This window comes from Leptospira saintgironsiae (genome assembly GCF_002811765.1).
Classification (GTDB): Bacteria; Spirochaetota; Leptospiria; order Leptospirales; family Leptospiraceae; genus Leptospira_B; species Leptospira_B saintgironsiae.
The window spans coordinates 230,686-461,371 of record NZ_NPDR01000003.1; the positions used below are offsets into that span (position 1 = coordinate 230,686).

Genomic DNA, 230,686 nt, shown 5'->3' on the forward strand with positions numbered 1-230,686 from the left:
TCCAGAGTAGGCTCCGATTCAGTGAAAAAATCCAAAGGAGATCCGAACCTGATCTTGGATGAGGTTCAGAAAGATCTTTCTTCTGTAATACAAGAGACGAGTGCTAATTTAGTCTTAGAAGGCCCTTTTCCGGAAGTATATGCGGATCAGGATCAGATCAGACGTTTGTTCAGCAATTTAATCTCAAACGGGATCAAATTCCGTTCTCCGATTAGAAGTCCTGAAATCCGTATCAAGGTAAAACATGTTCCTGGCGCAAATGTGTTTTCTGTCTCCGATAACGGGATAGGTATGGATTCTAAATACTTTGATCGTATTTTTATTATATTCCAAAAATTGCATACTCGATCTGAATATCCTGGGACTGGGATAGGATTGTCTATTTGCAAAAAGATCGTGGAAAATCATGGGGGAAAAATTTGGGTCCAATCTTCTTTGGGAAAAGGGTCCGAGTTCTTTTTCTCCCTGCCTGAGGTTTAATCATGAGCACTTCTTCTAAACAATATTTTGATATTCTTCTGGTAGAGGACAATCCTGCGGATGTCCGACTCACAATTGAAGCACTGAATGATCTGAAATCTGAAAAAAGGTTATTCGTTGCGAAAGATGGAGAAGAAGCGATCGACTTTGTAAAAGGGGAAGGTGAATTCATAGGAGCAAGGCGACCTGATCTAATCTTATTGGATCTAAATCTTCCCAAAAAAAACGGATTAGAAGTTTTAGAAGAACTTAAATCAGATCCCGAATATAAAAGAATACCTGTGGTAGTATTGACTACTTCAGGATCTGAAAGGGATATTATAGCCACTTTCAATTTACACGCTAACTCATATATACAGAAACCGGTGGAATACGATAATTTTTTGGAAGCGATGGATACGTTACGTATCTATTGGTTCAAAACTTCGAGGTTGCCCCCAAGATGAATGCAAGAGTAGTATCAGTCCGGGTTAAACAAATTTTGATAGTGGAGGACAACGAGGACGATTCTCGTTTGTTCGAAATATTTTTAAAAGAAGCGGATCCTTCCGGGGTTCGTTTGAAACATTCTCCTACGGTCGCAGATGCTTTAGAAATTCTGAAAGATCATGGAGATGAGATAGATTGTATTCTTCTGGACTTAACCCTGCCTGATAGTTTTGGTCTGGATGGTTTTGAGGCTATTAAAAAATCCAATCCGAAAATTCCGATCGTAATCTGTTCCGGGACCCAGGATGAAACCATTGCAATGGAAGCGTTACAATCAGGTGGCCAGGATTATTTGATCAAAGGAAAATTTGATTCTCATCTTCTATTCAGATCTATTCTTTATGCGATCGAAAGACAAGACATGTTGTCTAAGTTAGAAGAACAGGCATTTCTGATCAAAGAAAATGAAAAAAGATACAGACTAATCTTCGAACATAATCCTCATCCAATCGTTTTGTATAATTTCGATTGTGAAACTGTTTTGGATCTAAACCATGAAACAGAACGTATCTATGGTTACGATAGAGAAGAACTTCTTCATATGAAGTTTTCGGATTTGTTTATTGGCGGTTCAGGAGAACGCAGACAGTATCTTGCTTTGCATAACGGTAAAAATATTCCGGAAACGCATGTTCATAGATCCAAGGAAGGAACTCCTCTTTTAATGGAGATCACTTCTTATAGATTCCAGTTAGAAGGTAAAGAGGTTGTTCTTGCTATCTTAGTGGATATGACCAAATGGAAACAGTCTGAAGATAATTTAATCCAATCATTGAGAGATAAGGAAGCTCTTCTGCAAGAAATCCATCATAGGGTAAAAAATAATCTGCAGATCATGGCAAGCCTTCTAAACCTGCAAGCTAATTATGCAAAGAATAAAGAAGTAACAAGAGAACTTAGAGATACTGAAAGTAGGATCTACTCCATGTCTCTAGTTCATAACGAACTTTATAATTCCAAAAATTTGGCTGAGATAGGTCTCGGTTCTTATGTGGATAAATTATTAGATAATCTTTGGAATGTGTATGGGATAGGTGCAGAGATCGGAAGGACCGTTGATGTAGGAAATTTAAGTTTAGCTGTGGAGAAGGCACTTCCAATCGGAATGATGATCAATGAGATTGCCACAAATTCTATTAAATATGCTTATCCGGAAAAGAAAAAGGGACAGTTCTATATAAAAGCAAAATCCGGAAATGGGAGATTTTATTTGGAAGTGGGAGACGATGGAAAAGGGATCCCGGATTATCCTCAGATTGAAGCCAAAGAGACCTTAGGTTTACAACTGATCCGGATCTTATCCAAACAGTTGAAGGCAAAATTGGATATCAATACTTCAGCACCAGGAACCCGATTCCAGATTGAATTCGCGTATTAAGCTGCTAGTAATTTTTTGAATTCGGAAATACAAGCCTTACAAGCTTCTGAACATGCCTTACATTCTTCGTGGTGGTCTGCGTGTTTATCACATTGAACTGCACATCTTTCACAAGACTCTAAGCAGATAGATGCTAATTTTTTAGTAGAAGCAGAACCCAAGGAAGACAATACAACGAATGCATCGCAAAGCGCCACAGTCTCCTCTACGGATCTAAGGCAATCCGCCATTTCCTTATGACCTTCTGCAAGCATGTCTACACACATATTGATGCAGATCCTACCTTTTAAAATACAAGCAGAGGAAGCTTCGATCGCGGAGCCTGGCACGGAAATTTTGTCGGCCTTCTTCTTTTTAGAAGCTTTTTTATCGCCATGGTCATGTCCTAAAACAGAGGAACTTGCGAGTAGAGCCATGGTAGTTGCACCCAGGCCAAGGATTTGTTTTCTAGATATTTTTTGTTCCAAAGGAACCTCCCTCGGTGCTCTAAATTATTCCAGAATCCGGTTTTCGTCGCCTGAAAATAGGTTGAAAACCCTAAAAAAAACCGCTTTCTTTTCGGAACTTTTAGAATAGGTTTGGAAAATTCTTCCAGCTAAGTAGCTCTAATTGAAAAGACTCGTCGGATGAATTACACCAGTTAAAATGTTCGGACCCACGAAAGAAAAAGGCGAATCATCCGCAACGATTGGCGAATCGGACAAAATTCTTATTCTGGACGATGCTCCTGAAAATTGTCTGCTTGTAGAAAGGATCCTTAAAAAAGCGGGATACGGGGATGTGATTTCTACACAATCACCTGAAACCGCCTTGGAATGGTTAGGCCTACAAGGAAACCCTGAAAACAAAAAAGACATTTCACTTTTACTTTTGGACATTCTCCTTCCGGGAGGAATGAACGGTTTAGATATTCTTCGCACCTTAAGTTCTAAAGAAGAATTTTCAGATCTGCCTGTTATTATCATCACTGCAATTCACGATACCCAAACCTTAGAATCCGCATTTGAATTGGGTGCAATCGATTACGTTACAAAACCTTTTGACGCTCACGAACTAAGAGCAAGGGTTCGTTCTACTTTGAGACTTCGTCATGAGATGCTCCAAAGAAAACAAAGAGAAAGAGACCTAGAAGAGATCACTGATAAACTTTCGGAAGCATACCAAACATTACTTAGAGTTTCTAGGACAGATGGTCTTTCCGGGATTTGGAACAGAAGATTTTTCGACGAGATCTTAGAAGTAGAATGGAAAAGAGCCTGCCGTTCTGAAAAACCAATCTCTCTACTTTTATTGGATATAGATTTTTTCAAAAAGTATAATGATACATACGGTCACCAAGCGGGAGATGAATGTATCCGCCAGGTTGCAGGAGTTTTAAAAAATACTGCAAGAAGAGCAGGGGATTTTCCAGCTCGTTACGGTGGAGAAGAGTTTGCTGTAATTCTTCCAGAAACTGATTCAGAAAAAGCGATGCTCGTTGCTGAAAATATCAGAACACGCGTTCAAGAGTTAAAGATCGTTCATGAAGCTTCTCAAACTTCCGAATTTGTTTCTGTGAGTATCGGGATCAGCACTCGTATGTCAGGAAGAGACAAAGAGAGCAAAAAGTTTTTGGAAGAAGCAGACAAGGCTCTTTATAAATCCAAAGAAACCGGAAGAAATAGAAGCACAGTCTTCCAAGATTAAACCATAGGGTTTAGGCCTGACCAGGGTCTTATTTCATCTTTTTTTTCCTGTATTGTAATGAATCCTCTTCATTTTTTTCCTAAAATTGGAAATTTGTTTGCATCGCACTAAGTCTTATAACTTAATAAACGATACATAGAGATAGAAATGGCTATATTGGATAAATTAGTACAGGAATTCAAAAACAGGTTTTTCGAGACCGTAAAGGTTCCAGTGCAGGTGCATTCTTCTTCCGGGGATTTTCAAGCAACTTGGGAGGGCATCCAAGGTACGGCACTCAGCTTTACCTTAGATCGTTTTCATCCAGATCCGGAAGGAAGCAACGCTGTAATCGAGATACGTGTTCCTTTTTGGAAGGAACCGTTATTATTCTCAGGAAAACTTTTGGATAAGAAAGTGGTGAAATCTAAATCTTCTGAAAGGATTACGGATACAGTTCTCGTATTCGAATCTGAACTTTCAGAATTTTTAAAAAAGAACCTTCCGAAAATAGATCTTACACTTCCTAAAAAGTAATATTACTTTTTAGGAAGATCTAATTCTAAGATCATAGCTGCATGATCTGAAAGGATAGGATCTTTTTTAACTGTGAGTTTTTTGAGTTTGGATTTAAGCTCAGGAGTCACAAAAAAGTAATCAATTCTCCAACCCTTATTATTCCCTCTGGCTCCAGCTCTAAAAGTCCACCAGGTATATTCCTGTTTGTTCGGGTATAATTCCCTAAAACTGTCCACCCAACCTGTAGAAAGAAATTTGGTTACCCAGGCTCTTTCTTCTGGAAGGAAACCGCTATTCTTTGCATTTCCCTTTGGATCATGTATATCTGTTTCCGTATGAGCGATATTTACATCACCGCATAGGATGATATTGGAATGTTTCTTTTTTAACTTTGCAGAAATTTTTAGGAATTCTTCCAAGAATCTCATCTTTGCAGCTTGTCTCACGTCACCCGTGGTTCCGGATGGAAAGTAGACTGTCCAGATAGCATATGAATCAAATTCAGCGAGGACACTTCTTCCTTCTTTATCGAATTCGTCCAGACCGAGTCCATAGGTTACTTTTTTAGGTTCTTGTTTGCTCCAGAGCGAAACTCCTGAGTAACCTTTTTTAACAGCGGAGTGGAAGAATGCTTTGTATCCCAGTTTTTCCCACATTTCAGAACTGAGTTGATCGGGTTGCGCTTTGGTTTCTTGGAAACACACAAAATCGGGTTTTTCAGAAGAGATTACATCCCCCAGGCCCTTGCCCCAGGCGGATCGGATTCCATTACAGTTCAGACAGAAAACTTTCATAGGTGTAGAAGAGTTCCCAGGATTTTCGGGATGCTAAGTCCGGGCAAAGAAAAAAAATGTCCGTATGAGCATTCGTATCAGGGAGATAGGTAAGGATTTTTCCTTAGAACCCATTCTCCAGAGAGCAAAGCAGGATCTAAATGACACTTTGGCCCTGGTACGTCCCATTTTGGAACAGGTGAAAGAAGGTGGGGATAAAGCTATTTATGAGCTCACCCAAAAATTCGACGGACTTAAACCTGAAAAATTGGTTTATCCAGTCTCAGAATGGAAAGGAAAAGCTGACCCAGAGCTTGTTGCTGCATTAGAAAAGGCAAAAGAGAATATTGAAACATTCCATAAGGCTCAAATTCCTACTGATTTAGATGTAAAAGTTTCCGGAAACACATTAGGAATTCGTTATACTCCAATAGAATCGGTCACTGTATATGCTCCTGGTGGAAAGGCATTATACCCTTCTACCATTTTGATGGGAGTGATCCCTGCAAAGATCGCAGGTGTAAAACATATTCAGATAGTTACTCCTCCTCAAAAAGATGGGATCCCTGATGGATTATATGCGGCCGCTAAAATTGCTGGTGCAGATTCGATCGTAACAGTTGGTGGAGCTCAAGGAATTGCGGCGGCATCTTATGGAACAGAAACAATTTCTCGTTCTGAATTTGTGATCGGACCTGGGAACAAATTTGTGACCGCTGCAAAAGTTTTATTAAGCGGACAGGGTGTGATCGGAATAGATAGTCCTGCAGGTCCAAGCGAAGTTCTTGTGATCGCAGACGATTCTGCAAATCCAAACTGGGTGGCGGCAGATTTACTTTCCCAAGCAGAACATGGAGAAGATTCAGCAGCAATACTTTGTACTGATTCTTTGGAATTTGCTAAAAAAGTTTCTGCAGAAATAGATAAGGCTCTAAAAGAAAGACCTAAAAGAGAAACAATCAAAAGAGCTTCGATCGAGAATGAAAGTTGGATATTAGTTTTTCCTAATTTAGAAGAATGTGTAAACTTCTCCAACCTATACGCTCCTGAACATTTAGAGATCCAAACTGAAAACTATCAGGAATTATTTAAAAAAATCAAACATGCAGGTTCTGTATTTTTAGGACCTTATTCTCCTGTTGCGATGGGGGATTATATTAGTGGGACAAATCATATTCTTCCTACAGCTGGGGGAAGTAGGATCTTTTCTTCCTTAGGAGTTCTTACATTCTTAAAAAGAGTGACCTACCAAGAAGTGACCAGGGACTCTTTAGAGAAATTATATCCATATGTAAAAGTTCTCTCCGAATTTGAAGGTTTGGATGAAGAGCATGGAAATTCAGTAAAAGTGCGTCTTTCTCAAAATGGAAAACCATGATCGTATCCAAGGACCCAAACGAAGTCAGAAGCCAAATACTCTCCTGGAAGTCCGAAAAACTTTCAGTGGGTTTTGCTCCTACCATGGGATTTTTGCATGAAGGACATTCGAATTTATTCGTTCGATCTGCTGGTGAAAATTCCAAAACTGTAGTTTCCATTTTTGTAAATCCTGCTCAATTCAATGATCCTGAAGATTATGCGAAATATCCGATCAATACGGAAGGTGATTTAGAAATTTGTAAATCATCCCAGGTGGATCTGGTTTTTTTACCAGACAAGGATACAATGTATCCGGGTGGAATTCCTGAAGTAGAATTGAGAATTCCTCATTTGATGAAAAATCTGGATGCAACTACTCGTCCCGGTCATTTTGAAGGTGTTCTTTTAGTTCTTTCACGATTATTTCATATAATTCCAGCAGATCGTTCTTATTTTGGTAAGAAGGATTACCAACAATACCTGATCGTAAAAGATTTTGTGAAAGCTCTTGGATTTCCAATGGAGATCATAGGAGTAGATACAATTCGCTCCGCAGAAGGTCTGGCACTTAGTTCCAGAAACGCTCGTTTGACTGAGCCTGAAAAAGAAGAAGCTTTGTTACTCATTCGAGCTTTGCGTTTAGGAGAAAGTCTGATTAAACAAGGAGAAAAAGATCCTACAGAAGTTCTGACTGTGATGAGAGATGTCCTGGATTCTTCTTCCAAAATACAAACTGATTATCTGGAAGTTTTGGATGCGAATACCTTAGGGGAACTTCCTATTCTGAAAGGAGAAATCCTTCTCGCCGTGGCTGCCTTTTTGGGGCAGGTAAGATTGATCGATAATTTAACCGTAAAGGGTTCTTAATTTAATATGGCTAAGTCTGTTTCCACTCAATCCGATTGGAAAAAATCTCTGGAAGATCTTTTCTCTTCTGTAAAAGAGAATTCTAAAATTTCTTCTGTACCAAATTCAGTTCATTCTCTTCTATCTTCTGTTATCTTTCAGTCCCAGAAAAATTCTAAAATTGTAATCTCTCCTACAAATACCGAATCAGAATTTTTATATAGAGAAAGTTTAAGTTATTTACAGCCGGATCTTGTTTGTTATCTTCCCGGCCAAGAAGTTTTGCCTTACGAGTATATGCGTTATCCGGCTGAGATGAAAAGGGAGAGGATACAGGCTCTCGCTCGTATCTTATCCGGAGAAAAAGTTTTAGTATTCACTTCTGTGTCCGGATTTTTGAAAACTCTTCCGGAAGCTTCTGCTCTCATGGAAAGATCTTTGTCCGTAAAATTAGGACAGGAGATCCAACCTGAAAACTTAATGAGAGATCTTGTCCGACTTGGTTATCATAGAGTGGACATGTGCCAGGCATTCGGTGAGTTCAGCTTGAAGGGAGGGATCTTGGATGTATTTTCTTCCTTCTCCGCGGATCCTATTCGGATCGATTTTTTCGGAGATGAAATAGAATCTATTCGAACATTCGATCCTGAAACCCAAAGGTCTTTGGAAAATTTGGAAGAGGCGTTTCTACTTCCTGCAGACGAATTTATCCTGACTGATTCTCAAAAAGAGGAGTATCGAAATCTAATCACAAACGCAGATAAATCCCTTCACTTGCCTGAGATCCCAGATGATGCAGGCGGGACTTATTATGAAGAACTCATCCCGATGGTCCGGGAGAATAAAGGAATATTATCTTTTTTTAAATCTAAACCTGGACTCGTTTTTCCTGATCCGAATGGAGCAAAAGAAAGATATTCTCATCTATTGAGAGAATATGATGCTTTATATGAAAAAAGGAGCAAGGAGATCTTATGTGCTCCTCCTTCTATCCTTTTAAGAGATAAAGAAGAATCGGAAATTTTAGAAAATCTAAGCGGTATCAAATTTACACAACTTCCGCCAAGTAAGGGAGAGGATCTGGTCTGTCCTTTGCATCAGGCTCCTTCTTTTAAAGGAAAGATCAGAGAAGTTCGTGAAAAACTGAAAGAATTGAAAACAGAAGGTGAATGGAAGATCATTCTTACTTCTTCTTTCGAAGCCCAAACCCAAAGACTTTTAGGACTTTTTGAATCGGAAGGAATTCGTTTATTAAATTCTGAAGCTTCTGAACCGGAACCAATCCTTCTTCCTAATAAATCCAAAGAAGAAGTGTATTTAGCAGTTTCCGAAATACGGAACGGTTTTTTATGGGAAGATGAAAAACTTATGTTCTTATCCGAGAACGATGTATTCGGAAGAGAATATAAACGTAAAACCAGATTCAAAAAACAAAATAGCAAGGCCATCCAAAGTTTCCTAGACTTGAAAGAAGGAGACTTCGTGGTTCACGTAAATCACGGAGTAGGGAAATTCCTCAAAATAGAAAGAGTAAACGCGGGTGGAAAAGAAAGAGACTTTCTAAAATTAGAATATTATGGCGGTGATACGTTATTTGTTCCTTTGGATCAAATTTCTTTAGTCCAAAGATTCGTAGGCGGAACCGAAAGACCTAGACTGGATAGTCTTGGAAAAAGCACCTGGAAAAAAACAAAGGACAGAGTCCAGAAAGCAGTCGAAGGTCTTGCGGAAGATTTGGTCCATATGTATTCGAATCGGATCAAACTACAAGGGTATGCTTTCCCTCCAGATACAATTTATCAGGAAGAATTCGAAGCTGAATTCGAATATGAAGAAACTCCAGACCAGATAGAAGCAATTGAAGCTGTTAAAAAAGATCTAGAATCTATAAAACCTATGGATCGTTTGATCTGCGGCGACGTTGGTTACGGAAAAACTGAGGTTGCGATCCGTGCAGCGTTCAAAGTGGCAATGGCGGGCAAGCAGATATTAATGTTAGCACCAACCACGATCCTTGCCTTACAACATTATAATAATATGAAAAAGAGATTCGAGAATTATCCAATTACTGTGGAACTCGTTTCTCGTCTTAGAACTGCTGCAGAAACTCGTGATGTTCTAAAACGTTTTGCAGCCGGAAAAGTGGATATGCTTATCGGGACTCATGCGGTTTTAGCAAATTCTGTCCAACCTAAAAACCTGGGACTTCTTATCATAGACGAGGAGCAAAGATTCGGAGTAAACCATAAGGAATCCATTAAGAAGATCAAAAACCTTGTGGATGTTCTAACTCTGACTGCGACTCCAATCCCTAGAACACTTCATATGGCTTTGACCGGGATCAGAGAACTTTCTATTATTGCTACTCCTCCCAAGAACAGACAAAGTGTAGAAACCTACGTGATCGAAGAGGACGAAGAAGTCCTAAGAGACGCAATTCGCACTGAACTTGCAAGAGAAGGACAAGTATTCTATCTTTATAATAGAGTGGAATCTATTGAACAAGAGACTAAAAGATTAAACGAAATCGTACCTGAGGCTGCCATAGGAGTTCTTCATGGTCAGATGACTGAGGACGAGATAGAAGAAACTCTTGTAGATTTTTATGCACGCAAATTTGATATTTTAGTAACCACTACGATTATTGAGTCCGGGATAGATATTCCAAATGTGAATACTCTGATCGTAAAAAGAGCGGATCTATTTGGACTTTCTCAGCTTTATCAGATCCGAGGCAGGGTAGGAAGAAGTGACCGAAAAGCATTCGCATACCTTCTTCTTCCTAAAGACAGAGTAGTGACTGAGGATGCGGAAAAACGTCTGAACACTATCTATGAATACCAAGAATTAGGCTCCGGATTTAAGGTTGCAATGAGAGACCTGGAAATCAGAGGGGCTGGAAATCTTTTAGGTAAAGAACAGTCCGGTGATATTATGGAAGTCGGCTTCGATCTGTATGTGCAGATGTTGGAAGAAGCGATCGCAAGGATCAAAGGAGAAGAAGTAAAAATTGAAGTGCGTACTGCTATCAATTTGGATTCTAACTTCTTCATACCTGAATCTTACATACCGGATACAAGACAGAAAATAGAATTTTACAAACGGTTCGAAGGCGCAAGAGACCTGGATGAAATTGAAGAAGTCACCCAAGAAATGACGGACCGATTCGGAGAACCTCCTGAAGAGGCAAAAACTTTCTTAATGTTGGAAAAGATCAGGACCCTGGCATCTGTTTTGGGATTCGAATCCGTCTCTGAGCTCGGGGAGGAAATCCGACTAAAATTAGGAACACATTTCTTAGGCAGTTATGACAAAATCGTAAACTTGATTTCTGCCCGGATGGGTCTGACCATGAATCCTAGAGAACCGAATGTATTAATATATGTTCCAGGGAAAGCCAACCAAAAGGACAAACTTGTGAAACTTGTGTACTTCTTAACGGAAATGTTACCCGACAAAAAGTAATGGACGCCAGGCCCTATTCTCCTATTTTTTGCGTAGGAATTCCAACACAGATGAAACGGCTATATATATCCCTCACTTTACTCTTATCTTTTTTCTCTTTCGCATATTGCGGAGACGGGACTCCAGTTATCGAGTCTATCGACGGTAATAAGTTAACTACTGCTGGTTTTGAAAGCGCTTTTGATACCGCTTTGGATACTTTAAGCCGCACTCAAAACATTGAAAAAAAGAATGTTATCAAATTTTTAACCGAAGAAGAAAGCAAAGTCCCTCAGAGCTTCTTACAACTCAGAAACGAATTCAGAAAAAGAAAGTTTTTCGATCGTTATCATGAGATGATGGTTGTTAAATCTGCTGCTGATAAAAGTGGCTTTAGCAAAAGATCTGATATTAAAGAAATCTTAAAGTTCCAAGAGATGCAGTTGATTTACGGAATGTATATCGCTGAACAAATCGAATCCAGAATTAAGATCACTGAACAAGAATTAAACCAAGGTTGCCAAGAACTCCGCACTAAATACAAACAAGCTGAGTCCTTAACTTTGGAGCAGTGTTATGATGCTGCAAGAGCTCAGATCAAAGGAAGAAAATCAGAAGAAGTTTATAAATCTGTTTTAGATAGAATTAAGGAAACTGTCGCGATCAAACATAACGATAAGTTTGACCTTGAAAAATATCTAGATAAAGAATTTAGCTTCCCTGAATTGAGCAAGGAAGAGGCTCCTAAGGCTGAGGAAACCAAGGCACCGGAAGCTTCCACTCCAGCACCTGCGCCTGAAGCTACTAAGTAAAAACTAAGTAAGAAAGAAATTTTTCAACGATTTGAATTCATATCTAAACGCAATCTTCCGTAGCGTAATTGAAGCGATTACGGAATTCTTACCGGTGTCCTCCACAGGACACCTTTTCTTATTCTCCTCTTTCTACCCATTTTCAGAAGGAGCGGCTTTCGACGATTTATTCGATATATTCATCCAAAGTGGGGCGATCCTGTCTGTGGTTGTTCTATATCGGGAAAAGTTTTTAGAACAGGGAAGATCAGCAGTACGTTACCTTCTCCGCAAAGAAGAAAACAAAGAAGGATTCCTTTTCTTAACAAGAGTTATTATTGGATTTTTGCCTATCATGGGCGCGGGATTCTTATTCAGAGGATTTTTAGATAAGATCAAGGCAAGAGAAGATATCTTGGCGATCTTGGGAGGAGCTTGGCTTGTTGGAGGAATTCTGATCTTAGTTTCAGAGTTCTGGTTCCAAAAAAGAGAGAAGATCAAAACGAGTGAACCTATCGGAACAAAGGACGCAATCCTGATCGGTATTTTCCAATGTTTGGCCCTGGTCCCTGGAGTTTCCAGATCTGGAGCAACTATTGTAACTGCCAGATTTTTAGGAAAGGATACCAGAAGTTCTGCTGAGTTTTCATTCTTCGTTGCAGTTCCAGTTCTATTCTTAGCCGGAGCTTATAAATTATTCAAACATAGAGAAGTGCTAAATTGGGAGAATCTGCCGATCTTAAGCTTAGGATTTGTTCTCTCTTTTTTACTTTGTTTTTTCGTGATCAAATGGTTCCTAAAATACCTACAAACCCATTCATTTACCGGGTTCGGTTGGTACCGGATACTTCTTGGGATCTCCGTGCTTTCCTTCTACAAATTAGTGATGCAGGGCTGACCAGACACAATAGTGTGGCTTAGATCGGAATGCGCCCCTGGATCCGAAATTGTCTATTTTTATTTTTTTTGCCCACCTTGTTATGGGGGCAACCGGTCGACCTAGGCCCTCGGGGTTCTGCAGGTGAAACCAACTCCGAAGACGATACCCAAAGGTCAGTTGTTAAGACCAGAAACCGCCTTTTAAACAAATCTATCGAAGTTCTTAGCGAAAGGGAAGTGGATGAACAGCTGGAAAACCTTGGTCTTTCCAGAGAAGGTTCCATCTACACTAGACGTAAAAGATTAAAAGCCTCCTTAGCGGAGAAAGAAGATAATAAACCTGATTTCGCCGCGTTAGCCGGAACATCTAAGAAAGATTTACCAATGGTAATCGAGAACGCCGCAGAAGGTGAGCTCATGAGAGTGGACCAAACCAAGGGCGGAGTTTTGGTCTTAAGAGGTAGAGTTCGTATCAAACTCAGATCAGGAAGCCTAGAAGCAGAAACAATATCTGTGGATTCAGATCGCCAAGAAGTGTATGCGGAAGGTGGGATCAAATTCGAAGACGGTCGAGCCAAGATCACTGGAGATAAATTCATCTATGATTATAGATTGGATAAGGGTGTGGTCTATAATACAAAAGGCACAGTTGCTCCTGCTTACTTTTTCGGAGAGAAGGTCAAAAAATTAGATGATAAACGTTACATGTTGGAGATGGGATATTTCACAACATGTAACGCGGAGAAGCCCCATTATTCTTTCAAAGTAGATAAGGTAGTTCTCTACCAGGATAGGACTGTTGTTGGAACTAACGTTCGATTCCAGGTAGGAGGTACAACAGTATTTTGGCTTCCATTCTTCTATAATAATAATTTAGGGAATGGTTGGACCACACAAGCAGGTAAGAACAATACACAAGGTCTATTCTTACAAAACTCATTACAATGGTCAACGATCCCTACTTGGTCTTGGACCCCGATGGGTTATAAAGCTCGTGCTGACTTCTACGAAAAAACCGGACAAGCCTTCCAGTTAGAAATGTGGAGACAAAGTGCAAACCTTAACTATTTAATAGATATAGGTTTTGCAAATCATAAGGCATATCAAATCACTTCCGGTTTCGAGGATAGATTTGCAAATTATGGTCTTGGGACTAGTGCTGTCACAAACCAAGTCGATAAGGGAAATTATTGGGGAACTAATATCCCAAATATCGGAGAAGATAGAGATCCTTGGTGGAAGGGTAGGATATTCCTAAATTCCAAAATGAATAATACGGAGAAGGACGTTACTCGAAACCTGTCCGTTCAATATGAGAATTTTACGAACCGTTTATTCGAATACGAATACGGAAATAGATACCAACCAAGTAATAGTTTACAGTCATTATATACATTCAGAGACGTCCGTTACGGTTATGTTCGTAATAACTTAGAATGGAAGTTAGATTATACGGAGAATAGGGGAGATCTTTCAGTTAATATTAACATGAAGAGAAATATGCTCTTCTATAACCTTTCTCCTTTGAACAAGTCGGGTTATTTTCCTACGGTGGATGTTCTTCCTTCCGTTACGATCAAGAATAGTTCTGAAATTACTAGGCTTCCTTATTTTGAAACTCCAGTGTATTGGGATGTGTATTTAACGAATACATTGATGAGATTTTATGGAGTTCCTACCCAAGAAAAATTGAAAATTCCTACATCCGACGGAAGTTATGATAATCCGAATGGAGATTATAAGGAAAATCTTCTTAGGACCCAAAACTTCTTACAAGGTGAGACTGGATTTAGGACTTCCATGAACTTTGGAAGTTATGTGTCCTTGGCTCCGAGTGTTTATTATGGTGCTAAAAAACAATCTGCACAATTACCTGCAGGAAGTGCGGATACTGTTAATACAAACTTCACTTCCCTAGAAAGAAGTTTGGCAAGGGACAGTTACCAATATTTTAGAACAAATACCAATTTAAGAATTGGTGCTCCGATCTTATTTTTTAATACCACTTATCGTAAGTTAGAAGCAGAGAAGCCTGATTTACAAGACCCTATTCTGATGAAAAACCGTCAGCATGAGTTGGAACTTTCATTAGAAAGTTATGCTTTGGAGAATTTTGAAATTTCTCTCAAGACAATCCGAGATCTTAGGACTTTTTCGGATGAATACCAACCTCAGCCAACGAGCCAAGAAAGATGGTATTATACGGTTTTCCGTTTTGCAGGTTATATAGATTTCTTAGAAGGATTCAGCAAAAGAAAGAGAACTCTTCTGGAACGAAAAAGAAGTTTTTACACAGGAATATTCTTCAATAACGATTTTGTATATCATACTCCTTTACATCGTCCTTTATCCAATAACTTCACTCTTTCTTATAAGATGGGGGGATTCAGACTTCCTTTCTTAAGATATATTAGAGAGTTGGAAGTAGGCGGGACCTGGTATCATATCTATTATGCTTCTATGATGGACAATTATAGGATTTATGCTAAGGCAAGTATTGATATCACAAGGGAATTTGGATTTGAGGCAGAGATTGATTCCAGGGTAACTGAACCTTGGAGATACACAAACCAAACGGATAATTATTATTACCAAAGATATATTCTGAATACGGATCCTACTTCTCCATTTACTTCCATGAATATGAATCCTACAAATTTAGGTCAGGATATTATCAATGGTTCTGGGATCAACGGAACCCAAGCAAGACAGACCACTGCAATGAATGTAAACCGTGCAATGGCAGTGCTAAAATATAATCTACACACTATGAATTTTAGATTAGGTCTAAGTAGTGATCTTAGATCTGTTCCTGGGGGAACTACTGGAGCAAGTCAGGTGACTTTTTATGACCAGTCTATATTCTTCTCCATATCATTAACGGATTTCAGTTTAGGCCAGGAAGATTCTTCTCAACTTTCTAGGATCCGTCTGTTTAGATTTAGAAAACGTCCTCTTAAGGCTGGTTATACAGAAGGAGTCGAATCGGAATAATATGCTGAAAGAAAGAAGTCAAACTTTTAAATTATTATTCGTCTTCTTGGATTTGATATTCTCTTTAGGAAGTTGTGTATTTGCATTCCTTCTTCGTTTTTATGTGGGAGATCCAACAGGAATAGATAGATCATATATTGATCTGGAAAGTTATTTTATATTAGGCTCTGTCCTTTCCGTTTCCCAAGTGATCGTTTTTTTATTCATAGATCTATATCATCCAAGAAGAGGTTTATCCTTTTTAGATGAGTTCCTTGCAATATTTGGAGGAGTATTCTTGAATTTACTCTTCGTATTGTCCATGTTATTCTTTTTCCGAGGTGATTTCGGAAGCGAAAGATTTTCTCGTTCTTTCATTTTAGTTTTTGCAGGGACAAATATTTTTTCTATTGGGCTTCTCCACCTTCTCGCCCGCCAATTCCTAAGATATCTTAGAAGCAAAGGATATAATCTACGCAGAGTACTTGTGATCGGAACGAGAGAGACTGCTGCTCGTTTTGCTGATTCTGTCCAAAGACACCAGATTTATGGATATCAGATCATAGGTTATGTAAGTTCAGGAAATTCTAAAGCAATCCGTAAAGAAATGGTGCTTCTTGGAAAAACGGATAAGATAGAAAAAGTTTTATCTGAGATTAAGCCTGATCTGGTTGTTTATGCTTTAAATAATGCAGAAGGGGATTGTTTGGAAACAGTTTTGGATGCTTGTGATACGGAAGGTATCGATCTAAAAGTAATCCCAGGTTTCCAAGAGTTTATCAAGGCGAAAGGAAGAGTGGATGAGATGGACGGTCTTCCTGTTATTTCTATCCGAAACATTCCTGTACGTTTAGGTTATAATAGGGTTATCAAAAGGAGTTTTGATATTCTATTTACTTTATTATTCCTTATACTTTTTTCTCCCGTATTTTTGATCATTGCACTTCTGATCAAATTAACTTCCAGAGGTCCTGTGTTCTATTACCAGGAAAGAGTGGGCTTGGACAATAAAAGTTTTAAGATGTTCAAGTTTAGAAGTATGGTTGTACAGGCCAAGTCCCAGTCTGAGACCACTTGGACAGTCCAAAATGATCCAAGGGTGACCGGGATTGGTAAGATCTTGCGTAAGACCTCCCTTGACGAAATACCTCAGTTTTTTAATGTGCTTTTAGGAGATATGTCCGTGGTGGGTCCAAGACCCGAAAGACCTCATTTTGTCGAAAAATTCAAAACGAATCATAGACATTATATGAGAAGGCATGCGGTCAAGGCTGGGATCACCGGTCTTGCGCAGGTGCAGGGTCTGAGAGGAGACACTTCTATCGATGATAGAATTGATGCGGATATCTACTATATAGAAAACTGGTCTCTTTGGTTAGATATTAAAATCATCCTGCTTACACCTTTAAAAGGTGTGATGGATAAGAATGCCTATTAAGGGAAAAAAGGAGAACGAAGGCCGTGAACCTAAATGAAGAATCCCTTCAAAAAATCGCAGAGTTATCAAGGCTCAAAATAGATCCTAAGGATATTCAAAACTTCCTTACGGATTTTAATAAAGTGCTGAATTATGTGGATACGATCACTGAGTTAAATGTGAGTTCAGTATCTGATGAGGACTTATATCCGAACGAAGGAAATTCAGTTCGCCCTGATAAAGCGGCAGAAGGTTTAAGTCGTTCTCAAATAGAATCCTTCGCACCTAGTTTCCAAAACGGATATTTCGTGGTTCCAAAGGTGATCGAAACATGAAAGAACTTTGGAAATTAAAATATTCTGATATTAAAAAAGGCTTAAATTCGGGGGAGTTTACTCCAACTGATCTAGTCCAATCTTTGATCTCTCGTATAGAAGCTGAAGATTCTAAAATTAAAGCGTTTCTTGCATGGGAAAAAGAAAGTATCTTGAAGGCAGCTTCAGAAAGTACTGAAAGAAGAAAATCCGGCAAACCTCTTTCCGAGTTTGACGGAATTCCAATCGGAGTGAAGGACAATATTTGTATTGAGAACACGATCACTTCTTGTGCTTCTAAAATTTTAGAAAACTATCGTTCTCCATTTCACGCGACTGCTATCGAAAAACTTTTAGCGAAAGGTTTTGTTCTTATTCCAAGAGCGAATATGGATGAGTTTGCAATGGGTTCTTCTACTGAGAATTCCGCTTATCAGATTACAAAAAATCCATTTGATACTGCAAGAATTCCTGGTGGATCTTCCGGAGGATCGGCTGCTGCGGTTGCTGCTTCTTTTGTGCCTGTTGCATTAGGTTCTGATACTGGTGGATCCGTTAGACAGCCTGCATCTCTATGTGGGATTTACGGTTTAAAACCTACTTACGGAACTGTTTCCAGATATGGACTTGTGGCTTATGCTTCTAGCTTAGATCAAATAGGTCCTTTATCCAAAGATATTGATGGGATCATTGATGTATATTCAGTGATCTCTGGTAAAGACCAGAGAGATGCTACTTCTAAAAATATTCCTGCGTTTGATCCTTCTAAGGTAAAAGAACTTCCTTGGAAAGGTTTAAGAATAGGGAAGATGAAGATCACTTCTGAAATTGAGCCTGATATTGCAAAAGCATACGAATCTCTTTTGGCAGAGTTAGAATCTAAAGGTGCAGAGCTTGTGGACCTGGATTTTTCTCTTCTTTCTAATTCTATACCGATCTATTATATCATCGCTACTGCAGAATGTTCTTCTAATCTTTCTAGATTTGATGGAATCCGTTTCGGACAAAGAAAAGATCCAAGTGGTAAACTGGAAGATCTATATGTAACAAGCAGAAGTGAAGGTTTCGGCAAAGAAGTCCAAAGAAGGATCTTACTTGGAACATTCTCCTTATCCGCTGGATATTACGACGCATATTATGGAAGAGCTCAGAAAGCTCGTGTTTTGATCAAAAAAGAATACGAAGGTTATTTTTCTAAAGTAGATCTGATCCTTCAGCCTACTTCTCCTACAACTGCATTCAAAGTGGGAGAAAAAACTTCCGATCCGATCCAAATGTATAAGGCAGATATCTTAACTACTTCCGTGAATTTGGCCGGAGTTCCTGCAATGTCTGTTCCTATCGGAACTGATTCCAAAGGTCTTCCGATCGGTTTACAGATCACTGCTCCTGCTTTGCATGAAGATAAAATATTCGGTTTTGCTAAAATGATCTCTAACTGGGCTTCTAAAGTAGAATTGCCTGAAACGATCAAATGAGTGAACTTGCCGCGAGAATTATTCCCTGCCTGGATATCAAAGACGGCAGGGTAGTCAAGGGAGTGAATTTCGTAAACCTTGTAGATGCGGGAGATCCCGTGGAGTCTGCAGTTGTTTACGAAAAAAATCTCGCGGACGAGTTATGCTTCTTAGACATCACTGCTTCCAGTGATAAAAGAGATATTCTTATCCATTTGGTAGAAGCTGTTGCAGAAAGGATATTTATACCTTTTACTGTGGGCGGTGGAATTCGCACCTTAGATGATGTGAAAGCGGTTTTGGAGAAGGGAGCGGACAAGGTTTCGATCAATACTGCCGCTTTCCAAAATCCGGACCTTCTTCGCGCCGCCGCAGAAATTTACGGTTCTCAATGTATTGTATGCGCGGTGGATGTGAAATTCCACCCGGAAAGACAAAGATTCGAAGTGTTCTTGCACGGCGGAAGAACCGAAACCGGAAGATACGCATTGGACTGGGGACAAGAAGCCCAAGAAAGAGGTGCTGGGGAGATCCTACTCACCTCCATGGATCGCGACGGGACCAAAAAAGGATTCGATATCCAACTTTTAAAATTATTTTCTTCTAATTTAGAAATTCCTATTATTGCAAGCGGCGGGGCCGGAAATCCGGAGCACATGGTAGAAGCAATCCTGAGAGGAAAGGCCGACGCAGTTCTTGCAGCATCTATCTTTCATTTTGGAGAATTCACAATCCAAGAAACGAAAGAAAATATGAGAGAAATGGGGATCAAGGTCAGACTCTGAGGCCAACCGGAATTTGGAATCTACATTCCGCCCCGTGAGTGTGGGAATTCAACTTGATAGTTTCGGAATTTTTTGATATAGGAGTGGGCAGACAATTCTCCCACGAGCCACTCCCCGCCACCCAAAGCTAGGGTGGGGGCAGCCTCCGACGCGTAGGAATTCCAACACGCACAAAAAGCTACTTCATATAAGCTGAAAAATTTCGAATTAAGGACCGACCTGTCTTCGGTCTTCTTTCATAATGCGTTTACAATCGTAAGCACTTCAGCAAACACATTATTAAAATGTGTTTTCACTTTTGTGAGTCCCCCACCTGTTCCACCCTCATTTCTGAAAGACATTTGAGAATGGTCCATATCACTCACAGTATGTTCCGTTCCAGCTCTGTTATTTAAAAGCGCTGACTTTAACGGAACAATTCCATCAGAATTAGAAAATACCGGGTTCCCATTTGTAATTACTGTACAAGCGGCTTGGTAGGTGGCTGCATGATCAGGACCAGTACAATTCGCGGTCCCCATATCTCCTCCATACACTGTCGTAATAGAGTCTTTAGAAGTATTTGCGATCATACTTTCTAAGAAGAAGTTAAATGCTTGGTCGGTCCCGTCAGTGATTGGCGGGGTAATCGCTGTTACTCCTGCACTGATCCCGTTTGTATAAGCAAGACCTTGTCCACCAGGAGTATCAGTCATAAATTTAATGATCGTCCCGATTGTGTTCAAGTTCCCGGTGTATTGCGGAGAAGAATACGGAGATCCGTAATAAGGAGTTCCTAAACTTACGATATGATCGATCACATTCTCCGTATTATTTGCATGTTGGATTGCTGCTCTGGAAACAAGTCCTCCCATGGAGTGTGCGACTACCACCACTTTATCGGAAGAAGTAAAAGCTGCGTTTAAGGAATCTATGAATCTTCTTCCATTTACTTCAATGTAATCAGAAGTTCTATAAGTAAAAACATAGATCTCGAAAGTATCGTATACACTGCTACTATAACCACCCGGGAGATCGGTAGTTTGAGTAATAAATGCGAGGCCTTGGTTCCAAGTCCCAAGTAAGTTGGCTACCTTCTTATTAAAATCAGTAGGTGGATCTGTTTGCCTTTCTGCAAAATCCCAACCGTGAATGAGTACAATTTTTGCTTTTGAATTATCCCTCTGGAAATATGGATCTTGGAAGTAGAGGGGAGAAAGGCTGCCTACCGCCATGTCCGGAAACACAGTCGAGAATTTATACAACGCGTGGTTCTGTTCCGCAAAAAATGCAGAAATGATATAATCCTTAATTTGCTCACCGACAGATTTGCTGTCCGAAGGAGTGAGTCTGTCCTGGAGATAATCGCAGCTCGCGAAAGATAGAAGTGTAAAAAATAAAAACAGAATTCGGAAAGATAAAAATCTTTTCATATTAAAAGACCCAATACAATTTCAAAGTCACATGAAGTATCGTTGTAGGAATTCCTACAACGCAGGCAAACTAATGATTTGAACTACATGTTCTAGAAAGTTTGGGACCGATCGCCAAAAACCGCAAGCTAGAATTTGAAGAAGCTTATTCATTAATATCGTAACAGAAAGGAAATAAATGTTTGAATAGGATTTACTTCGGTCGGTTTTTCAAACGATCCAATACAATCCCTGTGGCGACTGTCACATTTAAAGAGGAGATATGACCGTGAAGTGGAATGCGGACAGTAAAATCAGATTTTTCCATCAGGATCCTTTTTAGACCTTCTCCTTCATTTCCCATCAAGATCACGAGTTCTTCCCAAGCAGGAATTTTGGCCCAATCTTCTGTTCCTTTGTCGGAAGTAGAAACCACCCAGAAATTCCGTTTTTGCAATTTTTCTAATATTTGTGCCAGGTTTCCGACTTTAAAAACATTTAGATAGGCAAGTGCACCTGAGGCAACTTTTTCCACTGCAGGTGTGATCCCTGAGGAATCTCTATCAGGAATGAGAACTGTTTCGACTCCGAAACATTCCGCTGTTCTTAAAATATTTCCTAGGTTACCTGGATCTTGGATACGATCCAAAACAAGAATAGGACCCTTACAATTCTCCAGATGAGAATCGAACGATTTTTTATCTCCTTGGTGGAGTTGTATCCTAAGTGCAAGCACTCCCTGGTGATTCACACCGGGAGCCATTTTGTCTAACTTACTGGGAGAAGCTTCTTTGATTAGAAGTTTGTCTCCTAATTCGGATAAAATTTCTTCTAATTCTTTTTTGGCTCCGGAAGTTAGCCAAATTTCTTGGAAGGAAAGTTCTGAACCTTTTTCGAGATGTCTTTCCAGAATTTCTCGGATATTTCTTCTTCCGTAGATATAATCCTGGCGGCTCATTTTCTTTTCCAGCGAAGACCTTCTTTTGTGTCTTCGATTATAATTCCTATCTCGTTCAATTTATCTCTGAGTCTGTCTGATTCGGCAAAGTTTTTGTTTTTGCGTGCTTCTTGTCTTTGTCTCACGAGTTCATCTATCTCGGAATCTAAAACTTCTACCTTTTTTTCGAAATTTAAAACACCTAAGATGGAATCAATTTTATAAAATAAATCTAATCTTTTGGCGATCTCATTTTCGTTCGGAGAATTCTGATCCAAATACTGATTTGAATCTTTTACCAATTCAAAAACAGATGCTAAAAATTTAGAAATATTCAGATCATCCGCAAGACTTTCTAAAAATTCATCCCAGGTTCCTGCGTCCACGTTTGCCTGAGCTTGGAATGTTTTTCCGAATTTGGAAAATTCTTCTAATAATCGATTGATACAATTTTGGATCTTGGAAACGGATCCGGCTGCTTCTTCTAATCTTTCTTTTGTGAAGTTTAATTTGCTTCTATAATGTGCAGAGAGTAGAAGAAACCGAATGTTTTTAGGTTCTGCTCCTTCCTTCTCCAAATCTCTTAGGGTGAAAAAATTCCCCTTGGATTTGGCCATCTTTTCTCCGTTTACGAGTAAATGTTCAGAGTGTAGCCAATATTTTACAAAAGATTCTTCTGGATAAGCGCCTTCACTTTGAGCGATCTCATTTTCATGGTGGGGAAAGGTTAGGTCCACACCTCCGGTATGGATATCAACTCCGGAACCATACACGTCACGCACCATTGCTGAACATTCTAAATGCCATCCAGGTCGCCCTGAACCTATTTCAGTTTCCCAAGAAGGTTCTCCGTCTTGTTTAGGAAACTTCCAAAGAACGAAATCTCTCACATCATCTTTATCGTATTCGTCCGTATCATAACGGGTTCCGGATTTCATTCCGCTTACATCAATTTTGGAAAGTTTTCCATAATTTTTGAATTTGGAGATAGAATAATATAAACTTCCGTCTTTTTCGTAAACGAGTCCCTGATTTTGGAGATGTTTAATGATCTCTACCATGGAAGGAATGGAATCAGTCGCTCTAGGATAATGTTCTAATTTTTGAATATTCAAAGATTCTAAATCTTCTTGGAACGCTTTGACCCAAGGTTCTGTGAATTCTCTGATTCCTTTGCCTTGGGCTAAGGATTCACGGATGATCTTATCATCAATATCGGTGATATTCATTGTCATATCCGGTTTATAACCGAATGCGATTAAAGTCCTTCTTAGGAGGTCTACGAATAGAAATGCGCGTAAGTTCCCTAGATGTGCGAAATTATAAACTGTAGGTCCGCAGGAATATACTCTGACTTTATCTGGAAACTCTGGACGAAATACTTCTTTGTTTCCGCTAAGAGAATTATGGAAACGGATTTCTTTCATTCAGGGAACAGGATCTCTTTTGCGAATTCCAAATTGGCCAAATTCTGTTTGTCCCCGGCAATTCCTGCTTCGTTCCCTTCTGTAGGATATACCTGCATTCTTTTATCGCAGACTAAATGATTGAATAATGCAAATACAGACTTAGGATGAGAAACTTTATCTTCCATTCCGACTGAAACCAGAGTAGGGATCTTGATCTTTTTGGAAAAATTCAAACTATCAAAATAAGAAAGATTCTTTTTTACCTGAGCTTTTTTGGATTTTGCATTAGCAATCTGTTCCGAAACTTCTTTCGACCAGCTTGTTCCCAATTTTAATTGGGTATCATCCACATGGCAAAAATTAGGAGTTTCTAATATAAGTGCTTTTACTCTTGGAGAATTCGCGGCACCGAATAATGCCATAGAAGCTCCGATACCTTTTCCTGCTAGGATGATCTTATCTCCATCAATTCCGTCGGTAAGTCTTAAAAATTCAATAGTGCGGATCACATCTAAGTAATTTGCTTTTAAGAAGAAGGATTCTTTCGCTTCTAATCCTTTTCTGTAATATCCTGGGGTCCAATCCGGGTCAGGAATTTCTCCTTCTTTCAAAACTGGACGGATGAGTTGTGTGCCATGACCTCGAACGTCTAGGATAAGTTGTGCAACTCCAGCTTCTGTCAGACCCTTTATGATTTGAGGTCTGTCTTTTGCATAATCGTGGAAATATACTAGAACAGGAAGATCCCCTCTTTTTCTTGGGATCACCAAACTACCAGTAAGAGTAGCGTTTCCATAAGATTGGAAAGAAATATCGTAGATGGTTTCTTTTAAAATGGTCCCTTTGAGCAGGGCCTTGGTTTGGTTTTTAACCGGAAAACCTTTGAGTTCTCGGATCGACTCCGCCCAAAAATCGTCCAAATCCGCTGGAGGTGAGAAGGGAGGATAAGTCTGGAAGCACTCGTCGAAACTGATAGCCATCAGAGATACATCGTTTTCATTTCAACGGGGGTGTAAAGTGATCTTTTGCAGAATACAATGTCTGCAGGAGAAGGACAGAAATTGTCATAGGCCCTACACCTCCTGGAACAGGAGTATAATGAGAGGATTTTTCCCAGGCCTTGGAAATTTCGATATCTCCTACGTTTCCTGCGTTATAACCGGCATCCAATAATACTGCTCCCGGTTTGATCCAATCCGCTTTGATAAATTCAGGTTTTCCCACAGCACCCACAACTATATCAGCCTGGGCCACGATTTCAGGTAGGTTTTGGGTTCTGGAATGACAGAGGGTAACAGTTGCGTTCATTTCTGTAAGAAGCATCGCCATAGGTTTTCCCAAAATAGGAGAACGTCCTACAACCACGGCTCTTTTTCCCGCAGGATCAATCCCGTATTCTTTTAGAAGAAGAACCATACCATACGGAGTACAAGGAAGATAGGTTTCCACTCCCATGGACAATTTCCCGAAGGATAATGTAGTAACTCCGTCCACATCCTTCTTCAAATCGATCCGATCGAATGCTGCTCTTTCGTCTATCTGGGGAGGAGTAGGATGTTGTAAAAGAATTCCGTGGGTGTCCGGATCCGCGTTCAATTTATCAATGACCGCGAGTAATTCCTGGGTCGATGTCGTTTCAGGAAGTTCTATTTTTTCGGAGATCATTCCCACCGCGTGGCAGGACTTGACTTTCATATTTACGTAAGTGGCAGAAGCAGGATCGCTACCGACCAGGATTGTTGCGAGTTTCGGGGGCTTTTTTCCGGAAGCCGTGAGGGTTTTGATCTCTTCGGCAATAGAATCTTTTATCTTTTGGGAAAGTTTTTTGCCATCCAGTAAAATCGCAGTCATGGGTTCAAGATTTAGCTTCCGGTCCCGATGTCATCCGAAAATAATCCTTTTCAGTCGGGCAGAATGCTTAAAATAGGATCATGTCCGAAGTTTCTACTATTGACCTATATCGTTTGCCGGAACATGTAAACCAAACTGTACGTATCCAAGGTTGGGTTCATGGTTTGAGAGGATCTAACGCCAGACAATTTTTAAGTCTGAGAAATTCCGGAAAAATCTTACAAGTACTCGCTGAAAAAGAAATTTTGGGAGAAGACCTGTTTTCAGAGATCAAACATCTAAAACAGGAAACTTCAGTCGAGGTAATCGGTAAATTAGTGGAGAATGAAAAGTCTCCCATAGGATTTGAATTGGTTCTTTCTTCTTTCAAGAAGGTAGGAGAATCAGATAATTATCCGATCACTCCCAAAGAACATGGAATAGACTTTTTACTTTCTCAAAGACATCTTTGGTTACGTTCCAGTAAGCAGTTAGCAATCATAAAAGTAAGAAGTGAACTTTCTTATCAGATCCGAAAATATTTCCATAATAACCAATTTACATTAATAGATACTCCTATCTTAACAGGTTCCATTGGAGAATCTGCAGGAACATTATTTTCTACAGAATATTTTGATCTTGGAAATGCATATCTTGCCCAGACTGGACAATTATATTTAGAAACTGCTATATTTGCTCATAATAAAGTATATTGTTACGGTCCAACATTTAGGGCGGAGAAGAGTAAAACCAGAAGGCATTTAACAGAATTCTGGATGGTAGAAGCAGAAACCGCATTTTTAACACATGCAGAAAACCTAAAATTGCAGGAAAATTTTGTAAAAACAGTCATCAAAGAAACTGTGGCTGCCTGCGAGCCAGAACTGAAAGTTTTGGAAAGAGATACTTCTACTTTGCTGGATTATATCTCTAAACCATTCGCTCTTATCGATTATAAAGAAGCTTTAGAATACCTACAATCCCAAGGAGAAGATATAACCTGGGGAGATGATATCAATTCGGAAAGAGAACAGATGCTTTGCCAAAAATTTGGAGGTCCTGTTTTTATCCAAAAATATCCAAGAGAAGCAAAAGCATTCTATATGAAGGTCAACCCAGAGGATCCAAGAACAGTGCTTAACGCGGACTTGATCGCTCCAGATGGAGTGGGGGAGATCATTGGCGGTTCCGAAAGGGAAGAAAGTTACGAAACTATCACTAAAAGGCTAGAAGAAGAAAATCTACCTGTTGAATCTTATGAATGGTACTTGGAGCTCAGAAAATATGGCTCTGTTCCACATTCGGGTTTTGGTCTTGGGACAGAAAGGCTAATTGCCTGGATCTGCGGACTACAACATGTTCGGGAATGTATCCCTTACCCCCGGATGATGGAAAGGCTATATCCTTAAAAAAAATCCGTTAAAAAATCCGGATCTTACCGATACCAAAAATAGAGGTATCGTATGGCTAAAAGTTCAGCCCTTTCCACACAGCTTTCTTTGGAAGAGTCCGCTTGGGAACTCTTTGAGACAGGAGCTTACGAGGAAGTATCTAAACTAGCGGAGAAGAATCCGAAAAACGTTTTCTTAAATCATTTGAGAGCGGTTTGCGAATTCGAAACGAAAACGAATACTGCCAATAATTTTCCTTTAGAAGGAAAAACGGTCCTAACACCATTGCTCGGCGCTTACTTGCATAAAGCCAAAGGGAATGCAAAAGAGGCCGCAGTATTATTTCACGAATATTTCAAGGCATCCTCTAGTCTGGTATCTTATTCAATTTTAACTACAGGTATCAAAGCATGTGAAGAAGTGGGGGCCCACAAAGCATGCGCGGATCTTATCCAAAGATACAAGGCTCTTTGGACTGACGGATATTTTTCCAAGCTGGAATTTTTCTCCCTATATCATTTAAGAAAATTCGAAGAAGCTCTAAAAGTATTCAAAGAAAATTCTGAAAGCCTAAAAGAAGACAGAGATGTTCTGGCTGCTTTAGGATTATGTTTTGTTCATATAGGAAAATTCGAAGAAGCTTGCAATATCCTGGAAAAACTTCCAGGTGCAGGCGAGATCCCTTCTTTCGAAGATAAGGTGATTGAGTATTCGGATAGGATCAAAAATATCTCTAAATACGAAGCTCGGAAAAAAGAACTTTCTAGAAATGAACTCTTAGATTTGGGATACGCGTATTTATTCTCTGAGTCTTATAAAAAGGCAGAAGAAGTATTTACTTCTCTCGTTTCCCTAGAATCACGATAACCCTTCCTTTCAAAAGAGCCTCCCTGGATTTAGGGGAGGCCAAGACCTTCTCCGCATCCTCATTAGAGATAACAAGATCCGCTCCTAATTTTCCCGAAACACCTAAGGCTGTAGTCAAAAGAGGTTTATAACCTGCAACTTCTTCCTTCATTGCGTCTTGCACTTTAGAAAAATAACGAATATATCCGTAATTCACTATCGAACTTTTTTTAACGAAGAGTGGGGTATAGATCGCAACTCCATCTTCATCTCTTATCTCTGAGAATAAAGCAGGCACAACTTCTAAGTGTCTTGCGTCCACGATCAGCCCTGTATAAGAATCTGCAGGATTATGAACTGGATGAGCTTCTGGAAAATTTTCGGAAGAATAGGGCAGAGTGATATGAGAAAGGATCCCCTTTTTTCCTTTTAAGGAAAGAATTCCAGTAGCTACTAAATGATTTCCTTTGAATTGGTTATGGATCTCGATCGGTTCCTTTTCATAAATCTCTTGGAAAATTTCTCGAAAGGATTCATCTTGCGCTATTTTTTCACGGAGTAGAAGATTGGAATCTAATTTTAGATTTTCCATACTTCTATATAAGTATTTCTTAATCTCTTCTTTCGCGGTTTCTTTGGCGATGTTTCTGGCTTCTGTAATATTTTTTGCGGTTCCGATCTTATTATAATCTGGATCGTCCGGATGAAATGAGATTTTAGGAAGTTTGACTTCTACGGTTTTACTAATCTCTCCTGTTCTCCAATTTACGATCGTTTCTGTCTTGTCTTTTGACTCCCAAGCAAAAAGAGAAATTCCGGAGATCAAAAAGAATACAAGGGTTTTAAGTTTCATACCGCTTCTCCGGAAGAGTAATTAGGAAGTTTAGAATATTCTAATTTTAATTGGTTCCATTCAGTGACTCTCTTTGCAGGGGGAAGGGAATTGATCAGATCCGTTCCATAAGACTTGGTCCAGATACGAGAATCTAATAAACTTACAATTCCAGTATCTTTTTCAGAACGGATCAATCTTCCAAAACCTTGTTTGAGCACAGTGGTAGCGTAAGGAAGTTGTAGATCCTTGAAAGGATTTCCACCTTTCTCTTTTAATTTCTCACTTCTTGCCTCGAGAACTGGATCATTTGGAGGTTGGAAAGGAAGTTTTGTTAGGATCACAGATCTGAGTTTATCACCTCTGATATCTACTCCCTGCCAAAAGGAAGATACACCAAAAAGAACGGCATCCTTTTCGGCTAAAAACCTATTTTTGGCTGCTTCTGGTCCCATCTCCAATTGAGAAATGATAGGTAGATCGGTAAGAGGTCTGATCGTTTCTATAATTTCATTCAAAGATTTGTTTGAAGTGAATAAAACGAATGCTCCTCCTTTGGTAAGTTCGATGAGTTTTAAGATATAACGAGAAAGGTCAGCTGCATTTCTTTCAGCAGATTCGGTCGCATCCTTGATGTCTTTAGGTAAAAATAAAAGTGCATTTTTCTCATAAGGAAAAGGAGAAGCCACAAGTTTAGAACGGGAAGGTAATCTTCCGATTCGATCTGCAAAATAACTTAGATCACCTTTATTGGTAGAAAGTGTAGCAGAAGTAAATACCATACTTTCAGTTCTGGGTTCTAAAACTTCTCGTAGGATTGTTTCGGATTTTAAAGGTTGGGTCAGAAGTTTAGGGAACATCTCTTTTGTTTTTGTATTCGGGGGATCTGCCCAATATACTCTTTCTCCCTCATCCATCGTGCGAAAAAGATGTAAACCTTCCGCGATTTGACCTATACGTCCTGAAGACATTTCTAGCTCCATCGCAATCTCTTTTTCTTCTATCTCATCACTATCTTTAGAATATTTTTTCAATTCTATAAGAAGTGCTTCTTGCAAAGAATCTAATGCAGCTTCTAATTCTCCACCGTCCATTTTTAATGGCCTACGAATTCTTTGAGAGCCGTAAAAGTTCAGAGGAAGTTCTCCTACTACCTTATTAAAACAAAGGAAAAGTTTTTCTCCTGCATGGTTTGTCAGATCATTGATCTTAGGAGAATTTAGTCTTGCGCCCAAGCCTGATTTTTTCTGGGAATTCCAAATGCCTTGTAATAGTTTTTGGATCTCTAAAGAAGATAATTCTATTCTGAATGCGTTTCCTAAAACTTCAGGGAAATTATGGGCCTCATCTACTACTATCTTTTTGAAATCCGGAAGAATATTAAAATCGGATGCTATATGAGCTGCGAGTAAAGAATGGTTTACGATCAGTAAATTTGATTTTTGCCATTTAGCTCTTTCTAAAAAATAAAAAGAATGCGAGAAGTTAGGACAACTTCTTCCTAAACAAGAATCTGCTTCTCTTGTTACCTTGGACCAAAAATCAGGAGATGCATATCCATCATATTCTTGCCTTCTTCCTGATTCTGAATTAGAAACCCAATCCTTAAAAGAATTTAAATGTTCCATCATCTCAGGACCGAAGGTTCCTTGCGTAAGAACATTTCCTAATTTTCTTTTGCAGACGTAATTAGAAGCTCCCATCGCAATTTCAGCTTTCACTTCTTGTCCTAAAATTTGGGAAACAAGGGGAATATCTTTTCTTATGAGCTGGTCTTGGAGTGCTTTCGTTTCGGTAGAGATGACTACAATCTCTTCTCCTTCTAACGCGCTGATTGCTGCAGGGATTAGATAGGCTAAGGATTTTCCAACACCAGTTCCTGCTTCTACGATCAGATGTTCTGAGCTAGCAAATGCTTGTTCTACACTATTTGCCATTTGGATTTGACCGGATCTGGATTCGAAATCGGGCCAGAGTTTGGAAAGTTTTTTGAATTGTTCTTCTACTCTACTCAAAACACTCACGCTTCCCTGGTTCGGAAAAGTTTGATCACACAATATAAGGATAGAAGGGTTACCAAACCTAAAGAAATCCACATGATAAGTGCTCCATCCAAGGTCAATTCAGGAGAAACTGACCCGAATGCTTTCTTGATAGAAGCGGTTTCTTTGTAAGGAAAAATATTCATAAAGAATGCCAAAATCAGTATAAAACTTCCTAAAAAGATTGGTAGCACTTTGTTCGTGGATTTATCTTTTGCTTCCTCTTTGCCCTTTAGGCTGAGATGAACGAGTAGGTATACGAGTCCAAACACTACGATAATTGCCAGGAATACATAACGAGAGATCAATGCTTGGAATTTTGCTTCTTCAGGATCTGTTCCGGCTGCCGCATTTGCGATCATCCAATCCACATCCATCTTATTGATATAAGATCCAAGGTTTTGGTAGAGAAACATTCCGAATACGATCAGCAAAAATGCAGGTGTAATATATTGGATCACCCACCAGAAAAATTTTGGAAGATGAGCCTGTGCACCCTTATGACCTTCTTCCAAACCCTTTTTAGCTCCGATCACCCAACCGAAAATTACGATCTGCAATGTTGCTAAAATATAGATAAGAACTGTTCCTACCCAGAAATCTGCTTGGTCGAGTGCATTGAAGTTTTTGTTAAAATACAAAATTGGGAAAGAAAGTCCGAATGTGAAAATGAAAAGTATAAAACTGGAAGTCCTTCTTCTGATATGAAACGCTTCTTCCAGAAATACGATCACAGGCTGTAACATTGTTACGGAAGAGGTGAGTGCCGCTAAGAATAATACAAAATACCAGATGGCTCCGAAGAATGATCCTCCTGGCATTAACGCAAACACAGAAGGAAGTGCGATAAATCCCATTCCAAAAGTTCCAAAAGAAGTAGCTGAAACTCCTAAAAACAAAAATGCAACTGGGATAGTGATCATTCCACCAAATGCAACTTCTACAAATTCATTTAAAGAAGCTGCGGAAACAGAAGATAAGATTACATCATTTTCTTTTTTTAGATAACTGGAAAATACCAAGGCGATCCCGAAACCGGCGGACAAAGTAAAGAAGATCTGACCTGCTGCAGAGATCCAAACCTTAGCTTCTCCCAATGCAGACCAGTCCGGATTCCACATTTTTGCAAGCCCGAGTTCTATATTATCTAAAGTTAATACTCGAACAAGAACGATGACTGAACAGATTAACATAGAAGGAACTGCGATCTTAGCGAATACTTCCAGACCTTTTGCAATCCCTCTATATACTAAAATAAAGTTCATTAGGAAGCAGGCGAGTGTGGCGTAAAAAATTTTACCTTGTACTGCACTTCCATTTTCCTTTGCGCCCACCAATGTATGGAAGTGATTGGAAGAATTTTGGATAAGAGAATTCAGATCCCCATTCCCGGAATTTAAGCTGATACTACCTGTTACAAAATCGAAAGCGTAAGCAAGGCACCAGGCCTCCACAAAAACATAGTAAACATAAATCATTAGAGGAATTGTAACACCAATCGCTCCAAGCAGTCTAAGAGGAACACCGGAAAGATAGGCACGGAAAAGATTCGGAAAGCTATGACCTTGTTCGCCACCCATTCTTCCCATCACCCATTCGGTGATACAGACAGGAATTCCAACCAGGATAAAACTGATGATATAGGGGAGAAGAAATGCTCCTCCTCCGTTCTGCACAGCCTGTCCCGGAAATCGGAGGAAATTTCCGAGTCCGATCGCTCCAGAGGCAACGGTTAATATGAGTCCAGTACGGGATTTCCAACTTTCCTTGGGCGGTTCTTTAGACATGTGATGAACTTAATCCCAGTAAAATAGTCCTCCTTGTCAAAACGAATTCGGATTTAGGAATGGAAAAAAACGGGACATAATGGAGTTAAAATCTCATATGACTTTCTGGCAGAAATTTATAGAAATATTGCTACCAGACCAGTCTAAGTACCAACTCGAATACAGAATGGATTCGGACAAAAATGAAACTAGATAAGATCACATTAAAATTGAATGAAGCACTTTCAGGCGCTCAAAGCTCTTACGATAAGAACCCTGAGATACAAGAGGAACATATCATTGCTCAAATCCTAGGCCAAGGAGATGGGTTTGCACCTCCTTTGTTTTCCAAACTGGGTTTGAATCTGTCCGAGTTCCGACGCAAGACAGAAGAAGCGATCAACAAACTTCCAAGGGTAGAAGGTCACTCGGAGAAGGGGTTCTCCAGAGCATCTATCTCACTCTTACAATCTTCCGACAAGATACGAGCGGAGCTGAAGGATGAATATCTTTCTACAGATCATGTTCTCTTGGGATTTTTGCAGAATGGTACTTCTTCCCTTCGCCAAGAATTCAATCGATTAGGACTCGATTATCCCAAATTATTAAAAGCAGTATTAGAACTTAGAAAAGGACAACCCATCATGGATGATACTCCGGAAAACAAGGCAGATGCCTTGAAAAAATATGCAAAAAATCTAAATGAGCTGGCTAAACTAGGGAAATTAGACCCGGTAATTGGAAGGGACGAGGAGATTAGAAGGACCATCCAAGTACTTTCTCGCAGGACCAAGAATAACCCAGTCCTGATCGGGGAACCAGGTGTTGGTAAAACTGCAATTGTAGAAGGACTAGCAGGTAAGATCATCCAAGGAGAAGTTCCAGAGGGAATTAAAACTAAGACCATCTATGCATTGGATTTAGGCGCAATGATCGCTGGTGCAAAGTATCGAGGAGAATTTGAAGAAAGACTAAAAGCTACCCTCGACGAAGTAAAACATAGCGATGGAAATATCATACTATTCATAGATGAGATCCATACACTTGTGGGAGCAGGTGCACAAGAAGGAGCAATGGATGCTTCTAATATGCTGAAACCTATGCTTGCACGTGGAGAACTTCGTTGTATAGGTGCGACGACCCTAAAGGAATACCAAAAGTATATTGAAAAGGATGCAGCCTTAGAAAGAAGGTTCCAGCCTGTTTATGTAAAAGAACCAAGCGTAGAAGAAACAGTTACTATTCTCCGCGGTTTAAAAGATAGATACGAATTGCATCATGGAATTAAAATATTAGATTCTGCGATTGTAGCTGCAGCTAGTTTATCGAATCGTTATATAGCGGATCGTTTCCTTCCGGATAAGGCAGTGGATCTAATAGACGAAGCAAGTTCCAAGATGAGAATAGAAATGGATTCTATGCCGGAAGAATTGGATAAGCTGAGTAAAAAGATCCAATCTTTAAAGATCGAAAAAGAAGCTCTTAAAAGAGAAACCGATCCAGCTTCTAAACAAAGAGTTGAGAATATTGGAAAAGAACTTTCCGAGCAAGAAGAACTATTCAGGAATTTAAAAGCTCGTTGGGATCTGGAAAAATCTAAAATTTCCAAAATCAAGGAAATCAAAGAGGAAACAGATAAATACAAGGTCCTCGAAGCGGAAGCAGAAAGAAGGGGGGAGATCAATAGAGTCGCAGAAATTCGTTATGGAAAATTAATAGAACTTTCCAAAGAAATGGAAAAAGCAAACGCGGAACTCAAAAAGATCTCAGGCTCAGGAAGACTTCTAAAAGAAGAAGTAGATGAGGAAGATATTGCAAATATAGTCTCTCGTTGGACTGGGATCCCTGTATCTAAAATGCTCCAAGGAGAGAAGGTCAAACTTCTCAAAATGGAAGATTCACTTAAGATTAAAGTGATCGGTCAGGACCATGCTTTGGAATTATTGTCTGAAGCGATCCGAAGATCCAGAGCAGGGATTGCAGATCCAAATCGTCCTATCGGTACATTTCTATTCTTGGGACCTACAGGTGTTGGTAAGACTGAAACTGCAAAAGCATTGTCTGAGTTCTTATTTGATGATGTGAATGCAATGCTTCGTATAGATATGAGCGAATATATGGAAGCTCATTCTGTATCCAGATTGATAGGAGCTCCTCCAGGTTATATAGGTCATGACGAAGGCGGGCAATTAACGGAAGCAGTAAGACGTAGGCCTTATTCCGTGATCTTATTCGACGAGGTGGAGAAGGCTCACCCTGAAGTGTTCAATATCTTCCTACAGATTTTGGATGAGGGTAGGTTGACTGACTCTAAAGGAAGGAATATAGACTTTAAGAATACAGTCATCATTCTCACTTCTAATCTAGGCTCGGATGTTCTTAGTTCTACAGAATATTCAGAAGAAGAAAAAGAAAGAATGGTGGACCAAAGGTTGAAAAAACATTTCAAACCTGAGTTCTTAAACCGCTTGGATGAAGTGATCCTATTCAAGTCTGTGGATGAGTCAATGATCGCTAAGATCGCTGAACTTCAATTACAGATCATGGCTAAAAAGGCAGCAGAGAATGGACTTTCAGTGAGTTTTACACCTGCATTGAAAAAACATATAGTGCAGGTTGGTTTTGATCCTGAATATGGGGCAAGACCTTTGAAAAGACTAATCCAAAGAGAAATTGGAAATGCTCTCAGTAATCTTATACTGAAGGGTGAATTCAACGAAGGGCAGAGTATTGTCTTGGATTATTCTGGCGGTTTAGTGTCTGTGAAGTAGGCTGAAAATAAAAAACCCCGGGTTATCATAACCTGGGGTTTCACTAAGCGCAGCACATAGTAAGGGAAAAGAATGTGCAGTATTGCTTACGGGAGTTTGACCTCCCGTGTTCGATTTAGAATTCTACTTTATGTAGAAATAATTCCTCTTTTTTCATTTTTAAAACTTTAGAAGCCATGCTCTTGAAATCTTCAGGCGGCTCTAATAATCCTAACTCCACTTTAGAAAGGAAAGGAGTTGAGACCTTTAATTTTTTAGCCATATCATATTGTTTGATTCCCAATTCTCTGCGTTTTGCCCAGAGTTTATTGGTAAGTCCTTGGCTGAATTCAGGATAAACCTCTTCTACCGGACTTTCATTGAACAGTTTATCTAATGTCGTTTTCAAATATTTAGCGCAAGCCTGTCTGAATTTTTCAGTAGGAGCTTGGCTTCCGGTTTCAATTTTGGAAAGGTAGCTAGGGGATACACCCAGAGCCCTTGCCATATCATATTGCTTGATTCCCCGTTTTTTACGGAGCATATAGATGTGGTTGTTCATTCTTTTCCCCTTTTTAACCGTTATAAAACGACCTTACTTTGCCTCAAGAATAAATTTCCATCATGCTCAACAGGCACTTAAGTATAGAAATTTTTTCCAAAGTCGGCTAATAGTAAGAGAGATAAGAATAAGAATCAAGCATTTGAACTCATATTCTATAAAAAAAGGCGTTAGACTTATAATGAATTGTAGAACACGGTCAGTAGCCCGAAGTATAAAGGTCAATAACCTCTTCGGACTACTGGTTTAAGGGATATCTAAGCTATCTATAACTTAGAGTATACGATCAGATCTTACCTTCTTTCAATCTACTTGAGTCCAGAATGAATTGGTAATCTGTTTTAAGTTTTTGAGTAAGCTCTCTAACGAAGTTTTGTTTTTTAGCTCGGATCAAATCTTCTTTAATTCTCTCTCTAACTTCTCCATAAGGCATAGGAGTTCTGTCTTGAGGGTTATTCGGATTTGATTTAGCATAAGAGAACATTTTGGCAGCTTCGTACTGCTCTCTCATTTCTGCTTCTGAAACAGTTACATCACTTGGAAGTTCTCTTTTGAATACCAAAGGTTGCACAATGTAAAGTTTCATTACATTGAACATATCTTGGAAATCCTTAGATTCTAAAGCATCTTTTAATTCTTGAGAATGGTCCGCTATCTTATACCAAACAAATTGTTGTCTGAAAAATTGGAGCACATTCGCCTTATCGTCTAGTTTAGAAGAATCAAGACCGCTTTGTTTAGCCAGTTGTTCCAATTCATTTAAAACATCTTTGAACTTAACAGTTTCGCCTGTTTTGGTATTGGTTAATAGAACAGAATCATGAGTAAAAGTGTTCAGATTATCTTGAGTGATGTTTGCTTTTTCGAAACCAGCATTTTTCACCAATTGTTCTTCTTGCTCGCTAACTGCGCTGAACAAGAATCTTTTTTTCATGAAGTCTTCGTAACGAGGAGCGATATCATCTACTTTTAGATCTAGATAATTACGTTTTACTTCTGCTTTGATCTGGTCTGAAATGTCTGGAGTCTCAATATATTTTTTAGCGAGACTTTTTAGTTTTCCGAATTCTTTTGAGAAAAATTTTCCAACTCTGGAAGCATAGATTGTTTCTACTCTTTCTACTCTTAAGATCAGGAATTTTTTCTTTCTAGGAGCCTTTGGATCTGCTCCTGGAGGAAGTTGGTCATCGATCTCTTTTAAGATCCATTTTCCTTCATTTTCAGCAGCTTCTTTGTAAAAAGTTAGGTTAGGATCATTTCCGCAATTTAAACATTGTGGTTCTAATAATCCGCCAACAGCTTTGTAAGCCGGTTGATCAGTATGATCTTGTACGTATTGGATAATTTCTTTTTTAGAGGAAAGTTTTTGAATTCCTTCAAAAATACTCTGAGCTCTCTGTCTAGTAACTTCTTCTTCTTTAGGATCAAAAGAGAAAACTGCGATTACTCGAACAAAAGCAAATTTTAATTTACCAACTTGCTCCAACTTCTCCGCTAAATTTCTTTGCAGGAAAGAAGCTGCCATCTGTGGTTTGGAGTATTTTAGAAAAACTGCTAATTCATCTTCGGATACAAGTTTCTTTTCTGTATTGTACAAAGAGATCAATTTGAAAAGACCTAAGGTTTCCAGAAGTTGAGTTTGTTCTTCTTTCGTAGGATGATTTGGCTCTGGCTTGCGTCCGCCTGTATTTAATTGGTAGAAGTTCCTGAGTTCTTTTCTGGTAACAGTGCCACCTTTGAAAGATGCTAATACATCCGAGTCCGAATTACACTGAAAGAGTAATGCCGCCAGGAGGGAGAGTACGATTATTTTTTTGTTCATGTTGTTTTATATAACCTGTTCTTTTCGGATTTCGAAAAGACTAGTATTTATGGATGGTCTTTCGGGCAGGTTGCTGCTTCTTACCTTGGATTTCAACGGATATTTCGCGAGTTAGTCGTTTTTCGTTGTCTTGGTAAAGTCCTTCGGCTGCCCTAGCGCCTGAAGGATTGCCGGAAGAATTCCAATCAGCTGGGGTTTCCTTTGTCTTCATAGAAAGCATCTCTTGTTTTTGAGAAGAGAGTTTATACATCTCCGCTCCAATAGATACTTTTAAAGATTCGGAATAATCCCGGTCTGCTGCAATTCTATCCTTGATCTTGCCTAGTTCGGTCAGGTCCCTTTCTATTTCTTCCGTTTTGCGTAAAAGATGTGCCACTTTAATTTTCATGGAATAAGACCTGGAACTTTAAACTTCAGTTCCTGAGTCTAGGCCCCATGCTGCTTCTTGCAAGTAGGAAAAAAAGAGTCCGCAGGTGAGGATCATCAACTCTTCTCCCGGTTTGGATAGACATATAAGAAAGAAGAAGGTGGAAAATAAGAGGCCGCTAAGATGATCCTTCTTTCCCTTCCAAATGACCCAAAACATTCCTAAAAATAACAGTACTGATTTGAATAGGGAAGGTTCTAAACCAGGATGAGCCGGTTCATATAAGATCCAAACTCCTGTAAGTAAAACACAAAGTCCTAGAATAATAATACGAACCTGTTTCGGAATGGATAAAATTAGAAATAAGGAAAGTGCCGGGATTAGAAATGGAGAAAGTTCCCTTCTGGAAAAAGAAAGGATACAAGAACCTGCCAATATTAAGACACCTAAAGTTTCTCTAAACGCTGGAGAACGACTTCCTAAAAAAGAAAATCCACCTGAGGAGATCATACCCGCAAGACTCAAGGAGACTAAATCTAAAATGGATTCTGCAGCAGTTCCATCCCAAAAGGAAACTACGCATATAGAAGTTGGAAATATTAAGAAATTGAGATTGGGTCTAAGCGTTTTAGAAGAATGGAACTGGGAAAATGCGATTGTAAGACAAAGCACCAAGGACCCGGAGAATGGAAATCCATAGGTTTTGAAAAAGAGATAAGCTGAGGTGAAGAATAGAAAAACCATTTGTATCTATTATGAAATTCCGGTATTCTGACGAATCGAACCGATATGATCCTGAACGAGATTATCATCTCTACGGAAAAGATAGACAGCGTTCAAGTTCTGAAATTGCAGGGTTCTATCAACTCCTTTACGGAGAAAAAATTTAAGGATGCGCTTTCCTTGGCAGTTCGCCAGGGACCGGTCATCATGGATATGGAAGACGTACATTTGGTATCCTCCACTGGGGTCCAGGCCTTAAAGGAAGTCAGCCAATCCAGTTTTTCCAGTAAGAACAAACTCGTCCTTGTAAATATCTCCAAAGCCGTAATCAATGTTTTTAAGATGGCCGGTTTAAGTGGATTTTTCCTAATCGCGAACGACGAAGAGGCCGCTTTAAAGATGGCTTCCAAACGATGATATTCTCAGATCTAAGATGGAATCTCGGAAATAGAAAATGAAATCTGAAAAAACTTCCTCCTTCAATTATTTTAGAAAGGCCTGGCATTTACTTGGTCTGATCATTCCTGCTTTTTATTATTTCGATACATTTCACGGACAATTTTTGTTAGTGTATGCAACCCGTGCAATTATCACAGTTTTACTAATTCTATGTCTTGGTCTTTTGGTATTATTGGAATGGGCAAGGTTTCATATTCCAGTAGTTCAAACTGTATTTGTAAAGTTAGCCGGACCTTTATTAAAAGAAGAAGAGAAGTATAGGATTAACGGGACATTCCCTTATTTTCTTTCTATCACGTTCGTTGTATTTTTCTTCCCACCTGATATCGCAATTCTTTCCCTATTATTCTTAGTGATAGGAGATCCAATGGCCGCTTGGGTGGGAACTCATTTTGGGAAGAATAGATTCTCAAATGGTAAATCTAAAGAAGGAATTTTAGCATTCATTCTATCTTCTACAATCGTAGGACTTTGGTTTATTTATGTAGTTCAATCTGGTTCGAGAGAACTTGGGATCTACCAATTTTCTTCCGGAGAATTTTGGCAGAATGTGATCTTAGTCCTGCCTGCGGTGATCGCAGCTGCTGTTACTGAATTATACAGCGGAACTTATTGGAATGGGATTGTAGACGATAATCTTTTGATACCTGTTGTATCTGCTGTTGTCTTGGGAGTGTTTGCGTATTTTACTTTAGATTTAAGTATAGGCCAGATCTTTTTGAATCCAGCCCAGATTTTCGAAACATATTAAGAAAATTGAATTTTTCTTATCTAAAAAAGTTTTAAGGAGTTTTTTCCGCAGGAAGAACATGATACACAAAGTCAATTTTAGTCTTTGTGTTACCTTTGATCCCTTTTGCAGACCAAGTAAATTCTAAATCTGTAGGAAAAATAGAATTTTCGTAAGGATATTGACCTAAACGATTTTCTTTTTTTTGTTTTTCCTTTACCATAGCTCCCAGATAATTAAAAGAACCAATCCAATCTTCTCCAATTTCGAAACCTTCCATTTTACCTTTTACGCCTGCAAATTCGTACATTGCAAAATAAGTTTCTTGTATCTGTTTTCTTTCTTCAGGACTCATTCTACGATTCATTCTTAAAACGAATCCTGGAGTTTCACGAGCATGGAAATAAAGATAGTTACCTAATTCTTCCCAGGTATTTGGCTTTTTCACATTTGGAATATCTACAGAATACTTTTTGTTCAATGGAGAAGGTTCTCTGCATACCCCATCTCTTGTGAAATAGTCACATAGTTCCACATTGCTAACGGAAAGAACAGAAGGTTCGCATGCTGCAAAGACAATTAGGGATAAAGAAATGAGTTTAACGTTTTTCCAAAGAGCTAACATAAGATTCTCGTAAATTAGTAAAAAAGTATAGAACTTCAGGATGTTTAAAAAATTCGGAGGCCGAACTTTGAGGGATCCATTTTTGTCCCTGGTAGGTATAAATGATCTCTGCAAATACTCCATGGAACATATAGATCCTATGTAGATCTTCTTCCAAGGAAGCTAAAACCAAATTATAAGGAGTCAAATAACCTGGCAATATTCTAATAGATTCATCCGATTTTCTCAAAGTCGTTTGGAATTTAGTACATTCTTTTTGGAGACTCGGAAGTTCTTCTCTGGAAATCCTTCTCTTTAAAGAAAGGATACGAGTAAATCTTCCGATGGGAGAATCCAAAAAGTTCTCGAATTGGTGGGTCCATTTTGGAAGTGGTTTGGATTCGTATAAGGCTTGAGAGAATGTATCTTCTGCTTTTTCTTTTAAACGATAGTAAGCCTCTTCATTTTCATAGGAAACCACTATAAAGAAAGAAGCCGGAAGAGGTTTTTTGGATTTGGAAGATATTTGTTTGGGATTCACTTGTCTAAGCTGGTTTCAGGCAGCAGATTATAATTTGGAATCGAAATAATCCAGCAGAATTTTAGTAAGCCAACGACCATCTGGAAGGTCAGGCTTGGAATCAGCCACAAATCCAACATGCCCCCCTTGTTTGGTCAGGATAGTTTTGAGGTTCGGAAGTTTGGACCAATTGATAGAATTCCATTCGAATAGAGGAACCACTGGATCATCTTCTGCATGGATTAGAATTCCTGGAAGTATGATGGATTGTATATAATTGATACAAGAGTTCTTTTTATAATATTCCATTGCACTAGGATATCCAAAAGAAGGAGCAGTGATCATATCGTCGAAGTCGAAAAATGTTTTTATTTTTTTGGAATTTTCCAGCTGCAAAGGAGTCAGGTCTAAAATCCCTTCTTTGATCTTCTTCTTAAAACTACTGATAAAATGATTTCTATAAAATCTTCCGGAAAGTGAATCTATAAAATCACAATTTTTGGCAAGGTCCAGAGGAGGGGAGACCGCAGAGAATGCGAGTGCCTTATGATTTCTGGATTCTCCAAAAAATTTCAGGACCAAATTTGCTGAGAGAGAAAATCCAGATACATAGATCTTTTTGCTCAGATATTCATGAATATAATCCAGAACATCTTGTACATCTTCAGACTGACCTGCGTAATATGATTTACGAGCAAATCCTCTTCCTCTTCCGCAATTTCTCAGATTCATACGGATAACTCCGTATCCTCTTTCGAGTGCAGAAGTAGCGAGAGATATTAGATAAGAACTTTCTGAATCACCTTCCATCCCATGGATCATGAGTATATAAGTTCCATTGGAAGGAATGGCACTCTTACGATAAGAAGAAACAGGAGGGTTATGTTCTAACCAGAGTTTGTCTCCAGATTCTCCGCTTACTGTAAGAAGAATGTCTTCGCAATAATAAGAAATCCTGAGTGAATTTTCAGGAGGGAAAAGTGTATTGTAAATAGTTTGGGCGTGTTTTCCTGAAACGAATCTTTTAGGTCGAAAATGTGAAGTTTCCATAAATCAACGGATTTCGTTTTCTTTAAAAAACTCTTTCCACTCTTCTTCTTGTTCTTTTTTTAAAGGGAATTTTTTATCTAAGAACTTTCTGAATTTTTTCAGGAAAACTTTTCCCTTCTCTCTGATCTTTGAATCATCTGGAAACATATCTTCCAAATAAAAATTTAAGAACTCATCCAGTTCAAAACCGCCTAGATCAGAGACTAAAATTTTGTCGGAAGTATGTTCAGGGTTCTCAAATAATAATTCAGAGAATTCCAGAAATAGGGAAGGCATTTCTTTATCTGAAGAAGGAGCTCCTTCCGGAATTGTTTCCAGAAAGGAGCGAACGGTTTCTTCTAAGGAAGAGGGACCAGACAAGTTTATAAAACCTTAATTGGATGGTTTAGGAAAGTCTATTGTGGTTGCGAGTGAATCTACGATACCATACTTGATCGCTTCATCCGCATCCATATAATAATCTCTATCCGTATCTTCTTCCAGTTTTTCAACAGGATGTCCACAAGCTTCAGCAAGTATTTGATTTAATCTTGCTCTTGTTTTTAGAATTTCTTCTGCATGGATTTGCAGGTCCGTTGCAGGAGCAACGATCTGGCCGCCTATACTTGGTTGGTGGATCATCACTTTACCGTTAGGCCAAATAGATCTTTTTCCTTTTACACCTGCTGCAAGAAGAACCGATCCCATGGATGCGGCAAGTCCCATACAAACAGTATGTACCGGAGAAGTGATCATTTTCATTGTATCATAAATAGTGAGTCCGGAAGTAACAACTCCACCTGGACTATTGATATAGAATGTAATTTCTTTTCCTGGATCCGCCATTTCCAGATAGAGTAGTTTGCCTACGATGTCTTTTGCGGATTCATCGGTAACCGCACCCCATAAGAAAATTTTTCTATGGTCGATGAACTTTTTGGAAATTTTGCTACCGGCTAATTCTTCAATTACTTCGGTGATTTTTTCTGTCTCAGACATTATGGCTCCCTTAAGCAGCGGTTCGTTCTTCCAGTTTCTTCCTCCGTAATTTCCTGAAAACTCCAATAAATACGAAAGCTACAAAGGAAACGTAAAAAAAGCGAAGCAACTGGATCGGAGGGACCGGCATATCACGGTCCGCTCTTAAAGCAATTAGACGGGAGGCAAGGACCGGACGATTCTCCGCTTTTGGTTCTGGCTCCCTAAATTTGATAATTTGTGCGTTTTCGGAGAGAAGATAATACTTTCTGGCCTCTTTCTCCAATGCGACCTTATCATCGCGTAGAAGTTTCTGCCTTTCTTCTAATTGTCTATTTTCATACTCCAGTCTTTCCACATCTAAACGAAGGCTGGAAAGACTGGTTTCTAGGGTAGACCTTACGACCAAACCTGACTCTCCCAATACCGTGAAGTAAAACATTCCGGAAAGGAAGAGTAGAAGTAAAAACAGTTTGTTCGCCAGATTCATACCCATAGAAGTTTAAAGATTATAGAATGTATTTCTCCCTTTGTAAACCGCAGAAGAACCTAATTCTTCTTCGATTCTCAAAAGTTCGTTATATTTAGCGATCCTATCGGTTCTGGAAAGGGAACCAGTTTTGATCTGGCCCGCGTTCGTACCTACCGCGATATGCGAAATAGTTATGTCCTCAGTCTCTCCGGATCTATGGCTGATCACATTCGTATATTTGGCTTTTTTAGCCATATCGATGGACGCCAATGTTTCGGATAAACTTCCGATTTGGTTCACCTTGATCAGGATGGAATTGCCCACCTTTTGGGAAATTCCCTGAGAAAGTTTTTCTATATTAGTAACGAATAAATCATCACCTACGAGTTGGATCTTCTTACCCAATTTCTCGCTTAGAAGTTTCCAACCTTCCCAGTCGTTCTCATCCAGACCGTCTTCAATAGTAATGATCGGATACTTTGAGACTAGATTTGAATAGTATTCTACTAATTCTGCGCTAGAGAACTCTTTATTTCCTTCTCCACCCAGAACATACTTTTTCTTGGTTTTGTCGAAAAACTCGGAAGAAGCAGCATCCAGACCTAATAATACGTCTTTCTCTGGCTTATAACCCGCTTTTTCGATAGCTTGGAGAATTACTTCTAGTCCTTCCAGGTTGCTTGCCAGGTCAGGTGCGAATCCGCCCTCATCTCCGACTGCAGTATTCAATTTTTTGGATTTAAGAACTGACTTAAGGCTATGGAAAACTTCTGCCCCAACTCTAAGAGCTTCACGGAAACTATTTACTCCCACAGGTAGGATCATAAATTCTTGGAAGTCTACGTTATTGTCTGCATGAGCTCCACCGTTGATGATATTCATCATTGGAACAGGAAGTTCTTTTGCAAAATTTCCGCCTATGTATCTGTAAAGTGGCAGTCTTGTATGAGAAGCTGCTGCTTTTGCTACTGCAAGGGAAGTTCCAAGGATCGCATTTGCACCTAATTTGGATTTGTTTTTGGTTCCGTCCTTATCCAACATCAGGGAATCAATTCTGTTTTGGTCTAAAGCGTCTTCACCGATCAGAACGTCTTTGATCTTTACATTTACATTCTCAACTGCTTTCAGGACACCTTTTCCTAAATAACGGGATTTATCTCCGTCTCTTAATTCTACTGCTTCGTATTCTCCAGTGGAGGCTCCGGAGGGGACTGCAGCTCTGCCGAATGAGCCGTCTTCCAGTTTAACATCTACTTCTACCGTAGGATTTCCTCTGGAATCCATGATTTCGCGGGCGCGGATCGCCGAAATTTTGGAGGATTGGGCCATGTGATTCTTATAATACCTATCTCTTATAGATTTTTCCTGAAATCCTTTTGTTACGGGGAAATAAATCAAGCGGGAAAAGGAGGAAAAAAGATTGCCTGGACAGGCTATAAAGATAGAAATCCATCGATGAAAACGACAGAAAAGCATTCTATATTCTTTCATATATCCTTCACAATACTATGTATCATAGTATTATTACTTCCGATCCCTGCAACAACCGGTTGGAGAATGTTTTTTTTGGTCTTAGCGTATAATGTTTCTCTGCCAATCGTTGCTCAGGTCTGGGACCACGATCGTTGGATGGATATTTTCCTTTTTGTATTGCCTGTTAGTATTCTACAAGTTATCCCTGATTGGTTCTTATCCAAAGTGCTCGGGGTTTTAGTATTTCCTCAGGACGGATTTTATAAGTTTGGAACTGTTTCCGCTTATATGGCAGGACTTTGGACCGTCCCACTCTTTATCATAGTATATGTTTCTACTAGATTCGAGAAAAGATATCCTGAAGCAAATCCAATCAGCAAATATTTGTTAGCTGGAGGAAGTGCATTTGTGATCTTCTTCTTATCCGAAGAATTTATGAGAATGATCCCGGTTTGGTATGCACAGAATGTTTCAATGATTGGGCATACTGCGATCTATGTTTTATTCCCTGAATTTGTATTGGGAATATTTGCTACATTCGCATATTTCCATACAGAGCATAAACCTTTTAGAACAAAATTACTTTGGGCCATTCCAACCATGTCTATCTATCTGGGAGCGCTTTCTTTCAGTTATTTATTTGTAGAAGGTGTCTGGAAAGTCTAAGAAAGAATGAAAGTTCTGACTAAAATTTCAGAAATCAAAGATTTAGTCTCGGATCGAAATCCAGAAATTTTCAGTCTTCCTCCTGAGTTTTCGGAGAAGGTGGATATAGATCCCGATTATTCTTATACTATCCAAAAAGAGTTCAATGTAGAAGGGAAGGCTACCTTCGAGAATAAAACATCGATAGTTAAAGTTAGTCCCGCTCAGAATGGAAGATCTGGTTTTAGCTGGAACGGGATTCGTTACGATCTGGACAGCCAAAAATGTATTAAAGGAAATCATAATATACAATTGGGGGAAGTTAAAGTAATAGAACATCCTCTTGCTTGGATGTTGGCTTTTGGGGTCTATGCAGATTTTACTTTAACTGAATCCAGTTTTCCTACATTCGATTATTGTGATCAGGTCTATATGGACCAATCCAAAGGAAATCTGAAAATATTAGAAAAAAGGAAAAAGATCTCTATATCTTCTCCATTTGCTTTAGTTTGGGACAAGGGTTATTGTATTTTAGAACCAGCGACACAGGATTCAAAAGGCCTTTTGATAGACCACCAAGTAGAATATCCTGGAACTACGGTAGGAAAATCCAGGATTGTGACTGAACTAACTCCAGAAAACTTTTCTTATTTCGGGGACGCAAGGACCACTGCATTTCGTAACAAAAAAGATGCGGAAAGTTTTTACCAAATTGGACTGGCTGGAGGATTAAAAGATTATCCATTCACTTTGGAAAACGTATTACTTTTAGATGAAGATAAAATTTATAATATTCGGGACAAATTTAAAGATCCAGGATCAGATTATAATTTCGAATTCATCTGTCATGAACTGATAGATATCGTTTCTTGGTTACGTTTTGTAGAAGAAAAGTATGAAGGGAAATTTTTCGGAAAGATGACAACATTTCTTTTTGATCATCACAAACAGATAGATATCGCTCAATTTTCCTGCAATCCGGAAGAGTTAGAAAAATATGGGATCCGGATCGGAAATTAATTTCGGGCAAATGATTTCCAAAAGCCTAAAACTACTTGTAATAGAAACGGTTTCGTTTTAAAAAATCAAAACAGTCAAAAAATTTTATATAAAGAGGTTTCCAATGCGGATCGGAATATTACCGCTCTTATTTATCCTAATGATCGCAGTAAACTGCGTAGCATTAAATACTACTGGATTAACGAATCGTTATAAAGGAAGTGAGGCAAAGGATAAAATTCAAGAAGCGGCTACTGTCGCAGCTCAATTATACGCGATTGGGACAGGAGATTTTTCAGGCTCCACATATTTGAATAATATCTATCTTCCTCCAATTCTGGCAGGGATCCAACCGGGCGAGTATTATGCTAAGGAAGATGTGAATGCTTGTGTGGAAGAGATCAAATTGTTCGGAGCCTTAAAACTACAACCTGCTGTTGCAGTTCTATTTGGGCAATGTTCAAATCTCCAGCCTGACAATAATGTGTACGGAAACGTAAACTAGTTCCTTTTCAATAACTCTTCCTCGGTCCTAATCGGGCCGGGGACAAATTTCCCCCAGTAAAAGGCTTTTCACCGGGTCCTTCTCCCTGGACTTTGTTTTTAGCAATGTCCGATCGCCAACAATTCATCCGCAATTTCTCGATTATCGCCCATATTGACCATGGTAAGTCCACTTTAGCTGACAGACTTTTGGAAATAGGTAGGATCACTGATGATCGGACTAAAAAAGACCAGATCCTGGACTCCATGGATATTGAGAGGGAGAGAGGGATCACGATTAAGGCGAACAACGCCACTTTCAATTATACCGCAGCTGACGGTAATACTTATACGATGAACCTGATCGATACTCCTGGCCACGTGGATTTTACCTACGAAGTATCTAGATCCTTAAAAGCATGCGAAGGTGTGCTTCTTATAGTAGATGCAAGCCAAGGAGTAGAAGCACAAACTCTTGCGAACCTTTATCTTGCTATGGAGCAAGATTTAGCAATCATCCCAGTTATGAATAAAGTGGATCTTCCCGCAGCGGATGTGGAGAAGACCAAACTTCAAATCGAAGATAGTTTAGGTTTGGATGCAGAGAATGCTGTGGCGATTTCTGCAAAAACTGGACTGAATGTACAAGCGGTCTTAGAAGAAATCACAAGACAAATCCCTTCTCCAAAAGGGGATCCAAAAGGTCCTCTTAAAGCACTTATCTATGATTCTTATTTCGATCCTTATATGGGAGTTGTTATCAAGATCAGGGTCTTCGACGGTACCGTTAAAAAAGGGGATCGTATCCTTTTAATGAGCAGCCAAAAGGATTTTACAGTAAACGAAGTTGGTATCAAAGGAATTGGTTTAACACCTACAGATTCTCTCACTGCGGGAGAAGTAGGATATATCATCGCTGGTATCAAAAAAGTTTCTGATGCAAGAACTGGAGATACTGTAACCTTATATTCTAATCCGAGTACAGAAGCAGTTCCTGGTTATAAAGATGCAAAACCTATGGTATTTGCCGGATTATTTCCTATTATGGGAGAACAATTCGAAGAACTCGTAGATGCGATCGAAAAAATGAAACTGAATGATGCAGCGCTTGTTTATGAAAAAGAAAGTTCTGCCGCATTAGGGTTTGGATTCCGTGTCGGATATCTTGGACTTCTCCACATGGAGATCGTACAAGAAAGATTGGAAAGAGAATTTAATCTTGATCTGATCACCACTGCACCTTCCGTAAAATATACCATCCGAATGAAAAACGGAGAAGTATTCGATATAGATAACCCTTCTAAATTTCCTGATCCAGTTTTTATAGAAGCTACTGAAGAGCCTTATGTAAAAGCTTCCATCATCACTCCAAATGAGTATGTAGGGAATATCATGTCACTCGCGATCGATAAAAGGGGAGTCCAATTGGATACAGTTTATCTTTCTCAGGATAAGGTTCAGTTGACCTACGAGATCCCTCTTGCTGAGTTAATTTTCGAATTTTATGATAAACTAAAATCTTTAACCAGAGGATATGCTTCCTTGGACTATGAGCCTTGCGGTTATAAGGCTTCGAGACTTGTTAAAATGGATATTCTGGTAAATGGAGAATCAGTGGATGCACTCTCCATGATTGTCCACTCTTCCAAAGCAGAGTCCCGTGGTAGAGAGATCATTGAAAAATTAAAAGAAATCATTCCTCGTCACCAGTTCATGATTCCAATCCAAGCTGCAGTGGGAGGAAAAATCCTCGCGAGAGAAAGTATTTCTGCTCTTCGTAAAAACGTAACTGCTAAATGTTACGGCGGAGATATCACCCGTAAGAAAAAACTTTTAGAGAAGCAGAAAGAAGGGAAGAAGAGGATGAAACAGATCGGAAACGTTGAAATCCCTCAAGAAGCCTTCTTAGCGGTCTTGAAAACAGGGGATTAATTTTTGAAAGACTCCGTTTTGCGTCCCCGCAGAACAGGAGTAGATTCCGTTCTTAAAACTCATTCCTCCGAACTATTTATCAAAAGAGAAGATCGGATCTTTTTCTCCCAAGGGACAAAAATCCGCAAATTACTCGGGATTTATAGAAGCTTAGAATCGAAACTCCGTTCCGGCGAAATCCAGAATATCATTTTACAAGGGAATTTGCATTCGAATGCGATTCTTGCTGGGAGTTTATTTTTTAAGTTTGTCGATGTGCCTACAAAAATCCTGGGATATTCCAGGGATCCAAAGTTAATTACTCCTGCTTCTATCATTTCTAAACGATTTTCAGAGCTACAATTGTATCCGACTAGGAAGGAATGGGAGAAAGCTGTCGAAGATACTAGAAAATCTCTTCTTACCAACCAAGCCCTAATTCCGGAATTTCTATTCACATCGTTTGCCCTGGAAGGACTCACTTCTATCTGGGATGAAATAGATCATAGTCAGTATGATCGAATTGTTTTAGATGTTGGTTCCGGACTTACTTGGCTCTCTGGAATTCTTTGGGGAAAACTTCCTATAACGGGAATTTGTCTTGGCTTAGAGAAGAAAAAGTTTGGGCCTTGGATGGAATCAAATCTGTCGTCACTTCGACTTTCGAAATTAAACCTTCCTTATGAAAGCCTAATCGATCCTCAGGAAAAACTAAAAGCCAATTTCTCCTATGGAAAAAAAGGGAATATCTGGTTAGAAAAATCTAAAGACTATCAAAAACGATTTGGGATTTATTTGGAGCCAATTTATGGGGCAAAGTCTATTAGCATTATTGAATCTATGATGGAAAAAAGAGAATTAGAAGGGCGAATTTTGTATATTTACCAAGGGGGAATTTTACAAGGAGGGGTTTCTTCTATTCTTTAATTATTCTTCGCTAAAAACAAAAAAGGCCCTCTTTCGAAGGCCTTCTTCTTATTAGGAAATCCTAATTCTTAAGAAAGAATAAATTCTTTGTTTAGAACTCGGATGAAATCCCGTTTGATATCTTTAGGGCAAGCAGCTTCGCATTCGTACTGGTTTGTACAATTTCCGAAACCTTCTTTGTCCATTGCATTTACCATGTTTTTCACACGTTCTTTTTTCTCTACCTGGCCCTGAGGAAGTAGTGCAAGGTGGGAAACTTTTGCAGAAACGAATAACATCGCAGAAGCATTTTTACAAGAAGCTACACAAGCACCACAACCGATACAGGTTGCCGCGTCCATTGCAACGTCAGCATCCTTTTTGGGAATAGGTAATGCGTTTGCGTCAGGAGCTCCACCTGTATTGATACTTATGAATCCTCCTGATTGGATGATCCTATCAAAACCACTACGATCCACTATCAAATCTTTTATAACTGGGAATGCTTTCGCTCTCCATGGCTCTAAGTAAATAGTGTCTCCATCTTTAAAACTTCTCATATGAAGTTGGCAAGTGGTCACACCAGGAAGAGGCCCATGAGCCTCTCCATTGATCATAATATTACAAGAACCGCAAATACCTTCTCTACAATCGTGCTCGAACGCAATCGGATCATCACCTTTTACGATCAGGTCCTCGTTAACTACGTCTATCATTTCTAAGAAAGACATATCAGGAGAAATATCTTTGGCATCGTAGTTTACGATCTTGCCTTTCTCTTTTGCGTTTTTCTGTCTCCAGACTTTTAGTTTGAGGTCCATTATTTGTAGCTCCTCGTAGCGAGTTTAATATTCTCGAATTCCAGTTTTTCTCTGTGCTCCGTAGGTTTTGCGCCTACTCCTTTCCATTCCCAAGCAGTTGCATGACAGAATTTATCGTCGTCACGTTTTGCTTCTCCGTCATCCATCTGGTGTTCAGTACGGAAATGGCCTCCACAAGATTCTTCTCTTGTAAGAGCATCTAAGCAGAGAAGTTCTCCGAACTCTAAGAAGTCCGCAACTCTTCCTGCTTTTTCCAGGGATTGATTTAGATCAGAGCCCGAACCAGGAACGTTTACATTTTTCCAGAATTCTTCTCGGATCTCAGGAATTTTCACGAGAGCTTCTTTTAAGCTCTTATCGGTCCTTGCCATTCCGCAATTATTCCACATGATCTTTCCGAGTTCTTTATGGAAAGAATCAACAGTTCTCTTACCTTTGATGTTAAGGAATTTATTGAGTTGAGTATTTGCGTCAGTTTCTGCCTTTTTGAATTCGGCATGATCTGTAGAAGGAGTTTTTCCGAATCCTACTTCTGCCAGATAATTTCCGATAGTGTAAGGAAGAACGAAATATCCATCAGCAAGACCTTGCATCAGTGCAGAAGCTCCAAGTCTGTTTGCTCCGTGGTCAGAGAAGTTTGCTTCGCCAATCACGAATAAACCTGGAAGATTACTCATCAGGTTATAATCCACCCAGAGTCCGCCCATTGTATAGTGAACTGCAGGGTAAATTCTCATTGGAACTTTATAAGGATTTTCTCCAGTGATCTGCTCATACATCTGGAAGAGGTTACCGTATCTTTCCGCGATTGTATGTTCTCCCAAACGATTGATCGCAGAGGAGAAGTCCAGATAAACACCTTGGCCGCCTGGTCCTACACCGAATCCTGCATCACAAACTTCTTTTGCAGAACGGGATGCGATATCACGAGGACAAAGGTTTCCATAACTTGGGTATTTTCTTTCTAAGTAATAATCTCTTTCGCTCTCAGGGATATCCGCTGGGTTACGAGTATCTCCTTGTTTTTTAGGGACCCAAATACGTCCGTCATTTCGAAGAGACTCAGACATCAAAGTTAATTTGGACTGATGATCTCCAGAAACTGGGATACAAGTAGGGTGGATCTGAGTGTAACAAGGGTTAGCGAAGAAGGCGCCTTTTTTGTAAGCCCTAAAAGTTGCTGTAACGTTAGAACCTTTCGCGTTTGTAGAAAGATAGAATACGTTACCATATCCACCAGAAGCAAGAACAACCGCGTCGGCAGAATGAACTGATACTTGGCCGGTTACTAGATCTCTGATCACAACACCTTTTGCATGACCGTCGATCACAACCACGTCCAACATCTCAGTTCTTGGATACATCTTCACATTTCCTAAACCGATCTGTCTAGAAAGTGCAGAGTAAGCTCCTAATAGAAGCTGTTGTCCAGTTTGACCTTTAGCGTAGAATGTACGGGAAACTTGCGCTCCACCAAAAGAGCGATTATCCAAATGTCCGCCGTATTCTCTTGCGAATGGAACGCCTTGAGCCACACATTGGTCAATGATGTTTGTAGAAACTTGAGCGAGACGATATACGTTAGCTTCTCTTGCTCTGAAGTCTCCACCTTTGATGGTGTCATAAAACAAACGATAAACTGAGTCACCGTCATTTTGGTAGTTTTTCGCTGCGTTGATACCACCCTGAGCTGCGATCGAGTGAGCTCTACGTGGGCTGTCTTGGAAGCAAAATGTTTTAACATTATATCCTAATTCTGCTAATGTTGCAGAAGCGGAACCACCTGCGAGTCCAGTTCCAATTACGATAACTGTATATTTTCTTTTGTTAGCCGGGTTAACTAATTTGATATGGGATTTATAATCGTCCCATTTTTTTTCCAAGGGACCCGATGGGATTTTGGAATCTAAACTCATTATTGCGCTCCTGGAACTTTCACGAAGTTGAGAAGAATGGCAAGCGGCATAGAAACATTGCCGATGAAGATGGTCAAAGCGTAGAGGATCGCAAATGCGTTCGTCTTAGGCGCCCAGAAAGTGGTGTTAAAACCAAGAGTTTGGAAAACACTCGTCACTCCATGACGCAAATGAAACGCAAGCAAGGTCATCGCTACGATATAGGAAATAGAAACGTAAACATTCTTAAATCCTAAGATCACCATAGTGTAAACATCATGCCTTTGTCTGTCGCCAAGGGTTTCTTGGAGAGCAAAGTTTTCAGGCTGAATCTTACCAATAGTAAAATGAAGCAAATGGTATATTACGAAAGCTAATAATACGGAACCAGTCAGAGCCATATAGCGGGAAGACAAAGTAGCTTGGATCGTACTTTCTTTTACATACCCTACCGGTCTTGCCTTCTTGTTTTCAAGAGACAATTTGAGGGCGTAGTAAACGTGTAATACGAACGCTACTAAAAGGATTCCGCGGGCCAGCCATAATAGTCCGCCTAAATTGTGTAAGAACTCAGCGTAAGTATTAATCTTATCGGGTTCTTGGAAGATCTGGAGGTTCCCCAGCATGTGTACAAACACAAAGCCGAAGAGAATGATTCCGGTAATCGCAACGATAGTCTTTCTACCGATGGACGACCTTAGATATCCAGCTTGAAAATCCATTCAAAATCTCCTGTGAGGATCATGGGAAGAAGTCATCGATTTGTTTGAAGAAGGGAGCAAAAACGAAAGATCGAATTTAGAATCCCTCTACAAAGTAGGATAAAAAACCAGGTTCAGACGAAAAGCACTTTTAAACTTAAAGACAAAAAATGACATTTGCTGAGGAATATTTAGACTTGGTCTCATTTAGTCCGATAGTGCGACGCGAAAATTCAAAAAACCGCAAATGATTTCTAAAGATCCGTTTCAGACTTTGTATCGAGAGCCCCTTCACGAGGGGAGGAAGGAAAAATTCTCCCTTGGAAAAAAGGGAGAAGGACTCGGCTATTTTCTATTCAGAGAACTTAGGCTTTCCCGAATCGCGTTCGGTGGATATAGGATAGGCCTCGAAGATCCGGAACATAAAGAATCTCTACTGCTTGCACTCAAATCAGGAGTGAACGTCATTGATGTTTCAGCGAATTACGGAGATGGAGAAGCTGAAAGTTTAGTGGGGAAGGTCTTGGATGAAAATTTCAAAAAAAGGCATCTTCACAGAAAGGAAATTTTTTTAGTCACCAAGGCTGGATACATCCAGGGAAAAAATATGAAACTCGTGGAGTCCAAAGAAAAGGAGAAGGACCAATTTCCTGAAATCACTTATTACCAACCAGGATGTTATCATTGTATCTCTCCGGAATTTTTGGAAGACCAATTGGAAAGATCCAGAAAACGCCTGGGACTCGCAACCATTGACGCATTCTTATTACATAATCCCGAATATTTCCTAAGCCATTCCGAAAAGAATGGAATTCCAAAAGAAGAAGCCCAAGCAGAATACTATCGTAGGATCAAAGAGGCGTTTCTATTTTTAGAGAAGGCAAGAAAAGAAGGAAAAATCCAGTTTTATGGAATTTCCAGTAATACATTTCCTATTCCGGAAGAAGAATATACTCATACTTCTTTGTCGAAGTGCCTACAAATTGCTGAGAAAATTGCAGGAAAGGAGAATGGATTCGCAGTGGTCCAGTTCCCAGCGAATTGGTACGAAGACGGATTCCTTCGGAATCGAAATTCCGAAAATAAGACTCTACTTGAAATTTGTAGTAACTTCGACCTTCTTCCTCTTATCAACAGACCGCTTAATTCTTTCCAAGCAGGAAAGGGAATGGTCCGACTCTCTTATACTCCTCAGAGCCAAGCTCCAGATCAGTCTAAGATACTACAAATCCTAGAACTCGAGTCCTCTCTTCTTGAACCACTTTCCCAAAATCCGAACCGGAATTCACTTTCCAAACTCTGGCAAACATATGGAGAGAAGGTCCGATCTGAAGAACAATTTCAGGTCCTTCTCCAAAAATCCTGGATCCCTGCTTTGCGAGGAGTCATCGACGAAGTATATTCTGAAAAAGGAAAAGAATCCGCCGAAGAATATCTGAGAGTTTTGAACACCGCGCTTCCATTATTGGAAGAACAAATACAAATTCGTTCTTCAGAAAATTTATCCGGCCTATACGAAAACCTTGTCTCCAGATTTCATTCCAATGGAGAATCTCCGGAAAGTTTATCCTCTCTCATGGTATTTCATCTCGCTTCTCTTCTGGAAAAAGGAACAGTCTTACTCGGAATGAGAAAAAGAAAGTATGTAAGAGACATTCTTCCAATTTTCAAAAAACCACTGCCTGAAATCTCAAGATCCGAATGGGGAGAAAATGGAATTCGATCCTGAAATACTCTCCATATTAGAAAAAGTGAAACAGGGAAACGCGGATGCGAGCTTCGACTACGCATGGGAAGAAGGAAGAAAACTTTATCTAAAAGGAAGATACTTCGAGTTACATGAAGTATTTGAATTTCAATGGAAGAAGGAAAAAGGTGGAAGAAGACTTCTTCTACACGGATGGATCCAACTTGCCATTTCTTTGAATAAAGTATTTGTAAAACCGAATATACGCGGATCTAAAATGCAAGCGGAGAAAGCTAGGGAGAAGTTCTTAAAACTTTCCGAAACTGGAGAACTTTCGCCTTTCGGAGCAGAAGAAAATGGGCTTATCGTTTCCTATTTAAATAAACTTTTAAGCAATTTTGAAAGTGAAGAAAGTTGGGACCTCGAACGAATTAAAGAACTTTCTTTACCTGAAATGAAAGAAAACCCAAAGGAATTGTTTTCAAGTTCTGTTTTCCCAGCATCGTGACTCTATGGAAGTTTCGGATCCTCAAAACAAAAACCAAGAAAGTGGATTTTTCGAATCCGGCGGTTATAAACTCCATTATACAAAGAGAGATAATGGAAAGGGCAGAGCATTACTCTTACTTCATGGATTTATGGATTCTTCTCAAACCTTTTTGTTCCAGGAAGAATATTTATCTAAACATTTCGATCTTTATCGTTTTGATTATAGAGGACATGGAGATTCAGATTGGTTAAGAGAAGGTTTCTACCACTTCATGCTTCCTCTAGTGGATACCACAACATTCATCCAAAAATTTCTTCCTGAAAAATTCCATATACTTGGGCATTCCATGGGAGGCGGTCTTGGTTCTCGGATTGCAGGTTTGTATCCGGAGAGAGTAGAAAGCCTTGTATCTCTAGAAGGTTTTAGTTCTCTCCAAGATCCTGAAAAGGAAAGAAGAAGGTTCCTCGGCTGGTTGGAAAATTGGGAACAAAGCCTTGCAGGAAAAGATAGAAAGCGTCAAAAAAATTTCAAATCTGTAGAAGATGCTGCAGCAAGGCTTGCACCTATCTATCCAAGACTTCCTAAAGAAAGACTTTTAAAGATCACTGAAACATTAACAAGACCTGCAGAAGAGGGAGGTTATATGTGGAAAAGTGATCCTTCTTATAAAAATGGCCCTCCAGTCTTTATAAGTCCTCAATTCACTCGACATCTTTGGCAAACAATTGTATGTAATGTTCTCGTAGTTTATGGGCAAAAAACTCATCTTGCTTTGGATGATAGCAAAGAAGTATTCTCTCATATTAGAAATTTAAAATATACTGAAATAGAAGATGCAGGCCATAATATGCATCATGATCGTCCTGATATTCTCGAAAGCATACTCGAGGAATTCTACGTAACAAATTTAAAGTAAACGGATTTTAAATATATCACGGTGTCGGATAACGCACTTGTTACTCACGCATGTTTAGTACGAAAAATTCTGAGACATAAAAAATTTTCCTGAGTTTTTACAAAAAACACTTGTACTTTTACAGTACCGGAATAGTTTTCCTCCAACGTTTTGTAGTTAGGGGCGAACATGGTAAGCAGCAAATTTAAAGAGCAAATGGAAAGATACGTAAACTACCGAGGAATAGACATCATTCTCCATTTAAAAGATGGTTCTATTATCGAATTGGATAAAAACAGAAGACTCGTAGGCGAAGAGATCGTGTATTTTCCACAAAAAGCGAATCCAAGTAAAATTTCTCTTACTATGATCCAAAAAGCGGATCTATTCGTCGCATAACCAAAGCAACGAATCCCTTTAAAATGACCAAAACGACACCGGGATTACCCGGTGTTTGTTTATAAAAACCTTAAGCTAAGGTCTGGATCAATTCTTCGATCTCTTTGATCTTATCAAAATCCTTTTCAGTGTAATTCAAGAACACATCGTATTCGACATCAGAAACACGATCACACTTGATCACTTTCATAGGAATATCAATGGAACCAGAGATACTGATGGTTCCGACTTGCAGAGCAAGATTAGTTCCCGGCTCCCACGGAACATCAGTTCTATGCACGATTCCTACGAGTACGTTTTCTGCAATCCTTAGCTTAGCACTTTCTAACACCTGAAAGTCTACGTTAAGAGTGGAGGGGATTCTATTGTATTTCATGGCGGTTCCTCCCGGTTTTTCTAAGAAATCTTAGATTAAGTCGCTTACGTTCCGATTAAGATCGTTTTACGATCCTGAAATAATCGTTCAGACAGGCGAATATCCTATTTATAGCAATTTCTATACCAGTAACCTTATATTGGGCCCCGGACAAAAAGAAAATCGTGCAATGCACTAAAATATTAGGTCTCTTTTCAATATAGCGAACAGATATGAGATTTTAACGGAGAAGGAGCCGGGTCTTTGGGATATCGAGGACTAAAATCTTACGATTTTGTCGAAGCTACTACAGGGCAGATTTTAGAGAAACTTACAATATTCTAATATATTGCTAATTTATTAAGCGAATTGGATCTTAAGCAGAGATTCCGATCTTCTGAAATTAATACAGTTTCAGAAGATCGAAATCATTTCTCAGAGGGAATAAACGGAAGCTTTTTGTCTTAGAGTTTTACTCAGTAAAGAATTCTGGTCTTAAGAGATCCAGGATGTCTTTCTATTCTTTCTTTTAGTTCATCACCTACGCTCATATTGATGACCATAGATAAGTAACCAATTTCTGCGCTGGTTCCTAAATGTTGGGAGCTGATATTTGCACCAATCTCGGAAACCATACTGTTGATATCTTTTAAGAACCCAGGTTGGTTTTTATGAACATTCAGAATTCTATACATTCCCTGAGGAATAGGGTTTAATTCCAGATGTGGGAAGTTCACAGCAAAAGTAGTGGAACCATTGTTTACAAACTTCAAAAGTTTAGAAGCAACTTCCGTTCCTATATTCTTCTGGGCTTCTTCCGTAGAACCACCGATATGAGGGGTCAATATTACGTTTTGCAGATTCTGCAAAGGAGTGATGAATGGATCGCTATTAGATTCAGGCTCTTGTGGAAAAACATCCACTCCGGCACCTGCAATATGACCAGACTTAATCGCTTCAGCCAATGCTTCCAGATCCAAAACTTTTCCTCTGGAAAGATTGATAATATAGGCTCCCTTTTTTGTAGCCTTAATTTCCTTAGCTGCATACAAATTCATTGTTTCCGGAAGTTCTGGCACATGGAAGGTAACAAAATCAGAAACGGAAAGTAATTCTTCGTAAGAATTGAGTGGAGTAGCGTTTCCTAAAGGAAGAACAGTTTGTATATCGTAATAGACCACTTTTAGGCCCATTGCTTCTGCAAGAACGGAAACCTGGCTTCCAATATGACCGTAACCTACGATTCCTAGAGTTTTTCCTCGAACTTCGAAACAATTCTTAGAAATTTTATTCCAGATACCTGCGTGAGTATTTCGGATATGATCCGGAACTCTTCTGGCTAACATTATGATTTCCGCAATTACAAGTTCAGCAACGGAGCGTGTGTTTGAATAAGGTGCGTTGAATACTGGGATCCCTTTCTTCTCAGCTTCTGCTAAATCTACTTGGTTTGTTCCGATACAAAAACAACCTACTGTCATAAGTCGTTTTGCTTTGGCTAAAACAGGTGCGGTCAGATTGGTTTTACTTCGGATCCCCAGAACATGAATGTTCTCGATTTCTTTTGAAAGTTCGTCTTCGCCCAGGGCTTGGGGGAGAAGGCGGACATTAAAACCGTCTTTTTGAAAGAGTTGGAATGCGTCTTGGTGTACATTCTCTAAGAGGAGGACGTTTATCTTTTCTTTCGGGTAGGAAATCATAGTTCTATTGCCATGGAACGTATCCTTGGCTTCTCTGAAAACGGATTTTTTACTTCACCTTTGGGGGATCGTAAGAAGAATGGAATGGAAATCACAAAGGAGACCACCTTTTAATGATCCGTTCTAATTTCTCTTTTTTACAAGTTTCTATCTTTGCCGTATTTTTTGCAATTTTACTGAATTCCTGCTCGGCTCGGGTCCAAGTCCTCCCTGAACCAGTGGTGGAGCAGACACTTTTCAGAAGTGGTCCTATCTGTCCCGGTGCAATTTTCTGCAGTGTGGGAAAACCTGGGTCTTTGAATTTTAAGGGCATCCTGATAAATAAAACAGGGGAGAAACCAATCTTCCTGGAATACTATATGAGTTCGTTCGAGGAAAGTTTTCCGATCGGGGTTTCTATGAAGTTAGACCAAACCTGGCATAACCTCAGAAAAACTTCTACGGATTATGGTGATACTGTTCGTGTAGTCTCCATTCTTCCTACAGATGTGGCTGATAAACTGCTTTCTGCGAAAGAAGTTCAGTTTAGCTTTTCTTCTCGAGATAATACAAGCACATACACTTTAAGTTCCTCCAATACAGATAGTTTAAAATCTTTATTGAAGGATCTAAAAGAAAAGTTAGATTCTCAAGCGAAACTAACGATCACAAATCATTAAGACCGAACCCGAGCATGTTAATGGCTCGGGCTTTAAGAAAGAATTCTTCTTATTCCGGTCTCATTAGAGGGAATAAAATTGTGTCTCGGATAGATTGAGAATTTGTGAGTAACATCACCAAACGATCTATCCCGATCCCAAGACCTCCAGTAGGTGGCATTCCATATTCAAGTGCTCGGATATAATCCTCGTCCATCATGAACGCCTCATCATCTCCTGCTTCTCTTTGTTTTACCTGATCTTCGAATCTTTCTTTTTGATCGAATGGATCATTTAACTCGGAGAATGCATTTCCGATCTCTCTACCTACAATATAAGGCTCGAATCTTTCTACATAACCTGGATTTTCAGGATTTGATTTTGCTAATGGAGAAAGTTCCTTTGGATAATCAGTAACAAATACAGGCTGGATCAGATTTGGTTCTGCTTTTTCGGAGAATACCTCGTCTGCCACTTTCCAGATAGAAGTACATTTGTTTGCGTCTACTTTTACCGAGCTTGCTTTTTCTTTAGCTTCTTCCAGAGTTTTTACCTGAGAGAAATCGATCCCTGAATATTCTTTGATAATATCCACGTATTTCACTCTTCTCCATGGAGGGCTAAGATCTACTAAATCGTTTCCGTATTTGATCTTAAGAGTTCCGCAAATCTTTTGAGCAACTGTAGTGATGAGTTTTTCAGTCAGCTCTAACATTTTTCCCATATCACCATAAGCCATATATGCTTCCATCATGGTGAACTCAGGATTATGTTTGGTAGAAATTCCTTCGTTCCTAAAATTACGGTTTAATTCGAATACTCTATCCAATCCGCCTACAATCAGACGTTTTAGATATAATTCAGGAGCAATTCTTAAGAATAACTGCATATCCAAAGTATTGTGGTGAGTTACGAATGGTCTTGCAGCCGCACCACCTGCAATGGGTTGCATCATAGGAGTTTCCACTTCTAAAAATCCTTCGGAAGTTAGGAAATTGCGGATCTCAGATACGATCCTACTGCGTGTGATAAAAGTATCTCTAACATGATCGTTTACTACCAAGTCCACATAACGCATTCTATATCTTTGTTCCACGTCTGCGAAAGCATCGTATACAACTCCATCTTTCTCTTTTACTACAGGAAGAGGGCGAACACATTTTGCGAGTAATGTAACTGAAGTTAAATGAAGAGTAGTTTCTCCCTTTTGGGTTTGGAAAAGGTAACCTTCTATCCCGATTAGGTCTCCTAAATCTAAACTTTTGAAAAGAGTATAATTTTCTTCTCCCAGATCGTCTCTGGTTGCATAAAGTTGGATAACTCCTGACTTATCTTTTAAATGAGCGAAGCTTGCTTTTCCCATCACACGTTTGGAATGCAAACGTCCGCCTAATAAAAACTTTTTCTCAGGTCCTGTAGGAGTTTTAGAATACATCTCTATTAAAGATGCTGAATCAGAATCAGGGAAAAATCTGACAGGGTAGGGATCTACACCCTTCTCCTTTAGATTTTTGATCTTTTCGATTCTTTGTTGGATAAGTTCGTTTGTTTCTTTTAAGTCTTGGGACATTCTAATTTCCTAATAGTATCAAATATAAATGTTTCGAGAGTCTTCCTAAGATGGATTCCAGGCTTTTTGGTTTTGTAAACCAATCCCAGGATCCTATCCCTTCGTTTACCTTGGAGACAGCGATATAAATTCCCGCAGGTTCCAGCACATTTCTATATAATTTTAACAAGGTTGCAGAATCGTATTCTTTTCCTATCAAAAGAAAAGTTTTCCACTGACGATCTAATGCGATCTTTAAGAGAGTTTTGGGGAATTCCTGAGCACCAGACTCTACAGTATAAACTAAGATCTTAGTCTCATCTACTCCTAAGGAAACCAGATAGCTTTGTAAGGAAGAAGTCGGATCCCCAGCAATTCCCAAATCAGACTCTTGGTTAGGAGGAGAATGTAAAATTACGATAACAGGAGCCAGGCCCTTCTTCCATAATGCAGCCGCCTGCTTGAATTTATCTTTTTTACCAGTTTCGATTGCCTCTAATACAAGTGCGTCCGATTTTTTTGGATCCGCTTTTGAGACTAAAAGATAAGGAGAAGAAAAGAATAAGATCAGAAATAGGATCAATAATCCAAAAAAGCCGTATGAAACAAGTTTGGCTTTATCTAAGAAATCTTTAACGGAGAGAGCACCCGATGCCATAGTTTTACCGAGGGTTGGTTTTTCGAAGTGGGGAAAGGTTTTAAGGTAGGACGAATTGCTCGAGAGGGGACTCGAACCCCTACACCGAACCGGCACAAGCACCTCAAGCTTGCGTGTCTACCAATTCCACCACCCGAGCGGTCGCGATTGACAGACTGGGTGACTAGGTTCCGGTGTCAAGGAAATTCAACCGAGGCTTGAGTTCAGACAAGTTCGTACTTTTTCTTCTGCTTTTTATCTTCCGGATCCAAGATGAATCTTTCCGGATGGAACACAATATTCCAATATCTTTTGGAATAAGCGACTACTCCAATACTTAAGACCAAGACCAACACATAACCTGAATATTCAGGATGAAGGAAGAAATGATTTTCAGGTAAAGTAGGGCCGATCAGAGGCAAGGTCATATACCATAAAACTGCTGCAGCAACGAGGCCCACACCAATCTTACCCCACCAATTCGGTTTTCCTTGGATCCCTCTTTTTAAATATAAGAATCCGCCCAACCAAACTCCCAAAGTTTCTCGGAGAATATAAATGAGAAGGATCCAGAGTGGAAACTGATAATAATGAACAATTACCGAGAGTCCTCCGATGGTAACGAATTTATCGCAGATCGGATCCAGATATTTTCCCAAGACCGATTCTTGAGAGAGAAGCCTTGCTAGAAACCCGTCTAGAAAATCGGTGAGAACTGCAAGCACACAGGTACCGATTGCTAAAAATAAATATTCGCTGCTACGAGGAGACTCGATATGTTTGCGAGTAAATTGTATAAAAAAAGGAAGAAGCAAAACTCTGGAGACGGATAGAAAATTTGAAAGAGTAAACACCCTCTCTTCGAGTAGATCCTTTGGTTTTTTTTCGTGAAGCATCTAATAAAGCCGTCGGTCGGAAAAAACTCCGCTATTGGAAAGGCTATGGAAGGGACTTAAAAATTCATCCCTTTTTCAGATAAACGAATTGACCCACAGGCTCTCTCAGAAATTATGTTCTTCATATTAGGAGCTGTAGCTCAGCTGGTTAGAGTGCCTGCCTGTCACGCAGGATGTCGCGGGTTCGAGTCCCGTCAGCTCCGAAATTTTCCCTTCCATCTCAAATCCGACTGAAGAGCGGATTAGATAAATTCTTCCGAATCCTTTTTAATAATAATTTCCCCGATCTCTTCCAAATCACGCAATGCAGTAAGAACAGTATTTCTTGCATCGGTGATCTCTTTTAGGGTCACTTTTCCTCGGATATCCATACTTTCTAGAATATCATTGGCTCTGTTTTTGGACATTGCTTCGAAGAAATGGATTTTGATCTGGTCGGAAGCTCCTCTGAGTGCTATCGCAATTAGATCATCATCTGCGATACGATTGATGAGTTGTCTCATTTCTTTTGAGTTAAGAAGAAGTACATCTTCGAATGTGTATAATTTTTCGCGGACCTGAGATGCGAGCTCTGGAGATTGTTCTTCCAATTCTTTTAGAATTGTTTCTTCCAAAGATTTATCCATATGGTTCAGGATATTTGCGAGAGCTTCCGCTCCACCTGCTTCGCTGAATTCGGATTTATCTCTTTGTTCGTATTTTTTCTTCAGGACTTTTGCGATCTGGCGGATTGCATCCGGATGAGTTTTGGTAGTATTTGCGAGCCTAAGTGCCACCTTACTTTGAAGTTCTTTAGGTAAAAACTTAAGAGTTTCAGCGGCCTTTTTAGGATGTAAAAATGCAAGTGTGACTGCGATAGTTTGAGTATGTTCCGGAGCGAGTAGATGAGCAAGAGTTTGGGGCTCTGCATCGTTTAAGAAAGAAAAATCTTCCTCGGTGTCTTTTCTATCCAGTTTTCCTAATATGTTTTCGGATTTCTCTTTGCCTAAAGACTTTTGGAGTAATTCTCTTGCGGTTTCTATTCCGCCTCTGGATTCTGCTGCCAGATCTTTGAGTGAACCTTGGAAATCCAAAAGGACTTCTTCTTTTTCGGACTTGCTGATTGTTTTGATCTTTGCCATTTCCTGGACGATCTCTTCAATCAACTTCTCGTCCAGTTGGGCTAACGCCTTGGCCGCAGCATCCTTGTCTAAGGATAGAAGTAGCATTGCTGCCTTTTTAACTTTTTGGTCTCTTATTTTAAGATTGGAATCCTGATCCACTGCTTCTTTGCCCACTAAAAAATCAGGCAAGTAACCGAAGAGGATGTTCCAGAAAATTTCGAAACACTTCCAACCAACCGGCTCCCACCGCGCCGTCTACCACTCTATGATCACAGGAAAGGCAGACTGAAAGAGTTTTTCCGGGGACTATACTTCCGTTTTTGATTACAGGTTTAGATACCACGTTTCCTACTGCGAGGATTGCAGCCTCAGGTTCGTTGATTACCGCTGCAAAACGATTCATTCCGAACATTCCCAAATTGGAAACAGTGAAGGTTCCGTCTGAAAACTCTTCCGGTTTGAGTTTTCGTTCCCTTGCACGGGAAGCAAGCTCTTTTACCGTCCTACCGATTTCCAAAACAGACCTTTTGTCTGCGTTTCTTACATAAGGAGTAATGAGTCCACCTTCGATAGAAACTGCTACACCAATATCCACTCTTCCATGTTTAAGGATATGATCTTCTCTCCAGGAAGAATTTACTTCGGGTACGTTTAGGAGCGCAAGCGCGGAAGCTCTTATGATAAAATCATTTATACTAAGTTTGATCTCTTCTCCTGATTCTTTTAGATCAGAGTTAAAGTTTTCTCTCAAATGAACAAGAGCGTCTGCGTCAATTTCCATATCCAAATAGAAATGAGGTTGGTGGGTTTTAGAATGAACCAATCTTGATGCGATTGTTTTTCTCATTCCTGATATTGGAAGTTTCTCTTCTTGTACAATTTCTCCAGCAAATGGAGATATTCCGCTAGACGAAAATGCAGAGATCCCGTTTTCAATATCTCGTTTGATAATTCTTCCGTCTGGTCCACTTCCTCGAACCTTGGAAAGATCGATTCCACTTTCTTCCGCTAGTCTTTTGGCCAAAGGAGAAGCTTTGACTCTTCCTTCTAAAGCAGAAGGAGAAAGTCCTCTGGAAACTGGGTTTTCTTTAGGAGTTGGGGGTTCTTCTTCAGGCTCTGGGATTGTCGAAGATACTACATTTTCTACTTTTTTAGGCGCTGGGTTGGGAGAAGGCGAGGCCACAGGAGCTGCCGCTGGGGTAGATATGGCAGTAGATCTGGATTTTGCTTCCGAAAGTAGGGAAGTGATATCTTCTCCCGCTTTACCTATGATTGCAACCGGAGCTCCTACGGGAAGTTTGGCTCCTTCCTGGGCTAAAATTTCTAAAATCACCCCGGAGTCGAATGCCTCCATTTCCATGACCGCTTTGTCAGTTTCGACCTCGGCTAATATTTCTCCGGGAGCGACCGAGTCACCCTTCTTCTTTAGCCATTTTACCAAAACACCTTCCGACATGGTCGGAGAAAGCTGGGTCATCTCGGAAATTTTTGCCATGTATTTTTCCTATTTATAATATAATAATATTCGAATATTATTATTTACTTAATCATTTCTCTAACTTTTTTGATTATCTTTTCTTCACTCGGGAGAGAGGATTTTTCCAGGTTTGCCGCATAAGGCATAGGTACATCTTCCTGCGTGATCCTTTCGATTGGAGCATCCAGATAATCGAATGCTTCTTTTTGGATCAGATAAGCTACTTGTGCCCCGAATCCTGCCACATTCCAGCCTTCTTCCACTATGAGTACTTTGTTTGTTTTTCTGACGGAAGCCAAAATTCCTTCCTCGTCCAAAGGTCTTATACTTCTTAGATCTAAAACTTCGACAGAAATTCCTTCTTTTGCCAGTTTTTCTGCCGCCGGAAGAACATACATAAGTGCTCTGGACCAACTGACGATTGTGAGTTGTGTTCCTTCTCTTTTGATATCCGATTTTCCCATCGGGATCAAAAATTCTCCTTCAGGAACTTCTCCTTTGGAGCCATACAATACTTCACTTTCGATGAAGATGGTAGGGTTATTATCTCGGATGGAAGTTTTCAAAAGTCCATAAGCATCGGAGGGCGTGTAAGGGGCGAGGACTTTGAGTCCTGGAATATGAGCATACCAACTTTCGAAAGACTGAGAGTGTTGGGCTGCGAGTCTTCCTCCAGCACCACCTGCTCCACGGAAAACGATTGGGATCGGAAATTGTCCCGCACTCATATAATTCATTTTTGCTGCTGAGTTAATGATTTGATCGATTGCAACAAGTGAGAAGTTCCAAGTCATAAATTCTATGATTGGTCTGAGTCCCACCATAGCAGCCCCAATTCCAACTCCTGCAAATCCGTTCTCTGAAATTGGAGTATCGATTACTCTCTTTTCTCCAAACTTAGCAAGCATTCCCTGGGAAACTTTATAAGCCCCTTCGTAATGTCCTACTTCTTCTCCCATGAGAAAGATATTCGGATCCTTCTCCATTTCTTCCGTCATTGCCCGATTGAGTGCTTCTCTATATGTGAGTACTGCCATTATACATTCTCCGCATAAACGTGCTTGTATAGCCAGCCAAGAGGTGGTTCTTCACTTTTTTCAGCGAAGTCAACAGAATCCTCAACAGTTTTAAGAATGGTTTCGTCCATTTTAGTTAATTCTTCTTGGGCCCAGCCTGCGGAGAGTAGATCCTTTTCTGCTTTGATAAGAGGATCACCTTGTTTATATTTATCTAATTCTTCTTTGGTCCTATATTTTGCAGGGTCCGACATAGAGTGGCCTCTGAATCTATAAGTGGAAATTTCCATGAGGGTAGGGCCTTCGCCTCTTCTTGCTCTTTCCACAGCAACCTTAACATGTTCTCTGACTTTTCGGACTTCATCACCTTCTATATGATCTCTTGCGATATCATAAGCCGCTGCTCTTACGGAAACATCTTTGACTGAAAGTGCTCTATATTCTGGAGTTCCCATCGCATAGTGATTATTTTCGCAGATCATAACGAGAGGAAGTTTCCAAATTGCAGCTAAGTTCATTCCTTCGTGGAAGGATCCTATGTTTGCTGCACCTTCACCAAAAAAACATAATGTAACTGCGCCGTCTTCACGGTACTTGGATGCATATGCGATACCGGCAGCAAGGGAGATATGTCCACCGACGATTCCATGTCCTCCCATGAAGTGTTTCTTCTTATCGAAGAAGTGCATGGAGCCTCCGTTACCGGAAACAATCCCAGTTTTTTTACCGTATAATTCCGCCATGAGAGACTTGGGTTCTAAACCTCTGGCGAGTGCGTGGCCGTGATCTCTATAGGTGGAAACTATATAATCTTTTTCTTCAAGAGCGGAGATCGCTCCCACTCCCACAGCTTCTTGACCGATGTATAAATGGCAGAAGCCGCCGATTTTGCCCATGCTATATGCCTTTGCGGAAGCTTCTTCGAAGCGCCGGATCAAAAGCATTTGTCTGTATAATTCTAAGAGATCTTCGGTTTCTTTTTTTGTTTTAGGTTGGCTCATAGTACTTTAGGAAATACGAAAACAATCGCAAAATATCTTCTTAGAACTAGGATATGCAAACTGATTTCCGAAATTTTTTGAAAAATGATCAGAGGCGGAGAAGGGGAGCTTCTTTTTCTAAAAAAATGCTTATGGAAATTTGCGATTCGTTCGAACTTTGAGATGAGCCCAAAAAAGGAAAATTTTTAGAAAAAATTCTCCAAATCCTTTTGCTTTCTTTCTTCAAAAATCGCTAAAAATCATCAAAAAACACTTAAAATTAGCGAAAAACTCCATTTTCGTTAAAATTAATCTATGCCAGGTGCTTCACCGAAGATATATCTGAAGGAAACCCTGAATTTCCAGGTTTATCCCGGATCTCAGCCTTCATTTAAACATATAGAAAAAAGACCAAAACCAAACCAGCACAGATCCCGGCACGGACGCCGGGCTCATGATCTCAGTTTCAAGGAGGAAACAAATGATCATTAACCATAACTTAGCCGCGATTAACTCCCACCGCGTTCTGAAGTTCCAGAACAACGAAGTGGCGAAAAACATGGAGGCACTTTCTTCCGGTATGCGTATCAACCGCGCCGGTGATGATGCATCCGGTCTAGCCGTTTCCGAGAAAATGAGAACTCAGGTGAAAGGACTTCGCCAAGCGGAGAGAAACACTGAGGACGGCATGTCCCTGATCCAAACAACTGAAGGATATCTACAGGAAACTAATGATATCATCCAGAGGGTCCGTGTACTTGCTATCCAATCTTCCAACGGAATCTACGGTGCAGAAGACCGTCAGATGATCCAAGTAGAAGTTTCTCAGCTTATAGACGAAATTGATCGCATTTCCTCCCAAGCAGAGTTCAACAAGATGGCATTGCTCCAAGGCGATTTCGCTCGTGGATCAAGAACTGCTTCTATGTGGTTCCACATCGGACCGAACCAGCACCAGAGGGAACGTGTCTATATCGCAACTATGACCGCTAAGGCTCTGAATTTAATCAAGTCTGACGGAACACTTTTGACTCTTTCTACTGCTGAACTTTCAAACGAAGCAATCGGCTTTCTTGACGATGCTTTAATGAAAATCAACAAACAAAGAGCAAATCTTGGAGCTTACTATAACCGTTTAGAGCATGCATCTAAAGGCCTAATGGTAGCTTACGAGAACATCCAAGCTTCAGAGTCGAGAATCAGGGACGCGGATATGGCAGAGGAAACTGTTGCATTCACTAAGAACCAAATTTTGGTTCAATCAGGAACTGCAATGTTAGCACAAGCTAACGTAAGACCTCAGTCTGTCCTCCAGTTACTTAGGTAATTAGGACTTTCCGGCAGCGGGAGCAGTGATGCTCCCGCACCGGGAACTTTTCTGTAAAACTCCGAAGCCGCGTTAGCGGCTATCGTTGTCTACAGACCTAATGAAAAGGTACAGGAAAAACGTCGGGTCTAACATTCTTCTTTCCCCAATTTTTTTCCGGTTCCTTTTCCAAGGAGAAATTCCGAAGAAACGAAAACCGGGTTAGTAATAACCGAAAGCTTATTGTACTTTTGCAAGATTGCTGACGTTAGTCTGCTTTATTGCGGTTGATTGAAAATATCCTAGATCTCCTCGGGAGAAAATGACCTGTCGGGTGGTCCGACCGGGTCCATCCCGGAGCACCGGACAGGTCATGTCCGATCGGAGGATAGGGAGATCCTCCGGAAACTCTCTACAAGGAGTGTAGGATGATTATCAATCACAACCTGAGTGCGGTGAATTCTCACCGCTCTCTGAAGTTCAACGAGCTAGCTGTGGATAAAACCATGAAAGCTTTGTCTTCCGGCATGCGGATCAATTCTGCCGGTGACGATGCTTCGGGTTTGGCTGTCTCCGAAAAACTCAGAACGCAGATCAACGGACTGAGGCAAGCGGAGAGAAATACGGAAGATGGGATGAGTTTCATCCAGACTGCGGAAGGATTCCTTCAACAGTCTTCGGATATCATCCAAAGAATCCGGGTTTTGGCCATCCAAACCTCGAATGGGATTTACAGCCCCGAAGACAGACAATTGGTTCAGGTGGAAGTTTCCGCCCTTGTCGACGAAGTGGATCGTATTGCCTCTCAAGCAGAGTTCAATCGATTCAAATTGTTTGAAGGTGACTTCGCTAGAGGTTCCAAAAGAGCTTCTATGTGGTTCCATATGGGACCGAACCAGAATCAAAGGGAAAGGTTCTTCATCGGAACTATGACTTCCCGAGCTTTAAAGCTTACCAAGGCAGATGGCAGACCGATTGCGGTTTCTTCTCCTGGGGAAGCGAATGAAGTGATCGGCCTAGCCGACGCTGCGCTCGGAAAGATCATGAAGCAGAGGGCGGATATGGGAGCTTATTTTAATAGGCTAGAACATTCCGCAAAAGGTCTCATGGCAGCATATGAAAATATGCAGGCCTCAGAGTCCAGAATTCGTGACGCCGATATGGCGGAGGAGATGGTTGCTCTAACTACAAAACAAATACTCGTGCAGAGTGGTACGGCGATGTTAGTGCAAGCAAACCTAAAACCGAATTCGGTCCTCAAACTTCTACAAATGTAGTTTTCGGGAACAGGCGCCACCGGATGGAAAATTCCGGTGGCTTTTTTTATCCTAATCAATCCTTTGTTAAGGATTTTTAATATACATTTCATTCTTCCGAGCTTATCTCTTTTACTTTTCTAATCGTCTAAATCTTTTTTTTCTAAATATTTCCTTTGAAAAATTTTAAAACGAAATACCAGTATTTTTTCTCGCCAACCCCCTAAAGCTTTATTTTGGAAATTTCCTAAAAATCAATATTTAAGTATTGACTTAATTAAGTTTATACTTAAATATATGGTCATGCAGGCTTTAGATGCAATTGCCGATCCAACCAGGCGCAAAATTTTAGAACTACTATTCGACGGTGAAATGGGAGCGGGGGAGATTGCTGGGCATTTTGATATAAGTAATGCTGCGATCTCACAGCACCTTAAGGTTTTGAAAGAATGCAATCTGATCCAAGTGAGAGTGGATGGGCAAAGAAGGATCCATTCCTTGGACTATAAAGGTTGGAAAGAGATCCAAGACTGGCTGGATAGAGCTAAAACTTTCTGGGAAGGTCGACTAGATCTTCTGGAAAAAGAATTAAGGGCGAATAAAATAAAAAAAGGGAGAAGATAGTGATGAAAGATCTATCTGTGAACAAAACGTATGGAAGCTTCACTTCGGATTCCGAAGTTCGTTTCCAAAGATTATTACCTGGGCCGATTGAAACTGTTTGGGAATATCTGACTGATTCTGAAAAAAGAGGCACCTGGCTTGCTTCTGGAACTATGGAATTGAAGGTAGGTGGAAAAGTAGAATTAAACTTTTTGCATTCTTCTCTTTCAGATGAGAAAATTTATCCGGAAAGATTTAAGGAAATGGAAAACGGTATTAGCGGAGTAGAAACGATCACTGCAATTGATGCTCCTCGTTTTTTAAGTTTTACTTGGCATCCTAATTCTGAAGTTAGTTTTGAACTAGTGGAGAAGGGAGAAGATGTTCTTCTTACTTTGAGACATTATAAACTTGTAGATGAATTCGGTAAACTGATGGTTTCGAGCGGGTGGCATACTCATTTGGATATTCTTACTTCTAAACTTTATAAAGAATCAGTTCCTAAGTTCTGGCAAACATTTGCTCATCATGAAAATGTTTATGGTGAGACCCTAAAAAGTATCGCCAAGAAGTGATCCTTAAAATAAAAAAGCCGACGAATTCTCGCCGGCTTTTTTTTAAAATCGATTGTTAGTCGATTATTTATTCGGAGTAAACTCCAAAGTAACCACGCCTCTTGCTGCAGACTTAACATTCATTTTCTTAGTTGCTAAGAAAGTAAATCCTCTGTCCTTTTTATAGACTAATTCGTCCATAAAGAGTGCGTCTTTTCCAGGGTAGGTAACTTCCCACTCAGAACCGCTTACGTTGCTTGCTCTAACATTGATGTCTTTTGCAGCAGTTAATTCTGCTAAATCATCTTTGAATTTAGTGGATTCGTCTGCATCCAAACCAGTAAACTTAAGAATGATCGTATTATTCTCAGTGAGATTGAACCATTCTTCTTTTAGTTGTTTGTTTACTTTTTTGGTTACGTCTTCTGCCCAACCAGCAAGTGCTTTTTCTCTGGAAACTTTTTGAGTGATATCTGCTCCACGAGCATCTCCGTTTCCAGAAGCTACCACTTTACCGTCTCCCCAAAGTAGGATCACTTTATAAGGTCCGGTGGCCGCAGTATTGAACAAAGGTCTGTCCAATTGTTTTCCGCCAATTGCAGTTACAGGAGCTTGGTCTTCAGTTTCTACTGAACCAACTACCAGAACTTCTGCTCCAGATGATTGAGCTTGGATTAAAATCGCAGCTCCTGCATCTAAAGAGTTTACTGCATCAGCATTCAAGCCGGAAGGTTTAACAGTTTTAGAAGCAGTTCCTGGATCCACGATCTTGTTTCCTGCTTTTTTAAGTCCTTTGATGACCTCAGCTTCTGCAATATTACCATTGCTTAAAGGAGCAACCGGTGCTCCTCCAACTTTAGAAGGAACTAAAACTACGATTCTTGGATTTCCTACATCAGCAAGTAAACCTTCTACAGCAGTGGAAAGTTTAGATTCTTCGATAGTACAACGAACAGTAAGTTTTAAAATAGGTTGAGTATCAATCTTGCCTTGGTCTTCCGCAACGATGTCGTAAGATTTTACGAATGCATCCGTTTTGGAAAGTAGACTAGAGCCTAAACTTTCTCCGTCGGAAGCTTGGCTTTTGTTGGAAATTTCTTCACCAACTACTTTACGTACCGCATTAACCTTCGCGTCTTTGATCGCTCTTTGTTTTGCGTTCGCTATATCTCCGTTATAGATCGGAGCTTCTCCGATCACGGTGATCGTATTTCCTTCTCTAGTGAATTCTTCTTTTTTCTTGCGTCGGGATCCGTCACCCGTTGCGCATGCAAAAGCGAAACCTAAAATCAGTGTGAGAGCGGTAATCCGCAGGATGGGCAGCTTTGCCATATCGCTTCCTTTTTCTCCTTGATGTATTGAATTCTGTCTATTTACTGAACAAATAAGGTATCTTACATGCGGTTCAAAGAAAGAAACAAAAAAATCCTAACTTTACTCATTTTTTTTCTGACAATTTCCTCAGGCTCATGCGTTGAGGCGTCATCCAGAAGTCATATTTCTAAATCCAAAATTATCCCTGCCGAAGTTTCATTTTATGAACAAGTACTTCCAAGTCTTGCAGGCAAATCCGTTGTGCTCGTTACAAATCCTTCCGGTATTGGAAGACATCCAGAGAAGATCTTAAAAGAATTTAAGGATAAAAAAGTTAAGATCAAACATTTGATCGGACTCGAACACGGATTTTTAGGATTGGAAGAAGATTTCAGCAAGTCTCCAGTCACAATGGATGAAACTTTTCAACTTCCTATCTATCATATTTATAAGGTTAAAAACTCTGAGATACCTGCAATCCTGAAAGGTGCAGACGCAGTAGTGTTCGACGTAGTCGACATGGGAATGCGTTGTTATACTTACTTAAGCGTTCTCAAACGTTTGATGGATAATTTGCCAGATCCAAACACTAAGTTTATTCTTTTAGATCATCCGAACCCAGCATTGTATTTAGGCGCAAGGGGAGAAGGTATTCAGAAGAAGTTCCTAAACTTTGCAGGAGAATTCCCTTCTCTATTTTTTACCGGTATGACTCTTGGAGAAGCTGCTGCATTCTATAATGGAGAATATTTAGGTGGAAAAGTGAAACTAGATATTATCTCTCCTGAAAATCTAAAAAGAGGATTTGATTGGGAGAGAGAAGGAATCCCTTGGTCCACACCTTCTCCGAATCTTCCTATGTTGGATTCTGCTAAAAATTATCTAGGCTTAGTATTATTAGAAGGTGTGAATGTTTCCGTAGGAAGAGGAACCCAAGCTCCATTCGTATATTTCGGCGCTCCTTGGATGAATGAACCTGAAGATATTATCCAAGAATTGAACGAAGACAGCAAGGGTGATTATTATTACCAAAGTGTATTCTTTAAACCAGTATTTGGACCTTTTAAAGGAGAAATTTGCAGAGGTCTTCGTTTAACAGTTGTAAATCGTAAATATGATCCGATCAGAATGGCATATAATCTGACTGCCATTATGAAAAAGAAATACAAAGATTTCAAATGGAGACAGTATGCAGACGGATCCCATAATATAGATTTTCTTTGGGGAACAGAAAAGTTCAGAGAATCAGTGGATGCAGGCCTTACATACGAACAATTTAAGGCGACTTACGCGGAATCCGAATCCTCTACAAATAAACTGATCCAGAAATATCTGATCTACTAATGTTTTATAAATTAATTTCGAAAGACATATTATGAGAACCAGATTTGCCGTTATAGTATTGATTTGTTTTTCCTTCTCCATTTTTGCAGAAAATCAAAACGGAGAATGGAAGGAATACGGCTTAAAAGAAGTTTTAGGCCGTCTGAAATTTTATGCATTTGCTAAGATTGCTCAGAGTGTTCGCACTGGAGCTTCTTTTGACCAAGAATTATACGTAAAAGAAACTCCTTGCAGCCAGGACTTTCCCAAGCTTGAAGGAAGTTTCCAATGTGCATTACTTAAGGTTTCTACATTCGAAGATAAATTAGCAGAAAACTCAGAGCCTGTAACTCCTAATGCTGCATCTGCTACGAATGGTCTAACTCCGAGTAAAACAATACCGCAGGTTCCGGTAAAAGCAAAATGGTATGAGGGAAGGACTCTTGCAGGAAAAGGAGTTCTTTCTCTTCCTGGAAAAGAAGGGCTGAGTGATTTGAAATTATTCTATCATACTGATGGAAAGCTAAGCCATTATTCTTATGAAGATAAAATAGTGGTTTTTGACTGGAAAGGCCAAGAGTTAAGTACTATTCTAATTGTAAAAGTGGATCCAAAATTACGACCACTTGGCGGTAAGGAATATTTTTTTCCATGAAAGAACTCTCTTCGGGTTTTTTAAGAATGATGGACCACGAAGGTATCGACCCAGTAGAATATATCTGGGTAGTAGCTTCTTATCCATCTTCTGAATCCGGAAAACAAGAGGCAAAACTTGTACCTGCAAATTTTAAGATCGCAAGTCTTGTGGGTAAAAGAGTAAAACTTGAATTTACCGGAAAGATCCGTTGTGTGAATTGCGGAAAAGTCACAAGCAAAAGTTTTAACCAAGGAAGTTGTTTTAACTGCTTTCAAACTTTAGCGGAGAATGATCTATGCATTCTTCGTCCAGAGACCTGTCATTTTCATTTGGGAACTTGTAGAGAGCCTGAATGGGGAGAAGGTTATTGCTTCCAAAAGCATACTCTGTATCTCGCAAACACAAGTGGATTAAAAGTAGGAATCACTCGAGAAAAACCGGTCTCCAATCGTTGGGTGGACCAGGGCGCGCAAGAAGCAATTCCACTTTTAGAAGTAACTTCCAGAAGAGATGCAGGTCTTATCGAAAAACAATTTACTTCTATCATAGATGATAAGACCAAATGGCAAAAGATGGTAACAGAAGATTCGGTTTCATTCGATCTAATCTCTAAAAAGAAAGAATTATTAGAAGTATTGGATTCCTGGGACTTGGGCGTTCCATATACGGAATCTAATGAGCAGAATATTACAAAATTAAGTTATCCTATTTCAGAATATCCTAAAAAATCAAAATCTTTCTCTCCGGATAAGGAGAAGGAAATAGATTCCAAATTACTCGGTATCAAAGGACAATACCTTTTGTTCGAGGATGTGGTAATCAATATCCGCGCCTATGGCGGTTATGAAATCCGTTTATACTCGGAGTGAGTCATCCTATGAATAAAACTTCTGTTCGCAAATATTTCCTGGTCCTATTTTTACTTTTTTCCCTCCAAGGCTGCGGCTGGATGGTAGATCTTGTTTTTCCTTTGGACGTAGACCGATTTTTAGGAGAACAATTTTACAAGGCTGCAGTAACAGGCGAAGGCCACGGTAAAATTTACAAAGACAAGTCCTTAGAAAAATATCTGCAATCTGTTGTGGATCGTATCTTAAAATCAAAATCCATTCAATACAAAGAAGAGTTCAAATATAAAGTAACCATAATCGATGATGATAAGGTAATCAATGCAATCTGCGCACCTGGCGGATATATATTCGTATATACTGGACTTTTACATTTTGTAAAAAATGAGGCAACTCTTGCGGGTATACTTTCTCATGAGATCGCTCATGCAGAAAGAAGACATTCTACCAAACAATTATCTACAAATCTTACTTTATATTTTGCATTATACTTTGTTCTTTCCTATGTATTAGGCCCGGACCTTGCACAACATGCGGCTGATATTGCTGGGCTTTCTACAAATCTACTTGGTCTTGCAAATTCACGTTCCATGGAAGAAGAAGCAGATGAATACGGTTTTGATTATATGAGATCCACTCCATATTATCCAGGAGCAATTGCTGACTTTTTCAAAGATATCCAAAAGGAGAAAAAGGTAAATCCTGAGTTAAAGGGTGCTGATATTCCTTTGGAAAAATATTTGAGCACTCATCCTTTGGACGAAGATAGAATTTCAGCGAACGAAAAAAGACTGAAAGACGCTAAGATCGGTGCGCCAAATATTAAGTCCTATTTTAAAGAAAGATATCGTAATAATATAGAAAAATCTTTGGGAACCAAAGAAGCAGATTGAACCAGTTCACAGATGATCGTTCAATCCGGCTCCTTCTAACAGTAATATAGAAAAGAAAGATTGACTGATTTCGATTCCATTCAGATAACCTGTGGGTCATGAATTGGAAGAAAAAATTAAAAACTTGGGTGGATTCCGGACTCATTAGCCAGTCTCAGGCAGAGTCTATTCTCAAATTTGAAGATTCTAAAAAAATTCCTTACGTCTTCTATTCCTTTTTAGCATTGGGGATCGTTGTCATCGGACTCGGAGTCATCGCAATGGTGGCTGCTAATTGGGATAAGATCCATTATTCTGTAAAATTGATCGCGAGTTTCTCGCTCCTTTCTGGAATAGGGATTACGATCCTATATTCTCAAAGCAAAGAGATCTGGAACGATACCGTTCGTTACCTTTTAGTTTTACTTCTTTGTGTATTATTTTTTGCGAATATTGGTCTGGTTTCCCAGATTTATCATACCCAAGGAAAATTATACCAGGCTCTACTTCTTTGGTCAGGGATTACACTTTTACTTGTGATCATGTATCCGGGTAGGGTGCTTCAACATCTTTGGATTGCAATATTCAGTTCTTCTTTCTTGAGTTGGATAGACAATCATCCTGATATTGGTTGGAAAGAAAGAAGTCATTATTTCTCTCTTTTCTTCTTTGTGGCGTCTTGGGTGTTTGCAGGAATTGCTATCTTTAAGGAAAGAAGGTTAGAAACTAAAGAGAGCAAAACCTCAATACTTGTGAATCCGTTTTTACTCTGGGCTTTCGGTTTCTTTTTGACTTCTTCTATTTGGGGAAGTTTTGAGACTCATGATATTCCTAATTTAGATCAGGATCCTGAATTTGCCAGAAGATATGATTTACCTTTCTCTTGGTATTGGCCTTTACTTCTTCCAATTTTGCTAATTGTAGTTTCTCAAATTTTTAGAAATCGATTCTCTCGTAGAAAGATCATATTACTTTCCATCTCAGGACTTTTCTTAGGATTTTTGAATTATCCTCAGTTGTTTCATTGGTATGGAAAATATCCAGCTATGGTATTTTTCTTTCTATCTTGGATCCCATTTACGTTCTTATTTTTTCAATCCAGAAGATGGTTTGATCTATCTTTGTTAATTTTAGGCCTTCGATTTGTATCAGTCTATCTAGAAGTATTTGGAAGTTTACTTGCTACAGGAATTGGACTGATAGTCTCCGGAGCATTTATTTTAGGTTTCAGTATCTTAGTGTTTAGGATGAGAGAAAAAATCAGAGATGCTGCGAATCAACTCTTTGCAGAAGAAGAGGAGTTAGGAATATGAAGAAGTTTAACATTTCAGTTCTAGCGGTATTTTTACCAATTATCGTATTGGCTTCCGTTGCATTAGAAAGAGAATTCGATCTTAGAAATGGGAAAATTCTGATCCTTCCGATTACTGGATATGATCCAAGAGATTTACTCTCTGGGCAATATCTAAGATTTCAGATAGATCGTAAATATTCTGATGATATCTGCCAAAAGGGAGATTACGTTTCTTCAACAGTTGAATCAGTAGCTGCGACTACTGACGGAAGTAAGCTGACCAAAAAGGAAACATGTGTATGTTTTGATTCCAGAGAACCTTCTGAATATGAAATACGTTTTTACTCTGATTGTAATGAATTAAAAGACGATACAACTTGTTGGAATTACGTCAAAGGCGAATGTAATTACGGAAACTTTAATTATCCTTTCCGCAAATACTTTATCCCGGAGGCGAGCGCAAAAGAACTAGAAGCGAAACTTAGAGAGCCTGGTGCCAAAATCCAATTGAGGATAGATGAAAACGGAAATGGTCTCATCGAAAAGATCATTTGGCCGGAGGTATCTGTGCAGTAACCTCGTTTAGGCTGCAGTAGTCCTTCTCACCTAAACCCGCATCCATACCTTTGTGGTAAATCTCATCCAATCCGGAGCATAGTGAAAGCTTTGTTCCGGATTCCTTTCCTAAAGAGAGTGCATGTTTGAGATCCTTATACATATTTTTCAAAGCAAAATGAGTTTCGTAATTTCCTGAGAATAAAAATGGAAACTTAAATTCTGAAATTCCAGACTTGGCAGCGGATTGTTCTAAAATTGATTTTAAGATAGAAGGATCTATACCTTGGCTTTTCGCCAAAGAAAAACCTTCCATATAAACTTGGAAGATACCAGCCTGTACCATATTGAGGGCGATTTTTGCCTTCTGCCCGTCTCCCACTTCTCCACAATATACAGTGTTCTTACCGCAGATCTCGAATATAAATGAAATATCTTTGATATTATCTTTCGATTTTGCTCCTATCATGAATAGGATCTGTCCATCTCTGGCTGCATTTTTAGAGCCGGTCATTGGAGCATCTAAAAATTGAATATTCTGTTTTTGGAATGTAGTATTCAGTTTTGAAGTGAGAGAAGGGGAGGTGGTTCCCATATCTATCACAACTTTTGCATTTGTTTCTAAAAAACCTGTGGAAAATACTGATTCTTCTACCACATGATCTTCCGTAAGGCAGAGTATTATAATTTCAGAATTTTTTACTGTTTCTTTAATATTCCCGTGGATGGAAATATTCGCTGATTTTAGGTCTTGGATTTTTTCTGGGTTACGTGCATATAATTGAAGAGAATGACCTTCTTTAGAGAGATTATTTGCGATCCCTCTACCCATAATTCCTGTACCGATGATTGCAATTTTGCGAGATGGCATAGGGAAAGTCTCTCGTATAGAACCTGATTTGGCAAGAAAGGTTTTAGAAAGAGCTAAGTGCTGCGCGGATAAAGCTTGTGACAGGGGCTTGTTCCCTGGTATCTTCCAGACCCTCTCTTAGTTCTCTTAGAACAATTTGCGCATCCGTTAAAACAGTATTCACATTTGTATGAAGATCATCTCTGTTGATTAGCCTACCTAAGGTCCCATCTCCGCTATTGATCTTAGTAGTGATATCTGCTACGTTTGAGAAAGTTTTACGGATATCTCCTCTGTTTTCTGCGATCAATTCTGAAAGAGATACAAGTGGATCCTGTAAAACTCTTCCTTTTAAAGAAGATGCTCCAGATTTATAATCCACAACTTGGAAGGTTCTAGGTGTACCTTTACCTTCTTCAGTAGATTCAGAAGTTCCCGGGTCTATGGAAATCACACGCCCAGAAAGTAAACTTTCGTTACGTATTGCAATATCATAATTTTCGTACAAACGTACTGGTTCTTTTAGAAGAATGGTAACTTCGACCCTGGTGGCGACTCCGACTTCTCCTGCAGGAAGTACTGCTCCATTCTCATCTATTTGGATGAGTCGAATATTGGAAACATAACCAAATGGAACACCTTGTACGGTGACCTTGTTTCCTACTTTGATCCCTTCTGAGTTTTTGAAATTGATCTTTAGGAATTCTCCCCGTTTTTGAACGGGACCACCTTCAGTCATAACGGTAAAATAACCTACTACAACCAAGGCGACTGAAAAGATAGCACCAACTAAAAGATAACGAAAGGATTTCATTTAGGATCCAAAACTCTTACTATATATATCGGACTTTTTATCCAGAATATTCTCTTAGGACCCAGGTTTCAATTCTTAGTTTCCAGAATCATTGGTCCCTTTGTGTGTCCGTTAATAAACTGACGAATGAATTCGTTCGGAGAATTCTGCACTTCTTCCGGAGTCCCAGTAAATAAGACCTGTCCCCCATAAAAAAATGAAATGCGGTCGGCTATCATATACGCGCTGGACATATCATGGGTAACCACAACCTGAGCAGCTCCAGTTTCCTTTTTGATACGAATAATCAATTCGTTGATCACGTTTGACATCACAGGATCAAGACCAGATGTAGGTTCATCATATAAAATGATTTCCGGATTGGCAGCGATTGCTCTTGCGAGGCCGGCTCTTTTTTTCATACCGCCTGAGATATCGTTCGGAAAATTATCTTTCGCGACTGTCATATCAACTAATCTAAGTTTTTCGGCTACGATCTTTTGGATCTCTTCTTCCGGATATAATTTATGCTCTCTTAAGGGAAGTGCAACGTTATCAAAAACAGTCATCCAGTTAATGAGTGCACCAGATTGAAATAGAACCCCCATTTTAGAACGGATCCTTTCTCTTTCAGGAATTTCTGCACCTGAGATTGTTTCTCCGAAGATCTTACATTCTCCAGCATCCGGATCGAGTAGACCAGTGATATGTTTTAGAGTGACAGACTTTCCAGTTCCGGAAGGTCCGAGCACTACCATTGTTTCTCCTTTTTTTACTTGGAGATTCATTCCTTTTAGGATCTTTCTTTCTCCGAAAGTTTTATGCAGATTGATTAGTTCTATTGCGTATTCTTCCATGACTATTGCCTGTAAAAGATAGCTGTGATCACATAACCAAAAAAGATAACCATCAAGAAAGAAGTTACCACAGATTCCCTTGTGGCTCTGCCAACACCGATTGCTCCACCGGAAGTTCTCAAACCATGAGAACAGGAAATTGCAGAAATGATCAGGCCAAATACATAACCTTTAAATAGGCCCGTATATAGATCTTTTAAGCCTGGGATAGAAGTGATTCTTTCATTCACATCTTGGAAATATACTATATACTCAATTCCCAATTGAAAATGCCCTACGATTGCTCCACCTAAAATCCCTAATATACTAGAATATACACAAAGTACAGGAACCATTAAAGAAAAACCTAATACTCTCGGAAACACCAGAAATCTCACTGGATCGATTGACATTACTTCGAGAGCATCAATTTCTTCTGATACTTTCATGGTTCCGATTTCTGCGGCAATTGCAGAACCGATGGAGGCGGCCAATATAAGCGCGGTCATAAAAGGGGACATCTCTCTAGTAAGAGTGATTGTAAGAAGAAGTCCGATTTGACCTTCTGCCCCGAAATCTTTTAGGCCAAGTCCAGTGTTTAATGTGAGAAGCATTCCTGTAAAAACAGCAACGACTGAAACTACGAATAAACTTCCTACACCTGCGATAAACATTTGGTCTAAAATTTCTTTCCGCTTTTCGACGGTAAATCTTAGATTTAAAAAAGTTTCCGCAATCAGAACGATCGTATATCCTGCGGCATATAAAGTATCGTTCGTTTTTTCTTTAAAGGATTCCAACATTTCGATTAGAGCCTAATCCACCAAAAAATCTGCACAGTGGTCTTATCCTTAGTCTTTTCTAAACCGAAAAGACCGTATAAAAATTGATAAGATGTTTTCTCCGGAGTGGAACTGTATTCCACGAGCAATGGCACATGGATATGCAGTTCTTCTTCGTTCCATCTCTGGGTATAAAGTCTCATCAAAAAAGAGAGTCTTTTTTCTCCATTGGATAATTTTTGATACTCAATAATGGACCAGACCGGATCCCAGATCCTTTCCACAAGTTCGGATTTTATAGGAAATAAAGAAAGAATATTCCAAGACAGGTTACCTTCTCTGTCCTCATGCCAACGGAATATCGGCCAGAGTTTATAGTAATTTTCTTCTCTTCCCCACTGAACGTAAGTCCTGTTTGTTCTCCACCAAAATGGGATAAAATAAGTTTCAGAAGATTTAAGATGATAACTATCAGTGCTTAAGCGGAAATAGAATGGAGTGAAAAATCTAGTCTCCTTATAAGCGAATCTGTAATAACCGTAAAAAGGAAATAAGATTAACTTTCTGTAATCCTCGTCGTCGTTCTGGCCATATTGAAAAAGGAAAAATAGAATATTCAGATCTTTTTCATGAGTTCTTTTATCATACCCATACGAAAATAAGGACCCGAAAATAGGAAACCAAAGAAAAGCCCTGGCCTTCATATTCCCAAATTCGGAATCTTTGGCAAGATATAATGGCCAAAACATTTTGTAAGTAAAAGGTTCTCTTTTATCTTCGTTGATACTTCCCCATTGTATAAATGGCCAAAGAATAGAATAACGTTCGTATTTTCCCTTATGGATCTTTTGAGAATAAAAAGGAAGAATTCTCAAATCACTTCTGACTTCTGAACCACCCCACATGACGAGAGGCCATAAGATCCCATGAGCATTATAATTCTTATACTTCCAATTGGAATAAAGAGGGAAGAGTGTAAAGTTCAGTTCTGAATAACTTGCTTTTCCTCTAAGTCTTCCGAACAAAGGGAAAAATCCGAAATAGGACTCTCTAGCAGTTTCTCCTTTTCCCCAAATCAAAAATGGAGAAAGAGTATCCTCATCCCAGCCTAGATCGTCGTGATAGGTCTCCGTTCCGCTAACAAAAAATAGAAAACTCCAAACTCTCCAATAATCTGTTTTTTCAGAATAATATATCGGGAATAAAAATGTATCGTATCTATAATTGGATTTAGTTTCTTTATAAGTAGAGAAGAATGGTCTGAAGATATGCTCTTCTTCTCCTAATCTTTTTTCGGACTGGTATAAGAACCAAAATTGTTTGTATTCAGAAGGATAAGGAGAAACAGGTTTGAAAGGGTATTCCGAAAATAGACTTTCCGTACAAACTAGGAAGAAAAGGATCAGTACTAGATTCTTATTTATCATTCTTCCCGGAAAATCCTAAGCAACAGGGGATTAGATCATTGAAAATTGCAGTTTTATTCGGCGGTACTTCCACAGAACACGAAATTTCCCTGCGCACAGGCACTTTCATAAGTAAAACTTTGTCTGCCATGGGACATTCGGTCAAACCCATTCTGATTTCCAGAGATGGTCGATGGGTCATCCCTAAAGAATATCGACCTGAGTTTCCGGAAGGAAATTCCAAAAATCCAGAAGAGTATTTAAAAGAATTCGAAGAAATTCATGCTACTGTTGCAGGAGCATTTTCCTCCTTAGATTGTGATGTAGCATTTTTAGGATTACATGGAACCAGCGGAGAAGACGGTTCTGTCCAAGGTTTCTTAAAAGTTCTTGGAATTCCATTCACAGGTTCAGACGTAAAAGCATCTGCACTTGCAATGGATAAGATCAGAGCAAATCGATTATTCCAACTTGCAGGAATGTCTGTTGCTCCGTTTTGGGAATTGAGAAAAAAAGAATACTCTGAAAATCCGACTTCGGTCGAAAGGTCAGGTTTAGAATATCCACTTTTTCTAAAACCTGTAGAAGGCGGTTCTAGTTTTCATACATTCAGGATAGAAGGACAAGAAGATCTTCGTAAAAGGCTGCCTGAGTTTTTCGATGCAGAAGAACATGCTATCTTACAAAAATTTTTGAAAGGAACGGAAGTTTCCTGCGGTGTTTGGGAAAAGAAAGAAGGCTCTAAAAGAATATTAGAAGCTCTTCCTCCTACAGAAATTATTCCAGGCGGAGAATTTTTCGACGTAGAATCCAAATACAAACCTGGACTTTCCCAAGAAATCACTCCTGCTCGTTTACCAGAAAAGATTATCTCTAAAATCCAAGAACAATCCATTCTAGCTCACAAAACACTTGGATGCGAAGGTTACTCTAGGACAGATTTTATAATCGTTGGAGAAACTCCATTCGTTCTCGAAACAAACACATTACCCGGAATGACTGAGACTAGTTTGATCCCACAACAAGCAAAGGCAGCTGGGATTCCCATCCAAACATTGTACCAATCTTTGGTAGACCAGGCATTAGAAAGAGCAGGGAAGATCCCTGTAGGTTAAATTGGCCTCAGGTTGCGCGTGTAGGAACTCCTACATTTTATCTAATCTGAAATAGTGCGAGTTTTGCAAAAAAGTTCGGACTGAATTTCACTTGTTTTAGATCTGTGAAGAATGCTCTGTCTTCTACAGTAAAACCTCGGATATCACAGAACTCCTGAAAATCTAAAACAGAAAGGAAATGTAGATTCGGGGTATTGAACCAACGATAAGGAAGAAGATCCGTAACAGGAGTTTTTCCTTGGAATAATATCCTAAAACGAACTTCCCAATATCCAAAATTCGGAAATACGATGATCACTCGTTTAGCGATCCGTAAACATTCCTTTATAATATCACCAGGATGTCTAGTCTCTTGGATTGTCTGATTTAAGATCACATAATCAAAACGTTTGTCTTCGTGATGACTTAGTCCTTCGTCAATATCTCCGTGGTGAACATAAACACCTTTGCGAATACATTCTACAATTGCGTCTTCGTCCTTCTCGATACCTTGTCCTCTAATCCCTTTTTGTTTTAGAAGATAAAGAAGGTCTCCGTTACCACAACCAAGGTCCAAAACCCTGGAACCTGGTGAGATTGTATCCAGAATATAAGCGAAGTCCGGTCTTTCTCTCAAAGTAGTGCTACTTAAGATTTTAGAATCTATCATTCATTCACCGGCATTTTTAGAAAACCTCGGATCACATCTTCTTGTCTTTGGTTTGGAAGAAGAAAACTATCATGACCTTCATTCGTGGTCAACTCTACATAAAAGACTCTTTTATCAGAAGCTTCTAAACTTTTTACGATCTCTCTAGATTGAGAAGGAGGGTAGAGCCAATCTGAACTATAAGAGACCACTAAAAATCTACAATGAGCAGGACTAAGCGCCTTAGTAAGTTCTTGTCCTTTTCCTAAACTGAAATGATCCAAAGCCTTGGTCACATAGATATAAGAATTTGCATCAAAACGATCTACGAAACTTTCTCCCTGATAGATTAAATAACTACCGACTGCAAAGTCAGAATTCAAGAGGTTTCCTATAGGAGGTTTCCTGCCAAATTTTTCTCTCATCTTATGATCAGATAGATAAGTGATATGACCCATCATTCGAGCGAGTGCAAGACCTTTTCTAGGAGTTGCATTGTCTTCATACAATCCATTATTCCAATTTGGATCTGAAAGGATAGCCTGCCTTCCCACTTCATTAAAAGCGATCTGCATTGCGGAATGTTCCGCAGAAGAGGCGAGTATAATACAGTTTTCTAAAGCATCTGGATAAGAAATGCTCCATTGTAATGCCTGCATTCCACCCATAGAACCGCCGGCCACACAGAGCAATCTTTGGATTCCGAAAGATTCTACCAAAAGTTTTTGAGCAGCCACCATATCTTTGATGGAAACGAAAGGAAAACTAGAACCATAAGGTTTCCCGCTGACTGGATTGATGCTCATAGGCCCAGAAGAACCCTTACATCCACCGATTACGTTCGACGATATTATAAAATATTGATCTGTATCAAATGCTTTGCCCGGACCAATATATTCATCCCACCAACCGGGACGTTTTTCTGAATCAGAATGAAAGCCAGCCGCATGAGCATCACCTGAAAGTGCGTGGCAGATTAAGATTGCATTGTCTTTATTTGGAGAAAGTGTTCCGTAAGTTTCATAAGCAACTACGGTAGGGGAAAGAACAGAACCGTTGTCCAGGCGTAGATCTCCCAGCACTGCGGTTTTTGGTTCTACTATGCCGACGGATTGATTCGATCCCATGATTTAAGTTCCAAATAACTAAGCCACTTTCCTTTTTCAGACGATCCAAAGCAAGCTTAGGAAAGTAAAAAGAGAAAGTGGCCGATTATTAGACGATTTTTTGGACGGAGTCGGAAGTCACACCTTTTTCAGTGCTTCGTCCAGGTCCGTAATAATATCGTCTATATGTTCTAGACCAACTGAGAGTCTGATAAACTCAGGAGTCACACCCGCAGCCAGTTGTTCTTCTGGACTCAACTGTTGGTGAGTAGTAGAAGCTGGATGGATCGCAAGAGATTTTGCATCTCCTACGTTTGCGAGCAAGGAGAATAATTCCAGACCGTCTATCAACTTCTTCGCTTCAGGAATTCCACCTTTTACTCCGAATCCAATGATCGCTCCGAACAATCCTCTGGTATGGTATTTTTTAGCCAGAGCATAGTTTTTGTCGGAAGAAAGACCAGGATAGTTCACCCAGGTTACCTTAGGATGTTTAGAGAGAAACTCCGCAACCTTTTGAGCATTTTGAGAATGTTGAGTCACTCTCAAATGAAGAGTTTCAATACCTTGTAGGATATTAAACGCGTTAAAAGGAGAAATTGCAGGTCCTAAATCTCTTAAACCTTGGACACGAGCCTTGATGATGAATGCAATATTCACTCCGCCAAACGGTTCAAACTTACCGAATACATCCCAGAATTTCAAGCCATGATAGCTTGGATCTGGCTCAGTAAAGTTCTTAAACTTACCGTTCCCCCAGTTGAATTTACCTGAATCCACGATAATTCCGCCGATGGAAGTTCCGTGGCCCCCTAAAAACTTAGTGAGTGAGTGAACTACAATATCTGCACCAAAATCAATAGGGCGAACAAGATAAGGAGAAGGTAGGGTATTATCGATTACAAGTGGAACCCCTGCATCATGAGCAACTTTAGCAACTGCTTCAATGTCAAGAGTATCCAACTTAGGATTTCCTAAAGTTTCTGCAAAGATAGCTCTAGTCTTATCATTGATCGCTTTTTTGAAATTTTCAGGATTGGACTGGTCCACAAAGTGAACTTTGATACCTAATTTAGGGAAGGTATAGTGAAGAAGGTTATAAGTTCCTCCATAAAGGGAAGAAGAAGCTACGATCTCCTGCCCAGACTCAACTATATTCAAAAGTGCTAATGTTTCTGCAGACTGACCGGAAGCAGTTGCAAGTGCCGCAACTCCACCTTCTAACGCAGCAACTCTTTGCTCTAAAACGTCAGTAGTTGGGTTACCGATCCTGGTATAAATATTACCGAATTCCTGGAGACCGAATAGTCTCGCTGCATGATCAGTGTCCTTAAAAACATAGGACGTAGTTTGGTAGATTGGGACTGCCCTGGATGTGGTAGTTGGATCCGGTGCTTGTCCTCCATGAAGAACGATTGTTTCTGGTTTATAGTTTCTTGCCATCGCTAGTAGGGCTCCTTTTTACTGAATGTAGAAATTTATTCTACAATGTCCATCTAAAATTTAATAAATAGGATAAAATAATCGTTATAGCGAACAATTTTGTCTCCAGCTAAAAATCCAAATTTATTTCAAAAATTCATCCCTTAAGAAATGAAATTCAGTAAATTCTGGAAAATATTTTCTAAAATACGAGAAATGTTCCTGTTTTATTGGTTTTTCAACGCAAGGTTCTGGTAGAATCGTTAAGTCATTTAGATTCCACGAATTCGATACGATACTAGTGGTACTATTTTTGGATGAATTGAAATACGGTCCCCGGAGAAATTCCGGCTCAAATATGAAATTAAACTTTTTGAATTTATTTAAAAGATCTCTAATACTTCCGGGAATTATACTTCTCTCCCTTTATCTAGTACCTGGGGAAGAGCTTGAAGCCCAACTCTGGATGCCTCCAGGCAGACAATACATGCAACCTCCTGATCCATTTACATTCGATGCAGGCGTGAACAAATTTAATAACGATTATTATCTATATCTTGCTCCTACCTTAAATTTGAATTTCGGGGGAGAATTCGGACTATCACTTACAGCTCCGATGAACTTTCTCGCGTACGATCAGGATCCAAAAGACCCAACTCTGAAAGTAGGTAGCATTCGTAAAATTGACTACGACCAAAAGAGTGACTATCTCAGGCTTATTAATAATATCTGGTACGGGACCTACGGACTTTATAAACCTGGGGAGACAACCTTCTCCTTTTATGCAGGAAAACTTTTTGATGGATATATAGGACACGGAACAATCGTAAACCGTTATGTGAATAACCAAAGGATAGACATTTATAATGTAGGTCTAATGGCTGATTTTAATAATGATTACGGTGGAGTGCAGGTATTCACAAACTCAGTCTATACTCACGAGATAGGTGCTGCCAGAGGATATGTTCGTCCGTTTGCAATCGCATTCAAATTATTTGATCTATTTACAGGAAGATCTCAGCTATTCGGAATGTTACAACTGGGACAAGGAAACGTAGCAGACGAAGCGGGTAGAAAAAAAGTCTATGAAGAAGCTGGAGTAGACCCAGAAGACAGAGAGAAATACAGAGCTTTGGTAGAAGATCAAAAAACTCATCAGATGAGAGAAGAAATGATTCCAATCGAGAAAAAGCCTGAATCTCGTAAGGAAAAATTAAAAGAATTTTTCAATCAGGACAATTTCGCAAATAGATTCGCTATAGGTTATACTACTGCCTTTGATACAAAGGCTCCTACTCAACTTGCATTTGATACGACTGGTCGTTTACGTTTGGATTCAAATAATAATCCGCTCGTAGAACAATCTGAAAAATTAGTCATCCAAGGTATGGATGCAGAATACAAACTAATAAGTTCAAAGTATGTGGAGATCACTCCATACTATGACGTAAACACGATCAAACTATTGAATTCGAAAGGAACTCATACAGGTGCAATGTTCCGCTTTGGTGGAAAAGATATCTACGCTAAGATCAAACCTGAATATAGGAATATGGACGCAAACTATATTCCTATGTACTTTGATAGCTTTTATGAGATAGAAAGATATCAGTCGAACATAAACTCTCAACTTCCAATGGCAAAGTTGGAAGCGGCTAAACTAATGGATCCGGACGCAGCAAAGCTAAAAGGGTATTTCACTTCTGTAGTTTTAAATTTTTATAGAGTATCATTAGAAGCAAACTATGAGAATTATTCAGGACCGAATAATTCTAGGATTTTCGTAGGTTTATATTTTCCGATCGGTTCCCTCTTCATGATCTCAGGTTATTATACACGTAAAAATTTTGATCAGAACAGAGACGCATTCAAGGTGGATGATAATTCAGTTGGAGCAATAGAAGCGGCTCTGAACCTAGGATTTATCGCGATCAGAGTGCAAGATATTCGCAGATGGGTCTACGATAGTACATCAAATAGTTTCGTGGCCCAGGACGAACAAAAGGTTCTATTCTCTAACTCTTTATCATTCTAATATAGCCTAAAAATAGAATTTTCCCATTGGGAAAGGAAGAAGGAAACGGCCTGTTCCGATCTCAAAACAGAAGAAGAAAGTCTTATTCCAGGAATATTGTATTTTCTGAATATTTCTAATTCGGCATTTGTCCAACCTGGTTCAGGTCCAACCAATATAGAATATTCTTTATCAGCTAATGGACGATGTTCTTGGATAGCTTTTCCCTTCTTGTCCAAATAGAAAAACTTACGGGAAGAAGAAACTATTTCCGAAATAGACTCTTTTTTCTCGAAACTGGTCTTTTTGCCTGGAGGAATAAATCCAAGTTCTACTTTAGGCAGAAATATATTACCACCTTGTTCCATTCCTAAGATCAGTTTTTCTTTTATATTCTCTTCTTTCCAAACAGGGGAGGTGAGGTATTCTTTTCTGGATAAAGTTGCGAGCCTAAATTCTAAGGATTGTACACCCCATACACTCGCAAGTTCTATGATTTTTTCGATAGTCGGAGGTCTTTGTACGGAGACGATCAGATTTATACCAGGACTTCTTCTTTTAGGTTTTATAATGGGAGTGTAAGATCCTAAAATTTCCTGAGAAGATATTTTTAGAATTTTAAAAATCCCTAAACTTTCATTCAAAAGACCAGCTTTGATCTTATCTCCTTCTTTCTTTTGAAGAATATTTAGAATATGACTGATCCGCTCTTTATTGGAAATCTTGAATTCCCCAGAATTTGTTTTCTGAGTGGGATCCAATATTAGATAATTCATATGTTTAAATTTCTACTTGAGGCGCCTTATCATCTTCTTCTTTAGGAGTTGGGACAGAAGGTTCTTGTGTCTCCGGAGAATTCCAATTCGGAACGGAATCATTCCAATTTTGGGAAGAAAAGAAACAGGCTCTTGCGATCCCGATCAGGATCAGAATGAATAGAATATATTTTGCGAGTAGTGGGCCGAATCCAGTTCGGTTCGGATCATCATTATAATTTTCGAACGTTTGAGGACGTTCTCCAGGATTTTGCCAACCATAAGATCTGTTCCGGCTAAATCTGGATTTGATGGATTCGAATTTATTTTCTAAAAAACGAAAAAATCCCCGTACTGAACGGGGACTTTGCGCTTTGGAGTCTCCTCCTGGGAGATCGTATCTTCCGCCTCTAAAACTGGCCGGGTCTTCCGGATCAAAAACGAAAGAATGATAACATTTCGGACACCGAACAGTCAGTCTTCCCAAATCAATGGGAATCCTGAGCTCGGTGCCGCAGGAAGAACAAGGAAGAATATACCGCACTTAGCTTAGTATTTCAGGGATTCCTTGAGCGTATTTACGTTCTCTTTATAATTCTCATTACCCAATTGGTCGTTGTAATCGAAAATTTTGGTAAATAATCTGTCGAACGAATCCAAATGTTTAATATAGAAAGTCTTTTTGAAAGAATTACGGATAGGGTGGGTCTTAGTATTTTCTACGTTAGCAAGAACGTATTTACCAACACCTTTTTCACTAGGAGTTTCAGGGCGACCACCTTCAGGATAACCGTTCTTTTGATAGAAAAGTTCGATTTTGTCGTTATGCCCTGGTTGATCATTCGGAGCCCTGTCGATGATCTCGGAAACCGATTTATCTTCGATTAGGAAGTTATTCTTATAAACTTTGCTGATAATTTTGCTGATTTTGCGAGGAGGTTCCATTCTTGGATCCGGATCGTTAGTGTTCGGTCCTTCGAAGTAGATTTCCATATATTTGGAAAGTCCACCTTGAACGATCTTACCTTGTCCTCTTTCCTCGTCCTTAATGAAATCGTAAACTTCTACGCGGATACAGTTATTCGCTGCATCTTCTTGTGCGTTGCTATTAGCAGGCACACATTCGTCGTTGTTTGCTTTTCCTTTGAAAAGGACAGTACGGAATGGAAGAATACGCACTTTCATTTTCATGAGTACGGTATGACGTTTCAGTCTTTCGTTTAGAGCGGATGCTCTTTGATCCAGACCTTTTTCAGTATCCAAAATGGCAGCACCAGTTTGCTGATCTTCCTTCTTTTGGCCTTGGTTGTCTTGAGCGTTGAGTATGCCTGCGATTGAAAAAATTGCCAGGCAAAATGCGATTTTGCGTTTCATTGTACCCTATTTCCTTGGTCTCTTCTGCGTTTGGGTTTCCCCGAAAGTCGGGAATAGCCTGTCTCTAGTATCGGTAAAATAGACTCCCGATTAAATCCAAGACTTACATTTTCGCACCGAAAACGTTTATTTTCCGGATTTTGAACTGGTTTCCAGATACAGTTCATATGGGGGAGGAGTCGGTTTCAATCCTTTTTCAATCAGATTGGCAGCCCATCTCCTTTCTACAAAATCGCAGAAATCCCTTAAATCCCGCCCAGAATGCGATCCTAATCGTTGTGAAATTGTTAAACGCTCAGAATCCTGTAAATGTTTAGCATAATTTCCTAATATCGCAGCCCTTTCCTTTTCGTTAGGTAGGGGGAAGAAAACGGATCTATCAAATCTCGAAACCAATGCCTTGTCCAGGTCCTGTTTTCTATTAGTTGCACCTAGGGTGATTGATTTTTGTCCCCCTTCGAAACCATCCAGTTTTCGTAATAATACGGATAGAATGTTCCTTGTAGCCTCGAATAAGCCGTCGTCCCTGGATCCAGCTAATGAATCTATTTCATCCAAAAATAAAAGACAAGAAGGGAATAGGGAAGCCACATCGAAGACATAAGCCATGTTCTGAGCGCTTTCTCCATAATATTTACTTAAAATGGATTCCACAGGTACATAGATAAGAGGGATCTCAGTCATACAGGAAATCACCTTTGCCATTGTGGTTTTTCCCACCCCAGGTTCTCCTTCTAGAAGAATTGCCCTTGGTTTTGTTCTACCTGGGAATTTACGGGTAAGTTTGGAAAGTTCCTCTAGGGTCTCTGGAGATTTTAAAGGAAGTATAATGGATTCTAAAATTTGCCTTTTGACATCCTCGTAACCTGCTATGGTTTCGAATGTCATCCAATCTCCCTTCTTCTTTGCTTCTATTGGATCGAATACATCGATTCCTAGTCTAAGCAGAAGTTCTTTAGGATTTTGAACGGACTCTTGTTTGGAAAGTCTGAGATATTTGAATAGGTCGATTGCGGAGAAAATTTCCTCTCTATGGAAATCTCCCTTTTTAGTCATCTCTATCTTGCTTTGGTTCCTTCCCGAATAGAAACGGAACTTTGCATTGTCTAAGATGTTTTTGGTTTCGAATAAGTTCTCATTCAATGCTTGCAGGCAAACATATCCAGGTTCGAACGTATGGATCCTTAAATTTTCTATATGGTTTCGAACTATCTGGATACAGTCCAAAAGTTGGCCTTTGTCTGCACCCGGGATTGGAAATTCTATCCTGAGATCTTTTTTGTCAGGTACAAATGCAGGAAGTTCAGAATCCTTGACTCCTAGACCTTTTAATTCCGAATAGAGTAGGTTTTTGGCCTGGGTGAAATCCAGAATATTTCCGGAATTTCGTAGGGGTGCAGTGGTCAAATCTTCAGGTTTCATTCTTTATTCCCTAGAATTTCTCTTGTATAATCTTTCGGTTCTGTCGAAGAATTTAGAAAGAACCTTTGGAGGCAAGTCCTAATGGGTGAAGGCTCCCTTTCACAAGACGATATAGACGCATTACTAACCGGGTCCAGTCCGGGAGGTGGGGGCGGAGGCTCAGCTGATTTTAATCTGAGCGGAGAATTGGATTCGCTACTCGGAGATTCTGGCGGTGGAGCAGGAGCTTCTACGTCTCCAGCATCTGGAGGAGCTCCATCTTTCGCGGATATTGCTGCGGCTTTGGGACCTTCTTCTACCCCAGCTCCTCCAAAAGCAAGTGCTCGTTCTAGCTCAGTTTCTTCCAATACAGCAAACTTAAATCTATTACTAGATGTTAATGTTGCTCTCACTGTAGAGTTAGGTAGGACCAATATGTACATTAAAGATGTTCTAGGTCTGAACGAAGGTGCAGTAGTGGAACTGGACAATGCTGTCGGAGAAGATTTAGATATTTTAGCAAACGGCAAACTGGTTGGAAAAGGAAAACTGGTTTTATTGGATGATTATTACGGCATTAGAATTACCGAAATAGTAGATCCTTCTCGCAGGATGCTCTAAAATAGAAGTTCGTATCCGGAGTAGGTTCCGGATACGACGATAACTTTTAAGCCTTTTTGTCCTCGCTTCCGAGTACTGATTTCATCACAGATTTAAAATTAGATAGGTTTAACGGAAGAACAAGCTCTGTTCCATCCTGTCCTAATTTTTCTACCTCTTTGATAAATCTCTGAGCAATTCTGAGTTTTACTGCTTCTTTTCCACCTTTTGTTTTGATAGCAGTCGCAAGTAGTTCGATACCTTTTGCAGTAGCAGTTGCAATGGATTCAATTTCCGCAGCTTGTCCTTCTGCCTCGTTGATCCTTTTTTGTTTTTCACCCTCAGACTTATTGATCGCTTCTTCTTTAATACCTAAAGAGCGGTTGATCCTAGAATCTCTATCCCCTTCAGAAAGGGAGATCTGTGCTTTCTTAGTGATCTGTGCTTTTTTCTCCCTTTCCATTGCTTCGATAATGGATTTAGGAGGAGCGATGTTTACGATCTCGTAACGATTTACGCGAACACCCCAAGGTTCTCCTGCCTGGTCTAGAACTTCTAGGATCTTACTATTGATCACTTCTCTGGTTTCGAAAGTTGTATCCAGATCCATGGTTCCAATGATAGCTCTCATAGTAGTTTGCACGAGTTGGGTAACTGCGAATCTATAATCTTCTATCCCGTAACTTGCTTTCTGAGGATCGAGTACTCTCAAATAAAGAATACCATCCATCTCTACCTTAACGTTGTCTTTTGTGATACAAGTTTGAGGCGGAACATCTATCGCTTGCTCTTTTAAAGTATGATAGTAAGCATCATAATCTATAAAAGGGATGAGAATATGGAACCCTGCATGTAGGGTCCTACTATATTTTCCGAGTCTCTCTACAATGATACATTCTTGAGCAGAAACAATTCTCAAAGAACGATACAGTTTATAGGCAAGGTAAAGTAAAAACCCAAGCCAAAATATCCATAAAAATACTGAAACAAACATATTAAGTATTACTCCTTTTCTGAATCCAGTCCTGGGAATTTGTTAGTCACCTTGGAGATTCCTTCAAAGAGACCGACTACGTTTGCCATTTCAATAGGAAGAACTGTGGTCTTAGCTTTTTCCAATATGACTCCTAATCCTGAGAGATAATCTTCTGTGATCTGGAGATTGACTGCTTCTGATCCGCCTTCATTTCCGGTGGCTTCTGCGATCTGTTGGATCCCTTTTGCCTTGGCTTTTGCAATGAATTCAATCTCCTTAGCTTTACCTTCTGCCTCGTTTACTTTCTTGATCTTTTCACCTTCAGAAAGATTGATTGCTTCTTGTCTTTCTCCCATAGAGCGATTGATCCTAGATGCTTTTTCTCCCTCTGATATGGTGATCTCTGCACGTTTTACACGTTCTGCTTTTACTTGTTCTTCCATCTCATGAAGGATCTCCTTAGGTGGAGAAATGTTTTTGATCTCGTAACGAGTTACCTTGATTCCCCAAGGATCTGTTGCCTCATCTAATGCTCGAACCACGTTTGCATTTATATCATCTCTTTCTGAGAATGTATGGTCCAATACCAATTTACCAATCTCGGAACGAAGAGTAGTTTGGGCTAGCTGGATGGTTGCGCTTCGAAAGTTTTCAATTTCGTAAGAAGCTTTGTAGGGATCCATGACCCTAATATACAGAATACCATCCACCAAAATGGAGACGTTATCCTTGGTGATACAAGTCTGAGGAGGAATATCGATAGCGATTTCCTTTAAGAGTTGTTTATACCTGATCTGGTCTATGATCGGAATGAGAAAATGAAAACCTGCGCCGAATGCTCCACGGAACACTCCCAGCCTTTCCACAACAAAACTATATGTTTGGGGAACGACGATACAGGTTTTCATAATGAGGTAGATTACTGCTATAACGATCAGCGTAAAAAATAGAAATGGGTCCATTTTGTTAGTTTCTAACTCCTATTCAAAAATGATTATATTTCGGGAAGCTCGATCGGCTCCACAACGAATGTCAGATTTTCTCTTTCTAAAATCCTTGCTCTTTTACCAGAAGGGATCCGTTTGGATTTGCTAATCGCATCCCATTCAGTGCCTTGGAATATGACCCTACCACCTTTCCGTTCTACAAGAATATCTTTGGAAACTAGAACGATCCTTCCCGGACCTTCTTCAGGAGTGAGAGTTACTTTTTCGGAAGAAGAAGGGAAAAATTTTCTAAGAAAACTTCCTCCTATCCAGATTAGAATTCCTGAAAGTGCAGCCCAAATGATTGCTTGGGTCCAAAATCCTATTTCATAAAAATAGGAAATACTTCCTACGATTGTTGCAGATAGCCCTAAAAAGAATACGAAGGCCCCAGGGACAAAAAGTTCCGCCACCATAAGTACGATCCCAGAGGCGATCCAAAGATAAGAGAGGTTATGTCCGTCTTGCAAAAAGTCCATGGTTTTTAGGTAGAAGAAAGGGGAAAAATTCTATTTTCAAAAACATTCCCGTCCATATTCTTAGCGGGAGTGATGAGAAAAATTTGGATTCGTCTGGGAATGGGACTACTCGTCGTATTCCTTGCTCTTCAGTTGATCCCCGTACAACCTCCGTTGGGAAAGAATGCTAATGAAATCAAAACGGAAGAACGCGTCAAAAAGATTTTTCGAAAGTCTTGTTATGACTGTCATTCTGATCTAGTAGAATGGCCTTGGTATTCTAAGGTTTTTCCGGTTTCTTTATATATCTCTCATCATATAGAAGAAGGCCGGGAAGAATTGAATTTTTCCGAATGGGAAAGCTTAAAACCAGAAAAAAAGGCGGATCTTGCGGAAGAAATATTAGAAGAAGTGGAAGAAGGTCATATGCCTCCCAAGGATTATATTTTCTTACATTCTAACTCTAAACTGGATAAAGAAGAACTAGAGATATTAAGAGACTGGCTCCAATCATTTGCGGAAAATCAATAAGGCGTCGAAATCATTTTAATGAATACATCTGAGGACAAAAACTCAAAACTTTGGGGAGGAAGATTTAAGGAAAAAGCTTCTTCCATTATGGAAAGGATAGGAGAATCTATTTCTTTCGACAAAAAATTATACAAAGAAGATCTAGAAGGAAGTAGGGCCCACGCCAAGATGCTTACAAAGATGGGCATCTTAGATTCTACTGAATTAAAAGATATTCTTGATGGATTAAATCAGGTAGAAGAAGAAATAGAATCCGGAAATTTCAAATTCAGTTCTGAGTTGGAAGATATTCATATGCATGTGGAATCCAGACTTACAGAATTGAAAGGAGAAGTTGGAAAAAAATTACATACGGCCAGATCTAGAAACGATCAAGTCTCTCAAGATACAAGGCTCTATGTAAGAAATCGGATCCAAGAAATTTTAGTACGTTTAGATTCTTTGAGAGAAGCACTTCATGAACAAGCTTCTAAAAATATAGATACAATTATTCCGGGATATACTCATCTTCAGGTTGCTCAGCCAATTAGAGCCTCTCATTTTTTATTGGCCTATTTTTGGATGTTTACTCGAGACTTGGAGTTTTTCGAGTTCGCGAGTAAAACTGCGAATATTTTAGTTCTCGGCTCCGGTGCAATGGCTGGAGTGAATTACCAAAACGATAGAGAGTTTTTGGCTTCTGAATTAAAAGTAGATTCTATTTCTCCAAATAGTATGGATGGAGTCTCGAATAGAGATCATCTTTTACAGTTTCTATTTGCTGCTGTCCAAACAATGTCTCACGCTTCTCGTTTCTGCGAGGATATCGTTCTGTATTCTTCCCAGGAATTTGGTCTGGTTAAACTGCCTGATTCTTTAACTACTGGATCTTCTATCATGCCCCAGAAAAAGAATCCGGATATCGCGGAGCTAATCCGTGGAAAATCTGCGAGGGTGGCGGGCAACTTAAATCATTTGATCGGCCTCTTAAAGGGATTGCCTCTTACTTACAATCGTGATTTACAAGAAGACAAGTTAGCTGTTTTTGATGCTGTAGAAACTGTTCTATTAAGCCTGGAAGGTTTAGAGGCAATGGTTTCAGAAATGCAGTTCAGGCCAGAAAGAGGAGAAAGATCCTTGAAAGAAGGATTTGCTACTGCTACAGATTTGGCTGACTTTTTAGTAGGTGAGAAAAAAGTCCCATTTAGAACTGCACATGAATTGGTAGGAAGACTTGTATCCGAATGTGTGGAAAGAAAAGAGAATTTATTCACAATCTCAGAAGAGATCAGAAAAGAAATTTCTCCTTATTTTACTGGAGAAGAATATTCCAAGGCGGTAAGTCTGGAACTTTCTACAGACAAAAAATCTAGTTATGGCGGAACTTCCAGGTCCAGACAGTTAGAACAATTGGAACTCGCGAAACAATCTATTAAATCAATCCAAAGGAATACGAAATGAATTATCCGAATATAAAATCGAATTCTAAGCCCAGAATTTTCGGTGCCTTAGCATGGTTTACGATTTTATTATTTTCTTTTGCCTGTAAGGCAAATCCATATGCGGAACAAAGATATGTTCCCGAAGCATATAGCCCAGTCGAGGTTGTAGTCAGAAAAGAGGAAAAACCTCGTGTGGCTCTTCCTGAAAAACCAGCTATCTATGCTTTGATAGAAACTACCCAAGGGAATATGCTTTTTGAACTGTACGATAAGGATGCTTCTAAAACAGTTCAAAATTTTATCGATCTTGCCCAAGGAGAGAAAGAATTCACTCTTCGTAATGGCCAGCCTCAGAAAAGACCATTTTATGATGGATTAACATTCCATAGGGTGATCGAAGGTTTTATGATCCAAGGTGGATGTCCTTACGGAGACGGATCTGGAACTCCTGGATACAGATTTGCAGATGAGATCAATGCTGCAAGCCTGGGTCTCGACCAAACTAAAATTGGACAGTCCCAATTTTATACTGGTTATCTTTATCGATATATTGGTGGAGAGCTTGGAATTCGTAGCCAAAGAGAAGCCGACGAAAGAAGAGAAGAACTCGAAAGTAATCTGGAGAAGGCCAAAAATCTTTCTGTAATGGAGATACTTTACAGATTAGGTTATCGTTATAATAATGTTGTTAAAAGTAAGAAAGCGATCAAAGGAGCCTTGGCAATGGCAAACGCAGGACCTAATACAAATGGTTCTCAGTTTTTCATCAACCAAGTAGACACTCCTCATTTGGATGGATTGCATACAGTATTCGGCCAGATCGTCCAAGGCGCTGATATAGTAGATAAGATCATTGCTTCTGGAAACGGCAAAACAACCATTCGCAAAGTGTCCATCTACGATAAGAGGACAAAATAATGAGTACTTCCCTGGACCAAAATCCTATTTTTCTTTCGGTGGCCCGAGAGATACAAGGCTCTGGCTCCACGGGAAGAATATTAGAAAAACTTTCCGGATTGCAGGTGGACGACTCTCGAGGTGGAGAAATGTTCCCTGAGGTCCGGAGCAGAAAAGACACTGCTTGGGATTTCCGCTCTGTGGTTTCACTCGTGAGACTCATCCAACAAAATAGGCAATCAGTCAGTCATTCTTATGAAGAAGCAATGGCTCGTTATAGTAAGGTGAATACCCTGACTGCAAAACGAAAAGCAAACGAAGAAGAAGTAAGGCTCAAACAAACTCTTACTGACTATATCTTAAAAATAGAATCCAATTTCGAAAAGAATGATAGGGCGGATGAGTCCATCCTAAAAGAGATCAGCCGCTTTTTCGATAGTTTGGAATCCGCGGAAAAACTCTCCGAATCCAATATCTCCAGTTTGAACTTATCTCCTAAATCGGTGGCCCAAATTGGACCAATTCTCGAAAAATACGAGGAATGTTACCAGGAATACAGTAAGCTCAAGCCTGTTCTTGGCCGATTGATCCGGATTGCTGATTATATTATAGAAGACGCAGAAGGCTAAAAGACTTCCGTTTCCTTCATAATTTCCCGTATTTTTTAGTAGGTTTTGTCTCTTTTTGCCGAAATCTAAAAGAGGACCATAGATTTTGCGTCCACACGGACTGAAATTTTAGAATGAAACAAATTCTGATCATACTAATTCTACTGAGTGCATTCGGCTTAGGATCTTATCCGAACAGAAATGCAAGGGGAGAAGTTTCCGAAAATTATATCCAAGCCCAGGGTATAGTGGATATCAAACTTCCTAAAATGCAGTTCCGAGAAAAGGAACCAATCTCTGCTGTACTTTCAGTTAGAAATACAGGAAATGAGGTTCTCAGGATTTTTCCTTATGGAAAAGATTTACGTTCCTTCCAAGTAATCGTAAGAGATGAAGACGGTAGAACCGTTTCAAGAATTGAAGAAGAAAGAAAACAGGACCCGATCTTAAGAAGAAGGAACAAAGTAGAAAATCTTGTAGGTGACGAGGTCAAAGAGATCATTCTTCACAAAGACGAGACCTTCTCCAAAGAGATCCGGATCGATCATCTATACGAGTTAGAGCCTGGTAAAAAATATTTCGTAACCGCTTACTTCTATCCTAATATCTCCGAATATGGAGACCATTTTGTAAGATCAGAAAGCCATCCTTATTTTAGCGTAGAAGAACGTAAAAAAGATTGGGTGCTTCCTGGAGTTCCTTACCAAGATCCTGCAACAGACGGACTTGAACCTGAAGAAGTGATCCATCTATTCTTAGGTGCCGAAAAAAAGAAAAACTGGAAGCTCCATTTCAAATGGATCCATTTCCCTGAATATATACAAGCATACGACAGATTTGCAAGAGATTGGCAACAATCGGAAGAAGCTGAAAAAGATTTTGTTCTAGAAGAATTCCGAAATTATCTGGCAGAAAACAGATCGGGTATGTTACAATACTATAAGATCTTGGGAACGGAAAAGGTGAATTCAAATCTTTCCAAAGTGCGGGTCGCTGTAGAAAGAAGAGTGAATAAAGTCCCTGTCCGATATGAATACGAATTTACTTTGAGAAGAATGCCGGAAGAAAACGGAATGTTTTGGAAAGTGGCTAATCTATTAGCGAAGGTAAGAAAATGACCGAAATTTTATCCCAAGACGAGATAGACGCATTATTAAACGCGATCTCCAGCGGAGAAGTAGCGGAAGATGAATATTCTTCCGTAGGGGAACAGAAGAAGGTCAAAATTTATGACTTCAAACGTCCCGACAAATTTTCTAAAGACCAGATCCGTACTCTTCAGATGATGCACGAGACATTTGCTCGTTTGGCTACAACTGGACTTTCTGCCCAGTTGCGAGCTCTCGTTCACGTTCACGTTGCTGCGGTGGATCAGTTAACTTATGAAGAATTCATTCGTTCTATTCCGAACCCGACTACACTTGCCGTAATCAATATGGACCCACTTAGGGGTTCTGCAATTTTAGAAATAGATCCTTCTATTTCATTTACGATCATTGACCGTCTATTTGGTGGTAAGGGAGAGACTGCAAAAATCTCCCGAGAACTTTCCGAGATTGAGATGAGCGTAATGGAAGGGATTATCGTTCGTATCTTAGGAAACATGAGAGAGGCTTGGTCGACTGTAATCGATCTTAGACCTCGTTTGGGTAACATCGAGACAAACCCTCAATTCGCTCAGGTTGTACCTCCAAATGACATGGTGGTATTGATCAACTTAGAAACTAAGATTGGTGAGGTAGAAGGTCTAACCAACCTTTGTATTCCGTATATCACGATCGAGCCTATCATTAACAAACTTTCTGCTCAGTATTGGTATTCCTCTATTCGTAAGGGTGAGTTGGACGAGAACAGGGCAATCATCCAAGAACGTTTGGATCAGGTGCAAATTCCAGTAATTGCAGAAGTTGGTTCAGTAGATATTTCCATTTTGGATTTTATGAACTTAACTGTAGGTGATGTTGTTAAATTAGAAAACACCACTACAAGATCTGACATGCTTGTAAAAGTAGGGGAACGTAAGAAGTTCAAATGTCTTCCTGGACGTGTCGGAAATAGACTCGCTATCCAAATTGGAGATAGAGTAGAAGATATTCCTGATGAATTACTTGGTTCTACTAGATCAGAACAAGAATATTGATATAGTCTTCTCTACGAAAACTTTTGATCCAGATCAAAACACAAAAAAAGCGGGAAAAAATTCCCGCTTTTTCTTTTTAAAGAATATAGAAATCGGAAAACGATTACTTTCTCCAGTGAATACATTCACCGGGACATTCATCCATTTCTTTCTGAACTGTTTTCCAATCTTCCTCAGGGATCTGAGCTTGGTTAACATTCTCTCCTCCGATATGAGTCTCGGAAGTATCGTTATCGTCCATTTGAAAGTACTTAGGTAGATTGTCTGCACACTGGTTGCAAGAAGTACAGTTGTCCTTATCTACATAGGCTATTTTGCTCATTCTGTCACTCCTTTGGAACTTTTTAGTTCTTCGATTTGGCGGTCTAGGGTTACAATTTCTAGACTGGGGCTATGGCGCAATACCTTTTCCTTACAGATTCCGCCGCTGATTGCCAGTCTCAACAGAATTTGAGGCCATCTACCAATTAGACAGGTTACTACCCGAATAATTCAAAAGGCCAGAGTAAAAATGTGGACGGAAATTTCTTTCATCGATATTCTTCCTAAACCTATTTCAAGGGAGAATCAGAACTAAATGAAACGGATTGCCATAACCTTCTTTCTGGCCCTCAGTATTGTATTTGTAGATTGTAAGAAAGCCAAAGAAGATCTCCAAGGTGGAGTGATCACATTCACCAAGGGAACAGTAAAAATTTTCGATAAAGCCGGAAAAGAAAAAGCAGTATCTCTTGATACTTTCCTTTTGCCGGAAGATAAGATAGAAACCGGAAAAGATTCTTATGCAGACCTTCAATTGACTGAAGGAGTTCTTGTTAGGATCAAAGAAAACACGAGCCTCACTCTAAAGAAAATTTTTATAGATTCCGCAAATGGGGAAACCTTCGCGGATCTTGGTTTGACCAAAGGGAAAATTTTTACCAAGGTCGCAAACAAACTCACCAAAACTTCCAAATTCACCGTTTCAACTCCAACAGTCGTAGCTTCTGTTAGAGGAACTGAGTTCATCGTAGAGGAGTCTGGTAAAGGAACAAGCACAAGAGTTTCCGATGGATCTGTCGAAGTTGCTGACGCAGATAATCCTGAAAGCCAAGCGATTGCAGACGCAGGAGAAAACGTTAGTACTAACGGAGATACATTCAAAGAACAACCTTTAACAGAGGATGAATCCCAAGAATTAAAAGAAGATTCTGCTACTATCCAATCCATTACGGAAGAGCAAAGAGCTCGTATCCAAGAGATCCTAAAAGATTTCCAAGAGAATAAGGCTCGTATCCTCCAAGGTTTGGAAGAGCAAAAAGAAAGGAATAGAGAACTAATTGAAGGCGCAAAAGAAGAAAATCGTAAACTTCTAGAAGATGCTAAGAGCGCTGGAAAAGAAGAAAAAGAAGCCATCCAAAAAGCAGGCAAAGAAGAGAAAGAAAAAGTAAAATCTTCTATGGATGATGCCAAGAAAGAATTGGAAAATCAGCGTAAGTCTTTAAAAGACCAGGCAGCTCCTAAATAAGGTATTTCCTATTCTGAAAAACAAGGAGCCGTTTCCGTAAGGGAGCGGCTTTTTTTATTCTTCTTCTTTGGAACGAAGTTTATACCAAAGAATAGTGGTGGTAAATAGTAAGGTGAATCCGTTCGCAAGAATGATAGGAAAATCATTCTTTAAGATCCCATAACAAAGCCAGAAAAACACTCCAACTGATAGGACCAGATACATATTCCTAGAAATATCCCTAGTCCTTTTTTCCAGGATCACTTTAATAAGCTGGGGAAGAAATGCCAGAGTAGTCAAAGTACAAGCAATAAATCCAAGTAAAGAAATCGGATCTATCATTTGCTTGTGTACTCTCTTGTGACGATCGTTTTAATCCCACCTCTTAGGTTATAATCACCCTTGACTTTGATGTATTTTGGATCTACCGACTGGATCAGATCTTCTAAGATATGATTCACAACATTCTCATGAAAAATTCCAAGGTTTCTGTAGGCGAGAATATACTCTTTAAGAGATTTTAACTCGATACATTTTGCCTTCGGTATATAGCTGATCTCTATCACTCCAAAATCTGGCAGTCCGGTTTTAGGACAAACCGCGGTGAATTCTGGAATGGTAAAATCGATTGTGTAATCCTTACCTTCGTACACATTGGCGAAAGATTCTATCTCGGGAAGTTTCAGACTGGGGATATGGTCCTGTCTTCCCTCATAAGCGGAAATTCCTATCGACTCTTGTTGATGGCTCATGATTCCCTCTTTAAACCAGAGTTTTCCGGACTTTGTCTCTGGGAATCTTTTTACAACTCACATAAAGGAAACGTTAAGGATACCTTGGAATGAAGCACCAAAATGTAATTGGGATCGTGGATTTTGGAGGGCAGTATGCCCATTTGATCGCGTCCAGAATTCGTCGTTTGGGGGCTTATTCCGAAATTTTAGGTAACGACGAACCTATTGAAACATATTCCAAACTTTCAGGTATCATTCTTTCCGGGGGACCCGAAAGTGTATATGAGCCGAATTCTCCTTCTCTACCGGTCGAGGTCCTAAAACTAGGAATTCCAGTTTTAGGGATTTGTTATGGCCACCAACTTATGATGAAACTTCTCGGCGGAGAAGTTAAAAAAGCAGGCATAGCAGAATACGGAAGAGCCGCTTTAGATTTTATTGATACTCCTAAAACACAATTACTCAAAGGTTTTGCAGGTGGAGAAGTTGTATGGATGAGCCATGGGGACGAGGTGACTCGTCTGCCGGAAGGTTTTACTCGCACTGCATCCAGCCAAGATTGCGAATACGCAGTGGTTGAAAACCCAACTCAAAAATGGTTCGGGATACAACTTCACCCTGAAGTAACTCATACAGAAAAAGGTTCTGTTCTTTTAGAAAACTTTGTAAAAATTTCAGGGGCAGAAGGCACCTGGGATCTAAAACAATTCTTAGATCTAAAAGAAAAAGAATTACATACAATCGTTCCTGCAGACAAAAAGATTTTCTTACTTGTATCCGGAGGAGTGGATTCGACAGTTTCTTACCTTCTTCTTTCCAGAGCTTTAGGAAAAGACAGAGTTAAGGGTGTTCTGATCGATACTGGATTTATGAGAAAGGATGAGGTTGCAAGTCTACAGGAAAAACTTTCCCCACAAGGGATCCAGTTGCATGTTCATGATTCTTCTGAACTTTTTTATTCCGCTTTAAAAGGTAAAAAAGATCCGGAAGAAAAACGTAAGATTGTTGGAAATCTATTCTTACAAGCGCAAGCGGATTGTGCTAAAAGTTTAGGGCTAAATGCAGACGAATGGTTACTCGGACAAGGGACAATCTATCCAGACACGATAGAAAGTGGTGGAACAAAACATTCTCATACGATCAAGACTCACCATAATCGAGTAGAAGCTATCCAAAAATTAATGGAAGAAGGTAAGGTAGTAGAACCTATCAAAGACCTTTATAAAGACGAGGTTAGGGAACTTGGAAATTACCTAGGGCTTCCTAAAGAATGGACTGGCAGACATCCTTTCCCGGGGCCTGGACTTGTGGTTCGAATGATCGCGCAAGAAAAACCAGTCGAAGAATCTGTTCAGAAAACATTAGATGAACTTGTAGCGGCAGATTCTTCTCTTCAAGCAAAACTTTTACCTGTGGCTTCTGTTGGTGTAAAAGGAGACCAGAGATCCTATGCGCATTGTGCTGCAATTTCTGGGGACAAAACCTGGGACGAGCTCGATAAAATTTCTACAGCGATCACAAATCAAATTTCTTCAGTCAATCGAGTGGTTCTATTTTTAGGTGGCCTTGAGTCCTTCTCAAAAGCAAACTTCAAATTCCAACCAATTGACTTGGACAAAAAAGACTCTGATATTTTAAGAGAAGCTGACGCGGCGGTGGAGAAGGTTCTCCAAAAAAGAAAGATCTACGATCAGATCTGGCAAATGCCAGTAGTACTTCTTCCTTTGGGCTCCGAATCCGGAAAAAGAAGTATCGTTCTTAGACCTGTAGATTCTCAAGAAGCGATGACTGCGAGTTTCTTCCGATTGGAAAAAGATGTTTTGGATGAATTGGTTTCAGAAGTTTTAAAAGTTCCCGGGATAGAATATCTTTTTTTCGATCTTACGAACAAACCTCCTGGAACAATCGAGTGGGAATAATTTCCACTAAAAGACCACTGAAATTAATCTGAAAGTCCTGGATCAAATTTGGGGATAAGAAAATTTTTGCCGTTCCAGATCAGATCCCAATTTTCAGGATTTTCTCTCCATTCCAGTTCCGGATCTAAAAGGATTTCTGTAGAAACTCTTCCCCAGATCTCTTTTTGAAAAGGGTGGAGTAGATTTCCGAAAGAATCAAATTTCAAATTTTCAGGCTGGAATAAGATCCCTTTTTCTCCTCCGTAATAGAGTTTATCTCCAATTCTATGTTTAAACAGAACTGGATAATGTTCTGTTCGCACAAAGTTCATTTCTTTCCCACAGGGAGAGATATAGGCATATTCAGGATATTTGCCTGTACGGTTTTTTTCTAGATGAGTGAAAAAGAACTCTAAAAACTTTTTATCCGTCAGCTCTGAATCTTCATGGAAAAGTCTAGCATTCGAGTCGATTCGATAGAAATAGATCCTCAAAGTCTTTCCTCCACTTTTCTATTGACACCTTGCCCACACACAAAATCATACCTCATATCGGCGTCGTGGCCAAGTGGTAAGGCATGGCTCTGCAAAAGCTTGATCCCCGGTTCGAATCCGGGCGACGCCTGGCAGAGTCTCTCAAACGCCTGGATGGTGGAATAGGTAGACACCCAGGACTTAAAATCCTGTGAGTTCACGCTCGTGCGGGTTCAAGTCCCGCTCCAGGTACCAACTTTACTTTAATTTAAAATCGCAGAGATCTCCCAAGTCTAGGACAGGAAGATCCATCTGCTTCTCCGGACTGAAACCTCCAAATCGGATCTTAAAACTCCTGAAAAATACGATATCTGGAAAGATCGTAATTTTAGAGAGCTCCATGGTCTCTTTCCAAATGAATGAATTCCAACCAGGTTTCAGATCTAATTCCTTAGTTCCTAAATCATATTTTCTATGAGACCAATATAGTTTGTCTTCATCAAAAGATTCTTCTGAAAATACTGTAACGCTAACCTTAGTCGGTGGATTTTCCCAAGTCGGGGAAATATAGATCCCTAAAGAATAATCTTCTTCTCGGAGTTTAGCTGGATTTGGATATCTATGAGTAAGGCAACCTTCAAGAGAAAATTCTGAATTTCCCTCCGAAGCGGAGACTATAATATTTTCTGAAATTCTTTTTTCTCTTTCAGAAGTTTGATTCCTAAAAGGAAGGATACGTCTTTCTATCTTTTTCGCAACTTGAGAAGAAGAAGCAAATACCTGTCTCCCATATGCAAGTTCTGCAGGGATAGAAAGTCTCCAAATCCAGAAAGAAGTATTTAATAGTAAGGTGAAACTTAAGAAGATCGTAGAGGCAGTTGAAAATTTAGAAGATGTTTCCTTCTCTCTTCCCCATAAAAGTCCTGCCAAAGCAAAGAAGGGAAGTGCGACTTCATCATCTAAAAGATAACATTGGAAAAATCCAGCTACCCAGATAAATCCCACACCCACCAAAGGAAAATTTCCTTCTTCTAAACTTGAATTAGCAATCTTTCTAAATAAAAGATAGAAGAATCCGATCCATAAAATTCCGGAGAACCATCCTCCTACGATCGCAAATTCTAAGATATCATTATGAGCATGTTTGTTAGGAGTGATATATAACTCATACCAAAGTTGTTCATTTTTCTCTATAAATGATTTAGAAATATCTGAGCTGGTTTCCTTAAATCTTCCTCCTCCAGTTCCCAAGATCGGATTTTTTGCAAGTAATGGAAGGCTAAGTTTATAGATCCAATATCTTTGGTTTTCGGGAGTTTGGATCTCTGTGAGTTGGGCAAGAGTTCTTTGTAATAACCAGTTCCTTTGGTAAAAGAATCGAACTGTTCCGGCAAGAGTGATTAGTAGTAAGATTACAATCGAAATTCTTGCAAGAGTGAACCTTGGTAATTTGCCCGAGAAATCTTTCCATTTACTTAGAATAAAATAAACAGTAACTGCGAAAACTCCGAGCCATGCAGATTTGCTTTGGTTGAGTAAAAAGACCCAAAGCGATAGCAGAAGAAGGATGCCAAATCCAACTGTACGTTTTAAATCTTTCTCCTTTAGCTTTCTTAAAGTGAGAAGTGCAATTCCAGGAATATAAAAAGAAATTAATCCGCCATAGGTCAAATGAGTGTTCATTAACCCGATCGGAAGATAAGTATCCAGACCAAAAAGTGGTCCGGCAGGATGTTGCCTTCTATCTCCTGGCGCTGGAGTAAAACCATTGGAGATAAATTTACCAAGCCTGTATTCGCTGAAAACAGAAGCGATCCCCGAGATCAAGACGAGTAAGAATGAGATCCAAAGATATTTATAGATCAGACTTCTATTTTTTTCATCTGAAGAATGAACTGCCGCAATTGGAAATAAGATCGAAAGCCAGAAATCTCCCGCTTCCGATTGTCTTGTGAATGTTTTCCAGAAATTGGAATATTCTTCGAAGTGTACCAAAGACGAAATGAATACAAGGGCATAAGCTCCTAAAATGAATCCCCAAGGCAGAAGGTAAGATCTGATCTTTTGGAAATTCTCTTTAGGGGAGAATATAAAACAGAAAATGCTTAGGCCTGCCAAGATTTGAGAGGCAGAAACGGAAAGTGGAAATGCTACTAAAAATAATAATAAGGAATGTAAGGAGATCTTTCCAGAGGTCTCTGAAATTTGAGAAAAGAAGCTAGGTTTCACCGGTCCCCAGACTTTCCTTTTCCTCTCAGATTTCCAGAAAAAACCGCTGACAAAGAAGGAAAACCTACTATTTTAGGAATTCATTCGCTTCTTTGCGATATTCGAATATATGGCAGAATCCGTTAAAACCAAGGAAACTTCTTCCCCTAAAAAAAAGAAATCTAAAGCCAAGGCACCCTTGAGCAGAAATGAGGTCCGGGAAAGATTTCTAAAAAAACTTTCAGTCGCGATCATCACTTATAATGAAGAAGCGAATATCGGGGATTGTATTAAATCTTGCCGAGATATTGCAGACGAGATCGTTGTTTTAGATTCAAATAGTACAGACAAAACCAAAGAGATCAGTGAGTCCTTTCCAGAGGTTCGTTTTTCCTCTCAGAATTTTAAAGGGCATGTAGAACAGAAGAATGACGCGATCTCTCTCTGTAAGAATGAATGGATCCTGTCTTTGGATGCGGATGAACGACTGAGCGAAGAACTTAAAATATCTCTCCGTGCATTTTTAGAAAGTCCGGAAGATCCTTCCTTAAATGGACTCAAAGTTTCCAGGCTTACATTTCATATGGGAAGGTTTATCCGCTTTTCAGGCTGGTATCCTCAGACCAAATATCGAATTATTCGAAAATCAAAGTCCAAATGGGCAGGAGAAAATCCTCACGACTATCTAGTGGTAGAAGGAAAAGGTAAAAAGATAAAAGGGGATATACTACATTATAGTTTTGCAGACCTTGCACAACAAGTGGATACGATCAATAAATTCTCTTCTATCGTTTCCTGGACTCGCTGGAAGAAGAATAAAAATTTCTCCCTGGCCCGTACGATCATCAAACCTTTTGGAAAATTTGTAGAGATCTATGTTTTCAAACTTGGTTTCCTAGACGGATTTCCTGGATTTACGATCGCGATCTCTTCTGCATATTCCACTTTTCTAAAAGAAGCAAAGGTCTACGAAATGGGGAAAAAATTGATAGAACGCCCTTCTAATCTCCGAAAAGATTACGGGAACTAAGATGGCCAAGGGCAAACAAAAATCAGGTTTTTGGAATAAACTCTTTTTCTGGAGAAAGAAAAAGAAGATCTCTGCAGAAACTGAAAAAGAACTAGTTCGAGATAGCCGAGGTTATACTTGGGAATTAAAAGACCTAAGAGAAAAAGCGGATCGCTTTTTTGTGACACGTAAAAAACCTTCTGGCGTAATTTTTGAAAATCCTTCCTTAAAGCTTACTAAAAATAACAGAAACCTATTCCGTTTAGAAGGTAAGGAAAAATCAGGAAGAGAATACTCTTTGGTTGTCTCTACTGGAAACTATCTAACGGAACAAGCAGGTAAGATTAGCGGAGTTCTCTTTTTAGGAGAAGCTGACTTAAATCGACTTTTGAGCGGAGATCATAAAAGCCTAAAAAGTATATTATCCGGAATTAATGCCCCAAATTGGGACGAAGAATCTTGGTCAGTTTTGCAAGAAGAGGCGGATTTAAAACGTTCAATCGATTCTTGGAAAGAGATCTTAACATGGGATCCAATTTGGAAACAACAGATATTGATTAATCTCAGGCCTAGCACCATCGCAGTATTATTGGTATTTTTAGGAAAAGAATTCGAAGATCTATTCCAAGCAAATTCTTCTGAAAGAGTGAAACAGATCGTTTCCAAAGAGCTGTATTTTTTAAACGTAAGCGGAAACAGGAATTCTCCGCATTCCGAAAATTTGACACTGTATGAATTTGATTCCGCCAAAAAGGATTTTGAGTCAGTGCTCTCTAAAATTCGGTCTAAAAAGGATAAATGAGAATGAACTTAAAAGAAATCGCATCCAAACAGATTCAGGACTCCATCGAGACTAAAAAAGCAGTATTGGATACACTTCTTCCTCAGATTGAAGAAGCAGGAAAAATCGCTTCCGAAGTATTAAAAAAAGGGAATACGATCCTTTTTTGTGGAAACGGTGGTTCTTCTTGCGATGCATCTCATATTGCAGCAGAACTTGTAGTTCGTTATAAATCTGGAAACGAAAGAAGAGCACTTCCTGCGTTATCATTGTCTGCAGATTCGGCTGTTCTAACAGCTTGTTCCAACGATTACGGATATGAATTTGTGTTTTCTCGTCAGGTAGAAGCTTTCGGAAAACCTGGAGATCTACTTGTTGGACTTTCAACCAGTGGGAATTCCAAAAACGTGATCGCTGCCTTGGAATCCGCTAAAAAGATCGGGATGAAAACAATCTCTTTCTTAGGTGGAGATGGCGGAAAAATGAAAGGAATGGCTGATCTAGATCTGATCATTCCAAGAAAAGAAACAGCACGTATCCAAGAATCCCATATTCTGATCGGCCATATTCTTTGTTCGATTGTAGAATACGAACTCTTTCAGTTAGGATGAAAATTGGAGAGAAATCACCTCACCGAAACTATTCTTTCTATACAAGATCTGAATGTAAAAATCGGGTCTTCTCATATTCTTAAAAACTTCGATTTCCAAATTTCTAAAAAGGAAGTTCATGCGCTTGTTGGAGAATCCGGAAGCGGAAAATCCACTTTTGCAAGCACAGTCCTTGGGCTTCTAAATGAAGAAGCTATCGTAACCTGGGAAAAGTTTTCTATCTTCTCCCAAGACATACAAAGTGGGGATTTCTCTCTTTGGAAAACTTGGCGAGGAAAACGGATCAGTTTGATCCCTCAGACCGCAGCAATTGGTCTTCATCCATTTTTAAGTATAGGATCACAGATCCTAGAATATTTCTCTCTCATCCAACCGGAACTTGCAAATCCAGAAACTGGTATCAGACTCCTAAAAGAATTTGGACTTTCTGATCCTAATGCTGCCTGGAATGCGAGACCTCACCAACTTTCTGGAGGAGAAAGACAGAGGATTTTAGTACTACTTTCGGTGTATTCTGGAGCAGAGCTGATTCTGGCAGACGAGCCCACTTCTGCTTTGGATCCGATCACTGGAAAGGCGATCCTGGAACTTTTGAGAACCAGGGTGAAAGATCTGGGAGCGGGTCTTCTATTTATCAGCCATGATCTTAGTTCTGCCAAGGAGCTAGCCGATACTATAACTGTAATGAAAAGTGGAGAAAAACTAGAGACCCTAAAACAACAAAATGGGTCCTGGGAACCACATTTAGAGTATTCCAGAAAACTGTTTACTTTGGATGAAAATCCCGCATAAATTGCAAAACCTTATGATCGGCCGCTTCTTCATAAACTTTCTCATCTTAATCGCTTGCGCATACCCTGCGTTTGTTGGGGCAGAAAGTATCCATTTAGAAGAATATGATATTTCCAGATATCCTAAAGTAGAATTAAAATTGAGAGCAGGTAAGGGTGTTTCTCTGGATCAGGAGATACTCACAGTTTCGGAACAAAAAGAAAATCGCGCAAGGAGAGTAGGGCCTCTCAAGATCCATAGACCGGAAGGCACAAGGCCGATCCATATTTATCTGATCACTCAAATGACGAATTCATTCGATCATAATGTGCAAGCTACAGAAATCTTAAAAACTATTGTAGAAAGAGCCGATTCTGCCGATCGTTTCAGTTTCGTATTTTTTACGGATGATGTATTCTTCTCCAAAGACGATCTAAGTAAATCGGATGCTTTGAAAGAAGCTAAGGTTCCAGGTGGGAAGTCCAACAGGAATACTTCTGCAAACCTAGATTATGTTTTTCAAAAGATCTCTCCTCGTTTGAAAGAGACTGATTATATTCTGACTCTATTTTACGATCAGGATCTCATCCCTTCCAATGAAGCACAGAATGGAGAATACACTCCGAATATCCCGATCCAGGTTTTGTCTTTTCCTTCTAATGGAGGAAAGTTCTTAGTCAAAAGATACGGTGGAACATTCTATTCCTTGAATAGTCCTGATTTTAGGACCCAGGTTTTTGGAGATCTGGATTATTTCAGAAAAGAACCTTGGTCTTTGGTTTACGAATCTCCTTTCCAAGACGAATGGCAATTCCAAGGAAGTGGAAATTTAGAAGTAGAACTGGAAACTAAAAATTCCAGAAGACTTAGTTTTTCCTACGATCTTCCATTTAGGACCAGGCTTCTCGTTTTCTTATTACATCCTTCTATCTTTTTGCCTAGCTTTACTTTCTTACTCGTTCTTACTTTGGTTGCTTTGATCGTAGTTCTAAAAAAAGGAAAAAAGCAGAATCCTGAAGGAACTGTAAGTCCAGAAGAAAGACTTCATACGATAGAATTCGAACAAGACGCTTACCGTAAAATGTATGGAAACCAGTACCAGCTTGTCTATTCGGAAGAAGACCGGATTGAAACGGAAAGGGCGGCGCCTGTTGCTTTAAAAGAATTCGAACAAGGCGAATCCTACGAAAAGGCCACACTTGTTTTTAAAGAAGGAAGAAATCCAGGTAAACAATACTCACTCTCAAGAGCCGAGACCAATATTGGAAATTCTGACCTTTGTGATCTGGTCTTATACGAACAATCTGTCAGTAAAAATCATGCAAGGATCAGAAAGGTCCGCAACCGTTACATTATATATGATCTGGTGTCCGAATCCGGAACCTTCTTAAATGGTAAAAAAATTCTGAGACCAAGGATCTTGTACGATTTTGACGAGATTGGAATCGGTAAGGCTTTACTCGTTTTTAGAGGCAAGTAATAGATTCGGGGCCTCGTCCCGGAACCTTCTTTACGAAAAACCCCTGATTTTTAGCATGGAAGAGAGCTTCCGTAAGGAAGTCTAATCTTTACTCTTGAATTTACCCCCTAGGGACCTGCAAACCATGAAAACGATGTTCGAAAAAATCTGGGAAGACCATTTGGTCGGTGAAATGGAAGGAGAGTCTTATATTATTTATATAGACCGACATCTGATCCATGAGGTAACGAGTCCCCAGGCTTTCGATGGTATTCGTATGGCTGCAAGAAAGGTCCGCCGTCCTGAAGCTACTTTTGCTACCATGGACCATAACGTTTCCACTCGGATCCGTGATCTGGAATTGGCTGATCCAATCTCTGCCAACCAGATGAAAACTCTTATCAAGAATTGTAATGAGAACGGTATTACTCTTTATGATCTAAATCACCCTGACCAAGGGATCATCCATGTTATCGCACCTGAGATGGGACTCACTCATCCAGGTATGACTATTGTTTGCGGGGACTCTCATACTTCTACTCATGGAGCTTTTGGAGCACTTGCTTTCGGAATAGGAACTTCTGAAGTAGAACATGTGCTTGCTACCCAAACTCTTTTGCAAAGAAGAGCAAAAACTATGGAGATCAGAGTTGATGGTCAACTTTCTCCTCATGTAACTGCTAAGGATATCGTTCTTGCGATCATCGGAAAGATCGGAACTGGCGGAGCAACTGGATATGTAATCGAATATAGAGGATCTGCAATTTCTTCCTTAAGTATGGAAGCTCGTATGACAGTTTGTAATATGTCTATCGAGGCTGGTGCAAGAGCAGGACTTATCGCTCCGGACCAAACCACTTTTGATTATCTGAAAGGAAAAGATTTCGCACCTAAGGGTGCAGAATGGGATCTGGCTGTCCAAAAATGGAAACGTTATGTGACAGACGATGGAGCAAAATTTGATACTAGTATAGTATTAAAAGCAGAAGAGATCGCTCCACAAGTTACTTGGGGAACTTCTCCAGGACAAGTAGTTCCTGTGACTGGAATTGTTCCTGATCCAAAAGATGCACCGGATGCAGTAGAAAAGACTAGTATCGAAAACGCACTTAAATATATGGACTTGAAACCTGGACAAAAGATGGAAGATGTCTTTGTGAATAAGGTATTCATCGGTTCTTGTACAAATTCTAGAATTGAAGACCTTAGAGTAGCTGCGACGACCGTAAAAGGTAAGAAGGTTTCCAGCAAGGTCCAGGCAATCGTTGTTCCTGGTTCCGGAAGAGTGAAACGCCAAGCAGAATCAGAAGGACTAGATAAAATTTTCATAGAGGCAGGCTTCGAATGGAGACAACCAGGTTGTTCTATGTGCCTTGCTATGAACGACGACGTTTTACAGCCAGGAGACAGATGCGCTTCTACTTCCAATCGTAACTTCGAAGGAAGACAAGGAAAGGGTGGAAGAACTCACCTAGTTGGTCCTGCTATGGCAGCCGCTGCCGCAGTCGAAGGACATTTTGTAGATATTCGGAACTGGAAATAAGGATACTAATTCATGAAACCCTTTACTCAACACGACGGTTTAGCGGTCCTAATTGATCGCCCAAATATAGATACGGATGCAATCATCCCTAAACAATTTTTGAAGAAGATAGAACGTACCGGTTTTGGTACCCATCTATTCCATGACTGGAGATATCTGGATGACGAGGGAACTAAACCGAATCCTGAATTCAGCCTGAACCAAGACAGATATAAAGGCGCTTCTATTCTTGTAACCAGAGACAATTTCGGATGTGGCTCTTCCAGAGAGCATGCTCCTTGGGCTTTAGAAGATTTTGGATTTAGAGCTATTATTGCTCCTTCTTACGCTGATATTTTTTATAATAATTGTTTCAAAAACGGTATGCTTCCAGTTGTTTTAAAGCCGGAAGAAGTGGACGAAATTTTCAAGATCGTGGATAAGACTCCGGGAGCCAAAATTAAGATCGATCTGGACAAACAGAACGTGATCAGTCCTTCCGGAAATGTTTACAATTTCGAGGTGGATTCTTTCCGTAAGTATTGTTTGTTCAATGGTTTGGACGATATCGGTTTAACTCTGCAGCACGTTGCTGAGATCTCTACTTATGAAGAGAAAAATCGAAAAGATGTTCCTTGGTTATACGCTTCTCATAAGTAATTTTCTAAATACAGGACTCTAGAAGACTATGTTCGACGAAATTTCACGCTCCATAGATGAATTCGGCAATAGCCTTCTGGGGGCTTTGAATAATGTTCAAAATGCTTTCGGAAGAGAGCTAAGCGTAGCTAAACCGATCAAAGAGAATGTTCTCCAGATGATCGGTAATACTCCTCTTATCCGATTGAACCAGATCGGTTCTCATATTCCGAATGTGGAAATTTATCTAAAAGCAGAATTCTGTAATCCAACCGGCAGCGTAAAAGATAGAACTGCACTTTCTATGATCCTTGCGGCAGAAAGAAGAGGGGAACTAAAACCGGGCGGTTCTATTTTCCAAGCTGGATATAATACTACTGCAATCTCTTTAGCTTGGATCTCTACTCTTCGCCAATACAAGTTCAAAGTATTTCTAGCACCTGATACAGATCAGGAGAAGATCAAAGAATTAAAATCTTACGGTGCTACTGTAGAAGTAGTACAACTTGCAAAAGGTAACTGGGACGATTCTCTTTTAGAAACTGCAAAGGCAGCCAAAGATAAAGAGAAAAATAGCGTGATCTTGAATGAATTCAAGGATATGGCAAATACGAATGCACACTTCTTATTTACTGGGCCTGAGATCTGGAGAGATCTTGCTGGGAATGTAGATGCATTCGTAGCAGGAGGAGGTTCCGGTGGAACTCTTTCCGGTGTAGGAAGATATTTAAAGAGTAAAAAACCTTCTCTTAGAGTGATCATGGGAGTGAGCAAAAATTCTCGCTTCATCCGTAAAATGATCCAAGGTGATTCCAGTATTCGACTTCCTGAATCTTTCGATCCTAAAGTGACTGACCAGTATATTGGGGTGGATAGAGACGAGGCGCTTCGTTATCAATCTGAACTCTACCAAAAAGAAGGAATTTTTGCGGGACTGACTACAGGTACTACTTTGGCGTCTGCTATTCATTACGCAGAAAGTCTTCCTACTCGTGAAGATCAAAAAACTCCTAGCTATAAGATCGTAGTACTTTCTCCAGACCGACTCTAATTGGAATGGAAGAATCTTATTATTCCGCCTTACGTGAATCTTTAAAAAAAGAAAGAAAGGCGGAGCTGGATAAGTATAAGGAAGAAATTTCCTCCTCCGATATCAACCAAAGGATCCAAGACGGATTCACTGTATTTCCTTTAGTATACGAAGACGCTGAATTAAGCGCAGACGGAAATTGGAAAGTTTTACTTAGGACCACAAAATCCAAAAATATTCCCGAACTATTCAGACCAGGAACACCTGTTCGTATCGTAAAGCAATCAGAGGAATATATTTCAGTTTTACTGAAAGCAAACGAAGATTCCTACCTTGTTTATATGGAAGAAGTACCTGACTGGGTAGAAGAGGGTAAACTTGCTCTGGAAATACTTCCGGATGAGACAAGTTTTAAGGAATGGGATCGTGCCTTAGAAAAAGTAATCTCTGCCCAGAAAGGATCCAGAGCAAAATATTTCGCGGATCTATTTTCCAATCAATTAGAAGTTTCTAAACCAAATTTTAAATCACTATCTAATCTTCCCGAAACTCTGAACGACTCACAGAAAAAGGCAGTATCCGCAATTTTACAAACAGAAGATTTTATTTTAGTTCATGGTCCTCCCGGAACTGGTAAGACTAAAACGATCGTAGAAGCGATTCGTATTCTGGCAGCGGATGGAAAACGAATACTCGCATCTGCTCCTACAAACTCAGCGTCAGATCTACTTGTAGAATCTTTAGAAAAACTCAAAGTTCCTGTTTTAAGAATAGGCCATCCTGCTCGGATGCATCCAGATATTATCCAAAATTCCTTAGAGATGAAATTAAATCATTCTCCGGAAGCAAAACTGATCGAAAGAGACAGAAAAGAAGTCCAGGAATTATTGAAGAAGGCCCGCAAATACAAAAGAAGTTTTGGTAAAGAAGAAGCTGAAGAAAGAAGAAGTCTCTATAAAGAAGCAGATGCTTTACGGAAAAGTATTAAAGAAAGACAGAAGGTCTTGATCCGATATTTGCTTGAGTCACATCCAGTGATCGTTTGTACACATACTGGGGCTTCTTCTTACCAACTTCATAATTTAGAATTTGATTATGCAATTTTAGATGAGGGAAGCCAGGCAATAGAACCTTCTTCTTGGATCCCAATTTTAAAGGCAGATAAGTTTGTGATTGCAGGAGATCCATGCCAACTTCCTCCTACTGTAATTTCGGAAGACCCTTTACTTAAAGTTTCTTTAATGGAAAGACTTCTTCCTGTTTTTCAAGACAAGGAAAGAGTATTTCTTTTGGATACTCAATATAGAATGACTGATCCGATCCAAACATTCCCAAATCTAAAGTTCTATGAAAATAGACTTAAATCAGGATTAGAGCAGAATCTTAGAGAAAAAATTCCTTTTGATTCTGGAGAGCCATTCGGCTCCAGTTTAGTATTCTTAGATAGTTCTGGAACAGATACTACCGAAGAAAATTCGGAAGGAAGTTTGGGAAACCCTTGGGAAGCAGAGTTTACGGTAAATATAGTAAAGAAGATCATAGATTCAGGATGGGATCCTAAAAATTTGATCCTTCTTTCTCCTTATAGATACCAAAGATATCTTTTGAAACAAAAACTGGGAGAAGTGCTTCCCGAGTATTCTTCTCAGTTAGAAGTAGAGACTGTAGATTCTTTCCAAGGAAGAGAATCTGATGCGGTGATTTTTAGTTTGGTTCGTTCGAATCCAGAAGGTCAGATAGGCTTTTTATCTGAGACAAGAAGATGGAATGTGGGAATGACCAGAGCTAAAAGACTTTTAGTGATGGTGGGGGACGGCTCCACTTTAGGGCAAAACGATTTCTTTAAAGATTTACTAGAGACTGTGGAATTAGCAGGCGAACTTAGAACAGCCTGGGAGTTTTTAGATTAAAGTTACCAACTGAATTTTTTTCGGATCGGAACGTACAGAACTGCTATCCAAACCAAGGTAAATGCCAAATGAGAGATTAGAATATGGGCAGGATCCTGGACGGAACAAACAAACTTTAAAGATAGATTAGAACTTGCTAATAACAGGTTTAGAAATAAAAACCCTGAAAGTCCTGGCCTGGAACTAGCGGTATTTTTCAAAAAGAACCAAGCACAGGCTCCAAATAAAATCGAAGTAGTCGCTATAATTACAGAGCAGAGTCCTACATGAACATGGTCCGTAACTTCTTCTGTAAAAAATCTACTCAGTATATATATAATCCAAACAAATAACAAAGCTCCTGCTCCCCAAAATGCCCAAGCAGACCTTTCTTCAGGAAACGCGAGTTTGCAGAAAAGATATGAGGAAACAATTCCCCAAACTAATAATAACGTAGGTTCTGGCCACCAGCCTGGAAATGCGTTTGTTTTACCTATCAGATTTGATACAGACCAACCAAGGAGTATTCCAAAACCCAGTAAACCCAAACAGGAAAAGAAAAGAGAATATATGTTAAGACTCCCTTTTTCCAGGTCAAAACTCAATGTTTGGATCAGTTGTTTGGTTTTGTCCGAATTTGTCATGTCTTCCTCCTGGTTTAGATTTTCCGCATTAATATAAGAAAGATTGGACATCCTTAAAAAATCCAGTCCAATAGCTTTTCTTTATACGACTCATTAATTCATTCGAGTCAAACTGCATAAGGTTACATGGCGGAAAAGCAAGAAATCTGGCAAATTCTTTCGGAAAGAATGCGCTTAGCCCAAGAAGGAGATTCCAAGGAATACGAACTCCTACTTTCCAAATGCAGGGAAATTTTAAACAATCATTTGAGCTCTAAGGTTCGTGACAAGGAAGATAGAGAAGACTTGATCCAGGATATTTTGATCGGTATCCACAAGGCCAGGGTCACTTACAGAAAGGAAAAACCATTTGCACCTTGGTTTTTCTCCATCGCAAGATATAAGACCATAGACTATATCCGCAGGAAAGGAACCAGAGATAGGCTTGTCCCCACTGAAATGGAAGGATTTGCTCAGGAAGAAAAGACTTCTATAGAGGACAAGTGGGAGGTCCAACAAGGACTAGAATCCTGGCTAAATGTTCTGGAGCCTAGACAGAGAAGGATCCTTACAATGGCTAAATTGGAAGGAAAATCAGTCAGAGAGATCTCAGAATCCACTGGTCTTTCCGAATCCAATGTAAAAGTGATCGTCCATCGTTCCCTAGAAAAGTTAAAACGATTTTTTTCTGAATCTGAAAGAACGATAGAAGGTTCAAAAACGTCCAAGAAATAGAAAATGCCCGGTAAAACAAAGATCCGCAGGATACCTTCTCTCCAAGAAATTTCTCCAGAGGAGTGGAATCTTTTAGGAGATCCAGAAAATCCATTTTCCAATCATGAATTTTTACATTCACTAGAACTTTCTTCCTGCGTAGGTGGAAGGACGAGTTGGCATCCTGAGTATTGGGTGGCAGAAGACGAGAATGGGATACATTCATCTCTTCCTTTTTATCATAAGTACGATTCTTATGGTGAGTATATTTTCGATCATTCCTGGGCTAATTTTTTCTCCCAGAATGGACTTTCTTATTATCCTAAGGGACTTGTAGCTTATCCATTCACTCCAGTTAACGGTAAGAAAATATTCAGAAGAAATAATGTGTCTGCAGATGAAGCGTTGGATATCCTACTTCCTCCCTTATTAGAGAATGCAAAGACAGAAGGTCTCTCTAGTATTCATTTTCTTTTTTTAGAAGAGGAAGAAGCTATCGCTTTAGAGAGAAGGGGATTTGCAACCAGGATCACTCACCAATTCCATTGGAAGAATAGAGGATATACTGGTTTCGAAAACTTTTTAGGAGATTTTAGATCCAAAAAGAGGATACAGATCAAAAAAGAAAGAGAGACCATCAAAGAATCAGGAATCCAGATCTTATGCAAAGAAGGTAAGGATATCTCTGAACAGGATATGGACTGCATCTATTCCTTTTATACGGAGACCTATTCTAGAAAATGGGGATCTCCTTATTTGAACCGTAAATTTTTTAAGATCATCTTAGAGAAATTTTCTCAAAATCTGGTATTGTTTTTAGCGAAGAAGGACGGGGACACGATAGGCGGAACATTCAACCTGAAAAAGGGAAAGAAGTTGTATGGAAGGTACTGGGGTTCTTCTGGGCATTATCCTTTTCTACATTTTGAATGTTGTTATTATTCTCCTATTGAATACGCTATCAAGAATGGTTTTGAAATTTTTGAGGCAGGGGCCCAAGGAGAGCAGAAGTTTTTAAGAGGATTTCCTGCCGTTCCTACTTATAGCTCCCATTTTATTTTCCATGACCAGGCTCGAAATGCGATTGAACGTTTTTTAGAAAGCGAAAGAATGCATATGCAAGAGATGATAAGGGAAACAAATCTTTCTTCCCCACTAAAGGACGAGGCCCCAAGGGGAGAATCCGAATACCAATGAGCGATTTAAAAACAGAAGAGCAGGTTCTCACAAAGGAGAAACTGAAACTAAAAAAACCAGCCAAGTATAGGGTAGTGATCTTGAATGATGATTATACTCCTATGGAGTTTGTGGTTTGGATACTTCGCGTGGTATTTTATCGGACTCAGGTCGAGAGCGAACAAATAATGTTGCAAGCGCATACGACCGGAAAGGCACTTTGTGGAGTCTATTCTCATGACGTTGCCAGAACAAAAGTGAATGAGACTCATATACTCGCAGAGGAACATGGACATCCTTTGCATTGCCAAATGGAAATTGAAGAGGGGGAAGAATCATGACCTTATCCGAAGAACTAGAAAAATCTCTAAACCAAGCAAGAACGGAAGCCCTCAAAAGAAGAAATGAATATATCACACTTGAGCATATTCTTCTTTCCTTAACGAATGATCCAGTAGCGGCTGAAGTTCTTATCGCATGCGGCGGAGACTTGGACCTGTTACGTTCTGAGCTAAAAGAATATCTAGATACTGAAATGGAATCAGTGCCTGAATCTTTTGGAGAGATAGAACCTGAATATACAATCGGCGCTCAAAGAGTTCTTCAATTAGCAGCATTTCAAGTACAATCCACTCAAAAGAAAAAATTGGATGGAGGTTATGTATTAGCCTCTCTGTTTAGAGAAGATCAATCTCATGCAGTTTTCTTTTTAGGAAAGCAGGATATTTCCCGCCTTGATGTAATACGTTATATTTCCCATGGAATCAAAAAATCAGGGGAGAAGGTAGAAGAAGGAAATTCTACAGACGAGGGTTCCAAAAAACAAAGTGGAGATGCTTTGGCTGATTTCTGCGTAAATCTGACTGAAAAAGCAAGCCTTGGCAAATTAGATCCTTTAGTAGGAAGAGGAGAAGAGATTGAAAGGACTATTCATATCCTTGCAAGACGTCGTAAAAATAATCCTATCTTTGTGGGAGATGCAGGAGTTGGAAAAACTGCAATCGTAGAGGGACTTGCTCTTCAGATCGTAAATGGAAAGGTTCCTGATGTATTAAAAAATACGAAAGTGTATTCTTTGGATATGGGACTGCTACTTGCAGGAACCAAATTCAGAGGAGAGTTTGAGGAAAGATTGAAGAATGTGGTGCAGGCTATTTCTTCTGATCCGGACAATGTACTATTTGTAGATGAGATCCATACAATTATAGGTGCGGGTGCTGTGTCAGGGGGATCTTTAGATGCTTCTAATCTTCTGAAACCTGCTCTTTCTAATGGAGAGCTCCGTTGTATTGGAACTACAACATACAAAGAATATAAAGCGATCTTTGAGAAGGACCATGCACTTTCTAGAAGATTCCAAAAATTGGAAGTAAACGAACCAAGTGTAGAAGAGACTATCCAGATCTTAAAAGGACTTCTTCCTAAATACGAACAATTTCACTCCGTAAAATATTCATCAGGAGCTGTAGAAGAAGCAGCAAAACTCGCAGATCGTTATATTCTAGATCGTAAACTTCCTGATAAGGCAATTGATCTAATTGATGAGGCAGGCGCAAAAGTAAAACTTAGAGAAAGTTCCAAATCCAAGATCGTAAGTGTTAAAGAGATCGAAGAGCTAGTATCAAAAATTTCTAAAATTCCTCCAAGAACTGTAAAAGCGGATGATAGAGAAAAACTCAAAAACCTGGATGAAGAATTAAAAGGAAAAATTTACGGCCAAGACAAGGCGGTGATAGAACTTGTACAGGCGATCCGACTTTCCAGAAGTGGATTATCGGAACCTGGAAAACCTGTGGGTTCTTTCTTGTTTGCGGGGCCTACTGGTGTGGGTAAAACAGAATTATCCAAACAACTCGCTGCTATTTTGGGTGTAGAATTCATCCGATTCGATATGAGTGAATATATGGAGAAACATACTGTTTCTCGTCTTATTGGTTCTCCTCCAGGTTACGTAGGTTTTGAACAAGGTGGGCAATTGACAGATGCAATTGTTCGCACTCCACATTGTGTTCTTCTATTGGATGAGATTGAAAAGGCTCATGAGGATATTTATAATATTCTTTTACAGATCATGGATCATGCCACTCTAACTGATAATAACGGTAGAAAGGCGGATTTCAAACAAGTCATTTTGATCATGACGACAAATACTGGTGCAAGAGAAAGAGCTTCTAATCCATTAGGATTTGATAATACTGCTTTAACTGATCGTGGATTAAAAGCGATTGAAAAACAATTCTCTCCTGAGTTTAGAAATAGGCTTACTGCTGTAATCGAGTTCTCTTCTTTAGATGAAGGAACTGTTTCCAAGGTGGTTCGTAAACAGTTAGAACTTCTGGAAATCAGATTAAAAGAGAAAAGTATCCAACTTCATTACGGAGAGGATGTTCTAATCTGGATCGCTAAAAAATCCTATGATCCTCTTTTTGGGGCAAGGCCAGTCCAAAGGTGGATTGATTCTAATATTTCCAAAAAATTATCTGAAGAGATTCTCTTTGGAGAATTAAAAAACGGCGGGGATGTGAATTTGGAAATACAAAACGAGGAACTTAAATTAGTCTTCCGTTCTAGAGAAAAATAATGTTTTTTAGAACGGTTAGACCTAGTCCCAAATATTTCTTACTATATTCAATTTTGCTTCTTCTTGTTTTTGGATCATGCAAGAAGAATACATTATTCATCGAAGGAAGAGAAGTTTCCACCCAGAACCTTGTATCTCCTAAGTTTGGCATAGATCCAAACACTTTGTTTGCCGAATCCAAGAAGATCATGATCTCTACCGATTCTATTGATGCATCCAAGGTGGGACTAGAGATCTATAAAAAAGGCGGAAACACGATCGATGTGGCAGTCGCTTCTTCTTTTGCTGTTTCCGTTACCCGTCCTTCTTCTACTGGAATTGGTGGTGGTGGATTTTTAGTCTATCATCATGCAAAATCCGGAAAATCATACGCGTTTGATTTCAGAGAAAGAGCTCCTTTATTAGCAAGCCGTAATATGTATAAAGGTCGTCCCAAGGAAGAATCCTTACTCGGATATAAATCCGTAGGTGTTCCTGGAATGGTGGCCGGTCTTGTGCAGATCCATAAAAAGTTCGGCAAACTTCCTTTAAAGGAGGTTTTAGCTCCTGCTATTCGATTGGCCGAACAAGGATTTGTAGTTTATCCAGACCTTTCAGAAGCAATCCAAGAGTCAGAACAGGATATGAGTCCCGGAATGAAGAAGATCTTTATACCAGGAGGAAAGATCCCTGAGTCTGGAGAGGTATTTGTTCAAAAAGACCTCGCAAAAACTCTTAAAATCATTTCTGAAACTGGAGATAGGGATTTTTATACAGGAGTAATTGCTAAGGTCCTCGCAGAAGAAGTTTCTACAAATGGCGGACAAATTCATTTTAGCGATCTGAAAAACTATAGAGTAAGAGAAGAAAAACCTTTAGAGATCAATTATAGAAATTATAATATTAGGACTATGTTTCCTCCTTCTTCTGGAGTTCATCTTTTTACAATGTTAAAGATGTTAGAAACGAAAGAACTTCATTCTATGTATGATTTCTCTCAGAGTGATTATTATCATTTCTTAGCAGAAGTTATGAGAAGAGGATATTCTGATAGAGCAGTTCTTGGAGGAGATCCAGGGTTTACAAAAATCCCAGTGGAAACTTTGATCTCTTCTGATTATGCTAAGGGAAAAATTTCTGACTTTAATCCTGGGAAAGCAACACCTAGTTCCACTTACTTGAGTAGATTGAATCTAAAAGCAGAATCTCCTCAGACTACTCATATATCTGTAGTGGACGCAGAAGGAAATGCAGTTTCTACTACTCATTCTATTAATTATAGATTTGGTGCAGCAGTTGTGCTCGAAGGTTATGGTTTTGTTCTGAATGATACAATGGACGATTTCAGTCGTTCTCCCGGGGAGCCTAATGTATATGGGCTGATAGGTGCCGAAGCCAATTCTATCCAACCTGGAAAAACACCTTTGAGTTCCATGTCTCCAACTATCGTTTTGAAAAATGGAGAAACATTTTTGGTCACTGGAGCTCCAGGTGGCTCTTATATAGTAAATGCAGTTTTACAATCCATATTATTTACTTTAGATTTAAATCTTACACTGTATGAGTCGGTTGCAAGGGGAAGGATTCATCATCAGTTTTTCCCGGATGCACTTTCAATAGAAGGGCCGGCGACTGATACTGCTACCTTCAATCAGCTTAAAGCGAAAAAACATGAGGTAAGACTCGGAAATAATATGGCGAAACTATTCTGTGTAAAAAGAGAGAATGGTATATTGTATGGCGCGGCAGACCCACGGGGAGATGGAATCCCTCTGGGAGAATAATATTAATAAAAAGAACTAGGAATATAAAATGAATCAATCCGCCAAAACTCCGGTATTTCCAAATTTGCGTCATGCTGTAAAAGCAAAACACGGTTTGGAAAAGGAAAGTATGCGTATATTTTTCGATGGAAAAATTGCTACTACTCCTCATCCGGAATCCTTAGGTTCCAGTCTTACAAATCATTTTATCAAGACTGATTTTTCGGAACCTCAACTTGAATTTGCTACAAATCCAAGACCTAGAATCGAAGCAATCGTTAGAGAATTACAAGATCTTCATATATTCACTTCCAGGCATTTGAAAGAAGAATGGATCTGGCCTTTTAGTATGCCTCCTATTCTTCCCAAAGAAGATAAAGACATTCCTCTTGGACAGTATGGTGATTCTTTTTCTGGAGAATGGAAAACAGTATATCGTAATGGACTTGGTCTTCGTTATGGAAGAAGGATGCAGACCATTTCCGGTGTGCATTATAACTTCTCTTTTTCGAATCTGTTCTTAAAACAATTTTTGGGAAAAGAAATACATTCATTCACCAAAGAAGAAATTTCGGAATTATATCTATCCGTTACTCGTAATTTTATGAGAAGGGTTCCTGAAATTCTCTACTTAACTGGAGCGACTCCTGTTTTTGACGAGACTTTCTTGCCTGTTAAGAGCGATTTTCCTTTTGTTAAATATAAGAATCATACTTACTACGCTCCTTATGCGACTTCTCTAAGAATGAGTGAGATTGGGTATACGAGCAAAGTGCAAGATGAGCTTCCTATCAATTATAATTCCTTAAAGGAATATATAGATGGAATGTGTTATGCAGTTAGCACTCCTTATGCAAAATACCAACCATATGGTGGAATTCCAAACCAGCTAAACGATCATTATTTACAGATAGAAAACGAATTCTATTCCCCGATCCGACCTAAACAAATCCCTAAAAATGATGAAAGACCTTTGGATGCTCTCCAAAGTAGGGGAATCCAATACATCGAGATACGTTGTTTGGATCTTCAACCTGAATCTCCTACTGGAATTCATAAGCCGAGTCTGGGTTACATACAAATGGTTCTTTTGGATGGTCTCTTAAAAGAGAGTAAATCCATAGACCAAAAAGAAAAACTTAGGATTAGAGAAAATACTAAACGAGTTATCTGGGAAGGAAGAAAGCCAGGCTTGAAAGTTTTAGGCGATGATGGAGAAGAGCAAGATTTCTTAACTAGAGGAAAAGAATTCACTCAAAATCTTTTACCTATTGCGGAAGAATTGGACCGCCATACTGGAAAACGATTTTACCAAGAAATATTAAACATAATGAATAAACGTTGGGAAGACGCTTCGTGTACGCCGTCTGGAAAACTAATGGATCGTATCATCAACGAAGGCTGGGAATTCAGAGATTTGGGAATTCATTTGGCTAAAGAAAATTACAGAAACCAATCCCAGATGGAACTTACACCGGGTAAATTTGCTATGTTTGCCAAAGAAGTCCAAAAGTCCCTCGCTGAAAAAGTTAAAATAGCAGAATCCGAAAAAGTGAAAAAGAATGCAACTGCAAGGATCTGCAACCATTGAAATATAAACTGGAGGCTGGGCAAAAAATAGATCCGATCGAATTCATCTTAAAAGGATTCGAGGACCTGGAAATTTCTACTCAAATTGTGATCCGAGACGCACTCAACCGAGGATTAGAAGTAGAAGTTTTAGATCGCCCCAGCCATTTTATCCGACTTTCGGGTAAGGGGATCACTCGACTCGTAAAAGAAGCCTCCAAAACGGAATTGGATTCTTATATGACTTTTCTCGTAATGGAAAACAAAACCATTACCAAACGTATTTTAGAAGAATCGAATATATTGGTTCCAAGGGGGACTGCAGTTTCTGATCTAAATTCAGGACTGGAATTCCTGAACAAAAACTCAGATAGAAAAATGGTGGTGAAACCTGTTACTACTAATTTCGGGATTGGAATTAGTATTCTTCCATCTTCTTCTTCCAATGAAGAAAAGAAGAAGGCTTTGGAAATTGCACTTGGATTTTCAGAAACAGCAATTATTGAGGAATTCGCAGAAGGAAACGAGTATAGATTTTTAGTTATCGGCGACGAATGTGTCGCTGTATGTAATCGTATTCCTGCGAATGTAACTGGTGATGGCAAAAAAACAATCAGAGAACTGATAGAAGAAAAGAATTCAGATCCAAGAAGAGGTGTGGGTCATGTGACTCCTCTGGAAAAGATCAGATTAGATGATACTGAATTAGGTGTTCTTAAGGAATCTGGAAAATCTCCAGAATTCATTCCTGACGCTGGAGAAATAGTTTTTGTCCGTAAAAACTCAAATATCAGCACAGGCGGAGATTCTGTTGATGTAACGGATATTGCAGATCCTTCTTATAAAAAGTTAGCAGTCCAAGCTGCAAAAGCCGTAGAAGCAAAAATTTGTGGTGTAGATATTATAGTAAAAGATCTGGAGTCTGCTGGAGATTACAGGATCTTAGAGTTAAACTTCAATCCTGTATTATATATTCATAATTATCCCTATTCGGGAAAGAATAGAAAGGTAGGGGAGAAAATTTTGGATCTATTAGGTTACAGTTCCTAATTTTTGGATCTTACTTTTTACATAGTCCACGATATCTCTGGATTCATACATTTTGATATCACCATCTACCAGAAAAGGAACTTGAGAGAGTCCTCCTAAACGTAGGACCTCCTCTCTACCTGGGGTTCCTCTGCTGGCCTCTACCAATTCGTAGTCCTTGCCTTCTTTCAGGCCCATTTCAGAAAAATAGCCACGAACAAAAGCGCAATAAGGACAAGTATCGTATTGGAAGAGTTTCATCATATTAAGCACCGATCTTTTTTTGAAGTTCTCCGCTTCTTGCCATTTCTACAACGATGTCATGGCCACCAACGAATTCTCCGTCGATGTATAACTGAGGAATGGTTGGCCAGTTAGCAAATTCCTTAATCCCTTCTCTGACATTCATGTCGGAAAGAACATTAAATGAGTTATAATCTGCACCTAAACTTCTGAGAACATTGGTCACTCCTGCAGAAAAACCGCACATTGGAGCATCGGGAGTCCCCTTCATAAACAGAAATATTTTTTTAGAAGCGATCAATCCTTCTATCTTATCTTGTAAATCTTTTTCCATGATACTTATTCCTATCTGTTAGTTATGATACTTTTGTTTCCAGTCCTAAAGCATGGACTTCTGCCTTCAGTTCATCCTTTAATGTGGCATAGACCATTCTATGTTGTTCCACAATGGACTTTCCTGCAAATCCGGAAAACTTTACAATCGCTTTGATATGTACTCCGTCGTTATACGGATCTTCGATCTCCACTTCCGAACCTGGAAGTCCTGCTTGGATTTTTTCCTGAATTTCTTGAACAGTCATCTGTTATATCTTAGACTCTAATACTATCAGCACTTTTTAGAATCTCTTCCTGGACAATCTTTTTTCTAAGGGATAGAAGTCTTTAATTCCAAAGCATGGACACCCCATTCTTTTAGGAATGGGTCCATGATCTGGTAAACGGAGCGATGTTGTTCCAAAAGTGATTTTCCCTGGAAATCAGGACTAGTAATAAAGATCCTGATATGAGTTCCTCTTTTTTTACGACTAGGGTTCCCAGAATGGCCTGCATGCTGTTCTGAAAAATCCTCTATTCTTAATTCAGAGGGGGAAAGTCCATTTCTCAAAAGTCTTTCCATTTCAATAAACATATCTTGCATCAGGTCCTCGTTCCATAACCGCGGCTGAGTAAAAATACTGAAACAGAATAGAGTAGAATGGTTCCTACCACTAAAAGCCCGATCGCCTCTAATGGATCAATATCACTTACTCCTAAAAATCCATAACGGAATGCATTTACCATATAAAGAATAGGGTTAAACCTAGAAACTATCTGCCAACCCTCTGGAAGCATTTTGATAGAATAGAATACTCCGCCCAAATAGGTAAGTGGTGTTAATATGAATGTAGGAATGATTGTAACATCGTCGAATTTTTTAGCATAAAGTGCATTCAAAAATCCGCCCATTGAAAACATGAGTGCAGAAAGTGCAACAGTAACGATTACGATCCCTGCATCATAAAGTCTTAATTCGGTGAAGAATAGAGACACCAGTGTTACTATAAATCCTACTAAAACTCCTCGGACCACTCCTCCGATAGAATATCCAAGCACGATTAGATACGCAGGAGTAGGGGAAACTAATAGCTCTTCTATATTCTTTCCGAATTTTGCGCCAAAAAAAGAAGATACTACGTTGTTATAAGCGTTCAGTATCACAGACATCATCACAAGTCCAGGAACGATAAATTGGATATAGGTATGGCCACCTACATCCCCAATTTGAGACCCGACCAATTTTCCAAAAATCAGAAAGTATAATGAAATCGTAATACCTGGAGGAATTAATGTTTGGATCCAGATCCTTAGAATGCGAACTGTTTCTTTTCGAACGATAGTGGAGAATGCGTTAAGTTTTTCTTGGAAGTTCATAGTTTTTTCTCCACTAGTTTCAAAAATAATTCCTCCAATCTGTTCGACTTGTTTCTCATACTTGATATTTGGATTCCACTCTTGTCTAGAAGTCGGAATAATTCGTTTAATGAATTGTCTTTTCCGATATCCACTTCTAGTGTTAGATCATCCACCTTATTTAAATGAAATCCGTTCAGATCAATTGGAGAAGAAATTGGTTGTTTTAGATCCAACACGAATGTCTGGGAATCTAATTTTACAAGGAGTTCCTTCATAGAAGTGTTCTCTACAATCTTTCCTTGGTCGATGATTGCGATCTTCTTACAAAGATTTTCAGCTTCTTCTAAGTAATGGGTGGTTAGAATGATTGTGATCCCAGATTCGTTTAGTTTGACTAAGAAATCCCAGAGGGAACGTCTGAACTCTATATCCACTCCTGCAGTTGGTTCATCTAAGATCAAAACTTTCGGGTTATGGACTAAGGCTCTTGCAATCATAAGCCTTCTTTTCATTCCTCCGGAAAGTCTACCTGCGCCTTCTTTTCTTTTTTCGTATAATCCAAGCTGGCTTAAATAATTTTGAGTTCTTTCTATAGCTATCTTTCTGGAAAGACCATAATATCCTCCCTGGTTTGCGACAATCTGTTCTACTCTTTCGAATATATTAAAATTGAATTCTTGCGGAACTACACCTATATAAGATTTCGCTAATGTGAGTTCTGTGTCTATGTCCGCTCCGTAAATTTTCACTTCTCCAGAAGTTTTATTTACTAAGGAACTTAAAATTCCGATCGTAGTGGACTTCCCCGCACCGTTAGGACCTAAAAGGGCAAAAAAGTCCCCTTCGTCCACGGTCAGATCAATTCCTTTTAAGGCCTGCACCCCTCCGGCATAGGTCTTCACCAAATTTTTTATCTCTAAGGCTTTGTTCATTCCCGAAAAATCGCTCCAATTCTATGATTTTGAACAAGCCCTGTTTCGACAATCTTTTGGCTTTAGGAAGAGCTTAAGATTTCTCTTGCTTTCCTGGCAGCGTTTCTTGCGATTTCAGGCAAAGCGGGATGAACATAAATCATCTTTAGCAAGTCATCTAGAGTCCCACCCATGGTCATCAGGAGTATAAAAAGATGAATGAGGTTAGAAGCCTCATCTCCTAGAATATGGGCACCCAGAATTTTTCTGGTTTTAGGACTTACTAATATTTTGACGAATTGGTCTTCGGAAAGTCTAGCCATTCCTGTGGCGCTACTGGAGTAAGGATTGATTGCGGAGATATATTCGGTGCCTTCTTCCTTCAATTGTTGTTCTGTTTTGCCTACACCTGCCACTTGAGGATGGGTGAATACAGAATGGGGAACTGGAGGATATTCGACCGGAGTTCTGTTTTTGTCTACATATAAGGACTGAAACAAGAACTCTCCTTCAAAGTTTACGGAGTGGCGGAAGAAATATTTTCCAATAATATCTCCCAGGGCATAAACACCGTCAGTAGTTGTTTCAAAGTATTCGTTTGTTTTGATATAACCTTTTTCATCTGTTTGGATACCAGTGTGTTGGAGGTCCAACCAATCTGTATTTGGTTTGATACCAGTTGCGACTAAGAGTGCATCTCCTTCTAATATAAAAGTTTCTGAAGAATTTTGGCATTCTAAACGGAAGATACCATCTTTATAGTCAACCTTCTTCACTTCTGTTCCTAAACGAACATCTTCTCTTTTAGAAAATGCTTTTTCGAAACCGTCTATAATATCTTTGTCTTCATGAGAAAGCATTCTGTTACGAACGATAAAAGTAGTCTTAGAACCGAATGCTGAATATGCAAATCCAAGTTCTAAACCAATATAGCCCCCACCGATGACCAAAAGTTTTTTAGGAAGTTCAGTTCTTCTGAGAGCTTCTCTACTAGTCATATAAGGAGTTCCTGCAAGACCAGGAATATTAGGGATAGAAGGCCTACATCCCGCAGCTATAAAAATACGATCTGCTGTGAGCAATTCTCCGTTTACTTTTACTACTTTATTTTCCACGAATCTACCTTCGTGAGGATAAAAGTCTATGTTTGGATTTTTTTCATAAGCAGGGATAATACTATCTGAGTCCGCATCCACCGTTGCAGAAACTCTCTCCACCAAAGTTTTAAAATCTACGGAGAATGGACCGGGGATTCCCAACTGAAATTTAGACACATCCTTGGCTTGTGCTAAAATTTCCGCAGGATGGATTAGCATCTTAGAAGGGATGCAACCCCTGTTCAAGCAGGTCCCTCCCAAACGATCTTTTTCTAAGATTGCTACCTTATAACCAAGTTTAGAAGGAGGTGTGACTAATTTAGTTCCTCCTCCGGAGCCTATTACGAGAATATCATACTTTTTCATGCGGTTAATTCAATGGAGAATGGGATACTTCTAAACGAAAAGAATTCTTTTGGGGAATACATGAGATAAATTTCAAAAATTTACCAGAGTATTCTCTCTGATTCACAAAATATTAGATATTGTTTGTACTCATTTCGGGAAAATAAAAGTAGAAGTTAGAATATCTTCTACCATTTATCCCGGAGAGACCTTAGTGCAATAAACAGAGTTTGAGGGTCAGTTGATAGGGACTCGTTTTGCATTTTATTTCGGATACCAGAAACCAAATTTTCTTTTGGATCAAATATAAGGAAGAATGGATTAAATGTCCTTTCCTCTGAGAAGTTTGTGGTCCAAAATTCTTGGTCTTCCTTCATACCTTCTGCTTTTGCTAATGCTTTGGCAGCTTCTTCATTTTTAGGATCTATTGCTAAACTAAATTTCAGATTGTTTTTGAGGTAATCATGTCCTGGATATAATCTAACGTTTCCGGGAAGATTTTGGAATTCTTTCAGAACAGTTTCGTAAAGTGTTTTAGGATCTCCACCTCTGGTGCAATTTCCTACACCTGAATTAAAGATAGTATCTCCAGTAAATACTGCATAAGGGGAACCGTTTTCTATCTGCAAAAGACAAACATGAGCAAATGTATGACCAGGAGTATAAATGACTTTAAGATAAGAATTTCCGTCAGGACTTTCTAAAATTTTTTCTCCTTCTTTTAAGGAGTGGGAAGCATGAGGGATTTTTCCGAGCCCAGCTGGATGAGCTAAAACTTTGGATCCATATTTGGAAACAAGTCCGTCGTTTCCACAGGTATGATCATTATGTTCGTGAGTGTTTAGAATATAATCCAGGCTCCAGGATTTGTTCTCCAGAACTTGAGAGATCTGATCCGGATCATATGGATCTATAGAAAGTGTTTTTTGAGAATTTGGTTCTCTGACCAGGTAAGTAAAATTTCGGAGGGGGCTGTCTGTATAGATCCTAAGTACTTCCAACATGGATTTTAGACAAGGGGAGAATAAGTCCTATTGAATAATATCCAGATGTTTGTCTAGATTTGCGATCCTCAAGATAGTCATCACGTCTCTGCTTAGGTTTCTGAGTTTCAGATGACCGTGTCTTTCTGTGACGTACTTTTGGGTATTAAAAATGGCACCGATCCCTGAGGAGTCCAAATATACATCCCCTTCGAAGTCCAAGATGATATCTTTATGCCCCTCGTCAAACTGGCGAATGATGAGTTCTTTTAACGCAAATGCGTTCTTTAGGCTTACATTCCCCTGGATCTTAACTACACAAGATCCTTGTTCTAGGGATACGTCTGTTTGAAAACCTTCCAATGAGTGGCTCCGATCTCTATTTCTCTGACTATCCTCGGGCTAAGAAAACAACGGATCTCCGAAAGAATTCTCGGAATTAATTTCTAAACCGGGAGGGAACCCGATCCAATAGACTAATTTGTGGCAAAGAAGAGGTAAACTCTTTTTTAGAACAAAAAGGGATCTAAATCTATTTCAAATAAAATAAGAAATCGCTCGCAAAAACTACTGATTCAGTAAAACTGAGTGCTCGATTTTCTACCGGAACTAAAGGTTTCGGACGATATTTAAAACTGTATGCGGATCAAATTCTGGGGAGTGCGGGGCTCCATTTCTTCCCCCGTTCAGGGCGACCTGATTCGATCTAAGATTCTTAGGATACTAAGCTTGGCATCTCCGTCTGACCTCCAAAGTCCGGAGGCAATCGAGGATTTTTTAGACTCCTTAGCGCTTTCTAATTGGAGCACCTATGGCGGAAATACGACCTGCATAGAGATCCGGGATAAAGAAGATAAACTTGTTATTATAGACGGTGGGACGGGACTCAGAGAACTGGGGAACTCCATCTTACACGAAGGATACGCTTCCGGAAAAGGAAAGGCGGTTTGGATCTTCACCCACACTCATTGGGATCATATCCAAGGAATTCCATTCTTCGTCCCTTTGTATACTCCAGGGAATAAATTCGAATTCGTAAGTTCTGTTGAAAATCTAGAAGAAAGATTAAGATACCAGCACACGTTTACACATTTTCCGGTTCCTTTCGATGGTTTCCAAGCGGAGAAAATATTCCGTCATGTTCCAGAAGGTAGGGCATTCAGAGTAACTGATTCTATAACTTCTATTTCTAAAGCAGTCCGCCATCCAGGTGGAAGTTTTTCTTACAGGTTTGAAGAAGATGGTAAGTCGTTAATCTTCGCTTCTGATGCGGAGTTCAATTTGGACGAGATGGAGAATATAGAAGACTATCTGAACTATTTCAGAGGGGCTGATGTTCTAGTATTCGATACTCAATATACTTTCGAAGAGTCCTTACAAAAAATCGATTGGGGGCATAGTACTGCTTCCATGGCAACTGACATTGCTCTTAGAGCGAATGTTAAAAAATTAGTAATGTTTCACCATGATCCTTCTTATGATGACGAAAAATTGGATGCAGTTTATCTGCGCGCGATTAAATACAAAGAAATGTTTGATCCGGACAACCAATTAGAGATCATCATGGCAAGAGAAGGTCTGGAAATCCAAATTTAATCTTTAATTCAATCGATCAGGGAGTTATCGAATGAGTGAATATATCATCGGAATAGATGCCGGCACCACAGGTATACGTACATTTTGTTTTAGTAAATCCGGGACAGTGATCTCAAGCGCTTATTCCGAATTTAAACAACATTTTCCTAAACCGGGTTGGGTGGAACATGATCCTGAAGAGATTTGGGCGAAAACTGAAAAGCTTATCTTAAAAGCGATCCGCAATGGAAAATTAAAACCCGAAAAAGCGGTAGCAATAGGGATAACCAACCAAAGAGAAACTACAGTATTATTTGATAAGGATACGGGCGCTCCTGTTTATAACGCAATCGTATGGCAATGTCGTAGGACTTCCGACTTCTGTTCCGGATTAAAGAAAGAAGGATTAGAGCCAATCTTCAGAAGAAAAACAGGTCTAGTAGTAGATGCTTATTTCAGTGGGACCAAGATCAGATGGATCTTGGACAATGTAAAAGGTGTAAGAGCAAAAGCAGAAAAAGGGAAAGTCCTTTTCGGAACAATCGATACGTATCTTCTATATCGTCTGACCGCTGGAAAATCACATAAAACGGATCATACAAACGCGAGTAGAACTCTTATCTTCAATATTGAAAAGAAAGAATGGGATAAAGAATTATTAAAAATATTACAAATTCCTGAAGCAATCCTGCCTGAAACTCATAACTCCAGTAGTTTGTTCGGAAGAACGGAAGGAGTTAAGGGTCTACCTGATGGAATTCCAATCTCTTCTTTAGTCGGAGACCAACAAGGTGCATTATTCGGACAATTATGTACTGAACCTGGAGAGGCAAAAAACACATACGGAACCGGATGTTTCTTATTATTCAATACAGGAAACAAGCTACAGATTTCTAAAAATAATCTGATCACAACTCTTGCCTGTGGACCAGAGGGAAAAACAGTTTATTGTTTAGAAGGTTCCATCTTCATAGGTGGAGCGGTAATCCAGTATCTAAGAGATAATCTCAGATTTTTCAAGGAATCCAAACTTTCTGAAAAGATGGCTTCTTCTGTAACCAAGGACGATGATGTTGTTTTTGTTCCTGCATTCTCCGGTTTGGGTGCTCCTTATTGGGATATGAATGCAAGAGGAGCGATCTTAGGTCTTACGAGAGATACAACCCAAGAACAGATAACGAGAGCCGCATTAAAATCGATCGCATTACAATCTTATGAACTAGTAGAAGCAATGGAGAATGATACTGGTTCCAAACTGAAAGTCCTAAAAGTGGACGGCGGAGCGACTGCTAATAATTGGCTCATGCAATACCAAGCTGATATTTTAGGTAAAAAGATCGTAAGGCCTTCTAACCTGGATACAACAGTTTTGGGAGCTGCATATCTCGCAGGATTGGAAAGAGGTTTTTATTCTTCCGTAAATGATCTGAAGAAGAACCAAAAAACAAATAAGGAATTTTCTCCTAAGCTAAGTTCCAGTTTGAGAGAAAAAGAGATCCGAGTCTGGAAGAATTCAGTAAAAAGAATTCTTACTCCTGAATCCTAATCAGTAAGAAAAAGAGAGCAGGCTAAACTCCAAAGGTTTTCTTTCGGAATTGATGCCTGCTCCAATGATCAGCTTTGCCTGATCATACTTTGGAATTTCTAAAATAGAATCCCTTGAAATTTTAAAAAACTCAAACTGATCTCTTTCCTTTTTAGAAAGATAAATATCTATTCTCAAAACTTCCATATATTTCAAAATGCGTAGAAGTATCTTATCCTTCGTAATAGCATATAGTTCTATTTCGTGAGAAGATCTGTTTAGATTGAATTTATCACCAGGAATACCTTCGAATTCAATCTCTGTTTTAGTGGTTTCCTCTTCAGCTGAATCCTTATATAAAGGAAAATTCCCTTCTTCATAATAGATCCTTCTTGAGAATCTTCTGAAGATCTCTTTCTCTACAATTTCAGGAAAAGATTCCCCTGGTTCCGGTTTTTTACTTGGACCATCTAAGATCTGTTTCCATTTATTTTTAGAAACATTCTTTTCTACCATTCTACGAACAGGAGGAGAAAGTTTTGGAACCGAAAATTTTAAGATCCTTTCATCCAATTTGTTTAAAATAGAATTTAAGAATGGTCCATGTATTAAAGGAAGTATTTCAATGGAGAAGATCCGGTCTCTCAGAAATTTTGCAAATTCTATCTCGTAAGTAAATAGATTGGAAACTAATCCTTGTTCTTCTGACGGAGTTCCCCCATATAGAATTTTTACCAAACGAAATAGATACGTTTTACTTTCAGGATCAAAGTATAATTCTTCTATTTTTTTGATTATATCTTCTTCATTCAGTTCGGGGTTCACTATATCTCTGAGAGAAAGATATTTGGTAGAGAGCATTCTTTTTCGGAACATTCTATAGAGTGTGAACTTTCCAGTTTGGACACTTCCAACTTGTGTTTGCAGATTTTCTCGGATGATTGTAATTGGGGTTGCAGATCGCGCCGCCTGCGTTCCTACAACTCGATAAGGATTCGAACGAATAGAGTAGCTGGCACCTTCGAATATTTCCTCTGATTCTTTAGGAAATTTAGAATCTTCGGAATAGAGTAAACCGTCTGAAAATTTCAAAAAAGGCGGTGTTTGGATCGCAGAGCTCATGATACTTTTACGATCGTATTCTAATTCATAAAGAAACTTAGGAATGAGTGCAGGTTGCGAATATAAGAAAGGGAGTTCTTCGATTTCTCGTTCAGGGAAATCATAAAAAGGGGAAATTTTAGAATGTACTCTTGCTACAGAGTCAGGGTTACAGAATAGAAAATGGTAATTTTCTCCCTCGAAATAGATCATGGGAACATAGGAGGATTATTCTTCTTCGAAAAGATCTGGGTGTAAAACGGAAAGACCTGGAGCCTTTGTTTCTCTTTTGGAAAGTTTAGAAACCAATTGTTTTTTGAATAGTGTCCAGTCGTAGGTCTGTTTTAAGGAATCTAACTCTTCTTCGCATCCGTATTGTAAAAAATCCAGCGTCTCTTCTTCCGTAAGTCCGGTGACAAGGCTGCTATCGGAAACCACTCTTAAAATTTTACGAATATCTCTCTCATTCCAGAGCAGGATTCCTGAAAGTCTTACGACCCAATATTCATGGTCCATTCTTACAGATTCGTCGATTATTTCTGTTTGTTCAAGAGTAAATTATGTTCTTAAAATTTTCTGACCACTAAAAGACTCATATCGTCTTGTATTCTTCCGCCAGTATGTTTCACAACGTCGGAAAATAGATCATCTATCAATTTGCGAATATTCTTCTTGGGAGCAGTTTCCAAAAATTTATATAAATTCTCTCCGTAGTATCCGCCAATACTTCTATTCTTTTGTTCGAATAGACCGTCTGTAAAACAGAACAGAATATCGTCTCTGTCCATTTTGAAACTTTGAGAAGGTTTTGGTTTTTTGAGAGGAGAGTTCATCACCGTGGAAAGGAATTTTCCGTCGGTGCTTACTACATATGTTTTGTCTTCTTTACTTTTATACAAAACTAGACTTGGGTGAATTCCCGAATGTAGAAAATTTCCTTTATTGTCTGCTTTCATCAAAAGGAAAGTAGCGTAAAGACTACGATGGATATGGGGGAATGTGTTAGTCCTTTCTTCCAAATGTTCCAACATCTGATCTATAATCTCATGAGGAGTTTCAAATTTATGGACCAGATGGCTCATTTGGTTCATGATCATAAGACTGAATAGTCCGGCTACATAACCATGACCGGAAGTATCTCCTATCCCCATCCAATAATTTCCGTCTTTGTCTTTTAGGAAATTATAGAAGTCCCCGCCGATCGGGTTATATGTCATACATCTTCCGCGGATTTCATAATTTTCATCCACATAGTCCAGAGGAAGAACGTAGTTTTGCATCCTACTGTCTCCTCTGCGGAAACGTTTTATTATTTTACCAAACTCTTGTTCTCTTGGTAGGATCTTCTCCGTTAAAAACAGAACGAATGCAGAAAAATTAATGAATAAGGTAAAACAACATACTAAAAGTAAAACGATAGGGATTCGAATTGGTGGCGTATAAAATTTAAGTCCGATTCCCAAAGTACCTAAGATAGAAAGATTTAGCACGATTAAAACCGGCCAGGCGTCCTTCATGTACTGTTTGATCGTAGTGGAACTTCTCATCTTACCTTAAAATAGGCATGGCCTTGGTATTCCTTCTTGGAATAATTCCTGCGAGAAATCCTGAATAATTCATCTTCTGCATAAGGTGTGTTTGTTCCTTCTACTACACCAAAAGGTTTTTCTCTATATCCAGATTCATAGATCATCGGAATTAAGGAATCGTTAGAAGGATCGTAATGATACAATAGTTTGTGAGAAGTTTCCAGGAAATTTATTTCAGGGCCTGAGATTTGTTTTCCATCTTTCCAAACGGATTCTTCTTTTTTGATCTTAAGTGTATTGAGTAGAAGCCAATTCCCGCGGGACTCATATTTTCCGGATCCTTCTATTTGGATTCGACGGATTTCTCCTTTTTCTTCGATCTCCCTCAAGTAGTACTTTTGGAAAGATTTTTCCGAGTTAGAAAATTCCAATCTTTCTGTTTGGTTTTCCTTATAAGTAACTGAGGTTAAAGGGGAGAAGGGAGGAAGTTTTTTACTATATATTCCCTTTAGAGTTATATCATTAGAAGACTCAGGTTTTTCCGGAAGTTCTCTGATCCAAGAAGGTGGAAAACATCCAGTGAAAAGTAAAAGAAATACAAGTATCCTGAAAACTGTAAGTAGATCTTTCATAGGAAATCTGTGAAAAAGAAACACATTATTTATAAGTTTCTAATTCGCTTATACTTCCAAAATCCGCTTAAGGGCAGAGAAAGGCAAACCGGAAATATTCTGTCAGTTCATACCAGCCTTCAAAAGCTAAGGCGAGCTGAAGTCTAAAACTGGAAGTAAATAAATTCTCCACCACCATCTCCGAATATACCCATTAATAAAAGTATAATGAAGGAGAAGGAAGGTAATAACCAGCGGAATTTGATCTGTATTCTTTCTCGAATACTCGGATAATATTGAACCGCATTCCATAGGAAGGTGAATATAATAAATAAAGCCAACTCTTCCCAGCGAACGAGTGCCTTTCCACCAATAATATTTAAGAAACCTGTAAAATAGTCCCAGGCTAAACTAAGTGAATTTTTGCCTGCAGCCGCAGTTCTAAAGAAGATACCTGAGATTGCAAATAAGTGAATGATGAGCGCCACTTTCCAGAAACGTTTCCAGCCTCTTGGTTCTTCTTCTTTTTTAGGATCGCCTGGGGATATAATTCTTTCTACAGCCAGGATCAGACCTAAATAGGCTCCCCAAAGGACATAGCCGAAGTTTGCTCCATGCCATAGGCCGCCCAATGTCATTGTGATCATTGAATTTCCTTGGGTTCTCCAGAATCCACCTCTGCTTCCGCCTAATGGAATATATAGATAGTCTCTGAGCCAAGTGGATAAGGTAACATGCCAACGTCCCCAGAACTCTCTGAAACTTGGGGAGAGGAAAGGTCCTCGGAAGTTTTCAGGGATCTCATAACCAAGTAGGTATGCTGATCCTCTTGCCATATCAGTGTACCCACTGAAATCACAATATACTTGGCAGGCAAATCCGAATGTTACTAGATATAAACTTAGAAAATTATATTCTCCAGGATGTTGATAAACTCCAGAGATGATCCCAGAAATATTATCTGCGATCACAACCTTCTTAAATAGACCGGAAAGAATAAGAAAAATTCCCCATTGCACTCGATTGAAATCTATTGCAGGTTTGTCCAGTTTGGGAAGAAAGTCAGTTGTCCTCATGATCGGTCCTGCGATCAATTGAGGGAAGAAAAGAATGAATAAGAAATAATCTAAAGAAGAGATCCTCTCCGGAACATGGTCCCTATGGATATCTACCTGCAACGCGATCAACTGGAATGTATAAAAGCTGATTGCGAGGGGAAGAGGAATATGGATCCCTTTTCCAAATTCTGAAAATTGCAAAGAACCAGTGAAGAAGTCCAATGAATCCAGAAAGAAATAGAAATATTTGAAGAATGCTAGGTTAACAAAATTTAGAACTATGATCCAGGTAAGAAGTCTGGATGTGGATTTACCTTCTCTTTTTTTCTCCCAAAGTTTGAGTGAAAAATAGAAGTTCACAGCGATCACAAGTAAGAAGTGGATCGAAAATGCAGCACCAGAATAAAAATAGAAAAGAAGAGAAGAAACTAAAAGTAGAGGTTTTCTTCCTTTTTGAGGAATGCTCCAATACAATAAGAAAGTAAGCGAAAATAAAGCTAAGTAGGGTAGGGAGTTAAAAAGCATTTTAGAATTATTTTATAAACCTTATTCGGGTGAAAATAGATAATGCAATTTATGATCCGGAGAGATCCGGAACGGCAGCAAGGATTCCAGTAATGTAGGACCAGTTCCTGTATCACTGTCTATCTGATAGAAGTTCTCCGGTTGAGGTCCCTTATAAGAATAGAATACGATCCTTGGGCTAAGCGTAGAAGAAGCTTTATAACCTGGAAGTTTGGTCACTTGAACAACTGCATCTTCGAAATAACCAATAGAATCGATGAGTCCTGTTTCTAATGCTTGGTTTGCGGAGTAAATTCTACCATCCGCAAGTTTTCTAAGTTCGGATTCTTTTAACTTAGGTCTTCCTTTTTTGATAATACTCAAAAACCTTTCGTAATTCTCCATGATGATATCTTGGAAAACTTTCTTTTGTTCCGGAGTGAATTCTTCTACAGGGTTTCCTGTAGCCTTGTTCGGACCGGAACGAATTGTACTACTCTTGATCCCAAGTTTGTCTAAAGCTTCTTTGGCATTGATCCCGAATCTTAGAACTCCAATGGAGCCTGTGATTGTAGTAGGATGAGCCTGGATATGATCAGTCGCCATACTCAGATAATATGCACCTGAAGCAGCTGTGTCCATGAATAGAGAAAGGACCGGCACATTCTTCTTCTGTTTGAATTCTAAAATTTCGTGATGGATTAGATCGCTTGCAGTAACGGAGCCGCCAGGAGAATCTATTTTTAAGATCACACCTTTGATCTCTGGATCTCTCGCTGCCATGGACAAATAGGTTTTGACCCTGCTAACTATGCTGTCCTTTTCTCCGCCTAAAAGTCCTCCTGAGGATTTTTGTCCGGAGATCTCTCCTTCGATCGGAATAAGTAATATTTTATCAGGGCTTTCTGTAGAAGAACCAGTGACTAATTTTTCTTTAGGGATGGGAGAAGTTTGGTTCGGAAAAGAAAGAAACAAACATTGGCTTAAGAACAAGATTCCTGATACAAATAGAAGTGATTTGTGGAAAAGGAATTTCATCATAAAGCCTCCTGCCCATTCTGGGAGCCCTGGGTATCGCTTCAATTCCTTTCCTTTCTGTTTGGCGCCCAAAAAAAAGTCTCAGATCCGTTTTTTACTTTCCCTCTCAGCTAGTTTTCCCAACCTCCTTCCCGCAATGTATGAATTTCGGACGGAGAATTCTAATTTTTTGACCGACGGTACCCAATGGATTTCTTGGGACTGGACTCATCCAATTACTAAGGAAACTTTTCCGATCATTCTTCCTTATAATAAAAATGTAAGTATATTCGAATCCGGTAATTTTCTGATGTTCCCTTGGGTGAATCGCTATGCTTCTACAGAATTCATTCTAAATGGAAAGGTGTGGAATGCTAAAGAAATGATCCGAGATTCCAATCAGTTTCCGGTCCATGGCCTGGTACATTCTCTAGAAAGAAAACTTTTAAAACTGAAAAATAACCAAAAGGGTGCAGAGTTCAGAGTAAACTTTCCGGAAGAGTGGAAAGATTCTCCACTTTCTGGAGTTGCAATCAGAGAAGAATATTCAATCGAAGAGACTTCTTCCGGGACTCTTTTAAGTGTGAAGACTAAATTTAATAATTTAAGATCTGACTCGATTCGATTTGCTTACGGTTATCATCCTTATATCAATTTAGGAAAAAATGATGAAGATTGGAAACTCCATCTTCAGTTGGACAAAAATTTGGAATTGGGAGAGAATCTTGTTCCGATCCAACCTTTTATTTCTAATCCAATTTCTTCCATTTTGGAAGGGGAGAAGATCCCAAGTTTAGATCATTTATTTTACGGAAGAGAACCTCGAGTTGTTTTGGAAAATGGAACCAAAAAATACTCAATCACGGTCTTAAGTCCTCCTCCTGAAGAAGGACAAATTCCATTAAATTATTATCAAATATATACAAAACCGGATCGTTCTGCGATTGCAGTCGAACCTTGCAGCTCTCCAGGCAACGCTCTCTTGTCTGGACAGGATTTAAAAGAGCTAAAAGGTCACTCCGAAACCTTCGGAGAATTCAGGATTCTGGTGAGAGCGTCATGATTCGGCCTTATAATCGCTTTCTTCTTGACAAGGAGGGGGTCATTTTCAGTCTAAGTTTTAGGGGAGATTCCACACCGTGAGTAAACCGTTAATCGTACAAAGTGATAAGACTATGCTTTTAGAGGTGGATAATCCTGAATTCGAAGCCTGCCAGCTAGTGGTAGCTAAATTCGCGGAATTAGAAAAAAGTCCGGAATACCTTCACACTTATAGAATTTCTCCTCTTTCCTTGTGGAACGCTGCATCTATCAAAATGAGTGCAGATGAGATCGTAGAATGTTTGGAAAAATATTCTAGATACTCAGTTCCAAAAAACGTAGTCAATGAGATCAAAGAACAGATCGGAAGATACGGAAAAGTAAAACTAGTCAAGGAAGAGAATGGAGATCTTTGTATCATCTCCAATGAAAAAGGATTTTTACAAGAGATCTCAAATCATAGAGCGGTCCAGCCTTATATAGAAAAGACTGAGAATGATAAGATCTATATCAAAAAAGAATTCAGAGGCCATATCAAACAGGCTCTGATCAAGATCGGTTTCCCTGTAGAAGACCTTGCTGGTTACGACGAAGGAAACAAATACGGGTTCAACCTAAGACCTACTACTAAGTCTGGTAGAAAGTTCGGAATGAGAGATTACCAAAGAGCCTCTGTGGAAGTATTCCATGCTGGTGGTGGAAACGAAGGTGGATCCGGAGTAGTGGTTCTTCCCTGCGGTGCCGGTAAAACTATTGTAGGTATTGGTGTAATGCAGATCGTGGGAGCCGAAACTCTCATCCTGGTCACAAACACACTTTCAATCCGTCAGTGGAAAAACGAAATTTTAGACAAAACTGATATTCCTGAATCTGATATTGGAGAATACTCAGGAGAAGTGAAAGAGATCAAACCGATCACAATCGCTACTTATAATATTCTAACTCATAGAAAGAAGAAAGGTGGGGATTTCACCCACTTCCATCTATTCAGCGCGAATAACTGGGGACTAATCGTTTATGACGAGGTTCACTTACTTCCAGCTCCAGTATTCAGAATGACTTCTGAATTGCAGGCAAAGAGAAGATTGGGACTTACTGCAACCCTAGTTCGAGAAGACGGACTAGAAGAAGACGTATTCAGCCTCATCGGACCTAAAAAGTACGATGTGCCTTGGAAGGAACTCGAAAGCAAGTCCTGGATCGCTGAAGCAAAATGTAAAGAGATCCGTGTTTCTATGGAAGACGATCTTCGTATGAGATATTCTATCGCAGATGATAGGGAGAAGTTCCGCTTGGCCTCCGAAAATCCGGAGAAATTAAAAGCAATCGGAATGATTATGAAAAAGCATTCTGAGTCTCATCTACTCGTGATCGGACAGTACATCAATCAGTTGGAAGAAATCTCCAAAACCTTCAAAATTCCTTTGATTACTGGAAAAACTCCTTTGGGGGAAAGACAGGAATTGTACGATGCGTTCAGATCGGGTAGGATCAAGTCGCTAGTTGTGAGTAAGGTTGCAAACTTCTCCATCGACTTACCGGATGCGAATATCGCGATTCAGGTTTCCGGAACCTTTGGTTCTCGTCAGGAAGAGGCACAACGTTTGGGCCGAATTTTGAGACCGAAAGGCGAGGACAACACTGCAGTTTTCTATTCTTTGATTTCGAGAGATACGAACGAAGAAAGATTCGGTCAGAACAGACAACTTTTCCTTACAGAACAAGGTTACGAATACGAAATATACACTCTAGACCAATTCAGAGAATCTCTCGAAGAAAAAGTCGGAGTCCAATAAAAAGAGAGGACCAAATGGAATGGAACGCAAGAAGGCTAGATGTAATCGAGCCTTCACCCACCCTAGCAATCAGCGCTAAGGCGGCAGAACTAAAAAAGAAAGGCGAAGACATCGTAAGTTTCGGAGCAGGAGAACCTGACTTCGAGACACCGGCCCATATTAAAGAGGCTGCTAAAAAAGCGATCGATAAGGGGCAGACCCGATACACTGCCGTTTCCGGTACGGTGGAACTCCGAGACGCAATCATTACAAAATTCAAAAGAGATAATGGACTGGAATATGCCAGAAACCAGATCATTGTAGGAACAGGCGGAAAGCAGGTTATCTATAATTTCTTCTTAGCTACTTTAAATCCTGGAGACGAGGTTGTGATCCCTGCTCCTTATTGGGTAAGCTACGCAGATATAGTACGTCTGGCAGAAGGTAAGGCAGTTATTGTTCCTACCAGCAAAGCAGACAATTTCAGAATTTCTCCTGCACAATTAGAGAAAGCGATCACACCTAAAACAAAGGTAGTGGTTCTGAACTCTCCATCTAACCCGACTGGTTCTGCATATTCCAGAAAGGAATTAGAAGCAATTGGAGAAGTGATCTTAAAACATAAGGTCATGGTTCTAAGCGACGATATCTATGAGAGTATCGTCTTTGACGGATTCCAATTTTCGAATCTGGCAATGCTTTCTCCTGAACTAAAAGAACTTACATTCGTAACTAATGGTGTGTCCAAAGCATATTCCATGACTGGTTGGAGAATAGGTTACGGTGCTGGACCTTTACATATTATCCAAAATATGGATACAATCCAAAGTCAGTCTACATCCAATCCTTCTTCTATCTCCCAAGCTGCCGCAGAAGCTGCATTGAATGGAGATCAGGCATGCGTAGCTGAAATGGCTAAAGCATTCCAAAAGAGAAGGGACCTGATCGTAGGACTTCTAAATGAGATCCCAGGAGTAGAAGTGAATGTTCCTCAAGGCGCATTCTATGTATTCCCTTACCTGACTGGTGCTTACGAAACTGATGGTTTCAAAAAGTTACAGGCTGCAAGTTCAGAGACTAGCAAGAGTAAATTATTCTGCGCTCATCTTTTGGATAAGTATAAAGTAGCTGCAGTTCCAGGGATTGCATTCGGAGACGATAATGCACTTCGTCTATCTTATGCGATGGGAGAAGAAGATATCAAAAAAGGTGTCGCAAGAATCTCCGAAATGGTAAAGGATTTCTCCCGTTAAAAGAATGTATTTACGCCGGTTAGTATATCTAATACTGATCGCGACATGTACATTCTCCATTTCTGCTCAAGGCAGAAAGCAGTACATCGTTTTGGATCCGGGGACAGAACTCTATCTGTTCCCGGAAAAAAAATCAGAAGTATTACGCAAACTTTCCTTCGGAGAGATTCTCTCTGCTGAAAATCAAAAAGAAGCAGATTCCAAATTCCAATTACTCACAGACAAAGATGGGCTTACTGGTTGGGTGGATTCCCGTGCTTTATTTAGAATGGGAAGTAAGGGAAGTTATCCTGTAATCACAAAGGCGATCGAAAAACTTCTCTACCAAGATTCAGGCCCAAATGAGTTAGAATCCGTTTTTACCTATTTAACAAAAATAGAAGAAGGGCCTATCTTCCAAGGAAATGAGTATTTATTCCTGAAGATCCGTAGGTTAGTAGTCTTACAAAGATATTCAGAAGTTTTACAATCTCCCGAATACAGATCCAAATCTAGACAAAAGTTAGAAGACCTTTTAAAAAATAATCCGACTGAGCTTGGAGTATATTCCAAAACAGGAAATTGGACAGATACATTATCCAATGCGTCAGAAGGTTCAAAACTAAAAGTCAGACCAGAAACTTTTTGGAAAGTTGCGGAAGCTTATCCGAATTCTAAACCTGGCGATTTTGCAGCATACTTAGCTGTAAAATACACACCCGAGATCAGATGTGGAAGAGATCCAATTTGTGTTTTACAAGACGAAGAAAATCGTAGATTAAAATATCTACTTCTCCAACCGAATGGGAACTATGCTCCTATATTCTCTTCTCATTTGGAAAAACGACTACTTCATTTTTCCAAAGATAGAGAAACCTTGGTTTGTGATACTAAACTTCCTAAAGAATCAGGACTCAAAAATTTCAGAACTAAAGTACAAGAATTACCTTCTAGATACGGAAAGAAATTTTATTCTAAACTGAAAGTGATAGAAGAGGAATGTTTAAAGAAGTGAAACTTTTCTTTAAAGAATATCCTGCTAAAGAAACTGCAACTCTTACTACTCCTATCCTAATATTACACGGACTGTTCGGTTCTTCCAAAAACTGGGTAAGTGTTTCCGATTTTTTAAGTTCTTATTCCAAAGTATACAGCCTGGATCTTAGAAACCACGGAGATTCCCCACATTCTCCAGAACATTCTTTGAGTTTAATGGCAGAAGATATAAAAGAATTTATAGAAGATCAAAAACTCGATAAAGTCATCCTACTTGGACATTCCATGGGCGGCTTAGTCGCAATGACATTTGCACTAAGACATCCTGAAAAGGTAGAAGATCTGATCATCCAGGATATCGCTCCTAGAGACTATGAATTCAAATACGAAGGGGAGCTTGCAGTTTTAAGAACGGATCTTTCTAAATTTAAGAATAGGCAAGAGATCGATTCGGCAACTTCTGATTTTGTAACAAATCCATTCATTCGGAATTTTTTACTCATGAACCTGGATAGAACGGAATCCGGACAATATCGCTGGAAATTGAATGTGGATGCAATTTCACATTCTAAAAATATGTTCCAAGCGGAATTTTTAGGGGCAGATAAGCAATATTCTGGAAAGGTAATGTTCATTATCGGAGGAGATTCCGAATATTTTCATACAAGTGATAAGATTGTATGTTTAGAATATTTCCCGAATGCCAAGTTTGAAACCATTCCAGGTGGAGACCATTATATTCATTTCACCAAAGCGGAAGAATTTCGTAAGATCCTTTCTTCCTTTATGGATTCGATCGTTTCCGGTTCGGAAAAATAAACCCTAAGATTAAAGAGAAAGTCCAGAATAAGATCATTCCAAGAGGGACAAGAACCGTAAAATTATAGTTCTTCACAGTTCCTGAAATTCCAGTCACAAATATTGAGCCAGCTAAAGCAAGGGCTAATCCCAGATCGGAAACTGTTATTCTTTTTCTTAAGAATGGGATTACCTCTGTTAAAAAGACCGCTACCATAGAACCCACAGTGAACGATGAGATCTTTAGTCCCAATTCCAAGAGCCCCTTTGTATAATTTTCAGGAAGGGAGAAAAAGAAGAAGGAACTAAAGAAAAGTAAGATCCCGAAGAATAGAGAGGAAAGTTTCTGCCCTCCTAAATTCCAACCGAAATCTGCCTTTGCTGTTAATGATAATGAATTTATGGAACTGGATAATGTAGACATTGTGGATGCCAGTATCCCAGAAAGTAGAAGTCCTAAAAATGGGGCTGGAACTTCTTCTATTAGAAATTTAGAAAATACCTTGTCTTGTGCGATTGTCTGCCCATTAAATTTATAGAATAAGAACGTTCCAATTGCTAAGAACAATATCATCTGAAAGAATACTGCGATACCTGAACTGATCATTGCTTTTTGTGCATCTTTTACATTTCTTGCAGCAAGTGATCTTTGGATAAACATTTGGTCTGCTCCGTGGGTTCCTAAACTGAGTAAAGCCCCGCCTAAAACTGCCCAAGGCAGGAAGTAAGTCGCGGACGCGTTCTCCCATTCTAAAACTTTCAGTTTGTTTGCTTCCCAAGCAGAAAAAATAACGCCTAAAGGTTCTTGGCTTGATTGATAGAGTAGGATGAGTGCGAATACTCCTCCGAATACATATACAAAATATTGTAATGTATCCACCCAAACAACTGATCTGAATCCACCTTGCATTGTATATAAAACAGTGATCAAGGTGACTATTGCTAAGGTCCAAACTCCAATCGAATATTGACTAAACGAATAGGGTAAAATTTTAGGAAGACCTAACTCTAATAACATCGCAACAGGGAGTGTGGATGCGTAAAGCCTGACTCCATCTCCCAAAATTCGAGTCACTGAAAAAAGGCCGGACATTGTTTTTTGGGATTTTCTTCCGAATCTGGTTCCGACCCATTCGTAAACTGAAAGAAAATTGTGATGATAGGTGAGTGGGATCAGAACGAGTGCAACAATAGTTCTTCCTAAAATATATCCGAATACAACCTGCAAGAATGTGAAGTTTCCAGAATAAGCAATTCCAGGAACGGAAAGAAAGGTCAATGCAGAGGTTTCCGTCGCTACAATGGAAAGTGAAAGTGGAACCCAAGAAAGAGATCTGTTTGCTAAGAAGAATTCCTTGGATTCAGAACTATTACGTCCAGATTTATAACCGGAATACAGAACGATCCCAAAATAGAAAAATAAAACAAGAGCATCGGACCAAGCAAAATGCATACGCGAGCATTCTTTCTTCCTCGAACCTAAGTGCAAATCAGAATTCTTTTTGTTTTAGAAAAGCAAATGACGATCAGAGAATTTCCCAAAAGATGGCAGAAAATCCGGATACTCGCTTCCATGAGCACTCCAAAATACAAATTCCAAATCAAGGTCCCAGGAACTTCCGCTAATTTAGGTTCTGGTTTTGATCTATTGGGATTGGCATTCCAAATTTATAACGAGTTCAGTTTTGAATTCGGAAAAACTCCAGAGTTCACAAGAAAGATCAAAGGATCTTCTGCTCCTGTATTTACAGATGAAGAGGATTTAGTTTTACAATCTTATAAAACGTATTTTTCTGTATTTGTATCTTCACAAACCAAGTCATCCTCTTCTCCAATTCCTTATTCTGTGACTATGGAGCTTGGACTTCCTTTAAAAGGCGGTTTAGGTTCCAGTGCGAGTGCAGTTGTTGCGGGTTTTTCCGCTGCAAGGTTTGCACAAGAGAAATATTTCCCTGAAACAAAACTTCCGAGTGAGTCTGAGTTCTTATACCAACTCGCTTTATTAGAAGGTCACCCTGATAATACAACTCCTGCCTATTTAGGTGGATTTGTTTTCTCTTATTTTGCAGAAGAGAAACTTTATTATTTTAAGAGAAAGTTCCCTAAGAATGTACATTGTTTCTTTCTCATTCCTGAATTGGAGATCTCAACCAATCATTCCAGAAAATGCCTTCCGGATACTTATCCTGTTTCTGATATTATTTTTAATTTGAGTAGAATGTCTACTTGGTGGGAATTTTTAGAATCAGGAGAACCAGGACTTCTCAAGAGAGCATTAGAAGATAAGATCCATACTCCTTATAGAATGAATTCAGAATTTCCTCTTTTACCTCTTGTACAAGAAATTGAAAAGTCTGCGATAGGTATTTCTCTTTCAGGAAGTGGTCCTGCGGTCCTTGTTTATACTAGAAGGAAAGATTCCAAAAGATTGGAGAAAAAATTCTCTGAACTTACAAAACAATTTTCTGAAAAATCAGGAATAACCTGTAGGTTAGTGCGTCTTTCTCCTGACATGAATGGAGCTAGACTTTCTTTTAAGAAGATATCTTAATCTTCTTCCGAAGACTTTTCCTTTCCGAAAGAATAGAGTCCTTTTTTGTCTCTGTATCTGGTAGAAAGTCCAGGATGGATTTTTGCGACGGAGAATACGAATCTCATTCTTTCTTTTCCAAGCTTATTCACAAAAAAGTTAGAAGTAATCCCTATCTCGAAGTATTGGGTCATACGATCCTTGATGATCTTATCAGATATTCTAAAGGATGCGGTTTGTCCTATGATCTCGTGGCTTTCCAATTTTTCCTGGGATTCCATTTTGGCAAAATGCTGCATACGAGGCGGTTTCATAATCGCAGGGCCAGAACGGTTAATTAGAATATCATAATCTTCCGTATCTTTTCCTTTTTTTAATACGAATACTAGATGATCGTCTTGGATGGATTTGCAAAGGGTAGCAATGTCTCCATAGACTTGGCCTACTGAAAATTTATAAATTCGTGTGCTTTCCGGAACTACTATCTCGTAGGTATCTCCTTCGTCAGGAGGGTCCATTTGGCCTGGACGTGTTTTAGCTGCGTACGGGCGAAGTACTTCCCAATAAAAAAAGAATCCCATTCCTGAAACTGCAATGAGTGACAGGACGCCTAAGGCTATATCAAGCTTGGGTGAAAATACAAGACCTAACTCAAAAGACAAGTGTTAGCCTTTTAAATCTATCTTACCGCGACCGGTTTTCGTTTCTGAAACGGAGCTAAATCTGGAACTAACGATCATAGATAATAGATCTTTCATTTGTTCCGGACTGATTACTTGGCTCATTCTTTCTTCTGCGCTTACTGGACTAGGTTTCATTACCAATTCATCTGCTTTGGGTTCGTTTTTCAGTTTGATTCCTTTCCAATCGGCAGGATGGATTTCCAGCACATCTCCGATCGGTTCTTGCTCGGGTTTTGTTTCTTTCTGTACCGGGGACCAAGTCACCGGATACTGTCCCGAATGTATCCCATTTACGTTCATAAACCTAAACCTCCGTTTTCAGGTCTCTATTAATTCCTATCGGAAATACGTTCCCTTGCTTAATTTTTTTTCGAAATAATTCTTATATAAGCCTGAATTTGGAGGTTTTTTTTCCAATGGATTTAGGCGGATCTCTGCCTTTTTCACCCCCCGAATTATTCGTTTGCCTCCCATACTCAGCTTTCTAAATTGGCTGGTAGGGGAGCTTTTCCCCCTTTGGTAAGGATATTATGTCTGAAGAAACTTCTTCCACTCTCTTAGATCGTGTTTTCGGTCCGAAATTCAAGGAGGCACTTCCTTGGATCTTTTTAGGTTATTTTTTAATATCTATCGCAATTATCGTAAAACTTTCGATACCAGAACATTATATGAGAGTTGGGACTTTTGGGTTCTATACAATCTCTGATATCAAAAAGGATAATCCTTCTGCGTATCGCAAGTATCTGCAAGAAAACAACCAGCAGATGTATAGAATGTTCTCCCAACTTGCTTCTCAAGAAATCCTAAAAAAAGAAGCGGCTGCTAAAGGAATTCCTGTAGAAGAGCTTACTAAATTCGGAAGAAATTACGAGCCTGTTCAAGACGAAGTAATCGCAGCTTATAATCAGTTCAAAGAAGAACCTGGCTTAAAGGGAAAACCTTTCGCTGCAGTCCAAGGCGAGATCGTAAAATATTTAAAAGCAGTCCAAGCAGATCGAGAAAGACAAGCATTCTTTGGAAGAATGAGAGAAGAATATAATACCGAGATCATCGGGCCAGAACTTCCTCCTCCAACTAGAGTTGCTATCGAAGCTAGCGAGAATCCAACTCTTGGGCCTGCCGACGCAAAAGTTACTATCGTAGAATTTTCAGATTTCGAATGTCCTTATTGCGCTATGAGCCAAACTACAACTAAGGCTCTTAGAGAACAATATAAGGATAAGATCAAATGGGTCTTCAGGGATTTTCCTATGGACTTCCATAGAAACGCAATGTTTGCTCACGTTGCTGCAAACTGCGCAATTCCTCAGGGAAAATACTGGCAGTATAATAGCCTTCTTTTCGAGAACGGAAGAAAATTAGAAAAAGGGAATGTAATCAAACTAGCTCAGCAAGCTGGTCTGGATATGGGTGCATTCAATCGTTGTATCGCTGACGAAGATAAGATCAAAGGCGAGATCGAAGCAGATATGCAAGCAGGACAAGGTTACGGTGTAAACGGAACACCTGCATTCTTCATTAACGGTATTCTAGTGGAAGGCAATATGCCGATCCAAAATTTCACGAAAATCATCGACGAAGAGCTGAAAAATAACTAAGCTCTAAGTATATAAAAAGTTAGGAGTTTCAAATGGCAAAAACAGTTAAGGTAGCAGTTACGGGTGCCGCTGGGCAGATCGGATATTCTTTATTATTTAGGATCGCATCTGGTCAAATGTTCGGAGCGGACACTCCTGTAGAGATCCAAATGTTGGAACTGGAGGCGGCCCTTCCTGCTGCTAAAGGTGTAATCATGGAATTGGAAGACTGCGCCTTTCCTCTTTTGCAAAAAGTAAGTGTTTCCGCGGATTTAGATGTCGCTTTTAAAGACATCAACTGGGCGCTACTTGTCGGTTCCGTGCCAAGAAAAGCAGGAATGGAAAGAAGTGACCTTCTCAAAATAAACGGTGGGATTTTTGTAAACCAAGGTAAAGCGATCGAGAAGAACGCTTCTTCTGACGTAAGAGTTTTAGTCGTCGGAAACCCTTGTAATACGAATTGTCTTATCGCAATGAACAATGCGAAGGGAGTTCCTACAGATCGTTGGTTTGCAATGACTAAGCTGGATGAGAACCGTGCGAAATCCCAACTTGCGATCAAGTCTGGAAATTTAGTGAAAGACGTAACTAATGTTGCGATTTGGGGAAACCACTCTTCTACTCAATACCCTGACTTCTATAATGCTAAGATAGGTGGAAAAGTGGCAACAGACGTGATCAAGGATCATGACTGGTTAAAAGGCGATTTCATTAAGAATGTTCAACAACGTGGAGCTGAGATCATTAAAGCAAGAGGAGCTTCTTCTGCTGCATCTGCTGCTAACGGAGTTGTGGATACTGTTCGCCAGATCATCACTCCAACTCCTGCAGGAGATTGGTTCAGTGTTGCTGTTACTTCTGATGGTTCTTACGGCGCGGATAAGGGACTAATTTTCGGATACCCTGTGAAGTCTGACGGAACTAAAGTTGAGATCATTAAAGGATTGGAATTGAATGACTTCGCAAAAGAGAAATTCAATATCACTCATGATGAGCTTAAGTCAGAAAGAGACGAAGTAAAAGGGATGTTATAATCCCTCCGGAAATCCTGTGCAGGAAACTCCATCCACGAAACTTCCTTTCTTTTCGGAGCTTCCTGCCTTCTTTTCCAGGTTAGAATCTCAAAAGAGGATCCGAGTCTTGGATCCTCCTTCTGGTCTGGACCTCTGCTCCAATGATTATTTGGGGCTTTCTAATCATCCTGAAATCATCCAAGCTTTAAAAGAAGGAATCGATATTTACGGTGCAGGTTCTACTGCTAGCCGTTTAGTTCGAGGCCATAGAAGAGTATTCGAAGAATTAGAAAATGATTTTTCGAACTGGGTTCAATCTGAAGATTCACTCTTCTTCGCAAATGGATATTCTGCAAATCTTGGTACAATTTCTTGTGTAGCAGATCCTTCTTATACAATCTTTTGTGATCGTAAAAATCATGCTTCTTTAATGGACGGGGTTCGACTTTCAGGAGCTAAAAAGGTATATTATAAACATTCCGATCTAAACGACCTAGAAGGTTTATTAAAAAAACATTCTGGCACCAAACATAAGATGATCGTCACCGAGTCTGTCTTCAGTATGGACGGAGACAAAACTGATATACCTGCATTAATAGATCTGAAAGAAAAATACGGAGCACTTCTGTATATAGATGAGGCTCATGCAATCGGGCTTTTCGGGAAAGAAGGGGCCGGAGTTTCCTTAGAAGAAAATATCTCCAGACATTCTGAAATAGATTTTAGAATGTCTACCTTAGGAAAAGCATTAGGTTTAGAGGGTGCTATCATCTCTACTACCAAAGACGCCAGAAAATATTTACTTCATTCTGCCCGGACATTTGTGTTCTCTACTGGTCCACTTCCTGCGATTGCTCATGCAGGCAAAGTTGCAATTCGTATTGCAAGACAGATGGATCATGAAAGAAGACTATTGGAAGAAAATTCAGAATTTTTCCGAGATTCACTTCATCAGATAGGAAGAGATACAGGAAATTCTAATACTCAAATCATTCCGATTCTTTTAGGTTCCGAAGAAGAAGCATTAGAACTTTCCTCTAGTTTAGAACAAAACGGATTCCAAGCTAAGGCGATCCGTCCTCCAACTGTTGATATTTCCAGGATCAGAGTTTCTCTAAATTCCAAGATCAAAAGAGAAGAGTTAGAAAAATTCGTACAGTTGGTTCGGGAGAATTAAGTTTGTCCATTTTTGTAACCGGAACCGGGACCGATATTGGTAAAACTTTTTTCTGCTCTCTTGTGATGGCTAAGTATGCGGAAGAGCTTGGACTAAAATATTTAAAACCGATCCAAACAGGAACAGATTCTGACAGAGTGAAAATCATGAATCTTACCGGTTTAAATGAGTCTTACTTTCTAAAAAATTATTATACATTCGAACTTCCTGCTTCTCCTCATTTAGCTTCTGAAATGGAAAATACATCCGTAGACACAGATGAATTATCGAGACATCTATTTAGTGTTAAGGATGCCAAGATATTGGTAGAAGGAGCCGGAGGTGTTTATGTTCCTCTCAATCGTTATTATTTTACAGCTGATCTAGTGGAACAGGCAAAAATTCCATTGGTACTCGTTGCTTCTACTGAACTTGGAACAATCAATCATACATTATTATCTATTGATGCTCTTCGAAAAAGAGAGATCAAGGTTTTAGGAGTTTATTTTATAGGTCCTGAAAATCCACTTCGCTCAGACAATATTAGGACCATTATAGAAGCGGCTGAAATCGGACTTTTGGGAACATTTCTTCTTCCTAATAGAAAATTATCTAGAAAAGAATTCTTAGATAAGGTTGCAAATGAATTCGATCCGGATAGGATCCTCCCGGACTTACTTTTCCCTTGATCTGGCATCCATACACAATCCAACTAGATTCTGATCCTCCTTTAAAGATAGTTTCTGCGAAGGGAGAATTTCTATATGATGAAAATGGAAAAGAATATATAGATGCGATCTCTTCTTGGTGGGTGAGCATCCACGGTCATAATCATCCCAAACTTGTGGAAGCCGTTAAAAAACAGTTAGATTCCTTAGATCATGTACTTCTCGCAGGTTTTACACATCCTCCTGCATTGGAACTCGCACATGAACTTTTAGAATTCACCGACTGGAATTTTCGTAAAGTTGTCTATTCAGATAACGGTTCGACTGCACTCGAGATCATGCTGAAGATTGCTCTTCAGTATTTTAGGAACCAAGGTAGAGAAAAGAAAAAGGTATTTATCAACTTCTCCTATTCATATCATGGGGACACAATCGGTGCAATGAGCGTAGGAGGGGATTCTGTATTTAACAGGGTATTCCAAAGCCTTTTATTCCAGACCAAAAATTTCCCTTCTCCTGCCTGCCATGATTGCCCTGTGTCCAAGTCCCCACATTCCTGTGCAGAAGATTGTTTGGATGAATTAGAAGCATATTTATCTGCTCACTCCGAAGAAGTAGTGGGAGTCGTAATGGAACCTTTGATCGCAGGTGCTGGTGGAATGTTATTCCATAAACCAAGCGTTCTTACAAGGTTAAGAGAGATCACCGAACGTCATGATGTACTTCTTCTTTTGGACGAGGTATTTACAGGTTTTGGAAGAACTGGTGCAAATTTTGCCTACCAAAAGGCAGGTATTCGCCCAGATATGGTGGCTCTTGCAAAAGGGCTGACTGCAGGAATTTTACCATTGGCAGTAACCTTAGTCAGGGAAGAAATTTACAAAGAGTTTTTATCCTCTGAACCATTGAAAGCATTCTACCATGGTCATACTATGACTGGATATCCTCCTGGTTGTGCTTCTGCACTTGCATCATTACGAATTTATAAAGAAGAAAATAGACTCGCAGACGTTAAACAATTGGAGTCTTATTTGGAAGAAGGTTGGTCCAAGCTAAGGGCTGAATTTCCGGATAAGATCAAGAATACAAGAGTGCTTGGTTCAGTCGGCGTAGGAGAACTTTTCACAGGAAAGGCCCAGCCCGGTTATGTAAATCCATTCGCGAGAGAATTTCGCAGGATCTGCCAAGAGAAGGGAGTTATACTCCGACCACTTGGGAATGTGATTTATATCACTCCTCCATATAATATTTCCAAATCTTCTTTGGATAAGGTATTCCAAGCAATCCTAGAAGGTCTTACTGCTTACAAAATCCAAGATTGATGAACACCCGTTTTTAAGCCTAATTATAGATTGCCAAGGAAAACGCTGCTTCGGAAACTAATCGCAGAATGAAACTTAGTCTAGAAAATCCTCCAGTCACCGAAGAAAAAGTATTCTCAGAGGTGCCAAGCATTATTGATCGGGAGGAAGCACATGCAATTCTAAGCGGCCAGATCCCTTTGACAGAGGCTTTGGATAAGGCGTATAAGGTCCGCGAAAAATACTTCGGTAAAACAGTTCGTATTCATGTTCTAGACAATATTAAGAACGGGCATTGCCCAGAAGACTGCGGGTACTGCGCGCAAAGAAAGAATGCAGGTTCCGGAGTCCAAGAATACTCAATGAAATCTCCTGAGGAGATCTTCCAAGATGCAGTCCAAGCAAAAGAAAATGGCGCTTACCGTTTCTGTATGGTTACTGCAGGAACTGGGCCTAATTCCTTAGCTACTGAAAAGTTAGCGTTCACCATCGAAAAGATCAGCAAAGAACTTGGACTTAAAGTATGCTTGTCCGCTGGTCTACTCGACAGAGAAAAAGCAGAACGCTTAAAAGCAGCCGGTCTAGACAGATACAATCATAACCTGAATACTTCTAAGGCACACTATCCAGAAATCTGTGACACACATACCTACGAACAAAGAGTAGAGACAATTACCCATTTGATGAAAGCAGGAGTAGGAATGTGTTCCGGCGTTATCGTTGGAATGGGAGAGTCACTCTGGGATCTAACGGATGTTATATACGAGATCAAAAATCTAAAAGTAATCTCTATCCCTGTGAACTTCTTCATCCCAGTTGCAGGACACGCAATTAAAAATCCTCAAAGTTTGACCCCTGAATTCTGTCTCAGAACTCTAATTGCGTTTCGTTTGGTGAATCCTGACTCAGAAGTCCGAATTGCTGCAGGTAGAGAAGGGCATTTGAGAGGATTACAAGGAATGGCTTTATATGCTGCGAATTCCTTGTTTGCAAGCGGTTATCTGAACGTAAAAGGTTCTGATGCAGCAGACACAATCAGAATGATTTTAGACTCAGGATTCTATCCTGAATTTTCTTCCGGTATGGGAGAAGAAATAGATTGGGAATTAGCGCTTGGAAAAGACCATCCATATGCCCCGGAAAATTTCCCGGAACTTTACAAATATCGTAAATCCTTGAAATAGATTTTTTTGAATTGCGAATCAAAATCGTATAGCATTTTCAAACCGACTATGGGAAGATTCCCAGGCTCGGTGGTTTTCCAAGATTAATTTCGGAATAGATTGAAACTCTGGTAGGGGTGAAAATCCTGGATATAACGGAGATTGTCGGATGAAATATAAAATAGAGATCAATAAACTAAAAAACGGCTATATTGAAGCCAAATTGATCGATACAGTTTCCAACAACCCAATTGAATTTCGTATTTGTGATACAGAAGAATATCTGCAGGCTCAGATAGCTGACTGGCATAAACGATTTCATATGAAAGATTCCGAGAACTGAGAGAGTTTTAGAGGGACTTGCCAAATGAAAGTATTAGGGATTTGTGTTTTTCTTTTTTCCCTAATCTCCTGTTCTGTTTTCCAACGTAGGACTATATACGATTATTATAATCCAGATTTCAAATGTGTGGACAAGGTCGGGATCAGAGATTCCGACGAATGGGAAAAATACCAGAAATTATATCTGGAAGCAGTTTCACTCTATACTACTGAGAATGGAAAATTAAAAAAAGCGAATATAGTTTTCGTAGGAAATAGTCTGATTGCAGCTATTCCGCCGGATCTGATCCAGGCGGATTTTTCAGGTTCTGTGAATCGCGGGATCGCCGGGGATATGACGGAACTTCTTCTTGGGCGCTTGGACTCTACAGTCCTAAATCTAAAACCTTCTACCATTATCCTGGAAATTGGCGGAAATGATATCCGTGATGGGAAATGTTTGGATTATATAGAAGGTATCCATAGACTTCTGATCCAAAAGATCAAAACAAGCCTGCCGAATACTAAAATTCTAATTTTGGGGATTCCACCTGTTTTGAGCCGGAATGTGAATTCTGTATCTCCTATTGTAAATGCTTGGTTATTACGGATTGCTAACGAAAGCCAAAACGTTCAATTTTTGGATATTTGGCCTGAGTTCAGACAGAAAGGGATTCCTTTCATTAGGGAAGAATTGGCATTCTCTTATGACGGAAAAAAGGATCCGATCCATATCAATAGAGATGCCTATATTATCTGGCTTCGAAAAATTAAATCTCTCGTTCGTTAATCTCAGTGATCTTATTTTTTAGTCCTAAAAACGATTCTGATCCCCAAAGATTATCCGAAGCACTTTCTGCAAGATTTAAACAACCAGTCTTTATAGAAAGAAGGTCCGAGGTTTCCAAAGACTTCGTATGTGATGTTTGGAATATAGATTACGCACTTCCAAGAGAAGAATTGGTCTATCTTAGACAAGAATTGCAAAGATTCCGCAAAATTGATCTGATACAGATCTTTTCCTTTCTAAGTAATGAAGCATTATTCTGCTTCGATATGGATTCTACTTTAATCCGAGAAGAAGTTATAGACGAACTTGCAAGATATGCAGGTGTTTATGAAGAAGTTGCACGTGTAACAAAGGAAGCAATGGAAGGAAACCTAAACTTCCATGAGGCTCTACAAAAAAGATGCTCTTACTTGAAAGATCTACCTGTTTCCGTATTCGATGAATTATACTTTAAATTACATCCAAATCATGGTGTTCCCGAATTATTCCAAGGTTTAAAGAAGAAGAATGTAAAAACCGCAGTATTCAGCGGCGGATTCACAGACATATTAGAAAGATTTAAACAAGAATATTCTATCGACGAAGTCCGCGCAAATTATCTGGACAGAGCAGGGGATAAACTTTTGGGAACGGTCTCCGGAACTGTGGTTGATAAAAATATCAAAAGAGATTCTCTTTTGGAACTCCAATCTCGTTTTCAATTAGAAAAAGAAAATATTGTAGCAGTGGGTGATGGCGCAAACGACCAACTCATGTTAGAAGCTTCCGGGATCGGAATAGGTTTTCATGCGAAAGAAGGTCTTAAATCCAATATTTCCAATTGGATAGACTTTGCTTCTATGGATGTTCTTTTGTATTTGTTTGCGGAATAAGTTGTAGGAACTCCAACATTTCAGCCCTACAACGAAAACTTTTAACCTCGCGAACTAACTCTTTTTTTCCAATCATCCAATAGTTTTAAAGCCTCTATAGGAGTCATAGAATCGATCGGAAGATCAGTGATCTCTTTTTTAAAGTCCTGCCAGAATTGACTATCACCATTAGGCGCGCTCATATCTTGGAATAGAGAAGGTTCCCTGGTTTGGATCCGTATTTCCTTCTTCCTAGATTCCATATCTGTAAGAATTTCAGCAGCTCGTTTTACCACTGAATCAGGAACTCCTGCGAGTTGGGCCACATAGATACCGAATGATTTTTTAGCCTTACCAGGTTTTACTTTTCTAAGGAAAATTACCTTATCATCCTTCTCCACCGTTTCCATATGAAGGTTCCAAACACCAGGAAGTCTGGAAAGTTCAGTTAGTTCATGATAGTGAGTGGCAAAAACAGTTTTAGGACGAGGGTGCATTTCGGAAAGAGATTCCAAAATCGCCCAAGCTATACTCATCCCGTCATAGGTAGAAGTTCCTCTTCCTACTTCATCAAAAAGTAATAAAGATTGAGACGTGCAATTTTTGAGAATATTTGCAGTCTCTTTCATTTCCACGTAGAATGTGGACTCTCCAGCATTCAGATTATCTCCCGCTCCGATTCGAGTGAATAATTTATCTAAGATAGGAAGTTTTGCAGTTTCAGCGGCTACACTTCCACCGATCTGGAATAGGATCTGGTTGATAGCGATCTGCCTCATGAATGTGGACTTACCGGCCATATTCGGACCAGTTAAGATGGCGATTGAGTTTTCTTTTCCATCCAGGCCCACATCGTTCGGAGTGAATTTTGCGCCCACTGGAAGACTTGCTTCTACAACAGGGTGCCTGGAAGATTTCATTTCTAAATTGGAATCTTCGCTAAGTTCGGGGCGGATCCAGCCGAATTTTTCCTCAGCTTTTAGAAGAGAGATTTGAAAGTCCAAATCTCCGAATTCTTCAGAGACAATTAGAAGTTCGGAAGAATATTCTAAAACGGCCTGGACCATTTTTTCGAATTCTGTTTTTTCTACTTTTTGGATGATCTCATCTGCTTCTAAAATAGTTCTTTCTATTTCTTCTAGTCTTGCAGTGGTAAATCTTTCGGAAGTAACCAGAGTTTGTTTTTTAAGATATTCTTTAGGAGCCTGCTCTGCTTGTACTCTGGAAATCTCTATAAAATAACCAACGATCTTATTATATTTGATCTTGAGAGTAGAAAGACCTGTTTTCTTCTTCTCTTCCGTTTCTAATTCTAAGATCCAATCTGCACCTTTAGATCCAGCTTCTCTCGCTCTATCCAGGTTTTTATCAAAACCATCTTTTAGGAATTTACCATTTCCTAATATAACTGGAAGTTCTTCTGTATGTATCCTTCCTTCGATATAATCCTTAAGGGCATCCAATTTATCAGGTTTAGAAATAGGATAACCAAGAGGAGAAAGTAAACCAATTAGGGAGTCCAAGGTTTGGATAGAAGAAAGAATGGTTTTAAAATCTCTTGGATAGGCCTTATTTCCTCTAAATCTGCCCAGGATCCTTTCCAGATCTCCCAGATCTTTGAGTGCCTGGGTTAAATGAGCGAGTGGAATCTTTTTGATGATATCCTGTTTTTCCCATCTGGATTTTAGAATGGCGGGGTCCGTTTCCGGAAATAAGATCCTTTGTTTTAGAACTCTTTTTCCTTTTGCAGTGCTGCAAAAATTCAAAACTGAAAATAGGGTATGACCCTTATCTTCCTTTTCGTTTTCGATCAGTTCCAAGTTCAGGATGGTTTCTCTGTCCATCTCTAAATAAGAACCAGTTTGTAAGATACGAGGTTCTCTTAAGGTAAGAGTCCCGTCCCTGTAATTTTCTCTAATATAATATTCTAATGTTCTTGTTACCGTTTGGAATGGATCGTTAGAATTTTCTGATCCTACTTTAGTAGCGTCTAAAACAGTTAATTCTCTTTCTCCGAAGTTTTGCCAGGTTCTGATCCTTTCTAAATCTTGAGAGAATACACAAATCTCACTCGGTTTAAATTTTACAAATTCTGATTCTAATACTTGGGTCCTGGAAATTGGAACAGCAAAATGTAATACTTCTCCTGTAGAAACATCTGCCATTCCTACAAAGATCAATGCGGCTTTCGGGACTAGTACACACAGATAATTGTTTTGGAAGCCGGAAAGTAAATGTTCTTCGATTACAGTGCCGGGAGTGATAATTCTCACCACATCCCTGGTCATGAGTTTTGTGTTTCCATCTTCGGGTCTGGATTGTTCACAAACCGCTATCTTCTTTCCTGCAGAAAGCAATCTGGAAATATATCCGTCCTTGCTATGGAATGGGATCCCGCACATCGGAACTGAGTTTTGTCTTTTGGTTAACGCAATGTCTAAGATCGATGAGGCAATCTTTGCATCTTCCAGGAACATTTCATAAAAGTCTCCCATTCTAAAGAATAGAATAGAATCAGGGAACTTGGCCTTGATCTCCAGATACTGCCTCATCATAGGAGTATCCAGAGCTTCCGTTAGATCAGGAGAATTAGTTTCCGTTGTAAGAGAATTGTTTTGCATTTCTAATAAATTTCCGAATGAGTTCCTGATCTTTATTTCCTGGCGAGGATTCTACACCACTAGCCACATCCACTCCGTAAGCCTTAGTTTGGGAAAGTGCTTTTGCGACATTTTCAGGTGTAAGACCTCCCGCAAGTAGATAAGGTCTACGAACTTCTGAAACCTGGTCCCAAGGAAAACTTTCTCCAGTTCCTCCACCAGCACCTAATTTATAACTATCTAATATCAATAAATCGGAATTAAGGAAATGTAAGGAGTCATCGTTTACTTTTCCTCGAACACGATAGGAAATTATTCTGGAATTCTTGTTTTGGTAGAGTGGGGAAGTTTCCCCCGGAGCCAAAGAGTCATCGCTAACGTATTGGACATAGTCGTGGGTCAAATTTTTTAAAATTGATTCTATATATTCGGTTGAAGATTTATAAAAAAGGAATACGATTTTCGGACGTAAAAATGATGGAACTGATGTATATAAATAGGTAATTAGGATTTCAGCTTCCTTAGGGGAAACAAGTCTTGGACTGGAAGAAACAAAATTGATCCCGATTAGATCGGCTCCTTCTTCCACGCAGACTTTCAGATCGTCTACTTTTCGTATTCCGCAGATTTTTACTTTAGGGGTTTGGGACATGGGATTTTTTTTCCGGGACTTTCTTTCTGTTCCGTTTTACGGCTCGAAATATTTCCTCTCTTTTCTATACAAGACCAGGACTTCCCCAAGTCAAGTATGATCGATCATAGATTTTTTCTAGAAGATAAAAGAAGCCTCAGGCTTTTGATCCTGGGAAACAAAGAAGCCGCCGGAGATCCGAACGATCCGAATTTTATTCGGGAAAGGGTAGCTCAGGCTTCTGGAGTCGCGGGTGCCGAAGTATTCTTCATGAATCAGGAACATGGAATAACCATCCTGGAAGCGAACGGATCGCCCAGTGCAGATATTCCTACAGGGGATGCTCTATTTACCACTGAACCTAAAAAGATCCTAGTCGTAAAAACCGCAGATTGTATGCCTATATTTTTTTGGACAGGAAGGCCTGCTCTTGTAGGTGTGATCCATTCAGGCTGGAAAGGAACTCTTGCGGGAATTACAGAAAAGACATTAGCTCATGTGCAGAAAAGATACGGAGTAGATCCGGAACTAGTTCATTTTTATTTAGGGCCTTATGCTACCGGCAAACATTACGAAGTCGGAGAAGATGTTGCTTCTCTCTTTAGGAAAGAAGTTCCGAGTTCGCTAAAAACATTAGAAGAGCCTGGAAAGTTTCTGCTGGAACAAAAAACTTTTTTACTTCATAGGATTAAAAGTCTTGGGATCCAACCTTTTTTGGAAACTGCTGGGGTTTGCACCATGTCTCCCAATTCTAAATTTTTTAGTCATAGAAGGGGAGACACCGGTAGGAACTTAAATTGTATCTGGCTGGAATAAGATTCTAAGCCAAAATCTTAGGATCAAATCTTGATCGTTTTACGAACTGTAGCGTTTGCTTTTTCTAGAACCTTCTCTCTTTTGATCGGTTTTACTAGATAGTCCATGATACCGTCATCAGTTAGAGACTTGATAACTGCAGGAGTGTTTTCGTCAGTGATTACGATTACTCTGGGAAGAACTCCCATTTCTTTCATTTCGTGAAAGGCAGCAAAACCGTCTATCACAGGGAGGTGAAGGTCTAATGTAATCAGGTCCACCTTTCGGTTGTCCTTGTACATGTTCAGGAGCTCTTTGCCAGATTCCGCAAAACCAACCACTTCGTAACCTTCGGATTCCAGGATCTGAGCCAATTGTTTGGCTTGGAATTTAGAATTTTCCGCAATGATTACCTGATAAGGTCTTCCTGATGGAGCTACTCCGCCTTTCATCCAGTCACCGTCCCCGTTAATTCAAGAAATTTCCAGAAAGTTTCATACTTTCAGTATTTATATACGTAAAAATATGAAATTTCCAAGCATCGAATCAATTCCAGGCTTTATAAAACCTTCTCAATTTCTATTCCGATTTCTTCCGTTCCCAAAATTTCGGTGCCTTTCTCGGCGATATCTCTGGTACGTTTTCCTGCGGAAATCACTTTACGGACTGCAGTTTCTATCTTTTGTGCTTCTTCTTCCATAGAGAAAGAATAACGTAAAAGTAGAGCGGCACTCAAAATCTGGGCGATAGGATTTGCAATTCCTTTGCCTGCGATATCCGGAGCGGATCCCCCGGAAGGTTCGTATAAACCGAAACCAGATTCTGAAAGGGAAGCAGAAGGAAGCATCCCGATGGAACCTGTGATGATGGAAGCCTCGTCAGAAAGAATGTCCCCGAACATATTCTCGCAAAGGATCACGTCGAATTGTTTAGGATTTACGATCAGCTGCATCGCCGCATTGTCCACGTAAAGATGGGATAATTGGACGTCAGAAAATTCTCTTTTGTGTAGATCGATCACTACTTCTTTCCAAAAAACGGAAGTGGTTAATACGTTCGCCTTATCGATACTAGTAACTTTATTATTTCTTTTTCTCGCTGCTTCGAATGCAACTCTTGCTGCTCTTTCGATCTCTCTGCGAGAATATCTCATTGTATCGAACGCGAATTCTTCTGCTCCGCTTCCTTCTCTACCTTTTGGCTGACCGAAATAGATACCAGAGGTTAATTCCCTTAAAATCAGAATATCCAGACCTTCTCCAATAATTTCAGGTTTGATCGGAGAAGCGTTTCTAAGTTCAGGATAAATGATCGCTGGTCGTAAATTTGCGAATAGATCGAAATGTTTACGTAAAGGAAGAAGTGCTCCTCTTTCAGGTTGTTTTTCTGGAGGAAGAGATTCCCATTTAGGACCTCCAACAGATCCGAATAGGATGGCATCTGATTCTTCACAAAGTTTTAATGTTTCTTGTGGAAGAGGTCCTCCAGTTTTGTCGATTGCAATTCCTCCTACGAGCGCTTCCGTAAATTGGAAGTCAGAGGCTTTGGAGCCGAGCGCTTTTTTAAGAACGGAGAGGGCCACTTTCATGACCTCGGGGCCGATTCCGTCCCCTGCTAATACGGCTACTTTTTTCATAGAGCTGTTGTTTTCCTTTTTATTTCTGTTCGTCTAGGACGGATTCAAGAATATCCAATCCTTCATTCAAATATTGTGTCGAGATCGTAAGTGGAGGCATGATACGAATTACAGTGTCTCCTGTTGCATTTACGATCAGTCCTTTTTCTAAACAGAGTTCTGCGATTGGTCTAGATGGAACAGTTAATTCTACTCCAATATGAAGACCTTTTCCTCTGATCTCTTTTATGATCTTATTCTTTTGTTTCATTTGATTCAAACGACTGAATGCGATCTCCGAGCATGAGTTTACGTTTGAAAGAACGTCTCTTGTTTGCATGATCCGAATAGTTTCATAAGCAATTGCTGCACCCAAATGGTTTCCACCGTAAGTGGTTCCATGAGTTCCTTTTGCTAAAACGTTTTGGTATTTTTCAGCAACTACTAATGCTCCAATTGGAAATCCAGAACCAAGACCTTTTGCAAGAGCCATTACATCTGGAGAAAATCCGTAAGTTTCGAATGCAAACATGGTTCCTGTTCTTCCGAAACCGGTTTGAATCTCATCTAAGATAAGAAGTGCCTCGTTTTCTAAGGTTAACTCTCTCGCTAAGTTCATATATCCATGAGAGAGTGGAATGATGCCACTTTCTCCCAAGATTGGTTCTGCGATGAATGCTACCACTCTACCTGCAAATCTTTCGAAAGCTTCTACAAGTTCTTCTTCGTTGTTTGGAGAAACGAATTCGATTCCATCCAAAAGTTTTCCAAAGCCTGTATGAAGTTTTTTCTGCCCTGTTAAACTGATCCCAGAAACAGATCTTCCGTGAAAACTTTTCTGCAAAGAAATGATAATCGGATCATGGATCTGCTTTTGTTCAGCGTATGCTCTTGCAAGTTTGAATGCAGCTTCAATTGCTTCCGTTCCTGAATTGCATATAAACACTTTTCCAGGAAAAGTATTCAAGATGAGAAGTTCCGCTAAACGAGATGCTTCTTCCGAATAAAACCAATTGGAAGTATGCATTAGTTTGTCGATCTGGTTGCGAATCGCCTCTATAATATCTGGATCGCTATGACCCAGATTTGTAACCGCAACACCCGCTAAAAAGTCGATGTACTGTTTATTGTTTTGATCGAATAATAATTCGTTTACTCCGTAACGGAAAGCTACAGGGTAACGATTGAATAAGTCTAGAAGATACTTGTCTGTAAGTTCTTTTGTAGTCTGAAAATCTGATGCAGTTTCGTTCATGATAAACCCGCCAATTGTAAAAATAAGGACTCTGTTTCTTTCAATTCTTCTAATAAACTTTCAGTGAGTTTTGGGATCTCAGTTTTGGTCTTAGGAGAAGTCCTGCTTTTGAAAGAAGAATAAATTTTGATCTTAGGTTCAGTCCCCGAGGGACGGATGGTCAGCTTTGCCTGATCTTCTAACTCTAACTGGATCACGTCGGATGAAGGAAGACCCGAAAATGCAGATTTAGAAGCGCTTCCTTTTGCGATCTTGTTCTTAAAATCTAAAAATCCAGTGACCTTTCTTTTGCCTATGGATTTTCCGATCAGATCGTTATTTCTCAGAGACTGGAGTGAATCCTGGATTTTCTTTTTACCTGCAAGTCCTTCTAAGGTTAAAGACTTTAGACTTTCTTGGTACAATCCATATTTCAGATAAACATCGTCCATATAAGATAGAAGGTCTTTTTTTTCGGATAAAACTTCCATGAGTAGAAGTGCAGAAGATAAACTGTCTTTATCTCTCACGAAATCCACTGGTAGATAACCGTAGGATTCTTCTCCTCCGAAAAGGAAATACTGGGTTTTGCTTTTATCCAGTTTTCCCATCACTTCTGCGATAAACTTGAAACCCGTTAGAACATTCTTAAGAGCGATCTTGTTCTTCTTTGCTATCTCAGCTTGCAGGTCAGTGGTGACGACTGTTTTTACAAGAACCGGTTTTTTACCTTTTTTAGGTTTGGAACCGACCTTCTCCGCTAAGTAAGCAGCTAAAATAGAACCGATCTGGTTTCCATTTAGAAGAGCATATCCTCCCTTTGGATTTTTGACCCCAATTCCAAGTCTGTCCGCATCAGGGTCAGTCGCTATAAATGCATCAGCTCCAATCTTCTCGGAAAGTTTTCTGCTCATTTCTAAAGCTTCTGGCTCTTCTGGATTTGGAAATTTAACCGTAGGAAATTCTCCGTCCGGATCTTTTTGTTCCGGAACCAGAGTAACGTTTTTATATCCGAAGTCTTGTAGTAACTTCTTCATATATTTTCCGCCGGTTCCATGGAGTGGAGAATATACTAATTTGGTTTGGGATCTTTCTTTAGGAGTAACCTTAGAAGATACGATCCCGGATTTTTTAAGAGCTTTCAAATAAGAAGAGAAACAATCCTCTCCCGCTTTTTGGACTAACTTCTTGTATTTTGCATCTTTAGAAGAAAGAAATGGGATCTCATTCCAGTCTTGGACTTTATCGATCAACGAGATGATCTTTTTATCATCAGGAGGAGCGAGTTGTTCTCCTTTAGAAAGATAAGCTTTGAATCCATTGTATTCAGGTGGATTATGAGATGCTGTTAGGACCACACCGCCTGTTGCCTTATAATAACGGACTGCATAGGAGAGTAACGGTGTAGGAGCTACTTCTGAAAATAAGATTACCTTTATTCCAAAAGATGCAGCAACACCTGCTGTGACCTCTGCAAATTCTCTGGACCTTCTTCTGGAATCGTATGCGATTACTAAGATTGGTTTTTTGGATTTTTGGACCAGATATCTGGAAAAACCTAGGGCAGCTTTTCCTACGGTAAACTCATTCATTCTACCGATCCCGTTGCCGATCCTCCCTCTCATTCCTCCGGTTCCGAATTCTAATGGCACGGTAAATGCCTCGATCTCTAGACCGTTTGTTTCTCCCTTTTTGTATCTATCTAGGACGGCTTTCGCCTCTTGTTGCACCTGGGGGGAAAACGGGGATTTGGTCCAGGATTCTATGTGGGATTCATTACTCATATATTTCTCTAGTTCACCCTATACTTTGAATAAAAAATCTAGTTCTTCCTGGTTCAAGACGTTTTTTCGCCGATTCTATAAGTATGGAATCTAATGAAATTTCCCGAGAACAACATAGGGAACTGGACTCACTTAGAGCGGTATTAAGGAACATTTCCTTCCTTCTATTTTTACTTTCTGGAATTTTAACATTCGGAACCTTTCTGAAAGAGTCTCCTGGAAAGATTGTAATCCAAGCTGTGTCGGCGGTTCTATTTTTTATATTGGGGATTTTGGGTTACGGGGCTTCTCTATCTTTCCGTAAATCCTTGGTCTTGGAGGAGAAGGACCCGGAGCAGATCTTATTCGCTCTTAAGGACCTGAGATTTTTCTTAAGTGGTCTAGGTTGGATATTACTTGGTCTATTTTTACTCTCATTCTTCGGAGCTTTTGCATTGCTTCTTTCCTGAATGATTAAACTATGATCTGGACGTGAGTTTAAGAGAATTTTTCATAGAAGATCGTCTGGAAAAATTTAGGACGGAAGCTCCCTGCAACCTGGGAGAAAGTGGGATCCGGAATCTAAACCTGGACCAGCTTGCAGAATATCTAAATTTAGATTTGAGGGAGCTCGGAAAACTTTCCTTAGCGGACTCTCCCAATTCAGGAAGAAAAGATCTACGAGAAGAAATTTCAAAACTTTATAAAAACGTTTCTCCTGATCAGGTTCTAGTAACAACCGGAACCGGAGAAGCACTCTTCATTGCATTTCATTTACTTTTACAAAAAGGGGACACAACTTCTTTATTTTGGCCTGCATTCCAGGCATTGTATGAAGTCCCAAAATCACTCGGCGTCAGTCTACAAAAAGTAGATCTTCTTTCCAGATTAGAAAGTAAAGAATTGGGATTTGGAAAAGAGAATCTAAACAAATTATTCCAAAATTCTCCCAAGCTTGTCATATTCAATCATCCTCATAATCCAACCGGTATCATAGCGGAAGAAGAAGATAAAAAAGAACTCCAAAAACTTTCCGGTAATTTTCCGAATTGGATCTTATTTGATGAACATTATAGATTTCTTTCAGAAGAAAAGGATCTGGGTTGGAGTGGTTTTGGAATTTGCGAAAATTCAATCTCAACAGGTTCTATTACGAAATGTTTCGGTGTGATGGGACTTAGGATTGGATGGTTGATTGGCCCTAAGGATTGGATACAAAAAGCAAGATCCATGAAGGATTATTTAACTCATACAGTTTCTCCTATTTCGGAGTTTCTTACTTTAAAACTTTTGCAGAACCGCAAAGTGCTGCAGAGTAAGATCAAAGAATCCCTTCAGGGGAATATGCGAACCTTCACCCATGCAGCGGCAGGCAAACTCCCTGGAATCGAAAGTTTTAAGGAACCAAGAGGAGGTGTGGTTGGTTTTGCAAAATTGCAAAAAGGTTTAGAATCTAGAAAATTTGCAGATCTTCTATATGAAAAAGCAGGAGTGTTTGTTTTACCTTCCTCAGATTTTGAAACAGAAGGTTATATTCGATTAGGATTTGGAGAAACAGAAGAAAGATTTCGTCTTGGTCTAGAGCGTTGGAGCACTTTAGGATCCGATGTAATTGCTCTTTTGAATAAATAAGCGATCTGTCTGTCTCTCGTAAAAGATTCAGATTCCAATGTAAAATAAGATTTTCCTAGAAATACATGAGGACTTTCTAATATACTTTCGAAGTTGGAATTTTCCCTGGCCGGTTTCCAGGTCCATTCTAAATCTCTTATCCCAATTTTTAAGGTTTCCCCTTGGATTTTCCAGTGTGTTTCTCCGGTTCTAAAAGCCAATCCTTGTCTTAGTCTGGGCTCTTCTTCTTTTAAAAGATCAGGTGAGATCCAAACTCCGAGAGGAAATAATAAAGGTCTTTCTGGATCTATCTCTTCTTCCTTTGTGTGACCGTAAACCCAGACCTCAGTTCTATACACTCTGTTTGGGCTTGGGAATGTATCCTCGTATAAATTTCCCAATTGGTGAGATAGAACTCTCATGGATTGGATCCGAACCTTCCATTTTCCTGGTTCTCCCACGGGAAGAACCGATTCAGGCAAACAATCTTGGAACAGATCAGCAGGAACTGAGGTCTCCCAAATTACGAATGGAGAAAGTGTAAGGGTGCTTATTTGAGGAAACCAAACTTCCCAGAAATATGGTTTGTTTCGTAGATGGAAATTTTCCTTTTTGTGGACCTTCTTTTTTGTTTCCTCTTGGAATAAATTTTCTCCAGGATGAAATGCTCTGAAAGAAGGATCTGATTCTTGGATCTTGGATTTCCAAGGGAGGAAAAATAATAGAGACCAAAGGGAAACTTTGTGTTTTCGGACTCGGTGGAATTTTCTTTTTGCGTTTGGAAAAATCTCTTCTGTTTCGGTTTCAGTAAAGGAGAAGGGTGGTAGGTTCTCTGACCAGTCTTCGGTCGTGGCAGATTCCTTTCCGTTTAAATTCCGAAAATTCCTGGAATGGGACTCACTTGTAACGTAAGGATCCAATCTTTTTTGGAGTCTGATCTTTCCCGCTTCCCATTTGATGGAAAGGTGGAAAAAGGAGGACCGGAACCAGGAGAAAATTTTTTCTTTTAAACTTTTTAGTCCGATCATTCTTGGAGATAGGTTAGTAGATAGAGTTGGGAAAGGCAAGCCTAACTTCCCCTAAAAAAAGGAAAGAAATATGGGAAGAACGTCCTTAGAACATGATGAATTTTTACGATCCATAGATGCGTTCCATCTAAGGGTTCTTGCGGAGATTGATTATCCTCAATCTTTGTTTAGAGAAGGAAAGATCCAGGATACAATTTGTTTATTCGGATCTGCTAGGATCTTAAGTCCGGAAGAATGTAGAGAGAAGGAAACCAGAAATCTCTCCGAATCAGAAAAGAAATTATTCCTAAAACAAAAAGAGATGTCCGTATACTACGAGGCAGCTCGTAAAACTGCAAGTCTCATCACTGCTTGGGGAAAAGAAATTTCAAAGGATACCAGAAGAATGGCTGTCTGCACTGGTGGCGGACCTGGTATTATGGAAGCCGCCAATCGTGGAGCCAAAGAAGCAGGTGGACCAAGCCTTGGTTTAAATATCAGACTTCCTTTCGAACAATTTGTGAATCCATATGTGGATCCTGAAGTGAGTGTAGAATTTCATTATTTCTTCATGAGAAAACTTTGGTTCTTACGATTGTCCATGGGAGTCGTGGCTTTTCCCGGAGGATTCGGAACTGTAGATGAATTATTCGAGACCTTGACTCTTATCCAAACAGGTCGGAATAACCGCAAGATCCCTGTCATTCTATACGGGACCAAGTTCTGGAATGATATATTCCAATTAGAAAATATGAAAGAATATGGACTTATTGATCCAGATGATCTGAATCTAATCACTTATTGTGATACTCCTGAAGATGTCCTAGAAACATTAAAGAAGAAGGTCCCACTGGATGGAGATTAGGCCTAAAACGGGGAGAAATTCTAGGATTTTTCCCAAATCTTTTTGGTTTCCTTGACATAAGCATCTTATAGAAAACTATGGTCTTCAGTATGGCCAGAAAATGTGTTGTGACAGGGAAAGGAACGATATCAGGAAACAATGTTTCTCACTCTCACCTTAAAACCCGTAGATCCTGGAAAATCAACCTAATCAAAAAACGTATCTTCTTAGAAGATGAGAATCGTTGGGTAACCGTTCGTATCTCTACCCGTGCTTTAAGAACCCTTAAAAAGAAAGGGATCAAAGCTGCGATCAAAGATAACGGCGAATCACTAAAAGCACTTGCTCCCAAAAAATACGTCGGAATCCAAAAAAAGGCAGTCTAGTCCTTCTTTTTCCCCGACCCCTGAATATGTTTCTCGAATTTACTTCCTTCTCAGGAAGGAATTCGGGGACGTAAATTCTCCTCTCCAATATTCCAAAGACTACGAATTTGCTATCTCGGTAATTCTTTCCGCTCAGTGTACTGACGAAAGAGTAAACCAGGTTACTCCTATTCTTTTCAAAGAACTTCCTACATTGGAATCTCTTGCTTCTGCTCCTTTAAAGAAGATAGAAAAGTTAATTTATTCTACTGGTTTTTATAAGAATAAGGCAAAGTCAGTTTCCGGTTTTGCGAACCTTCTTCTAAATGAATACGACGGTAAATTGCCTAAGAGTATCAAGGAACTGATCAAACTTCCTGGTATAGGAAGAAAAACTGCAAACGTTGTATTAAATGAGATCCATCATATATCCGAAGGATTCGTGGTGGACACTCATGTTAAAAGGATCTCCAAAAAGTTAGGTCTTACCAAACAAACAGATCCTGTAAAAGTGGAGAAGGATCTAATGCAAAATATTCAGCCCGAATATTGGATGGATCTGTCCTTGTATTTTATATTTTTAGGAAGAAAATACTGCAAGGCGCATAAGACATTTTGCGAGACATGTATTCTTAGAAAAGAATGTCCTTCTTCCACTTCACCAAAAGATTAAAGAGGTCAAAATGAACTCAGAAGTATTTTTAGATGAAAAAATCCAAGGAATGGAATTAAGCACTCAACATATAGTCATGTCCAGGGACTTAAACCAACATGGATTCCTTTTCGGAGGACAGATGTTAGCATGGATCGACGAAGGTTGTGCAATGTTTGTCATCGAAAAAATTGGATATTCTAATCTTGTTACAGTGACAATGGATAATGTTATCTTTAAGAGTCCTGGATTACTTGGTGAGATCATTCAAATTTTTTCTAAAATAGAGAAAGTAGGAAAAAGTTCTATCACCATCCGAAGTGCAGCCATCGCAAAAAATCAGAAGAAAAAAGAAATCAGGGAGATCATAGATTGTAGGGTGACCTATGTCTGTTTGGATGATTCCGGAAAACCATTCCCTTATTTCAGTCAATTTGATCCGGAAGAATTTTTAAAAAGATAAAATGGCCGTTCTATTCCCGGTCTCTCCGGAAAAAGCGAACCTTCTTCTTTCCAGAATGCGAAAGCTTGGGATCAAAGAATCCGATCTGGAAGAAACTTTTGTAAGAAGTGGAGGCAAGGGTGGTCAAAACGTAAACAAGGTTTCGACTGCCGTCCGATTGTTTTATAAAAAAACGGGTCTCGAAATTAAATGTTCCATTCATCGCACCCAAGGTTTAAACAGATATAAGGCGAGAATTCTTTTATGCGAAAAAATAGAGGCCGAAATTTTCGAAACCTCTAAGATAGAAGATCCTAAACTTACAAAGATCAGAAAGGCCAAGGCGGATAAGGCAAGAAAAGCCAAAAGAAAGGCTGCTTCCAAAACTTTGGCAGGTCTAAAGAGAAAAACCTCTTCTGAAGATTGGAGCGAAGAATATTAAACCATGCCTGAAGTGATCAATCATACTCTGATTGTAGAAAAACTCAAAAACCTTACGGGTTCTCCTGGATGTTATCTTTGGAAGAATTCAGAAGGAGAGGTGATCTATGTAGGCAAGGCCAAAAATTTAGATAAAAGGATCCGTAACTATTTAAAAGAAAAACAAACGGACCTTAAAACTAGATATCTTCAGAGAGAAATTTTTGATTTGGATTGGTTTGCAACTTCCAATGAAAAAGAAGCTTTAATTTTAGAAGCTACTCTGATCAAAAAACATAATCCTAGATATAATGTTCGTTTAAAGGACGATAAAAAATATCCATATATCTGTGTTTCCCTTTCGGAACCTTATCCGATGGTGTTTATCACTCGCAAAATAAAGGATAATGGTGATAGATATTTCGGTCCTTTTACAGATGTTAGGACTACTCGGGAAATTTTAGATGTGATACTTCGAATTTTCCCAATTCGAAAAGTTAGGCAAAAACTTCCACTTCCTAAGCCTAAACGTCCTTGTTTAAATTTCCAAATGGGAAGATGCCTCGGTCCTTGCCAAGGAACAGTTCCAGAAGATGAATATGCAGTTATTGTAAATCAGATAATTCAGTTCTTAGAAGGCAAAAAAGAAGTCCTGGCAAACGAACTCACCAAACGAATGGATGAGTATTCCGGAAAAATGGAATTCGAGATTGCTGGCAGATACAGAGATATGTTAGGAAGACTACAGATCTTCCGACAAAAACAAACTGTGGTAAGTATGGATGGTGGCGACGAGGATATCATCGCATTCGCTCGCAAAGAAGACGAAGGACAAGTTGTTCTTATGGAAGTTCGAGGCGGTCTTTTAGATAATAAAAAGTCTTTTCCTTTGCAAGGTGTGCAGAATTCCACAGAAGAGGAAATATTAGCTTCCTTCTTCCGAGATTATTATATGGGAGCAGGAATGATCCCTGCAAGTATAGTTGTTCCCTTTGGCTTAAAAGAAGAAGGGGAAACTGTGTTAGACTTTCTGCAAGAGAAAACAGGTTTCCGACCTAAATTAAGATTTCCGAAAGCAGGCGAGAAAAAGTCTCTCTTAAAGATCGCAGAAAAAAATGCGGAACTTGGACTTACAGAGAGGCTTCTCGCAACTCATTATAAAGACCAAACTGTAGCTTTAAAAGAAATACAAGATATGTTCCAACTAAAGGAACCACCGCATATTATAGAATGTTATGATATTTCCCATTTCCAAGGATCCTTCCCTGTGGCGAGTGGTGTGATGTTTGTAGAAGGAAAACCGTTCAAACAAGGTTATAGAAAGTATAATATTCGAGGTTATGAAGGGATCAATGATCCAGGAATGATGCATGAGGTAATTTCCAGAAGATTACAAAGGATCATCAATGAAGATGGTGTGATGCCTGATCTAATCGTAATTGATGGAGGTCCTACACAGCTCGGCAGAGCTTGTGAGGCAGCAGTAGAAGCTGGCGCTGCAAATCTTCCAATGGTAGGACTTGCCAAAAAAAGAGAAGAGATCTATTTTCCTGGAGAAAGTTCTCCATATAGTTTTGATATGAATTCACCTGGGATGAGATTACTTCGCCATCTTCGGGATGAGGCCCACAGATTCGGAGTAGAACATCATCGTTCCAGAAGAAATCGTGAAGCTTTAACAGGCCTTATCAGAGAAGTTCCTGATATTGGTTTAAAAAGAAGTAAACTATTACTACAATCTTTCTCAGGCCAGAAAAAGATAGAAGATGCGAATATTGCAGAACTAATGAAAGTCCCAGGCATTGGAGAAGCACTCGCAGAAAAAATTTATAATTATTTCCATACTTCTGCAAACCAAAGCAGTGAGACAGGTGGAATCATAATTCCGGAAAATTCGAACTCTAACTCCTAAAAATCGCAAGTAAGAAGTTTTTCCCCAGACAAGTAGCTCTGGAGGGAAAAATGCGAACAATACTAACGGCTTTCTGCCTAATCATCTTTTTCATTTTAGCTTCTTGTAAAGAAAACTCATCTTCCGAGTTATATTTGGAAGAATCAGATAAATCTATAGAATTCCAATATGATCCAACCATCACAAAAGATTCACGACTTGTTTCAGATATGGTCCAAGAGAATGGCCGTACATGTTTTGTTTCTGGAGAAGATCCTAATTATAAGATCCGGATATGTATTCACGAAGATGGAATTTCAGAATTTATGCAAATTCTATCTGCTTGGAAAGAAGGGACACTTGTTTCTGAATTTAGTTCAACCCTTTCGGATAATTCAGGCTATAAAATAGGGACTTATCCTTTTTCTGGAATTAAGACGAAGGTAGAAGGTTCCAAATTTGCTATAATTGGAGATAGAAAACTTAGATTCTCAGGCGACGTTGCTTTAGTTTGGGACAGGGGGAATTTTAATCTCAAAAATCATTTTAAGAATTTTAATATATTCACATTTTCGAATGGAGAATCACTTTTAGTTTTGTCTCCTTCTGGAGAATCTGAAGTATATCTTGGGATTTCTTTTAAAGATCAGACTTTAGAAAAAGAAATCCAAAATCTGATCCTTACCAAAAATCAAATTGGATTAGATACCTGTAATTCTTCTCTTCCTATTATCACCGAAATTTTCGGAGAAACAAATTCAAGTTTGGGAAGATGGATTGAGATTTATAATCCGTATACATTCCCAATTTGCGAAGAAGGTTTGGAATTTAATTTATTGGGAAATAAAACTTCACTTCATCAAACAACGGGTTTTTTATCACCACATGAGACTCGGATCTTTGCAGAGGATATTGCTTCTTTAGAAAGAATTTCACTTTCAGGAATCAAATGGGGAGACCTGAAGAAGGTTGGCAAATTATCACTTAGCCGGGCAGATCAAACTTTCGAGTTTAATCTTCCTGGAACTGGATACTTATTCGGAGATAATTATTATTCATGGAAGGGTGGCTCTTTCTCAACTTGCGAAACTATTTCTAAGTTTTGCATGGATCCCGGCAAGAATTACACCTCAGCTTTAGAAAGTGAATATGCATGTGATCCAAACGATTTTGAATTAGAGGAATTAAATCCGAATGGATTAGTGCACAAGGGCGTTCTTCAGTCAGATTGGAAATATCTAGATCTGATCTATAAAGGAAACGAAATCTGTGAACCTTCTTCTTTAAAAATTAGTTGGGGAAAAAATCTTTTTCCAATTCAGATTTCTAGAAAAATTTCTTCAGGCGAGATTATTAGCTTAGGGAATCTACCTTTTCTATTAGGAAATCCTTCTTATTCCTTTTCGATTTTTAAGACTGTTACTATTAGCGATATTGTTTCCCTTTCTAATTCTTTAGGAAAGGAGAAGGTTCTCTGGGATGGGATTTTTCGCACTTCTAAAGGAGTTCCTACCCGTATTGTACTCCAAAAAACAAATGGAGAAACTGTAAGTATTTGTTTTGAAAATGGAAAGGCTCTTCTTCATCCGAATTCAACTGATCCTGCTTTTCCACAATCAGCCGTCGCCTTTGAAAATCCTAGGACTTCTGCCTCTATTAAGTTTTGCAAAAGATCAGAGAATTTAGGCAAAGCAAGATTTTCAGAAGTTTCTTGGATGGGTTCTTACCAAGGAGTTGATCCAATTTCAAAAGATAAGTTTTTGGAATTTGTATCTGTTACTGAATATTCGCCTGACTCTATATATTTAGAAATTGTCCCAGGTGCTGGAACAACAGTTTCTATTCTTCTACCTTTGGAGAAAGAAGGTTTAACCTTACTCTCTTCTGGAAAATCGACTTGTTTCCCTCAAACAGAGTTTTCGAAGGATGTAAGTTTTAGTTTACCATCTTCCGGATCGAATCTCCTTAAAATCTATGATCCTTATACTGGAGAATTATGGGATGAGTTTGCTTATAGTTCTTCTGGGCCGGGTGTGAATGATACCAAGAATAAGATTCGAAAATCAGCATATTCTAAAATGGAATCCGGTGCGAGGATTTGGTCAGCAAGTTCTTATTTAGGTAAACCTTATCGTGATCCAAGCTGTCCTTTGACGGATGCTCATCCTGGAATTTCGGAATAAGAAGGGTGGCTCATGAAAAGAATCTTCCTCTTATTTATATTTTTATACGCACAACTCATATCATCAGAGGAAGCAAAACAATCTTCTTTAGAGATATATTTTCAGTGGATCTTGTTTCGTACGCAAGGACGGATCTCGGAAGAAAAAGAAACTTCACGAATTTCTGCATTAGCCTCTCCTGCTGTATTGGGATTCAAATTTGAGAGAAATAATGAAAAATTTCAAACAAACTTAGAATGGAATCTAATCAGTACTCCTAATTCAGGTGTTGTACTTTTACCAGGGAGGAATTCATACTTTGGAATTTTGTACAAAGGATTCTTATGGGGAGCAGGAAGAAAATCAGACGTCGAGGAATTTCCCGCCTGGTCTTCTTGGAAAGATGGAGTAGAAGGTTTATTTGCAGAAACTGAATTGGATCATATCAAGATCAGATTTGATATTTTGGATCTATATAGAGGATTCCCTTTATTAGAAAACCAATGGTTGAAACTGCAGGGAAGAGAATATTTACTTCCGAAACAAGCAAGAGATGAATTAATTTCGGAAAAGGATACGGTGTTTTCTTCCCAGTCTAGGTATAGGGCTGGGATAAGTCTGACAGGAAACAAAGAAGATCATTTTCTGTATAGACTTAAGGTGCGTTATCTTTCCTTGGGCGACTGGGGTAGATTCGGATCTGATACGAAAGAATCCAAGTCTGAAAGTATAGAAGGAGACAAAGACTACCTTGTAGAATGGAAACTAGGACTTGGATTTATATGGAAATATTTTTATATTTCTGGGGACTTCTTTCTTTCCAGAGGGATCGATAAAACTGGATATCATCTCTCCCGTGCTGAAAGATCTATTCCAATCAGTGGAGAAGCTCTCCGATTTGATTTAGGATTTTATAATACATACGGAAAAATTTCCTTTTTTGGTTTTTTACCTGATAGAGAAAAAAGATCTTCTCAGGGTGAAATTTTAGAAATGGGTTTTGTTGGAATGGGTGCTTCTCCCATTTCAAATCCTATCTTACAACAAGTCTGGGGATTTTATCCGGCAGCTTGGATCACAGACAGAGGTTTGGAAAGAGAAGAAACAAATTTTCCAGGTAAACGTCCCGCAAATCTATTTGGTTGGAAAGCAGAAGGAAAGTTTTTCGGGATATCACCGAGTGTCCATTTTACTTATATAGGGTTTTTAAAAGAAGAAAATTCTTCTTCCGGTCTTTGGACAATTTCTTCTAAGAATATGCAAAACAAATTCCTGAGAGAGGTAGGTGTAAGTATTGCCTGGTCTCCTCTGGAAGATGATTCTTCAAAGATTGAATTAGATTTAGGCGGTTTTGAATCAGATTCAATAACAGGACTTAAACAATGGTACATGCTCTTTCGTATAGTAGGAGTTTGGAGATGAAGAAGTTTTGTTTTTTCATACCTATCATTCTTTACTTCCTATACTGCGAAAGAACGGAAGAAGAAGTTTCGCTATTTTGGGAAGATGAATTATATCCTAAGGTGTTCTTTTCCTATCCTGGGAGATTTGTTCCCATCGGCAAAAAGAGAAATGTCCGAGATGAGATACTACGTATTATCCGTGAGACTAAACATTCTATCTATATGCATATTTATTCATTCGATGATCCAGAAATCGAATTTGAACTTTTGAATGCAAATAAAAGAGGAGTTCGTTTAGAACTTATGGGAGAATGGGGAAAAAATTACCCAGGCTCTATTTTACCTTTTTTGAAATATTGGAAGGGAACGGGGTTACAACATACAAAGGTGTTGGTTGGAGATCATTCGTTGGTGTTTATGGGGACAGGTAATTTTACATATTATGGTTTGGAACAGGACCATAATGCGTATTTAGAATTTAAACTGAATTCAAAAGACTGGGAAAACTTTCATTCATTCTTAAAAGAAGAATATCCATTTCCTATTTTAAAAATTGGAGGATTAGAATTTTGGAATTCTCCTCAGGAAGGGAATTTGGTCCAAAATAGGCTTTTGGATTCTGTTCTTTCGTCTCAAGATTCGATTCAATATCTCATTTTCGATCATTACGATCCAATTTTAAGTTCGGGATTTACTCGAGCGAATCACGGATTTATCAGCGGAGTTTATAATCGTCCCGTGGATCCGGAAGGGAAAATTCTCTCAAAGCTTCCAGGAATTGAGATCATGGAAGATGGTAACGAAGATATTCTAGATGATCCCACAATCGGTAAAGGAGGACTTCTTCATCATAAAACTATGATCTTGGATGATATAGAAGTATTGACTGGATCTTATAATTATTCTTTGAGCGCAAGGGATTCTAACAGAGAAATTTTGATCCGAATAAAAGATGCAAGGATTGCCAAAGAGTTTAAGCAAGAATGGGAAAATATAACAAACAAATCCAAACTTGTAGAAGTTTCGGAATCAAATTTGCCACTTAATACAGATAACAATCATAATTACGATTCTGAAACTGATCAGATTTGTAGATCTCAACTCCAACCGGAAGATTCATTTTTAGAGATTGGATTTGCTTGGTTTCGCTGGAATAATGTCTATCGGTGGAAGGAAGAATCTTGTAAATCTATTGCAGATTATGAATCGATTAGCTCCCGGTCCTTTGGGGGAAAAGGTGAATTTCCAAAAATAGAAGCAGAGAATTTAGGAATTCAATCATTCGCAAGAAACGGAACTAAAGTCCTTTCTCTTCCTAAATCTGTTTTGATGCAAGAATTTCATTCTACAATTTCGAAACCTAATATCTTCTTAAGACCTTCTCAATTTTTAGGATCTGCTGGTGCCTGGGTTTTTCCAAACGAATCTGAACTTAGCGCGCTTCTCTCCGAAAATTCTCCTCAATATGTTTGGCTTTTAGAAAGAGGAAAACTTCCGAAGAAACTAGGAATCGAAGTGGAAGATGGGGTGTATTATCTCGCTGAAAGTATAAGTTCTAATTCAGGTGTTGCAATAATTGAATATGAGAACTTCGGTCTTTACTTTTGTTATAAATCCGCCAATTATAATCTGAACTGGCCAGAGCAGATCTTATTCGCAGCTTACAATTTTAAAGAAGGCAAAACTTCTTCAGATCAATATTCTAAATCCGACCTGGAATTTTTTGCTGAACAAGGACTTCAGACTCAAAGAAGGAAACAATTATGTGTTATCTCTCTTTGAGATCAGAACTTCTCCTTTTACGAAAAGACCTAATAAAATCCAAAATAGAATTACTACTTCGTCGTCTTGGAAATAACACTGGAACAGACCAGACACAAAGAACCCAATTAGTCCGTAAAAGAATAATAGTTGCTGAAAGTCTTGTTTGGATTGGAATAGATAAGCAATTAGAATTGCACCTAATACCAAATAGATCAAAGCAGCTGGAATTCCGAACACTGACGCCAGATGGAAATAATCGTTATGAGCATGTCCTCTTTGTGTAACTTCGTAAAAATAGGAGAGTTCAGAATATTCTTCTGAATGAGCTATTCTTACGTTTTCGATCTCTTTATTATAATTTCCCGGGCCAACTCCTATGATAGGATGTTCTTGGATGAGTGGAAAACTGGAATCCCAAATGAATGTTCTTCCGGAGTCAGTATGTTTTTCTTTTCCAAAAAGTGGACCTATAACTTTTTTGCCTGCTGGGCTGAATGCTAAAACAAGACCGATCAAAAATAAGAGCCCTAAAAATAGGGAAGCTCCCTTTATTAAAAAGGATTTCGAAAATTCTTTTCTGATAAAGAATAAATGAACACCCGCAAAAAAGATACTTACGCCGGCTCCGATCATGCTAGATCTCGCTTGATTCAATAAGAATACTAAACAGTATAAAAATAGTAAAAGTCCTGCTAGTAGGATTTTCTTTTTGTCACCTTGGATCAAAGTCCTTAGAAATCCAAAAACCGCAAAAGCGGAGAAAAATTGTAATAAACCACCAAAGGTCAAATGAGTGTTCATTAAACCTATGGAGATGTAAAGAGGAATGGAAGAAAGTGAGCCTAGTGGATGGGTGAATCTATAACTGCTGGAAGTTTTGTATAGATCACTAATAAGTCTGGAAAGTCGGACTGGAGTAAATCCTCCTGCGACTCCTGTGAATACTAAAAGTAGAAAAAGCCAGAAGAGCGCTCGATAAACTTTTGGTAAATCGTCCTTTGTAGTAAATCCTACAGAGAGTAAGCCGAAAAAAAGGAAGAAGTCTTTAAGTTCTCCATTCCAAGCAGCCTTTGCATATCCGCTAGAATTGTCTAAAACCAGATGGATCAGAAATACGATCCCATACCATAGAAACAGAGAAATAGAAATTTTAGAAACAGGATGATTTGGTAGGATCTCCTTCCAATTTCCGCTTTTCACTTGATCCGCTAATCCAAAACAAAAGGAAAGAATCAGAAATCCCTGGCTGAGGCTGACCGAAATTCCTATGGAAGGAAGGGTTGCGAGTAAACAGAATAGATGTGCCTTTTTTAAAAACTCTTTCATCTGGATTCTGGAAATAATCTCACTCATCTATTCTTTGTAAATTCGATTATTTTTCACATAGATTTCTGTAATGGAGTGGTAAAATCCATATTGTGGAGGAGATTGGTTCCGCATTAGGAACCTAGATGAAGATTCTTTATTTTTCGGACACGTTTTTACCCAAAATAGATGGGGTCGCTATTTCTATGAGAAATTTTGCGGAAGCCCTTGCCGAAAGAGGACATGAATTTTTAATTTGTTGTCCACGTTATGGAGAAGGTGATTTCGATAAAATGGGAGATCATATTCGTCTGGAAAGATTCAGAAGTGGATATTTGCCTAGTTACCCTGATATCAAAGTTGTTTTACCTTCTCCTTCTAAAATAAAAAGAGCAATCAAAGAATTCCAACCTGATCTGGTGCATATCCACACTCCAGGGCTTATGGGAGTCTACGGGATCAATGCTACTGAAAAGTATGGGATCCCAAGTATTGGGACCTATCATACATTGATGTCTGAACAGGACATGTATCTTTCTTTCTATCGTCTTTTGAAATTGGATAAACTTTTCATGAGAATTGGAAAGTTGAACAAGAAGATCAAGATAAAGGATTTAGTGAAGTTTGAAAAATTAGATAAGTTCAATATCCGTAAAAAGATCATTCTGAAAATTACGAATAATTTATACGATCGTTGTGACCTAATTATTTCTCCTTCTCACTTGATCAAAAAGCAGTTAGAAGAGTTTGGATTAAAGAAACCTGTGGCTGTTATATCAAATGGTTTGGATCTTTCTCAATTTAAAGGAAGTCCTAAAACTCTTTCGGAAAGTCCTAAACTTCTGCACGTCGGTAGGATCTCCTACGAGAAAAACTGCGATGTAATCATTAACTCTTTCAAATTGATCATTGAAAAGATCCCTTCGGCTACGCTAACAATTATAGGGGATGGACCTGCTTTAGCTTCTCTTAAGGTTCAAGCTCAGAAATTAGGCATAGACCAAGCAATTACTTTTACTGGTTTTATAGATAGGGCAGAACTTCCGAATCATTATCCGAATTACGATCTGTTCTTGACTGCTTCTACGATGGAAACACAGGGACTTGTAATTTTGGAATCTGTTGCTTGCGGACTTCCTGCGGTGGGTGTGGATTCATTTGCAATCCCAGAACTCGTCCATGATGGTGTGAATGGATTTATAGCAAAACCATTCGATGTAAGAGATATCGCGGATAAAACAGTTCGTATTCTAGAAGATCCTACAATGTATGCTTCCTTCTCCAAGGAATCCTTAAAAATTTCTCAAAACCACGAGATGAAAGCATGCGTGGATAGAATGGAAGAAGTATATAAATCAGTTGCAGAGCAAAAGAATAAGAAGAAGAAAAGATCAATATTAAATACGATCTTCTCTTTGGATCCTTTCGGGATCTTAGGCTGATCAGAAAAGTGTATTAATATTCTTGATGACGTTGATCCTTTTGATCACGTCTTCTGGAGTAATTCTTTCCATACAGGCAAAGTCTTTTCTATAACAAGTCGTATTTCCGTAAATACTGCACGGCCTGCAAGGCAGATCATCTATTTGTAAAACTCCAGTGTCTTCCTGGCCGAAAGGTGCAAATCCAGAAAGTGGGTGAGTAGTCCCGAATAAAGCGATCACAGGGCGTTTTAGAAGTGCTGCGATATGGATATTAGAAGAATCCATTCCGATAATCACATCCATTCTTTCCATAATACCCAATTCGCCTCGTATTCCAAGTTTACCACCGGAAACGATTGTCATGGATTGGTCCCCATTTCTCCATTCTTCCATTTGAACTGCTTCTTGCGACGAACCGAATAAGAAAATTCTAATATTAGGAAATTCCTCTTTTAGTAGCCTGAGCAATTCTAGGCTTTTTTCTAAAGGCCATTCTTTCAATTTATGACCTGCAAAAGGTGCATAACCCACCCAGAGTCCTTCTTTTTTGTCTATCTTTCTTGCAAGAAGGAAGTCTTTTGCATAAATTTTGGATTCAGGATCCACATTGATCCAAGGGCCTTTTCGTACGGTCGCAGGAAAACCTGCTTTTTCAAAAACTTTAAGATATCTGTCTACAGTGTGAGGAAGTTTGCGCAAAACCTTTCTGGTTTTACGGATCTGGCGCATTTTTTCTCTTCTTCCCTTGATAATCCTAAAAACGGAAACTCCTCTGACCCAAAAGAAAAAACTAATAAAGCGAGATCTAACACTAGAGTGTAGGTCTACGATCTTTTCATATGGACCAAGTTTATTCAATTCTTTGAATAAACGATATAATCCGGATAGACCTTTATACTTTTTAAGATTGATCCCGATTACATGAACATTCGGGATATTATAAAAGAAGGGAGCATAATTCCCTCTAGTAACAACCGTGAGTTGTATATTCGTATACTTGGCGGCTACGGCGATTAATGCCGGAGCCATCAAGGCGACATCTCCCATCGCTGAGAATCTTAGCACCAAAAGATTCATGCTTGTTTTGTATATAAGGATGGGTTCAGATTTTTGTCGTTATACATTTTCATCTGCCTATACACCTTATAGAATTTATCTCCTTTAGATAAATCGTCCAGAAGTTCATCCAGACATTTGGAAAGATCAGTCCTTTGTTCTAGCAAAACATTCAACTTGTTTTGGCAAGTTTGGATATGTTCAGGACTCACATCCTTTCTTTCCGTTTGTTCTTTCATGTGATAAATTTTGAGTTCCAGGATGCTCATCCTGTCAATCAGCCAAGCAGGGGTTTCTGAGTTCATTCTGGCATTTGGCTTTCTTTCCACGGACTTATACATCGCAGAAATTTGATCATCAATCTGCTCTACTAAATCAGTTCTCTCCTGGTTCAAAGCGTCTATTTTTCTTTTGAACTGGACAAGCTCCTTGTCCGGAAGGTCAGGTCTTCGGATTTCGTCTTCCACATGCCATTGGATGGTATCTATTTGGTTTTTTTGGTAAAATAGGAACTCAAGGGAAGGTTGTGGGAATGGATTTGGAGAAAGAGTTTCCTCTTTATGCCAGTCCGTGACGGAATTTTTGAATATCTCAACCACTTTGGCCGATTCTAACTTCATCGGAGCTAGAATTTACGTGATAGACCAAAAATCAAGAGGATTTCCTACTATCGGTCCGTCGGCTAATACCAGAGTACGATATAGTTCCGCTTTACAAAATAAATTTCCCAGGTTAGGATTTTGCCCGCATGAAAAAAATAGTTCCTCCGGAAGCGTTGCAATTTTTAGCGTCTATCCCCTTATTCAAGGGTCTCCCGAGAAAATTACTAGTCTTACTCTATGGCCATATAGAAGAACGAAACGTTCATAATCACACAGTCATTTATTATAAGGGAGAGATCTCCAAGGAACTTTACATAATCCGACACGGAGAAGTAATGATGACCTTGGGAGAGGCAGGCAAAACGGTTCGTTACTTGGGAGAAGGTGACGTATTCGCGGAGAATAGCGTTCTAACAAGAACAGCTCACACTGGTTCTGCAACTGCAATCCTGGATACATTATTATACGTTTTAGATGGAGAATATTTCCTCAAATTAGCCGCAAAAGAAAGAGTACTTTCTCAAAACTTAATGAGGCTGATGGGAATGAGAATGAGAGAGGTGATGGAAGATTCTTCCAGCCCAATGCATTCTCCTAGAAGGCTTGTATGCCATATTCCTATAGAAGAAGTAGAGGATTTTAAAGTTCATCTAGAGTCAATTGTGGATAATGGTAGGAAGTCCCACGAAGGCCATGTTTCCCTTTTGAGAATGGATACTTTCAAAGGAAAATCAGTCTCTGAGATGATCAGAACAATCGCTCAATTGAGAAAGAAGTCTTCTATACTACATCTGTATTTTAAAAATCCGGAGATCCAACCAGAGTTAGATAAGATTGTTCAACAATGTGATCAGATCGTTTTCTGGGAAGAAAAACCGGAAAGAAATCTAAAACAGAAAAGTGAGATATTAGGTTATTGGGAACCAAGAATACGAAATTTTTCTGGAAGGACTTCTCGCATTATTGTATCCGAAAACGGATTAAGAAAACATGAAGAGTCCGCCAACCAAAAGATATTTTATAAGGGGGAGACATTTGCCAGATATTTGGTATCGAGGACCCGAGGAATTGCATTGGGCGGAGGAGGAGCAAGAGCACTTGCTCACGTGGGCCTTTTAAAAGTTTTAGAAAGAGAAGGGATCCGTTTTGATTTTGTAAGTGGTTCTTCTTTCGGTGCGGTGATCGGAGCATTATATGCAAGGGGAGAAAGCACCGATTCTATTTTCAAAATGATCGGTAAGTTTTTTGGAGGAATAGAAAAACCATTCGATCCTACCATCCCGCTCATTTCCTTTTTCAAAGGTAAAAGAATGCTTAGAATGTTAAAGGATGCATTCGGAACCCAATTGATAGAAGATCTAAAAATCCCGTTTGCGACTTCAGCCGTGGATCTTCATAGCGGACAAGAATATGTAATGGACCAAGGACCCGTCTGGGAAGCGCTCGCTGCTGCAATGAGTTTACCAGGGATGTTTCCACCTGTATTCAAAGGTGATCATCTTTTGATAGATGGTGGAGTGATCAATAATGTGCCGGAAAACTTGATTAGAAGAAAAGGTGCGGATGTGATCTTATCTGTGAACGTTTCTCCCCTTAGAGACGAGGGGATCGTGAGACTTTTGGAAGATAGAAAGGTAACCGGAAAATCATTTTTTAAAAATCTTTGGGAAGATATTACTTATCCTCCAATTCTAAAGATTATGGCTAGAGCGATAACATTAGAGGGAAGAGAGATTACTAAATTGAGGAAAGAAAAAATGGATCTTTTTATCAATTTGCATATCGAAGAATTCGCATTTACAGATTTTGGAAAATATAAGGAAATCATTAAGAAGGGAGAGTTAGAAACGGAAGCCGCGATTGGTGATATCCGTAAACTATTCTTCCCCGCAGAAAAATAGTTAGAGATAACTTAGGATCTTTTCCTGGAGTCTATCTGAATGTTTTCTCCAGGATAGTTTCCATTCTTCACTTCCTTTTGGTCCTACTTTGTTCGTAAGTGCAAATATTGTCCCGAAAGGAATATTAAATAGATTACATACTTTCGCAAGACCGAAGGCTTCCATATTTTCGAAGCCTAAACCTTCTCCTTTAATCCTTTCTAATGCGCGTGGACTTAAATCTTCTAATGTGACCGAGCCAGTTCCGTTAGTAGCGGATTCTACAAAATCATTTCCATCAAACGGGAACTGTAAATCTGGGAATTCCAACTTAAAAGTCATACTTTCTGGAAGTCGGATCTTTTTGTCTAAAAATGCGATTTGGTAATTTGCGAATACTTTCGAAATTCCGAATTTACCTTCCCAATCTTTTCGAGGGATCCAGTTATAAACTCCTGCAGAACCTATTCCCAAAATCACTTTGGGTTTCCAGTTAGAAGACTCTGAAAGATATTTCTGGAGATTGATAGCAGCTTCCAATTCTCCAATGCCTGCTTCGAAGGTATGGATTTTGGGATCTAATTTGAGTTTGTCGACTTCTCCCGCGAAAGCTGCGCAGAAAAGGATGTCCTGGATTTTAAGGTCGCTCATCTGATTAAAGAAAGATCGTTTTTATCAGATCGGCATAGAGTTCTGCAACCTTATTTCTTTTCACTTTCATGGTTTCGGTGAGTTCTTTTCCTTTTTCGAACTCCTTGTCTAAGAGGCGAAACTCACCTATTTTTTCGAAATTTTTAAATCCGTTTTTTTCTGAGATCGTGTTCTTGAGCAAATCCTTATAGAACTTCAGGACTTTGGGGTCTTGGACCAGGGCAGAATTGTCATTAGGCAGGCGAATTCCTTGGGAAGAAAAATGATCTTTAAGTTTGGCAAAGTCTGGAACGATTAATACCGCCAAAAACTTTTGGTCCTGGCCTAAAACTACTGCAGTCAACACCCAACCAGTTTCTAAAATTTTTCCTTCGATTGGTTCAGGTTCTACATTCTCTCCTGACGAAAGGACGATTGTATCCTTTGCTCTACCTGCAAATTTTAATTCGCCTGTTTTGGTCCAAACGAATAAGTCACCAGAGTTAAACCATCCATCTGAAAAATTGGACTGGGTAAGTTCTGTATTTTTATAATAACCTGCGGTTACATGAGGGCCCTTATGCCAGGCGATCCCTTTGTCTCCAGGTCTGGAAACTACAACATTCTGCTCATTGACTAATTTGATATGTGCTCCAGGAAAAACAGGTCCTATTGCTCCTGTTTTTGGAATTGGAAAACTTCCTAATGCTCCCATTCCGGTAGTCTCAGTCATTCCGTAAGTTTCTATAATAGGAACTCCCATAGAACGAAAGAAAAATTGGATTTTGGGAGGCATTGCTCCCGCACCACAAAATGCAAACTTAAGTTGTCCACCGAATAGAGCCCTAACAGGTGCGAGTATTTTCTGAGCTATAATATTCAAAGAATAGAATATAGGTAGAAGTAGGGTAGATACTACTGTGTCAGTCAACTTCTCCTCTTTATTTGAGTCTTCTGTTTCTGAATAATTTCCAGAGACAGTATCTAATAAAGAATTATAGGTTTCCGCAATTCGGACAGCCAATTTAAAGATTGCAAGTTTTGCAGGAGAAGATTTGGAAACCTTATCCCAGATCCTACGATACAATGCTTCCCAAACTCTGGGAACAGAAACTAAAACTGTAGGTTTGATTATCTCAAAGTCTCTGGTAAGCCCGGAAACATTGGAGCAGGCGAGTGAGGCTCCCCAAGAAAGAAGTGCTGTTTCTAAAATCCTTTCTGCAATATGCCAAGGAGGAAGGAAGACTACAACTCTATCAGAATAATTTGCAGGCACAAATTGTTGCAACTGATCAATCGTCCAGGTAAAAGATCTATGTTTTAGAACTACACCTTTGGGCACGCCAGTGGTTCCTGAAGTATAGATGATTGTAGCAATATCGTTTTCAGTTAAAGATTCTCCGATTGAATGAATAAGTGACTTTCCCTTCTTTTCGACCCAGGCTCTTCCATGAGCGATCGCAGTTTCCAGATCTATAAATTCTATTTTAGGATATGCAGCCTTTAGTTTTGCCAATGAGGCAAAGTTTTCTTCAGACTCAATGAGTATTATGGTTTCTAGATGTTTTAATCTGTTTAGAACATTTCCCAGTTTGACTAGGACCTGTTCTTTTTCTATAAATGTGATCTTGGATTCAGTATGATCTAAGATATAAAATATCTCTTCTTCACTTGCGTCACATCCACGAGGAACATCCGCTCCACCTGAACACATTACGGAGAAGGAGCATAATGCCCATTCCGTCCTATTATCACAGAATAATCCTACCTTATCACCTTTATTCAGATTTTTCTGTCTGAAAAATCCGGAAAGATTTTCCAAATTTAAAAACCATTCAGAATAGGAGATCCCGGAGAATGATTTTAATTTTTCATCCCAGATCCATTGGAAAGGCCTGTCCTTGTAATGAATACAAGAGTCCCTGACGAGATGATAGATGCTTCTTTTTTCCATAGGGATTAGGAAAGTAGGCCCAGAGTTTCCTGCTCGTTCAACATTAAATTTATATTTTGTAATGCCTGGCTAGCCGCTCCCTTCATTAGGTTGTCCAGAGCAGAGACGATAGTGATATTCTTTCCTCTCTGTCTTAAGCTTATATCTAAGAAGTTGGTATGTTGCACTTTTGCCAGATCAATCTCTTCGGGAGTTTTTCTGATACGGACAAAAGGTTCTGATTTAGAATTTTCTATCAGAGTATCTAAGAAAGGTAGATTTTCTGAATTTGCTTCCAGATAGATCGTAGATAGAATTCCTCTATACACAGGAAGCAAATGAGGCACAAATAAAATTTCAGGCTCGGAAAGTCCTGATCCAGCAAAACAATATTCTTGGATCTCTGGCTCATGTTGGTGACTTAAAATTTTATAAGCTCTAAAATTTTCATACACACCATTGAAGGAAAATCCTCCATCTTCTACTCTTCCCCCGGCGCCGCTAATCCCAGATTTACAATCAGCTACAATCCTTGGTTTGATCTCTTTTCTGAGATTTCCTAAAAAGTAGAGTGCTAATATCACTGAAGTGGAGAAACATCCTGGATTGGAAACAAAGTCAGCACCCTTCAATCTATCCCTGAAGATTTCTGGGATTCCGAATACTGCCTTTGCTGTTAAAGAAAAACTAGTATGTTTTAATTTATAATTCGTTTCGAATTTTTCTTGGTTATGAAGACGATATACTCCGGAGAGATCGATTACCTTATGACCTTTGTCTAGGAACTTAGGAGCTAACTCTAAGGCAGCATCGTTTGGAACTGCAAGAACTACAAGTGAACCTTTTGGAACTTCATCCTCATGTTTTTTAAAAACTAGATCATTGGGTGAAACAAGATCTGGAAAAACTTCGGAAAGAGATTTGCCAGCAAGTTTGTCGCTAGTAACATGTACAGCCTTATATTTTGGATGGCGAGCAAGAAGTCCTAATAACTCTTTTCCTGTGAATCCGCCTGCTCCGATGATGCTGATCTCTGACATGAATTTTCCTTTTGACTAGCGTTTGAAACAATTCTAAAAATCGGGACGAAGCTTGGAATAAAAAAACGCCGGATGAGTTTTCATCCGGCGGTCAATGGTTTCTAAAAAGAAAGCCAGTAGTAATTAGCCTGCTGCTTTTTGGGCTTCTTCAGACGGCGGAGCAGGTGGTAGTTTGCCGTCAGGTGCTAAAGGGGGTAATCCGTTCAGATCTCTTACCATATTTTCTACTTGGAAGGCGATCTCTGGATTTGATTTCAGAAATTCTTTAGCGGCTTCTTTTCCTTGGCCTATCTTTTCCGTGTTATGGGAATACCAGGCCCCGGATTTGCTAATAATGTCGTGTTTTACCCCTAAGTCAACGAGAGAACTTTCTCGGCTGATTCCGGTGTTAAAGATTATGTCGAATTCCGCCTGACGGAAAGGTGGTGCCATTTTGTTTTTTACAACTTTTACACGTACCCTGTTTCCAGTGGCTTCTTCCTTCTCTTTAAGTGTTTCTATCTTGCGGATGTCTAAACGGATCGTACTATAAAACTTTAATGCGTTTCCACCAGTGGTAGTTTCAGGAGAACCGAACATAACTCCGATCTTCATACGGATCTGGTTGATGAATACTACAACAGTCTTTGACTTAGAAATGGTCCCAGTAAGTTTACGAAGTGCTTGGGACATAAGTCTTGCTTGCAGACCCATATGAGAATCTCCCATATCGCCTTCGATCTCTGCCTTAGGAACTAATGCAGCAACCGAGTCTAAGACCACGATATCGATCGCATTGCTTCGGACTAGAGATTCACAAATTTCTAATGCTTCTTCTCCGTTGTCTGGTTGAGAAACTAATAGTTCCTCTAAGTTTACTCCTAACTTTTTAGCATAAGCAGGATCCAGTGCGTGTTCTGCGTCTATAAACGCTGCGACTCCACCTTTTTTTTGACATTCTGCAATTGCTGAAAGCGTAAGAGTTGTCTTACCGGAAGATTCCGGACCGTAGATTTCTACAATCCTTCCTAATGGATAACCGCCAATTCCTAATGCGATATCTAAATCTAAGGATCCTGTAGGAATAACAGGGGCAACCACGCTTGCAGATGCAGCTCCCAGACGCATAATGGAGCCCTTACCGAATTGTTTTTCGATTTGGGTCATTGCCTGGTCTATGGCCTGGCGCTTGGAATCATCCAAACCCTGTGCTTCTTCTTTTTGCTTTTTCATGGACTCTTTAGCTCCTTCTCTTGCCAAGACCCGGTTCCCCCTCAGATAAAACTGCGTGTACTTTTTTAATGGGAATCAATCTTTTCTAATACGAAGGATACTCTTAGTCCCGGACAAATTCCAGGTCAGATCTAAAAAACCTTCAGATTCCCTGGGAAAAGTTTCTAATGAAATCACTCTTATGTCACCCAAAAAATTAACTTAAGGCTGAAAAAAGTGCAAATATATGTATAGTAAATATGGTTGTAGTAGAATGGGACTCTAAAAACAAGGCCTAATCGGACAAAAATCCATTCTCCGCCTTCTCTTTCCCCTCTAAAAACGAGACTTCTGCCTTATGACTTCTACGTGTTTGTTCTAAAAGGAATTTCCAGAACCTTCCAGCATATAATATTAATATAATGAATGAGGAGAATACCAAAAGTATTTTAGAGAGAAGTAATATATAGAATGGCACTATATTATGATTTGGGAAATAATACAGTTCCGTTTTGTTTTCGGAGAAGTTTTTAACATTTCCGCCATGTTTCTTATCTTCTTCAAAGAATGTTCTGACTTCTCTTATGTCCAGATCCTTGATGGGAAAGTCAGGTGTTGTTTTATATAATAGAAGTGATCCAGATTCGGAGAAGAGTAGAAAACTTCCTTGTAGTTTTAATTCTCCCCATTTAGGCAGAGGACGATAGGGAAGATTACGAAATATGTATCTAATAGAAACTGTGCCAGTCTCGAATTCGTAATATGAATCTGGGAAATTCCCCTTTTCGTAAAATAGGGTTTCCCAATCTTTTCCGGAGAATTGGATCTGCACACCTTCGAATCTTTCCAGGCTCTGCAGATCTTTTCTTAGTTTATCTAAACCTGACTTTTGGTTTTGTCTTTTGTCAGGTTTTAGATCGTTTTTTAGAAACAATTCTAAACTTTGTTCGGAGTCTTTTTTTAAGTCGGCGATATACTCGATACTTAGGTTATGGACTATCCTTTCTTCAGCTAAAATTGGATGTCCGGACCACTCTAAAAATGAGTTTAATAACTCATCCGATGACTTTTCGGAAGCTATAAGGCTTAAGGGATAGGAGAGAAAGAAAAGCAAAAAGAAGAATCGGAAAACCTTTGACATAGGCGGCTTTTATCCTGTATTACTCAAACATAATCGAAAACCCCAAACTGAAAAGCTTTAAAAATATATGAGCCTGTTAGAACTACATAAAATCCAAACCACCAAATCTTCCTGGCAAGACTTTGTGGAATACAGCATCCAAACTCCTTTTTATACCGAAACAAAGGTTAAAACCCAGTCTTTGGTAGAGGCAATACAACTTACATTATTCCATGATTATCTTTCTACTTTTTCAGAGGAAGAGAAGTCGGAATTCCTTTCTTCTCCAGATTCATTCCAAACATCTGCCGAAAAGTTCGTGAATATTCTGGAGGGTGTGCGTTATTCCCAAGACGGGTACAACCAAAAGGAAAGATCCCTATTTTTAGGAATGTTAAAGTCTCTCTTAAAAGAACATAAGGTAGATGAGAACGGAGAAAGAAAGGATCTGGAAAGATACCATTTCTATCGATGTATCATTCGTTTTTGTTCTGATAAGGATTATATCTTTAGGGTCTACGAAAAGTATAAGTCTTATCTTTCTCAGGGCAGCGGGGTGTAATGGCCCAAAAAACATTAGTAGTATCTCCAGATTGCCCCATTTGTGCAGTGTTGCGCGGGGCAAAGATACCAGGTTTAATCCACCAAAATTCTTCTTTTATCATTCGCCATGCACCTGAAGATAAAAAAATCCCAGGTTATCTATATATAGAACCAATTTCTCATAGAGAAAAATATTCAGACTGGGACCCTAAAGAATTCAAGGACTTAGGAGAGACTTTCCAATTTGCAACTGATTGGATACAGAAGAAGTATTCTCCTCCTAAAATATATACAGTCTTAGTTGCAGAAAAAGTAGCTCATATGCATTTTCATTTGGTTCCTAGATACGAAGATATCAAAGGACCTGAGTATATTCGACTAGTATTAGAAGGATTGGCCTCGGCTCCGGTCGGGATACCATTTCCTAAATTCGAATGATCCTTTTTCCTTCCGTTATTATCAAAAAATTTCTGTCTAAAGTAAAAGGTTATGAATCAATCCAATATAGAAACCCTGATCGACGCGGGTAAAAAAAGAAAAGCGGACTTTGTAGAAATTTATGAAGAAGAATCCAGAAATTCTTCCATTTCGCTCAGAGACCAAAAAATAGAACAATCACTTGCAGCAACCGATTATGGGATCGGGATAAGATTGGTATATGGAACTGATGTTTTGTATGCATACACAAGTAATGACGATCAGCAACATTTACTTTCTTTAATTCACTTACTCGCAGATTCTCGCGGAGAAGTCGCAAATGGTTCCGGAACATTCACTCTTCCTGGAGATGTTTCTAAATATTCTTTTTCTAAAAATATACATGATCCAAGAAAAGTTCCTCCATTTAGAAGGTTGGAACTCCTACAAACGGCAGACTCAGTCGCTAGAAAAGTTTCTTCTAAGATTATACAAGTAGGAGTAAGCGCTTCTGATATAGTAACAAATGTTTTAATCGCAAACTCAGAAGGACTTTGGGTAGAAGATCTTAGGGTCAGAAGTAGATTTTTCCTATCTGTAACTGCAGAAAATAAAGGAGAAAGATTCGTAGCGAGTGAATCTCCAGGCGCTTTAAAAGGATTCGAATTTTTTGAAGGATTAGCTGTAGAAGATATCGCGCAAAAAGCTGGAGAAAGAGCGCTCTTCATGTTGGACGCAGGTTACATAGAAGGCAAAAAAATGCCTGTGGTTATGGGCAACGGTTTTGGTGGAGTAATTTTCCATGAAGCATGTGGTCATCCTTTGGAAACGGAAGCTATTCGCAAAAAGTCTTCTCCTTTTGTAGGGAAACTAGGAGAGTCAATCGCTCAGTCTTGTCTTACAGCCTATGACGACGGAACCATTGAAGAACAATATGGTTCTTTGAAGGTAGATGATGAAGGAATGCCCACACAAAAAACTCTACTGATAGAAAACGGAATTTTAAAAGCATATTTAGCTGATAGGATCGGATCTATGGAAACAGGATCCGCTAGAACCGGAAGTGGCAGAAGAGAATCTTATCAATACGCACCTGTTTCTAGAATGAGAAACACTTATATTGAAGCTGGAAAAGATTCTTTAGATGAGATGTTCGCATCCGTAGATTTTGGACTTTATGCAAAAAGAATGGGTGGTGGTTCAGTAAACCCAGCCACTGGAGAATTCAATTTTGCAGTAGAAGAAGGATACGTCATCCGAAACGGAAAAATTTCAGAACCAGTAAGAGGCGCTACTCTGATTGGTAAAGGCCATGAAATTCTTCCTAAAATTTCTATGGTTGGAAAAGACTTGGAATTGGCTGCGGGGACCTGTGGTGCTTCTTCCGGTTCTATCCCTGTAACTGTAGGACAACCTTCACTGAAAGTGGATGAGATCCTAGTGGGGGGAAGATAATGGATTTGGAACAAGCTGCCGGATTCGTATTGGAAGAAGGAAAACGTTATGGAATTGATTCCTTCGACCTGATCGCCACTGACTCGGAAGACATTGGGATAGAAGTATTCAAAGGTAGGATTGTTTCCACAGAAACTTCTCGTTCCAGAGGAGTTGGTATCCGAGTTCTGAACAATTCTCGTCCTGGATATTCTTACAGCGAACGTTTTAGTAAAGAAGCTCTTTCCCAAATGGTAAGAGATGCAATGGACCAAACAGAGATCACTGATCCGTTGGACATGGAACTTCCTGGGCCAAAACCATTGGCAGAAGTGGATCTAAAACATTATAATCCTGCATTAGAAAAATTGGATTTTGCATGGATGAGAGAACAAGGCTTAGCATTAGACCAGGCTTCTTGGGAATCAGATAAAAGGGTCGAAAATGTTCCTCATGTAGGAGTAGGAAAAAGTTCCACTCAAAGTTTGATCGCAAACTCAAAAGGTGTATTTGTTAAAAAAGAATCCAATGTTGCTTATCTTGGAACAGGCCTAGTCGTTGCAGAAGGTGATATTAAGAAGATGGGAAGTTATTACCGTTCGGGTAGAGATATTTCCCAATTCGATCCATCCTATATCGCAAAAGAAGCGGCTTACAGAGGAACTGAACTTTTAGGAGCGAAACCTCTATCGAGTGGAGTGTATACTATCGTTTTAGGAAATCGTATCAGTCCTCAGATTTTTGGAATGTTCTCTTCTCCTTATTTTGCAGATGCGGTCCAAAAAGGATCTTCTCGTTTAGTTGGAAAACTTGGTAACGAGGTTGCCTCTTCTGCATTAAGTATTTATTGTGAAGCTCATACTCCAGATTATCCTGGATCTCGTTTGGTTGATGCAGAAGGAATTCCAACATCAGCTCGCACCAAAGTTTTGGAAAACGGTATTCTTAAATCTTATCTATATAATTTAGAATCCGCCAAAAAGGATAATGTGCTTCCAACGGGTCACGGAGTTCGTTCTTATTCAGGAAGAGCAGGCACCTCCTTTTCTAATATGATAGTTCCTTTGGGCAATAAAACCAGAGATGAATTATTGGCATCCGATTCTCATTGTATTTTGGTAACTAAGTTGGAAGGTGGAGCAGGTTGTAGTGCAGTTTCCGGAGAAATTTCTATAGGGGTCCAAGGGATCTATTATAAAAATGGAAAACCGGAACATGCAGTGGATCGTATTACAATGAATACGAACTACTTTGATCTACTTCATAAGATCCAAGGGATTTCCAACGAATATTCTGACAGTTATTCTTCTATCAAGGTCCCTGATATTTTGATCTCAGAAATTCACGTAGCAGGTTGATCATGTCCGAAGAAAGAAACACGCCCGAAACATACTTACTCTCAAAAGAATTAGAAGAAGCAGTCCAAGTTGCTGAGATCACTGCAAGACCTTTATTGTTAAAAGGGGAACCAGGAACTGGAAAATCACTTTTAGCAGATTATCTATCCTTCAAGACCAAAAAAACATTATACTCTTGGCATGTAAAATCCACCTCTCTTGCAAAAGAAGGTTTATATTTTTATGATGCAGTTTCTAGGCTAAACGATTCCAGATTTACGGAAGATAAGGAGAAGGTCCGTAATATCGAAAATTATATCAGATTGGGCGCTCTTGGGGAAGCATTCTCTGCGACTGAACCTTCTGTAGTATTAATAGATGAAATAGACAAAGCTGATATAGAATTCCCGAACGATCTACTTTTAGAATTGGACAGAATGGAATTTGTGATCCAGGAAACAGGTCGTAAGATCAAGGCTGTCAATAGGCCTTTAACTCTCATCACTTCTAATAATGAAAAAGAACTTCCGGCGGCATTTTTGAGACGATGTATCTTTCATTATATAGATTTTCCAGAACCGGCATTTATGGCGGATATAGTATCTTCTCATTTTCCTAAGATTGAATCTTCGCTTTTGAAAAGAGCACTCGAGTCCTTTTATGTGATCCGAACCATGGATGATATGAAAAAAAAGCCGGGCACTAGCGAACTACTGGATTGGATACAAATTCTAATTCATATGGGTGCAAAACTTCCGGAAGACGGCAGAATTCCATATATAGGCGCTCTTGTGAAAAATGAAGAGGATCTGAAATTGTTCAGGTAAAGAACTTGTTTTTCCCTTTTTTCTACAGGCTAAAATCATCTGGGGTTCCAATCTCCACTGTGGAACTTTTGGATTTCCTTAAAGCAACTGATACACTTACCAAGAACAAAACATTTCTTTCTTTAAATGAGTTCTATAGAGTTTCCAGACTCTGTCTAGTAAAAGACGTTAAATATTACGACGCATTTGATCTTGTATTTACCGAATTATTCGGAGAAAGAGGTGTGCTTAAAGAATCTTTCCGTAAGGAAATGATGGATTGGCTTTCTACAATATTCGAAAATCCGAATAAACTCCCCCCAGGTATGATCCCTCCAGAAGAACTCTGGAAAGAGTTTTTAGATAGACTCCAAAATCAAAAAGGAGAACACCATGGCGGGAACAAATGGATCGGCACTGGAGGAAGTTCTCCTTTCGGACATTCCGGAGTAAATCCAGGAGGAGTACGAATCGGTGGAGAAGGCGGTGGAAAGTCAGCTGTCTTCCAAGCGATGGAAAGAAAGTATAAGGACTACAGAACAGACGAACAGCTGGATGTTCGACAAATTAAGATTGCACTTAAAAAACTCAGGAACTTAAGGAAGGAAGGTATCCCAGAGTTTCATCTTCCTAAAACTGTGGATGCAACTTGCAAGAATGCAGGAGATCCTGAGCTTGTATTTGATCGAACCAGAAAGAATGGGATCAAAGTATTACTTTTAATGGATACTGGTGGGAGTATGACTCCTTACGCTGAGAGAGTAAGTAAACTATTTTCGGCAGCTCACCAGATGAATCATTTTAAGGAATTTGGACATTATTATTTTCATAATTCTGTTTACGATTCAGTATATCCTAAGGGAGATCTTCGATATCCTGTTCCTCTAAAAAATCTTTTTAAAAAACATAAAGACGATACAAAGGTAATCATAGTGGGGGATGCCTATATGGCTCCTTATGAACTTTTGGATCCTTCTTACGGATTCTATCATTCTAGGTTTAGGCAGGAGTCAAAACTTCCTGAACATCCAGAATCAGGACTGGATAGTTTTAAACGGATCAAATCCCACTGGGCCGACACGATCTGGATGAATCCTGAACCGAAAAGATATTGGGACGCTCCTACCATCTACGAACTCAAAAAAGTATTTCCAATGTTTTTCTTAAGTGTAGATGGATTGGAAGATGGGATACGAGAACTTTTAGGGAAAAGATAATTAAGGTTTTAGAATGAACCTATAATCAATACTTACCTCGTCCTTTGCGGTCGCAAATAGTAAACTAGGTCTTTCCACATCAAAATCACTCATCAAAACTTGGAATTTTCCGGAAAGGATAGTTTCTTGCCCTTCTTTCTGAATTGTCGCCAGTGTCTTAACTGTTTTAGTCTTACCCTTAACTGTCAAATTTCCAGTGATTGTCCATTCATTCTCTTTCGCAGTAATAGATGTACTTATAAAACTGATATTGGTTATTGTAGGATATCCTAGAGACTCTATAATATGCTCATCTCTATTTTCATCCCCGGATTTAATTTGGGAAATTGGGATCTCTATTTTTACAAGTTTAGGGATTTGTAAACCATTTGCACCTTGAGTTAATATCATAGGACTCACAATAGCGCCGGAACATTTTCCATTCACCGTTTTGAAAGGATGGATTGCTATAAAATTGATAATAGATTCTTGCAGTTTTAATTCTTCTGAAAAAATCGAAGAGACACTTAATAAGAACAAAATCAGAAAACGTAAAAGATAAGACACAAAATACTCCTTAAAAATAAAAAACTGCGATAGAGACACTAAATGCACCAAAACCAGCCCAGCCAACCGCTCTCATTTCATTTGCGGCACTCGGACCTTCTTTAGATATTCTTTCTCCAATGAATGGAAGAGCAAGCATTGCAGGCAAATGGATCCAAATCATTGCCTTATGAGTGAATATTGTACTAAGTCCAGGTTCTCTTTCTAAACTTTTGGAAGGGGAGAAGAATGCAAGTCCTGCAGTCACTGCATACAAAGTAAAGGTTGTTCCTGCCAAAGCAGAATGCATACTCCCGGAAGATTCTGAATCCCAGGGAGAAGCTTTCATAAGAGCAGTATATAAAATTAGATTCTTTTGTGGATCAGTGATGAGTAAATAATTTGCGTAAGGTTCGTATTCCCTTTTAAGATTGGAGAGCGCTTGTTCTCCCACTATATTCGTAGCAAGCCAAAAACCCCAGGTCAAAAGACCTAAACCTTGGTGCCAGTCGAGTAGAGAACGACGTAATTCCACACGTTCTTTTTCCTTTTGTAAATCCTTTGGCTCAGCAGTATTTAAAGTAGAAGATTCCTGGTTATAAAATTTGGGCGAATATTTAGAATAATCAGGAGTTAAAGGATTAACCTCTGACCACCCAGAAAAATCATTATAAACGTACGGAGAAGAATGTAAGATCGTGCTCGTGCAAAAAAGAAAAACAATAGAGAAGAATATTTTCTTTTCGAAAGCCATATCTGATTTATAAAACGAATTATAAAAAAGAAAATCACTATTTTTGGGAAGTGACAAAAAGCAATAAACGACTTGGTTTTTGGAACGAATGAAAAGGTAAAAAATCCTTATCGACGATCAGAGGATTTTGAGAATGTGTTTCTATCTTATCTTTTAGTCTGTACTTTTCTAAGTACTTCCGTAACTGCCTGGGTATATCCGTCATAAACACCTTTATCATAATCAGAAAGGGTTTTGTAATTTAAACCGGAAAATTCTTTTAGAAGTTTGGAAAGTTCTTCTTCTATTATATTTTTGCGAATATATACTGTTTCGAAATGGTTCGGATGCATAAAGTTTATCCGTAAAATTCTGATTTAAGCCTAAGGCCGATTTCTCTTTGGTTTTTTATTAGAAACTTAGGATATTCCATTTTCAACCAATTTATGGCCTCTCTGTATCTAACGTATTCTTTTTCCTTACGTTTGAATTCGGGGCTATGGATTGAGTTTTGGCCGTTTTTGACTCGGCTAGGAAGAATATGATGTAGAATTTCGTGATGTACCACGTGCTCCAGGACGTAAAGTGGAACGTCTGTATGGTCAAGAATTGGGCTGATACGTATATTCATATTCCGTTTTTCGTAACTACCCAGTCTTCTTTTTCCCAACCGATCTGCCCAGCCAATGGACAAAAGTTTTGCATCCATTTTAGGAAAATAGAAAGAAGAAATTTTTTCTAAAATTACCTTTAGATCGTAAGCTACCCCGGTTTCCTTTAATTTTTTAAAATTTGTAAGCTCGGACTCTGGAAGTGAATTTAGGAATTCGGCAACTTCTTCTTTCCAGGCTGGCTTTGGTTTGAGTCCCAACAATTTAGAAATGAGTAATGAAACAAAGGATAATATTGTCTCTTCTCTTGCATCCATTAAGGAAGTATGAAATTTGGCTCTCAAAAGACCATTATGGTAAGATACAGAATGATTTCCGTTTTTATATGGATAAAATTTAATTTCTACGGAACGGACCTGGCTTTCTTTAAAACGCCTGGATTTAATTTTTAAGGAATCCCAAATAGAAACCAGAAGTTCTTCCCAGTTTCGATCTGGACTCGAATCAGGAACCGAAAAACTCTCTAAGTCTCTTTCTGGCATCTGAATCATTGGTTTGTTGAGGATTTTGGGATGAAGAAGGACCTGAGGCTTCTTCTTTTTTATTGATATAACTTTTATCTAATACTTTTTCAGGTTCTCTAATCTCTTCTACAAATCTCGAAACTCTATTGAAATATTGCGAATTTTTCTGTTGGGAGATTTGAGGGTAGGTGAGAACCAATTTCTTTTTGGCTCTTGTGATCCCTACGTAAAATAATCTTCTTTCTTCTTCTAAGTTTTTTTCTCCTCTTCCGGAAGGGAAAGAACCTTCTGAAACATTTAATAGAATTACAGTATCAAATTCTAATCCTTTAGAAGAATGAACTGTAGATAAAACCAATCTTTCATCTTCTTCCTCTGGAGAGATTTTATCGAGGCTACGGCTGGGCCCTTCTAAACTCATATCCACTAAAAATTCGTGTAAGGTTTCGTATTTCTGAGAAAGTGTTAAGAATGCATTCAGATCTTCTAATCTTCTTTTGAAATCATCATATTTTTTTTCGAGTAGGGGAGAATAATAATCTATAAAGTTCCCTAAAAGTTTTTTTAAGTCTTTTTCCGAATCGCTGATTAGATGATTTAATTCTTTTAAATGAGATGCTGTGGCGCCTTTGGATTCTGAAATAATCCTTTCTAAATTTCCACCTGATCTTTCTAAGTCTGTTAGGATTGATCTTGCTTTTGCAGCTCCAATCCCAGGAAGAAGTAACAAAACTCTCAGCCAAGAAACCGAGTCTGTCTTATTCTCTTTAATTTTTAGAAGAGAAAGGTAGTCCTTTGCATGTGCGCTTTCTACAAACTTCTTTCCGCCGAATTTTAAGAACGGAATATTTCTCTGGGAAAGGACGAGCTCTAGTTGATTCGAATTCCATCCGGATCTAAATAGGACTGCAATATCTTTTAAAGGAACGCCATCTTCTCTTCTTTCTAAGATCAGATCTGCGATTCCTTCTGCCTCTTCTAATTCGTCCGCATAACCGACGAGCGCAGGCTTTTGGAAGTCTTCATTTTTAGTATATAGATACTTCTCGTATTTTTCCCTAAAATTAGCCAGGACAACATTTGCTAAGTTTAAGATAGATGGAGTGCTTCTGTAATTTCTTTCTAAATAGATTGTTTTTGTTTTAGGAAATAATTTTGGAAAATTGAATATTCCATTTACATCCGCTCCTCGGAAGGAATATACACTTTGGGCATCATCGCCAACAACTAAAATGTTTTCATGATCCAATGCAAGTAAACATGCGATATGAGCTTGGATTTGATTCGTATCCTGGAACTCATCTACCATGATATATTTATATTGTTCCGAGACTTTTTTTCGGACGGTTTCATTCTTATTCAAAAGGTCTCTTGTATAGGTCAATAGATCATCATAATCTAATAGAGATCTTTGCTTTTTATAATCTGCATACTCTTGGAATATTTTACGGATCGCAGATTCTTGGTCCAAAAACTTAGGATATTCTGCTTCTAATAATTCTTCTAAAGATTTGCCACGATTGATGATAGAGGAGTGGAGGGAGATCAATGTATCGTTAGAAGGGAACCTAGACTTCTGCTTTGCATATTCTCCTTCTGTTCTTAAAAGTTGGAATATATCAGAAGTATCTGATTCGTCCAAGACTGAAAATTGAGAGGAGAATCCAAGAACAGGTGCATATTTTCTAAGAATATGGCTTCCGAAGGAATGGAATGTTCCTCCGTGGACTCGGGCACAACGTTTGTCTAATAAAGATACTGCTCTTGTGAGCATTTCTCTGGATGCTTTGCGAGTGAATGTAAGAAGTAGGATATTTTCGGCTGGAATGCCAGATTCGACTAATTTGGAAAGTCTGTGGACGATTGTTTTTGTTTTCCCAGTTCCGGCACCGGCGATCACTAAAACCGGGCCGTTTAGGGTCTCGATAGCTTCCTTTTGTTTTTCGTTAAGTGACTCTAAGGAGGCAGTCATTTGAGATCAGTGGTGGTGATGTCCCCCCTCACCGTGAACATGTCCGTGACTCACTTCCTCGTCGGTTGCTGTTCTGATATTTACGATCTGAACGTCGAAAATCAGATCCACCCCAGCTAGAGGATGGTTTCCGTCCACGATCACAGATTCTCCCTTGATATCAGTAATCGTATAAACAGTATCCGGCTCGTCAGTTTGGAACATCATTCCAACACTCAATTCTTCCCCTTCAGGGAATTGGCTTTTAGGCACATCAAAAACTAATTCAGGATTTTTTTGGCCATAAGCCTTATCAGCATTAACGGAGATTACTTTTTTATCTCCAGCATTCATACCTTTGATTTCATCTTCAAGACCGGCAATGATCTGTCCGGTTCCTTCCAGATAAGAAAGGGGATGGCTTCCTTGAGAAGAATCGATTTCGGTTCCTTCTTTATCTGTTAATTTATAGTGAAAAGTCACTACTCTAGGGTTCATTTATTGCTCCAACCGGGAAAGGCCCTTTGATGGGGAAGGGAGGAAAGTTCCGGCACGTGATTTAAGTTAGTATATTCTTGGAAGATCCTAGGACAATCAGATTTTTGAGGCTAACTCAAAAGTCGTAGGAAATTTCGACTCCGAAATTCTCTACGTCCTTAATAAACTGTTCAACTCGATTGGCCAGAAAGAACCAAGAATCTCTATGAACAATATCACTTAAAAAATTTAAGAAACGATTTGTATTCCTGAGTGCGAATTCCCTGTCTTGGGTGTAATTTAGAAGAACTGTATATGCCAAAGACTTTAGAATTTTATCATTTTCAGCTAATTCGAAATACCCAGGAAGATCAGGCTCGAATAAACTAAGCCTGGTTTTGGCGCTCCCTTCGGTTACGTATAAATTATAATCTGCTGAATTCGGCACTCTATCTGCTGAGTATACTTTCATTATGGATAACTCCTCCAGAAACCAGAGGAAAATGTGGTTTCCATTAAGAAACATACCCGCAAAAAGTCAACGGGAAAGAATAGTTTTGGCATTTCTTCGCCACAAAACAAACCTTAGTTTACTGTTATTTAGAGAATGTTTTAGGAAACCTTTCTAAAATTAATTGTTGGACGGAACAATCTTTGCTCGTCCAACCTGCTACCTTCCAGTAACTCTAAAAGTATAACATTCTCAATCCCGTTGAAAATAAATTTTTGCTAATATACAAATTTAGTTTTGTTCTGTTCCGATCTTAGAAGCTGCCAAATAACCTTCTAACATAGCACGTTTAGCATCTATTCCAGAGGCATCTTTTGCTCCACCGATCAGATAAGAAGGAATATTACTTCTTTCTTTGTTAAATATATCATACAAAGAAGTATCACTTGTTTGTCCGGCGCAAAGAATGATAGAATCACATTCTAAAGTTTTTGCTCCTTCTTTTTTGGTCTCAATCACAAGACCTTGATCATTTACTTCTTTATAGGTAAGAGAAGAAAGGAAATCCACACCTTTGGATTGTAATTCTTGCAGAAGTGCCCAAGAGGTTGTTGCTCCAAGACCTGCTCCTACTTTTCCATTCCTTCTGAGAATAGAAACTTTTCTATGTGCTGTTTCAGGTTGGATCACTGCTTGTGTATAAGAGTTCACATTATACTTTTCGAAGTAGGTAGGAATATCCGGATCCTTTTCCTCGGTAAGTTTGTGAGCCACGTCCACACCAATCCCTCCGCCGCCGATGATAGCAACTTTGGAACCTGGTTTGAATGTTCCATTAAGGAACTCAACATAACTTGCATGTGGTTTTTTCTCTAAACCAGGGAGGTTCAGGTTTCTAGGAAGAACTCCAGTTGCGAAAATTACCGCATCCGGTTTAAGATCATCCAACATTTTTAGATCCGCCTTTGTATTCAGACGAATATCCACTTTTAAACGAGGAAGTTCGTTTTGGAAATATCGGATTGTTTCAAAAAATTCAAATTTACCTGGAATAGCAGCAGCCAAATTTAATTGGCCTCCTAATTTTCCAGAAGCTTCTAAGAGAATAACTTCGTGGCCACGTAAAGCGGCAACTCTTGCAGATTCCATTCCTCCAGGACCAGAACCAACTACTACCACTCTTTGTCTTTTTGCCTGAGGAAGAGATTTCCAGTCTAACTCTCTATTTGCAGAAGGGTTTACCAAACAAGAAACCATTTCTTCTTTGAAAGTATGATCCAAACAAGCTTGGTTACAAGCCACACATGTATTCACTCTTTCTGTTTGGTTTTCTTTGATCTTATTTACGATTTCTGCATCTGCTAAGAATGGTCTTGCCATACTCACAATGTCCGCTTCTCCAGCATTCAATACTTGGATGATTGTCTCCGGCATATTGATCCTGTTAGAAGCGATGATTGGAATTCCTGGAACGGATGCTTTTATTTTGCCGGCAATCTTTGCCCAAGCACCTCTTGGAACTAATTGAGAAATAGTAGGAATACGAGACTCATGCCAACCAATCCCGATATTAAGTGCATCTGCTCCTGCTTCTTTTAATTCTTTAGCAAGTGATATCACCTCTTCAAAAGTTGGGTTGCCTGGGATCAAATCAATCCCTGACATTCTTACGATGACTGGATAACCTGGTCCAACTTGTTTGCGGACTTCTTTCATTGTCTCGATCGCAAATCGTCTGCGGTTTTCAGGAGAACCACCGAATTCGTCTGATCTTTTGTTTGTAACTTCGGAGAAGAATTGGTTTACCAAATATCCTTCTGAAGCCATCACTTCTACCGCTCTGAAACCAACTTGTTTAGCGCGTAATGCGGAAGATCCGAAATCGCGGATTGTTCTCCAAGCATCCTCTGTAGAAAGTTCTTTTGGTATGAACCTGTTGATAGGTGCGCGTAGCGCAGAAGGTCCTACAAGTTCTCTGTGGTAGGCATATCTTCCTGCATGAAATAATTGTGCGCAAAAAATTCCCATTGGTTTGAGAATGGAGGCGACTTTTTCAAGTTCTTGGCAGTCTTCTTCCTTTTGGAAATCGAAAAATATATTAGAACCTTTTCCTTCTGCATTCACCGAAATTCCTCCGGTGGTAATGAGTCCAACTCCTCCTTCGAATCTTTTACCATAGAATGCAGCCATTCTATCTGCAGTTTTGGGCATTCCTTCCAAACCCAAGTGCATGGATCCCATGATAATACGATTAGGAATAGTTTCGGCTCCGATATCTATCGGGCGAAAGATTGGGGAAATATCTAAAGAAGACATTCGCAGTTCACCTTTCTTTTTATTTGAGTAGAACAGTCGTTCTACTAAGAAAGGATTTTATCTGAATTTGGAAAAGGCAACGGTTTTTCTCAGAAATTTGAAAATAGATACCGAACATGATTCGGCAAAAATTTCAATTCATAGAAAAACGATTTAATGCAGAGATATATGCTTGAGAACAAGCCTCAATAATATCAGTGGAGCTTGCTTTCCCTACAACTCGTTCTCCATGTTTTTCTAAAGTAACGGATGCTTCTGCCAAAGCGTCTTGTCCTTCTGTTACTGGAGAGATTACGAGCTTAATTAGTTCTACATCGGAGATAGTTGCTTTCTGGATTGCTTTGAAGATAGAATCAACTGGACCATCCCCTGTTGCAGATTCTTCTTTTAGATTTCCTTCGATAGAAAGTCGGATACTTGCAGTAGGAGTACTCTTAGTTCCTGTAGTTACATGAAAACTTTCTAATACATATTTATCGTTGGAAGATTTTCTGGATTCATCAGCAAATAGTGCGCGAATATCCTCGTCGAAAATTTCCTTTTTACGATCTGCAATCTCTAAAAATCTTTGGTAGGCTGCTTCTAATTCTTCTGGGTGAGGACTAAATCCTAAACGAACGATCCTATCTTTGAAACCGGCTCTTCCGCTATGTCTTCCGAGCACCATTCTGTTGGATTGGATCCCAACACTTTCTGGAGTCATGATCTCATAGGTTTCTCTATTTTTCAAAACACCGTCTTGGTGGATTCCTGACTCATGAGCAAATGCGTTTGCACCTACAACTGCTTTGTTAGGCTGTACCACCATTCCAGTGATCGTTTTAACTAGATAGGAAGCTTTTGCGATCTCTTCTGTTTGGATCCTGGTTTGTATTCCGAATTTATCCTTACGCGTACGAAGTGCCATGACCACTTCTTCCATTGCGGTATTGCCGGCTCTTTCTCCGATACCGTTTACAGTACATTCTACCTGTCTTGCTCCATTTAAGATGGCAGCAAGGCTATTGGAAGTTGCAAGTCCTAGATCATTATGGCAATGTGCTGAGAAGATTGCCTTCTCACTTCCTTTTACATTCTGGATCAAAAATTTGAATAATTCTCCGTATTCGTACGGTGTTGTATATCCTACAGTGTCCGGGATATTGATTGTGGTAGCACCGGCTTCAATCACTGCTTCACAAAGTTCTCTAAGGAACTCTGGCTCTGAACGAGTTGCATCTTCTGGAGAAAATTCCACATCGTCTACATGGTCTCTGCAGATCTTAACTGCTTCGACAGCCATTTTCAAAACTTCAGCAGGATCTTTGCCTAGTTTGAATTTCATATGGATAGGAGAAGATGCGATAAAAGTATGAATTCTTCTTTTTTTAGCAGGGATGATTGCTTTTGCAGCAGATTCTAAGTCTGGACGAACTGCTCTTGCGAGTGCCGCGATGATTGGGCCTTCGACCTCTCTGGAAATTCTTTGGACTGCTTGGAATTGGACTGGAGAAGAAACCGGGAAACCTGCTTCGATCACATCCACATTCATTTTAGCAAGTTGGAGTGCGATCTCTATCTTCTCATTCTCGCTCATTGCCGCGCCTGGGCATTGTTCTCCGTCGCGGAGAGTGGTATCGAAAATCCGAACAAAATCCAAATTTGAGTTCATATGCTTGGAAAACTTCCCTAACTCCAAAATTATAGTCTGAATCGGGCCGTAAACCTAATAAATACCGGGTTTAGAGCTTTCGGAGATTAGACCAGATTATGGAGAAAGACTCTCTCAGTTTCTTTGGTACCAGCTTAAAAGCGGAAGATTGTTCTAAGTCAGCAAAACTTTACTCTGAACTTTTTGGCGGAGAAGTCCAGGTATCTAGTCCTGCTCATGCAGAGCTTCTCTTTTATGAAAATCAAAGAGTGATCTTTAGCAAAGAAACGGAAGAATGTCCTGTAACTCCCGGAACCTTGGTCTGGAAGATTGTAAAACAGAAGGTCCCAGCTTTCGAAACTCGACTGTTAGGCTCCGGATTTCAGAAAGAATCTGAGACCGGTAAATATTCTTCTTATCTAGATCCTTGGAAAAACCGGATTTGGCTGTATTATTTTGATCAGCCAGGATAAGGCTGGACTTCTTCTTTTCCTTCTTTAAGAGCCGCTTCTGCCATTTTATGAGCGTCTTCTCCTAGATACTTTTCAATCCAATAATGAGCCAGATAGATCAAAGGAGTGATCCCGATCGCAATAAAGATCTTATAGAAGAAGTTTGTATAAGAGATAGAATTTAGCGTTTGGAAGTCGTAAGTTCCCCAGTAAGCTACAAAAATAACGACATAAGAATCCAAAAGTTGGGAGAAGATGGTGGAACCTGTGGCTCTCAACCAAAGAAGTTTGTTTTTAGTCTTTTTACGGATTAAATGGAAGACTTGGATGTCCACAAGCTGCCCGATCAGATAGGCAACGATAGAACCAGTGATCACTTGCCCTGTATTAAAGAATACAACCTGAAAGGAATGGTCGTCTACAGGTGAGTTCCCTGCTGCTGGGATGGCCATATCCAATTGAAGAAGGAAGAATGCTAATACGATCATTACCATTCCTACCAAGGTTAGGTATCTAACACCTCTTCTTCCATAATACTCATTCAAGAGGTCCGTTACAATAAATGTGATCGGGAAGGGAATTACTCCCAAGGTCATGGTCAAGGCCTTACTTCCGATCACCACTTGGAACCATTTAGAGCCAGTCACCTCTGCCATCAAAAGGAAGGTTATAAAGATGGAACCTAAAACGAAAAATAGTTTGAAAGGCCGGTGAAACTGCATCTGAGGAAAAATCTTGTGAATTAAGTCTCTGTCAATCAAAGAACAGATGGAATTCCACAAACGTTTGACATGCAGACTACCTATAAATCACTGGAAGACAGTCGGTGCTTTACTTTTGGCCTCCGCGATTCGATAAATATATAGAGCTCAAATGAATCCAAACGATGAACCTTACACCCCAGAGGACTTGATCCGCCCAGTCCCATACCAAGCAAAAAAACAGCCTCTATGGCAATCAAGCCTAGTGAGTCTGACTTGGTTTTTACTTTCCGGAATTTCTTTTTATCTAGGACTCCAAGCCTTAAAGGCAGATCCTAAAACTGCTTCTGTCCAAACTGGAACAGAACAGGTAGCATTCCAAAATACTACTCTCAAATCTGACCTTGCGCCTACAGACGGGGCCTGGGAATCCTGGAAGAAATGGTGGAATTCCAACAATATTTCTTCCGAATCAGACGGGACTTCAAGCACAGTTAGTTCTTCTGCGCCTGAATCAGAAGATGATCCTGCTTTTAGAGCTTCTACTTGGTTTTCGGACTATGAAGCGATGAAACGTACTGTTCATCTATATAATGAGATCCATCCATTTATCTATGGATTCAAAGGAAGAGAGACGAATAACGGAGATCTTTATTCTCTTTGGGGATCTGCTCAAAAACATGCACGTGTTGCAGAACTAAAATCTTTAAATCCAAAAGTTAAGATCATTCCTACAATCTTCCGTTGGGAAAATAAGAATGAAAAAATTTCTGAAAACATTGGTCTGAACGGACGTAATGATATCAGAGACAAACATATCCAGAATATTCTATATGAAGTAGATACTTACGGTTTCGACGGTATTGATATAGATTATGAAGGAATGAGCTGCGAGAAAAAAGAGAAGTTTGAGGAATTCATCGTTATTCTCTCCAAAGAGATCCACAAACGTGGAAAACTTCTTTCTGTAGCTGTTCACCCTAAAACTGCTGCTAAAAAATCCGGCCTAAAAGCATGTAAGGGTTTAAAAGAAAAAATTAATATGGATTTTGCTGAGAATTGGAGAGGTCCAATGACTCACGATTACGCTTTTTTAGCAAAACACGCGGATCGTGTTAAGGTGATGGCATATGAACTTCATCCTCGTAAGTATAGAAACCCAGGACCTGGACCTCAGGCTCCAAACGTTTGGATCAGAAATATCATCACTTACGCAAAAGAAAGAGTTCCTGCTAAAAAATTATATATGGCAATCCCAACTTACGGATATGATTGGGCTCTAAATTGTAACTCAAAGATCAAGGCTGTATATTGGTCTGATGCGTTAAAACGCCAACAACTCGGTGTCACAAAACAACCTACAAATATCACGCAAGTTTTAGCAGATAATAAGAATTCTGACTCTTGGACAAATCTTTCTAAGTTTAGCTGGGTTCACCAAGGAAAAACTTACGAAGATCCAAGTATCTGGTACAAGTCAGAAGGTTGTGATCGTGTTGCATTCTTCATGAACAGAAAAGCTTTTGAAGAAAAGATGACTCTATTAAGATCTTATGATATTGGTGGATTCTCTTTCTGGCAGTTATTATCTGATAACGATCCAGGGATCAATGATTACCTAGAATTACTTGTGACTAATAAACTTCCTCCTGTTCCTAAGGCTAAAAAATTGCCTGAAACTCCGAATCCTGATGTAAAACAGGCGCCTCCGGAAGAAGGTCAGGAAGAAGCCAAGAACACACAGGATCTTGTCAAAAAATAAAATTACAATCATCACAGAAGATCCTTCTCTCGCAGCAAAAGTACTGAAAGAGGGAGGGATCGTTCTATTTCCTACTGAAACCGTTTACGGTATTGGTGCGGATTCCAGAAATCTCTCCTCTTGTTTAGAAATTTATAAAATTAAAAACCGTCCTGCAGATAATCCTCTCATTGTTCATTTAGGAAATCCTGCTCTCATTCCTGATATTGGAGAAGTTCCAGAAAGTGCAAGGGTACTGATCAGACAATATATGCCTGGTCCTTTAAGTTTGGTTTTAAAGAAGGTGGATAAATCTGTTTTTTCTACGGGATTGACTACAATTGCGGTAAGAGTTCCTTCTCATCCAAAAACTTTAGAAATGCTTTCTTATTTTGGAGGACCAGTTTCTGCCCCTTCTGCAAATCTTTCAGGACAACCATCTATCACAAGATTGGATGATGCAATCTCTGAATTTGATGGTTTGGTAGATCTCATCTTAAAAGGTCCAGATCCTGAAATAGGTTTAGAATCTACAGTTGCCGATTTCTCCGTTTCTCCGCCTAAACTTCTTCGTCCTGGATATTTTGGATGGGAAGAATTACGAAAATATGTTCATGATCTGGAAGATTATACTGAGTTGAAAGAGGGGGAATCTCCTTCAAGTCCTGGAGTAAAATATAAACATTATGCACCAAAAGCAAAGGTGACATTTACTGAAAGCCAAACTCCAGATAGAGAATCAGCCGCCATTGGTATAGGTTTAAGCAGAGGTTGGAAGTTCGCGTTAGATCTAAGAAACAATGATGAGTATATGAAAAATTTATACTCCTTCTTCAGAGATTGTGATCGTTTAGGGATTTCTAAAATTTATTGCTTTCCACCTGCAAACTCTTTAGGAAAAGAAGCGCTCTTAAATAGAATTCTAAAAGCGCAAGAATCTTAAAGTCCGGACAACTCTTGGGCGATCTCGGATAGATGTAAGACTTCCATTGGATTTTGTTTCTTCTCCGCGTTTAGCTTTGAAAAGAAAGAAAACTTAGAAAGCTGAATTCCAGGCTTTAAGTCTTGGACTAAGTCTTTCCAGCTATAAGTTCCTGGCAAATAACGCACATCTATCTTTTTGGATTTAAGCTCTGTTTTTAGATTTTGTAATATATCCAAGAATGAATCGCAGGAATCTAAAAATCCTGATTTGCGGAATGTTTGTCCGGAGAAGATTCGACCTTCTCCATAATGTTTTTCTAATTCTTGGAAACTAGTCTTTCTGGATTCGATTACACGACTATAGAATAAATCCCTGGATCTCAATACTTCTTTTCTTAAGAATTGTTCCGATTTAGGGGAAAGTTTTCCATATTCAGATAAAATGTCTCTATGAGGGTAAAATCCGATCCTTTCTTTTTGGACTCCAAATTTATCGTAAAGCTTCTTTAATTCGAATCTCATCATCACCGCACCAATGGAACCAACGATAGAATAGGGAGTTCCATGGATTTTTTGAGTAGCACAGGATAGATAATATCCTCCGGAAGCGGCTACATTCAATACATACGTGATAACAGGTTTTTTCTCTGCCAGCTTTTTGATCTCTCTATAAAGAAGTTCAGATACAAGTGCACTTCCTCCTGGAGAGTTCATTTCTAAGATAACTGCTGCTACCTTTGGATCTTCTTTTAAATCTTTAAAAATTTCTTGGTAATATCTGAAAGAAACTTGTCTGGATCTGAAATCTTCTTCTCTTCCTAAATCAGGTAGAATATTTCCTTGGACTGGAAGAACTGCAACAATCGGAACTGATTTGGAGATAAGAGTAAAATTAGACTTTTTATGATATAACCTGAAACCTTTAGGGCTTAGTTTTTTGTATTTAGGTTTATCTGTTTCTTTCTCTTTTTTATAATTTTCAAATAGATAATTTTCTTCGAATTCGTCCTCTTCTACAAACTCAGTGATAAATCCTATCTTCTTTAATTTTTCAGAACTGATGATCGGCTCTTCTAATACTTTTAGATCTAAGTTTGAAGACTTCTTAAAACCTGTGGAAAGTAATTCTTTATAATCAGTAAGTAATGCTTCTAAATTTTTACGAGCAGGAGCGGAGAAGGATGTTCTTTGGAAAGTTTCTCCGAATGATTTGAATGCTCCACTTGCGTAAGCTTCTACACCTACGCCAAATTTTTTAGCTGCCCCTCCAAAAAAATAAGGTTCAGCGGAAGGAAGTATAGGAAAGAATTCCGCGGCTGAAGATGTATATCTATGTTTGCACTGAGAAAGTAATAATAATGCTTTAGTTCCTCCTCCTAAACAAAAACCAGAAGTCTCAATTCCTTTTTCGTTCAATGTCTGGATTGTTTCGCAGATATTCCAAACTTCTCCAAATCCGTACTCAGGATTAGAAATATGAAAAGAAACTTTTTTTAAACCTGGGACTTTAGTTAAAGCCTTCAATCCTATTAAAAAATCTACCAAGAAGGGAGCTTCTTCTTTCGGAACCAATAGTTTGACTAAAAAAGATTTTCTATCAAAGGAGAAAGAAGAAGGAATTTCTAAATAGAAATGATCTCCCTTGCGGATGATCCAGGATAATATCCTAAATCCTTGGAACAAAATCCGGATCGGTAAAAAAACAAGAGAGAACAGAATTCTAAACATTGGAAATTCCTTTTGGCGACCAAAGTAAAACGGACATTTATTCCGGAAAACGTAAAATTACGGAAGGAAAACCGCTTTTCACCCTGGCTTTCCAGAAATTATCTGAAACCTAAGAGAGGGTTATTCGTTTGGATCATATCCGCATCCGAGGAGCTCGGGAGCATAATCTTAAAAACATCAATGTGGATATTCCACGGGATAAACTCGTGGTGATCACTGGACTTTCTGGTTCAGGTAAATCTTCTCTTGCTTTTGATACTATTTATGCGGAAGGACAGAGAAGATATGTAGAAAGTCTCTCCGCTTACGCTAGACAATTTTTAGGTCAGATGGAAAAACCTGACTTAGATCTGATCGAAGGACTTTCTCCCGCAATTTCTATAGAGCAGAAGACCACACATCGTAACCCTAGATCCACTGTAGGAACTGTGACAGAGATTTATGATTATTTGCGTCTTCTTTACGCAAGAGTAGGAAAACCTCATTGTCCAATTTGTGGAACTCCAATCCAATCTCTCTCCATCGATCAAATCACAGAAAGGATCCTAAATTTTCCGGAAGGAACTAAAATCCAAATTTTAGCTCCTATTGTTTCTGGGAAGAAGGGAGAGCATAAAGATGTTCTGGAGAAGATCAGAAAAGATGGATTTAATAGAATTCGTCTGAACGGTGAGATCAAAACTTTAGACGAAGAAATCGTTCTCAAAAAAAGTTTTAAGGCAACAATCGAGATCGTTGTGGATCGTCTTGTGATCAAGGACGGGATCCGTTCTCGTTTGACTGACTCGGTCGAAACTGCTCTTAAACAGTCAGAGGGAATTCTTCTCATGGATGATGGTAAGAAGGACCATACATTCTCCCAAAAACTTTCCTGTCCGAATCACCCGGAAGAATCTTTACCTGAACTTTCTCCTAGATTATTTTCATTTAACTCTCCATTCGGTGCCTGTGAAACTTGCGATGGACTTGGGAGCCTTTTAGAGTTCGACGAGGATCTTTTAATTACAGATTCGGAACTTTCTCTGGTCGAAGGTTGTATAGAAGCATGGGCAGGGGCTAAGAGTAATAGTTATTGGTTTTTAACAACAGTTCACTCTTTGGCTAAAAAATTAAAATTCGATTATAATATCCCATGGAAGGATCTTCCTAAAAAGGTAAGAGATACAATTCTTCATGGAGATAAGAATCTCAAAATTGATTACGATTTCAGAAATGAAAAATCTCATTATGAGTTCAGTAGAGAATTTGAAGGTGTGATCCCGAACTTAAAAAGAAGATATAAAGAAGGGTCAGAAGCAAGACGCCAACAATTGGAAGGATATATGACTAATCATCATTGTCCTGCTTGCGAAGGCAAACGTCTGAAACCTGTGAGCCTTCACGTAGAAGTGAACGGCCTGACAATTGATAAATTTTCTGCATTCAGTGTGGAGAAGGGCCTCGACTTCGTAAAATCAATGAAGCCTAAAGGAAGCGAAGAAATAATCGCAAGACCGATCCTGAAAGAAATCCAACAAAGACTTACTTTCTTGAATGATGTCGGTGTTGGTTATTTAAGTTTAGAGCGTGCCGCTGGGACTCTTTCTGGTGGAGAAGCTCAAAGGATCAGACTTGCTACTCAGATCGGATCTAGGCTTCAGGGTGTATTATATATATTAGATGAACCTTCTATTGGTCTTCACCAAAGAGATAATACTAAATTAGTAAATACTCTTAAGGATCTGCGAGATCTTGGAAATACAGTTTTAGTCGTAGAACATGACCAAGAAACAATGGAAGAGGCTGACTGGTTGATAGATATGGGGCCAGGTGCCGGTGTTCATGGTGGAACAATTGTATGTTCCGGAACTCCTGAAGAAGTTTCTAAAAACAAAAATTCACTTACAGGAAAGTTTTTATCAGGCAAAGAATTCATCCCTGTTCCTAAAACGGTAAGGCCGGGGAATGGTAAAAAACTTAAGATCGTAAACGCAAAAGAAAATAATCTTAAAAACGTAAGTGTTGAGATCCCTCTCGGAAAACTGATCGTAGTCACAGGTGTTTCCGGCTCCGGCAAATCCACTCTGATCAATGATATCTTATATAATGCTGCGGCTCATAAAGTAATGAAAATGAGAACCGTTTGGGGAAAACATGAGAAGATCACTGGTTTGGAAGAGATAGATAAGATTATCAATATTGACCAGTCTCCAATCGGAAGAACTCCTAGATCCAACCCTGCTACTTATACAGGACTTTTCACTGTTGTTCGAGACATGTTTGCGGGGTTAGAAGAATCCAAACTCAGAGGTTATTCTCCCGGAAGATTCAGCTTCAACGTAAGCGGTGGAAGATGTGAAACCTGCGAAGGAGATGGTATCCTGAAAATTGAGATGCACTTCCTTCCGGATGTGTATGTTACTTGCGATGTATGTAAGGGAAAACGTTATAACCAGGAAACATTAGAAGTTCGTTATAAAGGTAAGAATATTTACGAAATTCTAGAAATGACTGTAGAAGATTCTGTACCATTTTTCGAGAATATTCCCGCATTAAAAAGAAAGCTGGAAACCCTAGGGGAAGTGGGGCTTGGATATATTAAACTTGGACAACCCGCCACAACATTCTCCGGTGGGGAAGCACAAAGGATCAAACTCGCTACTGAATTATCCAAGAGACCTACTGGGAAAACATTATACATCTTAGATGAACCAACAACTGGACTCCATTTTGAAGATGTAAGGCATTTGATGACTGTTTTACATACGCTTGTAGACCGTGGAAATTCAATGATAGTGATCGAGCATAACCTAGACGTGATCAAACAAGCAGATTGGATCATAGATTTAGGGCCGGAAGGAGGAGAAGGAGGCGGAAAAATTATCGCTGAAGGAACTCCTGCGGATATTGCTAAGGTCAAAGAATCTTTTACAGGCCAATACTTGAAAAAAGTTTTGGGAAATCCAGGGAAGAAGGCGGGTTAAATTTTCCGAAGATGATGAAAGAATTAAGAGAAAAACTTTCTTCCTTTCCTCCGGGAGAATTCAGATCTGTTTACAAATCTTCTTTGCCAGATATTGCAAAGGCAGGATTACTGAACGCTCTAAAAGATGGTGGGTTCAGAGCATTTCATGAAAAGTTAATATTAATTCCTTCCTTTCCTCATGGCATAGGGGTGGGAGTAGGGTTGATGGCCCAGACAAATGTGGCCGGAAAAATCCTGAAATTAGTGATTGGCTCCGACGCAGGAGCGTCAACCAACCCAGAATCCAGAAAATTAGCATTAGAATTACAAGACAGATTAGTAAGTGGTCTTGGGATTTTGGGACTGGGAGTGAGTGAGCCTGGATGGATGGGAAAACTCACCAATCTGAAATCTACTGCAAAAGTCCTTCCAAGTGGTGAAATAGAATTAAATTTTCATAAAGGATTCGTGACCAACGGCGCTGATGCGGAAGGTTACTTGGTCGTTGCCAGGGAAGAAGAGCAAAATCGTTTCGGAGTATTTTTTATCCCCAGAAACTTCCAAGATTTAAAAATCGAGGAAGTGTATCTGGATGTTGCCAGAGAAGCCACTCATTGTAAGATCACGGGCGAAAATTTCAAACTACCTTCTCATTATCATTTTATAGAAGATTATACTAAATTAGGTGCAGATATCCATCTTTCTGAAATGTTATCTGCTGCTGTTTTATTCTGCGGGGCCATCCGAAAAATTGTTTCTGACTTAAGCCAAGGAAGCGAATCCAGAGAAAGATTTTCCGTTTTAGGAAAACTCTGGGATCTAAGTGGACTTCTATACGGAAAATGTTTAGATATCTCCGATAAAAAAGATAAGGATCCTAATTATAAAATAGAAGAGGATCATCCTTACGGTTATGAAGCAATTTTGGACGAATGTATCTCTATCTTAGAATCTATTCCGAACTTCGACTATAAGAAAGAATATCCTGACTTAGGATTATTCTGCACAATCCATCCTGCCAGAAGTCCCGTTTATATCAAAAACAGACTCAAACAATCCAAAAGCTGGAGAAAATTCGGAAATCTTTAATGATGGTGATGCGCAGGATGATCATGAGTATGGTGATGATGTCCCCATTCTTCAGAATCAATATCGTGTAGAGTTTTTGCGATAATCCCATCAATCGTATGAGTGGTAGAAGCGTCTTCTAATTGCAGATAGATCTGTTCGAATTTCCATTCTCCTCTTAAAAGTTCGTAAGCTTCTTTCAAGATCTTTTTATGATCGGACTCTTTCGTGATCTGGACTCTAAATGCACAAGCATGGATCCCTTTCGTTAAAGTCCAAGTGTGCGCAGAAAGAAGAGAATCTACTCCTTTGATTTGTAATAGATCCTTTTTTAAATGATCCCATTCATCAAAAGTAGGAGAAGACTCCAGAAGAATAAGAAGACTTTCCTTCAAAATTACAGCTGCAGCTCTTAAGATAAAAATAGAAAGAATTAAACTAAGTAATGGATCGATCCAAGTCCAAGCAAATATACGTATTAGAATTGCACCCACTAAAACAGCAATTGTTCCGAATAGATCATTCAATACATGGAGATATGCTGTTCTAAGATTAATATTATCTGCGGAAATTCTTTTTAAAAGCCATACTGAGATCAGATTTAATCCGATGGTCCCTAAACTAAAAACCAGCATGGATTCAGTGACAATCTCTTCCTGATGACGAAATCTTTGAACTGCTTCGTATATGATAAAAATGGAAATCCCAGAGATCAAAATAGAATTTAAAAATGCAGCAAAAACTTCTACCCTGAAGAATCCGAAGTTCATTTTTGCATTTGGTTTTTTATCAGAGACTAAAACTGCAAATATACTTAATAAAAACGCAAATGAATCTGAGATCACATGTCCAGCATCCGCAAGAAGTGCGAGACTTTTACTTTGTGTAGATCCAAATATTTCCCAGGAAAAGATCCCGATAGAAAGGAAGAATGCAAAAAGTAAACTGCGTAATGTATCCTTCCTTTTAGGGCGAAGGATGGCTTGCCTAGCAAAAGGTTCTAAATTAGAAGATGAGTGAGGATCTTTTTCCAAAGTTAAGGGGAGCCTTAGTGACCCTTACCACTTTGTGGTTCTAAAACGATATCTACTCTTCTGTTCAAAGAACGATTTTCAGGATTATCGTTAGAGACGATAGGCTGGTGTTCCCCGTAACCTGCTACGGAAAAGTTTCTCGCATCCAGATTTTTACTCTCTAATAAGAAACGAACTACTGAAAGAGCTCTCTCTGTAGATAATTGCCAGTTATCGTTAAATTTTTTAGTACGTATCGGAATATTATCCGTATGACCTTCTACAATGATCAGGTTGCCAGGGTATTTTACCAGAATCTCTTTGATCTTGTCTAAGGCAGGAAAGATTTGTTTTTTTAACTCTGCGGAGCCAGAATCGAAAGAGATCTGATCATCTATATTGATGACTAGTCTATTATGAAAACGTTTTACTCGGATCTGCCCTTTAGCGATCTCGCCCGAAAGTTTAGATTCCAGTTCGTTTGCTTGTTCAGCCAAACGATTTAATTCTCTTTTTTGATCGTCGTTTAGATTTTTAAGCTTGGAAAGATTATCTTCTAATTCTTTGATCCTCGCTTCTAGAGTCGCAATTTTGGACTCATATTCTCTTTTGAGTTCGTCCATTTTGCGGATACAACCCAGTCTTTCCTTTTCAAGTTCAGACTTTAATTCAGAGATCAGATCCTGGTATTTTTTGGATTGCCTTTCATTTTCTTCGATCAGCTCTTTTTCTTTATTTCCGCTTTTTGCTTTTAGAAGCGCGATCTGGTTTTCCAGGGCACGGATCAGTTCTGCGGCAAGTTCTCTGTCCTTTTCTCTGAAGGATTTTTCGCCTGCGAGCTGTTCTTCGAGATTCTGGATCCTGGCATCCAAGCTGAGTTTTTCTTTTTTAGCGTTTTCAGTCTCGTTTCTGTAACGAAGTCTGAGAGAATCTAACTCAATTCTGAGAGTTGCATTCTCATTATAGAGTTTATTGTATTCCCAAGGGAAATAAAATGCGTCCGAAAAGATCGGTAAAGAAAATAGGATTAGAAGAAAGGTAGTAAGTCGGAAAAAAAAAGGTTTCATAGTCAGATATTGGAAGCTAGGTTCTATTCTAAGGCTGCGAGCCCCCAGTCAAATGAAAAACTCTTGTACCAAAAATCAGTAAATTCATTGAACCGATGAATTCCATCAGGATTCTGTCATAGGGGGAGGGACGCCGCATGGACGAAACAAATAGCACTAAGGAAACTTCTTCCCTGAAGGCAAATCCACAATCTGGGGATTGGATGGATTCTTTCCTCGAAAAGGTAGAACAAAAGGACAATAAGTTCCTACTCAGTTTTACTTCTTCCAATCACCCAGCAGATATCGCCGAAGTCCTTGAAAAGCTGGATATTGACGAAGCATTCTACGTATTTAAACTCTGCGATTCTGAACAGCAGTCTGAAATTTTAGTCGAGTTCGATGAGGATTTACAGGCGGATCTGATCTCCCGTCTGAATATGAAGGAGATCTCTCCTATCGTTGAAAATCTGGAACCAGACGACGTTACAAACCTCATCTCAGAGATCCCGAAAGCAAAAGCAGAAGAAATTCTAAATTCCTTAGATCGGGAAGATTCTTCTCAGATCCGAAAACAGCTGAATTTTAGGGAATACACCGCAGGTCGTTTGATGACGACTGAATTTGCTTCCGCATACGAAACTGACACTGTCAGAAAAGCAATTATCAAATTGAGAAGGGTCGCGAAAGAGACGGATGATATCTACCTTCTCTATGTAACGGACGCTGAGAATCATCTAAAAGGATTTATAAAACTAAAGGACTTATTCTTAGCTCCACTCAACCAAAAAGCGAGTAGGCTTGTAAAGGAAGAAGCATTCTCCATTCATTACGATACGGACCAGGAAGAAGTGGCTCGTATATTTAGAAAATACGACTTAGTTTCGGCTGCAGTTGTAGATGATCTGGATAGGATCATCGGTAGGATCACAGTAGACGATATCTTGGATATCGTTCAAGAAGAAGCTTCCGAGGACATCTTAAGGATGGGGGGAGTTTCAGAAGAAGAAAGATTAAATACTTCTATTTGGGATTCTATTCGCAGGAGACTAACTTGGCTAATAATCAATCTAGGAACTGCAGTGGTGGCTGCTTCTACAGTTGCACTTTTCCAAGATACGATCCAGTCTTTTGTATTACTCGCGAGTCTTATGCCAATCGTAGCTGGAATGGGGGGAAATGCAGGAACCCAATCCATCACAGTGGTGGTCCGAAATATTGCCACAGGTGATTTGAGCCAATCAAATTGGACTGTAGGTTTTAGAAAAGAAAGTATAATCGGGCTTATCAATGGGCTCACGATCGGTGCGATCACAGGTCTCGTCGTATTTTTTTATACGGGAAAACTTGCACTTGCGATTGTTATCTTTTTTGCGATGCTTGCGAATCTAATTGTAGCAGCCATCGTAGGTGCTTGTATCCCTATGCTATTAAAAGTAGTTGGGATTGATCCTGCAATTGCGTCTTCCATATTTGTAACAACTACCACAGACGTGTTCGGCTTCTTCTGTTTCTTGGGGCTTGCCACACTGTTCTTGCAATATTTGGTATAGTTGGAATATTTCGCATAAAATAATAAATTTCCTTGGATAGGAGAAGCCAATGTTTCGCGTTTCGGTTTTCCGAACTTTTTTAGCCGGTTTTGCGGTTCTATATTGTTTATCATTTATTTCTTGTATTAGCTCAGGTGGGCCAACCACTCATACACCTGAAACACCAAAAGGAGAAGTTCTTCCTAATCCTGCTGGAGACAGCGAGGAGATCATAGATGAAGAAGGAAGAGAAGTGAAAATCAGCACCACTGATCCAATTTCTTTCCAGAGCCAGTCCAAAGATACTTCTGAATATTTCAGAGTTCATATTACAAGTGAATCCTATCAGGTTCGACAGATCAGAGGTTCCAAATATATTCGCAGAAAAGTGGATAAGGGTGGGGACGCACTCATCAGCGAAGAATTAGTAAAATATAATAGAATTAATTTTAACGACGATGGTATCATCTTAGTAATCTTGAACGGAAATACTGGTGCTGTTGAAACAATTCGTTTTAATACAAGAGTTCCTCGAATCAATAATTTAGCTAAGATCATCCAGAATGACGTGACTCGCTGGTCCATGGAACATTCAGAAGAGAAGCCAGTAGTTACAAAATATCAAATTCACTACACTATCAAATTGGAAAATAAATCCAATACCACTAGAGATACAGTAAAAGAAGAACTGAAAAGCGAAGTGAAGAAGAGGTAAAATCTCTTCTTCATTCCACATAGGTGCGATGAGTTGGATACAATCGTTTTCAACTTAAAAGCAGAACTCATTTAGATAGAGCTTCTTTGATTTTAGTATGAAGACTGATCGTGTAAAGATTTGAACCGACATTCGTTCAAAAAGTTCCCTGAGTAATAAATTTAAATTTCATTTCCAGATTTGGAAATGCCACAGCCGTCGTAATCCGAGGTATGGCAATCGGATCAATTCTTTCGTTTTGGACTTTGCAAGCTTACGTAGCCGGTGGATTTAGTAAATCGAGTTTTAATAATATTCATTGGAATGAAAGAAGCGCCAGACAAGGTGCTTGCTATGCGGCAGCGGGTCAATTAGGCGGAATGTTAGCAGGCGCAGGTATTGTCGGCGCTCCAATAGTGTTTTCTCAAATTACCTGGATAGAAGCAGCTTTAGAAATTTATGGTGGATCTTCGACTGCGTATAGTGCAATTAAACAAGATTGGAAAACTTTTGGTGCAAATATTGCTGGATATGCAATACTAAAAAATACTCAAGAAAGTGTTCCTGTTGAATTAATATTAGATTATGCTGAAGGGATGAATAGAACTTGTGGAGGTATTCAATGAGTAAAAACATACTTTCAATTAAACTAATTATAATTTTAACTTTATGTAATTGTTTACCGCTTGGAGGAATAACTGGTCCTAGGCGAAGTTATCCTGTTGAGAATCAAAAAAACACATACTTAATCATACGAATAAATGACTATATTGGTGCTTTTCAGGAAAATCAATCCCAGTCAGTTAAGAATAGTCGTTTCTTTAGATTTTATATAAATTGGATTGATAATGCCTCTAAAGGGTTATTCCGAGGACACGCTTATCAAATTAATCCTTCATATAGCTATTTTCAAAATAAAAAGGATGGGCTCTCAAAAAACATAATACTTCAATTTATTTCAAGTGATATGCAAGAAGAATTTTTATTTGGTTGTGAATACAAAATTCCAATGCCATCTAGTGTAAACGAGTTCACATTTATGATATTCGATTATGACTATAGAAGACGCGGATTCATACGAAAAAAATTCGACCTAATTGAAGGCTCTTCCATTCGGGTAAATATTTCTCTAAGAGAATTCCAAACATGGGAAAATCTACGGAAAATTAAAGTAAATGAAAATTGGCCAACTCCATACCACCTAATGGATGAACAGATGATAGATTTGAATTTTCAAATTGAAAAGACATCCATGAATGAAGTAGAAACTCCATGCAGTTTATAATATCATTTTGAGAAACGAATGAAAAAGGCTAATATACTCTTAACAACTTTATTATACGCTTTTCTAACAAGTTGCATTGTTGTAGATACTTTAGGTCTTACGGATACCTATAAAGGTGACGTTGCCAAGAGAAAACTCATAGACGCGGCTATGATCGGAGATTCCCTTACAGCTAGGGCAGCTTTTACTGCGCAAAAGCCCTTTAATTTCTTGGAGTTATTGCAGACTTTGATTCATTTACTACTTACATGAGTAATTTTAATTGTAATCTTAGCCCTAACGATTTGCTAATCGATAAGAATATTGGTAAAAATTCGAATAATCCTTCGAAGAATAAGTAATAGATCAAAGTAAAGCAATAGGAGCAGCTTATACATTTGGAGATAATAGTTACAAGGCTTGCGGTGGAAGTTTATAATGAATTGTTTTTTAATAATCTCCTTATTTTTGTCGCTATTAGGCTGTTCTGGTGGAAGAGATAGATATTTTTCTAAAAGAAACATTTCGCATAGTGACAATACATTTGTAAAGTTTACCTATAAGGATGATATTTCAAATAAAGAGAAGAAAAAAAACGAATATTCCTTATATGTTTTTTTCAGCGACGAATTATCTCTTCTCGGATTCCCCTCCAGTATTAATCCTGAAAAGGATTACTGGTTAGGGTATTACGCTAATTATCAAACTATTCCCAATAACTTAGATAATATCCGTTTCGATTTTTTGGAAAATTGTGAGTATCGAATGCCAATAAATGCAGGTAAATATTCCTACACTTTTTCTTTTCAAAACCATAGTATAGAAAAATCAGGAGTATTAACAAAATCCTTCGACCTTCCTCCAAATCATTCTATACGTTTAAGCTTTAAAGAAAAAGGCTTTCCTTATCCAGATGCAAAGACATTTGGTGAAAGACTGGCAAATGAAACAAGTCGACATTCCTGGTATGAAATAATAGCTACAGTAGAATCAAACCTTGAAGTGGATTTATTGAAACCTTGTGAAATTAAATAGGGTAAGGTTAGGTGGGACTCTTATCTTTAGGCAAAAAGCATTTTCAATAAATAGGAAGGATGAATGAAAAAGAAAATTCTGCTATTACTCTTTCTATTGATACTGAATTGCCAAGGTAATATTTTATATTGGCGACGTTTGCCTTATTATCCTGTTCAAAACTCAGACGGAAATTTTTTAAAAATCTACTTACCGTCCGAGCTAACGGATTTACAAGAAAGAATTCAAGTGAAAAGCTATTTGATTTCAGTATTTCAAGAAGAAAAGGATACTTTCTTACGAAGACGGCTGCTTATTAATGATGATCGTAACCTTGGGTTTAATACACTTTGGACCGGCTTGAGACAATTTCATTTTAAATCCGATTGCCAATTAATTATGCCAATTTCGAAGGGAGAATATACATATGAAATTAAGGTAAATCGATACCCGGATGGCTTCTTTTCAAATATAGTAATAACTGAAAATATATTAGAGAATCATTCAATTGTAATTACCGTTGACTTAATAGAGCCTCCATATACAACCCCAATTGATTTTTCTCAAAAACTTGCAAATCGTATTGGCAACCGAGTAAGATTAAAATATCACATTGAGCCAACCTTAAAAGATGATAAATTTCACGATTGTCCGACTGAATAAATCGAAAGCATTCCTATCGGACTGTCGATACAAGCCACTGAAACGACCGGAATTCCATGCGGAAGGAAGTTTGTGAATCGATTGTTGATATTTATTTTTTCTATTTTGCTTATTATGAACTGTAGAGGTAATATTTTGTATTGGCAACATATACCGAATTCAGTTTTCGAGTCGAAAAATAACTTTATTAAAATCTATTTGCCAAAGGAATTTTCTGATGAAACTCAAAGGCTTTCCTATAAGGAATATATGATAGCTGTATTGAGAGAAGAAAAGGGAACCGTATTTGAAAGAAGAGTTTTAATAAATCCAGATAGAGGACTGAATTTTTTCAAGCTTTGGAACGATCACGAACAATTCAGATTCCCTGCAGGATGTGAATTGGTTTTTCCTATATATGGCGGGGAAAATAAATACGAGGTTCGTCTCGGGAAATATTTGCATGGGTATACCACCAAAATATTTAAAGATGTCAACCTTCCTGAAAACCAATCTCTTAGAATAACTCTTCATTATAAAGGGTTTCCATATCCTGAACCAAAAAATTGGGACGAGCGACAAGTCAATGCCGGGCATACCTTGCTTACTTTAACAGCTAATATAGAAAGTAGCTTTTTAGCAAGTAACTATGAAAAATGCACATTTTAATCAAAGGATTGAAGAAGCATTGCAACAGATACAATTTCATACTATTCAAGAACACGGGGTTAAGTCTTGGCTTTTCTTACCGTATAGCCGCTCCGGAGGATCATTGTGAAGAAGCAAATAAAATTCAATAAGTTGATAGTATTACTGCATTTTACGTGCTTAATGAATTGTCTTCATTGGGGTCCGATTGGACCAAACTATAAGTATCAAGAATTAGGAAATTTTTCGAATTCTTATATAGTTTTTAAATTACCGAGCCTGGAGAACGGATTTAAAAACGGAGATGATTTCCTTAGTTCAGCGACAGACAAGAAAACATATTTCGTTTCTGTTTTTATAGACAACGAAGAATTGCTTCCGTCTGCTTGCGTTAATCCGGAATACGGATATTGGCGAAATTTTTATAAAGATTTTAATTCTTTACCACAAATTATTAGAAATGAACCGAGATTTAATTTTTTGCCCGATTGCGAATATTTTTTACCTATTCCAAGCGGAAAGAATCGGTTTAAAGTAAAAGTCTACAATAGAAATAAAGCGCCTGTCGGCGGCGGTGAAATTTCTCGGTCCATTGACGTACCTGCAAATTTTTCCATTAGGATTAATTTAAAGGACCCTCGCGGTAATAAGATCGAAGGTACGGAAAATCGCTTTGCACTTGACGCCGGAATTTCTTTAGACTTGGAACCAAGTGTAAATCGCGATAGTTTTTCGAATTGTCGTTGAAGTCGCTTTGGGAAATTCTCGGATAATATTCAATAAGATCACTAAATGAAAAAAACCAACTTAATTCTTACATTATTACTATTATTGAATTTGTTTGTGAATTGTCTAGTTACAAACAATTGGTAAAATTATTTAATAGCTAGTGATAAAAATAGTCCTTTTATAATTCCGTTTTCTCTCCTTGTCCTTATGAGCATAATTAATTGTTCACCAATTCAAAAGCCATTTGGAGAAGACTTCCGCATAAAATAGAAAATTTACTAAGAAATAGAATTCGGTTGAAAACTTTCATTGAGCAGAATTCTTTTGTCGAAGAGATAAAAATCTGTAAATTTGAGTAGTCTCCTTTTATACTCGCTTTTTTAATTGTTTCTTCTATATTACCTCTGTGCAGATTGGAACGGAATAATAAGAAATAATTTCTCCTTACAATTTCTTTCTACCAGGTCTGAATTTGAAGGTGCCTGGTATAAATATAGCAATGAAAGCAATAATATACGAGAAGTACGGATCTTCTGATGTACTTCAATATAAAGAAGTGCAAAAGCCTGTTCCTAAGGATAATGAGATCCTCATAAAGGTAAGAGCCGCTTCTGTGAACGCAGCGGATTGGCGCATGATGAAAGCAGATCCTTTTCTTGTTCGCTTTTATGCAGGTCTCTTTAAACCAAAAAAAATTTCGATATTAGGTGCAGATGTTGCCGGAACTGTAGAAGCTATTGGAAAGAGTGTTACAAAATTCAATCCTGGTAATGAAGTTTTCGGAGATGTTTTTGCAAGCGGCTTTGGAGCCTTTGCGGAATACAAATGTGGTAAAGAAGATGAGTTTGTTTTAAAACCATCTAATGTATCTTTCGAAGATGCTGCCGCTTTACCTTTGGCTGGAATGACCGCTTTACATTCTTTGCGAGATTTTGGTAAGATAGAAGCAGGACAAAAAGTTCTGATAAATGGAGCATCTGGAGGTGTTGGAACCTTCGCAATACAACTCGCAAAATATTTCGGTGCTGATGTGACTGCTGTTTGTAGCACTTCTAAAATGGATCAATCGATATCGCTTGGAGCAGATCATGTGATCGACTATACCAAGGAAGACTTTATCCAAAACGGAAAAAAATACGATCTCATCATTGGTGTAAATGGATATCGAACACTTTCCGAATACAAGAGTTCCTTAAGTCCCAAAGGTCGGTATGTAATGGCTGGAGGTGGCACAGCCCAATTATTCCAAGCCTTACTTTTGGGACCTTTTATCTCCCTAAGTGGTAGCCAAAAGATTATTGCTGCTTCTTCCGAGCCGAATCAAAAGGATCTTCTATTTTTATCAGACTTATTGAAGTCAGGAAAAATCAAGTCCGTAATAGATAGACGATACAAATTGGAAGAAGTTCCGCAAGCTATCCAATACGTTGAACAAGGCCACGCCGCTGGTAAAGTAATCATAACAGTATCATAAATCTGTGTTGATTGATTAGAAAAATATAAAGGAACTGTGAATGAAGAAAATCCTGAAGCTTATTGGAGTATTAATTATCCTTTTACCGGTTTCGGTGATTGGGTTTTTATATTTTAAATTTCCGAATGTCGAACCAGCTCAAGAAATTTCTGCAGGAAATAGTGTAGAGCGAATACAAAGAGGAAAGTATCTTGCAAACCATGTATCAGCCTGCATGGATTGTCATTCCATCCGAGAATGGTCAAAATTTTCCGGTCCATTGATTCCTAAAACATTGGGAGAAGGTGGAGAAGTTTTTGATCAAAAGCTTGGATTTCCCGGCTCTTTCGTTGCACCAAATATTACTCCAAGTGCATTAGGTAAATGGACAGACGGGGAAATTCTAAGAGCGATTTCCAGTGGGATCAATAAAGAAGGAAATGCATTATTTCCGGTTATGCCTCACCCAGCTTACGGACAGATGGATAAAGAAGATCTAATTTCTATTATATCTTACTTAAGAAGTTTGGAGCCTATAGAAAAGAAAAATCCTAGCTCCAAACCTGATTTTCCATTTAACTTGATCTTAAGAACAATACCTATTCCTGCAAAATTTGGAAAACTTCCTGATAAAAAAGATAAGGTTGCTTATGGGAAATATCTGTTTGTTGCGGCTGCTTGCACTGAATGTCATACAAAACAAGATAAAGGAAAGCCGATTGAAGGTATGGAACTAGCTGGAGGATTTGAATTTCCTTTAGGAAATGGAACCAAAATTATTTCTGCAAATCTTACTCCAGATAAAGAAACAGGACTTGGCAATTGGACAGAAGCTCAGTTTGTTAAAAGATTTAAGAGTATGGAGCTTCCTAAATATAAAGCTCATCCTGTGAAAGATGGAGAATTCCAAACAATTATGCCTTGGACAATGTATGCAGGAATGAATGAGGAAGATCTTGCAGCTATGTTTGCTTACTTGCAAACTGTTCCTTCTATCAAAAATAAAATTACTAACTAATTATAGTTTAAGGAGAAGGGAGGAATTCTCCCTTCTTCCTTTATCTGAAAAATCGGATCTTTCTCACTTCGAAAACGAGACCCGAAATAAGTCCTAATAAAATAGAGAAAATTACCCACTCTATCGGAATTCTCTGAAAGCCAAATAATCTAAGACTGAATTCAAATTGGAAACTTGCAATTAGTGTAGAAGCTGCTAAAAAGAAAATCCAGAAGACACTGGAATGCAAAGATCTTAATATAGAAATAAATCCACCCTTATGAGTTAAATTTGTAAGCATCAAACTGAAATTGGATACAACTAGAAAGATAAAGCCAGAAGAGCGAATTTGATTCTCGTTAATACCTTTTTCCTGCATCCAGAAATTCATAGATAATAATATGATCAAAACGACTGCACCTTGGAAAAACGATAATGTAAATCGAGATAATGTAATTAGGCTAGAATTCTTTCTTCGCGGGCTTGAATAACGATCTCCTTTTTCCAAATCCAATGATTCAAAGACAATAGAGCATGTTGGATCTATAATTAGTTCCAATAGTAAAATATGTGCAGGAAAGAAGAAGATTGGATCTCCTGTAAAAGCGGGAAGCAGAGACATTCCTATAATTGGTATATGAACGGATAGAATATAAGAAACGCTTTTTTGTATATTCTCATAGATCCTTCTTCCTAAAAATACAGACTTAACTATGGAGGAAAAATTGTCGTCGAGCAACACGAGATCCGAAGCTTCTCTCGCAACGTCTGTCCCCCTTTTTCCCATGGAGATCCCAATATGAGCCGCTTGTAGAGCGAGTGCATCGTTCACTCCGTCTCCAGTCATTGCGACTATTTCTCCCTTTTTCTGGAAGGCTCTGACAATCTTTAATTTCTGTGCTGGCTTGATCCTTGAAAAAATTCCGACTGTATTTAATTTGGAATCTAACTCCTCTTCACTAAGTTTTTCTAACTCATCTCCAGTTATACTTTCTTTATGATCTTGTAATCCTATTTTAGAAGCTACTGCCTTTGCAGTTCCTGAATGATCCCCTGTGATGATTATAACCCTGATCCCAGCTCGTATACATTCCGAAACGGAAGAGGGCACAGTTTCTCTGATAGGATCTTCTAATAAGATCAGACCTAAAAATTCGAATGTAAGATCATGTTGGTTATCGGGCAGAGAAGAATTTACTATCCTGGATCTTGCGACTCCTATAGCTCGATATCCTTGTAGAGAATATTTTTCGGTGATCTTCTCCCAATAGGAGGTTTTTTCTTCTGAAAAATGGCAGAGATCGAATATCGCTTCTGGGGCACCTTTCGTGCCGATCACAAATGTTCCAGGTTCTTCTGAATTCCAAGCATAACTAAGTGCAAGTAGCTTCGGAGAAAGTGGATATTCTTTTTCTAAGGTCCAGTCTGTATGAAGATGTTCCGTGTCATATAAAAGATTGAACCCCAATTCTCTGATGGCTTTTTCCATTGGATCAAACGGATCTTTTTTGGAAGCAAGAATTGAGAATTCTAAAAGTAGATGGAATTCTTCTTCAACCTCAGGAGTTTTAAATTCGAATAAACTATTTTCCGACGAAGAAACTAAACCTCTAACTTTCATTTGGTTTTCGGTTAAGGTTCCTGTTTTATCGACGCATAATACGGTTGCGGCTCCTAATGACTCAATAGAGTTTAACCTTCTTGTTAAAACTCCACTTTTAGAAATTCTCCAAGCTCCTAAGGAAAAGAAGATACTCAGCACAACTGGTATTTCTTCCGGTAATACTGCCATTAGAAATGTAAGTGCAGCCAGAACAGCATGCATCCAATTTCCATTTCGTATTCCAAGGCCATAGGTGAGAAAAATAGAAATTACTAATGCACCTAAAAAGAAGAATGTAGTGAATCTTTTGGCTTCTTTCTGGAGAGGACTTTCGGATTCTGAAATTTCTCCCATTTCTCTTCCGATAGACCCAATATACGTGGAGTCTCCAGTGAATAATACTTTAAAGATACCTTCTCCGGAAACGATCTTTGTTCCGGAGTATACTTTCTGTGATTCAGAATAAGGTCCTTTGTTGTTTGGATCTGTTTCTTCCTTTAAAACTGGGATGGATTCCCCTGTTAAAAGGGACTCATCCGAATGTAGATTCAATCCATCAACTAAGTAACCGTCAGCAGGTACCTTATCTCCTTCTGATAAAAATACCAGATCTCCAGGCACGATGAATGCAGAATCTATCTCAATTTTCTTTCCTGATCTGATCACCTTGGCCCGCAAAGGAGAAAGTTTTCTGAGAGATTCCAAAGCTTTTTCAGATTTGTTCTTTTGATAGATTGTGAGCGAAATAACAGCGATCACTGCAATGGAAAGTGTAATCGCTTCTTCTAAGTTTCCCAGTAATGCATAGATAAAACCGCAGGCCAATAATAACGAGAGCATTGGCTCTGCGAGAATAGAAAGGCTTATCCTCCAAAAAGATGTTTTTTTAAGTTTGGATTCGTTTGGTCCAAACTTTTGTAGAAGTTCAGATGCTTGCTGAAAACTTAAACCTTCCAAATGTTAAGATTTTTTAGAATGGGTACGAGTATTCCAACCAAATAATGTATAAATTGGACACCAAGCTATAATTCCAGTTGCTAGTATTACAAAACCGACTGCAAAAATCCCAATCTTATATAAATCTTCTATATAAAATGCCCATGTAATTAAGGAGGTTCCTAAGATTACTCTGAATGCTCTGTCCCAAAAATTTGAATTTATAAATTTCATATTGAACACCTATTGACTATATCTCTGTAAAAAATATTCTTCTATTTTAAGTCTTTGTCAATGATTGGACGGATGTTTATCTATTATAACGTAATGATAAATATCATAGGCATTTAAACTTGGAAGTACCATGAAAATTGATCGTTATATTATCACCACTATACTCAAAACATCCATAGAGTATGTATTTATCCTTTCTTTAGGGATACTTCTGATCTTCTTGGATGAAATCGAATTTGCAGGTTTGGAGATAAAATATCTTATACTGACGCTTGCAGGTTTCAAATCCTGTTATTTCTTTATTAAAGGTTTTAGAAGGATCTCTGAATTTTCAGGATTAGATTTGAAGTATTATGAATTTCTGGTATTTATTGCATTTAATATCAGTGTAATCGTTTTATCTTTTGGTTTTGATTATCTTTGTATTTATAAAACAGATTTGAGTTCATTCTCTGGGATTCCACAGGGTTTGAGTAATGGTTCCTTATTTTTTAAATTTTTATATTTCAGTCTAATGATCTTCACAAATATCGGGATTATCAAAATTGTTCCGGAAAGTACTGAGGCAGAGATTTTGGTAATTTTTGAAGCAATTCTATCTTTTATCACGATC

Annotated in this window: 224 protein-coding genes and 4 tRNA genes (2 of these 228 running past the window's edge); 124 read left to right on the forward strand and 104 right to left on the reverse strand. The window is 39.1% G+C overall.

Going from position 1 to position 230,686, the window contains the following annotated elements; genetic code table 11:
- The 3 genes in view from CH362_RS08605 to CH362_RS08615 are tightly spaced (at most 2 nt apart) and all read left to right on the forward strand, a layout consistent with a single transcriptional unit that may run on beyond the window.
- Positions 1–480: the 3' portion of a PAS domain-containing sensor histidine kinase gene (locus tag CH362_RS08605; protein WP_100709955.1), read on the forward strand. 1,749 nt of this gene lie to the left of the window's left edge; only the last 480 of its 2,229 coding nucleotides appear in the window; its start codon lies off the left edge, out of view; its stop codon occupies positions 478–480.
- Between the two features lie 2 nt (positions 481–482).
- Positions 483–926, forward strand: a complete 444-nt coding sequence (locus CH362_RS08610) for a response regulator (protein WP_100709956.1) — start codon at positions 483–485, stop codon at positions 924–926.
- Positions 923–2,347: a histidine kinase dimerization/phosphoacceptor domain -containing protein gene (locus tag CH362_RS08615; RefSeq protein WP_100709957.1), complete on the forward strand. Its 1,425-nt coding sequence runs from the start codon at positions 923–925 to the stop codon at positions 2,345–2,347. Before CH362_RS08610 ends, CH362_RS08615 begins: the two co-directional genes overlap by 4 nt.
- On the opposite strand, the gene CH362_RS08620 is transcribed toward CH362_RS08615, so the two are convergent.
- Positions 2,344–2,814, reverse strand: a complete 471-nt coding sequence (locus CH362_RS08620) for a four-helix bundle copper-binding protein (RefSeq protein WP_100709958.1) — start codon at positions 2,812–2,814, stop codon at positions 2,344–2,346. The genes CH362_RS08615 and CH362_RS08620 overlap by 4 nt on opposite strands.
- Before the next feature lie 178 nt (positions 2,815–2,992).
- Between CH362_RS08620 and CH362_RS08625 the strand changes: the two genes are divergently transcribed.
- Together CH362_RS08625 and CH362_RS08630 are read left to right on the forward strand one after the other, a co-directional pair.
- Positions 2,993–4,033: a diguanylate cyclase gene (locus CH362_RS08625; RefSeq protein ID WP_100709959.1), complete on the forward strand. Its 1,041-nt coding sequence runs from the start codon at positions 2,993–2,995 to the stop codon at positions 4,031–4,033.
- Positions 4,034–4,180: 147 nt separating this feature from the next.
- A complete protein-coding gene (locus CH362_RS08630) occupies positions 4,181–4,549 on the forward strand; it encodes a hypothetical protein (protein WP_208859563.1) in 369 nt (122 codons plus the stop codon).
- A gap of 2 nt (positions 4,550–4,551) precedes the next feature.
- On the opposite strand, the gene CH362_RS08635 is transcribed toward CH362_RS08630, so the two are convergent.
- A complete protein-coding gene (locus CH362_RS08635) occupies positions 4,552–5,325 on the reverse strand; it encodes an exodeoxyribonuclease III (protein ID WP_100709961.1) in 774 nt (257 codons plus the stop codon).
- Positions 5,326–5,389: 64 nt separating this feature from the next.
- On the opposite strand from CH362_RS08635, the gene hisD reads away from it, so the two are divergent.
- The 10 genes from hisD to hisF are packed head-to-tail and all read left to right on the forward strand — an operon-like array spanning position 5,390 to position 19,569.
- Positions 5,390–6,682, forward strand: coding sequence for a histidinol dehydrogenase (hisD, locus tag CH362_RS08640; protein WP_100709962.1), 1,293 nt, complete (start codon positions 5,390–5,392; stop codon positions 6,680–6,682).
- Positions 6,679–7,530 carry a pantoate--beta-alanine ligase gene (panC, locus tag CH362_RS08645; RefSeq protein ID WP_100709963.1) on the forward strand — a complete coding sequence of 284 codons (852 nt, stop codon included), beginning with the start codon at positions 6,679–6,681 and terminating at the stop codon, positions 7,528–7,530. Before hisD ends, panC begins: the two co-directional genes overlap by 4 nt.
- Before the next feature lie 6 nt (positions 7,531–7,536).
- The gene (mfd, locus tag CH362_RS08650; protein ID WP_100709964.1) at positions 7,537–10,974 is read left to right on the forward strand and encodes a transcription-repair coupling factor; all 3,438 of its coding nucleotides are present in this window, start codon (positions 7,537–7,539) and stop codon (positions 10,972–10,974) included.
- 50 nt (positions 10,975–11,024) lie between these two features.
- Positions 11,025–11,765, forward strand: coding sequence for a lipoprotein LipL31 (locus CH362_RS08655; protein ID WP_100710242.1), 741 nt, complete (start codon positions 11,025–11,027; stop codon positions 11,763–11,765).
- Between the two features lie 31 nt (positions 11,766–11,796).
- Complete coding sequence (locus tag CH362_RS08660; protein WP_100709965.1) at positions 11,797–12,642, forward strand: undecaprenyl-diphosphate phosphatase; 846 nt, start codon at positions 11,797–11,799, stop codon at positions 12,640–12,642.
- 29 nt (positions 12,643–12,671) lie between these two features.
- Positions 12,672–15,617: an LPS-assembly protein LptD gene (locus CH362_RS08665; protein ID WP_100709966.1), complete on the forward strand. Its 2,946-nt coding sequence runs from the start codon at positions 12,672–12,674 to the stop codon at positions 15,615–15,617.
- Between the two features lies 1 nt (position 15,618).
- On the forward strand, positions 15,619–17,034 hold the full coding sequence (locus tag CH362_RS08670) for an undecaprenyl-phosphate glucose phosphotransferase (protein WP_100709967.1): 1,416 nt from the start codon (positions 15,619–15,621) through the stop codon (positions 17,032–17,034).
- A gap of 23 nt (positions 17,035–17,057) precedes the next feature.
- A complete protein-coding gene (gene gatC, locus CH362_RS08675) occupies positions 17,058–17,348 on the forward strand; it encodes an Asp-tRNA(Asn)/Glu-tRNA(Gln) amidotransferase subunit GatC (protein ID WP_100709968.1) in 291 nt (96 codons plus the stop codon).
- Positions 17,345–18,805 (forward strand): Asp-tRNA(Asn)/Glu-tRNA(Gln) amidotransferase subunit GatA, encoded by a 1,461-nt coding sequence (gene gatA / locus CH362_RS08680; RefSeq protein WP_100709969.1) that lies wholly within the window; start codon positions 17,345–17,347, stop codon positions 18,803–18,805. Before gatC ends, gatA begins: the two co-directional genes overlap by 4 nt.
- On the forward strand, positions 18,802–19,569 hold the full coding sequence (hisF, locus tag CH362_RS08685; protein ID WP_100709970.1) for an imidazole glycerol phosphate synthase subunit HisF: 768 nt from the start codon (positions 18,802–18,804) through the stop codon (positions 19,567–19,569). Before gatA ends, hisF begins: the two co-directional genes overlap by 4 nt.
- 236 nt (positions 19,570–19,805) lie before the next feature.
- On the opposite strand, the gene CH362_RS08690 is transcribed toward hisF, so the two are convergent.
- From CH362_RS08690 to folD, 5 genes are all read right to left on the reverse strand, one after another.
- Complete coding sequence (locus tag CH362_RS08690; RefSeq protein ID WP_100709971.1) at positions 19,806–20,981, reverse strand: alpha/beta fold hydrolase; 1,176 nt, start codon at positions 20,979–20,981, stop codon at positions 19,806–19,808.
- Between the two features lie 193 nt (positions 20,982–21,174).
- Complete coding sequence (rlmB, locus tag CH362_RS08695; RefSeq protein WP_100709972.1) at positions 21,175–21,918, reverse strand: 23S rRNA (guanosine(2251)-2'-O)-methyltransferase RlmB; 744 nt, start codon at positions 21,916–21,918, stop codon at positions 21,175–21,177.
- Positions 21,915–23,324 (reverse strand): cysteine--tRNA ligase, encoded by a 1,410-nt coding sequence (cysS, locus tag CH362_RS08700; protein ID WP_100709973.1) that lies wholly within the window; start codon positions 23,322–23,324, stop codon positions 21,915–21,917. Before cysS ends, rlmB begins: the two co-directional genes overlap by 4 nt.
- On the reverse strand, positions 23,321–24,286 hold the full coding sequence (locus CH362_RS08705; protein ID WP_100709974.1) for an acetylxylan esterase: 966 nt from the start codon (positions 24,284–24,286) through the stop codon (positions 23,321–23,323). Before CH362_RS08705 ends, cysS begins: the two co-directional genes overlap by 4 nt.
- 16 nt (positions 24,287–24,302) lie before the next feature.
- The gene (folD, locus tag CH362_RS08710; RefSeq protein ID WP_100709975.1) at positions 24,303–25,157 is read right to left on the reverse strand and encodes a bifunctional methylenetetrahydrofolate dehydrogenase/methenyltetrahydrofolate cyclohydrolase FolD; all 855 of its coding nucleotides are present in this window, start codon (positions 25,155–25,157) and stop codon (positions 24,303–24,305) included.
- A gap of 80 nt (positions 25,158–25,237) precedes the next feature.
- Here folD and asnS point away from each other — a divergent pair, with 80 nt between their 5' ends.
- Positions 25,238–26,545: an asparagine--tRNA ligase gene (gene asnS / locus CH362_RS08715; protein ID WP_100709976.1), complete on the forward strand. Its 1,308-nt coding sequence runs from the start codon at positions 25,238–25,240 to the stop codon at positions 26,543–26,545.
- Between the two features lie 54 nt (positions 26,546–26,599).
- Positions 26,600–27,394 carry a hypothetical protein gene (locus tag CH362_RS08720; protein WP_100709977.1) on the forward strand — a complete coding sequence of 265 codons (795 nt, stop codon included), beginning with the start codon at positions 26,600–26,602 and terminating at the stop codon, positions 27,392–27,394.
- Here CH362_RS08720 and CH362_RS08725 read toward each other — a convergent pair.
- The 3 genes from CH362_RS08725 to CH362_RS08735 are packed head-to-tail and all read right to left on the reverse strand — an operon-like array spanning position 27,363 to position 32,034.
- On the reverse strand, positions 27,363–28,226 hold the full coding sequence (locus CH362_RS08725) for a hypothetical protein (RefSeq protein WP_100709978.1): 864 nt from the start codon (positions 28,224–28,226) through the stop codon (positions 27,363–27,365). The genes CH362_RS08720 and CH362_RS08725 overlap by 32 nt on opposite strands.
- Positions 28,223–30,220 carry an ATP-dependent DNA helicase gene (locus CH362_RS08730; RefSeq protein WP_100710243.1) on the reverse strand — a complete coding sequence of 666 codons (1,998 nt, stop codon included), beginning with the start codon at positions 30,218–30,220 and terminating at the stop codon, positions 28,223–28,225. Before CH362_RS08730 ends, CH362_RS08725 begins: the two co-directional genes overlap by 4 nt.
- 5 nt (positions 30,221–30,225) lie before the next feature.
- The gene (locus CH362_RS08735; RefSeq protein WP_100709979.1) at positions 30,226–32,034 is read right to left on the reverse strand and encodes a sodium-dependent transporter; all 1,809 of its coding nucleotides are present in this window, start codon (positions 32,032–32,034) and stop codon (positions 30,226–30,228) included.
- A gap of 182 nt (positions 32,035–32,216) precedes the next feature.
- Here CH362_RS08735 and clpB point away from each other — a divergent pair, with 182 nt between their 5' ends.
- Positions 32,217–34,784 carry an ATP-dependent chaperone ClpB gene (clpB, locus tag CH362_RS08740; protein WP_100709980.1) on the forward strand — a complete coding sequence of 856 codons (2,568 nt, stop codon included), beginning with the start codon at positions 32,217–32,219 and terminating at the stop codon, positions 34,782–34,784.
- Between the two features lie 115 nt (positions 34,785–34,899).
- Here the strand turns inward: clpB and CH362_RS08745 are convergent, their stop codons facing one another.
- From CH362_RS08745 to CH362_RS08760, 4 genes are all read right to left on the reverse strand, one after another.
- On the reverse strand, positions 34,900–35,307 hold the full coding sequence (locus CH362_RS08745) for a helix-turn-helix domain-containing protein (RefSeq protein ID WP_010515694.1): 408 nt from the start codon (positions 35,305–35,307) through the stop codon (positions 34,900–34,902).
- Positions 35,308–35,611: 304 nt separating this feature from the next.
- Positions 35,612–37,147 carry an LIC12015 family putative lipoprotein gene (locus CH362_RS08750; RefSeq protein ID WP_100709981.1) on the reverse strand — a complete coding sequence of 512 codons (1,536 nt, stop codon included), beginning with the start codon at positions 37,145–37,147 and terminating at the stop codon, positions 35,612–35,614.
- A 40-nt stretch (positions 37,148–37,187) separates the two neighbouring features.
- Complete coding sequence (locus CH362_RS08755; protein WP_100709982.1) at positions 37,188–37,535, reverse strand: hypothetical protein; 348 nt, start codon at positions 37,533–37,535, stop codon at positions 37,188–37,190.
- Between the two features lie 18 nt (positions 37,536–37,553).
- Entirely contained in the window at positions 37,554–38,258 is a 705-nt protein-coding gene (locus CH362_RS08760; RefSeq protein ID WP_100709983.1) for a hypothetical protein, read from the reverse strand.
- A gap of 45 nt (positions 38,259–38,303) precedes the next feature.
- Between CH362_RS08760 and CH362_RS08765 the strand changes: the two genes are divergently transcribed.
- Both CH362_RS08765 and CH362_RS08770 read left to right on the forward strand, forming a co-directional pair.
- The gene (locus CH362_RS08765) at positions 38,304–38,654 is read left to right on the forward strand and encodes an STAS domain-containing protein (protein ID WP_100709984.1); all 351 of its coding nucleotides are present in this window, start codon (positions 38,304–38,306) and stop codon (positions 38,652–38,654) included.
- A 37-nt stretch (positions 38,655–38,691) separates the two neighbouring features.
- On the forward strand, positions 38,692–39,447 hold the full coding sequence (locus CH362_RS08770; RefSeq protein ID WP_100709985.1) for a diacylglycerol/polyprenol kinase family protein: 756 nt from the start codon (positions 38,692–38,694) through the stop codon (positions 39,445–39,447).
- Between the two features lie 31 nt (positions 39,448–39,478).
- Here CH362_RS08770 and lcpA read toward each other — a convergent pair whose 3' ends face one another.
- The 7 genes from lcpA to eno are packed head-to-tail and all read right to left on the reverse strand — an operon-like array spanning position 39,479 to position 44,358.
- Positions 39,479–40,051 carry a complement regulator-acquiring protein LcpA gene (gene lcpA / locus CH362_RS08775; protein ID WP_100709986.1) on the reverse strand — a complete coding sequence of 191 codons (573 nt, stop codon included), beginning with the start codon at positions 40,049–40,051 and terminating at the stop codon, positions 39,479–39,481.
- Positions 40,026–40,571, reverse strand: a complete 546-nt coding sequence (locus CH362_RS08780) for a DUF4416 family protein (protein WP_100709987.1) — start codon at positions 40,569–40,571, stop codon at positions 40,026–40,028. Before CH362_RS08780 ends, lcpA begins: the two co-directional genes overlap by 26 nt.
- A gap of 27 nt (positions 40,572–40,598) precedes the next feature.
- Positions 40,599–41,600: a YheT family hydrolase gene (locus tag CH362_RS08785; protein WP_100709988.1), complete on the reverse strand. Its 1,002-nt coding sequence runs from the start codon at positions 41,598–41,600 to the stop codon at positions 40,599–40,601.
- Between the two features lie 3 nt (positions 41,601–41,603).
- Entirely contained in the window at positions 41,604–41,960 is a 357-nt protein-coding gene (locus tag CH362_RS08790) for a hypothetical protein (RefSeq protein ID WP_100709989.1), read from the reverse strand.
- A 12-nt stretch (positions 41,961–41,972) separates the two neighbouring features.
- Positions 41,973–42,578 carry a ClpP family protease gene (locus CH362_RS08795; protein WP_100709990.1) on the reverse strand — a complete coding sequence of 202 codons (606 nt, stop codon included), beginning with the start codon at positions 42,576–42,578 and terminating at the stop codon, positions 41,973–41,975.
- A 10-nt stretch (positions 42,579–42,588) separates the two neighbouring features.
- Positions 42,589–43,053: a septum formation initiator family protein gene (locus CH362_RS08800; protein ID WP_199775789.1), complete on the reverse strand. Its 465-nt coding sequence runs from the start codon at positions 43,051–43,053 to the stop codon at positions 42,589–42,591.
- Between the two features lie 6 nt (positions 43,054–43,059).
- Positions 43,060–44,358 (reverse strand): phosphopyruvate hydratase, encoded by a 1,299-nt coding sequence (gene eno / locus CH362_RS08805; RefSeq protein WP_100709991.1) that lies wholly within the window; start codon positions 44,356–44,358, stop codon positions 43,060–43,062.
- Positions 44,359–44,484: 126 nt separating this feature from the next.
- Here eno and CH362_RS08810 point away from each other — a divergent pair, with 126 nt between their 5' ends.
- The 5 genes from CH362_RS08810 to CH362_RS08830 all read left to right on the forward strand — a co-directional run bounded on the left by CH362_RS08810 (position 44,485) and on the right by CH362_RS08830 (position 49,467).
- A complete protein-coding gene (locus CH362_RS08810; RefSeq protein WP_100710244.1) occupies positions 44,485–45,168 on the forward strand; it encodes a DUF6989 domain-containing protein in 684 nt (227 codons plus the stop codon).
- A gap of 6 nt (positions 45,169–45,174) precedes the next feature.
- Positions 45,175–46,167, forward strand: coding sequence for a UDP-3-O-acyl-N-acetylglucosamine deacetylase (locus CH362_RS08815; protein WP_100709992.1), 993 nt, complete (start codon positions 45,175–45,177; stop codon positions 46,165–46,167).
- A gap of 103 nt (positions 46,168–46,270) precedes the next feature.
- Positions 46,271–46,651, forward strand: a complete 381-nt coding sequence (locus CH362_RS08820; RefSeq protein WP_100709993.1) for a TIGR04452 family lipoprotein — start codon at positions 46,271–46,273, stop codon at positions 46,649–46,651.
- 104 nt (positions 46,652–46,755) lie between these two features.
- The gene (gene lepA / locus CH362_RS08825) at positions 46,756–48,561 is read left to right on the forward strand and encodes a translation elongation factor 4 (RefSeq protein ID WP_100709994.1); all 1,806 of its coding nucleotides are present in this window, start codon (positions 46,756–46,758) and stop codon (positions 48,559–48,561) included.
- Between the two features lie 3 nt (positions 48,562–48,564).
- Positions 48,565–49,467: a PALP domain-containing protein gene (locus tag CH362_RS08830; RefSeq protein ID WP_100709995.1), complete on the forward strand. Its 903-nt coding sequence runs from the start codon at positions 48,565–48,567 to the stop codon at positions 49,465–49,467.
- A gap of 68 nt (positions 49,468–49,535) precedes the next feature.
- Here CH362_RS08830 and CH362_RS08835 read toward each other — a convergent pair whose 3' ends face one another.
- The 3 genes from CH362_RS08835 to CH362_RS08845 are packed head-to-tail and all read right to left on the reverse strand — an operon-like array spanning position 49,536 to position 52,884.
- Complete coding sequence (locus tag CH362_RS08835) at positions 49,536–50,267, reverse strand: succinate dehydrogenase/fumarate reductase iron-sulfur subunit (protein ID WP_100709996.1); 732 nt, start codon at positions 50,265–50,267, stop codon at positions 49,536–49,538.
- Positions 50,267–52,183, reverse strand: coding sequence for a fumarate reductase/succinate dehydrogenase flavoprotein subunit (locus CH362_RS08840; RefSeq protein WP_100709997.1), 1,917 nt, complete (start codon positions 52,181–52,183; stop codon positions 50,267–50,269). Before CH362_RS08840 ends, CH362_RS08835 begins: the two co-directional genes overlap by 1 nt.
- Positions 52,183–52,884, reverse strand: coding sequence for a succinate dehydrogenase cytochrome b subunit (locus tag CH362_RS08845; RefSeq protein WP_100709998.1), 702 nt, complete (start codon positions 52,882–52,884; stop codon positions 52,183–52,185). Before CH362_RS08845 ends, CH362_RS08840 begins: the two co-directional genes overlap by 1 nt.
- A gap of 226 nt (positions 52,885–53,110) precedes the next feature.
- On the opposite strand from CH362_RS08845, the gene CH362_RS08850 reads away from it, so the two are divergent.
- The 4 genes from CH362_RS08850 (at position 53,111) to CH362_RS08865 (ending at position 56,334) form a co-directional block, all read left to right on the forward strand.
- Positions 53,111–54,592 carry an aldo/keto reductase gene (locus CH362_RS08850; protein ID WP_100709999.1) on the forward strand — a complete coding sequence of 494 codons (1,482 nt, stop codon included), beginning with the start codon at positions 53,111–53,113 and terminating at the stop codon, positions 54,590–54,592.
- Positions 54,576–55,058 carry a DUF309 domain-containing protein gene (locus CH362_RS08855; protein WP_100710000.1) on the forward strand — a complete coding sequence of 161 codons (483 nt, stop codon included), beginning with the start codon at positions 54,576–54,578 and terminating at the stop codon, positions 55,056–55,058. The genes CH362_RS08850 and CH362_RS08855 overlap by 17 nt, the downstream gene beginning before the upstream one ends.
- Before the next feature lie 4 nt (positions 55,059–55,062).
- Entirely contained in the window at positions 55,063–55,956 is an 894-nt protein-coding gene (locus CH362_RS08860) for an alpha/beta fold hydrolase (protein ID WP_100710001.1), read from the forward strand.
- A 168-nt stretch (positions 55,957–56,124) separates the two neighbouring features.
- Positions 56,125–56,334, forward strand: a complete 210-nt coding sequence (locus CH362_RS08865) for a hypothetical protein (RefSeq protein WP_008590531.1) — start codon at positions 56,125–56,127, stop codon at positions 56,332–56,334.
- A 70-nt stretch (positions 56,335–56,404) separates the two neighbouring features.
- On the opposite strand, the gene CH362_RS08870 is transcribed toward CH362_RS08865, so the two are convergent.
- Positions 56,405–56,710 (reverse strand): PilZ domain-containing protein, encoded by a 306-nt coding sequence (locus tag CH362_RS08870; protein ID WP_165780244.1) that lies wholly within the window; start codon positions 56,708–56,710, stop codon positions 56,405–56,407.
- Between the two features lie 455 nt (positions 56,711–57,165).
- Entirely contained in the window at positions 57,166–58,389 is a 1,224-nt protein-coding gene (gene serA / locus CH362_RS08880; protein ID WP_100710002.1) for a phosphoglycerate dehydrogenase, read from the reverse strand.
- Between the two features lie 113 nt (positions 58,390–58,502).
- On the opposite strand from serA, the gene CH362_RS08885 reads away from it, so the two are divergent.
- On the forward strand, positions 58,503–59,048 hold the full coding sequence (locus tag CH362_RS08885; RefSeq protein ID WP_100710003.1) for a hypothetical protein: 546 nt from the start codon (positions 58,503–58,505) through the stop codon (positions 59,046–59,048).
- A gap of 49 nt (positions 59,049–59,097) precedes the next feature.
- On the opposite strand, the gene lysS is transcribed toward CH362_RS08885, so the two are convergent.
- From lysS to CH362_RS08905, 4 genes are all read right to left on the reverse strand, one after another.
- Positions 59,098–60,597 carry a lysine--tRNA ligase gene (gene lysS / locus CH362_RS08890; RefSeq protein ID WP_100710004.1) on the reverse strand — a complete coding sequence of 500 codons (1,500 nt, stop codon included), beginning with the start codon at positions 60,595–60,597 and terminating at the stop codon, positions 59,098–59,100.
- A gap of 1 nt (position 60,598) precedes the next feature.
- Positions 60,599–61,234, reverse strand: a complete 636-nt coding sequence (locus CH362_RS08895) for a hypothetical protein (RefSeq protein WP_100710005.1) — start codon at positions 61,232–61,234, stop codon at positions 60,599–60,601.
- A 56-nt stretch (positions 61,235–61,290) separates the two neighbouring features.
- Positions 61,291–61,373: transfer RNA gene (locus CH362_RS08900), tRNA-Leu, on the reverse strand.
- A gap of 64 nt (positions 61,374–61,437) precedes the next feature.
- Complete coding sequence (locus CH362_RS08905; RefSeq protein WP_100710006.1) at positions 61,438–62,109, reverse strand: CDP-alcohol phosphatidyltransferase family protein; 672 nt, start codon at positions 62,107–62,109, stop codon at positions 61,438–61,440.
- A gap of 129 nt (positions 62,110–62,238) precedes the next feature.
- On the opposite strand from CH362_RS08905, the gene CH362_RS08910 reads away from it, so the two are divergent.
- A tRNA-Asp gene (locus CH362_RS08910) sits at positions 62,239–62,312 on the forward strand.
- A gap of 39 nt (positions 62,313–62,351) precedes the next feature.
- Here the strand turns inward: CH362_RS08910 and fliG are convergent.
- From fliG to pdhA, 4 genes are read right to left on the reverse strand one after another with little or no spacing between them, the layout of a single operon-like run.
- A complete protein-coding gene (fliG, locus tag CH362_RS08915; RefSeq protein ID WP_165780248.1) occupies positions 62,352–63,371 on the reverse strand; it encodes a flagellar motor switch protein FliG in 1,020 nt (339 codons plus the stop codon).
- A gap of 22 nt (positions 63,372–63,393) precedes the next feature.
- Entirely contained in the window at positions 63,394–64,707 is a 1,314-nt protein-coding gene (locus tag CH362_RS08920; protein ID WP_100710008.1) for a pyruvate dehydrogenase complex dihydrolipoamide acetyltransferase, read from the reverse strand.
- A gap of 44 nt (positions 64,708–64,751) precedes the next feature.
- Positions 64,752–65,726: a pyruvate dehydrogenase complex E1 component subunit beta gene (locus tag CH362_RS08925; protein WP_100706047.1), complete on the reverse strand. Its 975-nt coding sequence runs from the start codon at positions 65,724–65,726 to the stop codon at positions 64,752–64,754.
- A complete protein-coding gene (gene pdhA / locus CH362_RS08930) occupies positions 65,726–66,706 on the reverse strand; it encodes a pyruvate dehydrogenase (acetyl-transferring) E1 component subunit alpha (protein ID WP_100710009.1) in 981 nt (326 codons plus the stop codon). The genes CH362_RS08925 and pdhA overlap by 1 nt, the downstream gene beginning before the upstream one ends.
- A 460-nt stretch (positions 66,707–67,166) precedes the next feature.
- Here pdhA and CH362_RS08940 point away from each other — a divergent pair, with 460 nt between their 5' ends.
- The 4 genes from CH362_RS08940 (at position 67,167) to CH362_RS08955 (ending at position 70,425) form a co-directional block, all read left to right on the forward strand.
- Positions 67,167–68,012, forward strand: a complete 846-nt coding sequence (locus CH362_RS08940; protein WP_008591598.1) for a flagellin N-terminal helical domain-containing protein — start codon at positions 67,167–67,169, stop codon at positions 68,010–68,012.
- Positions 68,013–68,419: 407 nt separating this feature from the next.
- Positions 68,420–69,268, forward strand: a complete 849-nt coding sequence (locus CH362_RS08945) for a flagellin N-terminal helical domain-containing protein (protein ID WP_008590488.1) — start codon at positions 68,420–68,422, stop codon at positions 69,266–69,268.
- Between the two features lie 282 nt (positions 69,269–69,550).
- Positions 69,551–69,871 carry an ArsR/SmtB family transcription factor gene (locus CH362_RS08950; protein WP_100710010.1) on the forward strand — a complete coding sequence of 107 codons (321 nt, stop codon included), beginning with the start codon at positions 69,551–69,553 and terminating at the stop codon, positions 69,869–69,871.
- 2 nt (positions 69,872–69,873) lie between these two features.
- Entirely contained in the window at positions 69,874–70,425 is a 552-nt protein-coding gene (locus CH362_RS08955) for an SRPBCC family protein (protein WP_100710011.1), read from the forward strand.
- Positions 70,426–70,488: 63 nt separating this feature from the next.
- On the opposite strand, the gene CH362_RS08960 is transcribed toward CH362_RS08955, so the two are convergent.
- On the reverse strand, positions 70,489–71,736 hold the full coding sequence (locus CH362_RS08960) for a lipoprotein LipL46 (protein ID WP_100710012.1): 1,248 nt from the start codon (positions 71,734–71,736) through the stop codon (positions 70,489–70,491).
- A 66-nt stretch (positions 71,737–71,802) separates the two neighbouring features.
- On the opposite strand from CH362_RS08960, the gene CH362_RS08965 reads away from it, so the two are divergent.
- From CH362_RS08965 to CH362_RS08990, 6 genes are all read left to right on the forward strand, one after another.
- Entirely contained in the window at positions 71,803–73,062 is a 1,260-nt protein-coding gene (locus CH362_RS08965) for an exo-beta-N-acetylmuramidase NamZ family protein (RefSeq protein WP_100710013.1), read from the forward strand.
- A gap of 31 nt (positions 73,063–73,093) precedes the next feature.
- Complete coding sequence (locus CH362_RS08970; protein WP_100710014.1) at positions 73,094–73,696, forward strand: LIC_11883 family protein; 603 nt, start codon at positions 73,094–73,096, stop codon at positions 73,694–73,696.
- On the forward strand, positions 73,693–74,547 hold the full coding sequence (locus tag CH362_RS08975) for a DUF2797 domain-containing protein (RefSeq protein ID WP_100710015.1): 855 nt from the start codon (positions 73,693–73,695) through the stop codon (positions 74,545–74,547). Before CH362_RS08970 ends, CH362_RS08975 begins: the two co-directional genes overlap by 4 nt.
- A gap of 8 nt (positions 74,548–74,555) precedes the next feature.
- Positions 74,556–75,419 carry a M48 family metalloprotease gene (locus CH362_RS08980; protein ID WP_100710016.1) on the forward strand — a complete coding sequence of 288 codons (864 nt, stop codon included), beginning with the start codon at positions 74,556–74,558 and terminating at the stop codon, positions 75,417–75,419.
- Positions 75,420–75,517: 98 nt separating this feature from the next.
- Positions 75,518–76,711, forward strand: coding sequence for a DUF2157 domain-containing protein (locus CH362_RS08985; protein ID WP_100710017.1), 1,194 nt, complete (start codon positions 75,518–75,520; stop codon positions 76,709–76,711).
- A complete protein-coding gene (locus tag CH362_RS08990; protein WP_100710018.1) occupies positions 76,708–77,268 on the forward strand; it encodes a GDYXXLXY domain-containing protein in 561 nt (186 codons plus the stop codon). The genes CH362_RS08985 and CH362_RS08990 overlap by 4 nt, the downstream gene beginning before the upstream one ends.
- On the opposite strand, the gene CH362_RS08995 is transcribed toward CH362_RS08990, so the two are convergent.
- From CH362_RS08995 to CH362_RS09015, 5 genes are all read right to left on the reverse strand, one after another.
- Positions 77,240–78,118 (reverse strand): NAD(P)-dependent oxidoreductase, encoded by an 879-nt coding sequence (locus CH362_RS08995; protein ID WP_100710019.1) that lies wholly within the window; start codon positions 78,116–78,118, stop codon positions 77,240–77,242. The two genes, CH362_RS08990 and CH362_RS08995, sit on opposite strands and share 29 nt — an antisense overlap.
- 43 nt (positions 78,119–78,161) lie before the next feature.
- Positions 78,162–78,911 (reverse strand): mammalian cell entry protein Mce, encoded by a 750-nt coding sequence (gene mce / locus CH362_RS09000; RefSeq protein ID WP_100710020.1) that lies wholly within the window; start codon positions 78,909–78,911, stop codon positions 78,162–78,164.
- Between the two features lie 68 nt (positions 78,912–78,979).
- Positions 78,980–79,747, reverse strand: a complete 768-nt coding sequence (locus CH362_RS09005) for an ABC transporter ATP-binding protein (protein ID WP_100710021.1) — start codon at positions 79,745–79,747, stop codon at positions 78,980–78,982.
- 2 nt (positions 79,748–79,749) lie between these two features.
- The gene (locus CH362_RS09010) at positions 79,750–80,529 is read right to left on the reverse strand and encodes an MlaE family ABC transporter permease (protein WP_100710022.1); all 780 of its coding nucleotides are present in this window, start codon (positions 80,527–80,529) and stop codon (positions 79,750–79,752) included.
- Positions 80,530–80,534: 5 nt separating this feature from the next.
- Positions 80,535–81,935 carry a hypothetical protein gene (locus CH362_RS09015; protein ID WP_100710023.1) on the reverse strand — a complete coding sequence of 467 codons (1,401 nt, stop codon included), beginning with the start codon at positions 81,933–81,935 and terminating at the stop codon, positions 80,535–80,537.
- A gap of 38 nt (positions 81,936–81,973) precedes the next feature.
- On the opposite strand from CH362_RS09015, the gene CH362_RS09020 reads away from it, so the two are divergent.
- Positions 81,974–83,029 (forward strand): D-alanine--D-alanine ligase, encoded by a 1,056-nt coding sequence (locus tag CH362_RS09020; RefSeq protein WP_100710024.1) that lies wholly within the window; start codon positions 81,974–81,976, stop codon positions 83,027–83,029.
- A gap of 37 nt (positions 83,030–83,066) precedes the next feature.
- On the opposite strand, the gene metW is transcribed toward CH362_RS09020, so the two are convergent.
- The 3 genes from metW to CH362_RS09035 all read right to left on the reverse strand — a co-directional run bounded on the left by metW (position 83,067) and on the right by CH362_RS09035 (position 86,206).
- Entirely contained in the window at positions 83,067–83,678 is a 612-nt protein-coding gene (gene metW / locus CH362_RS09025) for a methionine biosynthesis protein MetW (protein ID WP_100710025.1), read from the reverse strand.
- Positions 83,675–84,784, reverse strand: a complete 1,110-nt coding sequence (gene metX, locus CH362_RS09030) for a homoserine O-acetyltransferase MetX (protein WP_100710026.1) — start codon at positions 84,782–84,784, stop codon at positions 83,675–83,677. Before metX ends, metW begins: the two co-directional genes overlap by 4 nt.
- A 117-nt stretch (positions 84,785–84,901) precedes the next feature.
- Positions 84,902–86,206 (reverse strand): O-acetylhomoserine aminocarboxypropyltransferase/cysteine synthase family protein, encoded by a 1,305-nt coding sequence (locus tag CH362_RS09035; RefSeq protein WP_100710027.1) that lies wholly within the window; start codon positions 86,204–86,206, stop codon positions 84,902–84,904.
- 337 nt (positions 86,207–86,543) lie between these two features.
- On the opposite strand from CH362_RS09035, the gene impL63 reads away from it, so the two are divergent.
- Positions 86,544–88,220: a cytoplasmic membrane protein ImpL63 gene (impL63, locus tag CH362_RS09040; RefSeq protein WP_100710028.1), complete on the forward strand. Its 1,677-nt coding sequence runs from the start codon at positions 86,544–86,546 to the stop codon at positions 88,218–88,220.
- Here impL63 and CH362_RS09045 read toward each other — a convergent pair.
- The 4 genes from CH362_RS09045 to CH362_RS09060 form a co-directional block, all read right to left on the reverse strand.
- Positions 88,217–88,975, reverse strand: a complete 759-nt coding sequence (locus CH362_RS09045; RefSeq protein WP_100710029.1) for an RsmE family RNA methyltransferase — start codon at positions 88,973–88,975, stop codon at positions 88,217–88,219. The genes impL63 and CH362_RS09045 overlap by 4 nt on opposite strands.
- A 4-nt stretch (positions 88,976–88,979) precedes the next feature.
- Positions 88,980–89,498 carry a zinc ribbon domain-containing protein gene (locus CH362_RS09050; RefSeq protein ID WP_425269032.1) on the reverse strand — a complete coding sequence of 173 codons (519 nt, stop codon included), beginning with the start codon at positions 89,496–89,498 and terminating at the stop codon, positions 88,980–88,982.
- A gap of 5 nt (positions 89,499–89,503) precedes the next feature.
- Positions 89,504–90,328, reverse strand: a complete 825-nt coding sequence (gene fcpB / locus CH362_RS09055) for a flagellar-coiling protein FcpB (RefSeq protein ID WP_100710031.1) — start codon at positions 90,326–90,328, stop codon at positions 89,504–89,506.
- A 126-nt stretch (positions 90,329–90,454) separates the two neighbouring features.
- A complete protein-coding gene (locus CH362_RS09060; protein ID WP_100710032.1) occupies positions 90,455–91,750 on the reverse strand; it encodes an AAA family ATPase in 1,296 nt (431 codons plus the stop codon).
- 81 nt (positions 91,751–91,831) lie between these two features.
- On the opposite strand from CH362_RS09060, the gene fliN reads away from it, so the two are divergent.
- Positions 91,832–92,350, forward strand: a complete 519-nt coding sequence (gene fliN / locus CH362_RS09065; protein WP_086448896.1) for a flagellar motor switch protein FliN — start codon at positions 91,832–91,834, stop codon at positions 92,348–92,350.
- A 46-nt stretch (positions 92,351–92,396) separates the two neighbouring features.
- On the opposite strand, the gene CH362_RS09070 is transcribed toward fliN, so the two are convergent.
- Genes CH362_RS09070 through CH362_RS09080 form a run of 3 tightly spaced genes read right to left on the reverse strand, consistent with a single transcriptional unit; the run spans position 92,397 to position 94,770 of the window.
- Complete coding sequence (locus CH362_RS09070) at positions 92,397–93,323, reverse strand: SPFH domain-containing protein (protein ID WP_100710033.1); 927 nt, start codon at positions 93,321–93,323, stop codon at positions 92,397–92,399.
- 8 nt (positions 93,324–93,331) lie between these two features.
- Positions 93,332–94,267: an SPFH domain-containing protein gene (locus CH362_RS09075; RefSeq protein WP_100710034.1), complete on the reverse strand. Its 936-nt coding sequence runs from the start codon at positions 94,265–94,267 to the stop codon at positions 93,332–93,334.
- 32 nt (positions 94,268–94,299) lie between these two features.
- Entirely contained in the window at positions 94,300–94,770 is a 471-nt protein-coding gene (locus tag CH362_RS09080) for an NfeD family protein (RefSeq protein ID WP_100710035.1), read from the reverse strand.
- Between the two features lie 72 nt (positions 94,771–94,842).
- Here CH362_RS09080 and CH362_RS09085 point away from each other — a divergent pair, with 72 nt between their 5' ends.
- The 6 genes from CH362_RS09085 (at position 94,843) to fliM (ending at position 100,346) form a co-directional block, all read left to right on the forward strand.
- The gene (locus tag CH362_RS09085; protein WP_100710036.1) at positions 94,843–95,280 is read left to right on the forward strand and encodes a heme-binding domain-containing protein; all 438 of its coding nucleotides are present in this window, start codon (positions 94,843–94,845) and stop codon (positions 95,278–95,280) included.
- An 18-nt stretch (positions 95,281–95,298) separates the two neighbouring features.
- A complete protein-coding gene (argH, locus tag CH362_RS09090) occupies positions 95,299–96,720 on the forward strand; it encodes an argininosuccinate lyase (protein WP_100710037.1) in 1,422 nt (473 codons plus the stop codon).
- On the forward strand, positions 96,717–97,619 hold the full coding sequence (locus tag CH362_RS09095; protein WP_100710038.1) for a peptidylprolyl isomerase: 903 nt from the start codon (positions 96,717–96,719) through the stop codon (positions 97,617–97,619). Before argH ends, CH362_RS09095 begins: the two co-directional genes overlap by 4 nt.
- Positions 97,619–98,227, forward strand: coding sequence for a hypothetical protein (locus CH362_RS09100; RefSeq protein ID WP_100710039.1), 609 nt, complete (start codon positions 97,619–97,621; stop codon positions 98,225–98,227). The genes CH362_RS09095 and CH362_RS09100 overlap by 1 nt, the downstream gene beginning before the upstream one ends.
- A gap of 113 nt (positions 98,228–98,340) precedes the next feature.
- A complete protein-coding gene (locus CH362_RS09105) occupies positions 98,341–99,324 on the forward strand; it encodes a hypothetical protein (RefSeq protein WP_100710040.1) in 984 nt (327 codons plus the stop codon).
- Positions 99,321–100,346 (forward strand): flagellar motor switch protein FliM, encoded by a 1,026-nt coding sequence (gene fliM / locus CH362_RS09110; RefSeq protein WP_020768525.1) that lies wholly within the window; start codon positions 99,321–99,323, stop codon positions 100,344–100,346. Before CH362_RS09105 ends, fliM begins: the two co-directional genes overlap by 4 nt.
- A 103-nt stretch (positions 100,347–100,449) precedes the next feature.
- Here the strand turns inward: fliM and CH362_RS09115 are convergent, their stop codons facing one another.
- Positions 100,450–100,668: a ferredoxin gene (locus tag CH362_RS09115; protein ID WP_100710041.1), complete on the reverse strand. Its 219-nt coding sequence runs from the start codon at positions 100,666–100,668 to the stop codon at positions 100,450–100,452.
- 255 nt (positions 100,669–100,923) lie between these two features.
- Here CH362_RS09115 and lsa33 point away from each other — a divergent pair, with 255 nt between their 5' ends.
- Positions 100,924–101,853 carry a surface adhesin Lsa33 gene (gene lsa33, locus CH362_RS09120; RefSeq protein WP_100710042.1) on the forward strand — a complete coding sequence of 310 codons (930 nt, stop codon included), beginning with the start codon at positions 100,924–100,926 and terminating at the stop codon, positions 101,851–101,853.
- Between the two features lie 54 nt (positions 101,854–101,907).
- On the opposite strand, the gene CH362_RS09125 is transcribed toward lsa33, so the two are convergent.
- On the reverse strand, positions 101,908–102,171 hold the full coding sequence (locus CH362_RS09125; protein ID WP_165780250.1) for a SemiSWEET transporter: 264 nt from the start codon (positions 102,169–102,171) through the stop codon (positions 101,908–101,910).
- Complete coding sequence (gene queF, locus CH362_RS09130; RefSeq protein WP_100710043.1) at positions 102,171–102,584, reverse strand: preQ(1) synthase; 414 nt, start codon at positions 102,582–102,584, stop codon at positions 102,171–102,173. Before queF ends, CH362_RS09125 begins: the two co-directional genes overlap by 1 nt.
- An 89-nt stretch (positions 102,585–102,673) precedes the next feature.
- Here queF and guaA point away from each other — a divergent pair, with 89 nt between their 5' ends.
- Complete coding sequence (gene guaA, locus CH362_RS09135; RefSeq protein WP_100710044.1) at positions 102,674–104,485, forward strand: glutamine-hydrolyzing GMP synthase; 1,812 nt, start codon at positions 102,674–102,676, stop codon at positions 104,483–104,485.
- 23 nt (positions 104,486–104,508) lie between these two features.
- Here the strand turns inward: guaA and CH362_RS09140 are convergent, their stop codons facing one another.
- A complete protein-coding gene (locus CH362_RS09140) occupies positions 104,509–104,958 on the reverse strand; it encodes a DUF4505 family protein (RefSeq protein WP_100710045.1) in 450 nt (149 codons plus the stop codon).
- Between the two features lie 59 nt (positions 104,959–105,017).
- On the opposite strand from CH362_RS09140, the gene CH362_RS09145 reads away from it, so the two are divergent.
- Positions 105,018–105,088, forward strand: a tRNA-Cys gene (locus tag CH362_RS09145).
- Between the two features lie 17 nt (positions 105,089–105,105).
- A tRNA-Leu gene (locus CH362_RS09150) sits at positions 105,106–105,192 on the forward strand.
- Between the two features lie 3 nt (positions 105,193–105,195).
- Here CH362_RS09150 and CH362_RS09155 read toward each other — a convergent pair.
- Positions 105,196–107,166, reverse strand: coding sequence for an O-antigen ligase family protein (locus CH362_RS09155; protein ID WP_100710046.1), 1,971 nt, complete (start codon positions 107,164–107,166; stop codon positions 105,196–105,198).
- A gap of 109 nt (positions 107,167–107,275) precedes the next feature.
- On the opposite strand from CH362_RS09155, the gene CH362_RS09160 reads away from it, so the two are divergent.
- From CH362_RS09160 to CH362_RS09200, 9 genes are all read left to right on the forward strand, one after another.
- Entirely contained in the window at positions 107,276–108,175 is a 900-nt protein-coding gene (locus tag CH362_RS09160; RefSeq protein WP_100710047.1) for a glycosyltransferase family 2 protein, read from the forward strand.
- Position 108,176: 1 nt separating this feature from the next.
- A complete protein-coding gene (locus CH362_RS09165; protein WP_100710048.1) occupies positions 108,177–108,956 on the forward strand; it encodes an LBBP_01157 family protein in 780 nt (259 codons plus the stop codon).
- A 2-nt stretch (positions 108,957–108,958) separates the two neighbouring features.
- Positions 108,959–109,546: a D-sedoheptulose 7-phosphate isomerase gene (gene gmhA / locus CH362_RS09170; RefSeq protein WP_100710246.1), complete on the forward strand. Its 588-nt coding sequence runs from the start codon at positions 108,959–108,961 to the stop codon at positions 109,544–109,546.
- 3 nt (positions 109,547–109,549) lie between these two features.
- Complete coding sequence (locus CH362_RS09175) at positions 109,550–110,338, forward strand: ATP-binding cassette domain-containing protein (protein WP_100710049.1); 789 nt, start codon at positions 109,550–109,552, stop codon at positions 110,336–110,338.
- Positions 110,322–111,797, forward strand: coding sequence for an FHA domain-containing protein (locus CH362_RS09180; protein ID WP_100710050.1), 1,476 nt, complete (start codon positions 110,322–110,324; stop codon positions 111,795–111,797). Before CH362_RS09175 ends, CH362_RS09180 begins: the two co-directional genes overlap by 17 nt.
- Positions 111,798–111,921: 124 nt before the next feature.
- Positions 111,922–113,319 (forward strand): 3-isopropylmalate dehydratase large subunit, encoded by a 1,398-nt coding sequence (leuC, locus tag CH362_RS09185; RefSeq protein ID WP_100710051.1) that lies wholly within the window; start codon positions 111,922–111,924, stop codon positions 113,317–113,319.
- Between the two features lie 12 nt (positions 113,320–113,331).
- The gene (leuD, locus tag CH362_RS09190) at positions 113,332–113,958 is read left to right on the forward strand and encodes a 3-isopropylmalate dehydratase small subunit (RefSeq protein ID WP_100710052.1); all 627 of its coding nucleotides are present in this window, start codon (positions 113,332–113,334) and stop codon (positions 113,956–113,958) included.
- 28 nt (positions 113,959–113,986) lie between these two features.
- Complete coding sequence (locus tag CH362_RS09195; protein WP_100710053.1) at positions 113,987–114,988, forward strand: PLP-dependent cysteine synthase family protein; 1,002 nt, start codon at positions 113,987–113,989, stop codon at positions 114,986–114,988.
- A 5-nt stretch (positions 114,989–114,993) separates the two neighbouring features.
- Positions 114,994–116,877 carry an AAA domain-containing protein gene (locus tag CH362_RS09200; protein WP_100710054.1) on the forward strand — a complete coding sequence of 628 codons (1,884 nt, stop codon included), beginning with the start codon at positions 114,994–114,996 and terminating at the stop codon, positions 116,875–116,877.
- A 2-nt stretch (positions 116,878–116,879) separates the two neighbouring features.
- Here CH362_RS09200 and CH362_RS09205 read toward each other — a convergent pair whose 3' ends face one another.
- Complete coding sequence (locus CH362_RS09205; protein WP_100710247.1) at positions 116,880–117,500, reverse strand: NrsF family protein; 621 nt, start codon at positions 117,498–117,500, stop codon at positions 116,880–116,882.
- Between the two features lie 126 nt (positions 117,501–117,626).
- Here CH362_RS09205 and CH362_RS09210 point away from each other — a divergent pair, with 126 nt between their 5' ends.
- Genes CH362_RS09210 through gshAB form a run of 7 tightly spaced genes read left to right on the forward strand, consistent with a single transcriptional unit; the run spans position 117,627 to position 126,311 of the window.
- Positions 117,627–118,214: a sigma-70 family RNA polymerase sigma factor gene (locus CH362_RS09210; protein WP_100710055.1), complete on the forward strand. Its 588-nt coding sequence runs from the start codon at positions 117,627–117,629 to the stop codon at positions 118,212–118,214.
- Between the two features lie 3 nt (positions 118,215–118,217).
- Positions 118,218–119,390, forward strand: a complete 1,173-nt coding sequence (locus CH362_RS09215) for a GNAT family N-acetyltransferase (RefSeq protein WP_100710056.1) — start codon at positions 118,218–118,220, stop codon at positions 119,388–119,390.
- The gene (gene clpS, locus CH362_RS09220) at positions 119,387–119,710 is read left to right on the forward strand and encodes an ATP-dependent Clp protease adapter ClpS (protein WP_100710057.1); all 324 of its coding nucleotides are present in this window, start codon (positions 119,387–119,389) and stop codon (positions 119,708–119,710) included. The genes CH362_RS09215 and clpS overlap by 4 nt, the downstream gene beginning before the upstream one ends.
- On the forward strand, positions 119,707–121,950 hold the full coding sequence (gene clpA / locus CH362_RS09225) for an ATP-dependent Clp protease ATP-binding subunit ClpA (protein ID WP_100710058.1): 2,244 nt from the start codon (positions 119,707–119,709) through the stop codon (positions 121,948–121,950). The genes clpS and clpA overlap by 4 nt, the downstream gene beginning before the upstream one ends.
- Positions 121,950–123,713, forward strand: coding sequence for a gamma-glutamyltransferase (gene ggt / locus CH362_RS09230; protein WP_100710059.1), 1,764 nt, complete (start codon positions 121,950–121,952; stop codon positions 123,711–123,713). The genes clpA and ggt overlap by 1 nt, the downstream gene beginning before the upstream one ends.
- A gap of 28 nt (positions 123,714–123,741) precedes the next feature.
- Positions 123,742–125,283 (forward strand): glutamate--cysteine ligase, encoded by a 1,542-nt coding sequence (gshA, locus tag CH362_RS09235; RefSeq protein ID WP_100710060.1) that lies wholly within the window; start codon positions 123,742–123,744, stop codon positions 125,281–125,283.
- Positions 125,271–126,311, forward strand: coding sequence for a bifunctional glutamate--cysteine ligase GshA/glutathione synthetase GshB (gene gshAB, locus CH362_RS09240; RefSeq protein WP_165780251.1), 1,041 nt, complete (start codon positions 125,271–125,273; stop codon positions 126,309–126,311). The genes gshA and gshAB overlap by 13 nt, the downstream gene beginning before the upstream one ends.
- Here gshAB and CH362_RS09245 read toward each other — a convergent pair.
- The 9 genes from CH362_RS09245 to CH362_RS09285 form a co-directional block, all read right to left on the reverse strand.
- Complete coding sequence (locus tag CH362_RS09245) at positions 126,294–126,554, reverse strand: glutathione S-transferase N-terminal domain-containing protein (protein ID WP_100710062.1); 261 nt, start codon at positions 126,552–126,554, stop codon at positions 126,294–126,296. The two genes, gshAB and CH362_RS09245, sit on opposite strands and share 18 nt — an antisense overlap.
- Position 126,555: 1 nt before the next feature.
- Entirely contained in the window at positions 126,556–126,867 is a 312-nt protein-coding gene (grxD, locus tag CH362_RS09250) for a Grx4 family monothiol glutaredoxin (protein ID WP_100710063.1), read from the reverse strand.
- Positions 126,868–126,889: 22 nt separating this feature from the next.
- Positions 126,890–127,114 (reverse strand): BolA/IbaG family iron-sulfur metabolism protein, encoded by a 225-nt coding sequence (locus CH362_RS09255; RefSeq protein ID WP_100710064.1) that lies wholly within the window; start codon positions 127,112–127,114, stop codon positions 126,890–126,892.
- Between the two features lie 65 nt (positions 127,115–127,179).
- A complete protein-coding gene (locus CH362_RS09260) occupies positions 127,180–127,452 on the reverse strand; it encodes a BolA family protein (protein ID WP_100710065.1) in 273 nt (90 codons plus the stop codon).
- Positions 127,452–128,225 (reverse strand): ABC transporter permease, encoded by a 774-nt coding sequence (locus CH362_RS09265; RefSeq protein WP_100710066.1) that lies wholly within the window; start codon positions 128,223–128,225, stop codon positions 127,452–127,454. Before CH362_RS09265 ends, CH362_RS09260 begins: the two co-directional genes overlap by 1 nt.
- Positions 128,222–129,139, reverse strand: coding sequence for an ABC transporter ATP-binding protein (locus tag CH362_RS09270; protein WP_100710067.1), 918 nt, complete (start codon positions 129,137–129,139; stop codon positions 128,222–128,224). Before CH362_RS09270 ends, CH362_RS09265 begins: the two co-directional genes overlap by 4 nt.
- 62 nt (positions 129,140–129,201) lie before the next feature.
- Positions 129,202–130,581 carry a dihydrolipoyl dehydrogenase gene (locus tag CH362_RS09275; protein ID WP_100710068.1) on the reverse strand — a complete coding sequence of 460 codons (1,380 nt, stop codon included), beginning with the start codon at positions 130,579–130,581 and terminating at the stop codon, positions 129,202–129,204.
- Between the two features lie 167 nt (positions 130,582–130,748).
- The gene (locus CH362_RS09280; protein WP_100710069.1) at positions 130,749–131,564 is read right to left on the reverse strand and encodes a hydroxyacylglutathione hydrolase family protein; all 816 of its coding nucleotides are present in this window, start codon (positions 131,562–131,564) and stop codon (positions 130,749–130,751) included.
- A gap of 27 nt (positions 131,565–131,591) precedes the next feature.
- Entirely contained in the window at positions 131,592–131,906 is a 315-nt protein-coding gene (locus CH362_RS09285; RefSeq protein ID WP_020768055.1) for an STAS domain-containing protein, read from the reverse strand.
- A 276-nt stretch (positions 131,907–132,182) separates the two neighbouring features.
- Between CH362_RS09285 and CH362_RS09290 the strand changes: the two genes are divergently transcribed.
- Positions 132,183–133,139 carry an MBL fold metallo-hydrolase gene (locus CH362_RS09290; RefSeq protein WP_100710070.1) on the forward strand — a complete coding sequence of 319 codons (957 nt, stop codon included), beginning with the start codon at positions 132,183–132,185 and terminating at the stop codon, positions 133,137–133,139.
- A 31-nt stretch (positions 133,140–133,170) separates the two neighbouring features.
- On the forward strand, positions 133,171–134,664 hold the full coding sequence (gene glpK, locus CH362_RS09295) for a glycerol kinase GlpK (RefSeq protein WP_100710071.1): 1,494 nt from the start codon (positions 133,171–133,173) through the stop codon (positions 134,662–134,664).
- On the opposite strand, the gene CH362_RS09300 is transcribed toward glpK, so the two are convergent.
- The 6 genes from CH362_RS09300 to sppA form a co-directional block, all read right to left on the reverse strand.
- Positions 134,665–135,957, reverse strand: coding sequence for a hypothetical protein (locus CH362_RS09300; protein ID WP_100710072.1), 1,293 nt, complete (start codon positions 135,955–135,957; stop codon positions 134,665–134,667). It abuts the gene before it with no gap.
- A 15-nt stretch (positions 135,958–135,972) separates the two neighbouring features.
- Positions 135,973–136,260, reverse strand: coding sequence for a hypothetical protein (locus CH362_RS09305; RefSeq protein ID WP_100710073.1), 288 nt, complete (start codon positions 136,258–136,260; stop codon positions 135,973–135,975).
- A 50-nt stretch (positions 136,261–136,310) separates the two neighbouring features.
- Complete coding sequence (locus CH362_RS09310) at positions 136,311–137,291, reverse strand: PP2C family protein-serine/threonine phosphatase (protein ID WP_100710074.1); 981 nt, start codon at positions 137,289–137,291, stop codon at positions 136,311–136,313.
- Positions 137,288–137,905 (reverse strand): hypothetical protein, encoded by a 618-nt coding sequence (locus CH362_RS09315; RefSeq protein ID WP_100710248.1) that lies wholly within the window; start codon positions 137,903–137,905, stop codon positions 137,288–137,290. The genes CH362_RS09310 and CH362_RS09315 overlap by 4 nt, the downstream gene beginning before the upstream one ends.
- Before the next feature lie 143 nt (positions 137,906–138,048).
- On the reverse strand, positions 138,049–139,467 hold the full coding sequence (locus CH362_RS09320) for an MBOAT family O-acyltransferase (protein ID WP_100710075.1): 1,419 nt from the start codon (positions 139,465–139,467) through the stop codon (positions 138,049–138,051).
- Between the two features lie 21 nt (positions 139,468–139,488).
- On the reverse strand, positions 139,489–140,484 hold the full coding sequence (gene sppA, locus CH362_RS09325; RefSeq protein ID WP_100710076.1) for a signal peptide peptidase SppA: 996 nt from the start codon (positions 140,482–140,484) through the stop codon (positions 139,489–139,491).
- A gap of 169 nt (positions 140,485–140,653) precedes the next feature.
- Between sppA and CH362_RS09330 the strand changes: the two genes are divergently transcribed.
- From CH362_RS09330 to CH362_RS09350, 5 genes are all read left to right on the forward strand, one after another.
- Positions 140,654–141,526 (forward strand): aldose epimerase family protein, encoded by an 873-nt coding sequence (locus CH362_RS09330; protein ID WP_100710249.1) that lies wholly within the window; start codon positions 140,654–140,656, stop codon positions 141,524–141,526.
- 76 nt (positions 141,527–141,602) lie between these two features.
- The gene (locus CH362_RS09335; RefSeq protein ID WP_100710077.1) at positions 141,603–143,300 is read left to right on the forward strand and encodes a DNA repair helicase XPB; all 1,698 of its coding nucleotides are present in this window, start codon (positions 141,603–141,605) and stop codon (positions 143,298–143,300) included.
- A gap of 14 nt (positions 143,301–143,314) precedes the next feature.
- Positions 143,315–144,532 carry a pyridoxal phosphate-dependent aminotransferase gene (locus CH362_RS09340; RefSeq protein WP_100710078.1) on the forward strand — a complete coding sequence of 406 codons (1,218 nt, stop codon included), beginning with the start codon at positions 143,315–143,317 and terminating at the stop codon, positions 144,530–144,532.
- A gap of 4 nt (positions 144,533–144,536) precedes the next feature.
- On the forward strand, positions 144,537–145,526 hold the full coding sequence (locus tag CH362_RS09345) for a hypothetical protein (protein WP_100710079.1): 990 nt from the start codon (positions 144,537–144,539) through the stop codon (positions 145,524–145,526).
- Complete coding sequence (locus CH362_RS09350; RefSeq protein WP_100710080.1) at positions 145,511–146,326, forward strand: alpha/beta fold hydrolase; 816 nt, start codon at positions 145,511–145,513, stop codon at positions 146,324–146,326. The genes CH362_RS09345 and CH362_RS09350 overlap by 16 nt, the downstream gene beginning before the upstream one ends.
- On the opposite strand, the gene CH362_RS09355 is transcribed toward CH362_RS09350, so the two are convergent.
- Positions 146,292–147,758, reverse strand: a complete 1,467-nt coding sequence (locus CH362_RS09355; RefSeq protein ID WP_100710081.1) for a sodium:solute symporter family transporter — start codon at positions 147,756–147,758, stop codon at positions 146,292–146,294. The two genes, CH362_RS09350 and CH362_RS09355, sit on opposite strands and share 35 nt — an antisense overlap.
- A gap of 120 nt (positions 147,759–147,878) precedes the next feature.
- On the opposite strand from CH362_RS09355, the gene thrB reads away from it, so the two are divergent.
- Positions 147,879–148,856: a homoserine kinase gene (gene thrB, locus CH362_RS09360; protein WP_100710250.1), complete on the forward strand. Its 978-nt coding sequence runs from the start codon at positions 147,879–147,881 to the stop codon at positions 148,854–148,856.
- On the opposite strand, the gene CH362_RS09365 is transcribed toward thrB, so the two are convergent.
- A complete protein-coding gene (locus tag CH362_RS09365) occupies positions 148,853–149,497 on the reverse strand; it encodes a hypothetical protein (protein ID WP_100710082.1) in 645 nt (214 codons plus the stop codon). The two genes, thrB and CH362_RS09365, sit on opposite strands and share 4 nt — an antisense overlap.
- 3 nt (positions 149,498–149,500) lie before the next feature.
- Positions 149,501–149,818 (reverse strand): hypothetical protein, encoded by a 318-nt coding sequence (locus tag CH362_RS09370; RefSeq protein ID WP_100710083.1) that lies wholly within the window; start codon positions 149,816–149,818, stop codon positions 149,501–149,503.
- A 230-nt stretch (positions 149,819–150,048) separates the two neighbouring features.
- Between CH362_RS09370 and CH362_RS09375 the strand changes: the two genes are divergently transcribed.
- The 9 genes from CH362_RS09375 (at position 150,049) to serB (ending at position 158,379) form a co-directional block, all read left to right on the forward strand.
- The gene (locus CH362_RS09375; RefSeq protein WP_100710084.1) at positions 150,049–151,116 is read left to right on the forward strand and encodes a DsbA family protein; all 1,068 of its coding nucleotides are present in this window, start codon (positions 150,049–150,051) and stop codon (positions 151,114–151,116) included.
- Positions 151,117–151,148: 32 nt separating this feature from the next.
- Positions 151,149–152,129 (forward strand): malate dehydrogenase, encoded by a 981-nt coding sequence (locus CH362_RS09380; protein ID WP_100710085.1) that lies wholly within the window; start codon positions 151,149–151,151, stop codon positions 152,127–152,129.
- 97 nt (positions 152,130–152,226) lie between these two features.
- Positions 152,227–153,285 (forward strand): aminotransferase class I/II-fold pyridoxal phosphate-dependent enzyme, encoded by a 1,059-nt coding sequence (locus CH362_RS09385; RefSeq protein WP_425269041.1) that lies wholly within the window; start codon positions 152,227–152,229, stop codon positions 153,283–153,285.
- A gap of 2 nt (positions 153,286–153,287) precedes the next feature.
- Positions 153,288–153,953, forward strand: a complete 666-nt coding sequence (gene bioD / locus CH362_RS09390) for a dethiobiotin synthase (RefSeq protein WP_100710087.1) — start codon at positions 153,288–153,290, stop codon at positions 153,951–153,953.
- On the forward strand, positions 153,950–155,254 hold the full coding sequence (bioA, locus tag CH362_RS09395) for an adenosylmethionine--8-amino-7-oxononanoate transaminase (RefSeq protein WP_100710088.1): 1,305 nt from the start codon (positions 153,950–153,952) through the stop codon (positions 155,252–155,254). Before bioD ends, bioA begins: the two co-directional genes overlap by 4 nt.
- Positions 155,255–155,322: 68 nt before the next feature.
- Positions 155,323–156,417, forward strand: a complete 1,095-nt coding sequence (gene bioB / locus CH362_RS09400; RefSeq protein ID WP_100710089.1) for a biotin synthase BioB — start codon at positions 155,323–155,325, stop codon at positions 156,415–156,417.
- A gap of 148 nt (positions 156,418–156,565) precedes the next feature.
- Positions 156,566–156,739 carry a hypothetical protein gene (locus CH362_RS19250; RefSeq protein ID WP_165780245.1) on the forward strand — a complete coding sequence of 58 codons (174 nt, stop codon included), beginning with the start codon at positions 156,566–156,568 and terminating at the stop codon, positions 156,737–156,739.
- A 24-nt stretch (positions 156,740–156,763) separates the two neighbouring features.
- Positions 156,764–157,507, forward strand: coding sequence for a GDSL-type esterase/lipase family protein (locus tag CH362_RS09405; protein ID WP_100710090.1), 744 nt, complete (start codon positions 156,764–156,766; stop codon positions 157,505–157,507).
- 92 nt (positions 157,508–157,599) lie between these two features.
- The gene (gene serB, locus CH362_RS09410; protein ID WP_425269042.1) at positions 157,600–158,379 is read left to right on the forward strand and encodes a phosphoserine phosphatase SerB; all 780 of its coding nucleotides are present in this window, start codon (positions 157,600–157,602) and stop codon (positions 158,377–158,379) included.
- Positions 158,380–158,420: 41 nt separating this feature from the next.
- Here serB and mutS read toward each other — a convergent pair whose 3' ends face one another.
- A complete protein-coding gene (mutS, locus tag CH362_RS09415) occupies positions 158,421–160,979 on the reverse strand; it encodes a DNA mismatch repair protein MutS (RefSeq protein ID WP_100710092.1) in 2,559 nt (852 codons plus the stop codon).
- Entirely contained in the window at positions 160,948–161,610 is a 663-nt protein-coding gene (locus tag CH362_RS09420) for a phosphoribosylanthranilate isomerase (protein ID WP_100710093.1), read from the reverse strand. Before CH362_RS09420 ends, mutS begins: the two co-directional genes overlap by 32 nt.
- A 96-nt stretch (positions 161,611–161,706) precedes the next feature.
- Between CH362_RS09420 and CH362_RS09425 the strand changes: the two genes are divergently transcribed.
- Positions 161,707–162,405, forward strand: coding sequence for a purine nucleoside phosphorylase YfiH/LACC1 family protein (locus CH362_RS09425; protein ID WP_100710251.1), 699 nt, complete (start codon positions 161,707–161,709; stop codon positions 162,403–162,405).
- Positions 162,406–162,428: 23 nt separating this feature from the next.
- On the opposite strand, the gene CH362_RS09430 is transcribed toward CH362_RS09425, so the two are convergent.
- The 4 genes from CH362_RS09430 to CH362_RS09445 all read right to left on the reverse strand — a co-directional run bounded on the left by CH362_RS09430 (position 162,429) and on the right by CH362_RS09445 (position 167,017).
- A complete protein-coding gene (locus tag CH362_RS09430) occupies positions 162,429–162,836 on the reverse strand; it encodes a response regulator (protein WP_100710094.1) in 408 nt (135 codons plus the stop codon).
- Between the two features lie 107 nt (positions 162,837–162,943).
- The gene (gene leuB, locus CH362_RS09435) at positions 162,944–164,020 is read right to left on the reverse strand and encodes a 3-isopropylmalate dehydrogenase (protein WP_100710095.1); all 1,077 of its coding nucleotides are present in this window, start codon (positions 164,018–164,020) and stop codon (positions 162,944–162,946) included.
- A gap of 19 nt (positions 164,021–164,039) precedes the next feature.
- Positions 164,040–165,254 (reverse strand): aspartate aminotransferase family protein, encoded by a 1,215-nt coding sequence (locus CH362_RS09440; RefSeq protein ID WP_100710096.1) that lies wholly within the window; start codon positions 165,252–165,254, stop codon positions 164,040–164,042.
- Complete coding sequence (locus CH362_RS09445; RefSeq protein ID WP_100710097.1) at positions 165,251–167,017, reverse strand: phospho-sugar mutase; 1,767 nt, start codon at positions 167,015–167,017, stop codon at positions 165,251–165,253. The genes CH362_RS09440 and CH362_RS09445 overlap by 4 nt, the downstream gene beginning before the upstream one ends.
- 83 nt (positions 167,018–167,100) lie before the next feature.
- On the opposite strand from CH362_RS09445, the gene CH362_RS09450 reads away from it, so the two are divergent.
- Both CH362_RS09450 and CH362_RS09455 read left to right on the forward strand, forming a co-directional pair.
- A complete protein-coding gene (locus CH362_RS09450) occupies positions 167,101–167,466 on the forward strand; it encodes a hypothetical protein (protein WP_100710098.1) in 366 nt (121 codons plus the stop codon).
- 22 nt (positions 167,467–167,488) lie between these two features.
- Entirely contained in the window at positions 167,489–168,628 is a 1,140-nt protein-coding gene (locus tag CH362_RS09455) for an aminotransferase class I/II-fold pyridoxal phosphate-dependent enzyme (RefSeq protein WP_100710099.1), read from the forward strand.
- Here the strand turns inward: CH362_RS09455 and CH362_RS09460 are convergent.
- A complete protein-coding gene (locus CH362_RS09460; protein ID WP_100710100.1) occupies positions 168,526–169,674 on the reverse strand; it encodes a hypothetical protein in 1,149 nt (382 codons plus the stop codon). The genes CH362_RS09455 and CH362_RS09460 overlap by 103 nt on opposite strands.
- 31 nt (positions 169,675–169,705) lie before the next feature.
- On the opposite strand from CH362_RS09460, the gene CH362_RS09465 reads away from it, so the two are divergent.
- The 9 genes from CH362_RS09465 to CH362_RS09505 all read left to right on the forward strand — a co-directional run bounded on the left by CH362_RS09465 (position 169,706) and on the right by CH362_RS09505 (position 179,575).
- Positions 169,706–170,479, forward strand: a complete 774-nt coding sequence (locus tag CH362_RS09465; protein WP_100710101.1) for an LOG family protein — start codon at positions 169,706–169,708, stop codon at positions 170,477–170,479.
- 89 nt (positions 170,480–170,568) lie between these two features.
- Positions 170,569–170,844 carry a 50S ribosomal protein L28 gene (gene rpmB, locus CH362_RS09470; RefSeq protein ID WP_100710102.1) on the forward strand — a complete coding sequence of 92 codons (276 nt, stop codon included), beginning with the start codon at positions 170,569–170,571 and terminating at the stop codon, positions 170,842–170,844.
- Positions 170,801–171,496 (forward strand): endonuclease III domain-containing protein, encoded by a 696-nt coding sequence (locus CH362_RS09475; RefSeq protein WP_100710103.1) that lies wholly within the window; start codon positions 170,801–170,803, stop codon positions 171,494–171,496. Before rpmB ends, CH362_RS09475 begins: the two co-directional genes overlap by 44 nt.
- Before the next feature lie 10 nt (positions 171,497–171,506).
- Positions 171,507–171,938, forward strand: coding sequence for an acyl-CoA thioesterase (locus CH362_RS09480; RefSeq protein WP_100710104.1), 432 nt, complete (start codon positions 171,507–171,509; stop codon positions 171,936–171,938).
- 1 nt (position 171,939) lies between these two features.
- Complete coding sequence (locus tag CH362_RS09485; RefSeq protein ID WP_100710105.1) at positions 171,940–172,359, forward strand: peptide chain release factor family protein; 420 nt, start codon at positions 171,940–171,942, stop codon at positions 172,357–172,359.
- Positions 172,360–172,362: 3 nt separating this feature from the next.
- Positions 172,363–174,249: an excinuclease ABC subunit UvrC gene (gene uvrC / locus CH362_RS09490; RefSeq protein WP_100710106.1), complete on the forward strand. Its 1,887-nt coding sequence runs from the start codon at positions 172,363–172,365 to the stop codon at positions 174,247–174,249.
- A gap of 50 nt (positions 174,250–174,299) precedes the next feature.
- The gene (locus CH362_RS09495) at positions 174,300–176,411 is read left to right on the forward strand and encodes an LIC11755 family lipoprotein (protein ID WP_100710107.1); all 2,112 of its coding nucleotides are present in this window, start codon (positions 174,300–174,302) and stop codon (positions 176,409–176,411) included.
- Between the two features lie 12 nt (positions 176,412–176,423).
- Complete coding sequence (locus CH362_RS09500; protein ID WP_100710108.1) at positions 176,424–177,812, forward strand: LA_2168 family protein; 1,389 nt, start codon at positions 176,424–176,426, stop codon at positions 177,810–177,812.
- The gene (locus tag CH362_RS09505) at positions 177,809–179,575 is read left to right on the forward strand and encodes a phospholipase D-like domain-containing protein (RefSeq protein WP_100710109.1); all 1,767 of its coding nucleotides are present in this window, start codon (positions 177,809–177,811) and stop codon (positions 179,573–179,575) included. Before CH362_RS09500 ends, CH362_RS09505 begins: the two co-directional genes overlap by 4 nt.
- Here CH362_RS09505 and CH362_RS09510 read toward each other — a convergent pair.
- Positions 179,555–180,883, reverse strand: coding sequence for an O-antigen ligase family protein (locus tag CH362_RS09510; protein ID WP_244280535.1), 1,329 nt, complete (start codon positions 180,881–180,883; stop codon positions 179,555–179,557). The genes CH362_RS09505 and CH362_RS09510 overlap by 21 nt on opposite strands.
- Before the next feature lie 125 nt (positions 180,884–181,008).
- Here CH362_RS09510 and CH362_RS09515 point away from each other — a divergent pair, with 125 nt between their 5' ends.
- The gene (locus CH362_RS09515) at positions 181,009–182,304 is read left to right on the forward strand and encodes a glycosyltransferase (RefSeq protein ID WP_100710111.1); all 1,296 of its coding nucleotides are present in this window, start codon (positions 181,009–181,011) and stop codon (positions 182,302–182,304) included.
- On the opposite strand, the gene CH362_RS09520 is transcribed toward CH362_RS09515, so the two are convergent.
- Positions 182,305–183,363 (reverse strand): glycosyltransferase family 9 protein, encoded by a 1,059-nt coding sequence (locus CH362_RS09520; RefSeq protein ID WP_100710112.1) that lies wholly within the window; start codon positions 183,361–183,363, stop codon positions 182,305–182,307. It abuts the gene before it with no gap.
- Positions 183,360–183,962, reverse strand: a complete 603-nt coding sequence (locus CH362_RS09525) for a DUF4254 domain-containing protein (protein ID WP_100710113.1) — start codon at positions 183,960–183,962, stop codon at positions 183,360–183,362. The genes CH362_RS09520 and CH362_RS09525 overlap by 4 nt, the downstream gene beginning before the upstream one ends.
- Before the next feature lie 128 nt (positions 183,963–184,090).
- Here CH362_RS09525 and CH362_RS09530 point away from each other — a divergent pair, with 128 nt between their 5' ends.
- Positions 184,091–185,845, forward strand: a complete 1,755-nt coding sequence (locus tag CH362_RS09530) for a patatin-like phospholipase family protein (protein ID WP_100710114.1) — start codon at positions 184,091–184,093, stop codon at positions 185,843–185,845.
- Here CH362_RS09530 and CH362_RS09535 read toward each other — a convergent pair whose 3' ends face one another.
- From CH362_RS09535 to CH362_RS09555, 5 genes are all read right to left on the reverse strand, one after another.
- Positions 185,846–186,475, reverse strand: a complete 630-nt coding sequence (locus CH362_RS09535; protein ID WP_100710115.1) for a phosphorylase — start codon at positions 186,473–186,475, stop codon at positions 185,846–185,848.
- A gap of 4 nt (positions 186,476–186,479) precedes the next feature.
- Positions 186,480–188,408: an AMP-binding protein gene (locus tag CH362_RS09540; protein ID WP_100710116.1), complete on the reverse strand. Its 1,929-nt coding sequence runs from the start codon at positions 188,406–188,408 to the stop codon at positions 186,480–186,482.
- A 5-nt stretch (positions 188,409–188,413) separates the two neighbouring features.
- Positions 188,414–189,427 carry an N-acetyl-gamma-glutamyl-phosphate reductase gene (gene argC, locus CH362_RS09545; protein ID WP_100710117.1) on the reverse strand — a complete coding sequence of 338 codons (1,014 nt, stop codon included), beginning with the start codon at positions 189,425–189,427 and terminating at the stop codon, positions 188,414–188,416.
- A 123-nt stretch (positions 189,428–189,550) separates the two neighbouring features.
- On the reverse strand, positions 189,551–190,639 hold the full coding sequence (recA, locus tag CH362_RS09550) for a recombinase RecA (protein WP_100710252.1): 1,089 nt from the start codon (positions 190,637–190,639) through the stop codon (positions 189,551–189,553).
- Between the two features lie 274 nt (positions 190,640–190,913).
- A complete protein-coding gene (locus CH362_RS09555) occupies positions 190,914–191,759 on the reverse strand; it encodes a hypothetical protein (RefSeq protein WP_100710118.1) in 846 nt (281 codons plus the stop codon).
- A gap of 67 nt (positions 191,760–191,826) precedes the next feature.
- On the opposite strand from CH362_RS09555, the gene CH362_RS09560 reads away from it, so the two are divergent.
- From CH362_RS09560 to CH362_RS09585, 6 genes are read left to right on the forward strand one after another with little or no spacing between them, the layout of a single operon-like run.
- Positions 191,827–192,300, forward strand: a complete 474-nt coding sequence (locus CH362_RS09560) for a hypothetical protein (RefSeq protein WP_100710119.1) — start codon at positions 191,827–191,829, stop codon at positions 192,298–192,300.
- Positions 192,300–192,719, forward strand: a complete 420-nt coding sequence (locus CH362_RS09565; RefSeq protein ID WP_100710120.1) for an HIT family protein — start codon at positions 192,300–192,302, stop codon at positions 192,717–192,719. The genes CH362_RS09560 and CH362_RS09565 overlap by 1 nt, the downstream gene beginning before the upstream one ends.
- A gap of 51 nt (positions 192,720–192,770) precedes the next feature.
- Positions 192,771–194,153, forward strand: a complete 1,383-nt coding sequence (locus tag CH362_RS09570; protein ID WP_100710121.1) for a TldD/PmbA family protein — start codon at positions 192,771–192,773, stop codon at positions 194,151–194,153.
- Positions 194,153–195,490 (forward strand): TldD/PmbA family protein, encoded by a 1,338-nt coding sequence (locus CH362_RS09575; RefSeq protein ID WP_100710122.1) that lies wholly within the window; start codon positions 194,153–194,155, stop codon positions 195,488–195,490. The genes CH362_RS09570 and CH362_RS09575 overlap by 1 nt, the downstream gene beginning before the upstream one ends.
- A 2-nt stretch (positions 195,491–195,492) precedes the next feature.
- Complete coding sequence (locus CH362_RS09580) at positions 195,493–196,296, forward strand: AAA family ATPase (protein ID WP_100710123.1); 804 nt, start codon at positions 195,493–195,495, stop codon at positions 196,294–196,296.
- Positions 196,297–196,301: 5 nt separating this feature from the next.
- Complete coding sequence (locus tag CH362_RS09585; protein WP_100710124.1) at positions 196,302–197,492, forward strand: VWA containing CoxE family protein; 1,191 nt, start codon at positions 196,302–196,304, stop codon at positions 197,490–197,492.
- On the opposite strand, the gene CH362_RS09590 is transcribed toward CH362_RS09585, so the two are convergent.
- The 9 genes from CH362_RS09590 to CH362_RS09630 all read right to left on the reverse strand — a co-directional run bounded on the left by CH362_RS09590 (position 197,493) and on the right by CH362_RS09630 (position 206,731).
- Complete coding sequence (locus CH362_RS09590) at positions 197,493–198,038, reverse strand: YceI family protein (protein WP_100710125.1); 546 nt, start codon at positions 198,036–198,038, stop codon at positions 197,493–197,495.
- Positions 198,039–198,048: 10 nt separating this feature from the next.
- Entirely contained in the window at positions 198,049–198,771 is a 723-nt protein-coding gene (locus CH362_RS09595) for a hypothetical protein (protein WP_100710126.1), read from the reverse strand.
- 146 nt (positions 198,772–198,917) lie between these two features.
- Entirely contained in the window at positions 198,918–199,103 is a 186-nt protein-coding gene (locus CH362_RS09600) for a hypothetical protein (protein WP_100710127.1), read from the reverse strand.
- A 5-nt stretch (positions 199,104–199,108) separates the two neighbouring features.
- Complete coding sequence (locus CH362_RS09605) at positions 199,109–199,903, reverse strand: SprT-like domain-containing protein (protein WP_100710128.1); 795 nt, start codon at positions 199,901–199,903, stop codon at positions 199,109–199,111.
- Positions 199,866–201,857, reverse strand: coding sequence for an ATP-dependent helicase (locus tag CH362_RS09610; protein ID WP_100710129.1), 1,992 nt, complete (start codon positions 201,855–201,857; stop codon positions 199,866–199,868). The genes CH362_RS09605 and CH362_RS09610 overlap by 38 nt, the downstream gene beginning before the upstream one ends.
- 6 nt (positions 201,858–201,863) lie before the next feature.
- Positions 201,864–202,334 (reverse strand): FKBP-type peptidyl-prolyl cis-trans isomerase, encoded by a 471-nt coding sequence (locus tag CH362_RS09615; protein ID WP_100710130.1) that lies wholly within the window; start codon positions 202,332–202,334, stop codon positions 201,864–201,866.
- Positions 202,335–202,449: 115 nt separating this feature from the next.
- Positions 202,450–202,785: an LIC14007 family protein gene (locus CH362_RS09620; protein ID WP_100710131.1), complete on the reverse strand. Its 336-nt coding sequence runs from the start codon at positions 202,783–202,785 to the stop codon at positions 202,450–202,452.
- 270 nt (positions 202,786–203,055) lie between these two features.
- Positions 203,056–205,080 carry an oxidoreductase gene (locus tag CH362_RS09625; protein WP_100710132.1) on the reverse strand — a complete coding sequence of 675 codons (2,025 nt, stop codon included), beginning with the start codon at positions 205,078–205,080 and terminating at the stop codon, positions 203,056–203,058.
- A 133-nt stretch (positions 205,081–205,213) separates the two neighbouring features.
- On the reverse strand, positions 205,214–206,731 hold the full coding sequence (locus tag CH362_RS09630; RefSeq protein ID WP_100710133.1) for a 2-isopropylmalate synthase: 1,518 nt from the start codon (positions 206,729–206,731) through the stop codon (positions 205,214–205,216).
- 98 nt (positions 206,732–206,829) lie between these two features.
- Between CH362_RS09630 and CH362_RS09635 the strand changes: the two genes are divergently transcribed.
- On the forward strand, positions 206,830–207,183 hold the full coding sequence (locus CH362_RS09635) for a hypothetical protein (protein ID WP_100710134.1): 354 nt from the start codon (positions 206,830–206,832) through the stop codon (positions 207,181–207,183).
- Here the strand turns inward: CH362_RS09635 and CH362_RS09640 are convergent.
- Positions 207,171–207,884: a queuosine precursor transporter gene (locus CH362_RS09640; RefSeq protein ID WP_100710135.1), complete on the reverse strand. Its 714-nt coding sequence runs from the start codon at positions 207,882–207,884 to the stop codon at positions 207,171–207,173. The two genes, CH362_RS09635 and CH362_RS09640, sit on opposite strands and share 13 nt — an antisense overlap.
- A 151-nt stretch (positions 207,885–208,035) precedes the next feature.
- Between CH362_RS09640 and CH362_RS09645 the strand changes: the two genes are divergently transcribed.
- Positions 208,036–209,625 (forward strand): glycosyl hydrolase family 18 protein, encoded by a 1,590-nt coding sequence (locus CH362_RS09645; protein WP_100710136.1) that lies wholly within the window; start codon positions 208,036–208,038, stop codon positions 209,623–209,625.
- Entirely contained in the window at positions 209,612–210,547 is a 936-nt protein-coding gene (locus CH362_RS09650) for an L-threonylcarbamoyladenylate synthase (RefSeq protein WP_100710137.1), read from the forward strand. Before CH362_RS09645 ends, CH362_RS09650 begins: the two co-directional genes overlap by 14 nt.
- On the opposite strand, the gene CH362_RS09655 is transcribed toward CH362_RS09650, so the two are convergent.
- Positions 210,544–212,256, reverse strand: a complete 1,713-nt coding sequence (locus CH362_RS09655) for a S49 family peptidase (RefSeq protein ID WP_100710138.1) — start codon at positions 212,254–212,256, stop codon at positions 210,544–210,546. The two genes, CH362_RS09650 and CH362_RS09655, sit on opposite strands and share 4 nt — an antisense overlap.
- A gap of 128 nt (positions 212,257–212,384) precedes the next feature.
- On the opposite strand from CH362_RS09655, the gene uvrA reads away from it, so the two are divergent.
- Positions 212,385–215,219: an excinuclease ABC subunit UvrA gene (uvrA, locus tag CH362_RS09660; RefSeq protein ID WP_100710139.1), complete on the forward strand. Its 2,835-nt coding sequence runs from the start codon at positions 212,385–212,387 to the stop codon at positions 215,217–215,219.
- Positions 215,220–215,230: 11 nt separating this feature from the next.
- Positions 215,231–216,289, forward strand: a complete 1,059-nt coding sequence (locus tag CH362_RS09665; protein ID WP_100710140.1) for an acyl-CoA dehydrogenase family protein — start codon at positions 215,231–215,233, stop codon at positions 216,287–216,289.
- Here the strand turns inward: CH362_RS09665 and CH362_RS09670 are convergent.
- The gene (locus CH362_RS09670) at positions 216,286–217,302 is read right to left on the reverse strand and encodes a cation diffusion facilitator family transporter (protein WP_100710141.1); all 1,017 of its coding nucleotides are present in this window, start codon (positions 217,300–217,302) and stop codon (positions 216,286–216,288) included. The genes CH362_RS09665 and CH362_RS09670 overlap by 4 nt on opposite strands.
- A 14-nt stretch (positions 217,303–217,316) precedes the next feature.
- The gene (locus CH362_RS09675; protein ID WP_100710142.1) at positions 217,317–218,348 is read right to left on the reverse strand and encodes an OmpA family protein; all 1,032 of its coding nucleotides are present in this window, start codon (positions 218,346–218,348) and stop codon (positions 217,317–217,319) included.
- Positions 218,349–218,485: 137 nt separating this feature from the next.
- Here CH362_RS09675 and mgtE point away from each other — a divergent pair, with 137 nt between their 5' ends.
- The 11 genes from mgtE to CH362_RS09730 all read left to right on the forward strand — a co-directional run bounded on the left by mgtE (position 218,486) and on the right by CH362_RS09730 (position 227,321).
- Positions 218,486–219,880, forward strand: coding sequence for a magnesium transporter (mgtE, locus tag CH362_RS09680; protein ID WP_100710143.1), 1,395 nt, complete (start codon positions 218,486–218,488; stop codon positions 219,878–219,880).
- Positions 219,881–219,929: 49 nt separating this feature from the next.
- Positions 219,930–220,574: an LA_2219 family laminin/E-cadherin/plasminogen-binding protein gene (locus tag CH362_RS09685; protein ID WP_100710144.1), complete on the forward strand. Its 645-nt coding sequence runs from the start codon at positions 219,930–219,932 to the stop codon at positions 220,572–220,574.
- Positions 220,575–220,786: 212 nt separating this feature from the next.
- Positions 220,787–221,179: a hypothetical protein gene (locus CH362_RS09690; protein ID WP_244280536.1), complete on the forward strand. Its 393-nt coding sequence runs from the start codon at positions 220,787–220,789 to the stop codon at positions 221,177–221,179.
- A complete protein-coding gene (locus CH362_RS09695) occupies positions 221,176–221,838 on the forward strand; it encodes a hypothetical protein (protein ID WP_100710145.1) in 663 nt (220 codons plus the stop codon). The genes CH362_RS09690 and CH362_RS09695 overlap by 4 nt, the downstream gene beginning before the upstream one ends.
- An 18-nt stretch (positions 221,839–221,856) precedes the next feature.
- The gene (locus CH362_RS09700; protein ID WP_244280537.1) at positions 221,857–222,090 is read left to right on the forward strand and encodes a TIGR04452 family lipoprotein; all 234 of its coding nucleotides are present in this window, start codon (positions 221,857–221,859) and stop codon (positions 222,088–222,090) included.
- A 165-nt stretch (positions 222,091–222,255) separates the two neighbouring features.
- Entirely contained in the window at positions 222,256–222,852 is a 597-nt protein-coding gene (locus CH362_RS09705) for a hypothetical protein (RefSeq protein WP_100710146.1), read from the forward strand.
- Positions 222,853–222,915: 63 nt separating this feature from the next.
- A complete protein-coding gene (locus CH362_RS09710) occupies positions 222,916–223,494 on the forward strand; it encodes a hypothetical protein (protein WP_100710147.1) in 579 nt (192 codons plus the stop codon).
- A gap of 72 nt (positions 223,495–223,566) precedes the next feature.
- The gene (locus tag CH362_RS09715) at positions 223,567–224,142 is read left to right on the forward strand and encodes a hypothetical protein (protein ID WP_244280538.1); all 576 of its coding nucleotides are present in this window, start codon (positions 223,567–223,569) and stop codon (positions 224,140–224,142) included.
- Between the two features lie 105 nt (positions 224,143–224,247).
- A complete protein-coding gene (locus tag CH362_RS09720) occupies positions 224,248–224,868 on the forward strand; it encodes a hypothetical protein (protein WP_100710148.1) in 621 nt (206 codons plus the stop codon).
- Positions 224,869–225,349: 481 nt separating this feature from the next.
- Positions 225,350–226,324 carry an NAD(P)-dependent alcohol dehydrogenase gene (locus tag CH362_RS09725; protein ID WP_100710149.1) on the forward strand — a complete coding sequence of 325 codons (975 nt, stop codon included), beginning with the start codon at positions 225,350–225,352 and terminating at the stop codon, positions 226,322–226,324.
- 40 nt (positions 226,325–226,364) lie between these two features.
- Positions 226,365–227,321, forward strand: coding sequence for a cytochrome c (locus tag CH362_RS09730; protein WP_100710150.1), 957 nt, complete (start codon positions 226,365–226,367; stop codon positions 227,319–227,321).
- 40 nt (positions 227,322–227,361) lie between these two features.
- Here the strand turns inward: CH362_RS09730 and CH362_RS09735 are convergent, their stop codons facing one another.
- Positions 227,362–229,860, reverse strand: coding sequence for a cation-translocating P-type ATPase (locus CH362_RS09735; protein ID WP_100710151.1), 2,499 nt, complete (start codon positions 229,858–229,860; stop codon positions 227,362–227,364).
- Between the two features lie 3 nt (positions 229,861–229,863).
- A complete protein-coding gene (locus CH362_RS09740; RefSeq protein WP_100710152.1) occupies positions 229,864–230,073 on the reverse strand; it encodes a YgaP family membrane protein in 210 nt (69 codons plus the stop codon).
- A gap of 130 nt (positions 230,074–230,203) precedes the next feature.
- Between CH362_RS09740 and CH362_RS09745 the strand changes: the two genes are divergently transcribed.
- Positions 230,204–230,686 carry the 5' portion of an ion transporter gene (locus CH362_RS09745; protein WP_100710153.1) on the forward strand. It continues 78 nt past the right edge of the window, so the window shows 483 of its 561 coding nt (coding positions 1–483); the start codon lies at positions 230,204–230,206; its stop codon lies beyond the right edge, outside the window.

Coding starts and splice junctions, on each gene's coding strand:
- CH362_RS09570 (WP_100710121.1), top strand. CDS start 192,771: ATGAATCAATCCAATATAGAAACCCTGATCGACGCGGGTAAAAAAAGA.
- CH362_RS09255 (WP_100710064.1), bottom strand. CDS start 127,114: ATGACTGTTCAAGAAATTCAGGAAAAAATCCAAGCAGGACTTCCAGGT.
- CH362_RS08810 (WP_100710244.1), top strand. CDS start 44,485: ATGAAAACGACAGAAAAGCATTCTATATTCTTTCATATATCCTTCACA.
- CH362_RS09575 (WP_100710122.1), top strand. CDS start 194,153: ATGGATTTGGAACAAGCTGCCGGATTCGTATTGGAAGAAGGAAAACGT.
- CH362_RS09280 (WP_100710069.1), bottom strand. CDS start 131,564: ATGTTGGAAGTACTTAGGATCTATACAGACAGCCCCCTCCGAAATTTT.
- mutS (WP_100710092.1), bottom strand. CDS start 160,979: ATGCAAAACAATTCTCTTACAACGGAAACTAATTCTCCTGATCTAACG.
- CH362_RS08905 (WP_100710006.1), bottom strand. CDS start 62,109: ATGCTTCACGAAAAAAAACCAAAGGATCTACTCGAAGAGAGGGTGTTT.
- CH362_RS08735 (WP_100709979.1), bottom strand. CDS start 32,034: ATGTCTAAAGAACCGCCCAAGGAAAGTTGGAAATCCCGTACTGGACTC.
- CH362_RS09450 (WP_100710098.1), top strand. CDS start 167,101: ATGGAATCTAATGAAATTTCCCGAGAACAACATAGGGAACTGGACTCA.
- serA (WP_100710002.1), bottom strand. CDS start 58,389: ATGATTTCCTACCCGAAAGAAAAGATAAACGTCCTCCTCTTAGAGAAT.
- CH362_RS08835 (WP_100709996.1), bottom strand. CDS start 50,267: ATGGACCTCAAACTAAAAGTCTGGAGACAGAAAAACGCAAAAGAGAAA.
- CH362_RS09060 (WP_100710032.1), bottom strand. CDS start 91,750: ATGAAACCTGAAGATTTGACCACTGCACCCCTACGAAATTCCGGAAAT.
- cysS (WP_100709973.1), bottom strand. CDS start 23,324: ATGAAAGAAATCCGTTTCCATAATTCTCTTAGCGGAAACAAAGAAGTA.
- CH362_RS09640 (WP_100710135.1), bottom strand. CDS start 207,884: ATGCAGTTTCACCGGCCTTTCAAACTATTTTTCGTTTTAGGTTCCATC.
- CH362_RS09600 (WP_100710127.1), bottom strand. CDS start 199,103: ATGCATCCGAACCATTTCGAAACAGTATATATTCGCAAAAATATAATA.
- CH362_RS09525 (WP_100710113.1), bottom strand. CDS start 183,962: ATGAAGTTAGAATCGGCCAAAGTGGTTGAGATATTCAAAAATTCCGTC.
- CH362_RS09015 (WP_100710023.1), bottom strand. CDS start 81,935: ATGATAAATAAGAATCTAGTACTGATCCTTTTCTTCCTAGTTTGTACG.
- CH362_RS09690 (WP_244280536.1), top strand. CDS start 220,787: ATGGCAATCGGATCAATTCTTTCGTTTTGGACTTTGCAAGCTTACGTA.
- CH362_RS19250 (WP_165780245.1), top strand. CDS start 156,566: ATGAAATATAAAATAGAGATCAATAAACTAAAAAACGGCTATATTGAA.
- CH362_RS08870 (WP_165780244.1), bottom strand. CDS start 56,710: ATGAAATACAATAGAATCCCCTCCACTCTTAACGTAGACTTTCAGGTG.
- CH362_RS08765 (WP_100709984.1), top strand. CDS start 38,304: ATGATCCTGAACGAGATTATCATCTCTACGGAAAAGATAGACAGCGTT.
- CH362_RS09315 (WP_100710248.1), bottom strand. CDS start 137,905: ATGAAAGATCTACTTACAGTTTTCAGGATACTTGTATTTCTTTTACTT.
- mce (WP_100710020.1), bottom strand. CDS start 78,911: ATGAAATCCTTTCGTTATCTTTTAGTTGGTGCTATCTTTTCAGTCGCC.
- CH362_RS09520 (WP_100710112.1), bottom strand. CDS start 183,363: ATGAATCTTTTGGTGCTAAGATTCTCAGCGATGGGAGATGTCGCCTTG.
- mfd (WP_100709964.1), top strand. CDS start 7,537: ATGGCTAAGTCTGTTTCCACTCAATCCGATTGGAAAAAATCTCTGGAA.
- CH362_RS09425 (WP_100710251.1), top strand. CDS start 161,707: ATGATCGATCATAGATTTTTTCTAGAAGATAAAAGAAGCCTCAGGCTT.
- CH362_RS09645 (WP_100710136.1), top strand. CDS start 208,036: ATGAATCCAAACGATGAACCTTACACCCCAGAGGACTTGATCCGCCCA.
- CH362_RS08690 (WP_100709971.1), bottom strand. CDS start 20,981: ATGAAAAGATTTTTATCTTTCCGAATTCTGTTTTTATTTTTTACACTT.
- CH362_RS09685 (WP_100710144.1), top strand. CDS start 219,930: ATGTTTCGCGTTTCGGTTTTCCGAACTTTTTTAGCCGGTTTTGCGGTT.
- CH362_RS08725 (WP_100709978.1), bottom strand. CDS start 28,226: ATGAAACTTAAAACCCTTGTATTCTTTTTGATCTCCGGAATTTCTCTT.
- CH362_RS09430 (WP_100710094.1), bottom strand. CDS start 162,836: ATGAAAGGCGGAGTAGCTCCATCAGGAAGACCTTATCAGGTAATCATT.
- CH362_RS09275 (WP_100710068.1), bottom strand. CDS start 130,581: ATGAAAAAGTATGATATTCTCGTAATAGGCTCCGGAGGAGGAACTAAA.
- CH362_RS08610 (WP_100709956.1), top strand. CDS start 483: ATGAGCACTTCTTCTAAACAATATTTTGATATTCTTCTGGTAGAGGAC.
- CH362_RS08785 (WP_100709988.1), bottom strand. CDS start 41,600: ATGGAAACTTCACATTTTCGACCTAAAAGATTCGTTTCAGGAAAACAC.
- CH362_RS09370 (WP_100710083.1), bottom strand. CDS start 149,818: ATGAACGTAAATGGGATACATTCGGGACAGTATCCGGTGACTTGGTCC.
- rlmB (WP_100709972.1), bottom strand. CDS start 21,918: ATGAGCCGCCAGGATTATATCTACGGAAGAAGAAATATCCGAGAAATT.
- lcpA (WP_100709986.1), bottom strand. CDS start 40,051: ATGTTAGCTCTTTGGAAAAACGTTAAACTCATTTCTTTATCCCTAATT.
- CH362_RS09635 (WP_100710134.1), top strand. CDS start 206,830: ATGGAGAAAGACTCTCTCAGTTTCTTTGGTACCAGCTTAAAAGCGGAA.
- CH362_RS09340 (WP_100710078.1), top strand. CDS start 143,315: ATGGAATGGAACGCAAGAAGGCTAGATGTAATCGAGCCTTCACCCACC.
- metX (WP_100710026.1), bottom strand. CDS start 84,784: ATGGGATCGAATCAATCCGTCGGCATAGTAGAACCAAAAACCGCAGTG.
- CH362_RS09465 (WP_100710101.1), top strand. CDS start 169,706: ATGGGAAGAACGTCCTTAGAACATGATGAATTTTTACGATCCATAGAT.
- mgtE (WP_100710143.1), top strand. CDS start 218,486: ATGGACGAAACAAATAGCACTAAGGAAACTTCTTCCCTGAAGGCAAAT.
- recA (WP_100710252.1), bottom strand. CDS start 190,639: ATGAAAAAGCAAAAAGAAGAAGCACAGGGTTTGGATGATTCCAAGCGC.
- CH362_RS09515 (WP_100710111.1), top strand. CDS start 181,009: ATGAAGATTCTTTATTTTTCGGACACGTTTTTACCCAAAATAGATGGG.
- CH362_RS09445 (WP_100710097.1), bottom strand. CDS start 167,017: ATGAGTAATGAATCCCACATAGAATCCTGGACCAAATCCCCGTTTTCC.
- leuC (WP_100710051.1), top strand. CDS start 111,922: ATGAAAACGATGTTCGAAAAAATCTGGGAAGACCATTTGGTCGGTGAA.
- CH362_RS09405 (WP_100710090.1), top strand. CDS start 156,764: ATGAAAGTATTAGGGATTTGTGTTTTTCTTTTTTCCCTAATCTCCTGT.
- CH362_RS09165 (WP_100710048.1), top strand. CDS start 108,177: ATGGCCAAGGGCAAACAAAAATCAGGTTTTTGGAATAAACTCTTTTTC.
- CH362_RS08970 (WP_100710014.1), top strand. CDS start 73,094: ATGAGAACCAGATTTGCCGTTATAGTATTGATTTGTTTTTCCTTCTCC.
- uvrC (WP_100710106.1), top strand. CDS start 172,363: ATGCCTGAAGTGATCAATCATACTCTGATTGTAGAAAAACTCAAAAAC.
- ggt (WP_100710059.1), top strand. CDS start 121,950: ATGTTTTTTAGAACGGTTAGACCTAGTCCCAAATATTTCTTACTATAT.
- CH362_RS08980 (WP_100710016.1), top strand. CDS start 74,556: ATGAATAAAACTTCTGTTCGCAAATATTTCCTGGTCCTATTTTTACTT.
- CH362_RS09505 (WP_100710109.1), top strand. CDS start 177,809: ATGAAGAAGTTTTGTTTTTTCATACCTATCATTCTTTACTTCCTATAC.
- CH362_RS09265 (WP_100710066.1), bottom strand. CDS start 128,225: ATGAACTTCCAAGAAAAACTTAACGCATTCTCCACTATCGTTCGAAAA.
- CH362_RS08745 (WP_010515694.1), bottom strand. CDS start 35,307: ATGCTCCGTAAAAAACGGGGAATCAAGCAATATGATATGGCAAGGGCT.
- CH362_RS09270 (WP_100710067.1), bottom strand. CDS start 129,139: ATGAACAAAGCCTTAGAGATAAAAAATTTGGTGAAGACCTATGCCGGA.
- fliM (WP_020768525.1), top strand. CDS start 99,321: ATGACCGAAATTTTATCCCAAGACGAGATAGACGCATTATTAAACGCG.
- CH362_RS09700 (WP_244280537.1), top strand. CDS start 221,857: ATGAAAAAGGCTAATATACTCTTAACAACTTTATTATACGCTTTTCTA.
- CH362_RS09615 (WP_100710130.1), bottom strand. CDS start 202,334: ATGAACCCTAGAGTAGTGACTTTTCACTATAAATTAACAGATAAAGAA.
- CH362_RS09675 (WP_100710142.1), bottom strand. CDS start 218,348: ATGAAACCTTTTTTTTTCCGACTTACTACCTTTCTTCTAATCCTATTT.
- CH362_RS09260 (WP_100710065.1), bottom strand. CDS start 127,452: ATGCAAGATATGTTTATTGAAATGGAAAGACTTTTGAGAAATGGACTT.
- CH362_RS09535 (WP_100710115.1), bottom strand. CDS start 186,475: ATGAGCGACCTTAAAATCCAGGACATCCTTTTCTGCGCAGCTTTCGCG.
- CH362_RS08950 (WP_100710010.1), top strand. CDS start 69,551: ATGCAGGCTTTAGATGCAATTGCCGATCCAACCAGGCGCAAAATTTTA.
- CH362_RS09595 (WP_100710126.1), bottom strand. CDS start 198,771: ATGGCTTTCGAAAAGAAAATATTCTTCTCTATTGTTTTTCTTTTTTGC.
- CH362_RS08975 (WP_100710015.1), top strand. CDS start 73,693: ATGAAAGAACTCTCTTCGGGTTTTTTAAGAATGATGGACCACGAAGGT.
- CH362_RS09345 (WP_100710079.1), top strand. CDS start 144,537: ATGTATTTACGCCGGTTAGTATATCTAATACTGATCGCGACATGTACA.
- fcpB (WP_100710031.1), bottom strand. CDS start 90,328: ATGAAACGCAAAATCGCATTTTGCCTGGCAATTTTTTCAATCGCAGGC.
- CH362_RS08755 (WP_100709982.1), bottom strand. CDS start 37,535: ATGAAAATTAAAGTGGCACATCTTTTACGCAAAACGGAAGAAATAGAA.
- CH362_RS09045 (WP_100710029.1), bottom strand. CDS start 88,975: ATGAATTATCTAATATTGGATCCCACTCAGAAAACAAATTCTGGGGAA.
- sppA (WP_100710076.1), bottom strand. CDS start 140,484: ATGAAATTCCTTTTCCACAAATCACTTCTATTTGTATCAGGAATCTTG.
- hisF (WP_100709970.1), top strand. CDS start 18,802: ATGAGTGAACTTGCCGCGAGAATTATTCCCTGCCTGGATATCAAAGAC.
- CH362_RS09580 (WP_100710123.1), top strand. CDS start 195,493: ATGTCCGAAGAAAGAAACACGCCCGAAACATACTTACTCTCAAAAGAA.
- CH362_RS08895 (WP_100710005.1), bottom strand. CDS start 61,234: ATGGCATCGGGTGCTCTCTCCGTTAAAGATTTCTTAGATAAAGCCAAA.
- CH362_RS09665 (WP_100710140.1), top strand. CDS start 215,231: ATGATGAAAGAATTAAGAGAAAAACTTTCTTCCTTTCCTCCGGGAGAA.
- CH362_RS09375 (WP_100710084.1), top strand. CDS start 150,049: ATGTCTGAAGAAACTTCTTCCACTCTCTTAGATCGTGTTTTCGGTCCG.
- CH362_RS08995 (WP_100710019.1), bottom strand. CDS start 78,118: ATGCCATCTCGCAAAATTGCAATCATCGGTACAGGAATTATGGGTAGA.
- CH362_RS08985 (WP_100710017.1), top strand. CDS start 75,518: ATGAATTGGAAGAAAAAATTAAAAACTTGGGTGGATTCCGGACTCATT.
- CH362_RS09380 (WP_100710085.1), top strand. CDS start 151,149: ATGGCAAAAACAGTTAAGGTAGCAGTTACGGGTGCCGCTGGGCAGATC.
- bioB (WP_100710089.1), top strand. CDS start 155,323: ATGAAACTTAGTCTAGAAAATCCTCCAGTCACCGAAGAAAAAGTATTC.
- CH362_RS09440 (WP_100710096.1), bottom strand. CDS start 165,254: ATGAACGAAACTGCATCAGATTTTCAGACTACAAAAGAACTTACAGAC.
- CH362_RS08820 (WP_100709993.1), top strand. CDS start 46,271: ATGCGGATCGGAATATTACCGCTCTTATTTATCCTAATGATCGCAGTA.
- CH362_RS09605 (WP_100710128.1), bottom strand. CDS start 199,903: ATGCCAGAAAGAGACTTAGAGAGTTTTTCGGTTCCTGATTCGAGTCCA.
- CH362_RS08705 (WP_100709974.1), bottom strand. CDS start 24,286: ATGGCTATCAGTTTCGACGAGTGCTTCCAGACTTATCCTCCCTTCTCA.
- CH362_RS09560 (WP_100710119.1), top strand. CDS start 191,827: ATGAGCCTGTTAGAACTACATAAAATCCAAACCACCAAATCTTCCTGG.
- folD (WP_100709975.1), bottom strand. CDS start 25,157: ATGACTGCGATTTTACTGGATGGCAAAAAACTTTCCCAAAAGATAAAA.
- lysS (WP_100710004.1), bottom strand. CDS start 60,597: ATGTCCCAAGACTTAAAAGAAACAAACGAACTTATCCAACAAAGAATC.
- CH362_RS08960 (WP_100710012.1), bottom strand. CDS start 71,736: ATGGCAAAGCTGCCCATCCTGCGGATTACCGCTCTCACACTGATTTTA.
- CH362_RS09070 (WP_100710033.1), bottom strand. CDS start 93,323: ATGTTTGTTTCAGTATTTTTATGGATATTTTGGCTTGGGTTTTTACTT.
- CH362_RS09160 (WP_100710047.1), top strand. CDS start 107,276: ATGGCAGAATCCGTTAAAACCAAGGAAACTTCTTCCCCTAAAAAAAAG.
- CH362_RS09485 (WP_100710105.1), top strand. CDS start 171,940: ATGGCCGTTCTATTCCCGGTCTCTCCGGAAAAAGCGAACCTTCTTCTT.
- CH362_RS09725 (WP_100710149.1), top strand. CDS start 225,350: ATGAAAGCAATAATATACGAGAAGTACGGATCTTCTGATGTACTTCAA.
- CH362_RS08615 (WP_100709957.1), top strand. CDS start 923: ATGAATGCAAGAGTAGTATCAGTCCGGGTTAAACAAATTTTGATAGTG.
- glpK (WP_100710071.1), top strand. CDS start 133,171: ATGAGTGAATATATCATCGGAATAGATGCCGGCACCACAGGTATACGT.
- grxD (WP_100710063.1), bottom strand. CDS start 126,867: ATGGAAAAAGATTTACAAGATAAGATAGAAGGATTGATCGCTTCTAAA.
- CH362_RS08750 (WP_100709981.1), bottom strand. CDS start 37,147: ATGAACAAAAAAATAATCGTACTCTCCCTCCTGGCGGCATTACTCTTT.
- leuD (WP_100710052.1), top strand. CDS start 113,332: ATGAAACCCTTTACTCAACACGACGGTTTAGCGGTCCTAATTGATCGC.
- CH362_RS09740 (WP_100710152.1), bottom strand. CDS start 230,073: ATGAAATTTATAAATTCAAATTTTTGGGACAGAGCATTCAGAGTAATC.
- CH362_RS09290 (WP_100710070.1), top strand. CDS start 132,183: ATGCGGATCAAATTCTGGGGAGTGCGGGGCTCCATTTCTTCCCCCGTT.
- CH362_RS09500 (WP_100710108.1), top strand. CDS start 176,424: ATGAAAAGAATCTTCCTCTTATTTATATTTTTATACGCACAACTCATA.
- CH362_RS08845 (WP_100709998.1), bottom strand. CDS start 52,884: ATGGATTTTCAAGCTGGATATCTAAGGTCGTCCATCGGTAGAAAGACT.
- CH362_RS08965 (WP_100710013.1), top strand. CDS start 71,803: ATGCGGTTCAAAGAAAGAAACAAAAAAATCCTAACTTTACTCATTTTT.
- CH362_RS08665 (WP_100709966.1), top strand. CDS start 12,672: ATGCGCCCCTGGATCCGAAATTGTCTATTTTTATTTTTTTTGCCCACC.
- CH362_RS08865 (WP_008590531.1), top strand. CDS start 56,125: ATGGTAAGCAGCAAATTTAAAGAGCAAATGGAAAGATACGTAAACTAC.
- queF (WP_100710043.1), bottom strand. CDS start 102,584: ATGAGCCATCAACAAGAGTCGATAGGAATTTCCGCTTATGAGGGAAGA.
- eno (WP_100709991.1), bottom strand. CDS start 44,358: ATGGCCCAATCCTCCAAAATTTCGGCGATCCGCGCCCGCGAAATCATG.
- CH362_RS08760 (WP_100709983.1), bottom strand. CDS start 38,258: ATGGTTTTTCTATTCTTCACCTCAGCTTATCTCTTTTTCAAAACCTAT.
- CH362_RS08855 (WP_100710000.1), top strand. CDS start 54,576: ATGGAATTCGATCCTGAAATACTCTCCATATTAGAAAAAGTGAAACAG.
- CH362_RS08850 (WP_100709999.1), top strand. CDS start 53,111: ATGATTTCTAAAGATCCGTTTCAGACTTTGTATCGAGAGCCCCTTCAC.
- CH362_RS09100 (WP_100710039.1), top strand. CDS start 97,619: ATGAGTACTTCCCTGGACCAAAATCCTATTTTTCTTTCGGTGGCCCGA.
- CH362_RS09630 (WP_100710133.1), bottom strand. CDS start 206,731: ATGAACTCAAATTTGGATTTTGTTCGGATTTTCGATACCACTCTCCGC.
- clpB (WP_100709980.1), top strand. CDS start 32,217: ATGAAACTAGATAAGATCACATTAAAATTGAATGAAGCACTTTCAGGC.
- CH362_RS09215 (WP_100710056.1), top strand. CDS start 118,218: ATGCCCGGTAAAACAAAGATCCGCAGGATACCTTCTCTCCAAGAAATT.
- CH362_RS09495 (WP_100710107.1), top strand. CDS start 174,300: ATGCGAACAATACTAACGGCTTTCTGCCTAATCATCTTTTTCATTTTA.
- thrB (WP_100710250.1), top strand. CDS start 147,879: ATGAGCACTCCAAAATACAAATTCCAAATCAAGGTCCCAGGAACTTCC.
- CH362_RS09180 (WP_100710050.1), top strand. CDS start 110,322: ATGAAAATCCCGCATAAATTGCAAAACCTTATGATCGGCCGCTTCTTC.
- CH362_RS09085 (WP_100710036.1), top strand. CDS start 94,843: ATGAGAAAAATTTGGATTCGTCTGGGAATGGGACTACTCGTCGTATTC.
- CH362_RS09200 (WP_100710054.1), top strand. CDS start 114,994: ATGGAAGAATCTTATTATTCCGCCTTACGTGAATCTTTAAAAAAAGAA.
- impL63 (WP_100710028.1), top strand. CDS start 86,544: ATGAAATTAAACTTTTTGAATTTATTTAAAAGATCTCTAATACTTCCG.
- rpmB (WP_100710102.1), top strand. CDS start 170,569: ATGGCCAGAAAATGTGTTGTGACAGGGAAAGGAACGATATCAGGAAAC.
- CH362_RS08945 (WP_008590488.1), top strand. CDS start 68,420: ATGATTATCAATCACAACCTGAGTGCGGTGAATTCTCACCGCTCTCTG.
- CH362_RS09710 (WP_100710147.1), top strand. CDS start 222,916: ATGAAAAAGAAAATTCTGCTATTACTCTTTCTATTGATACTGAATTGC.
- CH362_RS09115 (WP_100710041.1), bottom strand. CDS start 100,668: ATGAGCAAAATAGCCTATGTAGATAAGGACAACTGTACTTCTTGCAAC.
- CH362_RS09010 (WP_100710022.1), bottom strand. CDS start 80,529: ATGTTGGAATCCTTTAAAGAAAAAACGAACGATACTTTATATGCCGCA.
- CH362_RS09095 (WP_100710038.1), top strand. CDS start 96,717: ATGAATTATCCGAATATAAAATCGAATTCTAAGCCCAGAATTTTCGGT.
- CH362_RS08770 (WP_100709985.1), top strand. CDS start 38,692: ATGAAATCTGAAAAAACTTCCTCCTTCAATTATTTTAGAAAGGCCTGG.
- CH362_RS09655 (WP_100710138.1), bottom strand. CDS start 212,256: ATGTTTAGAATTCTGTTCTCTCTTGTTTTTTTACCGATCCGGATTTTG.
- CH362_RS09305 (WP_100710073.1), bottom strand. CDS start 136,260: ATGGACCATGAATATTGGGTCGTAAGACTTTCAGGAATCCTGCTCTGG.
- CH362_RS08990 (WP_100710018.1), top strand. CDS start 76,708: ATGAAGAAGTTTAACATTTCAGTTCTAGCGGTATTTTTACCAATTATC.
- CH362_RS08630 (WP_208859563.1), top strand. CDS start 4,181: ATGGCTATATTGGATAAATTAGTACAGGAATTCAAAAACAGGTTTTTC.
- clpA (WP_100710058.1), top strand. CDS start 119,707: ATGACCTTATCCGAAGAACTAGAAAAATCTCTAAACCAAGCAAGAACG.
- CH362_RS09695 (WP_100710145.1), top strand. CDS start 221,176: ATGAGTAAAAACATACTTTCAATTAAACTAATTATAATTTTAACTTTA.
- CH362_RS08815 (WP_100709992.1), top strand. CDS start 45,175: ATGAAAGTTCTGACTAAAATTTCAGAAATCAAAGATTTAGTCTCGGAT.
- CH362_RS08635 (WP_100709961.1), bottom strand. CDS start 5,325: ATGAAAGTTTTCTGTCTGAACTGTAATGGAATCCGATCCGCCTGGGGC.
- CH362_RS09530 (WP_100710114.1), top strand. CDS start 184,091: ATGAAAAAAATAGTTCCTCCGGAAGCGTTGCAATTTTTAGCGTCTATC.
- hisD (WP_100709962.1), top strand. CDS start 5,390: ATGAGCATTCGTATCAGGGAGATAGGTAAGGATTTTTCCTTAGAACCC.
- CH362_RS09350 (WP_100710080.1), top strand. CDS start 145,511: ATGTTTAAAGAAGTGAAACTTTTCTTTAAAGAATATCCTGCTAAAGAA.
- CH362_RS08885 (WP_100710003.1), top strand. CDS start 58,503: ATGATCCGTTCTAATTTCTCTTTTTTACAAGTTTCTATCTTTGCCGTA.
- CH362_RS09075 (WP_100710034.1), bottom strand. CDS start 94,267: ATGGACCCATTTCTATTTTTTACGCTGATCGTTATAGCAGTAATCTAC.
- gshA (WP_100710060.1), top strand. CDS start 123,742: ATGAATCAATCCGCCAAAACTCCGGTATTTCCAAATTTGCGTCATGCT.
- CH362_RS09320 (WP_100710075.1), bottom strand. CDS start 139,467: ATGCTTTTTAACTCCCTACCCTACTTAGCTTTATTTTCGCTTACTTTC.
- CH362_RS09565 (WP_100710120.1), top strand. CDS start 192,300: ATGGCCCAAAAAACATTAGTAGTATCTCCAGATTGCCCCATTTGTGCA.
- CH362_RS08795 (WP_100709990.1), bottom strand. CDS start 42,578: ATGTCTGAGACAGAAAAAATCACCGAAGTAATTGAAGAATTAGCCGGT.
- argC (WP_100710117.1), bottom strand. CDS start 189,427: ATGTCAGAGATCAGCATCATCGGAGCAGGCGGATTCACAGGAAAAGAG.
- panC (WP_100709963.1), top strand. CDS start 6,679: ATGATCGTATCCAAGGACCCAAACGAAGTCAGAAGCCAAATACTCTCC.
- CH362_RS08655 (WP_100710242.1), top strand. CDS start 11,025: ATGAAACGGCTATATATATCCCTCACTTTACTCTTATCTTTTTTCTCT.
- CH362_RS08840 (WP_100709997.1), bottom strand. CDS start 52,183: ATGAGTTTAGATTCCAAAATCCCATCGGGTCCCTTGGAAAAAAAATGG.
- CH362_RS09210 (WP_100710055.1), top strand. CDS start 117,627: ATGGCGGAAAAGCAAGAAATCTGGCAAATTCTTTCGGAAAGAATGCGC.
- CH362_RS09555 (WP_100710118.1), bottom strand. CDS start 191,759: ATGTCAAAGGTTTTCCGATTCTTCTTTTTGCTTTTCTTTCTCTCCTAT.
- CH362_RS09080 (WP_100710035.1), bottom strand. CDS start 94,770: ATGGACTTTTTGCAAGACGGACATAACCTCTCTTATCTTTGGATCGCC.
- gatA (WP_100709969.1), top strand. CDS start 17,345: ATGAAAGAACTTTGGAAATTAAAATATTCTGATATTAAAAAAGGCTTA.
- CH362_RS08940 (WP_008591598.1), top strand. CDS start 67,167: ATGATCATTAACCATAACTTAGCCGCGATTAACTCCCACCGCGTTCTG.
- CH362_RS09245 (WP_100710062.1), bottom strand. CDS start 126,554: ATGATGAAACTCTTCCAATACGATACTTGTCCTTATTGCGCTTTTGTT.
- CH362_RS09510 (WP_244280535.1), bottom strand. CDS start 180,883: ATGAAAGAGTTTTTAAAAAAGGCACATCTATTCTGTTTACTCGCAACC.
- CH362_RS09730 (WP_100710150.1), top strand. CDS start 226,365: ATGAAGAAAATCCTGAAGCTTATTGGAGTATTAATTATCCTTTTACCG.
- CH362_RS09420 (WP_100710093.1), bottom strand. CDS start 161,610: ATGTCCCAAACCCCTAAAGTAAAAATCTGCGGAATACGAAAAGTAGAC.
- CH362_RS08955 (WP_100710011.1), top strand. CDS start 69,874: ATGAAAGATCTATCTGTGAACAAAACGTATGGAAGCTTCACTTCGGAT.
- CH362_RS09620 (WP_100710131.1), bottom strand. CDS start 202,785: ATGAAAGTATACTCAGCAGATAGAGTGCCGAATTCAGCAGATTATAAT.
- CH362_RS09610 (WP_100710129.1), bottom strand. CDS start 201,857: ATGACTGCCTCCTTAGAGTCACTTAACGAAAAACAAAAGGAAGCTATC.
- CH362_RS09480 (WP_100710104.1), top strand. CDS start 171,507: ATGAACTCAGAAGTATTTTTAGATGAAAAAATCCAAGGAATGGAATTA.
- CH362_RS08860 (WP_100710001.1), top strand. CDS start 55,063: ATGGAAGTTTCGGATCCTCAAAACAAAAACCAAGAAAGTGGATTTTTC.
- CH362_RS09310 (WP_100710074.1), bottom strand. CDS start 137,291: ATGAGAAGTTCCACTACGATCAAACAGTACATGAAGGACGCCTGGCCG.
- CH362_RS09540 (WP_100710116.1), bottom strand. CDS start 188,408: ATGGAAAAAAGAAGCATCTATCATCTCGTCAGGGACTCTTGTATTCAT.
- lepA (WP_100709994.1), top strand. CDS start 46,756: ATGTCCGATCGCCAACAATTCATCCGCAATTTCTCGATTATCGCCCAT.
- CH362_RS09005 (WP_100710021.1), bottom strand. CDS start 79,747: ATGGAAGAATACGCAATAGAACTAATCAATCTGCATAAAACTTTCGGA.
- CH362_RS09355 (WP_100710081.1), bottom strand. CDS start 147,758: ATGCATTTTGCTTGGTCCGATGCTCTTGTTTTATTTTTCTATTTTGGG.
- leuB (WP_100710095.1), bottom strand. CDS start 164,020: ATGAAAAAAGTAGCCGTATTAGCAGGGGACGGAATCGGCCCCGAGGTC.
- clpS (WP_100710057.1), top strand. CDS start 119,387: ATGAGCGATTTAAAAACAGAAGAGCAGGTTCTCACAAAGGAGAAACTG.
- asnS (WP_100709976.1), top strand. CDS start 25,238: ATGTCCGAAGTTTCTACTATTGACCTATATCGTTTGCCGGAACATGTA.
- CH362_RS08920 (WP_100710008.1), bottom strand. CDS start 64,707: ATGGCAAAAATTTCCGAGATGACCCAGCTTTCTCCGACCATGTCGGAA.
- pdhA (WP_100710009.1), bottom strand. CDS start 66,706: ATGAGCCAACCTAAAACAAAAAAAGAAACCGAAGATCTCTTAGAATTA.
- CH362_RS08670 (WP_100709967.1), top strand. CDS start 15,619: ATGCTGAAAGAAAGAAGTCAAACTTTTAAATTATTATTCGTCTTCTTG.
- CH362_RS09300 (WP_100710072.1), bottom strand. CDS start 135,957: ATGATCTATTTCGAGGGAGAAAATTACCATTTTCTATTCTGTAACCCT.
- CH362_RS09035 (WP_100710027.1), bottom strand. CDS start 86,206: ATGGCAAGAAACTATAAACCAGAAACAATCGTTCTTCATGGAGGACAA.
- guaA (WP_100710044.1), top strand. CDS start 102,674: ATGAAGCACCAAAATGTAATTGGGATCGTGGATTTTGGAGGGCAGTAT.
- lsa33 (WP_100710042.1), top strand. CDS start 100,924: ATGAAACGGATTGCCATAACCTTCTTTCTGGCCCTCAGTATTGTATTT.
- CH362_RS08925 (WP_100706047.1), bottom strand. CDS start 65,726: ATGGCAGTACTCACATATAGAGAAGCACTCAATCGGGCAATGACGGAA.
- fliN (WP_086448896.1), top strand. CDS start 91,832: ATGGGTGAAGGCTCCCTTTCACAAGACGATATAGACGCATTACTAACC.
- CH362_RS08720 (WP_100709977.1), top strand. CDS start 26,600: ATGGCTAAAAGTTCAGCCCTTTCCACACAGCTTTCTTTGGAAGAGTCC.
- CH362_RS09205 (WP_100710247.1), bottom strand. CDS start 117,500: ATGACAAATTCGGACAAAACCAAACAACTGATCCAAACATTGAGTTTT.
- CH362_RS09625 (WP_100710132.1), bottom strand. CDS start 205,080: ATGTCTTCTTTAGATATTTCCCCAATCTTTCGCCCGATAGATATCGGA.
- metW (WP_100710025.1), bottom strand. CDS start 83,678: ATGATAGATTCTAAAATCTTAAGTAGCACTACTTTGAGAGAAAGACCG.
- argH (WP_100710037.1), top strand. CDS start 95,299: ATGAATACATCTGAGGACAAAAACTCAAAACTTTGGGGAGGAAGATTT.
- CH362_RS09195 (WP_100710053.1), top strand. CDS start 113,987: ATGTTCGACGAAATTTCACGCTCCATAGATGAATTCGGCAATAGCCTT.
- CH362_RS08625 (WP_100709959.1), top strand. CDS start 2,993: ATGTTCGGACCCACGAAAGAAAAAGGCGAATCATCCGCAACGATTGGC.
- gmhA (WP_100710246.1), top strand. CDS start 108,959: ATGAACTTAAAAGAAATCGCATCCAAACAGATTCAGGACTCCATCGAG.
- CH362_RS09105 (WP_100710040.1), top strand. CDS start 98,341: ATGAAACAAATTCTGATCATACTAATTCTACTGAGTGCATTCGGCTTA.
- CH362_RS08800 (WP_199775789.1), bottom strand. CDS start 43,053: ATGGGTATGAATCTGGCGAACAAACTGTTTTTACTTCTACTCTTCCTT.
- CH362_RS09705 (WP_100710146.1), top strand. CDS start 222,256: ATGAATTGTTTTTTAATAATCTCCTTATTTTTGTCGCTATTAGGCTGT.